Here is a 227,573-nt window from a genome sequence, read left to right on the forward strand (position 1 = left end):
TTGTTCTGTATTTCATTGGCAACACTCCTTCCGCTCATGCAGAATTTAAGGTGTTGCAGCGACCGGTTGAATCCGCCGCCGTTTGCGGACGTTGAGATCCTGGAACAGCATTTCCGGGACAAGCCCGAAGTCTCGGGCACCGCCAGAAAGATTGCCGAAAGCCTGGACGTGGGCGGCGAAAAGATCACCTCCATGCGGCTGGGCGGGATCGTGGGGCACCATGAAGTGATCTTCGGCTTCCCGTACCAGACGGTGCGGCTCATCCACGACTCCATCCGCCGCGAGGCCTTCGGAACAGGAGCCGCGTTTGCTCTGCAGGAGTTGCGCGCCTGTCCCCCGGGCTTCTATACGTTTGAGGATCTGCTGATGAAACGTGTGCGCGCGCAGCTGCTGGCGGAGCCCGTGGACTAGCGCTGCCGCCGTATGATTTGGGCATTCCTCCCGCCAAGCTTCTTCATGAAATCCACCACGCAGCCCTCCAGCCCGACCGATAGCGCCACTGTCGCACTGCGGCAGTTCCGGGTGGTGTTCAACGCGGTTCGCACGCACTTCCGCCAGGTGGAGACAGAGACCGGACTGGGCGGTGCCCAAGTCTGGGCGCTGAGCCTGATACAGAAACAACCGGGCATGGGTGTTGGGGATATTGCGGCGGGCATGGACATTCACCAGTCCACAGCCAGCAACCTGGTCAAGGTGCTGCTCAGGAAAGAGCTGATCGTCATGACCAAGTCTGAAGGCGACAAGCGGGTGGTGGAGCTGCGAGTCACTCCGGAGGGCAAGAAAGCACTAAAGAAGATTCCCGGCCCGTTTGAGGGCGTGTTGCCCGATGCCTTGCGCCAACTGGACGAAGCCACACTCGCCAGTCTGAACCGGGATTTGGAAAAACTGGTCAAGTTGCTGGCCGCCGACGAGGACGCCAGCGGAATTCCACTGGCGAATTTGTAGCGTATTGCTCCTGACTGGAGGCACTACTACTGTCTTACCGTGCTGATGGATGGTCGGCATGGTGGTGAGAGGCCGCCGGGCCTAGGGCTCAGTCGTGGTGGTCGGCGACGCCGGCTTTCCAGTAGGCGGCCACCTTCACGGTTTCACGCGGCAGCTGCTTTTCGTCAAACAGCACATCGCGCAGGCGGGCCATGACGCTGGCCTCGCCAGCGCACCATGCATAGCCTTCATCGTCAGGGAGCTGCAGTGCCCGCACGGCGTCTACCAGCGCGTCCCCGCTGTCCACCCACTGCACGGTGTGCTGGGCTTGGCTGTGAAAGGGTCGTTGGTCTTCAGCGCTATTGGCGTGGGCAATGACGATGGCTCGCACGCCGGCGGGCAACTCTTCCAGGCGGCGATGGATGGCGGGCAGGGCAGACGCGTCGCCCACCAGCAAGTGCCAAGCGTAGTCGTCAGGTATGACCATGGAGCCGCGCGGACCGCCAATGATGGCCGCATCCCCCACGCGGGCTTGGCGCGCCCAGTCGCTCATCACGCCGGCTTCGTGCAGCGCAAATTCGAGCGTCAGTGCGCGGCGGGTGGTGTCAAAGTGACGCGGTGTGTAGTCGCGGCGCTGCATTTCGCCAGCAGCATCGGGAATCATGAACTTGACGTGATCGTCAAAAGACAGCGAATTGAACTGCGCCAGTAGCGGGCCGGTGAAGGTGATGGAGATAAAGCCCGGGCTGGGCTGGGTGATCTGGCTGACGGTGACGTCGCGGATCAGGAGTTCGTGGCGGACGCGCTGGACGCGGCGTTCAGTGGAAGTAGTAGTCATGGTCTTTAAAGTATTTGATAATGTCACTCATTATGAGCAAACCATTTGATAATGTCAAACACTTGCCTCGCACCGAGGAGGACGATGTGCTGGAGGCCATCCATTCGTTGATGCACATGGTGCGCTCGCGCCAGATGCGCAGCCTGAATGCGGGGCCGCTGGAGCTGGCGCCCATGGAGGGCAAGGTGCTCGGCTTTTTCTCGCGCCACCCTGGCGCGACGCAGAGCGATCTGGCTACCCACAGTGGCCGTGACCGTGGGCAACTGGGCCGGCTGATTGCCGGCATGAAGGAAAAAGAGCTGCTGCGCCTGGAGCCTGATACCGAGGACCGCCGCGTCATGCGCATCCATCTAACCGATGCTGCGCAGGCCTTGCACCGGGAGTTTCAGCGCCAGCGCAAGGCGCTGTCGGTGCAGGCGGTGGCAGGCATGGATGCGGCTGACAAACAGCAGTTGCTGGCCTTGCTGCAGCGCGTGCGCGCGAACTTGCAGCCGCCGGATTGAGTCCTTAGCAGCCCAGGCTTTGTGACCAATTAGAGCCCTGTGGGGGCCGATTCCTGGTTGGGCTCTGTTGGTGGTGATTCGTGCGGAGGTGTTGGTGTGGGCGCGCTTGCAACTGCCTCTGGCTGCGGGGCCAGCACGGTCGCCAGCCAGGTACGTACCGCTGCGGAAGCCAGCACACTGGAGAGCACTGTGGGGGCCCAGCGGCTCAGCAATTGGGGTTGGAAAACCCAGCGCCAGGGACGACTCCAGGCCAGCGCGACGCCGACCACCACGGCGCCCACCGCCAGTGCGATGGGGTTGCGCTGCGCGAGGGGCCGCAGCACGTTTTGCACCAGCCCCGTGGACAGCACGCCGCTGGTATGCAGAGGCTGGCGTTTCCACCACTCACCCACCAGGTCGATCAGCACACCGGCGCCTGGCAGGGCGGCCTTGAGGATGGCAAGCAGGTCGGAGTCAGGCCCTGCAGCGTTGTGCAAAGGCTGGGGTTTTGCATGGCGGGCAAGAGCCACGCGCAAACGCTCGCGCGAGAGTGCGAGTCGTTCGGCAGGTGTTGGCTGGGGAGTGCTCATGTGCCCATCCCCCGCAGCAAGGCGATGTCGGCTTGCACCTGGCGGCGCAGCTCGGCGAAGGCCGGGTCATGCTCACTGCGGGTTTGGGACCGCTGGTAGCACACCAGCGCCAGCACGGCGGGGACCGCAGGCACCAACACCAGCACCCAGGCCGCCTGGTTGGCGGCCATGGGCACGACAGTGGCCCAGAGCATGACTGCCACGCCTGCCAATACGAGGGCTACTGCCAGAAGGCACAAGGCCAGGACACCAAACAGGGTACGGCGCTTGAGGGCCGTGGCCTGCAGCCCCAATTCGGTACTGATCAGTTCGCCATAGGCGAGTGCATGGTCTGCCAACAATTGCGGTTGATTGGCGATCAGGTGAAAGAAGGGGTGCAGCATGGTGGCGAGGCATTGGTCTGTGGTCCGGCAAGTTTAGTGCTAACGCGAGCGGCTCATCCAGCTCACTACGGCCATCAATGCGGCGCCGGTGGCCGCGGCGATCAGCACGGACTTGAAGGGTTGGATTTGGATATAGCGCACGGTGGCATCGCCGACATCGGCGGTTTTCTCGCGCAGTTGCTGGGCAGTGCTCTGCGCAACTTGCAGGCCGCGCTGGGCCAGGGCGTTGGCCTCTTCGGCGGCGTGGTCCAGCATGGGGGTGACTTGGTTGAGGGCACGTGTGGCTTGGGAGGAGTTGGTTTTGTGTTCCATGGGGTTTCCTTGAAGTGGAGGGATGTAACGCAGCCCTTGTGAGGCCTGCATCCATTCTGCGCACGCGGGCTGGTGCGCGGAATCGGCCAAGTGGCTCTTGCCCTGTCAGCCCGCAGGCCGGTGCCATGTAGGAGGACGCCGACAGCGTCTACCTCGCCAGCCGCCATCAGCCAGATCACGGAAGCTTGCTAACAATGCTACTTATTTTGTAGCTGCTTGTGCAATATCGGCGAGGGCTAGAGCTACTTTTCTTGGCTAACGCGCCAGATACCCAAACTGACCAGCAATAGCGCAGCGAGGTATTTCCACTCCAGCAGCGACTCACCAAGGAACACGGCCGAGAGGCAAGCGCCAAACACCGGGACCAGGAAGCTGTACACCGCTACCAGGCTGACCCGGTTGTACTTGAGCAGCACGCCCCAGAGCGCAAAGGCCACCGCAGACAGGAAGGCCATGTAGGTCAGCAGCAGCACGGGCGCCACGCCCAGGTTGCCCAGGCGTGCACCAAAACCCAGGCCGATGGCGGCGAGCACCACGCCACCGATGGCGAGCTGGTAACCGGTCATGACGACCGAATCCATGGTCTGCGAAATACGCTTGCCGTACAGCGAGGCGGCAGAGAGCACCAGCGCAGCCAGCACGATGAAGCCTTCCCCCAGCAGGGTGAAGCCACCGTCACCCGCGCCGCCCAGCAGGCCACCGATATTGACCACCAGCACGCCGACAAAACCCAGCGCACAGCCCAGGATCTTGCGGCCTGTAAGCAGGTCGTTGTGGTACACGAAGTGCGCCAGCAACACACTGAAGAACACGCCCGACGCGTTGAGGATGGAGGCCTTCACGCCCGTGGTGTGGGCCAGGCCGATGTAGAAGAAGATGTATTGCAGCGTGGTCTGTACGACGCCCAGCAGGCCCAGTTGGCCCAGCTCGCGGGTCTGCAGCTTGAACAAGGGCTTGCCGCTGAGGCCCGCAAAGACGAGCAACAGCAGGCCCGCGCCGATGAAGCGGTAGCCCGCAAACAGCATTTGCGCGGCCAGATCGCCGCGGCTAATCTCAAGCAGGGCATAGCCCTGCTTGATGGCGGGGTAGGCGCTGCCCCAAAGCAGGCAACACAGGCTGGCGAGCCAGAAGACGGTACGGGGACGGGTGAAGAAGGAAGTCGCAGACATGGAACGGAACAACAGGGCCGGACGGCCCGATCAAGAGTGGGTGCTGTGGCTGGCGTGCAGGGCTGCGAGCTGGGCGTCTTTCTCGCGCCAGAGCTCAGCCACCCAGGCCGAGAAGGCGGCGCGGAAGACGGGGTCTTGCCCATAGTCACCGCCCAGCAGATGTTGGGGCAGGGAAATCGTACGCACTCGGACGACTACGCGCTTGACTTTGCCGCAAAGAAATTCCCAGAACGTGGGTATTCCATCGGGGTAGTAGATGGTCACGTCCAAGATGGACTGGAACTTGCTGCCCATGGCCTGCAGCGCCAACGCCAGGCCACCGGCCTTCGGTTTGAGCAGGTATTGGTAGGGCGACTGCTGCTTGGCGTGCTTGGCGGGTGTGAAGCGCGTGCCTTCGAGGAAGTTCATCACGCTGGTGGGAACGAGAGAAAATTTCTCGCAGGCACGGCGCGTGGTTTCCTGGTCCTTGCCGCGCATCTCGGGGTGTTTGCGCAGGTATTCCTCGCTGTGCCGGCGCATGAAGGGGAATTCCAACGCCCACCAGGCCAGCCCCATGATGGGCACCCAGATCAGCTCCTGCTTGAGGAAGAACTTGAGCAGCGGAATGCGACGGTTGAGCAAATGTTGCAGCGCAAAGATGTCGACCCAGGACTGGTGGTTGCTGTTGACCATGTACCAGTTGCCATGGTCCAGACCCTCAAGGCCCTCCACATCCCACTCGGTGCGTTGGGTGAGACGCATCCAGCCGCTATTGCAGGCGATCCAGCGCTCCGCCAGCGGCAGGATGATGGTGTCAAGTTGCTTGCGCACCGTCCGCAACGGCAACACGAGCTTGACCAGGGCCAGTACCCAGAGAATGGGCACCCAGAACAAGATGTTGAGCAGCAGCAGCGCAGACGCAATGACACCCAGCAGCAGCGGGGGGAGGAAATTCAGCATGGGCTTTTACGGTTCGTAGAAACACAGCGTGTTCCTGCCACGGGCCTTGGCCTCGTACATGGCGGTGTCCGCTTGTTTCAGGAGGGCATTGGGAGCAATGCCTTCGCCTTTGAACAGTGTAATGCCGATGCTCGGCGTCGTGGTGTGCTGCAGCGTATGGAGCTGATATGGATCATTAAGGCTGGCAAGAATCTTGTGGCCCACGGTGGTGGCGTGCATGCGCGCGTCTTCTTCGTCATGGCTCAGGTCCTGGATGAGCACGACAAACTCATCGCCCCCGAGCCGGGCCACGGTGTCCACGGCGCGCACGCTTTGCTGCAGGCGGCGTGCCACCTCCTGCAAAAGCAGGTCCCCCACATCATGGCCGTGGGTGTCGTTGAGTTGTTTGAACTGGTCCAGATCCAGGAACATGAGCGCGCCGTGCTCGCCCTTGCGTTGGCTCGACCCCATGGCCTGCTGTAGCCGATCGGTCAGCAGGCGGCGGTTGGGCAAGCCGGTGAGCGTGTCGTGGAAGGCGAGGTGGCGTATGGCCTCCTCGGCGGTTTTTCGCTCGGTGATGTCGCGTGCAATCGCCACGAACCGGTCTTCTTCCCCGGGAACCGTGGGTTTGCGGACGACCGACAGCTCAAACCACAGCTTGCCGGCTGGCAGTTCCATCCCGTACTGCTGGCCATGGGAGCGTCCGGTGGCCGCCGCCTCCTGCAGCGCGGCCATGCAGGTGTCCGCTGCTTCCTTGGGCAGGATCTCGGTAATCAGCCGGCCCAGCAGCATGTCGGCAGGCCGGTCAAGCAGGCCAATGTCCTGGTTGTGGATGGCCCGGTAATGGCCATGCTCGCTGAACTCGAACACCAGGTCGGGCAAGGCCTTGAGGGTGGCTTCCAGCTCGGCTTGGGTGGCGTGCAGCAATTCTTCAGCCTGTTTGCGCCCCGATATGTCCATCAGCGTGCCCACCATGCGCTGGGGAGATCCTTCCTTGCTGAACTGCACCACCTTGCCCCGGCTGCTCAGCCAGATCCAGCGGCCATCGGTGTGGCGTGCGCGGTATTCGGTCTGGTAGGCCGGCGTGGCTCCGGTCAGGTGCCCGCGCATGGCCTGCATGGCGGTGGCCAAGTCGTCGGGGTGCACCAGATGGCCCCAGGCGCGCGCCAATGTGCTCTCGCTGCCGTCGCGCCCCAGCATCAGGCAGGCGCGCTCGTCCAGGAAGTAGCCGCGCTCATTGGTGAGGTCGTGGCTCCAGCGGCCCAGGTCGGCACCCATGATGGCGAGTTCGAGCTGCTCGGTGGTGTCGCGCAGCATGGCTTCGGCGAGCTTGCGTTCCTGGATGTTGCGCGCAATGCCCAGCACGCCAATGGTGTGGCCTTCGGCGTTGCGCATGGGGGCCTTGGTGACTTCAAACAGGTCACCGTGCGGGTTGATTAGCGTGGGCGTGTTGTCCTCGAAGGTGACGGCCTTGCCGGCCTGGATGGCCCAGCGGTCCGAGGCGGTGAAGATCTGCACCACACTGTCGTCGAGCCAATTGGCGTCACGCGTGCCGATGATGTCGGCCGGAGGCACACCCAGCGTGGCGGCAAAGGCATCGTTGCAGGTGAGGTAAACGCCGTCGATGTCTTTGAGCCAGACCTGGAAAGGGATGGTCAGCAGCAGGTTGCGCAACAGGGCTTCGTTCTTGCGCAGTGCTGCGCGGGAGGCCCGCTCGCGCGTGATGTCTTCCTGCGTGCCTTCGTAGAACAGTACCTCGCCAGCCGCATCGCGCACCGCATGCGCATGCTCGCGCACCCACATCGGTTCACCGGTTTTGAGGCGCACCATCTCCGAGACAAAGTCAGTCACCTGGCCTTGAACGCTGAGCTGTTCTGCAAACTGGGCGCGCCGTTGGGGTTTCAGATAAGGGTCGCGGTGGGCCAGGGGATCGGCCAGCATCTCTTCCTGCGTGGTGTAGCCGTGCATTTGCAGAAAGGCTGCATTGACTTGCAGCAGGCGTCCATCCACGCTGGAGCGGTAGGCTCCTATGGGCAGCAGCGCAAACAGGCTGGACGTGTCTGGCTCGAACATGGCTGCATGCCCGAGGACTTACTTCAGGCTGCCCGACAGGAACTGGGCCAAGCGCTCGCTCTTGGGTTTGGCCAGCACTTCGGCCGGGTGGCCTTGTTCTTCCACCAGACCCTTGTGCAGGAACACCAGGTGGTTGGCCACCTCGCGGGCAAAGCCCATTTCGTGGGTCACCACGACCATGGTGCGACCTTCCTGGGCCAGGTTTTTCATGACCTTGAGCACTTCGGTGACCAGTTCGGGGTCCAGCGCACTGGTGGGCTCGTCGAAAAGCATCACTTCCGGCTCCACGGCCAGCGCGCGCGCAATGGCCACACGTTGCTGCTGGCCACCACTCATGTGCGCGGGGTAGCGGTCCTCCACGCCAGAGAGGCCCACCTTGGTGAGGTATTTGCGCGCAGTGTCTACGGCCTGGTCCTTGGGGATGCCCAGTACATGGACGGGCACCTCAATGATGTTCTGCAACACCGTCATGTGGGCCCAGAGGTTGAAGTGCTGGAACACCATGGCGAGCTTGGTGCGCAGGCGCTGCAGTTGTTTAGGGTCTTTGGCTTGCAGTTCGCCCTTGGCATCGGGGTGCAGCAGTAGCTCTTCGCCCGCCACCTGGATGCGGCCCTGGTGGGGCTTTTCCAGCATATTGATGCAGCGCAGGAAGGTGCTCTTGCCAGAGCCGGAGCTGCCGATGATGCTGATCACATCACCGGCATGGGCGGTGAGGGAGACACCCTTGAGCACTTCGTTGTCGCCAAAGCGCTTGTGGATGTTTTCAACCTGGAGTTTGAGGGGCTTGGTAGTCATGGTGCAAACAGTGGATGCGCGGGAGACTGGTGCCGTTCAGGCGCCCAGCAGTTCTCCGGTTCTGAAAGGGGTGGCGCCGGCAATCTTGCCGATTTCGGCGCCGGACAGGGCATAACGGTCGCGGACGCGGGCGTAGAACACGCCGTCCACGCCGGCCAGCACGCGGTGTACGCGGCCGGCGATTGGATCGATCACCTCGGCCACCAGTTCGCCCTTGTGCAGGGTCTGGCCTACATCGGCGCAGTACACCACGACACCGGGAACCGGCGTGTGCAGGGTCTCGGAGCCTGCCAGAGGCGTAGCCGGGCACAGGGGGGCAGGTATGACCGGGGCTTGGGCGCTGGCAAGTGCCTGGCAGTGCTGCAAAAAGGCCCAGACGGCTTGTGCGTCCTGCTGTGCCCAGGCGTGGGTGACATCGGCTTCGCCGCGCAGTTCTACCGTGGTGCTGCAGCAGCCTTGGGGCAGCGGGGCATTCACGCCTTCTGCAGGCAAGGCCTCGGCCAGTTGCCACCAGGCCCCCGAGAGGCATTCGTCAAAGGGACCGCTGCCGGAGTTTTTGGCCAGCAGCACGGCACGCGCCTGCAGCAGGTGCGCCAGTGGTGCCAACTGGGGCCAGCAAGGCTCTTCCGTATAGAAATGCATGACGCCTTCGCAGTCGCAGTGCAGGTCGATCACGTAGTCCGCATCGTGCGCCAGCGTGAGCAATGTGCGGCGCAGACTCTGCAGTTCGGTCTCCGGTTGCCATTGGCGCAGGTAATTGGCCATGGCATGGCGCACCGTGGCCACATTGGCGGCGCCGTCTGCCCCCATCTGGTTTTTCACCACGGGCAGCACGGCTTTGGCCAAGTCAGGGTAGTGGCGGTTGAAGTTTTCGCTGCTGGCGAGTTCGAAGCGCCCCATGGGCTTGTGATCCACGCGCTGGGCCAGTCCGATGGGGTTGGCCACGGGCACCAGGATGATTTCGCCAAGGATCTGGCCAGCGGCATCGGCCGCATCCAACAGGGCGCGCAGGTGGTGGGCCACCAGCATGCCCGGCAGCTCTTCGGCATGCAGGCTGGCCTGGATGTAGACCTTGGGGCCCTGGCCGGGCGTGCCGTAGTGAAAGCTGCTGAGGCTGCGTGCGCTGCCCAGGCTGTTGGAAAGCAGGGGGTGGTCTGTGCGTTGCATGGCGTGTCAGTGCTTGCGCGGCGCGAGGTAGGCCAGGAACTGCTTCTCGGCCAGACGGAAGATACCGATCAGGCAGAAAGAAGCCACGAGATAGATGGCCGCGGCGGCGATGTAGGCCTCGAAGGGCAGGTAGTAGGTGGAGTAGACGCGGCTGGCGGCAGCCGTTACATCCAGCATGCTGGGCACGGCACTGGCCAGGCTGGTGCTTTGCAGCATCATGACCACTTCGTTGCTGTAGGCCGGCAGGGTACGGCGCAGCGCGCTGGGTAGCACGATGTGGCGCATCACCTGGAAGCGGCTCATGCCAAAGGCCTGTGCGGATTCAATTTCTCCAGCCGCCGTCTCGCGGATGGCGCCAGCCAGCATCTCGGCGGTGTAGCCCGCCGTGTTGAGGCTGAAGGCCAGCAGCGCGCAGAAGAAAGGCTCCTTGAAATAGGTCCAGGGCCAGACCTCATCCCAGCGCGCCTGGATCCATTCCAGTTGACCCAGTCCGTAGTAGATCAGGTAGACCTGAATCAGGAGCGGTGTGCCGCGGATGACATAGGTATAGGCCCCCACGATCCAGCGCGCTGTTTTCCAGGGGCCTGTCAGCAGCAGCGCGAATATCAGCGCCAGCACTGCACCAATGGCCAGTGAAGAGAACAACAGGCCAAGCGTGGTGAGGATGCCGGTGGCATAGAGCTCCAGGTTCTGGGGCTCAAAGATCACATGCCATTTCATAGCTCACCCCGCTTGGTGCCCAGGCTGTAGCGCGCATTGAGCTTGCGCAGCGCATACAGCGAGATGGTGGTGTAGACCAGAAAAAGGGCGGCAGTGAACAGGAAGAAAGCAAATGGCGCGCGGGTCGCTGCGCTGGCCTGCTTGCCGATATAGGTCATTTCCTTGAGGCCGATCAGACTCACCAGTGCGGTGGACTTGATCAGCACCAGCCAGTTGTTGGTGAAGCCGGGCAGGGCATAGCGCACCATCTGCGGCAGGGTGATGCGCACAAAGGCACGCAGCGGGTGCATGCCGTAGGCCACGGCGGCCTCCATCTGGCCCTTGGGGATGGAGAGGATGGCGCCGCGGAAAGTCTCCGTCATGTAGGCACCGTAGATGAAGCCCAGCGTCAGTACGCCGGCCAAGAATGGATTGATGTCAATGGTGGCCTTGCTGCCAGCGAGTTCGAGCAGATGGTTCAGGCCAATGGTGCCGCCGTAGAAAACCAGCAGCATGACAACCAGGTCGGGGACACCGCGAATGACGGTGGTGTAGGTGGCGGCAACCGCACCCAGCACGGGACGGCCCGAGAGTTTGGCGCTGGCGCCCAGCAGGCCCAGCAGGATGGAGAACAGCAGTGCACACAGGGAAACCCCGACGGTGAGCACCGAGCCTTGCAAGATGGCAACGTAATAAGCGTTCATGGAGGGCTTGAAAGGCAACTAACAACAACGGGGCGCATGGAGGCGCCCCGTTGTGCACGTTTACATGGCTTATTCGCCGTAGACGTCGATGTTGAACTTGGCGAAGTACTTGTCGTTCAAGGTCTTGTAGGTGCCGTTGCCACGGATGGCCTTGATGGCATCGTTCAGCTCGGCCTTGAGCTTGTCTTCACCCTTGCGCAGGGCGATGCCGGCGCCGTAGCCGTAGTACTTGGGTTCCTTCAGGTCGGGGCCAACCAATTGGTAGTTAGCGCCTTCAGGCTTGGACAGGAAACCACCGGTGACTTCCATGAAGTCAGCCACGGTGCCGTCCAGACGGCCGGACTTGATGTCCAGGTAGACCTGGTCCTGGGCTTCGTAGGAGTTCACCACGACGCCTGCGGGCTTGAGTTCGCCCAGGGCGTACTTCTCTTGGGTGGAACCCTTCAGCACGCCGATCTTCTTGCCCTTGATGGAAGCGGGGTCGGTGTACTTGACGGTCTTCTTCAGCACGATGCGGCTGGGGGTGTTGTAGTACTTGTCGGTGAAGTCCACTTCCTTCAGGCGCTCATCGGTGATGGACATGGAGGAAATGATCACGTCGTACTTCTTGGCGTTCAGGCCGGGGATCATGCTGTCCCAGACTTGTTCCACGAATTCGCACTTGCGCTTGATTTGCTCGCACAGGGCGGAGGCAATGTCCACGTCAAAGCCGGTGGGCTTGCCATCGGCCGACTTGAAGGTAAAGGGTTCGTAGGTGGGGTCAATGGCGACCTTCAGGACAGCCGCTTCGGGTGCGGGTGCTGCAGCGGCGGGTGCCGATGCGGGCGCAGCGGGAGCTGCAGGGGCGGCTTCTTCTTTTTTGCCACATGCGGCCAGAACCGAGGTCACTGCCAGTGCCAGCAGGAGTTTCTTCATGGATAGATCCTTTGAAATACCGGAGACGTGCTCCGGCGGTTGGGAAATGTAAGAAAAATCATTCTACGGGGTAAGCAGAGCAAATTTGATGCCGCCCCATCTCTGTGCATTGGGGTTTTTACGGTGGATTTGTGGGCATTTCGCGCTTTCCGCTGGCGAACGGCGCGCAAAGTTCCGATTGCGCTTTTGCCTTTCATGCCGTTTATCCCGTTGGGGGTGCGCTGAGAGGCGCAAAACCTTACACTCTAGGGTTACCCCGGATCCCTCATGAACGCCCCAGTCGACGTCTCCTTTTTCGCGCGCGCTGCCAAGCCGCTGTCCAGTTACCGCAAGTACTGGGCGGCCCGTTTTGGTACGGCCCCCTTCCTGCCCATGAGCCGGGCGGAAATGGACAAGCTCGGCTGGGACAGTTGCGACATCATCATCGTCACTGGTGACGCCTACGTGGACCACCCCAGCTTCGGCATGTCGGTCATCGGCCGCATGCTCGAAGCCCAGGGTTTCCGGGTCGGCATCATTGCCCAGCCCGACTGGAGCAGTGCCGAGGCCTTCAAGACCCTGGGCAAGCCCAACCTCTTTTGGGGCGTGACCAGCGGGAACATGGATTCCATGATCAACCGCTATACGGCAGACAGGAAGATCCGCAGCGATGACGCCTACACCCCGGGCGACGTGGGCGGCAAGCGCCCCGACCGCGCTGCCATCGTCTACAGCCAGCGCTGCCGCGAGGCTTTCAAGGACGTGCCCATCGTGCTGGGCGGCATCGAAGGCAGCCTGCGCCGCATTGCCCACTATGACTACTGGAGCGACAAGGTACGCCGCAGCATCGTGGTTGACGCCAAGTGCGACCTGCTGCTGTACGGCAACGCCGAGCGCGCGATTGTCGAAATCGCCCACCGCCTGGCTGCCAAGGAACCGGTGGAGCAGATTACCGATGTGCGGGGCACCGCCTTTGTGCGTCGCCCCGATGACCTCGCTGCCAAATGGGAAGGTGATGGCAGTGCCAAGGGCTGGTTCGAGATCACCTCCACCACGGTGGACGAACCGGGCCGCGTGGAAGCCCACATCAATCCCTACATGACCACGTCCGAGCAGGCGGCTGAAAACGGCGCAACATGCTCCAAGGACGACGAAGCCAAGGCGGTCGCCCAGGCTGCTGAAGCCGCAGGCGCTACGAATTCAGGAGCTACTCGCGCAGATTTCACGCGGGCTAGTGGCCAAAATGGCTCAAAACCTGAAGTCAATGCCGCGATTGCACCGCTGACGTTCTTTGCCAACCCGGCCCTGTCCAGCGGCAAAGGCAAGCTCAAGGTGCCGCCGCGTGAGCGTTCGGTCATCCGCCTGCCCAGTTACGAACAGGTCAAGAGCGACCCCATCCTCTACGCCCACGCCAACCGCGTGCTGCACCTGGAAACCAACCCTGGCAACGCGCGTGCTTTGGTGCAGGCGCACGGGGAGGGCACCACTGCGCGCGACGTCTGGATCAACCCGCCCCCCATTCCGCTGACGACGGCCGAGATGGACATGGTCTTTGATCTACCCTACGCGCGCAGCCCGCATCCCAGCTACGCGGACGAGAGCGGTAGCCACGACGGCGCCACCAAGATCCCGGCCTGGGAAATGATCCGCTTCAGCGTGAACATCATGCGCGGCTGCTTTGGCGGCTGCACCTTCTGCTCGATCACCGAGCACGAGGGCCGCATCATCCAGAGCCGCTCGGAAGAGTCCATCATCAAGGAAGTCGAAGACATCCGGGACAAGGTCAAGGGCTTCACCGGCACCATTTCCGACTTGGGCGGCCCCACGGCCAATATGTACCGCCTGGGCTGCAAGAGCCCCGAGATTGAAGCAGCCTGCCGCAAGCCCAGTTGCGTGTTCCCTGGCATCTGCCAGAACCTCACTACCAACCACGACCCGCTCATCAAGATCTACCGCCGCGCGCGCGCGCTCAAGGGGATCAAGAAGATTCTCATTGGCTCCGGCCTGCGCTACGACCTGGCGGTGAAGAGCCCCGAGTACGTGAAGGAACTGGTGCAGCACCATGTGGGTGGCTACCTGAAGATCGCCCCCGAGCACACTGAGCAGGGCCCGCTTTCCAAGATGATGAAGCCCGGCATCGGCAGCTACGACCGTTTCAAGCAGTTGTTTGAAAAGTTCAGCGCCGAGGCAGGCAAAAAGCAGTTCCTGATTCCGTACTTCATCGCGGCGCACCCTGGCACTACCGATGAAGACATGATGAACTTGGCCATCTGGCTGAAGAAGAACGGTTTCCGCGCCGATCAGGTGCAAACCTTCTACCCCAGCCCCATGGCCACTGCCACCGCGATGTACCACTCCGGCCGCAACACGCTCAAGCGCGTGCACCGCACGGCGCAGAGTGATGAGGAAACAGTGGACATCGTGCGCGGCGAAAAGCGCCGCCGTCTGCACAAGGCTTTCCTACGCTACCACGATGCCAACAACTGGCCTTTACTGCGCGAAGCTTTGAAGACCATGGGCCGGGCCGACCTCATCGGTAACGGCAAACACCATCTGATCCCGACTTTCCAGCCGCTCACGGATGGCGGTTATCAGAGCGCGCGCAAGAAGAATTCGACGGCGGCGCCGGCTGTGCCTGCGAAGCCCGTCAAGGGCCGCCTGCTGACCCAGCACACCGGCCTGCCGCCCCGCGTCACGGGTACGGCCAAGCCCGGCAGCAAGCTGCCACGCAAGCCGCGCTGATTAGTCCGAATGGACATCGTCTGAACAGAAATTCACGGCGGTGTCGGTAACTGTCCACAAATGCGGTTACAAATTGGCTTCAGGAGAGCCTGCGGGGGAATGGACTAAGTAAATTCCTTTGATAATGGGTGGAACGGTTCGTCAACAAGAGACAAACGCCCCCATCAATCTGATGACGGGCGTCGCAATACCATGACGCTGCAAGACAACGATCTGTCCGCTCTGATGCGGGCAGAGCATCCCGATCCTTTTGGCGTGTTGGGTATGCATACCCGGCCCGGGGGGCTGGCAGTACACGCGCTGCTGCCCGGCGCCGAACAGGTAGAGCTCATCGACCGGTCCAGTGGCGAGTCCCGCGGCGTGTTGCAGCGTTTGGCGGGTTCGGTGGTGTTCGGCTTGGTGCTGCCAGGTCAACAGCCGTTTGCCTACCAGCTCAAGGTGCAGTGGGCTGCCGGCACTGTGCAACTCATAGAAGATCCCTACCGTTTTCCCCTGGTGCTACAGGACATGGACCTGTGGCTGCTGGCTGAAGGTACGCACCTGCGCCCATTTGAATGCCTGGGGGCTCATCTGGTCTGCATCAACGGTGTGTCTGGTGCCAGCTTTGCGGTCTGGGCGCCGAATGCGCGCCGCGTCTCGGTGGTGGGCTCCTTCAACCAGTGGGATGGCCGGCGCCACCCCATGCGTTTGCGGCGCGAGTGCGGGGTCTGGGAAATCTTCATCCCTGACGTGGCGCAGGGCGACCTCTACAAATTCGAGATTCTGGGTGCTGGCGGTCAGATCGCCGTCAAGGCTGACCCCTTTGCCTTCCACGCCCAGCTGCGGCCCGACACGGCCAGCGTGGTCTACCCTTTGCCCCCGCGCCTGCCTATGCGGGAGGACCGTGTGGTCGCCAACGCCTTTGGCCAGCCCCTGAGCATTTACGAGGTGCACCTGGGCTCCTGGCGCAAGGCCGAAGGCTGGCGCTGGCTCAGCTACCGCGAGCTGGCCGATACCCTGGTGCCCTATGCCAGGGAGATGGGCTTTACCCACCTGGAGCTGCTGCCGGTCAGCGAGCACCCGTTTGACGGCTCCTGGGGCTACCAGCCACTGGGCCTGTTCGCGCCTACCTCGCGCTTCGGCTCGCCGGAAGACTTCAAGTTCTTTGTGGACGCCGCGCATGCCGCCGGTCTGGGCGTGATTCTGGATTGGGTACCTGCGCACTTCCCCAGCGACGCACATGGCCTGGCCGAGTTTGACGGCACCCACCTGTACGAATACGCCGATCCCAAGGAAGGCTTTCACCAGGACTGGAACACGCTGATCTACAACTTCGGCCGTACCGAAGTGCGCAATTTTTTGGTCGGCAATGCGCTGTACTGGCTGGAGCGCTATGGCGTGGACGGCCTGCGGGTGGATGCCGTGGCTTCCATGCTGTATCGCGACTACAGCCGCCAGGAGGGCCAGTGGATTCCCAACAGGCATGGCGGCCGGGAGAACCTCGAAGCCATCGAATTCCTGCGCCGCATGAACCACACCGTGGGCACCGAACGGCCCGGCGCCATCACCTTGGCGGAGGAGTCCACCGCCTTCCCTGGTGTGAGCCGCCCGCCCAGCCCGGATCTGCAAAGCGGTGGTCTGGGCTTCCACTACAAATGGAACATGGGCTGGATGCACGACACGCTGGAGTACGCGGCATTGGATCCGGTGCACCGGCGCCACCACCAGAACCAGCTCACCTTCGGCCTGATGTATGCATTCACCGAGAACTTTGTGCTCCCGCTCTCGCATGACGAAGTGGTACACGGCAAGGGCTCGCTTTTGGGCAAGATGGCGGGCGACGAATGGCAGCGCTTTGCCAATCTGCGTGCGCTCTACGGCTTCATGTGGGCTTATCCCGGCAAGAAGCTGCTCTTCATGGGGGGAGAACTGGCCCAGCCTACCGAGTGGGCCGATGGCGCCGAGCTGCCATGGCAATTGGAGCAACACCCGGCGCACCAGGGCGTGCAGCGCCTGGTACGCGACCTGAATCGTGTCTACCGCGATTTCCCGGCCCTGCACCAGCAAGACGTGCAAAGCGGCGGCTTTGGCTGGATTGCGCATGAGGATGCCTCCCAGTCCGTGGTGGCTTTTGCGCGCTATGGCTTTGGCGGGGGCACTGTGGTGGTGGTCTGCAACTTCACCCCGGTGCCGCGCCATGGCTACCGCATTGGTGTGCCACAGGCGGGTACCTGGCGCGAACTCATCAACACGGATTACGCCGTCTATGGTGGCAGCGGGGTCGCCAATGGGGAACTGCCGACCGAGTCCACACCCGCGCACCAGCATGCGCAATCGTTGGTGCTGAATCTGCCACCGCTGGCATGCCTTGTGCTCACCCGCTCCGCTTCCTGATACGGATATTTCCATGGCATTTACCCTGCACTCTGGCCACACCCAAACCCTGGGCGCGCAGTGCAGCCCGCAGGGGGTGAATTTTTGCCTTGCTGCACCCCAGGCCCAGGCCGTGGAGCTGTGTCTTTTCGACGATCAAGGGCAGCGCGAACTGCAGCGCCTGGCGATGTGGGGCCCGCAAGACGGGCTCTGGCATGGTTTTGTGCCCGGCGCCCAGGCTGGTCTGGTCTACGGCTGGCGCGTACACGGCCCGTGGGACCCGGCCCAGGGCCAACGCTTCAACCCTGCCAAACTGCTGCTGGACCCATGCGCGCGCGATGTGCTGGGCCGTTACGACGGCAACGACATCCACCTGGGCCATGTGCCCGGCGATCTGCAGCGTGCCGACTCGCGTGACAACGCGGCCACGGCGCTCAAGGCGCGTGTGGTGCAAGACCTGCCGCCTGTTGCCGCCCGCACGCCCATGGAGCCAGGCCAGCGCGTGTTTTACGAGGTGCACCTCAAAGGCTTTACCGCCCTGCACCCGGAGATCCCCGCCGAATTGCGCGGTACCTATGCCGGCATGGCCCACCCCGCCGCCATTGCCCACCTGCAGGCGCTGGGTATCACCACCGTCTGCCTCATGCCAGTGGCCCAGCGCGCCGACGAGGTACGGTTGCTGCGTATGGGGCTTTCCAACTACTGGGGTTACAGCCCGATTGCCTGGAGCGCGCCCGAGCAGCGCTACTGGAGCGGTACGCCGGGCACCAGCCCGCGCAGCGAACTGCGCGCCCTGGTGGATGCACTGCATGCGGCAGGGCTGGAGGTGATTCTGGACGTGGTCTACAACCACACGGGAGAAACCGATGAGCTGGGCCCCACGCTGAGCCTGCGCGGCATCGACAACCAGACCTACTACCACCTGGACCCGGCCAACCCCGCGCTTTATGCCAACTGGACGGGCTGTGGCAATTGCGTCAACCTCAATGAACCTTTGGTGCTGCGCACCGTGATGGACAGCTTGCGCGGCTGGGTGCGCGAGTTTGGTGTGGATGGTTTCCGCTTTGACCTGGCACCCGTGCTGGCGCGTGCTGGCGTGGAACAGCAGAACCGCTTTGAGGCGCAGGCGCCGTTCCTGCTGGCGGTGGCACAGGACCCGGTGCTGCGAGCTTGCACCATGGTGGCCGAGCCGTGGGACATCGGGCCCGGCGGATACCAGATGGGCAATTTTCCCCCTGGTTGGCTGGAGTGGAATGACGGCTTCCGTGACACCCAGCGCAGCGCGTGGCTGCAGCACCACGCCACGCGGGCCGACCTGGCACACCGCCTGGCCGGTTCGGCGGAATCCTTTGCACCGGCCCGCAGGGCTGCCCATAGCAGTGTCAACTTCATCACGGCACATGACGGCTTTACGCTGACCGATCTGGTCAGCTACGCCCAGCGCCATAACGAGGCGAATGGCGAGAATAATCGCGACGGTCACAGCCACAACCTCAGCGTCAACAACGGCGTGGAAGGCGCCAGCGGCGACCCCGAGGTGCTGGCGCGGCGCCTGCGCCAGAAGCGTGTGTTGCTGGCCAGCCTGCTCTGGTCGCTGGGTACGCCCATGCTCTTGGCCGGCGACGAGTTCGGCCAGAGCCAGGGTGGCAATAACAACGCCTATTGCCAAGACAACGCCACCACCTGGCTGCATTGGGAACAGGCCGATACTGCGCTGACGGCCTTTGTGGCCCATGCGATTGCGTTGCGGGCCGAGTTGCCGTTGTTGCAGAGCCGCGCCTGGTGGCGCGGCATGGACGCCATGGGCAGCGCGCGTGGCCCCATCTCGCAATGGTGGGGGCCGCAGGGCCAGGCGCTGGTGCATACCGACTGGCACCATCCCCAGGACAACGCGCTGGTGCTGCAGCTCAGCGCGGGAGCACTGTCTGCCCAGGCCTCGCCGGCCTGCCTGTTGCTGCTCAACCCCCGGCCGCACACGCTGGAGTTTGTGCTGCCCGCACCGCCCGCAGGCAGCCAATGGCTGCAGCGCCTGGAAACGGATTGCGGCAACACCACGCCCCAGCCACTGGGCGCGCGCCTGTGGTTGCCGGGCCAAAGCCTGGTGCTGGCCAGCGCAGCCCCCCTTTAGTTTTTTTACTGACTCCACCATGCCCATCATTACCTTGCCCACCACGCCGTTTGACGGCCAGCGCCCCGGTACCTCGGGTCTGCGCAAAAAAGTCACCGTATTCCAGCAGCCGCGCTATTTGGAGAACTTTGTCCAGGCACTGTTCGACGTGCTGCCCGATGCCGCGGGCCAGACGCTGGTGGTGGGGGGGGACGGGCGCTTCCACAACCGCGTGGCGGTGCAGACGATTCTGCGCATGGCCGCGGCCAAGGGCTATGCGCGCGTGCTGGTCGGGCAGGGCGGCATCCTGTCCACACCCGCCGTGAGTGCGGTGATCCGCAAGCGTGGCGCCAGCGGTGGCGTTGTGCTCTCGGCCAGCCACAACCCCGGCGGGCCCGATGGGGACTTTGGCATCAAATACAACGTGTCCAACGGTGGCCCTGCACCCGAAAAAGTAACCGACGCCATTTACGCCCGCACCCAGCAGGTGGCCCAGCTGCACACGACGGACACTCCCGATGTGGCTCTGGATGCGCTGGGCAGCAGCCGTATCGAGGGCACAGAGATTGTGGTCATAGACCCGGTGGCAGATTACGCCGAGGTCATGCGCGGCCTGTTTGACTTTGCCGCCATCCGCCAGCTGTTTGCCGGCGGTTTCCGCCTGCGCTACGACGCCATGTGCGCCGTGGGAGGCCCCTATGCCAAGGCGCTGCTCGAAGGCGAGCTGGGCGCCCCGGCAGGCACGGTGGTGAATGCCGAGCCGCTGGAAGACTTTGGCGGCCTGCACCCCGACCCCAACCCCGTGAATGCCGAAGACCTGATCGCCCACTTGTTTGCCGACAACGCCCCCGACATGGGCGCGGCCAGTGATGGCGATGCGGACCGCAACATGGTGGTGGGCCGCAAGTTTGTGGTGTCGCCCTCCGATAGCCTGGCTGTGCTGGCTGCCCATGCCACCAAGGTACCCGGCTACCGCAGCGGCGTCGCCGGCGTGGCGCGCTCCATGCCCACGTCCACCGCGGTAGACCGCGTGGCCAAGGCGCTGGGTATTCCGAGCTTTGAGACACCCACAGGCTGGAAGTTTTTCGGCAACCTTATGGATGCCGGCAAGGTCACGCTCTGCGGCGAGGAAAGCTATGGCACGGGCTCCAACCATGTGCGCGAGAAAGATGGCTTGTGGGCTGTGCTGTTCTGGCTCAACCTGGTGGCTGTGACTGGCCAGACGGTGGAGCAACTGGTGCGCGCGCTCTGGAAGGAGCATGGCCGTTGCGTCTATTCGCGTCACGATTACGAGGCCATCCCCACCGAAAAGGCCGATGCGCTGATGCGGGAGTTGCGTGCTGCATTGCCCACCCTGGGTGGCACCACCGTGGCCCGTCTGGCCGTTGCCTTTGCCGACGACTTTGCCTACACCGACCCGGTGGACGGCAGTGTGAGCCAGAAGCAGGGCGTGCGCGTGGTGCTGACCGACGGCTCGCGCGTGGTGTTCCGCCTCTCGGGAACGGGCACCGAAGGTGCCACTTTGCGTGTCTACCTGGAGCGCCACGAACCCGACGCCACCCGCCAGGACCTGCCCGCGCAGGAAGCCTTGCAGCCCCTGGTCGCTCTGGCTGAAGCAGTGGCCAAAGTACGCCACTACACCGGCATGGACCGGCCCAGCGTGATGACCTGATTTTTGCCCCTACAAAGACACCCAAAAAAAACACGAGGAGACAACCATGAGCACACCAACAGACAACTTCCGCGCCCAGGCCCTGCAGGAGCGCCATATGCAGCCGCACATGCTGGTTCGCCGCACCATTGCCCTGGTGCTGGCCGGAGGGCGCGGTTCGCGCCTCAAGCAGCTGACGGACCGCCGTGCCAAGCCGGCGGTGTACTTCGGTGGCAAGTTCCGCATCGTCGACTTCGCGCTCTCCAACTGCGTGAACTCCGGCATCCGCCGCATCGGCGTGATCACGCAGTACAAGTCGCACTCGCTGTTACGCCACCTGCAGCGCGGCTGGAGTTTTCTGCGTGCCGAGCTCAATGAAATGGTGGACCTGTTGCCCGCGCAGCAACGCGTGAACGAAGAACATTGGTACCGCGGCACGGCCGACGCCATCTACCAAAACCTGGACATCATTCAGAGCAGCCGGCCCGAGTACGTGGTGGTGCTGGCGGGCGACCATATCTACAAGATGGACTACTCGCTGATGCTCAAGGACCACGTGGACAGTGGCGCTGGCTGCACCGTGGGATGTATCGAGGTGCCGCGCGAAGAGGCCACGGCCTTTGGCGTGATGGCGGTAGACGGTGCACGCAAGATCACGGACTTTGTGGAAAAACCCGCCAACCCGCCTGCCATGCCCGGCAACGATGCGGTGTCGCTGGCCAGCATGGGCATCTATATCTTCGACTCCAAGTACCTTTACGACCTGCTTGAAGACGATTTGGCTAATCCGGACTCCAGCCACGACTTTGGCAAGGACGTGATTCCCCGCGTGGTGCGCGAGGGCCGTGCCGTGGCCCATCCCTTCTCCATGTCCTGCGTGTCGTCCACCCCCGAGGCCGAACCCTATTGGCGCGATGTGGGAACGATTGACGCGTTCTGGGAAGCCAATCTGGATCTGGCCTCGGTAACGCCTGCGCTGGACCTGTACGACACCAACTGGCCCATCTGGACCAGCCAGCGCCAGCTGCCGCCGGCAAAATTTGTGCAAGACGCCGATGGCAAGCATGGCCAGACCATCAACACCATGGTCTCGGGCGGTTGCATCGTCTCGGGTTCCATCGTCAGCAATTCGGTGCTGTTTTCCAATGTGCGTGTGCATTCCTTCTGCCTGATTGACCAGGCCGTGCTGCTGCCCGAGGTGACCGTGGGCCGCGGCTGCCGCCTCAGCCGTGTGGTGGTGGACCGCGGCTGCACGCTGCCCGAGGGCCTGGTGATTGGCGAAGACCCGGTGGCGGATGCCGAGCGCTTCGAGCGCACCGACAATGGCGTGGTGCTGGTGACCAAGGACATGCTCAAACGCCTGGATACCGCCGCTGCCTAACCCCATCTGAAGAAAGTGCCCATGCGCATCCTGCAAGTCAGTGCCGAGATTTTTCCGCTGCTCAAGACCGGAGGGTTGGCCGACATTGCCGGTGCGCTGCCGCCCGCCTTGCAGGAAGCAGGTTGTGATGTGCGCGTGATGCTTCCGGGTTTTCCAGCCATCTGCGAGGGGCTAGAGGGCGCGGTGCCCGTGGGCAGCTTTGCCATGCCCTGGGGCGAGCGCGTTGAGGTGGTCTACGGCACATTGCCCGCGCTGGCCCGTGCGGGGCGTACGCTGGGGGGCTATGTGCTCATGGCGCCCGGCTTGTATGACCGACCCGGCAATCCTTATGAGGATGCCAACAAGCGTGCCTATGCCGACAATCATCGCCGCTTTGCCGCGCTGGGGCTGGCTGCCGCCCATGTGGCGCATGGCCTCGATGTGCACTGGCGCCCCCAGTTGGTGCACAGCCACGACTGGCATGCTGCACTCGCGCCGGCTTGCTTGGCGCTTTGGAACGAGGGGCAGGGGCCGCGTGTGCCATCGGTCTACACGGTGCACAACCTGGCCTACCAGGGTGTGTTTGGTGCCGAGCTGTTTGGCGATCTGGGCTTGCCCGGCCGCGCCTTCCATGTGCATGGCATGGAATTCCACGGCAACCTGTCTTTTATGAAAGCCGGGCTGTTTTACGCGGACCACATCACCACCGTCAGCCCCACCTATGCCCGCGAAATTCAGGGCCCGGAGCAGGGCTGCGGCCTGGACGGCCTGTTGCGGGCGCGCTCCCAGCAGCTCAGCGGCATCCTCAACGCGGTGGATGACACCGTCTGGAGCCCTGGCACCGACGCGCTGATCGAGCACCCGTATGACGCACGCCACATGACTGGCAAGGTGCAGAGCAAGGCGCTGCTGCAGGCCCAGATGGGACTGGCCGTGGAGCCGGATGCGCCACTGTTTGCCGTGGTGAGCCGTTTGACCGATCAGAAGGGCCTGCCGCTGGTGCTGGCGGCGGTGGACGAAATCGTCTCGCGCGGTGGCCAACTGCTGGTGCTGGGCAGCGGCGAGACTTGGCTGGAGCAGGCCTTTGTGGCGCAAGCGAACGCGAATGCGGGCCGTGTGGCGGTCAAACTGGGCTATGACGAGGCCTTTGCCCACCGCATCTTTGCGGGCAGCGATGTGACGCTGGTACCTTCGCGCTTCGAACCCTGCGGCCTGACCCAGATGTATGGCCTCAAGTACGGCAGCCTGCCGCTGGTGCGCCGCGTGGGCGGCCTGGCCGATACTGTGGTCGACAGCGACCTGGAAACCCTGGATGACAAAACCGCCACCGGCTTTGTCTTCGACGCCTTTGACGAAACCCACTACCGGCGCGCGGTGCGCCGGGCTTTTGCGCTGTACCACCGCAAGGCCGAATGGAACCGCGTGCGCCAGACCGGCATGAAGCTTGCCTTCGACTGGACTACCGCCGCCGGGCATTACACCGCGCTTTACCAAAAGCTGATCCACCCATGACAACGATCTCCACCCCGACCGTGCCCACCCCCGTGAATTTTGAATTTGACGCGCCCGGCCGCGACCTGGATTCCCTCAAGCGCTCCATTGCCAACAAACTGATGTTTGTGGTGGGCAAAGACCCCGCCGCCGCCCGCCCCGAAGACTGGCTGCACGCTGCCGCCTATGCCGTGCGCGACCAGCTGGTGGAACGCTGGATGACCACCACGCGTGCGCAGTACGCACAGGATGCCAAGCGCGTCTACTACCTCAGCATGGAATTCCTGATCGGCCGCACCTTCAGCAACGCCATGCTGGCCGTGGGCCTGCGCGAGCGCGTGAAGCAGGCCCTGGCGGATTTTGGGGTGGATATTGACGCCGTGACCGAGCTGGAGCCCGATGCCGCCCTAGGCAATGGCGGCCTGGGCCGTCTGGCGGCCTGTTTTCTGGATTCCATGGCCACGCTGAACATTCCCGGCTTTGGCTACGGCATTCGCTACGACTACGGCATGTTCCGTCAGACCATCGTCGACGGGCGCCAGGTCGAGGTGCCCGACTACTGGCTCACCCACGGCAACCCCTGGGAGTTCCCGCGGCCTGAGGTGACCTACCGCGTGCAGTTTGGCGGCCATGTGGTGAAGGAGGGCGACGCCTACAAATGGGTGGATAGCCACGATGTGCAGGCCATGGCGTACGACACCATCATCCCCGGCTACGCCACCAAGGCCACCAACACGCTGCGCCTGTGGTCCGCCAAGGCCACGCAGGAGATCGATCTGGGCGCCTTCAACCGCGGCAACTACATGGCCGCGGTGGAGACCAAGAACCACTCCGAGAACGTCTCTCGCGTGCTCTACCCGGACGACTCCACCCCATCGGGGCGCGAGCTGCGCCTGCACCAGGAGTATTTTTTCTGCAGTGCCAGTGTGCAGGACTTGCTGCGCCGCTACCTGCGCACGCATGACAATTTCGAAAACCTGCCCAACAAGGTCAGCATCCACCTGAATGACACGCACCCGGTGCTGGCCATCCCCGAGCTGATGCGCCTGCTGCTGGATGAGCACCATTTGTCCTGGGCCGATGCCTGGCGCCTGTGCCAGGGCGTGTTCAGCTACACCAACCACACGCTGATGCACGAGGCATTGGAAACCTGGCCGGTGGAGATGATGGGCCGCATCCTGCCGCGCCACCTGCAGATCATTTACGACATTAACGCCCAGTTCCTGGCCCAGATTGCCCAGCGCGGCGGCAGCCCGGAGCTGCTGCGCAAGGTGAGCCTGGTGGATGAGGCCGGTGAGCGCCGTGTGCGCATGGCCTACCTGGCCGTGGTGACCAGCCATTCGGTGAACGGCGTGTCGGCGCTGCACTCTGAGTTGATGAAGGAAAGCATCTTCCTGGACTTTGCCAAGCTCTGGCCCGAGCGCTTCAACAACAAGACCAACGGCATTACGCCACGCCGCTGGCTGGCGCAGGCCAATCCGGCCTTGTCGGCCGTGCTTGACAAACAGGTGGGTACCGGTTGGCGCCGTGACCTGAGCCAGCTCAGCGGCCTGAATGCGGTACTGACGCAGCCCAAGGTGATCGAAGCCTTCCAGGGCGCCAAGCTGGCCAACAAGCAGCGCCTGGCGGCCTGGGTGCAGGCGAACATGGGCCTGACCATCCCCACCGATGCGCTGTTTGATGTGCAGGTCAAGCGCATTCACGAGTACAAGCGCCAACTGCTCAATGTGCTGCATGTGGTGACGCGCTACCTGCGCATCATCAACAATCCCGGCAGCGTCACCGTGCCACGCGTGGTGGTGTTTGCCGGCAAGGCTGCGTCGGCGTACCACATGGCCAAGCAGATCATCCACCTGATCAACAACGTGGCCAGTGTGGTGAACAACGACCCGCGCGTGGGCAACCTGCTCAAGGTGGTGTTCATCCCCAACTACAGCGTGAGCCTGGCCGAGCGCATCATCCCTGCGGCTGATTTGTCGGAGCAAATCTCCACCGCCGGTACCGAGGCCTCGGGCACCGGCAACATGAAGTTCGCACTCAACGGCGCGCTCACCATAGGCACGCTGGACGGCGCCAACGTCGAGATTCTGGAGAACGTGGGTGCCGACAACATCTTCATCTTCGGCATGACCACGCCCGAGGTGGCGGCCACGCGCGCCGCCGGCTACCAGCCGCGTGCCATTGCCGAAGGCAATGCCGAGCTGACTGCCGTGCTAGAGGCGATTCGCGACGGTGTGTTCAGCCCCGGTGAGCCCGGCCGCTTCCAGAGCATTTACGACCTGCTGGTGAATTGGGGCGACCATTACCTGCTGCTGGCCGACTATGCCGCGTATATTGCGGCTCAGGAGCGGGTGGACGCGGCCTACCAGGACCGCAACGCCTGGGCCATCCAGGCCCTGCGCAATGTGGCGGCCATGGGGCCGTTTTCTGCAGATCGGACGATTGGGGAGTACGCCGACAAGATCTGGCGCAGCAAGCCGCTGGAACTGGCCGCCTGAGGCCGTTTCGCGGGCTGCCGACAGACAGGGCAAAGCCAAGGGCCCCTCGTTGGGGAACAGGACCATGGGAACAATCACTCAGGTCATGTGGGGCACCGCATTGCGGTGGGTTGTGGCGCCGCTGTGCCTGGCCGGGCTGCTGGCGCCCGCGGCCCGCGCGGCCGAGGAGTGCGAACGGCTGGTGGTGACCGGCAACCCGGAATACCCACCTTACCTCTGGCGCGACCCTGCGGACGATAACCGCCTTATCGGCGCGAATGCCGATTTCATGCAACTGCTGGGCAAGGAAATCGGCGTGCCCGTGGAGATGCGCTACGTGGGTAACTGGGCGCGGGTGCAGGAGGTGGTGCGCAACGGCCGCGCCGACATGATCGCCGGCGCCTTCTACACGCTGCCGCGGCTGGAGTACATGGATTACTTCTACCCAGCATTCCGCGAGACCCGGTCCGTCATCTGGGTGCAGGCCAGCAAGCCCATCAAATACCGCAAGTGGGCGGACCTGCAGGGGCTCAAGGGTGTGACCGTGATCAACAACAGCTTTGGTGAAGCTTTTGACCGCTATGCCAAGGAGAGCTTGGCCGTAAGTACCGTCTCCAGCCTGGAGAACGCGCTCAAGGTGCTGCAGGCCGGTCGCGTGGACTACCTGCTATACGAGGAGGCCCCGGGCATGGCCTATGCCGCCAAGCTGGAGATCAACGACCTGCGCATCGTGTCGCCAGCGCTGACCAACGAGAGTCTGCATCTCACCATGTCCTACAAATCTCTCTGCAACACGGGTGAATTCCGCGGCCGTGTCGCGCGCGCCTTGCACCAGCTGACCAGGCAGGGGGTGATGAACAAGCTCATCGACAGCAATATTCAGCTATGGCGCAAGCAGGCGGCGAAATAGCGGGGAATCAGGCCTCTAGCCCGCGTGGAATCTGCGCGAGCAGCTATTAAAAAAGAAGCGGGATGCGCCTTGCAGCGCATCCCGCTTCTTGCTTGTGGGGGCGGTGCTTAGCCTGCCAGCGCCACGTAGACGTTCTGCACGTCGTCGTTGCCATCGATGGCGGCCAGGAAGGCTTCCACTTCTTCCAGCGCTTCAGCACTCAGGCTGCTGGGGTCTACGGGGTTCTTGGCCTTGTAGCCCAGCTTGGCCGACACCACGGTAAAGCCGAAGTTGGGCAGGGCGCGGCTGACCAGGTCCAGGTCGGTCGGGTCGGTGTAGAAGAGGGTGTTGCCTTCCTCGTCACCGGGCTCAAAGTCCTGTGCGCCGGCTTCGATGGCGGCCACTTCGGCGTCCGAGTCTGCCGCGGCGGGGGTGGCTTCGATGAGCCCCAAGTGGTTGAAATCCCAGGCGACGGAGCCGCTGGTGCCGAGCTGGCCCTTGCGGAACAGCACACGCATTTCGGGGGCGGTGCGCTTCACGTTGTCGGTCAGGCATTCCACCATCACGGCCACCTGGTGGGGGGCAAAGCCCTCGTAGATGACGTGTTCGTAGTTGACGACTTCACCGGTCAGGCCGGCGCCTTTCTTGATGGCGCGGTCTAGCGTGTCCTTGGGCATGGAGACCTTGCGGGCCTGTTCCACCACCAGGCGCAGCTTGGCGTTGGCGGCCGGGTCGGCGCCGCCGCGTGCGGCCACGGTAATTTCTTTCACCAGCTTGGTAAACAGCTTGCCTTTGGCATCGGCCACCAGGGCCTTGCCCTTTGCTTTCCATTGCGCGCCCATAGGGAATCTTTCTGAGTTGCTTCGGGTTAGGAGGTGCGGTTATACACCTGCGCCGCGCAAAGCGGCACAGGGCCGCGGCTTTATTTGCTGGCGGGGGCGGCCAGCAGGCCGCGCACCGCGCGGCGCCAGTCGTCAATGCGTTGCTCGATCTGGGTGTGGAACAGGTGGCTGGCGGCGATGCTGAGCAGCCAGCTGGCGGCAATGGCGGCCAGCGCCAGCGTGGTGTTTTCCAGGCCCAGGGCCTCCCACAAGGCGTTGGCCAACAGCAGGACCGAGAAGTGGACCAGGAACAGCGCGTAGGAGCAGTTGCTCAGGCGTTGCACCCAGCGGTCGGCCCGGCGTGGTAAGGCCAGTTGCATGCTGCCAAAGCTCAGCAGCACGGTGGAGATGCCCATGGCCAGCGCAATGCGGGCGCGGAATTCGAGCGCCAGCGAGCCCAGTCCGGTCAGCAGTGTGGCCGCGTACAGGCCCAGCGCGTAGCTGCCATGCCGGCTGCGCAGGCCGGCCCACCAGGCCAGCGCGCCCAGGCCGTAGGCACCAAAGAAGTAGGGCGCCCAGACGTCCAGATCGGCATCCAAGTTGAACCAGGCCAGCGAGCTGACCGAGAGCCCGGCTACCAGCGCCACGGCAAACCATCGCCGCCCGCGCCCCAGCCACAGCAGCAGGGCCAGCACGGCATAGAGCTGGAAGTCGATGGCCACGTACCAGACGCCGGCCGAGAGCGAGTCGGCCTCCAGCACGCTGTGCAGCAGGCTGGCGTGGGCCAGCAGCTGCGCCAGCGTGGGCAGGGCGGGCACCACGTCGCCATCGAGGTAGGGGCGGGCCAGGGCGGAACACAGCACGGTAATGCCCAGCGCCGCCATGAAGGGGATGACCAGGCGCACATAGCGCTGCACCAGGGTGGACCACAGGCCGGTGTGCTGCGATTTGGCCAGGCTGCGCGCGGCCAGGTAGCCGGCCACGACGAGGAAAATCTGCACCGCCATGCGGGCGTAGTCGTACAGCCATTCCATGAGTTCGGGGGCGGCTTCGGCGGCGGCGTCAGACAGGGGGCCGTAGGCCGAAAAGTGGTGCAAGACTATGCACTGGGCTGCCACGATCTTGAGCAGATCGATCAGCCGGTAACTGGGGCGGTGCGTGGGCATCGGCTCTCAACGAAACAAAACAGGGCGCCGCGCGCCCTGTTGGGGGGCGTGGCGCTGGCTTACGCCAGGGTATGCAGGGGAATGTCTTTGGCCTGGGCCAGTGCGTCCAGCTCCGCGCGCGTCTTGCCGGCCAGGAAGGCGGCAACGGCGGCGTGGCTTTCGGGGGCAAACATCGCGAACAGCCCTGATTGTCGCAGACCCGCCGCCGCACCCAGCGCCGCTGCAAAGTGTGGCTCCAATGCGGCCAGGGCCACGCGGCCGTCCTTGCAGGGGTAAACGCGGTAGCCCGCATGGCCACCACCCACCGCCGCGCCCGGCGTGGTCAGGCCCCAGCTGCGCGGCAGGGCCAGGTAGCCGGCAGCGTCTGAAAGGGCGATTTCCTGCAGCACGCCCTTGCCCTTTTGCAACTGGTGCAGGCGGGCTTGCAGCACGGCTTCGGACGCCATGAGCGAGCCGCCCATGTCGGCATACAGCGTGGCAGGCAGGTCCAACCCGGTGACCAGACCGTTTTCGGCCAGGTAGGTGAGGTCGTGGCCGGGCTCCTCGGCGCGCGCACCGGGGGCGCCGACGATGGCGATGACGCTGAGCTGCGGGTATTGCTTGTGCAGCGTCTTCCACTCCAGGCCCAGCTTCTTGAGCGCGGAAGGGCGGAAGGAGGTGAGCAGGATGTCGGTCTTGGCCAGCTGCCGGTGCAGGGTCTTCTGGCCTTGGTCGGTCTTGAGGTCGGCGCTGAGGGTCTTCATGCCCGCGTGCAGCGCAGCATAGGCCTTGGGGTTGTACTGGCCCATGGGGTCGCCCGAGCTGCCCTGGGCGGCGGGGTGGGGCGGTGGCTCCAGCTTCACGCAGGTGGCGCCCATGGTCTGGCAGCGCATCAGTGCGGCAGGGCCCGGTAAATTCAGCGCCAGGCTGAGGATGCATACGCCCTTGAGCGGGCGCAGTGCGGTGGGCCGGGGGGCGGGGGCAGAAGTCATGGTGCTATCAAAAGAGAAGCTGCTTGCGCAGAGAGTACGGGGGCTAGCGCTTATTTTTGATGCGTATTTCTCAGGCAGCTGTCGCCAGTTGGACTGCCCAGCCCGGGAGCCAGGCCACGGCCGCTTCCTCGGGCTCGTTCACCTCCATGGCGTCGAGCACGCAGATCTCGCCCACGCGCTGGGCGCCCAGGTCGCGCAGGCGTTCGTCAAACTGTTTGCCGCCGCCCATGAAGCTGTCGCCATAGCTGCTGTCGCACAGCGCTACCAGGCCAAAGCGCACGTGGCCCAGGTACTTGGCCTGCGCGTCCAGTGAGTAGTACAGTGCCTGGGCGTTGTCGGGCACGTCGCCGCTGCCCGTGGTGCTGGTGCAGACGATGAAGGCGCCGGGGCGGTCGAAGACGGAGATGTCCAGCCCGTCCATGGGCAGGACGGCTATGGTGGCGCCAATGTCGTCGGCGCAGAGTTGCAGGGCCTGGGCCACGTTGCTGGCATTGCCGTGCACTGTGCCGACCAGAATGGTGATTTGCATGGGGTCTTCCGGAGTTGGCGCCGATGATAGGGGCAATAATGGCGGACCTCTTTTCCGCCAGGTGCGCCCTTGAATACAGACCAACTGGGTTTTGACTTTCTGCCCGACTTGCCCATCAGCGAACCTGCGCCCAAGAAGCGTGCGCCGCGTGCAGCCAAGGCCTCCGCTTCTGCGACCCCGACAGCGCCCGTAAAAACCGTGGCCGCCCCTGCACCCACTGATCCCGAAGCCATGGCCCAGACGCTGGAGGCCCACCCCGACTACCGTGTGCTGCGCCGCCTGCAGCCGCGCCTGCAATGGCCGGGGACGGCGCAGGGCAGCGTCACGCGCATTCTGGTGCTGGACACCGAGACCACGGGCCTGGACCAGGCCAAGGAAAAAATCATCGAACTCGCGCTTCTGCGCGTGGACGTGGACACAGCCACCGGCCTGCCTGTGGGCGAGGTGCAGGTGTACGACGGGCTGGAAGACCCGGGCAAAGCCATCCCGGCCGAAGTGGTCAAGATCACCGGCATCACCGATGCCGACGTGCGCGGCCAGGCGCTGGACGAAGCCCGCGTGGCCCAGTTGCTGGAGGGCGTGGACGTGGTCATTGCCCACAACGCAGGCTTTGACCGCCCCTTTGTAGAGAGCCGCCTGCCTGCGTTCGCCAAGCTGGCCTGGGCCTGCTCGTTTGTGGATATCGACTGGAAGGCCCAGGGCCGCGGCTCGGCCAAGCTGGAGAGCCTGGCGCAGGAGAACGGCTGGTTCTACGACGCGCACCGCGCCGAGATGGATTGCCACGCGCTGCTGGCCGTGCTGGCGCGCCCGCTGCCGCTGGCGCAGCACACCGGCCTGACCCAACTGCTGCAAGCCGCCCGCCACCCCAGCTACCGCCTGAGCGCCACCAACGCCTCGTTCGACGCCAAGGACCACCTCAAGGCGCGCGGCTACCGCTGGAACGCGGACCAGCGCGTCTGGGCCACGCGCCTGGACGACGATGCAGCCCTGCAGGCCGAATTCGCCTGGCTGCGCGAGCACGTCTACAACCAGCGCCACGCGGCGGTGCAGGTGGAAAAAGTGGACGCGCTCACCAAGTACTCCACCCGCCCGGGCCTGGTGAATCACCAGCAGATCTGAGGTCTGAGCCGCGCTGCCAGCCTGTACCTGCGGGCGGGGGGCGGCGGGGCTGCTTTCAACTTCCTTTCAATAGCTCCCCTCAGTTTCCCTATTGTGGGAGGGAGGGCCAGACTGCACCATGCAGGTCATGCAATTGCTATTGGTGGAAGACGATCTGGATCTGGTGGACGCGCTCAGTCGCGTGCTGGCCTCGCGTGGCTTGGCGCCCGTGTGTTGCGCGGACGGACAGGAGGCCCTGGCCCTGGTGCGCAAGCGCAGCTTCGATGTGATCGTGCTGGACCTGAGCCTGCCGGGCATGGATGGGCTGGACTTTCTGCAGCGCATCCGCGATGCCGGCATGCGGGTACCCGTGCTGGTCGTGACGGCACGCGGCACCCCCGGCGAGCGCGTGCAAGGCCTCACCGTGGGAGCGGACGACTACCTCACCAAGCCGTTTGACACTGAAGAGCTGGTGGCCCGTATCAAGGCGCTGGTGCGGCGTAGCCAGGGCGTGGAGGAATTCCGCTGCGGCCATCTGCAGTTGGACACGGCCACGGGCACGCTGATGCGCTCGGGCCGCCCGCTGGACATTGCACCGCGCGAGGCGGCCATGTTGCGAACCCTCATCAGCCGCCCCGGCCGCCCGGTCTCGCGTGACGACCTGTTTGCTGCCGTATTTGGCGATGACGCCAGCCAACAGGCCGACGCGGTGGACGTGTTGGCCCACCGCCTGCGCAAGCGCCTGGTAGGCAGCGGCACCACCTTGCTCACCATGCGCGGCGTGGGTTATCTGCTGGTGGACGAACTGACCAGCCCGGCGCAGGAGGCGACATGAACGAAGCCCCCACGCTGACCCGGCGCGCCGCTTCCATGCGCCTGCGCATTGCAGCGGGTGCCGTCGCCCTGGCGCTGGCCGCAGGTCTGGGCGGCGCCATGCTGGCGGGGGCTTTGTCGCATACCGATACCGCCTCGTGGTGCTTGGCGCTGCTGGCCGGGGTGGCCCTGATGCTGGCGCTGGCCTGGTGGCTGGCAGGGCGCGGTCTGGCCCCCTTGCACCGGCTGGCCGCCACGGTGGCCGCCCGCCGCCCGCAGGAAACCGCCTTGCTGCAACGCGCGCCCGCCCCAGAGCTGGAAGCCATGGTGCGTGGCCTCAATAGCCAGTGGCAGCAGCAGCAGGCCGCGCTGGACCAGCAGCAGCGTTTTATTGCCGAGGCTTCGCACCAGCTGCGCACACCGCTGGCCGTGCTCAAGACCCAGCTGCAGGGTGCCATTGCCGGCGAACTGCAGGCTGCAGAAACCCTGCCCAAGATGCTGCGCACGGTGGACCGCGCCTCGCATCTGGCCAACCAGCTGCTGTCCAAGGCCAAGGTGGACCAGAAGCTGCAGAACGCGCAGTGGACGGATGTGAACCTGCAGCAGATTGCCAGCGAGGTGCTCGTGGAATGCGCGCCCCTGGTGGCACGCAAGCGCCTGGACGTGTCGCTTGAAGCGCTGCCGGTGCGGCTGCATACCGACGGCTGGCTGGTGGGCGAATTGCTGCGCAATCTGGTGGCCAACGCCATCCACCAGAGCAGCCAGGGTGCCAGCCTGGGCGTGGTGATCCGCTACTTGCCGGCCGAGGTGGAGCTGCTGGTGTGGGACAACGCGGGCGGCATTGGGGAAGACGTGCGTGAGCGCCTGTTCATGCCGTTCGAATCCGCCAGCGGTGGCACCGGGGTGGGCCTGGGTCTGTCGATCTGCAAGCAGATTGCCGTCTCCATGCAGGCCAGCCTGGACCTGTACAACCGCATGCAGAGCGGTGTCGTGGTGGGGGTGGACGCGGTGGTGCGCTGGCCGCTGCCAGAGGGTCAGGCCACTGGCTCCGCGCAGTCCCCGGCGTCTGCCGTGGTGTCCGAACCTCTCTCGCACGCTACGTTGCGGGTACCCGCATGACCCAGGGGCTGCACTTGCACGGCATCGAAAAAACCTATGCCAATGGCTACCGGGCGCTGCGCGGTGTGCACTTGCGCGTGCCCGAGCGTCGGTTGACCACGCTGCTGGGTCCTTCGGGCTGCGGCAAGAGCACCTTGCTGCGCCTGATTGCCGGGTTGGAAAAGCCGGACGCAGGGCAGATCGTGTTTCGCGGGCAGGACCTGACCCATCTGCCCGCAGACCAGCGTGACATGAGCCTGGTATTCCAGAGCTACGCGCTGTTTCCCTACCTCTCGGTGCAGGACAACGTGTGCTACGGGCTCCAGGCACAAGGGCTGCCATGGGCCACGCAGATGGAACGCAGTGCACAGGTGATTGCCTTGCTGGGCTTGGGCGGACTGGAAGAGCGCATGCCGCATGAACTCTCCGGCGGTCAGCAGCAGCGCACGGCGCTGGCCCGGGTGCTGGCCTTGCAACCCGCGTTGGTGCTGCTGGACGAGCCGCTCTCCAATCTGGACGCGAATCTGCGCCGCCACATCCGCGAAGACATACGCCAGCTACAACAGCGCCTGGGGCTGACCGTGCTCTATGTCACCCACGACCATGCCGAGGCCATGTCGGTCAGCGACCAGGTGGTGGTGATGCAGGAGGGGCGCGTGGTGCAGATCGGCTCGCCGCGTGAGATTTATGAGCAGCCGCAAACCGAGTTCGTGGCTGGCTTCATGGGCGATTCCAGCGTTTTCGAGGCCCATTGCGACGGGGCAGGGCACATTCGCCTGGGCCCGCTCAGCCTAGATGTCGGACTGCCGCTGCGCCAGGGGCCGGTACGTGTGATCGTGCGCCCGCAGGCCTGGCGCCTTGCACCCGCGGGTACGCAAGGCCTGCCCGGCAAGGTGGAGCGCAGCGCTTACCTGGGCCGTGTGGCCGAGACCTGGGTGCAGACCACCCTGGGCAGTCTGCTTGTCATTTCGGATGTGCACGGTGCCTGTCACGAGGTAGGCGCGCCTGTCAGTCTTTTTCTTTCCCGCAAGGGGGTGAGCGTGCTCTTGCCCCAAACCCTTTCGACCCCCCAGACCATTCCGGTCTTTCAATCCAGGAGACATTCATGAAAAAAAATCAATTGCTCGTACTGGCCCTCATGGCCTCGGCCGGAATGCAGGCCCACGCCCAAGCGGGCGGTGAAGTGAACATCATTTGCTCGGGCCAGGCGCCCTGGTGCAGCATGGTGGCGGTGACCTTCGAGAAGAGCCAGGGCATCAAGGTCAACATGACGCCCAAGGGTTCGGGCGAGGCGGTGGCCCAGCTCATGGCCGAACGCGCTAACCCCAAGACGGACGTCTTCTTTGGTGGCACGGGTGACCCGCACCTGGTGGCTGCCGAGCAGAACCTGACGCAGGAATACAAATCGCCCATGCTGCCCAAGCTCTACGATTGGGCGCAAAAGCAGGCCGCGCAGTCGGGTTACAAGACCGTGGGCATCTACTCCGGCCCGCTGGGCTTTGGCTACAACACCGAGCTGCTGGCCAAGAAAAAGTTGCCCGTGCCCAAGACCTGGGCCGACCTGATCAAGCCCGAATACAAGGGCGAAATCCAGTCCGCCAACCCTTCCTCCAGCGGCACGGCCTACACCATGATCGCCACGCTGGTGCAACTGATGGGCGAGGACAAGGCCTTTGACTACCTGGGCAAGCTTCACAAAAACATTGCGGCTTACCAGCGTTCGGGCGTGGGCCCCATCAAAGCCGTGGCGCGCGGCGAGGCGGCCATTTCCATCAGCTTTGTGCACGACGGCCCGGGCGAGAAGGCCCAAGGCTTTCCGCTGGAAACCATCACCCCCAGCGACGGTACCGGCGCAGAGATTGGCTCCATGTCCATCGTGCGCGGCGCGCGCAATCTGGAAAACGCCAAGAAGTTCTACGACTGGGCGCTGACGCCCGGCGCCCAGGCCCTGGGTGCGGCCACGCTGCAGTTCCAACTGCCATCCAACCGCGAAACCAAGGTGGACCCGCGCGTGCCCGACTTCCGCAAGATCAAGATGATCGATTACGACTACGCCAAGTACGGCCAGGCGGCCGAACGCAAGCGCCTGATCTACCGCTGGGAGCGCGACGTCAACGGCCAGGGCCGCTAAGCCGCCACAGCGAAATTCGCCCCCGCCGCGCATAGCGGCGGGTTGTGCACCGCCTCTCTTTTCTGATTCTCATGACACACGAACACCCGTGGCGCCTGCGCCGCGTGATTGCCCTGTGGGCGGCCCTAGGCCTGGCGGCCTTTGCGCTGCTGCCCTGGTATTTCCTGCAAAGCGGCGGCCTGTGGGACGCCTTGCCCGGTATCTGGGGTGGCGCTACCACCGCCAGCGGCTGGGTACAGGCCTGGGGCCACCACCGCATCTGGCTGGCATCGGGCCTGGCTGGGCTGCTGCTGGCCGCTGTTGCGACCCTGACCCCGCAGCCGCGCCTGCAGGGTTTGCTGCTGTGCGCCGGCAGCCTGCTGGGCCTGATCGGCCTGCTGCTCAGCGGCTTTGCCATTGGCATGTTGGGCTGGTCCTGGGACTGGTTGCAAGCCCTGATGGGCCCCACGGACTGGACCCAACCCGGCATGGGTTGGGGCGGCTTTGTGGTGGTGTTCAGCCTGCTGGGGTTGCTGTCCATCGGTGTGGCGCGGCTGGGCGGCTTCAAGGGCGACGCCTTTGTGGCCGGCGCGGTGCTGGGTTGTGCGGCGCTGCTGGCGCTATTTGTGGTCTACCCGGTCATCAAGTCGCTGATGGGCAGTGTGCTCAATGAGGAAGGGCAGCTTGCGCTGGGCGCCTTGTGGGAGCGCATTGGCACCGCACGCATCTGGGGCCTGGGCTGCGTGGTGTCGCAAAGCCGCTGTGGCGTGGCGTGGAACACACTGGGCCTGGCCCTGATGACCGCGGCGGGCACGACGTTTCTGGGTACGCTGATTGCGCTGTGGGCCGAGCGCGAGGCCAAGCGTCTGGCGCGCCCGCTCAACATCCTGGCCATGCTGCCCATCATCACGCCGCCCTTTGTGGTGGGCCTGGGCCTCATCCTGCTGTTTGGCCGCGCCGGCCTGTACAACCAGTTCATGGAGTGGGCCTTCAACATTGAGCCCACGCGCTGGTTCTACGGCTTCTTTGGCGTCTGGCTGGCGCAGCTGTTTGCCTTCACGCCCATCGCCTTCATGATCATGCGCGGCGTGGTGCAGGGCGTGAGCCCGTCCATGGAAGAAGCCTCGCAGACCCTGCGCGCCAACCGCATGCAGACCTTCTGGAGCGTGACGCTGCCGCTGCTCAAGCCGGGCCTGGCCAATGCGTTTCTGGTCGGCTTCATCGAGAGCATGGCCGATTTCGGCAACCCCATCGTGGTGGGCGGGCAGTTTGCCGTGCTGTCCACCGAAATCTTCTTTGCCATCGTCGGTTCCTCGCTGGACCCCGGCATGGCGGCCGCCCTGTCGCTGATCCTCACGCTGTTTGCGTTGGCGGTGTTCTTCATCCAGCGCCGGGTGCTGGGCAAGGGCAGCTTCACCACCGTGGCCGGCAAGGGCGATGCAGGTCTGCCCATGCCGCTGCCGGCCGGCATCCGCAAGCTCTGCTTGGGCGTGGCAGGGCCGTGGCTGCTGTTCACGCTGGTGGTCTACCTGTTTGCCTTTGCTGGCGGCTTTGTGCAGACCTGGGGGCGCGATTACACGCTCACCTTCAACCACTTCCGCACCGCCTTTGATGTGCAGTGGGGCGACTACGGCTGGGTCTGGGCCGGCACGGCCTGGAACTCGCTGTTCACCACGCTGTCGCTGGCAGCCATGGCGGCCCCCATCTGTGCCGGCATGGGCCTGCTGATTGCCTGGCTGCTGGCCCGCACCGAGTTCCGTGGCAAGGCCACCTTCGAGTTTTCGGCGCTGTTGACCTTTGCGGTGCCCGGCACGGTGCTGGGCGTGAGCTACATCCTGGCCTTCAACGTGCCGCCAGTGGAGCTCACAGGCACCGGTCTCATCATCGTGCTGTGCTTTGTGTTCCGCAATCTGCCCGTGGGCGTGCGGGCCGGTACGGCCGCCTTCAAGCAGCTGGACCGTTCGCTGGACGAGGCCTCGCTGATGCTGCGCGCCAACACGCTGACCACCTTGCGCAAGGTCGTGTTGCCGCTCATCAAGTCGGCGCTGGTGGCCGCGCTCATCTATTCCTTTGTGCGCTCCATCACCACCGTGTCGGCCGTGATCTTTCTGGTAACCGCGCAGTACGAGCTGTCCACCACCTACATCATCGGCCGCGTGGGCAATGGCGACTACGGCGTGGCGCTGGCCTATTGCACGGTGCTCATCGTGCTGATGTCGCTCAGCACGCTGCTGGTGCAGGCCCTGGTGGGCGAACGCAAGCTGGGCCGCCGGGCAACGCCGGCCGCGCATTGAACCTCTTTGAATCGGATATTCATATGACAAACACAGGTATTTCCTTCCGCCAGGTCATCAAGCGCTATGGCGGCGCCAACAGTCCGCTGGTGGTGCGCGGCATCGACTTCGACGTGCCCAAGGGCACGCTCACCACCATCCTCGGCCCCTCGGGCTGTGGCAAGACCACCACACTGCGCATGATTGCGGGCCTGGAGACGCCTTCGGGCGGGCAGATCTTTATCGACGGGCGCGATGTGACCCAGTTGGGCCCGGCCGAGCGCAATGTGAGCATGGTGTTCCAGAGCTATGCGCTGTTCCCGCACATGACGGTGCTGGAGAACGTGGCCTATGGCCTCAACGTGAGCGGCGTGCCCAAGGCCGAGGTGAATGACCGCGCCCGCGCGGCCATGGCCATCGTGGGCCTGGGCGGCTATGAGGCACGCTACCCGGCCGAGTTGTCGGGCGGGCAGCAGCAACGCGTGGCGCTGGCGCGCGCGTTGGTGCTGGAGCCCTCGGTGCTGCTGTTTGACGAGCCACTGTCCAACCTGGATGCGCGACTGCGCCGCTCCATGCGCGAGGAAATCCGCAGCCTGCAGCAGCGCCTCAAGCTCACCGTGGCCTATGTCACCCACGACCAGAGCGAGGCCCTGGCGGTGAGCGACCAGATCATCGTGATGGACGGCGGCCTGATCGCCCAGGCCGGCAGTCCGCGCGAGCTGTACGAGAACCCGAAAACCGAGTTTGTGGCTGGCTTCATGGGCGAGGCGGTGCTGTTGGACGGCACCTGTGAGGCCGAGGGCGCGGTGCGCCTGGGGCCGCTGACCCTCAGCACCCCGCGGCGCATGGCACCCGGGCCGGTGAAGGTGGCGATTCGCCCCGAAGCCTGGGCGGTGCAGAGCGGGCACGGCCAGGGCCTGACGGGCACGGTGGCCAAGGCGGCCTACTTGGGCAGCTTTCAGGAACTGACGGTGGACACCAGCCTGGGCGCAATCTTTGTGGTGTCTTCCGACGCGCAGGGCAGCTGGAGCAGTGGCGATGCGGTCACCCTGCAGTTGGCCGAGCGTGGGGTGTCCGTGGTGGCGGTACAGGGATAAAAAGTGCCTCTAGCCCCTGTGGATATTGCGCGAGCAGCTACTAAAAGAATAGTGAATCAGGGGCCGCGGCACATGCGTTTGGCGGGAAACCTGTCCAATCAGTCAGTGCGGGCACGTAATTTGCATCGTGACAGTCCATAAATACGATATGGAACGTACATGGCCTCTTTCGTTGGAGCGCACTTGGAATATGCCCCAAAAATGGGCGTCTCGCCCTCTCTGCAGTCCAAGCTACGCGCCGACAACCCGCACCTGAGTGCCATGGAGGCCGCCGCTGGCTTTGGCCGCTGGTGGTATGACCGCAGCAGTCGGCAGGTGGTGGTCTCTGCCCATGCGGGGCAGCTGCTGGACGTCGCCAGGCGCCACCACCACAGCTTGGACGAAACCCTGACCTGTGTGGTGCCGGACGATGCGGTGCGTTTGCTGGCTCTGCTGTCGGGGCCGCAGCGCTTGTGCCGCGGGAGCCAGGAAATCCGGGTGCTGAGCCCGAACGATGGTATGCGCTGGCTGCGGGTTTCCATCCTCCCGGACGATGAGAACCACCCCACGCTGATCAATGGCATGGTGCAGGACATCAGCCAGATCAAGCATGCAGCGGTGCGCGAGCGCTTGGGCTTTGAGCTGACCGAGTACCTGGTGGGCACCCACGCCCTGGGGGAGGCGATTGACAACGTCATCCAGCTTATCTGCAAGAACCTGGGCTGGGAGTGGGGGGCTTATTGGTCCATGGAAGCCGCGCCGGGCGGCCCTGCGCTGAGCTGCAGGAATTCCTGGTACCAGCCGGACTTTGACTTGGCCGTTTTCAGCCAGGCCAGCGCCGAGCTCAACATGGCGGCGGGCGAAGGGCTGGTGGGCGAAGTCTGGGCGTCTGGCGAGGCCCAGTGGGTGGAAAACATGTCCACCGACCCGCGCTTTCTGCGCCGCGCCAGTGCGCGGGAGTGTGGCCTGTGGTCGGGCTACATCTTCCCGGTGATTTACGTCAGCGAGGACGGGACGCAGCACCGCCCCGGCGTGCTGGAGTTCTACAGCAGCCTCTCGCGCCAGCCCGAAGCCCAGTTGCCCAAGCTGGCCAAGACCATCGGCGCGCTGATTGCGCAAACGGCGCGGCGGCTGGAGAAAGAGGCCGAAATCCGCCACTTGGCCGAGGTGGACGAGCTCACGGACCTGGCCAACCGCGGCCATTTCTACGCCATGCTCGACGCCCGCTGCACCCAGGCCGCGCGTGCTGGCACCGCGTTCGGGCTCATGTACATCGACCTGGACCGCTTCAAGCCCATCAACGACGCCTTTGGCCACGACGCCGGCAATGTGGTGCTGCGCACCTTTGCCAGCCGCTTGCGCAGCGTGGCGCCGGCGCAGGCGGTGGTGGGGCGGCTGGGGGGCGATGAGTTTGCGCTGCTGGTGCCTTGCCAGCAGGATGCGGACCTGGCCCTGGTGGCCGAGCAGATTCTGGAGGCGGCGCGCGCACCTTTCCTCTACGAAGGCATAGAGCTCACGGTGTCGGCCAGCGTGGGCATCAGCCGCTTCCCCGACAACGGCCACACCAGTCCCGAGCTGCTGCGCAGCGCGGATGCGGCCATGTACCGCGTCAAGCAGAACGGCCGCAACAACTGCGATGTGTTCTCCACCAGCAGCCCCAATCTGTTGGCCCAACAGCAGGCCATGATTGCCCAGCGCCTGGCCATCGAGACCGAGTTGCACCACGCGCTGCAGGACAACGCGCTGTTTCTGGTTTACCAGCCGATTTTCGATACCGGTAGCGGACGCATGCACGCGGTGGAAGCGCTGATCCGCTGGCGCCGGCAAGACGGCACGCTGGTGCCACCAGACCTGTTCATCCCCATTGCCGAGCAAAGCCACCTGATTGTGGAGATTGACCAGTGGGTGATTGCGCAGGCCTGCCGCGACCTGGCCACCCTGCGCGCGGCGGGATTTGCGGGGCTGAAAGTGCACGTGAACATGGCGGCTACCGAATTCGCCAACAGCGCCTTGCCCGAGAACCTGCGTCGGCTCACCGCCGAGCTGGGGGTGGACCCCAGCAGTATCTCGCTGGAGCTGACCGAAGGCATGCTGATGAAGAACCCCGAGCAGGTGGTGCGCGTGATGCATGACCTGCGCAAGCTGGGCTTCGAGATCAGCCTGGACGACTTCGGCATGGGGCATTCCTCGCTGTCCATGCTGAAGAACCTGCCCATTTCATCCATGAAGGTGGACCGCTCGTTCGTGCGTGACCTGCCCACGCAGGAGCTGGACCGTGCCATCGTCAACACCATCGTCGATCTGGGCCAGCACATGCGGCTGGACGTGATTGCCGAAGGCGTGGAAACCCAGCCGCAGCTGGGCGTGCTGCGTGATGCGGGCTGCACGCTGATTCAGGGCTTTCTGCTCAGCAGGCCGCTGGATCTACAGGACCTGCTGGCGCAGTTTCCCGGTGGCAAGCGCCCCGCGTCGGCCGACCGGATGTCCGCCTGATACAAGTTTCACCCGTTTGGGGGATGGGCAAAGCCGTCACGCTTTTTTAGACTTCCTGCAAAGGGAGTGAGCGCGTGAACAAAAAAGAAGTGAAAGCCAAGGTGAATACCTTGCTGGGTAGCGGCGTGGGCAAAACGGCCGTGTTCCGGTTGTTGCAGGGCAAGGGCGTGCGGGACCGTGTGCTCGCGCACTACATCGCCTCGCATGTCGATGCCTCTGAGGTGGATGAACACGCCACCAAGATCGACCGCCTGCTGTGGCTGATGTACGCCACGGCGCTGCTGGGCTTGTGGGCGGGCTGGGGCATGGCAGCCAGCTTCGGGCCGGTGGGCAAGGGGGTGATCCTGTTGCTGTGTGCCGGGCTGCCGCTGTTGTTTGCCTGGGGTTTCTACAAGAACCTGGTGGGCTTTTACAACGCCTACATCGCGATGCAGGTTGCTACGTTGTCCAGTTTGTTCAAGGGCTTTGCGGCTGAGCCGGTGTCCACGCTGCTTGCCGTGGCCATCAACGTGGCGGTGCTGGCCTATGTCTGGTACGTGCGCTCCAAGTTGTTCCCGGATTTTGTGGTCCTCTCGCCCAAGAAGTCGTCGGGCAAGTATGTGTTTGTGACATGAGTCTGCCCCTGGCCCCCGTGGATATTGCGCGAGCAGCTACGAATTAAATAGCAATTCAGGCCACTTCCCGCGCCATGCCCTGCGTCAGCGACAGGGACTTGGCAGCTTCGCGCAGGTGTTCGCGCACGTCTTCCATCGTCGGGCCGATGTGGCGGTCGATGCGGCGGATGTAAGGGCAGGTGAGGGTGGCCAGCGCGCTGTTGTCCGGCCCGAGGATGGGGAAAGAAATATCCACCACGCCGAAGGACTGGGCCGAGTCGCGCTCCAGGTAGCCACGCTGGCGGATGGCAGCCAGCGTCTCCTGCAGTTTCTTTTCGGTGATGGGTACCTCGCCGTCCAGCGGCGTGTGCTCTGCCAGCATGCGCTGGTAGCTGCCGGGGTCCGAAAAGGCCAGCAACAAATGGCCGGAGGCCGTGTCCAGCAGACCCACGCGCGCGCCGCGCTGCACCGAGAAGCTCCAGCCGCGCGGGCTGTTGATCTGCGCGCTGATGAGCACATTGCCCCGGTCGTACACCCCCATGTGGCAGGACTGCTCAGCCTTGCGCGCGAAGTCATCCATGATGGGCAGGGCCTGGTTGATCAGGCGGCTCAGCGGTGGGTGCATGTTCGCCAGCGCGAACAGTTTCAGGCTCAGCGCGTAGCGGTCACCCGAGGGATTGCGCATCACGTACTGCCGCGCCACCAGGCGCTCCAGCATGCGGTAAATCTCGCTGGCGCTGCGGTCCATTTCCTTCACGATTTCGGCGCGCGTGAGGCCGTGTGGCTGCGTGGCCAACAGTTCCAGAATGTCCAGCCCCTTGTCCAGCGCCGGGGCACGGTAGCGGTCTTCCGGCGCCAAGATGGATTCGTCCAGCTCTTCGACTCTGGCGGCTGTCTTGGCCGGGCGGCCGCGGGGTTTGGGGGGCGTGGTCATGGTGGGCGCTTTCGAGGGAGGTTTTTATAGCAGAGCCATCGCGGCCTAGGGTAAGTACTAGGGCTCGCAGCGGCCAAGCTGCCTATGATTCTGCTTCATACATGAATTGTTTGTTCATATTTAAATATTAAATCGGAGTCTCAAGCATGGGTCAAGGTCGGCTGGCAGGTAAAACGGTACTCATCACGGCAGCGGCGCAAGGCATTGGCCGTGCCAGTGCCCTGGCCTGTGCGGCCGAGGGTGCGCGCGTGATCGCAACCGATATCAACCAGGCATTCCTGGACAGCCTGGCTGCCGAACACGGCGCCATCCAAACCGAGCTGCTGGATGTGCGCAGCGACGCCGCTGTGGCCGCCCTGGCCGCCCGCACCCCGGCGTTGGACGCACTGTTCAACTGCGCCGGCATGGTGGCCAACGGCAGCATGCTGGAGTGCACCGAGGCCGACTGGGACCTGAGCTTTGACCTGAACGTGAAAAGCATGTTCCGCATGACGCGCGCCTTCCTGCCGGCCATGCTGGCCAAGGCAGAGACCACGGGCGGCAGCGTCTCCATCATCAACATGGCCTCCATGGCCTCCAGCATCAAGGGCTTTGCCAACCGCTGCGCCTATGGTGCAACCAAGGCCGCGGTCATCGGCCTGACCAAATCGCTGGCCGCGGACTATGTGAAGGCCGGCCTGCGCGCCAATGCGCTGTGCCCCGGCACGGTGGACACCCCCTCGCTGCGCGGGCGCATTGCCAGCGCGGCCGACCCGGTGCAGGCCGAGAAGGATTTCATTGCGCGCCAGCCCATGGGCCGCCTGGCCACGGTGGATGACATCACGCCGTTGGTGGTGTTTCTGGCCAGCGATGAGTCGCAGTTTGTGACCGGGCAGGCGTTGCTGGTCGACGGTGGTGTCACCATCTGAGCCTTGACCACTTCCAAGGACTCTTTGTGACCCCTCTGGTTTCTGTCAACGAGCTGAGCAAGTCGTTCCCCGGCGTGAAGGCGCTGGACGGCGTGCGCTTTGACCTCCTGCCCGGCGAGGTCCATGCCCTGATGGGTGAGAACGGCGCGGGCAAGTCCACGCTGATGAAAATCCTGGCCGGCGTCTACCGCAAGGACAGCGGCCAGGTGTTGCTGGACGGCAAGCCCGTGGAGATCGAGAGTCCGGCCCACGCCCAGTCGCTGGCCATCGGCATCATCCACCAGGAGCTGCACCTGATGAGCCACCTCACGGCGGCACAAAACATCTTCCTGGGCCGCGAGCCGCGCAAGGCGGCCGGTCTGTTGCTGAATGAAGACAAGCTCAACGCCGATGCACAACAGCTGTTCGAGCGTTTGAACCTGGCCATGGCGCCGACCACGCCGATTGGCGAGCTCACCGTGGCGCGCCAGCAGATGGTGGAGATTGCCAAGGCGCTGTCGCACAAGTCGCGTGTGCTCATCATGGACGAGCCCACGGCCGCACTGAACAACGCCGAGATCGACGAGCTGTTCCGCATCATTCGCCAGCTCAAGAGCGAGGGCGTGGGCATTGTCTATATCTCGCACAAGATGGACGAGATTCAGCGCATTGCCGACCGCATCACCGTGATGCGTGATGGTGCCTACATTGCCACTGTGCCGGCGGCGACGCCCATGGCGGAAGTGATTGCCATGATGGTGGGGCGCAAGCTGGAGCAGACGGAGAAGACGATTCCCGATACCTCGGCCAACGAGGTGCTGTTGGATGTACGCGGCCTGAACCGTGGACGCGCGATCCGCGATGTGAGCTTCACCGTGCGGCGCGGCGAGATTCTAGGCTTTGCCGGCCTTATGGGCGCGGGCCGTACCGAGGTGGCGCGCGCCGTGTTTGGCGCAGACCCGATCGAGTCGGGCGAGGTGCGCGTGGCGGGGCGGCAGATTCGCCTGAAGTCACCCGAGGACGCGGTACAGGCGGGTATTGGCTACCTGTCGGAAGACCGCAAGCACTTCGGTCTGGCCACGGGCATGGATGTGGAGTCCAACATCACGCTGCCCAGCCTCAAGCGCTGGCTGAAGTGGGGCATCTTTCTGAACCGCCCGGCCATCACCGCCATTGGCCAGCAGATGGTGGAGAAGCTGCGCATCAAGACGCCTTCGCTCACGCAGACGGCCAAGCTGCTCTCGGGTGGCAACCAGCAGAAGGTGGTGATCGCCAAGTGGCTGGTGCAGGACTGCGAGGTACTGATTTTTGACGAGCCCACGCGCGGTATCGACGTGGGCGCCAAGAGCGAGATTTACAAGCTGCTCAACGATCTGGCCGCGCAGGGCCGCGCCATCATCGTGATCTCCAGCGAGCTGCCCGAGGTACTGCTGCTGAGCCACCGTGTGCTGGTGATGTGCGAGGGCCGCATTACCGGCGAGGTGCATGGCAGCGAAGCCACGCAGGAGAAGCTGATGGCGCTGGCCACGCAGCGCGAAACCGATGCCGCCGTGCACTGAGAAGCAGAAGAAAACAAGGCAATTGCAATGACACAACCCACCTCCGGTTCCTCTCCCTCCTGGCTGGCGCGCTTCTCGGGCGGCCAGGCCAAGCAAAAGCTGCTGGCCTTCGCCAGCCTGATTGCGTTGATCGTCGTGTTCACCGTGCTCAAGCCCGATGCCTTCATGACGCAGGACAACATCATCGGCATCCTGCAGTCAACCACCGTCATTGGCGTGCTGGCCATTGCCAGCACCTTCATCATCATCACCTCGGGCATTGACCTGTCGGTGGGCGTGCTCATGACGTTCTGCGCCGTGATGGCGGGCGTGTTCATGGTGAACCTGGGCGTGCCCATGCCGCTGGGCATTCTGTTGGCCATTGGCGTGGGAGCCTTGTGCGGCACGCTCTCGGGCCTGGCCATCACCAAGCTCAAGGTGCCGCCCTTTATCGCCACGCTGGGCATGATGATGTTGCTCAAGGGCGCCTCGCTCATCATCACCGGTACACGCCCCATCTATTTCAGCGATGTGGAAGGCTTTGACCAGATCGCACTGGGTTCGCTCATTGGCGACCTGATTCCTGCGCTGCCGATTCCCAACGGCGTACTTATTCTTTTTCTGGTGGCTGTGCTGTGCGCCGTCATCCTCAACAAGACGGCACTGGGCCGCTACACCTTTGCCTTGGGCAGCAACGAAGAAGCCGTGCGCCTCTCGGGTGTAAATGTGGATCGCTGGAAGGTCATCATCTACGCCTTTGCCGGCGGCATCTGTGGTATCTCGGGTCTGCTGATTGCCTCGCGCCTGAACTCTGCGCAACCGGCGCTGGGCCAGGGCTATGAGCTCGACGCCATTGCTGCCGTGGTGATTGGCGGCACCTCGCTCAGCGGTGGTGTGGGCACGATTCTGGGCACCATCATTGGCGCTTTCATCATGAGCGTGCTGATCAACGGCCTGCGCATCATGTCCGTCGCCCAGGAATGGCAGATGGTGCTGACCGGCCTCATCATCATTCTGGCCGTCTACACCGACAACCTGCGCCGCAGCAAGAAATAAGGAGACCGCGCCACGCTCCATGTCCTTCACTTTGCCCCTTGTTTTTCCTTTCCGTGATTCCGTGTGACATAACTTTTTTCAACAGGAGACAACCATGAACGCAAAAAGAAAACTGCTGGCCCTGACCGCCGGCTTGGCACTGGCTGGTTTTTCCAGCTTCGCATCCGCGCAAGAGATCTACATTCCCCTGATCTCCAAGGGTTTCCAGCACCAGTTTTGGCAAGCCGTGAAGCAGGGCGCTGACCAGGCCGCCAAGGACTACAAGGTGAAGGTCACCTTTGAAGGTCCCGAGACCGAACAACAGGTGGACAAGCAGATCGACATGCTGTCGGCCGCACTGGCCAAGAAGCCGGCCGCCATTGGCTTTGCCGCGCTGGACAGCAAGGCTGCCATTCCGCTGCTGAAGAAGGCCCAGGCTGCCAAGATCCCCGTGATCGCGTTTGACTCCGGTGTGGACAGCGACATCGTGCTGACCACCGCACAGACTGACAGCAAGGCCGCCGCAGCCCTGGCCGCCGACAAGATGGCCGAGAAGATTGGTGGCGAAGGCGATGTGGCCGTGATCGGCCACGACCAGACCAGCACCACCGGAACCGGCCGCCGCGACGGCTTTGTGGAGCAGATCAAGGCCAAGTACCCCAAGATCCGCGTGGTGGACATCCAGTACGGCGGTGGCGACCACCTCAAATCGGCTGAAATTGCCAAGACCCTGATGCAGGCCCACCCCAAGCTCAAGGGCATCTTCGGTACCAACGAAGGCTCTGCCATCGGCGCCGGCAAAGGCCTGAAGGAAGCCAAGAAGACGGGCGTGGTCATCATCGGTTTTGACTCCGGCAAGGCGCAGAAGGACATGATCAACGACGGCACCATCGCCGGCGCGATCACGCAAAACCCTGTGGGCATTGGCTACAAGACGGTGGAAGCAGCCGTGAAGGCACTCAAGGGCGAGAAGCTGCCCAAGATCATCGACACCGGCTTCTACTACTACGACAAGACCAACATGAAGGACGCCAAGATTGCGGCGGTTTTGTACGACTGAAGTCACCCCCTGAGCGGCTTTGCCGCTCCCCCCTCTCTCGCCTGCGGCGGGAGGGGGGTGCACCCTGCGGCCTGGCAAAGCCAGTTCCGCGGGTGCCCTGGATTGGAGAGATGCGGGCGTGTTTGCTGCCCTTTGTGTATTGATTGAAAAGGAAAGACTGTGAAACTTCTACGCTACGGATTGCCAGGTCAGGAAAAGCCCGGTGTACTGGACGCCCAAGGTCGCGTGCGTGACCTCTCTGGCGTGATTCCCGATGTGGCGGGCGCCGTGCTGCTGCCCGATAGCCTGGCGCGTCTGCGTGGCGTGAACCTTGACAGCCTGCCGCTGGTGGCCGGCACCCCGCAGCAGGACTTGCGCCTAGGTCCCTGCGTGGGCTCCGTGGGCAAGTTCATCTGCATCGGACTGAATTACTCTGATCACGCGGCCGAGAGTGGCATGCAGGTGCCACCCGAGCCTGTGGTCTTCAACAAATGGACCAGCGCCATCGTAGGTCCTGATGACAACGTGGAAATCCCCCGCGGCTCGGTCAAGACTGACTGGGAAGTGGAGCTGGGCGTGGTCATCGGCAAGGGCGGCCGCTATATCGAGGAAGCCGATGCGTTGTCCCACGTGGCCGGTTATTGCGTGGTGAACGATGTGTCCGAGCGCGAATACCAGCTTGACCGCAGCGGTACCTGGGACAAGGGCAAGGGCTGCGACACTTTTGGCCCGACAGGCCCCTGGCTGGTGACTGCCGATGAGGTGCCCGATCCGCAGGCCCTGGGCATGTGGCTGGAAGTGGATGGCAAGCGCTACCAGAACGGCCGCACCTCCACCATGGTGTACGGCGTGAAGTTTCTCATTGCGTACCTGAGCCGCTTCATGAGCTTGCAGCCTGGCGACGTGATTTCCACCGGCACCCCACCCGGCGTGGGCATGGGGCAGAAGCCGCCGGTGTACCTGCGTGCAGGGCAAACCATCCGCTTGGGCATTGACGGCCTGGGCACCCAAACACAGAAGACCACCCAGGCCTGAAAAAGCACGCTGATATGAGCAAGATCACCAATATGCGCGTCGTTGACGTGCGCTTCCCCACGTCCCAACACTTGGATGGTTCGGACGCCATGAACCCGGACCCGGACTATTCCGCGGCCTATGTGATCCTGGAATCTGACCAAGCCGGTCTCGAAGGCCATGGCCTGACCTTCACCATCGGCCGCGGAAACGAGATCTGCTGTGCCGCCATTGAAGCCATGCGCCACCTGGTGGTGGGTCTGGACATGGACTGGGTGGCGGCAGACATGGGGCGCTTCTGGCGCTACATCACCTCCGACAGCCAACTGCGCTGGATCGGCCCGGACAAGGGCGCCATCCACTTGGCCACGGGTGCCGTGGTTAACGCTGTGTGGGACTTGTGGGCGAAGATTGAAGGCGTGCCGGTCTGGGCGCTGGTCTCGCGCATGAGTCCTGAGGAAATCGTCAAGCTGATCGACTTCCGCTACATCACCGACTGCATCACACCGGATGAAGCCTTGGCCCTGCTGCGCGAGCGCGCTGTGGGCAAGGACGAGCGCTGGGCCACGTTGGAGCGCGAGGGTTACCCCTGCTACACCACGTCGGCCGGCTGGCTGGGCTACGACGACGAGAAGCTGCGCCGCCTCTGCAAGGAAGCCACCGATGCGGGCTTCAACCACATCAAGCTCAAGGTGGGGCGTGACAAGGCCGATGACATCCGCCGCTTGCGCATTGCGCGTGAGGTACTCGGACCAGACCGCCAACTGATGATCGACGCCAACCAGGTGTGGGAAGTGAACCAGGCCGTGGAGTGGGTGCGTGAGCTGGCATTTGCCAAGCCCTGGTTCATCGAAGAACCTACCAGCCCGGACGACATCGAAGGCCACCGCGTGATCCGCGAAGGCGTGCACCCGGTGAAAGTGGCCACGGGCGAGATGTGCCAGAACCGCATCATCTTCAAGCAGCTGATCATGCGCGGCGCCATTGACGTGGTGCAGATCGATTCCTGCCGCCTGGGCGGTGTGAACGAAATCCTGGCCGTGATGCTGATGGCCGCCAAGTACAACTTGCCGGTGTGCCCGCATGCCGGCGGTGTGGGCCTGTGCGAGTATGTGCAGCACCTGTCCATGATCGATTACCTCTGCATTGCCGGAACCCGTGAAGGCCGTGTGATCGAGTTTGTGGACCATCTGCACGAGCACTTCAAGGAGCCTTGCGTGATCGAGAACGCGGCCTATATGCCACCCAAGGCGGCTGGCTTCTCGATCGAAATGAAGCCGGAGTCGATTGCGCACTACACCTTCAAACCCGAGGCCCTGGCCGCATGAAGATAGATACCCACCAGCACTACTGGCGTTACCGCGCCGAGGAGTTCCCCTGGATCAGTGCCGCCATGCCGGCCTTGCAGCGTGACTGCATGCCAGTGGACTGCGATGCCGCCATGCGGGCGGCTGGCGTGGATGCGGTGGTGGCGGTACAGGCCCGCACGCTGGCAGCAGAGACCGATTTTCTGCTACGCGTGGCGGACCACAACCCGGAAGTGATTGGTGTGGTGGGGTGGGCCGATCTGGCCGCCCCTGATCTGGAGGAGCGTCTGGCGCAGTGGTGTGAGCATGCGGCTTTCAAGGGGCTGCGCCACATCCTGCAGGACGAACCGGACGTGGCTGCCTGGGTGGCCCACTTGGGGCACAACGTCGGATTGCGCGCACTGCAGCAGCGCGGCCTGGTCTATGAGGTGCTGGTGTTTGACCACCAACTGCCCAGCGTGGCGGAGTTCTGCGCCCGCCATGACCGGCACTGGCTGGTGCTGGATCACGTGGGCAAACCGGCTGTGCGCGACTGGAATCGAAACGCCGAAGTGTCACGGCGCTGGAGCAGCAGCATCCGTGAGCTGGCCACCATGCCGCACGTGGTGTGCAAGCTCTCCGGTGTGGTGACGGAGGCAGACTGGAGCCAGCAGCAGGGTGTGACGCCCGAGGATGCGAAGATCATCCTGGCCTGTTTCGACCAGGCACTGGAAGCCTTTGGCCCGCAGCGCCTGATGTATGGTTCGGACTGGCCGGTGTGCCAGCTGGCCGCACCCTACGAAGGTGTGCACGGTTTGGCGCACAAGTGGGCCAGCACGCGCCTGACCGTGCGCGAACAGGACGCCTTCTGGAGCGGCAACGCGATTCGCTGCTATGGCCTGAATGCGCAGGCCCTGGCCGATTGATTTTTTCAAGCAAGAGGTTTCATGGATCTGCATCTCAAAGACAAGGTGGTCATCGTGACCGGAGGGGCCAGCGGCATTGGCGCCGCCATCTCGCTCTCGCTGGCCGCAGAGGGTGCCATTCCCGTCATCCTGGGCAAGAGCCCCATGCCGGCAGAGTTTGCCCAGCAGTTGCAGGCCAAGGCCGTGCAACACCTGTTTGTGCAGGTCGAGCTGTCAGACGAAGCAGCCTGCCGCGCCGCCGTGGAGCAAACGGTGGCCCGCTTTGGGCGCATTGATGGCCTGGTGAACAACGCCGGCATCAACGACAACATAGGCCTGGATGCCGGGCGCGATGCTTTCGTCGGCTCGTTGGAACGCAACCTTATCCACTACTACGTGATGGCGCACTATTGCGTGCCCCATCTCAAGGTCAGCAAAGGCTCCATCGTCAACGTGTCTTCCAAGACCGCGGTGACGGGGCAGGGCAACACCAGCGGCTACTGCGCTTCCAAGGGCGCACAGCTCTCGCTCACGCGTGAATGGGCAGCAGCGCTGCTGGACGACGGCGTGCGCGTGAATGCGCTGATTCCGGCCGAGGTGATGACGCCTCTCTATGAGCGCTGGATCAACAGCTTTGACAACGCGGCCGAGAAGCTGGCATCCATCACGGCCAAGATTCCGCTGGGTCACCGCATGACCACCTCCGAGGAAATGGCGAGCATGTGCGTGTTTCTGCTGTCGGATGTGTCATCCCACACCACGGGCCAATGGCTGTTTGTGGATGGCGGTTACACGCACCTGGATCGGGCCCTGTCATGAGCGGCGCCGTCACACGTTACGCACTTGCACTGGATCTGGTCGACGACGCCAAGCGCATTGCCGAGTACGAAAAAGCCCATGAAAAGATCTGGCCTGAGGTGCGTGAGCACCTGCGCGGGCAGGGTGTGTTGCAGATGGAAATCTACCGCCTGGGCACACGCCTCTTCATGGTGATGGAGGTGGACCCGGCGGTCTACAGCGCCGAGCGCATGGCCCAGGCTTCGCTGGACAACCCGGCCATCGTGCGCTGGGAGACCTTGATGTGGACCTACCAGGCCCCTACGCCCTGGACGCCTTCGGGCGAGAAATGGGTGCCGATGGCGAAGATTTTCGATCTGGCTTCCCAATAAGCCTTACACCCGGCCCTTATGGGCCGATATTGCATTCGCGCCGCAGCAGGGCTACGGCATCGTTGAAGGTGTAATCGTGGTCGCTTTGCAGCGTGGGGGCGGCGTCTTCAATGAAGTTGGCCCAGAGGCTGGCGTAGTCCTCACGGTGTTGTACCGGCGCATGCGCTTCAATGAAGGCGGCAGGCAGTTCGGCCTGCAGGCCTGACTTGCGGATTTTGCGCACCAGGGTGGCTGCCGCCTTTTCACTCAGAAGCGTCTTGGGCGTGCTGCCAGCGGCCATGCAGAGCAGCATGGTGAGCAGGGAGCTTTCGTCCTCGTTGCCTTCGGTGGCCTTGTCCCAGGTCTTGCTGTTGGCGCGTTCAATCTGCTCCACCTCGGCCAGCATGTCCTCTTGCCAGAAGTAGCGTCCCATGAAGGCCGGCGTCTGGTCGAACAGCTTGCGCACGGATACCGTGGAGTCCAGCCATTTGGGGGCGTCCTGCAACAAGGACTGGCGTACGGCTTCCATAGCCTCGGTGTGCTCGGAGGGCAGGTCCTTGGGCAGTGCGATCTTGAACTTGTCGAGCTGGCCGGCGAATTTCTTGCGCAGGGCCAGCACCATTTTTTCGAACAGCACCCAGTCGGGCATTTCGGTGCGTTTGAGGGCCAGTGCCAGCAGGCCGGTGCGGATCACTGCCTCCGCATCCTTGCCGGACTCTTCCAGCGCCTCTTCGTCCAGCCCCAGTGCCTGGGCTATCCACAGCGCAGCATCGACCACGGCAGCAGACCGGCTGCGCAGAGCCAGTTCGGCCTGGTAGTCGGGCAGGCTGCGCAGCGTCCATTTGGCCAGCAGGGGAATGTGCTCGTCACGGAAACCGCCGCGCTCGTTCATGCCGAAGTGCGTGCTCTGCGGCATGGCGATGAGGGCCTTGAGCATGTCCGAGCCGCCCTTGGAGCGCGAGAGCAGGCTGTGGTCACGCAGAGATTCGGCGGCGCGCTGCAGGTCGCCGCCACTGCTGTGTTCCAGATACAGGCTCACGAGGTTGACCATGCGGTCGCGCGCCAGTTCGAGTTCCGGGCGAAGAAACTCGGTGCCAAAGTAGCGCGCTATCTGCACCATGCCCTTGGGGGCTTCGGTGCACATGGCGTCGCGTTTGGCCGCGTCGATCAATCCGTGCTGCACGCCAAAGGCCAGCGCTTTCTCGAAGAAGGGGCGGGCGTCGTAGAGGGAAACGGCTTGTGGCGCAGAAGACATGGTCAGATGGCAGACTCTTCGTCGTCGTCTTCGCGTGCGGCCGGGGTGGCCTTGCCGCGGTCGGTGTCGCCGGTTTCAACCTTGCCATCGTCTTCTTCGGCTTCTTCCTCGTCGTCCAGACCCAGATCATGCGCACGCGCCTTGGCGCGCAGCACCAGCAGCATTTCGATGAAGAGGTCGGGCAGCTCGTGGCGCAGGGTCCAGGCCATCTGCATCCAGTCCTGATCCGCCACTTCGTCCAGATCCACGCGCGGGCGTACATAGGCAGACTGGTACAGGGCCTGTTCAGACAAGATCTCGCCGTCATCTTCCACCGTGTCAAAAACACCGCTGCGCGCAAAGGCTTCGACGCGACTCCACTTTTCGGTGAAGTAGTCGGCCAGGGCTTCGCTGCCGCCCTCCAGGTCGCCAATGGCGGTGAGGAATTTAATGGCGTCGGCCGCGTCATCGCGGAAGATGACCGAGTTCATCATGCCGCGCAAATGGGTGCGCGTGAGGTCCTTGTACTGTTTCTCGATGACCACGGCGTGGGCAAACTGCTGGGGTGTGATGAGCAGGTTGACGATGGACTCCTTGGAGTCGTCGTACTCGCGGATCACGGCCAAAATGTCTTTGGGTGGCAGTTGCTCCAGCACGACCATGAGGGCGCCATCGCCCTCGTTGTCGGCTAGTTCAGTGAGAACGGATTCAGCGCCCACGATGTCGCCGGCGGCGATCAGGGCCTGGGTTTTTTCAATCAGGGCAAGTTGGGACATCGTGTGTTCAGCTCAATCAGTCTTTGTGGTCAAAGCCTTGTTCCACCATCCAGGCGGCGCCTTCTTCCTCGCGCAGGCGGGCTTCGCGCTCGTCTTCATCGAGACCCTCGCCATCGCCATCTTCACGGTCGCCATCGCGCTCGTCTTCATCGCCATCGCTGTGTGCGGCGGCACGGCTGTCCGGGCGGCCGTACATGTATTCCAGCGCTGCTGCCACGGACATGAACCAAGCGCCAGCGGGTTGCTCCAGCACCTGGCTCACCAGCGTGCGTGCTGCGGGCATGACCTCGATGGTGTCGCTGATGCTGTCCCACTCCGGCATGTCTTCCGATTCATGCGAGAGCAAATGGTTCATGGCCGCAGTGGACTTGAAACGGAAAGCCTGGTGGAAGACCACGGCCACCATCTCGGGGCTGAGTTCCAGCATGCTCAGCAGGAAACCCAGCTCCTTGCGGCGCTCGGCCAGCTTCTTGGGTAGGACGTGGGTGCCCTCAGAGTCGGAGGCCAGATCATCGATCTCGGCCTCGTAGGCGCTGCGCAGGTGCTGGAAGAAGGGGGAAATGCTCATGGAGTGGTGTGTTTACAGAATGCGGTCGAAGTAGCTGTTCCAGATCTCGCGGGCGGTATCAATGGGGCTGTCCAGCAGGCCACGGCGACGGTTGTCGTCGTAGGCTTGGCGCTTGCTGTCATCGGACAGCGTGTCATAGGCTTCCTGTACTTCCCGGAAACGCACGGCGGCATCTGGGGCCGGGTTGCGGTCCGGGTGGAACAGCGCAGCTTTCTGGCGAAATGCCTTCTTGATATCGGCCAGCGAGGCCGCGCTGTTGAGCCCGAGGGCAGCGTAATGGTCTTTCATTCAGCGGCTTTCGTTGCAACGCATTGTGGCCGACAAAGAAAAAACCCCGCTACTGAAAAAGTAGCAGGGTTTTTTGCACCCTTGCGGGTTATTTGGCTCCTCAACCTGGGCTCGAACCAGGGACCTACGGATTAACAGTCCGGCGCTCTACCGACTGAGCTATTGAGGAATTGAGCCTCGAATTATAGCGTGGTTTTTTGGGGCATTTGCCAAACACGCTACTTTCTTCAAAAAAGGCCTAACTTTTTTTCGGTGTCTGCACTCCCAGCAGCGCATGCAGGCGCGGGCTGGTGGTGGTGTACTGCAGCATGACTTTCTTCTCGGGGAAGATGAAGGGCATGGCGCCGTAGGCGGCGAGTGTAGCTTCATGGAAGCCACACAAAATCAATTTCTTCTTGCCGGGGTAGTTGTTGATGTCACCCACGGCAAAGATGCCCGGCACATTGGTGCCAAAGTCTTCGGTGTTGACCTCAAGCTGCTTGCGCTCCATGGCCAGGCCCCAGTCGGCCAGTGGCCCCAGTTTGGGTGAGACGCCCAGGAACACGAGCAATTGGTCCACAGGAAGGGCGTGCCCGTCGCCCTCGGTGTCAAAAATCTCCAGTGCCTTTAGCACGTCGCCCTGCGCCTGAAATCCGGTGATCTGGGCTGCCACAAAGCGCAGCACACCACTGACACGCAGGGCCTGCACTTTGGCGATGGTCTCGGGCTCTGCCAGAAACACATCGCGGCGGTACACCAACGTGACGGAGGCAGGGCGGTTATGGTTTTCCGGCGCCAGCAGCTGCAGCACACACTCCAGCGCGGCATCGCCGCCACCGTGCACCACGATATGCCGCTTGGCCAGCATGTCCAGGCCGGGGACGCGGTAGTGCAGCTGCTTGCCTTCAAAGGCAGCAATGCCCTCCAGCGACAGGCTGCGTGCGACAAAGGCGCCCACGCCCGCGGCGATGAACAGGGTCTTGGTTAGGAAACGCCGGCCCGTCGTCGTCTGCAGCGCAATCAGGCCATCATCCTGGCGCTGCACGCTGGCGACCTGCTGACCCATGTGCATCTGCGGCGCAAATGGCGCAATCTGCTGCTGTAGGCTCTCGGTCAGCCCCTGGCCGGTAGTGACCGGAATTGCGGGGATGTCGTAAATGGGTTTGTGGGGGTAAAGCTCGACGCATTGGCCGCCCGCATGGGGCAGGGCATCGATGACATGGGCCTGGACTTCGAGCAGGCCCAGCTGGAAGACTTGGAACAGGCCCACCGGGCCTGCCCCTATGACAACAGCGTCGGCGTGGATGACGGGTTCAGCCATGCCGGGCGGCGCTCAGCGCAGCAATTCCGGCAGCTTGCCGGTCTTGTCTTTCCAGTCGTCGGCGTCGGGCAGGGGCGCTTTACGCTTGGTGATGCTCTTCCAGGATGGCAGTTTGGCCAGTTCGGCGTTCAGCGCAATCATGTGCTGCTGGTCCTTGGGGGCATCTTCTTCGGCGTAAATGGCGTTGGCCGGGCATTCGGGGATGCAGACGGCGCAGTCGATGCACTCATCAGGGTCGATGGTGAGGAAGTTGGGGCCCTCGCGGAAGCAGTCCACGGGGCACACGTCCACGCAGTCGGTGTATTTGCACTTGATACAGGCTTCGGTGACGATGTGTGTCATTTTTTTGGCGGCTTTGGTAGTGAATGTGGCAATGAAATGCCAAGCCCTTGATTTTATTGGGTTTTGAGGATGCCCCTTGTCACGGGGGCATCTTCCTTGTGTTGCATCAATTCAGCAGCAGGGCGCCGGAGGTCTTGTGGCTGGCCGTATCCACCAGAATCAGCGCGCCCAGAACCCGGCTCTGGGCATAGGTCAGGGCAGCGATGGGCTCCTGCAGTGCCAGCTCGATATGGCCGATGGCATTGGGCGCGATCTCGGTGGCGTCGTGCTCGGCCAGGGTGTTGATGTCCAGGCTGTGCACGATGCGTTTGACCTTGGCCTTGATCCAGCGGTGGCCATGCAGCGCCAGGTAGACGCGGCCTGCAACCAGGGGTTCATCGTCCATCCAGGCCACGGTGGCCTTGATTTCGCGGCTGGGCTCCACAAAGGCGCGGGGCTTGGGCGTGTCGGCGAATTCGTCTGCCGGGTCGGCAGCGGGTGTCACTTGGGCTAGCAGCCAGTCGCCACGCGACACGTCCACTTCGCGGTCCAGCGTGATGCCGGCGCCATGGCCTGCACCCACGGCCTTGGGCACGCGGGCGTGGTTGACCACCTGGGCCACCACGGCGGTCTGGCCGCTGGGCAGGATGTTGATGGTGTCGCCCACCTTCACGTTACCCGTGGCCACACGGCCCCAGAACACGCGGCGGCCCTGGCTGGTGTCGGCCGAGTTGTGGAACTTCTCCACCCACTGCACGGGGAAGGAGAAGGGCACTTCGGTTTCGGCTGCGGTGACAGGAAGGGTTTCCAGCAGCGCCAGCAGGCTGGGGCCCTGGTAGTTGCACCAGCCGGGTGTGGCTTCCACCACGTTGTGGCCTTTAAGGGCGGACATGGGGATGGTGGCGGTGACCTGGATGCCGGCTTGCTGTGCAAAGGCTTGCAGCGCGGCGCTGATCTTGGCGAAGGCCTTGGCGGCGTCATCGCCCAGGGCGTCGAGCTTGTTGACGGCAAAGATGATGCCGGGCACGCGCAACAGGTTCACCAGCAGGCTGTGGCGGCGCGTCTGGGGCAGCAGCTCCACCAGGCCGTCCACATTCCACTGCAGCTTGGTCGCGTCGACCAGCACCACAGCGGCGTGGGCGCTGCTGGCGGCGGTGACCATGTTGCGGGTGTACTGCTCGTGGCCGGGCGCGTCGCCAATGATGAACTTGCGCGTGGGCGTGGCGAAGTAGCGGTAGGCCACGTCGATGGTGATGCCCTGTTCGCGCTCCGCGCTCAGGCCGTCGGTGAACAGCGCCAAGTCGGCCTCGCCGCTCTTGGACACGTTGGCCAACTGGTCTTGCAGCACCGAGCGGCTGTCCACCAGCAGGCGGCCGATCAGCGTGCTCTTGCCGTCGTCCACACTGCCGCAGGTGATGAAGCGCAGGGCAGATGAAGTGTCATTTTGGTCATCAGCCCCCGTGGATGTTGCGGGAGCAGCTATCGTATTCGTAGCAGTCATCAGAAGTATCCGTCCTTTTTGCGCTTCTCCATGGAAGCCTCAGAAGTCTTGTCGTCCATGCGCGTTGCGCCGCGTTCGCTCACGTCGGCGGCCAGGGTCTCGATCACGATGTCGGCGGCGGTGGCGGCCAGGCTTTCTACTGGGCAGGTGCAGGTGATGTCGCCCACGGTGCGGAAACGCACATCGCGGCTTTCAATCGTTTCACCATCGCGGGCCGGCGTGAGTTCGGTGACGGGTACCAGCAGGCCTTTGCGTTCCACCACGTCGCGTTTGTGGGTGTAGTAGAGCGAAGGCAGGGCGATCTTTTCGCGTTCGATGTACTGCCACACATCCAGCTCAGTCCAGTTGCTGATGGGGAACACGCGGAAGTGTTCGCCGGGTTGCAGGCGGGTGTTGAACAGCGTCCACAGCTCGGGGCGCTGCGCTTTGGGTTGCCATTGGCCAAAGCTGTCGCGGTGGGAAAAGATACGCTCCTTGGCACGGGCCTTCTCTTCGTCGCGGCGGGCGCCGCCGATCAACGCGTCAAAGCGGAACTCGTCGATGGCTTCGAGGAGCGTGACCGATTGGTGCACGTTGCGGCTCTCGCCGGGGTGTGCCAGGCGCACGGTGCCGCGAGCCATGGAGTCTTCGACGCTGCGCACGATCAGGTCCGCGCCGAGTTCCTGGGCACGGAAGTCACGGAAATCGGTCACCTCATGGAAGTTGTGGCCGGTGTCGATCATCAGCAGCGGGTAGGGGATGCGACCCACGCCAAAGGCCTTCTCGGCGCACTTGAGCATGACCAGCGAATCCTTGCCGCCGGAGAACAGCAGGGCGGGGCGCTCGAAGGCGGCGGCAACTTCACGCAGGATGAAGATGGTTTCCTCTTCCAGCGCGTCCAGGTGTTGGTTCGAGAGGCGGTCGAAATGGGTGGGTTCTGTCATGGAATTCATGGCGGTGTCTTCTTCAGTGGGCCGGGCTCAGTGGGCGATGTGCAGGCCGCACTCGCGCTGCTCTTCGCCCTTGGTGGGGTCCACGTAGTCGAAATTGTTGGGCAGGCCGTGTAGCTCGCAGTACTGGTACAGCTCCTTGGACGACCAGTGCAGCAGCGGCGCCACCTTGATCAGTCCGTCCGGGTTGACGCTGACCGGGTCCATCTGGGCGCGCACGGCGCTGTCGGTGGCGCGCAGGGCGGTGAACCAGACTTTGGGCGCCGTCTCGCGCAGGGCGCGGGCAAAGGGCTCCAGCTTCACTTCCTCGGTGAAAGCAGCGTGGCGTGGATCGTCCAGACCGGGCAGCGGGCCTTCCACAGCTTCGCGGTGGGCGCGGGTGCGCAGCGGCAGGTAGATCTTGAGGTTCAGGCCCAGCTGCTTGGTCACCTCGTCGGCATAGCGGTAGGTGGCTTCGGTGTTGTAGCCGTTGTCCATCCAGACCACGGGCACATCGGGCTTCACACGGGTCACCATGTGCAGGATGACTGCCTCGAAGGGGCGAAAATTGGTGGTGACGATGGGGTTCTGGCCCAGGCCAATGGCCCATTCCACCAGGCCCTGGGCGTTGTGGCCCAGCTCGGCGTTGACTTTGGCGAGATCAAGCGTGCTCATGCAGAGGCTCCTTCGCGGGCGAACACGGGGTTCACGGTGACGGCGTCGCCCTGGTAGAAGCCGCGGTAGCGGTCGAACTGGCGCTGGGCGAAGTCGATGTTCTGGTCGGCACGCAGGACGGCCACGTCAAAGCCGGTGCGTTCCATTTGCACCAGCTGGTCGATCAGCACGTCACCCGTGGCGCGGATTTCGCCAGTGAAACCCAGGCGGCGGCGCAACAGAAAGGCCTGGCTGTAGGCGCGGCCATCGGTGAACTTGGGGAAGTTCAGGTCGATGCGGGTCACGCCCGTCAGATCCAGCGTGCGGGGGTCATCAGTATTCGCAACTTCAAGGACTTTTTCGCCTTCAGCTCCGGTGGAATGTGCGCTAGCAGCTATCAATTTCATAGTGTTCTCTCTTTCGGCGTCCGGGGCTCAGGCTTCTTGGGCGTCTTTGGCGTAGCCGGTGGTCTTGGGCATGGCGTGCAGCTCTTCGTGCTTGTCGGCCAGGCGGGCGCTGTTTGCGGCAGCCTTGAAGGTGTCAAAGCCCACGCGCTTCACGCAGTCGATAAAGGTTTCGCGGCCGTTGCGGTGCTGGCGGAAGGTATCGAGCAGGGCTTCGATCACGCCGGGCACTTCCAGCGCGGTGAAGGACGGGCCCACCACCTTGCCGGCGACGGCGGCGCCACTCAGCGCGGAGCCATCCGAGCCGCCCAGGGACACCTGGTACCACTCCTTGCCATCCTTGTCCACGCCCAGGATGCCGATGTGGCCGCTGTGGTGGTGGCCGCAGGAGTTGATGCAGCCGCTGATGTGCAGGTCGATCTCGCCCAGGTCGTGCAGCTCGTCCATGTCCTGGTAGCGCTCGGTGATGGCAGCGGCGATCGGGATGGAGCGGGCGTTGGCCAGCGCGCAGAAGTCGCCGCCGGGGCAGGCAATCATGTCGGTCAGCAGGCGCACATTGCTGCGCGCCAAACCGGCGTGGCTAGCGGCTACCCACAGGGCAGGCAGATCTTCCGCGCGCACCCAGGGCAGCAGCAGGTTCTGGTCGTGTGTCACGCGCACTTCACCGGCGCTGAACTCGTCGGCCAGGGCGGCTGCGGTGTCCAATTGGTCGGCATCGGCGTCGCCAGGAGCCTGGCCTAGGCGCTTGTAGGACAGGGTGACGCAGCGCAGTGCGGGGTTCTTGTGCAGAGCCACGTTCTGCTGCAGCCAGCGGTCGTAGTCCTTTTGGCGTTCGGGCGGAATTGCTACAGTTTTGGTAGCTGCTTGCGCACGTTCCACGAGGGCTGGAGGCACAAAACATGCTGTAACGCGGTCCAGCTCGGCCTGCGGGATGGTGTGGGGCGCGCCGTCGCGCGTCAGGATTTCCTGGTACTCGGCCTCCACCTCGTCCACATACCGCTGGCCTTCGGCCTTCACCAGAATCTTGATGCGGGCCTTGTAGAGGTTGTCGCGGCGGCCCCAGCGGTTGTATACGCGCACTACGGCTTCCAGGTAATTCATGATCTGGTTCCAGGGCAGGAACTCGCGGATTACGGTGCCTGTGATGGGGGTGCGGCCCATGCCGCCGCCCACCAGCACCTTGAAGCCCAGCTCGCCAACGTCGTTCTTGATCAGGTGCAGGCCCACGTCATGCCAGCTCACGGCGGCGCGGTCTTCGGTGGCGCCGGTGATGGCGATCTTGAACTTGCGCGGCAGGAAGGCGAACTCGGGGTGCAGCGTGCTCCACTGGCGCATGATTTCGGCAAAGGGGCGCGGATCGGCAATCTCGTCAGGCGCCACGCCGGCCAGCTCATCGCTGGTGATGTTGCGGATGCAGTTGCCGCTGGTCTGGATGCCGTGCATGTTCACGGTGGCCAGCAGGTCCATCACGTCGGCGCTCTTGACCAGGGGAATCCAGTTGAACTGCACGTTCTGGCGCGTGGTGAAGTGGCCGTAGCCCACGGGCAGGTGGGTGGTACCCCAGGTGGCCTGGGTGCCGATGGCTTTGTCGAACACTTCCTTGCTGGGGTGGTCGTACTCGCGGGCAATGCGGGCCAGCACGCGCAGCTGGGCGCTGGAGAGTTCGCCGTAGGGCACGGCCACGCGCAGCATGGGCGCGTAGCGCTGGATGTACCAGCCGTTTTGCAGGCGCAGGGGGCGGAACTCGTCGTCGCTCAGCGTGCCGGCCAGGTTGCGTTCCAGCTGGTCGCGGTGCTGGGCGGCACGGCTGCGGACGAACTGTCGGTCAAATTCGGTGTATTGGTACATGGTCAGAGTGCGATGAGTTTCATGCCAGCATAGGCAAGAAGAAGGGAAAGCAAAGAACGAATGACACGCTCGGGGGTTTTGAACATCAGGTGGGAGCCCACCCAGATGCCCGGAATGGAGCCAGCCAGCAGCTTGGCCAGCATGGGCCAGTCCACCGATCCCAGCGACGCATGGCCCATGCCGGCCACCAGGGTCAGGGGGACGGCGTAGGCAATGTCCGCTGCCACGATGCGCGGCAAGGGGAGCAGGGGGTAGAGCAGCATCAGCACGGTCACCCCAATGGCGCCCGCACCGACGGACGTGAGTGTAACCAGCGTGCCGATGAGCGCGCCGAAGAGCAGCGGCAGGCTCCAGTGGCGGGGGCGGGCGGCAGCGGCTTCCTGGCCGGCCGCCACAGCCACCGGGCTGGTCTTGCCGCGCAGGGCCTTGTACAAGGTGGCCGCCGCGGTGAGCAGCAGGGCGCCGCCCAGCGTGGTGGTCATGATGTGCTGCACCGTGGCACTGGTGGCACCCAGAGTGTGCAGGATATAGAGGGTGGCCATGGCGGCCGGAATGCTGCCGGCGGACAGATTGAGCACCACGCGCCAGTCAATGTGGCGTGAACGCGCCAGTTTGATGGTGCCGCCCATCTTGGTAAATGCGGCAAACAGCAGGTCGGTGCCGACCGCCATATAGGGCTTCACGCCGAAGAAGAAGATCAGGATGGGCGTCATCAGCGAACCGCCCCCCACCCCGGTGAGCCCCACGATCAGGCCCACAAAAAAGCCCGCAAACACAAATGCCAAATCTTGCATGGCAGCGAATGTAGGCGCTGCGCCTTAGATTGAAAACGATTTTTTGGCTATGCCTGTATGCTCATTTGGAATATAAGAATTCCAAGCCACCGGTCTCTCTCAGCTTGGTGGTTTCAGGGGGGCTGTGGCATGATTTCGGCGCAAGGGCCCGCCTGGAGGCCCTATTGCAGCAGCCGCAGGAAATTGCGGCTTGGTCGGATAGAACGAGAAAGAGCACGGCAATGGCCACTCCCAAGCAGTTGTTGGAAATCATCAACATACAGACAGAAATCGCCAAACTGGGCCTCGACCTGGGTGGCGTGATGACCCTTGTGGCGGAACGTGCCAATGCGCTCGTCCATGCCGATGGCTCTGCCATTGAATTGGCCGAAGGCGAAGACATGGTCTACCGGGCCGTGGCCGGTGCGGCCAAACCCCAGTTGGGCCTGCGGCTCAAGGTTAGCAATTCGCTTTCGGGCCTGTGCGTGACCACCGGCACCATGCTGCGCTGCGACGACTCCGAGACCGATCCCCGTGTGGACCGGGAAGCCTGCCGCCGCGTGGGTCTGCGCTCCATGATCGTCATGCCGCTGACGCACAAGGGCACGACGGTAGGCGTGCTCAAGGCCATGTCGGCACGGCCGGATGCGTTCTCCGACGAGGACATGACGCTACTGGATCTGCTTTCCGAGGTGGTGGGTGCCGCGATGTTCTTCGCCACCAAGTACGACACCGACGACCTGTTCTACAAGGCCACGCATGACGACATGACCGGTGTGGCGAACCGATCACTGTTCATGGACCGGCTGCGCAGCGCGCTGCTGCAAAGCGTGCGGGATGCGCGCCAGGTCGGGGTGCTCATGATTGACATGAACGGCCTCAAACAGATCAATGACACCCATGGGCACCGCATTGGCGACGCCGTGATCCGCGAGTTCGCCAAGCGTGTGAAGGGCGAGGCGCGCAACACCGATACCGTGGCGCGCCTTGGGGGTGACGAGTTTGGCGTGATCCTCACGCCGGTGGAAACGCCGCACGGCATGAACATTGCCATGCAGCGCCTGCAGGCCGCGATTACCTCCGATTTTCAGTTCGAAGGCCGGCAGTACGCGCTGGCCGCCGCCATGGGGGCCGCTGCGTTCCCTGATGACAGCAAGGATATGGAACGCCTGCTGGAGGTGGCCGACCAGCGCATGTACGCCACCAAGCAGGCGCATTACGCGGCTACTGCCGCGTAATTCACGTTTTCAGTACTTCTTGCCGCGCAGCTCTTCCATGCGCTCGTTGAAGTACTTTTCCACCGTGTAGCGCTCCGATAGCACCACCTCGCGACGGGGGTGCAGGAACAAGGGCAGGGAGATGCGCGATTTCTTGGCACCCTCGCCCTTGGGGTTGAGCACGCGGTGCGAGGTGCTGGGGTAATAGTGGCCCGAGGCCTCCTGCAGCATGTCACCAATGTTGACGATCAGATAACCAAAGTCGCAGGGCACGTCGTGCCAGGCGTTGTCCTTGCCCTTGACCTGCAGGCCGGGTTCGGTGGCGGCGGGCAGGATGGTCAGCAGGTTGATGTCTTCGTGGGCAGCGGCGCGCACGGCATCAGGGTCCTCGTCCCCCTGCAGAGGTGGGTAATGCAGCACTCGGAGCAGCGTGTGGTCGCTGCCCTCGATCATCTGGGGCAGCGGCATGGAGTAGCGCGCCTTGACCTCGGCCGGGGAGTTGTCTTCGACCCACCCCAGCAGCGTGGCGGCCAATGCGGAGCCTTCTGCGTGGTAGCGCCGGGCCCTATCGCTCACCTCGGCCGGGTAGCGACCCCAGGGGTAGATGTGGAAGAACTCCTTGAGGTCCTTCTTGGTGTTGTTCTTGGCGGTTTCGGACACGCTGGGCGAGAAGTAGCCGTCATGCTTGGCCGGGTCGTGCGGGTAGCGGTGCTTGGCCTCGGTCTTGAAGAAGCCCAGCCATTCGGCGTAGATGCTCTCGACCAGATCCTGGTTGAGCGGGTGGTTCTTCAGCACACCAAAGCCTGTTTCGTGCAGGCTCTTGCAGAACTCTTGTGGAGCAGTCGGGCTGCTGAAGTCAACAACGGGTAAATGCATGGCGGGTCTCCTGTGCCTGGGGGCGTTCGTGGGGTTTACAGCCAGTTTGTCAGCAGCGTGGATTCGATGAGTTCGCGGGCCGCGTCCACCTGCAGGTTCATGCAGACGTGGGTGTCGGGCACTTCATCGCCCCAGCCGGGCTGCGGGTAGAAGATGTTGCGGCGGCGCATCATGGTTTGGCCGTTGCCGGCGCCATCCAGTGCCACGCGGATACGACCGCTTTGGACTTCAAACATCTCCGGGTTGGTCAATGCCACAAAAGCCAGCACGTCGTGGCCAAAGCAGCCGTGGATCTTGGCCACATGCGGGTACACGCCGCTGTAGAAATCGGCATAGAAGGCCACGGCGTGGTGCAGCACATCAGTGGCGACATGCTTGTGGTGGTCGGCCACCTTCTTGAATAGGGCCAGCGGCAGGATGAGCTGGTGGGTCACGTCCAGGCCCACCATGGTCAGCTTCCAGCCGGCAGTGAACACAAAGTCGGCCGAGTGCGGGTCGTTCCAGATATTGGCCTCTGACACGGGGGACACATTGCCCGGCTCATCGATGGTGCCTCCCATGATGATGACTTCCTGCAGCAACTGGGGCAGCTTGGGTTCCAGCTTCAGTGCAGTAGCCAAGTTGCCCAGTGGGCCAACGGCCACCAGTGTGATTTCGCCGGGGTGGGCACGCGCCATGTCGACAATGAACTGGGCTGAGGGGCGAGGGTCCAGCACGCTCTTGGTGGGCACGCGGCTGGGCAGATTGCCCAGGCCGTCGCCGCCGTGGATGAAGTCGGGCGGGGTGCCGGGTGCCTTGAGCCAGGGAGTCTTGACACCCTGGGTCACGGGGATGTTCTTTCCGGCGATTTCGGTGAGGTAGAGCCCGTTGATGGCGGCTTGCTCCACGGTCACATTGCCGAAGGTGGTGGTGATGCCGACCACGTCGATGCCGGGGTGGGCCAGCGCGTAGTACAGCGCCATGGCGTCGTCCACACCAGGGTCGGTGTCATAGATAACTTTGCGTGCGGGAATATTGCTCATAGAAATGTCTCGGTTGAAAAACGGGTTATCGGATGCCGCAGAAGGCGCGCAGCGCCTGCTCTGCTTCCGGGGACGTCTTGGGGTGCTGGGCGATCAGGGCCTTGACCTCGGTTGCCTCGGGAATGCTGGACTGCGCGCCCCAGCGGGTGCAGGCAATGGCGCTTGCCGCACTGGCGTAGCGCAGCGCGTCAGGCAGGGCTTGGCCCTGGCTGAGTGCAGCAACCAGGCTGCCGCAGAAGGTGTCGCCTGCGCCTGTAGTGTCCACAGGCGTGATGGGGTAGGCGCCCTGCAGGGTGTAGCCGCCCTGGTGGCGCGCGCAGCTGCCGTGGTGGCCCAGGGTCACAACCACAGTGGGGACCTTCAGGCGCGCCAGGCATTCGGCAATGCTGCCGTTATGGCCGGACACGGTGGCGAGCTCGCCCTCGTTGACCACCAGCACATCGGTGTGGGCCAGCAGCTCGGGTGGCAGGCTTTGCGCTGGAGCCGCGTTAAGCACTACCGTCACGCCCTGGGCGCGTGCGGCCTTGGCATAGGCGGTTACGGTCTCCATGGGAGTTTCAAGCTGCAACAGCATGTGGGTGAAGCCCTGCAGGCTGGGCAGGTGTTCTGGGCGCAGCTGGGCGTTGGCACCGGGCGCCACAGTGATGGCGTTTTCGGCATCGTCGGAGACGCAGATGAAGGCGGTGCCGGTAGGGTGGTCTGGCATGCGCACCGTGTGCAGCTGTACGCTCGCTCCCTTGAGCGAGTTTTCCAGCGGCACGGCAAAGGCGTCGTTGCCCAGGCCGACCAGCATATGGGTGACGGCCGCGCCGGCGCGCGCGGAGGCCACGGCCTGATTGGCGCCCTTGCCGCCGGGGAAGGTCTTGAAGTCGCGGCCCAGCACCGTCTCGCCCGGGCTGGGGATGTGATGGGCGCGGACCACAAAGTCCAGATTGGCAGAGCCAGCCACAAGTATCATCGGATGCACTCGCTGATGAGGAAATCGTCTATTTTGACGCTGAAATCAGGCGTGCCAGATAAGTTCTTCCGTATAAACCCCCATGACCCTTGCTGTTCCCCGCGCCGTCACCGTGGTCGGTGGCGCCAATATGGACATCAGCGCCCAGGCCGGCAGCGCCCTCGCGGCCGGCGACTCAATTCCCGGTTCCATCCATTACTCGCCCGGCGGCGTTGGCCGCAACATGGCCGAGAACCTGGCGCGCTTGGGCGTGCCAGTGCGCCTGCTCACGGTGCTGGGCCAGGACGCGTTTGGCCAGGCCCTGCGCGAGGCCACGTTGGCCACGGGCGTGGCTATGGACTGCGCGCTCAGCATTCCTGGTTACCGCACTGCTACCTACCTGTCCATGCACGGGCCTGATGGCGAAGTGGCCATGGCCGTCAATGACATGGAGATCCTGCAGGCCCTCACACCGGACCTCTGCGCCGCCTCGCCTGCGCTGGCGCAAGGCGAGGACTTGCTGCTGGCAGACTGTAATCTGCCTGCGCCCACGCTGGCCTACCTGCTGGCACTGGGCCGGCCGGTGGCGGTGGATGGCGTGTCGGTCGCCAAGTGCGTGCGTGTGGCCGGGCTGCTGCGCGGCCTGTTTCTTCTCAAGCTCAACCACATGGAAGCCCAGGCCCTGACCGGCCTGGAGGTGCGCAGCCCCGAAGATGCACAGCGCGCCGCCCAAGCCCTGCAGGCCCAAGGCGTCCAGCGCGTGCTCATCAGCCTGGGCGCGCAGGGCGTGTGCTGGGCCGATGTGAATGAGGCTCCGCAGTTTCGTGCCTCGCGGCCGGTGACGGTGCGCAGTGCCACCGGGGCGGGCGACGCGTTGATGGCGGGCGTGATTGCGGCGCTGCAGCGTGAAGAGGCCCTGCGCGAGGCCGTGGCCTATGGCATGACCTGTGCGGAGATCACACTTTCCAGTACATTCGCCAACTCGCCGGATTTGAACCATGCTGCCGTGCGGCAGCAACAACCTCTGTGATTCCCATGAATTCCTATCTCGATATCGCTCCCGAAGTGCGCCAGGCACTGGAACAGGGCCTGCCCGTGGTGGCGCTGGAGTCCACCATCATCTCGCACGGCATGCCCTACCCGCAGAACGTGCAGACGGCCTTGCAGGTCGAGGCCGAGGTGCGCGCCCATGGCGCTGTGCCGGCCACTATCGCCATCGTCAACGGCCGACTCAAGGCGGGCTTGTCGGGGCAGGACATCGAGCAGCTCGGCCGCAGCGGGCGCGAGGTCGTGAAGGTCAGCCGCCGCGATATTCCCTTCATCGTGGCCGCTGGCGCCACAGGCGCCACGACGGTGGCCTCAACCATGATCATTGCCGCCATGGCCGGCATCCGCGTGTTCGCCACGGGCGGCATTGGCGGTGTGCACCGCGGTGCGCAGCAGAGCTTTGATGTGTCGGCCGATCTGCAGGAGTTGGCCCAGACGCCGGTGGCCGTGGTGTGCGCGGGTGCCAAATCGATTCTGGATCTGCGCCTCACGCTGGAATACCTGGAGACGCATGGCGTGCCCGTGGTGGGCTACCAGACCTCCTCGCTGCCGGCCTTCTTTACCCGCGACAGCGCGTTTGCGGTGGATTACCGGCTGGATACGCCACAGGCCATTGCCCAGGCCCTGCATGTGAAATGGGGGCTGTCACTGGCCGGTGGCATGGTAATTGCGAATCCGATTCCCGAAGCCTATGCCATGCCGCGTGATGCGATCGATGCCGCAATCGAGCAGGCCTTGCAGGAGGCGGTGGCGCAGAACATCGGCGGCAAGGAGTCCACTCCGTTCTTGCTGGCACGCGTGTGCGAGCTGACCGGTGGTGACAGCCTGGCCTCCAATATCCAGTTGGTGCTCAATAACGCACGTTTGGCGAGCGCGATTGGTGCTGAATTGGTGCGTCTGGACCGTTCGGCGAGGTAATGCGTTGTTTTGGAAGAGGTGTATAACGTTGGCCTTATATACGGATAAGCCCTGATGGTCACACTCCGACCGGTAAGTATTCTTGCCCTACAGTGCGGAATGCTTGCTGCGGAGGAAGCATTGAGTTTTGTTTTTTTAACCTGATAGAGAACTGCGAGAAGTTATGACCGTGAAATCTACTTTGCGTCTGAGCCTGTTGGCTGCGACCCTGGCTGCCAGCTTCCAGGCCATGGCCGCTGACCCCGCTGTCGTTTTTGACATGGGTGGCAAGTTCGACAAGTCCTTCAATGAAGCGGCTTACAACGGCATCGAAAAATGGAAGAAGGAAACCGGCAAGAAGTACCTGTCTTTCGAAATCACCAACGAATCCCAGCGCGAGCAAGCAATCCGCCGCATGGCTGAACGCGGCGCCAGCCCCATCATCGGTATCGGCTTCGGCCAGGCTTCCAGCATCGAGAAGGTCGCCAAGGAATTCCCCAAGCTGCAGTTCGCCATCATCGACATGGTCGTGGATCTGCCCAACGTGCAGTCCGTGGTGTTCAAGGAGCAGGAAGGCAGCTTCCTGGTCGGTACCTTGGCCGCGCTGGCCAGCAAGTCCGGCAAAGTCGGCTTTGTGGGTGGCATGGACATCCCCTTGATCCGCAAGTTCGAGTGCGGCTACAAGCAAGGCGCGATGTTCACCAACCCCAAGGCTGAAGTCATTGGCAACATGACTGGCACCACAGGCGCCGCCTGGAATGACCCCGCACGCGGCGGCGAGCTGGCCAAGGCTCAGTTCTCGCAAGGCGTGGACGTGGTGTTTGCCGCCGCTGGCGGCACTGGCATCGGTGTCTACCAGGCCGCAAAGGACAGCGGCAAGCTGGCCATCGGTGTGGACAGCAACCAGAACCACCTGCAACCCGGCACCATGCTGACTTCCATGCTCAAGCGCGTTGACGTGGCCGTCTACAACGTGGCCAAGGGCCACAAGGCTGGCATCTCCGTGCTGGGCCTGAAGGAAGGCGGCGTGGACTACGCCGTGGACGCCAACAACGCCAAGCTCATTACAGCCGACATGAAGAAGAAGGTGGAAGCCGCCAAGGCTGACATCATCAGCGGCAAGATCAAGGTTGCCGACTTCATGGCTGACAACGCCTGCAAGTTCTAAGCTGGGTCAGGCTGCCGCGGGACTATCCATGTTCCGCCTAAGCCGAAAAAACAAAAGCCCGCGGTGCTGCACACAGTGCCGTGGGCTTTTCACTTGATTACTTGACAGCAAGAGCCCCCAAGAGGAGCAGGATTTGAGTGCAGATAGCTTGAGCCCCGGTGGCAGCCCCTGGGCTGTGCATATGCAGGGCATTCACAAGCGCTTTGGCGCCGTGGCTGCCAATGCCGATGTGGAGTTGCGTGTGGCACCGGGCACGGTGCATGGCATCGTGGGCGAGAACGGTGCAGGCAAGAGCACGCTGATGTCCATTTTGTATGGCTTCTACCAGGCTGATAGCGGCTCGGTGGATGTGTTTGGCCAGCGTGTGACCATACGCAATGCGGACGACGCGATTGCCCAGGGCATAGGCATGGTCCACCAGCACTTCATGCTGGTAGATACGCTATCCGCGCTGGAAAACGTGATGCTGGGGGCCGAGCCGCACTGGCTGCTGCACAAGGCCGATGCCACGGTGCGCAGCAAGCTCGAGGGCCTGATGCAGGCTACTGGCCTGCAGGTCAAGCTGGATGCTTTGGTAGCCGACCTGCCCGTGGGTGATCGCCAGCGGCTGGAAATCCTGAAGGCGCTGTACCGTGGTGCCAAGGTGCTGATCCTGGACGAGCCCACGGCCGTGCTGACGCCGCAAGAGACCGAGCATCTGTTCAAAGTGCTGCGCGTGTTGCGCAGCCAGGGCACAACGATTCTGCTGATCACCCACAAGCTCAAGGAAGTCATGGGCCTGTGCGACCAAGTCACCGTGATGCGCGGTGGCCGTGTGGTGCAGGAGCTGCCGATTGCTAAAGCCTCGGTCGAAGCCTTGGCTGAGGCTATGGTAGGGCGCAAGGTGCAAATGGGACGATTGGACGAACAGGCCCGCCCTGTGGGCGAGGTACTGCTGGAAGCACGCGATGTGCTGGTGCGTGACTCCATGCAGGTCGTGCGGTTGCAGGGTCTAAACCTGCAACTGCGCGCAGGTGAGATTGTTGGCGTGGCCGGTGTTTCGGGCAACGGCCAGAGCGAGCTGCTGGATGTGCTCTCTGGCCTGCTGGCTCCGCAAGAGGGCAGCCTGCAGCTGGGTGGCCAGACCTTTGGCGGTGCCCAGTGGCTGGACCCACGCACCGCGCGCGCACTGGGCCTGGCCCATGTGCCTGAGGACCGGCATGCACGCGCCATGGTAATGGATTTTGTGGCCTGGGAATCGGCGGTGCTGGGTTACGACGGCTTGCCCTCGTACGCGAGCTACGGCTGGATGTCGCATGGACGAATGCGTGCGGCGACCAGCGCCATGATGGAACGCTTCGATGTGCGGCCGCGCGATCCAGAACTGGTGAGCAGCAAATTCTCCGGCGGCAACCAGCAAAAGCTGGTGCTGGCGCGCGAGATCGGGCAGGCGCCCAAGGTGCTGCTGGTGGGCCAGCCCACACGCGGCGTGGATATTGGTGCCATCGAGTTCATCTACAGCCAGTTGCGCGCCATGCGCGACGCGGGCTGTGCGGTGCTCGTGGTGTCGAGTGAACTGGATGAAATTTTGGCGTTGTCGGACAGGGTGATTGTGATGAACCAGGGGCGGGTCACCGGGGAGTTGGCGATTGCCGACTGCACCGAGGCTGGATTGGGCTTGCTGATGACCGGAGGTGGGCAATGAGCGCATCCGCCCCCTTGCCGCGTTGGGCCGATCTGGTCCTGCTGCCAGTGGTCTGCCTTGCTGTGGCGCTGCTGGCCGCAGCGGGTGTTGTAGCCTTGGTGGGGCAGGACCCAGCGGAAGTCATTTCTGTGCTGATCCAGGGCGCCTTTGGCTCGCAGCGCGGCATCAGCTACACGTTGTACTACGCCACCACTTTCATCTTCACCGGTCTGGCCGTGGCCGTGGCCTTCCATGGAGGCCTGTTCAACATTGGTGGCGAAGGCCAGGCGATTCTGGGCGGGCTGGGCGTGGGTCTGGTCGCGCTTTGGCTCTCGCCGGTGCTGCCGGCCTGGATCATGCTGCCGCTCATGGTGCTCTCGGGCGCGCTGTTTGGCGCTGCGTGGGCGGCGGTTCCGGCCTATCTGCAGGCCTACCGTGGCAGCCATGTGGTGATCACCACCATCATGTTCAACTCCATTGCCAGCGGCCTGCTGGGTTATTTGCTGGTCAACAAGCTCAAACCGCCGGGTTCCATGTCGGTCGAGAGTGCGGCCTTTGCACCCTCGGCCAAGCTGCCGGGCATGCACGAGGCGTTGGGCTGGCTGGGCATCGAGTGGGCCACTTCGCCGCTTAATGTGAGCCTGTTTCTCGCACTGGGCGCGGCGCTGCTGGTTTATCTGTTTCTGTGGCGTACGCGTGCGGGCTACCACCTGCGCGCGGTGGGCTCCAGTGCCACAGCAGCCGAATATGCCGGCGTGCGTTCGCGCCACCAGATCATGATCGCCATGTCCATCTCGGGCGCGCTCGCGGGCTTGGTCGGCATGAACGAGATTGCCGGTGTCAACGGCCGTCTACTGCTGGAGTTTGTCAGTGGCGCAGGCTTTACCGGGATTGCGGTGGCGCTGATGGGGCGCAACCACCCGGTGGGCATTATTTTTGCCAGCCTGCTGTTCGGTGCCTTGTTCCAGGGCGGTGCCGAGGTGGCGTTTGAGGTGACCGGCTTCAGCCGGGAGATGGTGGTGACTTTGCAGGGCTTTATTGTGTTGTTCTCCGGTGCCATGACCTATGTAATTGCGCCGCGCCTGAGTTGGGTCTTGACCCGTGTGTTCAAGCTGGGAGCACGCCATGGATGACACCCTGATCTACGCCATGTTGGCGTCCACACTGCGCGTATCCACGCCGCTCATCCTCTGCGCACTGGCGGGCCTGTGGTCCGAGCGCTCCGGTGTGGTCGACATCGGCCTGGAAGGCAAGATGTTGGCTGCCGCCTTTGCCGCAGGAGCCATGGGCGCGGTCTATTCGTCCACGGGTGTGGCGCTGCTGGTCGGTGTGCTCGTCGCGGTGGTTCTGTCTTGGATGCATGGCCTGGCCTGCGTGAGCCACAAGGGTGACCAGGTGGTGTCGGGCGTGGCCATCAACATCATTGCGGCTGGCCTGACCGTGGTGCTGGGTATTGCCTGGTTTGCGCAGGGCGGCCAGACGCCGCCTGTGAGCGACACGGTGCGCATCCAGCCGCTGTTCCCGGCCTTGCAGGCCGCCGTCCAGGGCATCCCGCTAGTGGGCAATTTCATCGGCGTTGGTTTGCTGAGCCACAACGCCATGGTGTATCTGGCGCTGCTCTTGGTGCCGGCAAGCTGGTGGCTGCTGTTCCGCACACGCTTCGGGCTGCGCTTGCGCGCCGTGGGCGAGAACCCGCAGATGGTGGATGCCGCTGGCGTCTCCGTGGCAGGGCTGCGCTACACGGCCCTCACGCTCAATGGCGTGCTCTGCGGCCTGGCTGGCGGCTACCTGGTGCTGGCGCAAAGCGCCAACTTCTCGGCCAATATGACGGCGGGGCGTGGCTTCATGGCGCTGGCTGCGCTCATCTTCGGCCGCTGGCATCCGGTGGGCGCGTTCTGGGCCTGCTTGTTGTTCGGCTTTCTGGATGCTGCGGCAATTCGCCTGCAGGGTGTGCAGGTGCCGGGCATTGGCGAGGTGCCGGTGCAGTTCATCCAGGCCTTGCCCTATCTGTTGACTGTGGTGCTGCTGGCGGGCTTTATCGGCAAAGCCATTGCGCCCCAGGCTTTGGGCAAACCTTACACCAAGGAACGATAGACTCGGAGCATGGCAGCGACGGTATTGGTCAAGGTGGTGGGATTCAGTGATGTGGAGCGGCATTCGCTCAACACATTGTTCCGGCTATCCGGGCGCGAGGGCCCGCAGTACGTGCTCTGGACACCCGAAGCGGCCGGACCTGCCCAGGTGGCGCTGATCGACGTGGACAGTTACGAGGCCGGCCTGGAGCTGGTCTCGCCCAACTTCAATACCAATCTCAAGATGATCTGCGTCGGCGCAGGCGCCCCCACGCTGGCTTGGCGCACGGTGCAGCGCCCTGTGGATTGGGCGGCGATGGTAGGGCTGCTCGACGAGCTGTTTGTGGCAGCGGGTGATGTGGACATCGACATCAGTCTGGAAGCCCCCCCGGAAATGCCGCTGCCACCCGGGGTCAAGCTCGCCATGCTGGTGGGCTTGCCGCAGGAGGCACGGCTCTACCTCCGGGCGCGGCTGGCGCTGGCCGGCATTACGGCGGTGGACGAAGTGCAGACCCTGGCCCAGCTGGATGACAGCGTCAAGGCTCGGCAGTACGACTTGGTGCTGGTCCACGTCAATGACGATGCGGTGGACCCTTGGGTGTTGGTCAAACACCTGCAGGATCTTGAAAAGCCGGTGCGGACTGTGGTGGCGGTGTCGGCCAATTCGAGCTGGAAAACCGCCAATCTGGCGGAGCGCATGGGCTGCATCGGCCTGATCGAAATGCCATTCAATCCCCTGCAGGTGATCGGCCTGCTGCAAAAAGCCTAGCTGCGCTTGCGCTTGGGGCGGCGCACATCCAGGCTGCGTGCCAGCGTGCTTTCCAGCGGCCAGGGCTCCCCGCCCAGCCGGGCTGCCAACAACTCGGCCCCAAGCGCCGAAAACGTCAATCCGCGTGCGCCCATGCCGGCATGGATCCACAGCCTTGCGTGTGATGAAGCATCGGTATCCTCCAGTGGACCCACCAGCGGAAGGCGGTCATGGGTTACGCAGCGTGTGGCCGACCAGTGCTGTACGGCGCCTTGCGTAAACTGCGACGCCAAGTCTGTCCCCACGGTTGGCAATAGCTCCTGCAGGCGCTTTGCGTTGGCGCGGTGCTGCTCGCTCAGGGGAGCAAGCCGGTGGCCCGCCTGCTCGGGAATCTGGTCCGGCTCGAAGGTGGACCCAGCCAGCCAGCCGCGCCCTTCCGCCAGCGGCACGTCGGGCAGAAAACAACCGTGCCCGTTCCACGGGTGGGAAGGCCAGTGGGCGGGTGGTGTACCAGTGGCATGCTGCGCATGGCTCACGGTGCCGTGTACCGCGTGCAGGGTGTGCAGGCGCTCCGCCAGTCCCTCGCCAAGAAACTGGAGATGGGCAGGCGCCAGCATCAAGGGAACACAGCCTGTGGCATTGGCCAGGACCACCAACTCCGACTCTGCCCGCAAGACTCCGGCCATATCCCTCAGCTGCCAGACATTACCGCGGCGTTCTAGGCTGCTGACAGGGGCGTTGTAGATGCACTGGATCCCCGGTTGGGACAGCCAGGCCTGCACCAGGCGGGAAGGGCGTATCCAGGCAGCGTCGGCATGCCAGCGGCTAGTTCCGGACTCCAGATCTGCCTCTTCCACGCCACTGGCATGCCAATCCACCCCATCTTGCAGCAGGGCGGCGGCGTGCTGCTGCATGAGCCGGGCCCCGACGCGTGACATGCGCGAGCGGGGGCTGTCATCGGCTGAGATATGGGGCACCACCAGACCCGCAGGCAAGCCGGACGCCCCGCCCGCCGGACCGGAGTGGCTATCCAGTACGGTCACTTGCCAGCCGCGCTGCGCGAGTGCGCGGGCTACGCTGGCGCCGGAAAGGCCCGCACCAATCACGCTGCAGCGCTGCGGCTTCAACGGCGCAGGCGCCGCATCGCGCTGGCCCAAGGACCAGCGTGGCGCAAATTGGGCGGCGTGCCAATCTGCGCGCTCAGTCAGATCGACAAAACCTGCTTCAGCAAGGCTGGTCGTGGCATGCGGCGTGTCTGAGTGCAGCGCGAGCAGGGCACCGCGCTGGCTGCAGCGGGCCAGCGCCTTGGCCTGCCATTTGTCCAGTGCTGGCAGTTCGCCATGCACCCACAGGGTTTGGGCCAAAAACTGTTGTTCGGCCAGCATTGCCGGAATGTCGCCCACGCACAGGGTGAGCGAGAGTTGCCCCTGCGCCAGCAGGATGCGGTGTTGCCCCGGCGGGAGCTTGTCGGTGGCGCGGGCCAAGGCTTCGGCTTGAGGTTTCCAGTCCGGGGTCTCACGGGCCGCCGCCAGGGCCAGCGCTGGCAGTTGCAGAGCCTGCGCTGGGGAGAGCATGCCCACGTAGTGCAGCATGCGGGGGCGCTGGGGATCCGCTTGCCAGCGCTGCCAGCAGTTCAGGAAAGGGGAAAGGGCTGCAAAACCGGTGTCCAACACCGTCCAGGCCGGCAGGCTGGCCCAGCGATGGGGAAGGGCGCAGGCGTCCAGCAGGTGCTGGGGCAGAGAGCCTGCGTCCATGCGGCGGGGGAGTCGGTCGACTCAGGCGCTGGGGGGGACGTAGCCTTGTGCGGCGTCTGCACCGTTGCCGAAGAAGTGGTTCTCCATCTGGCGCGCAAGGTACTGGCGGGCGCGTGCGTCGGCCAGGTTCAAGCGGTTTTCATTGACCAGCATGGTCTGGTGCTTGAGCCAGGCAGCCCAGGCTTCCTTGCTCACGCTTTCCCAGATGCGTTTGCCCAGTTCGCCGGGGTAGGGCGGAAAATCCAGGCCTTCGGCTTCTTTGCCGAGTTTGATGCAATTGACGGTGCGTGCCATGGTGTACCTTGTTGTTTGGATGATGTGAGAATCAGAACGGCGGATTTTATTTGGTTTGCAGCATCCCCCGGCGCGCCGGGGAACTTCGCGCCGTGCTGAGGCACCAAGCCGCAACCCTTTGACTTTGCGATAGGACCCTTGTGTTGAAACTGGTACTGGACTGGATGGACCACGCGCCGCGCCGCGTGTACGGATTGGTGGCGCTGGCCTGTGTCGCCATGCTGGCGTTTGGCATGTATTTGCAGCATGTGGTGGGCCTGGAGCCTTGCCCTATGTGCATCGTGCAACGTTATGCTCTTGTTTTGGTAGCGCTTTGCGCAGCATTGACGGGGGTTGGAAGCCGAAAAGGCTTGCATATCGGTGGTGGCGTGCTGCTGGTCATCCTGGCCGTGCTGGGCGCCTACGTGGCGGCTCGCCAAAGCTGGCTGCAGTGGTACCCGCCCGAAGTGGTGTCCTGCGGGCGTGACCTCTACGGCATGATCGAAACCTTCCCCCTCAAGCGCGCATTGCCCATGATCTTCCGGGGCGGTGGCGACTGCAGCAAGGTGGACTGGACCTTTCTGGGTGGCACCATCGCCAATTGGTCTTTCATCTGCTTCACCGGCTTTGCCGCGCTGGGCTCTCTGATGGTGTGGCGCCAGGCACGCAAGGTCTAGACACCGCGCCGCACGCCGCGGGCAAGGGTATTCCCCGTGCGCCGCGGCTTTTCCAATCGATAGCATGGCTTGGCATAGCGCAACTAGGCACGCTACAGTGCCGCTCACAGAAGGCGGTGAACCATGCTTCACGTTGGAAACCTTTCAGTGTCCAAGCGGCTCATGCTGCTCACGGCGGGTGCCGTGCTCGGACTCATTGTCCTGCTCAGCGTCCTCATGGTGTCTGAGCGAAAACTCCTGCTGGAAGAACGCCAGACCAGTGTGCGTCAGGCTGTAGAGGTCGCCCATGGCATGGTCGCCTACTACCATGACCTCTCGACCAAGGGCAAGATGAGCGAGGACGAGGCCAAGCAGGCTGCCATGGCAACCCTGCGCACCCTGCGCTATAGCGGGACCGAGTATTTCTGGATCAATGACATGGACCCGAAAATGGTCATGCATCCGATCCGCCCGGAGCTGGAAGGGAAAAACCTTTCCGAAAACAAGGACCCCACCGGCAAACCCCTGTTCGTCGCTTTTGTGGACGTGGTCAAGGCCAAGGGGGCCGGCGATGTGCCCTACCTCTGGCCCAAGCCGGGCAGTGACAAGCCGGTGCTCAAGGTGTCCCACGTCAAGGGCTTTGCCCCTTGGGGGTGGATCATCGGCTCGGGCGTGTATGTGGACACGGTGGACGAAACCACCGAGGGCCGGGTGATCCAGGCCAGCATTGCGGCTTTGCTGTTGGCCGCGCTGTTGCTGGGCCTGGGCGTGATCATCACACGCAGCATCGTGCGCCAGCTGGGCGGCGAGCCGGGCTTGGCCAACGCCATCACACACCGCATGGCACACGGCGAACTCAATGTGGACATCACGCTGCGCCCCGGAGACGACTCTAGCGTCATGCACGGCATCAAGGGCATGCGGGACAACATGGCCAGCATCGTGGCGCAGGTGCGCGAAGGCAGCGAGTCTGTGGCCACGGCCAGCTCCGAGATTGCCCAGGGCAATCAGGACCTGTCGTCCCGCACTGAGTCGCAGGCCAGCGCGCTGGAAGAAACAGCTGCCTCCATGGAGGAGTTGGGCTCCACCGTGCGGCAGAACGCCGACAACGCCTCCCAGGCCAACCAGTTGGCCATGAATGCCTCCACCGTGGCCGTGCAGGGCGGTGAGGTGGTGGGCCAGGTTGTGGAAACCATGAAGGGCATCAACGACAGCTCGCGCAAGATTGCCGACATCATCAGCGTGATCGACGGCATCGCCTTCCAAACCAACATCCTGGCCTTGAACGCTGCAGTGGAAGCCGCGCGTGCCGGCGAGCAGGGTCGGGGCTTTGCGGTGGTGGCGTCGGAAGTGCGCAGCCTGGCCGGGCGCAGTGCCGAGGCTGCTAAGGAAATCAAGACCCTGATCGGTGCGAGCGTGGAGCGGGTGGAGCAGGGCACCCTGCTGGTCGACAAGGCGGGTGCCACGATGACCGAGGTCGTCAACAGCATCCGCCGCGTGACCGACATCATGGGCGAGATCAGCGCGGCGAGCTCGGAGCAAAGCGCCGGTGTGGCCCAGGTGGGCGAGGCGGTGACGCAGATGGATCAGGCCACGCAGCAGAACGCTGCGCTGGTGGAGCAGATGGCGGCGGCGGCGGCCAGCCTGCGCAGTCAGGCGCAGGATCTGGTGAAGACGGTGGCCGTCTTCAAGCTGTAGGCTTGGCCTACAGCTTTTTCACCAGCACTTGGGATTTGCGGTCCCAGTTGTACTTGCGCTTGCGGGCTTCGGGCAGCCAGTCCGGGTCCACCTGCACAAAGCCGCGCTTGATGAACCAGTGCATGGTGCGTGTGGTCAGCACAAAGATGCTTTCCAGGCCTGCAGCCTTGGCGCGCTGCTCAATGCGCTTGAGGATGCGCTCTCCATCGCCCTGTCCCTGCACTTCGGGCGACACGGTGACTGCAGCCATTTCGGCGGTCTTGGCTTCCGGGTAGGGGTAGAGCGCGGCACAGGCAAAGATCACGCCGTCGTGTTCGATGATGGTGTAGTTGCCCGCATCGCGCTCGATCTCGGTGCGGCTGCGCTTGACCAGGGTGCCGTCGCGCTCAAAGGGTTCGATGAGTTGCAGGATGCCGCCCACATCTTCTTCCGTCGCCTCGCGCAGGCTCTCCAGCTTTTCATCCACCACCATGGTGCCAATGCCGTCGTGCACATACACCTCCAGCAGGATGGCGCCGTCCACCGAGAAGGGAATGATGTGGCTGCGTTCCACGCCCGCCTTGCAGGCCTTCACACAGTGTTGCAGGTAGAAGGTGGTGTCGGTGGGCTGGTTGGCCGGCGGCAGCTCCTTGAGCAGCTTTTCGGCCGCCGCCAGGGGCAGTTCGGTGTCAATCGGGTTGTCTTCGCTGGCGGGCAGGCGCGGGTCCATGCGGATGCCGGGCACCTCGGTCAGGAAGATCAGCTTGTCGGCCTGAAGCGCTACGGCCACGCTCGTGGCCACCTCTTCCATGGTGAGGTTGAAGGCCTCGCCGGTAGGCGAAAAGCCAAAAGGCGAGAGCAGCACCATCGCGCCCATGTCCAGCGTCTTGGTGATGCCGGCAATGTCTACCTTGCGCACCAGCCCGCTGTGCTGGAAGTCCACGCCGTCAACAATGCCCACCGGGCGCGCCGTGATGAAGTTGCCCGAGATCACGCGCACGGTCGAATCAGCCATGGGCGTGTTGGGCAGGCCCTGGCTGAATGCGGCCTCGATCTCGTAACGCAGCTGGCCCGCAGCCTCCTGCGCGCAGTCCAGCGCCACTTCGTCGGTGATGCGGATGCCATGGCTGTACTTGGGCGCATGGCCCTTGGCCTTGAGCTGCTCGTTTACCTGCGGGCGAAAGCCGTGCACCAGCACGATCTTCACGCCCATGCTCTGGATCATGGCTAAGTCCTGCGCCAGCACCGGCAGCTTGCCCGCCGCAATCGCCTCGCCCGCAATCGCCACCACAAAGGTCTGATTTCGGAACTTGTGGATATACGGCGCCACCGAGCGGAACCAGGGGACGAAGGTGAAGTTGAAGACAGAGGTCATGGGCGGGGGAATCTCATCGCAACAGGGGGACTTTCCGGAAGTGTAATGGTGCATCAGTCCAGCGCCCGCACTGCTTTCTGCAGTGTCACCGCTTCCGCACGCCGCTTGGCCTTCTGGCTGCGGATGTGCTTGCCAGCGCCTGCCGATGCGGCGCGGTGCGCCATGGCGTAAACGACGGGGTTACGGGGTTCGAGCTGAACCGTCAAATGCAGGGTCAGGGGCTGCTTCATGCGTCGCAGCTTCTTGACCTTCCCAAGCGCGTAATCGCGCGAAAACACTTTGGCACTCATGTGCAGGCTCCAAAAGCAAAAAGCCCCGGCTAAAGAACCAGGGCTTGCAATGGGGCACGAACGTGCCGGCGCGCTCTGGCTGAACGGTGTCGCACACATCCAGCCGGGGCGGCAGTGGTGCGGTGTCAGGAGGGAATGGGGACAAACATGGTGGATGTGCCTTTCAAGGGAAGGGCCGGCAAGGTTACTCTTTGCACGACCGTCTCAAAACAGCGAAGACGCGATTCTGAAATCTGTGCAGAGTGCAGGCAAGTGTTTTTGCGCAGTTTGCCGCGCAGGTGTTGCGCAAAGGCGTCAACGATAATTGCGCCCCAATGTCTGTTTCGCTCCACATCGAATTCCCCGAATCCCTTCCCGTATCCGGCAAGCGCCAGGAGATCATGGACGCCATCGCGGCGCACCAGGTGGTCATCGTCTGTGGGGAGACTGGTTCGGGCAAGACCACACAGCTGCCCAAGATTGCACTGGCCATGGGCCGGGGAAAGCTCAACTACCCCGAAGGCGAACGCGGCAGGCTGATTGGCCACACGCAGCCACGCCGCATTGCCGCCAGCAGCGTGGCCAAGCGCATTGCCGAGGAGCTGAAGACGCCGCTGGGCGATGTGGTGGGCTACAAGGTGCGCTTCAACGACCGGCTGGGCAAGGACGCTTCGGTCAAGCTGATGACGGACGGCATCTTGCTGGCCGAGACACAGACCGACCCGCTGCTCAAGGCCTACGACACCATCATCATCGACGAGGCGCACGAGCGCTCGCTCAACATCGATTTCTTGCTGGGCTACCTCAAGCAGATCCTGCCGCGCCGCCCGGACCTGAAGGTCATCGTCACCTCGGCCACGATTGATGCAGACCGCTTTGCCGAGCACTTCGCGTCCGCCAAGGGCAAGGCGCCGGTCATCATGGTGTCAGGCCGCACCTTCCCGGTGGAGCAGCGCTACCGGCCGTTTGAAGAGAGCCGCGAGTTTGACCTGAATGACGCGATTGCCGATGGCGTGGACGAGCTGTGGCGCGACCCGCAGCACCAAGGCGACATCCTGGTCTTCCTGCCCGGCGAGCGCGAAATCCGCGAGGCGGCAGACCATCTGCGCAAGCACCTGAGTCACCAGCCCGTGATGCGCGGCGCTGAAGTGCTGCCGCTGTTTGCGCGCCTGAGTCCGGCCGAGCAGGACAAGATTTTTGATGGCCATACGGGCCGGCGCATTGTGCTGGCCACCAACGTGGCCGAAACCTCGCTCACCGTGCCAGGCATCCGCTACGTCATTGACGCAGGTACGGCGCGCGTGAAGCGCTACAGTTTCCGTAGCAAGGTGGAGCAGCTGCTGGTCGAGCCCATCAGCCAGGCCGCGGCCAACCAGCGGGCCGGGCGCTGCGGGCGCGTGGCGAACGGTATCTGCATCCGCTTGTACGACGAGAAGGACTTTGCGGGCCGTGAGCGTTTCACCACGCCCGAAATCCTGCGTTCCTCGCTGGCCGGCGTCATCCTGCGCATGAAGTCTCTGCACCTGGGGCATGTGGAAGAGTTCCCCTTCATCGAGCGGCCCAGCGGCCGCGCCATTGCCGATGGCTACCAACTGCTCAACGAGCTGGGTGCGGTGGACGATGCGAACGAGCTGACGCCGCTGGGCGGCGAACTCTCACGCCTGCCGCTGGACCCGCGCGTGGGCCGCATGCTGCTGGAGGCGCGTAGTCGGGAGGCGCTGGACGAGGCGCTGGTGATTGCCTCGGCTCTGAGCGTGCAGGACGTGCGCGACCGGCCCATGGAGGCGCAGCAGCAGGCCGACCAGGCGCACCAGAAGTTTGACGACGAGAAAAGCGAGTTCACCGGCTACCTGAAGTTGTGGAAGTGGATTCACGACGCGCGGGGCGAAAAATCCGTCACGGCCAGCACGGGCACTACGGGCCAGCACAAGCTGACCAACCGCCAGTACGAGCAGCTCATGCGCCAGAACTTCGTCAACATGCGCCGCGTGCGGGAGTGGAAGGACATCCACAGCCAGCTGCATACCGTGGTCGCAGAGCACAAGTGGCGCCTGAACACCAAACCGGCCAGCTACGAGCAGCTGCACATGTCCATGCTCTCGGGCCTGCTGGGCAACATTGGCTGCAAGCTGGAGGAAGGCCAGAACGGCGAGTACCTGGGCGCGCGCAGCATCAAGTTCTTCTCGCACCCCGGCGCGCACCTGAGCAAGAAGCCGGGCAAATGGATCGTCGCCTCCGAGCTGGTGGAAACTACGCGCCTGTTTGGCCGCGGCATTGCCGCCATCGAGCCGCAGTGGCTGGAGCAGGTGGGCGGCCATTTGCTCAAGAAACAGCTGCTGGACCCGCACTGGGAGAAGAAGGCGGCGGAGGTGGTGGCGCTGGAGCGGGCCACGCTGTACGGCATCGTGGTCTACAGTGGGCGCCGCGTGAACTACAGCCGGGTGGACCTGGCCGGCGCACGCGAAATCTTCATCCGCGAAGGGCTGGTGAACGGCGAGTGGGAGACCCCGCTGCCATTCCTGGCAGCCAACCGCAAACTCATCAAACAAGTGGAGGAGCTGGAACATAAAGCCCGCCGCCAGGATGTGTTGGTGGATGACGAGCTGATCTACGCCTTCTACGACCAGCAGCTGCCCGCCAACGTGTGCAGCGGCTACAGCCTGGAGCGCTGGTACCGCGAGGAAGTGAAGAAGCAGCCCGAGCTGCTCAAGCTCACCCGTGAGGAGTTGATGCGCCACGAGGCGGCAGGCATTACCACCGCCTCTTTCCCCAAAACTATCCGCCTGGGCGGCGTGGACTGTGCGGCGACCTATCTGCACGAGCCCGGCGATGCGCGAGACGGCTTGACCGTGACGGTGCCGCTGTTTGTGCTGAACCAGGTGAGCGAGGAACGCTGCGAATGGCTGGTGCCCGGCATGCTGAAGGACAAGGTGCAGGCCCTGCTCAAGACCTTGCACCAGCGCCCACGCAGCCGCCTGGTGCCACTGCCCGACACGGCGGCCAAATTTACCGAGGCGCTGAACGCGCCGGAGAAATTTGGCAGCGGCGCACTGGTGGATGCAGTGCTGAAACTGGTGCGCGACGCCACCAGCCTGGACATCGTGAAGGCCGACATCAAGGTCGACATGCTAACGCCGCACCACTTCATGAACTTCCGCGTGGTGGACGAACATGGCCGCCAGCTGGGGCAGGGGCGCAATCTTGGTGCGCTCAAGGCGGAACTGGGCAGCCAGGCGCGTGGGGCGTTCCAAGCCTTGGCCAGCCTGAAGCTGCAGCAAAACCAGACCCGCGGCCCAGAGGGCGCTGGGACGGCAGGGCGTTCTGCGCAGGTAAAGGGGGAGCCCGCAAAGCGGGCGGAGGACACGGAGCAGAACGCTCTGCTGTTTCAGCGCTCGTCCCCCGCCAACACTGCGCAAGCAGCTACCAAAAACGTAGCAACCCCCAGCATCCTGGACGGCCGCTACACGGCCTGGACCTTTGGCGAGTTGCCCGAACTGCTGGAAATCCGCAAGGGCGGACAGACACTGATCGGCTTCCCGGCGCTGATCGACGCGGGCGACGCGGTGACGGTGGAGGTGTTCGACGAGCCTGAAGTGGCCGCCGCCAAACACCGTGCCGGTCTGCGCCGCCTGTTTGCGATCCAGATCAAGGACGCGCTCAAGTACCTGGAAAAGAACATTCCCGACCTGCAGAAAATGGCCGTGTCCTACATGAATGTGGGCAAAGCGGATAACGGCAGCGGCGGGGGCACGGTGGAGGAATTGCGCGAGCAGATCACCGCCGTGGCACTCGACCGTGCCTTCCTGTTGGATCCGCTACCCACCGACGAATTTGCCTTCAAGCGTCGCGTCGAAGAAGGGCGCGGACGCCTGACGCTGATTGCCAACGAGGTGGCGCGCATGGCCGCAGTCATTTTGCTGGAACACGCAGCGGCGGCCCGCAAGATCAAGGACACGAAGAACGCGCCGGACGCGACGGCCGACGCGCAGCAACAGCTCAACCGCCTGATCCCCAAGAAATTCCTGCAGGCCACGCCCTGGGAGCGCTTGCAACACCTGGCGCGCTACCTCAAGGCCATCACCCTGCGGCTGGACAAATACCGCGCCGACCCGGCCCGCGACGCCGCCCGCATGACCGAGCTGCGCCCGCAGGAGCAACGCTACTGGCGCCTGGTGGCCGAGCGCAAGGGTGCGGTGGACGAGCGCATGGCCGAGTTCCGCTGGCTGCTGGAGGAACTGCGCGTGAGCTTCTTCGCACAGGAGCTGCGCACGCCCCAACCTGTGAGCACCAAGCGCTTGGACAAGGCCTGGGCGCAATTGGGTGCCTGATGCGGGCGCGCAAGGCGGAGGCCCGAGCCATGGCTGAAGTTGCGTGGCGTGAAGGCCAACCCTTCAGCCCCCGGTTTGGCGATGTCTACCGCAGCAACGCTGGGGCTTGGGCGCAGGCCTGTGGCGTCTACCTGCGCGGCAGCGGACTGCCCGAGGGCTGGCAAGGCCAATCCAGCGAGTTTGTGTTGCTGGAAAACGGCTTTGGCCTGGGTCTGAACTTTCTGGCGACCTGGGCCGCCTGGCGGGCGGACCCGCAGCGCTGCCAGTGCCTGCACTATGTGGGCATTGAAGCCTACCCAGGCACCCCGCAGGACCTGATCACCAGCGCCGATAACGCAGCGGCCGGCCACACGTCAGGGCAAGGGGATGCCCTGCTGGCACAACTCCCATCGCTGGCCGGGCCTTTGGCGGCGCGCTGGGCAGGCCTGCACAGTGGCTGGCAAACCTGGTGTCTGGAAGGGGCGGCCGGTGGGCCACAACTGTTGCTGACTTTGGCGGTGTGCGACGCTGCCCAGGCCTTGGCGCAGTGGCCGGCTGATCTGGGGCCTGCGCAGGCGGTGTACTTGGATGGATTCAGCCCGGCGCTGAACCCTGAGATGTGGAGCCCGGCGCTGATGCAGGCGGTGGCGGCGCGCTGTGCGCCCGGTGCCCGGGTGGCCAGCTACGCGGTGTCGGGGCCGGTGCGGCAGGCCTTGCGGGCTACGGGTTTCACGGTGCGCAAGCGCCCCGGTCTGCCGCCCAAGTGGCACCGGCTGGAGGCGGTGCTCAATCCTCCGGCGGCAACAGCAGCGCAATCCGCTCCCTGATGGAGGCTGCCCGCTCCTCGCCCGCCACGGCGTGCACGGCGGTGACCATGGCGTCGGCCGCTGCCAGCATGGACTCGCGGTCCTTGGCATCGCGCAGCGCTTCGCGGAAGGCTTCGGCCAGCACCGGGTCGCGCCGCACAAACATGCGCTCGCAGATGTCGAAGAGGAACATGCGCGTGCTGGCCATGGAGCGCTTGCCAGCGAAGTTGTCCACGGCCTGAGGCTGTGGCGTGTCTGGCGTCGCTTCAGCCTTGGGGTCAGCCACGGGAGCTGGTGGCTGCTCGGGCACCTGTACCTTGGGAGCCCGTGTGCGCGGCGGCTCCAGGTCGATGCCCACCAGGTAACCCGCGGCAATGAGCTGCTGTGCGAGCGGCAGGGCTTGGCCGTTGAACAGGTGGTCCACCGCGCCCACGGTGGTCTTGCCGTCTGCCAGGATCAGCAGGGCGCGTTCACGCTGGCCCAGGGTGCGGATCCCGCTCTGTAATTCGGCCCGCGCCTTGTCGGTTTTTTGAAGCTGCATGGTTCATCTCCAACGAAGCCGGCATTACAGCGGCCGGAGATGACAGCGGCGTGAAGCCTCAGGGCGGCAGTACGCGCAGCAGCCGGCCGTTGGGGCTGTCGGTCAGCAGGTAGAGCAGGCCATCCGGGCCCTGGCGCACGTCGCGCACGCGTTCGCCCAGGTCGGGCAGCAGCTTGCTCTCGCGCACCACCTTGCCGGCAAAGGGCGCGGCCAACTCCAGCCGGGCCAGGTAACCAAACTTCAGCGAGCCCACGACCAAATTGCCCACAAAGCCCTTGCCATAGCGCTCGCTGCTGATGAAGGCGATGCCGGATGGCGCGATGGACGGCACCCAGTAGTGCAGCGGTTGCTCCATGCCGGCCTGTGCCGTGATGCCGGCGCCAATCTTGCCGCCGCCATAGTTCTCGCCGTAGGTGATGACGGGCCAGCCGTAGTTGCGGCCGCGCTGGATGAGGTTGATCTCGTCGCCGCCCTGCGGGCCGTGTTCGTGCTCCCACAGCGTGCCGTCCGGCGCCAGCAGCAGGCCCTGCGGGTTGCGGTGGCCGTAGCTCCAGATCTCGGGCAGGGCGCCGTCGCGCTTGGCGGTGGCGTTGTTGAAGGGGTTGTCGGCGGGAACGGTGCCGTCTTTGGCGATGCGCACCACTTTGCCGTGGTGGTTGTCCAGGCGTTGCGCGTCGTCCCGGCGGCTGAAGCGCTCGCCCAGCGTCAGGAACAAGGTGCCGTCGGCTCGGCCGGCCTTGCGGCCTTCGGCAATGCGGCAGCCAAAGTGGGCGCTGCTGGCCACCTTGGGCTGCTGGCTGAAGAGCACCTTGAGGTCCTGCAGCGCCGTACGGTCTTCGGACAGGGTGGCGCGCGCCAGGGCGGTGCTGTTGCCGCCGTTGCCCGGTTCTGCGTAGCAGAGGTAGAGGGTGCGGTTGTTGGCAAAGTCACTGTCCAATAGCAGATCGAGCAGGCCGCCCTGGCCGCTGGCCGCCACGGGTGGAACGCCGGCCAGTGGTGGCGAAATGCGGCCGCCGGCCTCGATGACGCGCAGGCTGCCGTGCCGTTCCGTCACCAGAAAGCGGCCTTCGGGCAGAAAGGCTACGGCCCAGGGGTTTTGCAAGGGGCCAGCCACAGCCTCCACCCGCAGCGCGCCTTGCGCCAGCGCGGCACTGCAGGCCAGGCTGGCCAGCACCAGGGCCAGACTTGAGCGGATCCATTGCTTTCCAGACATTGCGTTCGTCCTTATAACAAAAGTGCCTCCAGCCCCCGTGGAGTCTGCGCAAGCAGCTCCTGAATCGATAGCGATCTAGAGCTTTTGCAGTCGCTCCAGCGCGGCGTGCAGCGTCGCGTCCTGCTTGGCAAAGCAGAAGCGCACCACGCGCTGGTCAAAGCCATTGCCGTAGAAGGCCGACAGCGGAATCGCCGCTACGCCCACCTCGCGCGTGAGCCACTGGCAGAAGTCCGCCTCATTCAGGTCGCTCACCTCCGAGATATCCACGCATTGGAAGTAGCTGCCCTGGCTGGGCAGCAGCTTGAATTTGGTTTGGGCCAGTCCGGTGCGGAACAGGTCGCGCTTGCGTTGGTAGAACGCGGGCAGCTCCAGGTAAGGCGCGGGGTTGGCTAGGTAGGCGGCCAGCGCGTGCTGCACCGGGGTGTTCACCGTGAACACATTGAACTGGTGCACCTTGCGGAATTCGGCCATCAGCGGCGCAGGCGCGGCCACGGTGCCCACTTTCCAGCCGGTGACGTGAAACGTCTTGCCAAAGCTGGACACCACAAAGGCACGTGCGGCCAGTCCGGGATAGCGGGACACGCTTTCGTGAGGCTGGCCGTCGAACACCATGTGCTCGTAGACCTCATCGCTGATGAGCAGCACGTCGGTGGGCGCCAGCAGGTCTTGCAACGCCAGCATGTCCTCGCGCGACCAGACGGTGGCGCTGGGGTTGTGCGGGGTGTTGATCAGCAGGGCGCGCGTCTTGGGGGTGATGGCGGCGGCGATCTTGGCAAAGTCCGGCCGGAAGGTGCCTGGCGTGAGCGGTACGCGGACCACCACGCCACCGGCCAGTTCGATATTGGGCACATAGCTGTCGTAGCAGGGCTCCAGCACGATGACCTCATCGCCCGGGTGCACCACGGCCAGGATGGCGGTGATGATGGCCTGCGTGGCACCGGCGGTGATGGTGATCTCCGCGTCCGGGTGGTAGGCTTTGCCGTGCAGGGCTTCAATCTTGGAGGCCACGGCCTGGCGCAATACCGGCACACCGGTCATGGGCGGGTACTGGTTGTGGCCGGCCTGCATGGCCGCGGTCACGGCGTCCACCAGGGCGGGGTCGCATGCAAAGTCCGGGAAGCCCTGACCCAGGTTGACCGCCTTGTGCTCGGCGGCCAGCGCCGACATGACGGTAAAGATGGTGGTGCCGACCTTGGGCAGGCGGGAGGCTAGGGCAGGCGTGCGGGCGAGTGTTTCAGAGCTCATAGTCATTCACATGGCCTTCCATGGCCTTGGCAATCAGGGCGCGGTCCAGGCGGCTGGAGAGCAGTTCGGCAAAGGTGTAGACAAAGTTGCGAAGGTAGGCGCTGCGCTTGAAGGCCACGCGGGTGATGTTCTGGCCAAACAGATAGCCAGCGGGGCGCACCACCAGGCCGCCCTTGGCGCCATTTTTCTCCATATCGTCCACCACGTCGGTGACGGCCATTTCGGCCGCAATACCCACGCCCAGGCCCAGGCGCACATAGGTCTTGATCACGTCGGAGTCGATGGCTTCGAGCGAGATACGCGGCTCCAGTTTGCGCGCGGCGAAGGCCTGGTCGATGCGGGTGCGGCCCGTGAAGGAGGGGTGGTAGGTGATCAGCGGCTCCTGCGCCACGTCTTCCAGGCTGATGCGTTCCTTTTGCGTGAGTGGGTGGTCGACCGGCAGCACCAGCACGTGCTGCCACTCGTAGCAGGGCAAGGTGACGAGTTCGGCGTAGTTGGCCAGCGATTCGGTGGCGATGCCAATTTCGGCCACATCGTCGATCAGCATGCGAGCCACCTGATCGGGCGCGCCCTGGTGCAGGCTCACGTTGACCTTGGGGAACGCGGTGCGCAGCTGGGCCACTTTTTCGGGCAGCACGTAGCGCGCCTGGGTGTGGGTGGTGGCAATGGACAGCGTGCCGCTGTCCTGCGAGCTGTACTGCTCGCCGATGCGCTTGAGGTTGCCGACCTCGCGCAGGATCAGTTCTATGCTTTTGAGTACATGCTGGCCGGGCTCGGTGATACGCTTGAGGCGCTTGCCGTGGCGGGCAAAGATGTCGATGCCCAGTTCTTCTTCCAGCTCGATGATGGCCTTGGAGACGCCGGGCTGAGAGGTGTGCAGGGCCTTGGCGGCCTCGGTGAGGTTGAGGTTGCGGCGGGCCGCTTCCTGAACAAAGCGGAATTGGTGCAGGTTCATATCAAATTTCACCTAAAGATGAGATTCATTATGCACCGAAATATCTATGCTCAGGCGCTGTCGAGGGCGATTCGGGCGAGCAGTTGCACCATGCGCGGGTCTTCGCCCACGGCGTCCTGCAACAGGATGGGAATCTGGTGGTACTGCACCCGCAGGTTGTGTACCAGCGCAGGCAGGTCTTCGCGCGCATGGCGCCCCACGCCCAGAAACATGGGCACGATGCGCACGGCGCGCGCGCCCTGGGCCACCAGATCAGCCACGGCAGCGGGCAGGTCGGGCGTGCTCAGCTCCAGGTAGGCGCAGGCCACCAGGGTCTGGGGCGACTCCAGACGGATTTGCGCAGCCACGGCCTCTATGGGGCGGTGCCACAGCGGATCGCGCGAGCCGTGGGCAAACAGCACCACGCCGGTGGGATGGGGCAGGCTCATCGTCGTAACACCAGCCAGGCAAACGCCATCAACGACAGGAAGGAATAGATCAGGCCCGGTAGCGCCGCCGTGAACCAGGGCTGCCAGCCCTGCAGGTTGCCCAGGTCGTTCATCACGTTGTTGAGCAGCACGAAGCTGATACCGGCCATGACACCGCCAAAGGTGTAGCTGGCAATGCTGCCGGAGCGGAAGTGCAGGTAGGCAAAGGGCAGCGCCAGCACCACCATCACCAAGCAGCTCATGGGGTAGAACACTTTTTTCCAGAACTGGATTTCGTACTTTTGCGCAGACTGACCATTGGCGTTCAGGTGGCGCATGTACTGGAACAAATCGATGGTGCCCATGCGTTCAGGCCGCAGCACCGCGGCGGAAACCATTTCGGCGCTGATCTGGGTGGGCCAGCGAAAGGTCTCAAATTCGGCGTGGTCAATCTTTGGGGTTTTCGCGTCTGCGCCTTCAAATTCGGTGCGCTCCACGCCGCTCAGCTCCCATGAACCGTGTTCGCTGAACTCGCCGGTCTTGCCCTGGGTTACCGATACGAGGTTGCCCTGGTTGTTGAACTCGAAAATGCGGATGTCCTTCATCGTGGCATCCGAGGCCAGCGAGCCCACGTTGACGGCGTAGTGCCCGTAGGCCTGTTTTTCCTTCAGCCAGGCCCCCGTTTTGCCTACCGAGATGTTGCCCTGGAAGCGCGACTTGAGCAGTTGGGCGGTGCGGTCAGCCAAGGGCGCGATGTAGTCCCCCATGGCAAAGGTAAACAGCACAAAGCCCAGGCCTAACGCCATCAGGGTGCGCAGCGCCCGCCAGGGGCCCAAACCGCTGGTGCGCAAGATGGTGAACTCCGAGCTGCGCGCCAACCGCGCCATCACAAAGATGGTGCCGATCAGCACGGTGATGGGGAACAACTCGTAGACGTGGCTCGGAATCATGAGCGCCACATAGATCAGGGCCTGCGGAATCTGGTAGCCGGCGGCCTTGATCTTTCCCACAGCTTGCAGTTCTTCGACCGCGTCAAAGAAGAAGAACAGGGCGATAAAGCCCAGGGTGACGAGGAACACGGCGACGATGACTTCGCCGTAAAGCAAGCGGCGTAGTGTCTTCATGGGCGGGTCTCCGGGGCGGGTGGGCGACGCCGGCGCAAACGCGGGGTCCAGTTGAAATGCCGCCTGGTCAGCCACAGCAGCCCCAGCACCAGCGCACCGCCATGCAGTGCGATGAGAAAACTGCCAAATCCGATCTGGCCTGACTGGATCCAGCTTTTGCCCAGTACCAGCAAATTGAAATACACCACAAAGGTCAGAAAGGCGAAGCCCAGGTTGCCGGCCTTGCCGGCACGCGGGTTGGCACCGGAAGAGGCCAGTCCGATCACCAAAAAATTCATGGCTGCCAACGTGAGCCCGACCCGCCAAGAGAGCTCGGCCAGATTTGTGGGGTTGGGGTTCTGGATGAGTTCCAGCGTATTGGTCGCGTGTACCGGAGCGTAATCGCGTTGCGAATGGTCATCGGCCCCGACCCGGGCGCCATAGCGCTCAAACAGGCTGACCGTCATGTCGGCCTTGCCGGGCGTGCGCTCCAGGCGCTGGCCCTTGTCGAGTATCAGGAACTTGTCGTCGCCGATGACTTCCACATGGCCGGTGGTGGCAGAGGTGATGGTTTCCTTGCCTTGCTCCTTGGTGGCGATGAAGACGTTGTTTCCGGTCTGCTGGCCACGGCTGTCCTTCTCGATAAAGAACACGCGATCACCGTTGGCAGATTCCTGGAACTGTCCTGGCTCGATGCGGGCAATGTCGCCGCGCTTGTCGTAGCGGTAGCGCAGGTCTTCAATGCGGCCAAAGGCCCATGGCAGGATCAGAAAGGCCAGCGCGAGGATGAGGACCAGAATCGGCCAGGCAAAACGGAACAGGGGCGTCAGCAGGGAAGCCAGTCCGCGGCCACTGCCAAACCAGATCACCATTTCGCTGTCGCGGTACATGCGGGTCAGCACGCTGAGCACCGCAATGAACAGGCTCATGGAGAGAATGGTGGGCATGTCAGAGAGCACCGTGTAGCCCATGATGATCATCACATCGGAGGGGTTGAAGGTGCCCCGCGAGGCCTCGCCCAGGGTGCGGATCAGGGTCATGGTCATGACCACGGTGACCAGCACCACCAAGGTGGCACCGAAACTGCGTGCCAGCTCTTTGCGGATGGAGGAATGGAATAACATTGCAGCGACAGGAAAGCACGAATTATGAACTTTGAACTCAAGCCTTTGACCCTGGTGGGCCTCGCCAATGAAAAATGCGACGCCTTGGTACTGCTGATGCAGCAGGATTTCAAGCCGGGCAAGGACGAGTTGTCCCTGCTCGTGGCTCAGGCCACCAAGGCCGGAGACCTGGGCGCTAAGCCGGGTCAAATGGTCTCGCTCTACCGGGCGTCCCAGGCCAACACACCACGCCTGGTATTGGCCAGCGTGGGCGAGGGCAAGGCCAAACAGGTGCGCGCGGCTGTGGCCGCCGCGTTGGGTTCGCTCAAGGGTGTGCTGGGCAAGAAGCTGGTGCTGGCCTTTGCCGGCCCGGCGCAGGAGGATGCCGTACGCGCTGCGGTGCAAGCCGCAGCCGACGCCACCTATAATTACACCCATACCAAGAGCAAGCCTGAGCCGCGCACGCTGCAGAAGTGCCTGATCGCCGCCAGCAATGCCAGCGAGGTGACCACAAGCTTTGAGCGTGCCGTGGGCATTGTGCTGGGCGTGGAACTGGCCAAGGAATGGGCCAACCGCCCTGCCAACCACGCGACTCCCACCTTGCTGGGCCAGGCCGCGCAGGCCTTGGCCAAGTTGCCCAAGGTCTCCTGCGAAGTGTTGGGCCCCAAGGAAGTGGCCAAGCTCGGCATGGGGTCCTTCATGGCCGTGGCCCAGGGTTCGGACGAGCCGCTGCGCTTCATCGTGTTGCGTTACGACGGTGCCGCCAAGAGCAAGGCCCCCACGGTCATCGTCGGCAAGGGCATCACCTTTGACAGCGGCGGCATTTCCATCAAGCCCGCCGCCGAGATGGACGAGATGAAGTTCGACATGTCGGGCGCAGCCAGTGTGCTGGGCACCTTCCGCGCGCTGGCCCAGCTCAAGCCTGCCATCAATGTGGTGGGGCTGATTCCGGCCTGCGAAAACCTGATCAATGGCCGTGCCGTGAAGCCCGGTGATGTGGTCACCAGCATGAGCGGCCAGACCATAGAAATCCTCAATACCGATGCCGAAGGGCGCTTGGTGCTGTGCGATGCGCTGAGCTACGCCGAGCGCTTCAAACCCACGGCCGTGGTCGACATCGCGACCCTGACCGGCGCCTGCGTGATCGCACTGGGCGCGGTGCGCAGCGGCCTGTTCTCGACCGACGAGGCTTTGGGCAATGCGCTGCTCGCTGCCGGTGAGCGCAGTGCCGATCTGGCCTGGCGCATGCCGCTGGACGACGACTATGCCGAAGGCCTCAAGAGCAACTTTGCTGATGTGGCCAATGTGGCCGGTCGTGCAGCGGGTGCCGTGACGGCAGCCAAATTCCTGCAACGCTTTACCAGCAAGTACCCTTGGGCGCATCTGGACATTGCCGGCACTGCCTGGAAGGGTGGCGGTGCCAAGGGCGCTACCGGCCGCCCGGTGGGCCTGCTCGTCGAATACCTGCTGGCCCAGGCCGCGAGCAAGTGACCGACGTTGCCTTCCACTTCGGCGCGCCCCACAAGCTGGAGTACGCCGGGCGCCTGCTGCGCAAGGCGGTAGGTCGGGGCGCACGTCTGGTGGTATTTGCGCCGCAGGATATGCTGCGGCGTTTGGACAGTCAGCTTTGGTCGCAGTCTCCTACGGAGTTTCTGGCCCATTGTGCGGATGGCGACCCCACGATGGCCCGCAGCCCCGTGGTGTTGGCCAGCCAATTGCATTCCGGGCTGCCTTCTGACAGCGTCTTGGTGAATCTTTCGGACGTGGTTCCCGAGGGATATACCCATTTCGGCCGGGTCATCGAAGTGGTTAGCCACGATGAGGAAGACCGCGCAGCCGCCCGTGGGCGCTGGAAGCACTACGCCCAGCAGGGCATCGCTATCCAGAAACACGACCTGAATCTGAAGGGGGCTGCATGACACGTGCCCCCAAGCCCACGCCCAGGTTTCTGCCGACGCTGACCGAGGTGGTGCAGCCCCCGAGCCCACCCGAGTCGCCGCCGCAGGCCGACATTGACACGGAGGCCATGGTGGCTCGTGTGATGCAGGCAATTTCTCCACACATTGAAACCCAGCTGCGTGAACTGGTGGTCGATATGGTGCAAGAGCAGCTGCGTGAACTCGCGCCACGCATCCAGCATGACCTGGAACAGATGGTGCGAGCCGCTGTAGAAGGCGCTATCGCTGAAGTCCAGCCGCGTACAGACTGAGCGGGGCAGGTCTGCAGAAAAAGCCGCTCTTTGAAGCGCCTTTTTTCATGCGGGCCACCCGGCCAAGGAAAAACCACCCAAAAGACAGGTTAGAATACGAGGCTCTGGAGCGGTGGATGAGCGGTTTAAGTCACACGCCTGGAAAGCGTGCGTGGGGTAAAACCCACCGCGGGTTCGAATCCCGCCTGCTCCGCCAGATAAGACAAGCCCGTAACGTGCAAACGTTACGGGCTTTTTCTTTACTTGTTGCTCTGGACCATCTTCATCGCAGTGGCAATGAGGGTGGACACCTCGCTCATATTGCCGGGGATGATCAGGGTGGTGGTGGCGTCGGCTGCTACCTTGCCGTAGGCGTCCACCGCCTTTTCGGCCACCTTGAGTTGCACGGCCTGTTCGCCCCCGGGCTGGCGAATCGCGGTTGCCACGCGTTCAATGGCCTGGGCCGTGGCTTCGGCCACAGCTGTGATGGAGGCCGCTTCGCCCTGGGCCTGGTTGATGGCGGCCTGCTTCTCACCTTCGGAGCGGGCGATGAAGGCTTCGCGTTCACCAGTGGCGATGTTGATCTGTTCCTGGCGGCGGCCCTCGGAGGCTGCGATCAGGGCGCGCTTTTCACGCTCGGCGGTGATCTGGGCCTGCATGGCGTGCAGGATTTCCTTCGGGGGCGTCAGATCTTTGATTTCGTAGCGCAGCACCTTGACGCCCCAGTTCAGCGCGGCTTCGTCAATGGCGGCCACGACCTGGGCGTTGATGATGTCGCGCTCTTCAAAGGTCTTGTCCAGCTCCAGCTTGCCGATGACGGAGCGCAGCGAAGTCTGGGCCAGTTGCGAGATGGCGACGATGTAATTGGACGAGCCGTAGCTGGCGCGCATGGCATCGGTCACCTGGAAATACAGGATGCCGTCCACCTGTAGTTGGGTGTTGTCCTTGGTGATACAGACTTGGCTTGCAATGTCGAGTGGAATTTCCTTCAGCAGGTGCTTGTAGGCCACCTTGTCGACAAAAGGTACCAGGATGTTGAGCCCCGGCGTGAGGGTGCCGTGGTACTTGCCCAGGCGCTCCACCACCCAGGCGTGCTGCTGGGGCACGACCTTGACGGAGCGGATGACGAAAATGAGTGCGATGACCAGAAGAACGAGTGCGATTTCCATGGTGGTTCCTGTTTAGGCTTTGTCGACGAGCAGGCGGTTGCCTATGAGTTCTGCCACCCGGTGCGCTCCGGGGGCGGGGCTGACACCGGCGCGGTGCATGGCGGTCCATTGCGCGCCGCGGTACTGCACATAGGCGGTGCCGTCGGCGTTCCAGGCGCTGACTTGCACGGTTTCGCCGATGTCCATATTCACGTTGGGATTGGCCTGAGCGGGAGGCTCGCTGCGGCTGCCGGTGCGTTTGAAGTGCCAGGCCACCACGGCACCGCCGCCAACCAGGGCAGCAAACACCAGCTGCAGGGGCAGGCTCAGGCCCAGATGGCCCGCCAGTGCGGCTGCGGCGGTCCCCAGCGCCAGCATGAGCAGGTAAAAGGTTCCGGTCAGCAGCTCCAGCACCACCAGGGCACCGGTCGCCAGCCACCAGAGGGTGGGTTGTGACATGGGGGAGGCCTCCTTTGTATTGATGACGCCACATTGTGGGCCAAATGCATGACCCCGCCATAACGTTGCCGCCAGAAGTCCTTACACTTCGCGCCTGTTTTGCCTTTTTTAGCCCGTCCGTTGGAGCCTTTCGATGAAGTTTCGCTTTCCCATCATCATCATTGACGAAGATTTCCGCTCGGAAAACACGTCAGGCTTGGGCATCCGTGCCCTGGCGCAGGCCATCGAGTCGGAAGGCTTCGAGGTGCTGGGGGTGACCAGCTACGGGGATCTGAGCCAGTTCGCCCAGCAGCAAAGCCGCGCCAGTGCCTTCATCCTGTCCATCGACGACGAGGAATTCACTCCTGGCCCGGATCTGGACCCGGCGGTGCTGAATCTGCGCCATTTCATCGAGGAAGTGCGTCGCAAGAATTTGGATGTGCCGATCTACGTGTACGGCGAAACCAAGACCAGTCGCCACATTCCCAACGACATTCTGCGCGAGCTGCATGGCTTCATCCACATGTTTGAAGACACGCCCGAGTTCGTGGCGCGCCACATCATCCGTGAGGCCAAGGGTTATCTGGAGAGCGTCCAGCCCCCGTTCTTCAAGGCGCTGCTGGATTACGCTGAAGACGGTTCCTACAGCTGGCATTGCCCGGGGCACTCCGGTGGCGTGGCCTTTCTGAAGAGCCCCGTGGGCCAGATGTACCACCAGTTCTATGGTGAAAACATGCTGCGTGCCGACGTCTGCAACGCGGTGGAAGAATTGGGCCAGCTGCTGGACCACAACGGTGCGATTGGCGCCTCCGAGCGCAACGCGGCGCGCATTTTCAATGCCGACCATTGCTTCTTTGTGACCAACGGCACGTCCACCTCCAACAAGATGGTTTGGCACCACACGGTGGCGCCCGGCGACATCGTGATCGTGGACCGCAACTGCCACAAGTCCAACCTGCACGCCATCATCATGACCGGGGCCATCCCCGTGTTTTTGAAGCCCACGCGCAACCACTTCGGCATCATCGGCCCCATCCCGCAAAGCGAGTTCGAGCCCGAAACCATCCGCGCCAAGATCAAAGCCAACCCGCTGCTCAAGGGTGTGGACGCCAAGAAGGTCAAGCCTCGCATCCTGACGCTGACACAGAGCACCTACGACGGCGTGCTCTACAACACTGAAACCATCAAGACCATGCTGGACGGTTATGTGGAGAACATCCACTTCGACGAAGCATGGCTGCCGCACGCCGCCTTCCACCCGTTCTACGGCACCTACCACGCCATGGGCAAGAATCGTGCGCGCCCCAAGGAAGCCGTGGTCTACAGCACCCAGTCCATCCACAAGCTGCTGGCCGGTATCAGTCAGGCCAGCCACGTGCTGGTGCAGGACTCGCAGACGGTGAAGCTGGACAAGCACCTCTTCAATGAGGCCTACCTGATGCACACCAGCACCAGCCCGCAGTACAGCATCATTGCCAGCTGCGACGTGGCCGCCGCCATGATGGAGCCGCCCGGCGGCACCGCGCTGGTGGAGGAAAGCATTGCCGAGGCGCTGGACTTCCGCCGTGCCATGCGCAAGGTGGACGAGGAGTATGGCGACGACTGGTGGTTCAAGGTCTGGGGACCGGACAAACTGGCCGACGAAGGCATTGGCAAGGCCAGCGACTGGATCATCAAGGGCGAGTCCAAGACGGCCAAGGCCAACTGGCACGGCTTCGGCAAGCTGGCCAGCGGCTTCAACATGCTGGACCCGATCAAGTCCACCATCGTGACACCGGGTCTGGACCTGAACGGCAAGTTTGCCAAGACCGGCATTCCGGCGTCCATCCTGACCAAGTTCCTGGCCGAGCACGGCGTGGTGGTGGAAAAGACCGGCCTGTACAGCTTCTTCATCATGTTCACCATCGGTATCACCAAGGGCCGCTGGAACAGCATGCTGACCGCGTTGCAGCAGTTCAAGGACGACTACGACAAGAACCAGGCGATGTGGCGCATCATGCCGGAGTTCTGCGCCAAGCACCCCCGCTACGAGCGCATGGGCCTGCGCGACCTGTGCCAGCACATCCACCAGCTGTATGCCAAGTACGACATCGCCCGCCTGACCACCGAGGTTTACCTGAGTGACCTCGTGCCGGCCATGAAGCCCAGCGATGCCTACGCCCACATTGCCACGCGCAAGACCGAGCGTGTGGAGATCGATCACCTGGAGGGCCGCGTGTCGGTTGGCATGGTTACGCCGTACCCGCCCGGCATCCCACTGCTGATCCCCGGCGAGGTGTTTAACAAGAAGGTGGTGGACTACCTGAAGTTCTCGCGCGAGTTCAACGCGCAGTGCCCCGGCTTCGAAACCGATGTGCACGGTTTGGTGAGCGAAGTGGGCGAGGATGGCAAGGTGCGCTATTTCGCCGACTGTGTGAAGAAGTAATCCACCAGGGGCTCAGCCTCCTGAAAGAAAAAAGGCGCCAGGGTTTGCACCCCGGCGCCTTTTTGTTTGCTATTGTTTTTCTAGCTGCTCGCGCAATATTGACGGGGGATGGTGGCCTATTTGACTCCTAATGCCCTCGAGCAAAGTTATGCCAGATCGGTCGTCACGCCCATGGTCTGGCTGTAGCCGCCGTCCACATAGGTGATCTCGGCGGTCACGCCGCCGGCCAGGTCGCTCAGCAGGAAGGCGGCAACATTGCCGACGTCCTCAATCGTCACGTTGCGGCGGATGGGGGAGGCGTCGGCCACCGTGTGCAGCAGCTTGCTAAAGTCCTTGATGCCGCTGGCGGCCAGGGTCTTGATCGGGCCGGCGCTGATGCCGTTGACGCGCACGCCCTTGGGGCCCACGGCTTCGGCAAGGTAACGCACGCTGGCTTCCAGGCTGGCCTTGGCCAGGCCCATGGTGTTGTAGTTGGGGATGATGCGCTCCGCGCCCAGGTAGGTCAGTGTCAGCAGCGCGGCCTTGTCGTTCAGGTAGGGCAGGGCGGCCTTGGCCATGGCGGGGAAGCTGTAGGCGCTGATGTCGTGCGCGATCTTGAAGTTTTCGCGGGTCAGGCCGTCGAGGAAGTTGCCGGCAATCGCTTCGCGCGGCGCAAAGCCGATGCTGTGTACGAATCCGTCAAAGGTGGGCCAGTGGGTGGACAGGTCCTTGAAGAGCTGTTCGATCTGCTCGTCGTTGCCCACGTCGCAGTCAAACACCAGCTTGGAATCGAAGTCGGCCGCGAACTCGGTGATGCGATCCTTGAAGCGCTCGCCCACGTAGCTGAAGGCTAGCTCGGCGCCTTGCTCCTTGCAGGCCTTGGCGATGCCGTACGCAATGGAACGGTTCGACAACACGCCGGTGATCAACAACTTCTTGCCTGCTAAAAAGCCCATAGTGTCCTCATGAAAAATGCTTGGTCTGGTGCAGAATTGTCGCATGCGAATTCGGGTCATTCTTGCCGCGCTGCTCGGCGGCGTTTATGTGCTGCCTGCCTGGGCCGCCCATGGCTATGCGCTGTGGGGCGATCTCAAGTATCCGGCTGGTTTTGCGCAGTTTGACTACGTGAACCCGCAGGCGCCCAAGGGCGGCGAGCTGCGCCTGGTAAGCAATCTGCGCGTCTCCACCTTTGACAAGTACAACCCCTTCACCATCAAGGGCACGGCACCCGCTTACCTCAGCGGCCTGATGTTCGACACGCTGCTCTCCGGCTCGCTGGATGAGACTGCTGCGGGCTATGGCCTGCTGGCAGAAGACGTGAGTGTGGCCGCCGATGGCCTGAGCGTGACCTTCCGCCTGCGCAAAGAAGCACGGTTCCACAACGGAGACCCGGTGCTCGCGCGCGACGTGAAGCACAGCTTCGATACCTTCATGGGCCCCTTCACCTCGCCGGCGTACAAAAGTGTGCTGGACGATGTGGCGGGCGTGGATGTGCTGGACGCCACTACCGTGCGTTATCGCTTCAAGAAGCCCAACCGGGAATTGCCGCTCACCGTGGGTGGCCTGCCCGTGTTCAGCCACCGCTGGGGCGAGGAGGGCGGCAAAGCCAAGCCCTTCGACCAGGTGGTGATGGATATTCCCATCGGCAGCGGGCCCTACAAGATTGGTCCGGTGGTGTTCGGCAAGGACATTACTTATGTGCGCGATGCCAACTACTGGGCGCGCGACCTCAATGTGAAGCGCGGCAGCGCCAACTTCGACCGCATCACCGTCAAGATTTACAAGGACAACACGGCGCGGCTGGAAGCGCTGAAGGCGGGCGAGTTTGACCTGATGCGCTTCTTCTCGGCCGGTGACTGGGCGCGCCGCGTCAACGGCCGCAAGTTTGACAGCGGAGAACTCGTCAAGACCGAGTTCAAGCACCGCCTGCCCACGGGCTTCCAGAGTTATGTACTGAACACCCGGCGTCCCAAGCTGCAGGACCTGCGTGTACGCCAAGCGCTGGGGCTGGCACTGGACTACGAATGGATGAACCGCCAGATGTTTTATGGCGCCTACCAGCGCGTGCAGGACCTGTTTGGCAACACGGATTGCCAGGCCACGGGTGAGCCCTCCACCGACGAACTGGCGGTGCTGGAGCCTTGGCGTAGCAAGGTGCCTGCTACCGTCTTCGGCCCCATGGCCGTGCCGCCCCGCACCGATGGCGACCACAGCCTGCGCGACAACCTGCGCCAGGCGCAGCAGCTGCTCAAGGATGCGGGCTGGACCTACCGCGACGGCGCACTGCGCAATGCCCAGGGCGATGCACTGGAGCTGGAATACTTGGATAGCGCTGAAACCGGTGTGCGTACCGTCGCACCCTGGGTGCGCAATCTGGAGAAGATTGGCGTCAAACTCAACTTCCGCCCCGTGGACTTTGCGCTCTACCAGCAGCGCCTGCAGAAGTTCGAGTTCGACATCACCTCCATCGCCTACGGCGGTACCCACAACCCGGGTCAGGAATACGCCGACATGTTCGGCAGCAAGGCGGCCGATACCGAAGATTCGGGCAACCTGGCCGGCATCAAGAGCCCGGCTGTGGACGCTCTGGTGACCCAGATCACTGGCGCCAAGCGCAAGCAAGACCTACTGCCCGCCTGTCGCGCGCTGGATCGCGTCATCATGCACAGCCACATCCTCATTCCCCAATGGTCCGCCGGCACGCACCGCCTGGCCTACAACGCCTGGCGCCTGGACAAGCCGGCCCAGATGCCGCCCTACGCGCAGGGCGAGGGCTGGGCCATAGACACCTGGTGGGCCAAAGAATGATGCCCCCACGCTCCGCCGCTGCGCGGGTCGCTGCCCCCCGAGGGGGTCCTCACGCCTTGGGGTGGCCCGGCGGCGCTCGACCCTTCGCATAATCAGCGCATGCTCTTCTACTCTCTCAAACGCTTGGCCCTGATGCTGCCCACGCTGTTCGGCGTGCTGTTGCTCACCTTTGTGGTGATCCAGTTCGTGCCCGGCGGCCCGGTGGAGCAGTACCTGGCCGAGGCCAAGGCCGGTGCGGGCACCGGTGGTGACGGCAGTGCTTTCAGCTACCGCGGCGCGCAGGGTGTGGACCCCAAGCGCCTGGAGCAGGCCAAGGCGCTCTACGGCTTTGACAAGCCAGCTCCCGAGCGTTTCTGGCAGATGCTGGTGCAGTTTGCCCAGTTCGACTTGGGCAAGAGCTTTTTTCACAACAAGAATGTCTCGGCGCTGGTGTGGGAAAAACTTCCGGTCTCCATGAGCCTGGGTCTGTGGACTTTTTTCATCAGCTACCTGATTGCGGTGCCCCTGGGGGTTGCCAAGGCGGTGCGCGCGGGCTCGCGGTTCGATTTGGCCAGCAGCGTGCTGGTGCTGGTGGGCTATGCCATCCCGGGTTTTGTGCTGGGCGTGGCCTTGCTGGTGATTTTTGGCGGGCAGCTGCAATGGTTTCCCCTGCGCGGACTGACCTCGGCCAACTGGGAGCAACTCAGCTGGGGCGGCCGCATCGTGGACTACCTCTGGCACATCGCCATGCCCGTCACCGCCATGGTGGCCGGCAGTTTCGCCGTGACGGCCATGCTGACCAAGAATGCCTTTCTGGAGGAAATCCGAAAGCAGTACGTGCTGACCGCGCGTGCCAAGGGCCTGTCCGACCGCCAGGTGCTGTGGAAGCATGTGTTCCGCAATGCGCTCATCCCCATCATCACTGGCTTTCCAGCCGCCTTCATTGGTGCTTTCTTCACCGGTGCTCTGCTTATCGAGACCCAGTTCTCGCTGGATGGCCTGGGCCTGCTGAGTTACGAGAGCGTGATCCGCCGTGATTACCCCGTGGTCATGGGCACGCTGTACCTGTTCACCCTGATCGGCCTGGTCACCAAGCTGCTGTCCGATCTCTGCTACGCCTGGGTCGACCCCCGCGTCACGTTTGACTGAACCATGGTGCCCGAGTCCCCACCCATCGCCCCCGCGCTGCCAGCCAGCAGCCCCAGCCGCCGTGCCTGGCGGCGCTTCAGCCGGAACCGCCTGGGCTTTGCCAGCCTGATCCTGTTCTGTGTACTGGTGCTGTTCAGCCTGGCCGCCGAGTTGGTTTCCAACGACAAGCCCTTGGTCGTGGTCTACCAGGGCCAGACCTACTGGCCCCTGGCGCGTGACTACCCGGAAACCACCTTCGGCGGCGACTTCGCCACGCCCACTGACTATCTGGACCCCTTTATCCAGCAGCGCCTGGCCGAGCCCGGCAACTGGGCCCTGTTTGCTCTAAACCGCTACGGCCCCAAGACGCTCAATTACTTTGCCAAGTCCCCAAACCCGGCCCCGCCCAGCGCTGATAATTGGCTGGGCACGGACGACCGTGGTCGCGATCTGCTGGCGCAACTGCTGTACGGCTTTCGCGTGAGTGTGCTGTTCGCGCTGGCGCTGACCTTTACCGGCGTGGTGCTGGGCGTGATCACCGGCGCCGTCCAGGGCTTCTTTGGCGGCAAGACCGATCTGGCCTTCCAGCGCTTCATCGAAATCTGGAGCTCCATGCCCGAGCTCTACCTGCTCATCATCTTCAGTGCCATCTTTGCGCCCAGCATCACGCTGCTGCTGGTGTTGCTGAGCCTGTTTGGCTGGATGGGGCTGTCCGACTATGTGCGTGCCGAGTTCCTGCGCAACCGGCAGATGGACTATGTGCGCGCCGCGCGGGCGCTGGGCGTGTCCAACTGGAAAATCATCACGCGCCATGTGCTGCCCAACAGCCTGACACCTGTGGTCACCTTTTTGCCATTCCGCATGAGCGGCGCCATCCTGGCGCTCACTTCACTGGACTTTCTGGGCCTGGGCGTTCCGCCCGGAACGCCGTCTCTGGGCGAATTGCTCTCGCAGGGCAAAAACAACATCGATGCCTGGTGGATCTCCCTGTCCACCTTCTATGTGCTGGTGTTCACGCTGCTGCTGCTCACCCTGATGGGCGACGCGCTGCGTGATGCCCTGGACCCCCGCAAACAAGACACATGAGCACCTCTTCCCCTCTTCTGGATGTACAGGGCTTGCGCGTGGCTTTTGGCGGGCGCGAGGTCGTGCACGGCGTGGACTTCCATATCGCCCCGGGTGAAAAGCTGGCCTTGGTGGGTGAATCCGGCTCGGGCAAGACCGTTACCGCGCTGAGTTTGCTGGGCCTGGCCCAGGGCGCGCAGGTGCGGGGGCAGGCACATTTCGGCCAGGCGTCCCCCGTCAATCTGCTGGACCTGCCGGAGCAACGCTTGCGCGGCATCCGCGGCGAGGAGATCGCCATGATCTTTCAGGAGCCCATGACGGCCCTGAATCCGGTGCTGACCATTGGCGAGCAGATCGCCGAGATTTTGAGGCTAAAACGGGGTCTGCCCCCCGTGGAATCTGCGCAAGAAGCTATTCAATTGATAGCAGATACCGGCATTCCCGAGCCCGCCCGCCGCTTCAAGGCTTACCCCCACCAGCTCTCGGGCGGGCAGCGCCAGCGCGCCATGATCGCCATGGCGCTTGCCTGCCGTCCCAAGCTGCTGCTGGCCGACGAACCGACCACGGCGCTGGATGTGACGGTGCGCCGCCAGATCCTGGACCTGCTGGAGCAATTGCAGCAGCAATATGGCATGGCCGTGCTGCTCATCACCCACGACCTGAACCTGGTGCGCCAGTTTGCCCAGCGGGTGGCGGTGATGGAAAACGGCCATCTGGTGGAGCAGGGCGCCGTGGATCAGGTGTTCGCCCAGCCGCAGCATGCCTACACCCGCCGCCTGCTGGCCAGCCGCCCGGTGCGCGATGTGTTGCCGGCCCGTGCGGATGCGGGCGTGGTGTTGGAAGGCAAGGGCGTGCGCGTGAGCTACCCGGTGCCACAGGGCGGCTGGCGTGGCTGGTTCCGCTCCGGCGCCTTTGTGGCGGTGCAGGGCGCTGATTTCAGGCTGCCAGCCGGCCAGACCCTGGGCGTGGTGGGCGAGTCGGGTTCCGGCAAGTCCACGCTGGCCCTGGCGGCTTTGGGGCTGCAAGCGTTTTCGGGGGACGTTGCCGTCCAGGGGCAAGCCTGGGGGCGGGGCGCGGTCGCGGACCGCGCCTTGCGCCGGGTTGTGCAAGTGGTGTTCCAGGATCCTTTTTCTTCCTTGTCGCCGCGGCTGACCGTGGGAGAAATCGTCGAAGAAGGCCTGCTGGTGCATGCGCCCACGCTCTCGGCGGATGCACGCCGCACGCGCGCCAGTACCATGCTGCAGACCGTGGGGTTGACCGAGGCCCAGTTCCCAGGCCTGCTGGAGCGCTACCCCCACCAGTTTTCCGGCGGCCAGCGCCAGCGCATCGCCATTGCCCGGGCGCTGGTGGTGGAGCCGCAGGTACTGGTGCTGGATGAGCCCACCAGTGCGTTGGACGTCACCATGGCCCAGCAAATCCTGCAGCTCTTGCAGCGTTTGCAGGCGGAACGGGGCCTGTCCTACCTACTGATCACCCACGATGTGGGCGTCATCCGGGCCATGGCGCACCACGTGATGGTCATGCAGACGGGCCAGATCGTGGAAAGCGGCCCCGCCGAACAGGTGCTGGAGGCTCCCCAGCACGCCTACACGCGCACCCTGCTGGCGGCAGCCGATTAATTCCTTACGAATCAAGGCACTTAACACAGTTTTGGAGTACAATCCAAAGCTCACGACCAAACGGGCGGGTAACTACCGCCCGTTTTTTTTGGTCGATTGTTTTTCATTCACGCTTTTTTCACTCTTAGGCAGGCATTACAGACGTGGCATTACAGGACATCGTTGCGCAAACCGTGGCAGGACTGGGATATGACCTAGTGGAGATAGAACGCTCCGCCGGTGGCCTGCTGCGCATCACCATCGATCTGCCCTGGACTGCCCCTGTGGAGGGCGTGCCGGCCGATGAGCAATTCGTGAATGTCGAGGACTGTGAAAAGGTGACGCGCCAGCTGCAGTTTGCGCTGGAGGTGGACGGTGTCGAATACAAGCGGCTGGAGGTCTCCTCGCCCGGTATTGACCGCCCCTTGCGTCACGTCCAGGATTTCGAGCGCTTTGCGGGGCAGGTGATCGACATCACCCTCAAGGCGCCTCTGGGGGCAGCGGCCAATGGCCAGGTCAATGCCAATCGCAAGAAATTTCGCGGCACGCTGGAGCGTGTTCCGGCGGCCGACGGCACGGTGGGCTGGCAAATCGTCTGGAGCGATGCGCCTGAACCCAAGCCCGGCCAGAAAGTCAGCAAGAAACGTGTGCCCCCGCCGCTACAGGCCTTGGGCTTCACGTTTGACGAGCTGCGCGATGCGCGCCTCGCCCCGATCGTGAATTTCAAGGGCCGCGGCAACGCCGGTTCTGCGGAGTAGGTGGCGGCCTGCTGACGGCAGGCACGTCCCCTCAGTGAGTTTTGTATTGATTAGAGTGTTCAGGAGAGTCATGGCATGAATCGCGAACTGTTGATGCTGGTGGAAGCAATTTCCCGAGAAAAAAACGTGGAACGTGACGTGGTGCTGGGCGCTGTGGAAGCAGCGCTGGCCCAGGCCACCAAAAAGCTGTACCCCGGCGAAGTGGATATCCGCGTCGCCCTGGACCGTGACAGCGGCAACTACGAAACCTTCCGTCGCTGGCACGTGGTGCCTGACGAGGCGGGGCTGCAGTTGCCTGACCAGGAAATTCTGCTGTTCGAAGCCAAGGAACAGATTCCTGACATCGAAGTCGACGAGTACATCGAAGAGCCCGTGGCCTCCGTGCCAATTGGCCGTATTGGCGCCATGGCGGCCAAACAGGTCATCCTGCAGAAGATCCGCGACGCCGAGCGCGAAATGCTGCTCAACGACTTCATGTCGCGTGGTGAAAAGATCTTTGTGGGCACCGTCAAGCGCCTGGACAAGGGTGACATCATCGTGGAAAGCGGCCGTGTCGAAGGCCGTCTGCGCCGTGGCGAGATGATCCCCAAGGAAAATCTGCGTACCGGCGACCGCGTGCGCGCCATGATCATGGAAGTGGACCTGACGCTGCGTGGCGCCCCCATCCTGCTGTCGCGTTCTGCCCCTGAGTTCATGATCGAGCTGTTCCGCCAGGAAGTGCCTGAAATCGAACAAGGCCTGCTGGAGATCAAGTCCTGCGCCCGCGATGCTGGCTCCCGCGCCAAGATCGCGGTGCTGTCGCACGACAAGCGCGTTGATCCCATCGGTACTTGCGTGGGTGTGCGCGGTACCCGTGTCAACGGCGTGACCAACGAGCTCGCTGGCGAGCGCGTGGACATCGTGCTGTGGTCTGAAGATCCCGCACAGTTCGTCATCGGCGCCTTGGCTCCTGCCAACGTGTCCTCCATTGTGGTGGACGAAGAGCGCCACGCCATGGACGTGGTGGTCGACGAGGAAAACCTGGCCATCGCGATTGGCCGTGGCGGTCAGAACGTGCGTCTGGCCTCCGAGCTGACCGGTTGGAAGATCAACATCATGGACGCTGCGGAAAGCGCGCAAAAGCAAGCCAACGAGACCGACTCCGGCCGCAAGCTGTTCATGGAAAAGCTGGACGTGGACGAGGAAATCGCCGACATCCTGATCGCCGAAGGCTTCACCAGCCTCGAAGAAGTGGCCTATGTGCCGCTGCAGGAAATGCTGGAGATCGAATCCTTTGACGAGGAAACCGTGCACGAGCTGCGCAACCGAGCCAAGGATGCGCTGTTGACCATGGAAATCGCCCATGAGGAGAGCGTGGATGAAGTGTCCCAGGACCTGCGTGACCTCGCGGGCCTCACTCCCGAATTGATCGGCAAACTGGCTGACGGCGGCGTGCATACCCGCGACGAACTGGCCGACCTTGCCGTGGATGAATTGACAGAAATTACAGGCCAGTCTGCGGACGAGGCCAAGGCCCTGATCATGAAGGCGCGCGAGCATTGGTTTACCAATGATGCCGCTTCTCAAGAGTAACGGTCATGAAAGGTTACACACAATATGTCCAGTACGACCGTTGCCGAGTTTGCCAATGAACTCAAGAAATCTACCGACACCCTGCTCGATCAGCTGAAATCCGCTGGCGTTGCCAAAAGCGCCGCCACGGATGTCCTGACCGATGCTGACAAACACAGCCTTTTGAACTACCTGCAAAACAGCCACGGCACCGCCAGCCCGGAGCGCAAGAAGATTACGCTGGTCAAGAAACAGACCACAGAAATCAAGCAAGCCGATGCCACCGGCAAGGCCCGCACCATCCAGGTCGAAGTGCGCAAGAAGCGCACTTTTGTGCGCCGCGATGATGGCGTAGAACAGGTGGAAGGCACTGAACAGGAAGCCCTGGCTGCAGCACCTTCCGCGCCCGTGGTGGACGAGGCCGAACTGGCCCGTCGCGAGGAAGAGGCACGCCGTCAGGCCGAGCTGATCCGTCGCCAGGAAGAAGAGCTGGCGCAGCGCCGCCGTGAGCGCGAAGAGCAGGAAGCCCGCGCCGAGGAAGCCGCTGCCACTGCCGCCGCAGAAGCTGCTGCAAAGGCGGCGGAAGCCGCACGCCAGGCACAAGCCAGCTCGCAGGCAGCGTCTGCTGCTGCGGATACGCAGGCCGCCGAAGCCGCTGCCAAGGCGGCTGCGCAGGAGCGTGCCGCCGCCGCTGCTGCGGCGTCCAAAGCCGCCGCCGCCGAAGAAGCCAGCCGCGCCGCTGATTTGGGAGACCGCCGCCGCAAGGCTGAGGCCGAAGCCGCTGCTATTCGCCAGATGATGTCGGCACCCAAAAAGGTGCTGGTTGCCAAGAAGCCTGAAGAGGCCAAGCCCGTTGCGGACGCCAAGACTGGCATGAAGGGCACGCTGCACAAGCCTGCCGCTGGTTCTGCTGCTGCCAAGACCGGCAAGCCTGCCGCTGGCGCTGCGCCTTCCGGCAATGCCGGTCCGGGTGCAGGCAAGGAAGTCAAGTCCGCCAAGCTGTCCAGCAGCTGGGCGGGAGATCCTGGCAAGAAGAAGGAACTCAAGACCCGTGGCGACACGGGTGCCGGTGCCGGCCGTTCTGGCAACTGGCGCGCAGGCCCCAAGGGCCGCCGTGGCAACGACCGCGATCGTGATGACCAGCACAGCCAAGCCACGCCGGTGGAAGCGCGTGTCATTGAAGTGCACGTGCCGGAAACCATTACCGTGGCCGAGCTGGCCCACAAGATGGCGATCAAGGCGTCCGAAGTCATCAAGTCGCTCATGAAAATGGGCCAGATGGTGACCATCAACCAGCCGCTGGACCAAGACACCGCCATGATCGTGGTGGAAGAAATGGGCCACAAGGCTATCGTGGCTGCGCTGGACGATCCCGAAGCGTTCACCGACGACGAAGTGCAGGGCCAGGAAGCCGAGGCACTGCCGCGCGCACCTGTGGTGACCGTGATGGGCCACGTGGACCACGGCAAGACCTCGCTGCTGGACTACATCCGCCGTGCCAAGGTTGCAGCGGGCGAAGCCGGCGGTATTACCCAGCACATTGGCGCCTACCACGTGGAAACCCCGCGCGGCATGGTGTCCTTCCTGGATACCCCGGGTCACGAGGCGTTTACCGCCATGCGTGCCCGTGGTGCGCAGGCAACCGACATCGTGATTCTGGTGGTGGCGGCCGACGACGGCGTAATGCCCCAGACCAAGGAAGCCATCAAGCATGCGAAGGCGGCCGGCGTTCCTCTGGTGGTGGCCATTACCAAGTCCGACAAACCCGATGCCAACCCTGAGCGCGTGAAGCAGGAGCTGGTGGTCGAGGAAGTCGTGCCTGAAGAATACGGCGGTGATTCTCCGTTCGTACCCGTGTCTTCCAAGACCGGTATGGGCATCGACGCGCTGCTCGAACAGGTGTTGCTGCAAGCCGAAGTGTTGGAACTCAAGGCCCCGGTCGAAGCCATGGCCAAGGGCCTGGTCATCGAAGCCAAGCTGGACAAGGGCCGCGGTCCCGTGGCCACGGTGTTGGTCCAATCCGGTACCCTGAAGACTGGCGACGTGGTGCTGGCAGGCCAGACTTATGGCCGCGTGCGCGCCATGCTGGACGAAAACGGCCACAAGATCGATAGCGCTGGTCCTTCCATCCCGGTGGAAATCCAGGGTCTGACCGAAGTGCCGCAGGCCGGTGACGAATTCATGGTGATGTCCGACGAACGTCGCGCCCGTGAAATTGCCACCTACCGCGCCGGCAAGTTCCGCAACACCAAGCTGGCCAAGCAACAGGCCGCCAAGCTGGAGAACATGTTCTCCGACATCGGCGGTGGCGACGTCAAGATGCTGCCCATCATCGTCAAGGCCGATGTGCAGGGTTCGCAGGAAGCGCTGGCTACCTCGCTGCTCAAGCTCTCGACCGACGAGGTCAAGGTGCAGATGGTGTACTCCGCCGTGGGCGGTATCAGCGAGTCCGACATCAACTTGGCGATCGCCTCCAAGGCGATCGTGATCGGCTTCAACACGCGTGCCGATGCCGGAGCGCGCAAGCTGGCCGAAGGCAATGGCGTGGACATTCGCTACTACAACATCATTTACGACGCAGTCGATGAGTTGAAAGCAGCCATGTCCGGCATGCTGGCGCCCGAAAAGCGCGAAGAGATCATCGGTATGGCCGAGATCCGCACCGTGTTCGTGGCTTCCAAGATCGGTACGGTCGCGGGCTGTATGGTCACCAGCGGCATGGTCAATCGCAACGCGCATTTCCGCCTGTTGCGCGACAACGTGGTGATCTACACCGGCGAGTTGGACTCCTTGAAGCGCATGAAGGACGATGTGCGTGAAGTCAAGGAAGGCTTCGAGTGCGGTATCAAGCTCAAGAACTACAACGACATCAAGGAAGGTGATCAGCTGGAGTTCTTCGAGGTCAAGGAAATCGCGCGTACGCTGTAATCCGCCATGGTCAAAAAGAAGTCATCCACCCCCAACCGCAGCTTTCAGGTTGCCGACCAGATCCAACGCGATCTGTCGGAGTTGATCGCGCGCGAGCTGAAAGACCCGCGTGTTGGGATGGTGACCCTCCAGGCTGTGGAGGTGACGCCGGATTACGCGCATGCCAAGGTGTTCTTCAGCCTGCTCGTCGGTGATCCGGTGCAGACGGCAGAGGGTTTGAACCAGGCGGCGGGCTTTTTGCGCGCCGGCTTGTTCAAGCGCCTGCATATCCACACCGTGCCGACACTGCATTTCATCTTTGACCAGACCACGGAGCGTGCGGCCGACATGAACGCGCTGATTGCGCGCGCCGTGTCGTCCCGCGCCAAAGAGGACTGAACACATGAACGCGCCACGTGCACGGGTTGCAAGGCGCCCTGTGCATGGGGTGCTGTTACTGGACAAGCCGATTGGCCTGTCCAGTAACCAGGCTTTGCAGAAAGCCAAATGGCTGCTGCGCGCAGAAAAGGCGGGCCATACGGGGACGCTGGACCCGCTGGCCACCGGCGTGCTGCCGCTGTGCTTTGGCGCAGCGACCAAGTTCAGCCAAATGCATTTGGACGCCGACAAGGCCTACGAGACGATGGTCCGTCTGGGTGTGAAGACCAGCACGGCGGATGCCGAGGGTGATGTGATCAGCGAGCGGCCGGTGTCGGTGACACCTGCACAGCTGGATGCCGTGGTGCAGCGTTTTACTGGGCCAATTGCCCAGGTGCCGCCCATGCACAGTGCGCTGAAGAAAGATGGGAAGGCCCTGTACGAGTACGCCAGGGCCGGAGTGGAAGTTGAGCGCGAGCCGCGCCACGTGACGATTTATGCATTGAAAGTGCTTGAGAGCCTTGTGGATAGTGCGCAACCAGCTATCAAATTGGTAGTGGAGTGCAGCAAGGGAACGTACATCCGCACGCTGGGTGAAGACATTGGTGAGGCCTTGGGCTGCGGGGCCCACCTCAGCGCGCTGCGGCGTATTCGCACGGGCGGCTTCGGCACGGCCCAGTGCATCACGCTGGAGGCGCTGGAGGCCATGAGCGAAGCCGAGCGGCTGGCCTGCCTGCTGCCGGTGGATGCGCTGTTGCCCACGCATGTGCCTGTCACACTGGACAGCGAGAATGCGGCACGGTTTTTGAGTGGAATGCGCAGGCGCGGCCCTTGGCCCGATGCGGACCATGTGGCGGTGTATGCGGCGGGCTCTCGGGCTTTGCTGGGCACTGCCCACATCAAAGCGGGTGAGCTGATTCCTGTTCGGCTGCTCAGCCCGCTGGAGATCAGTGAGACCCAGGCCCAGACAGTGGCCGTGGATGAGAGTTTGAAACGCGTTAATGAAACCTTGGCCCTCGGGGCGTAAGCAGAAAGTGAACCATGAGTAAACAAATCCGAAACATCGCCATCATTGCCCACGTGGACCATGGCAAGACCACCATGGTGGACCAGCTGCTGCGCCAGTCCGGTACCTTTGCCGAGCACGAAAAAGTGGTCGATACCGTGATGGACAACAACGCGATTGAAAAAGAGCGTGGCATTACCATTCTGGCCAAGAACTGTGCCGTGAGCTGGGAAGGCACCCACATCAACATCGTCGACACCCCCGGACACGCGGACTTCGGCGGTGAAGTGGAACGTGCCCTGTCCATGGTCGACAGCGTGCTGCTGCTGATCGATGCGCAGGAAGGCCCCATGCCCCAGACCCGCTTCGTGACCAAGAAGGCGCTGGCCCTGGGTCTGCGTCCCATCGTTGTGGTGAACAAGGTGGACAAGCCGGGTGCCAACCCCGACAAGGTGGTGAACGCAGCGTTCGACCTGTTCGACAAGCTGGGCGCCACCGATGAACAGCTCGATTTTCCCGTGGTTTATGCCTCGGGCATCAACGGCTGGTCCTCGCTGGAAGAGGGTGCTCCTGGTGAGCAATGGGGCCCGGACATGTCGGCCCTGTTCAACACCATCCTGAAACACGTGCCACCGAACTCCGGCGACCCCAAGGCACCCCTACAGCTGCAAATTTCCGCGCTGGACTTCTCCAGCTTCGTGGGCCGTATCGGTGTGGGCCGTATCAGTCAGGGCACGCTCAAGCCTGCCCAGGACGTGGTGGTCATGGAAGGCCCGGACGGCAAGGCTGTGAAGGGCCGTATCAACCAAGTATTGACATTCCAGGGTTTGGACCGCATGCAGACCCCCGAAGCCGGCCCTGGCGACATCGTGCTGATTAACGGGATTGAAGACATCGGTATCGGCGTGACCGTGACCGACCCTGCCAACCCCCAGCCTCTGCCCATGCTGAAAGTCGACGAGCCTACGCTGACGATGAACTTCTGCGTGAACACGAGCCCGCTGGCTGGCCGCGAAGGCAAGTTTGTGACGAGCCGCCAGATCTGGGATCGTCTGCAAAAGGAACTGCAACACAACGTGGCGCTGCGCGTGAACGAAACCGATGAAGAAGGCGTGTTCGAAGTGCTGGGCCGCGGTGAATTGCACCTGACCATCCTGCTGGAAAACATGCGCCGTGAAGGCTACGAAATGGCCGTGTCCAAGCCACGTGTGATGTTCAAGGACATCAACGGCGAGAAGCACGAGCCCATCGAAATGGTGACCGCTGACATCGAAGAGCAGCACCAGGGTGGTGTGATGCAGGCGTTGGGCGAGCGCAAGGGCGAACTGGTGAACATGGAACCGGACGGCCGCGGCCGTGTGCGCCTGGAATACCGCATCCCGGCCCGTGGCCTGATTGGTTTCTCCAATGAATTCCTGAACCTGACCCGTGGTTCGGGCCTGATCTCCAACATCTTTGAAGGCTACGAGCCGCACAAGGGTGACATCGGCGGCCGAAAGAACGGCGTGCTGATCTCCATGGACGACGGTGAAATTTTCACCTACGCTCTGGGCAAGCTGGACGACCGTGGCCGCATGTTTGTGAAGGCGAACGACCCCGTGTACGAAGGCATGATTGTGGGCATCCACAACCGTGACAACGACCTGGTGGTGAACGCTACGCGTACCAAGCAGCTGACCAACTTCCGCGTGTCCGGCAAGGAAGACGCGATCAAAATCACGCCTCCGATCGAACTGACGCTGGAGTACGGCGTGGAATTCATTGAGGATGACGAGCTGGTCGAGATCACGCCCAAGTCTGTGCGTCTGCGCAAGCGCCACTTGAAAGAGCACGAGCGCAAGCGCGCGAGCCGCGAGTAACTGGCCCCCACGCTCCGCCGCTGCGCGGGTCGCTGCCCCCCGAGGGGGCTAATTTCCCTTGGGGCTGCCCGGCGGGAAATTGCCCCTTCTCTGCATATCGCACAGGCGATTTTTATGAAACTCACGCACAACCGCGCCATCTTCCTGATGGTCGCGGTGACCTTGATGTGGTCCACCGCCGGGGTGGTTACACGGCACCTGGAATTTGCGCGCAGCTTTGAAGTTACCTTCTGGCGCGCGTTTTTCACGGTCATCAGCCTGATGGTGATCCTGCCCTTTGTGCGCGGGCGCGATGTGTTCCACAAGATCCGCCATGCGGGTCTGTTCTTCTGGCTCTCCGGCCTGTGCTGGAGTGTCATGTTCACGGCATTCATGGTCGCGCTCACGCTCACCAGTGTGGGCAATGTGCTGGTCACCATGTCGGTGGGGCCCTTGCTTACCGCGCTGATTGCGCGCGTGTTCATTGGTCACCGCGTGCCGCCGCGCACCTGGGTGGCCATCGTTGTGGCCGGGGCCGGGATTGTCTACATGTATGCCTCGCAGCTGGGTTCCGTGTCCCTGCTGGGCACGCTGGTGGCCCTGTGCGTGCCCATTGCCGGCGCCACCAACTGGACAGTGACCCAGCATTCGCATGACCAGGGCCACGATGTGGACCTGATGCCCGCTGTGTGGGTGGGGGCAGTGATTTGCTGCATCGTGACTTTGCCACTGTCTTTCCCCCTGCAGGCCAACGCGCACGACATCACCTTGCTCGGCTTTTTGGGCGTGGTGCAGCTGGCTGTGCCTTGCGTGCTTAGCGTGCGCTGCGCCCAGATCCTGAAGGCGCCCGAGATTTCCCTGCTGCAACTGCTGGAGGTGATCTTTGGCATCCTGCTGGCGTGGCTGGGCGCCAATGAAGTGCCGGCCAGCCCGGTGCTGTGGGGTGGGGCGCTGGTGATTGGCGCCCTGGTGGTGAACGAAGTGATTGGATGGAGAGAACGCGCATGACAGCCCAAACCCTGAACGAGGACCTCATCACCGAAGTGCGCGGCCAGGTCGGCCTGATCACGCTGAACCGCGCCAAGGCACTCAACGCCCTGAGCCTGGGCATGGTGCGCAGCCTGACGGCGACACTGCTGGCCTGGAAAGGTGACGCGGCCATCAAGGCTGTGGCGATCCGTGGCAGCACCAAGACTGGTGTGTTTGGCGGCTTTTGTGCCGGTGGCGATATCCGCTTCTTCCACCAGGCGGCCCTGGCCGGCAACCCGGCGCTGGAAGACTTCTTCACCGAAGAGTACGCACTCAACCACCTGATTCACCACTACCCCAAGCCCTACATCGCCTTCATGGACGGTATCGTCATGGGCGGCGGCATGGGGATCAGCCAAGGTGCCTCGCACCGACTGGTGACCGAACACACCAAGATGGCTATGCCGGAAACCAACATCGGTCTGTTCCCAGACGTGGGTGGTGGCTACTTCCTGAGCCGTTGCCCGGGGCGTACTGGCGAATGGCTGGCGCTGACGGGTGATGTGATCGATGGTGCCACCGCCGTGACGTTGGGCTTGGCTGACAAGCTGGTGGATGCGGCGCGCCTGCCCAAGGCTTGGGAGGCATTGGTGGCGCTGGACTGGTCTTCCGCCAATCCGCTGGACCCTTGGCTTGCTACATTTTCAGGAGCTGCTCGCGCAGATTCCATGGGGGCCAGAGGCCAAATTGACGAGTATTTCGCGCTGGACAGTGTGCCTGCCATCGTGCTGGCGCTTGAGGCAGACCGCAGCGATTGGGCGCAGCATACGGCCGCCACGCTGCGCAAGCGCTCGCCGCTGATGCTGCATGTGGTGCTGGAGCAAGTGCGCCGCGCGCGGGCCACGACCTTGGCGGACGACTTGCGCATGGAGCGCGACATGGTGCGCCACTGCTTCTTCACCCAGCACCTGGGCCGATCGGGCGCAGGCAGTGAAACCGTGGAAGGCATTCGTGCCCTCGCGGTGGACAAGGACCATGCGCCCCGCTGGAACCCCGCGCGCATTGAAGAGGTGACGCCAGAGATGGTGGCGCCGTTCTTTGCCAGCCCTTGGCCGGCAGCCGCCCATCCGCTGCGCGATCTGGCCTGAGCCAGCCCGCAGCCTTCAGAGCTGCTGGTACACCGCCTGGGCCAGTTGCATGAGCTTGTCGCGTGCGACAGGCCCGCTCAGGGCGTAGCCAAAGCCTTGCTCCACCCAGTAGAAACTGGAGATGGGGCCTTCATTGGCGAAGCGGAAGGCGGACTCTTGGGCGTTCACGTCGGCGTTTTCGCCCTTGACGGCGCCCAAGTACAGCGTTAGCCGTTCACCAGCCGTGTTCTGGAACATGAACTGGGCCCGCACAGCGGCATCTCCGGCTTCGCCAGGCAGCAGGCGGCCGCCCACAAGCTCAAAACCCTGCGCTGTCAGGTCTGGCACCTTGAGCGGACGCCCCAAGCGTTTGGACAGCCATTTCACCAGATGTTCCTGCTCGGCGCTGCCCACCTCGACCGGGTGGCGTACCTCGGGGGCATAGACCGCATGGGCCAGGCTGGCCTGGCGCACAAAATCGGCTGCCGGCTTGCGCTGTGCCAACTGCGACTGCAGCTCGGCCTTGCGCCATTGGCCGTGGCCCAACCAACCCACCGCAAACGAAAGCAACACACTGGCTGCCAGACCGCCCCAGCGCCATGGCGCCGACGCAGCCCGACCGGAATCGGCCCCCAGTGCCGCCTGGGTCAGGTGCGCGGGTGGTGCTTCTTGCAATACCTCAGCGTGCAGGCCCTGCAGCAGGGCGCGCTGCTGCCGCCAGCGGGCCACAGTCGCCTGGGCCTGCGGGTCGTGCGCCAGCAGGGCCTCCGCCGTCGCGCGCTGGGTGGCGTCCAGACGGCCATCGACCATTGCGTGAAGCGTCTCTTCCGTCAGCATGGAGGGGGAGGGCGGGGTCGTCATATCGGCTTCCATCAGCGAACGGTGCGCAAGCTCACCACGTCAGCACCCGTATGGGCGGCGACTGGTGCTTGGGCGGGCGCATCCAGCAGCGCCTGCAGCCGGGCCCGGCCCCGCGACAAGCGAGACATCACTGTGCCTACCGGCGTGCCGGTAATGCGCGCCACCGTGGCGTAGTCCAGATCTTCCAGTGCGACCAGCAGCAGTACGCTGCGTTGCTCTTCGGGCAGTTGCATCAGGCAGCGCTGTAGGTCCACGGCGACATCGACACCCGCGTGCGGTGCAGCCACACTGTGCAGCGCGTCCTCCGAGTCAACCAGCGGCGCGGCCTGCTGCTGGCGCAGTACGCGGCGCGTGTCGTTGGCGTGGATGTTGTGCATCAGCGTGAACAGCCAGGCCCGCAGGTCGGTACCCACCAGCCAGAGCCGCCATTTGGAGCAGGCCCGCTCCAGCGTGTCCTGCACCAGATCGTCCGCCGCCCATGCATTTCCAGTCAGTGCACGCGCATAGCGGCGCAGACCAGGGATGTGCACGACCAGGGCGGAGCGGTCCACGGGACGTTTTAGTAGGCGGAGCCGGCGGCGGGGGCGGGCATGGGTGTAGGCATCTTCACCACGTGCCATACGTTCATGAAGCCGTCACCGGTGGTGTCTCCGGCTTTGCTGTCCTTGACCCAGAAGTACAGCGGCTTGCCCTGGTAAGCCCATTGTTTCTTGCCGTCGTCGCGGGTCACGATGGAGTAGTTTCCGCTGGCCTTGTCCGCGTCGGCAGCCATCAGCGGCGGCCAGTTAGTGGCGCAAGGGCCGTTGCAGACGGACTTGCCGCTGCCAGCGGTGTCCTTGTCAAAGGTATAGAGCGTCATGCCGTTGGCACCGGTCAGCAGACCGTTGCTGACTTTGACGGCGGCTGGGTCGGCCATGGTGGCGCAGGCGCCCAGCAGGGTGGTGGCAAGGGTGAGTGCAGCAATGAGTTTCATGGGGTGCTCCGGTAAAAGGGTTGGGCAAACGGTTGCTTGCTTCCCGGATAAACACCTGCGGGGCCGGGTTTATTCCCTACCCCTGAAAAAAATTAGCGGTTGCGGTCTTTCATGGCGCGTTCCACCTCGCGTTTGCCTTCCCGGTCCTTGATGGTGTCGCGCTTGTCGTGCTCGGCCTTGCCCTTGGCCAGCGCAATATCACACTTCACCTTGCCAGCCTTCCAGTGCAGGTTGATAGGCACCAGGGTATATCCTTTTTGCTCAACCTTGCCAATCAGCCGCTTGATTTCCTCTTTGTGCATCAGCAACTTTTTGGTGCGCACGTTGTCCGGGTTCACATGGCTGGAGGCGGTGTGCAGTGGGTTGATCTGCAGGCCGATGATGAAAAGCTCGCCGTTGCGGATGACCACGTAACCATCGGTCAGCTGGACCTTGCCCTCGCGCAGGGACTTCACCTCCCAGCCTTCCAGCACCAGGCCAGCCTCGAAACGTTCCTCGAAGAAATAATTGAACGCGGCCTTTTTGTTGTCGGCGATGCGGGAAGCGGTTTCAGGTTTTTTGGCCATTGCACTCAGGTGGGGATGACAGACGGGATTGAAAGGGCAGACGCTGTTGGGCTTGTCTACAATCCCGCGCAGACCGCCATTCTATGAAAACTGTTCACAAGTCTGTACTGATCTGGTACAGCCCCAACGAGATGTACCGCCTTGTCACGGACGTGGGCCAGTACCCGCAATTCCTTCCTTGGTGCGACCACGCCAAGGTGCTGGAAGAAAGCCCGGGGGGCATGACGGCCGAGGTCGGCATTTCTTTCGGGGGCGTGCGCCAGACCTTCACCACGCGTAACACCCATGTAACGGACCAGCAAGTGGGCATGGAACTGGTCAACGGCCCGTTTTCCCATCTGGATGGCGCTTGGAACTTCATCAGCCTTGGCGATGGATCGCAGCGTGCCTGCAAGGTCGAACTCACGCTGAACTACGGCTTTGAGAGCGCAACACTAGGTGCTTTGGTAGGGCCGGTGTTTGACAAGATTGCCGCCAGCCTCGTCGATGCTTTCGTCAAACGGGCACAGCAGGTCTATGGCGACTGAGCCTACTTTCGCGGTGACGGTGCTGCTGGCGTGCGGGCCGCGCCAGGTACAGTCTTGCGAGCTGGAAATGGCTCCAGGTAGTACGGCCACCATGGCAGTTAGGCAAAGTGGCTTGCTGCAAGATCTGTCGCAGGAAGCCATCAACGCATTGGCTCTCTCCATCTGGGGGCGGCAGGTGTCGGGTTCGCAGATGCTGCGTACCGGCGACCGGGTGGAGCTGACGCGCCCGCTGACGGTGGACCCCAAGGTGGCGCGGCGTGAGCGCTTTGCCAAGCAGGGGGCCAAGGGAGCAGGGCTGTTTGCCAAGCGCCGTGACGGCGCAAAAGCAGGCTACTGAAGCGGCTTACTTGCAGTCGCTGTTGATGATGTCCTGAATGCGTTGAACTTCTGCGGCACGCGCGGCATCGTCCATGACCTCGCGTTCGCCGTTGGCATTGGTCCGTGACACGCGAACGCCGCTATCGAAAGTCTGCTTGGCCTGTTTGGCGCGCGCGCAGTTTTCAATCTTTGCCTTGGTCACGCGTTCCTCTTCCGCCTTGCGCTTGGCTGCCTCAGCCTCCTCGGCCTGCTTCTTCTTGGCTTCCAGTGTCTTGTCGCCAGCGGGCTTGCTTGCTGCCAAGGTCGGCGCAGGTGCCGCAGGCGCGGCGGCGGGGTCTGCGGCTACGGGTGCGACCGGAGCCGCTGCGGCCCGGGCCGCAGCACCAGCCGGACGCTTGAGGATGTTTTTCTCGGGAATTTCGGCCCCGGGCGCCCGGTCACTGAACACCTTGCGGCCGTCCTTGTCCAGCCACTGCCACTGGGCATAAGCGCCTGCGGCGGAACATGTCAAAACGGCTGCCAGAAGTGCGTGCAAGGGTTTCATGGCGCAAAGTGTAGCGCTTGGGCCGGGCAGGGCCAAATGGACGCGGGTACAATTCGATTTTTGGAGCTTTGACATGCGCCTTCTCGGCAAAGCGCTCACCTTCGACGATGTGTTGTTGGTGCCAGCGTTCTCCCAGGTCCTTCCCAAGGACACCAGCCTCGCCACCCGTTTCTCCCGCAATATCGCACTGAATCTGCCCTTGGTCTCCGCCGCCATGGACACGGTGACAGAAGCCCGATTGGCGATTGCCATTGCCCAAGAAGGCGGCATGGGCATCGTCCACAAAAACCTCACGGCTGCCGAACAGGCCGCCCAGGTCGCCAAGGTCAAGCGCTATGAGTCTGGCCTGCTGCGCGATCCGGTGGTCATCACCCCCGACACCACGGTGCGCCAAGTCATGGCCCTGTCTGACCAGCTCGGCGTTTCCGGCTTCCCCGTGTGCGATGGCGGCAAGGTGGTCGGCATCGTGACTGGCCGCGATCTGCGCTTTGAGACCCGCTACGACCAGACCGTGCGCGAAATCATGACGCCGCGCGAGCGCCTGATCACCGTGCCCGATGGCACCACGCCTGAAGCGGCCAAGGCCCTGCTCAACAAGCACAAACTGGAACGTCTGTTGGTGGTCAATGACGCGTTTGAGCTCAAGGGCTTGATCACCGTCAAGGACATCACCAAGCAACTCAACTTCCCCAATGCCGCTCGTGACGCCACGGGCCGTTTGCGCGTGGGTGCTGCGGTGGGTGTGGGCGAGGGCACTGAAGCCCGCGTCGAGGCCCTGGTGGCTGCCGGTGTGGACGCCATCGTGGTCGACACCGCGCACGGCCACAGCAAAGGCGTGATTGACCGCGTGCGCTGGGTCAAGCAGAACTTCCCGCAGGTTGACGTGGTGGGTGGCAACATCGCCACCGGCGCAGCGGCTTTGGCATTGGTCGAGGCGGGTGCTGACGCCGTCAAGGTCGGTATCGGCCCTGGCTCCATCTGTACCACGCGCATCGTGGCCGGTGTGGGCGTGCCCCAGATCATGGCCGTGGATAGCGTGGCCACTGCGCTCAAGGGCACGGGCGTTCCCCTGATTGCCGATGGCGGCATCCGCTACAGCGGTGACATTGCCAAAGCCATCGCGGCCGGCGCCAGCACCGTGATGATGGGTGGCATGTTTGCCGGTACCGAAGAGGCGCCTGGCGAGGTCATCCTGTACCAGGGCCGCAGCTACAAGAGCTACCGCGGTATGGGCTCCATCGGCGCCATGCAGCAAGGCAGTGCAGACCGCTACTTCCAGGAATCCAGCACCGGCAACCCCAACGCCGACAAGCTGGTGCCGGAAGGCATTGAAGGCCGTGTGCCCTACAAGGGCTCCATGGTCGCCATCGTGTTCCAGATGGCCGGCGGCATCCGCGCCAGCATGGGCTACTGCGGTTGCGGCACGATTGCCGAGATGCAGGACAAGGCCGAGTTTGTGGAAATTACGACTGCTGGCATCCGCGAAAGCCATGTGCACGACGTACAGATCACCAAGGAAGCCCCGAATTACCGGGCCGACTGATATCCGAACCAGGGCCGTCCTCCGCGACGGCCCTTTGCTTTGAACGACCGACTTTTCAAAACACCATGCAGCACCAGAAGATACTCATCCTCGATTTTGGCTCCCAGGTCACCCAGCTCATCGCACGGCGCGTGCGCGAAGCCCATGTCTATTGCGAAGTCCATCCCTGTGACGTGAGTGACGCATGGATCCAGGAGTTTGCGGCCGACGGTCAGCTCAAGGGCATCATCCTCTCGGGCAGCCACGCCAGCGTTTACGAAGACACGACCGACAAGGCGCCTGAATCCGTTTTCACGCTGGGCGTTCCGGTACTGGGCATTTGCTATGGCATGCAGACCATGGCTTGGCAGCTGGGCGGCAAGGTCGAAGGCGGCCACAAGCGCGAGTTTGGCTACGCCGATGTGCGTGCTCATGGTCACACCGCCCTACTCAAGGATATCGCCGACTTCACCACGGCTGAGGGCCACGGCATGCTGCAGGTCTGGATGAGCCATGGCGACAAGGTCACAGAGCTGCCCCCGGGCTTCAAACTCATGGCCAGCACGCCTAGCTGCCCCATTGCCGGCATGGCTGATGAGGAGCGCGGCTTTTACGCCGTGCAGTTCCACCCCGAAGTGACCCACACCAAACAGGGTGCGGCCCTGCTGCAGCGATTTGTGCTGGGTATTTGCGCGACGCGCCCGGACTGGATCATGGGCGACTACATCGCCGAGGCAGTCGAGAAAATTCGCGCCCAGGTGGGTGACGAGGAGGTCATCCTGGGGCTGTCTGGTGGTGTCGACTCCTCCGTGGCGGCCGCACTGATCCACCGAGCCATTGGCGACCAGTTGACTTGCGTGTTTGTGGACCATGGCTTGTTGCGCCTGAATGAAGGCGATATGGTCATGGACATGTTCGTGGGCAAGCTGCACGCCAAGGTGATTCGCGTGGACGCCGAGGCCCAGTTCATGGGACACCTGACCGGTGTGGCTGACCCGGAAGCCAAGCGCAAGATCATCGGGCGCGAGTTTGTAGAGGTTTTCAAGGCGCAAGCCCGCGAATTGACTGCGCAAGGTGCTAGTAAAAAAGGAGCAACCTTCCTGGCCCAAGGCACCATTTACCCCGATGTCATCGAATCGGGCGGTGCCAAGAGCAAGAAGGCTGTCACCATCAAGAGCCACCACAACGTGGGCGGCCTGCCCGAGCAATTGGGCCTGAAACTGCTGGAGCCGCTGCGTGAGCTGTTCAAGGACGAGGTCCGCGAACTCGGCGTGGCCCTGGGCCTGCCCCACGACATGGTCTACCGCCATCCCTTCCCCGGCCCCGGCTTGGGTGTGCGTATTTTGGGTGAGGTGAAGAAGGAATACGCCGACCTGCTGCGCCGCGCTGATGCCATCTTCATCGAAGAGCTGCGCAACTTCCGCGATGAGGCCACGGGTAAGACCTGGTACGAACTGACCAGCCAGGCGTTCACCGTCTTCCTGCCCGTCAAGAGCGTGGGCGTCATGGGCGATGGCCGCACCTACGACTATGTGGTGGCCCTGCGCGCGGTGCAGACCAGTGACTTCATGACGGCCGACTGGGCCGAGTTGCCCTATGCGCTGCTCAAGAAGGTATCCGGCCGCATCATCAACGAAGTGCGTGGCATCAACCGCGTGACCTATGACGTCAGCTCCAAGCCACCTGCCACCATTGAGTGGGAGTGATGCCTGCGGGTTATCCCCATGACGCTGCTATTTCCTACGGATTTGCCCTAAAAAGTGCTATCAGCGCCCAATGGGGCGCTGACTTTTCGTGGGAGCTTGGTGCACAATGGTTCCATGAATACCGAGAATCTGCTGGATCCCCACACAGACTCTGACGCGCTCCATTTTCTGGAGGATGAAGTCGTCAACGGTAATGTCAAGGAACCCGTGTGGCGCCTTCTGGTCGTGGACGACGAGCCGGATGTACACCGGGCGACCACGTTTGCGCTCGCCGGAGTCCGGATTTTGGGGCGTCCGCTGCAGTTTCTGCACGCGTATTCCGCCTCGGAGGCTACCAAGCTGCTCCATGCCGAGCGTGACGTCGCTGTTGTATTGCTCGACGTGGTCATGGAGCGGGAGGACGCTGGTTTGGCCTTGGTCAAGACCATCCGACAACAGCTCAAACTGACGGAGCTGCGCATCATTCTGCGCACTGGTCAGCCCGGTTACGCACCGGAAATCGAGACCATCCACGATTTCGACATCAATGATTACAAGACAAAGTCGGAGCTGACGCGCACCAAGCTGTACGCTACGGTGACGGCGGCCCTTCGTGCCTATGAACAGATTCGCAAGCTCGACGAGCTGGCGTTTTATGACAGGCTGTCCTGCCTTCCCAACCGCAACAAGTTCATTGATCTCAGTGAAGAGCGTTTGCGCACGCAACCTGCAGCAGACGATGTCATCGCCATTCTGGATATCGATGACTTCTCGGAAATCAACGACGCTTTGGGGCACCAGCAAGGGGACCGCCTGCTTCAGTCGGTTGCCGACCGGCTCAAGGCAGAGTTGGGAGATGAAGTCATCCTCGCCCGCATCGGCAGCGATACCTTTGGCCTGATGGGAACCCAGGCGGTGGTCAATCCCCTCCGGGTGTTGGCCATGTTCCGCGAGCCCTTCTTGGTACAGGATGACTCGATGGTGGTCACCGCAACCATGGGGCTGACCAAGCTGCTATCGGATGGTGTGACCGGCCGCGATGCGCTCAAGGATGCCAATATCGCCTTGAAACGGGCCAAGAAGAGCCGGCGCGGCAGCTTTGTGATGTTCTCCAGTGAAATGGGGTCGGACATCCGTGAGCGTGTGCGCTTGCTGCAGAGTTTGCGCAGTGCCGTGGAAAGCGAGCGCCTTTTCATCGTGTACCAGCCCCAGATGAATTTGGGAACCGGCAAGGTCGTTGGGATGGAGGCGCTGATCCGCTGGCGCAATGAGGATGGAAGTTTTGTGCCTCCGGACAGGTTTATCCCATTGGCGGAGGCTTCCGGGATGATTGTGGCTATTGGCGACTGGGTTCTGCGCATGTCCTGCCACGAATTGGTGAGGCTTCAGGCATTGGGTCTGACAGACTTGCGCATGTCGGTCAACGTTTCGCAAATTCAGTTCCGGCACCCCGAGTTTCTCGACAAACTCAACGCCGCCTTGCTGGATACGGGAATCAGCCCCAATTGCCTCGAGCTGGAGATCACGGAGTCGGTTGCCATGGAAGATGCCGACTTCATGCTCGAAACGCTGAACCTGGTCCGTGAGATGGGGATCACGATCGCCATTGACGATTTCGGCACCGGTTACTCTTCGCTCAGCCAATTGCGTCAGTTGCCGATAGACCGCCTGAAAATTGATCGGGCTTTTGTGTCCGAGTTGCAAAAAGACGTATGCGGCGGCCACATCGCATCGATGGTCATTGAGCTGGGGCGCAACCTCAACCTCACGGTGATTGCCGAGGGCATTGAAGAGGAAGCCCAGGCAGAAGCCTTGCGCAAGCTTGGTTGCCATGAAGGGCAGGGCTACCTGTATGCAAAGCCGATGACGCCTCCCTTGCTGAAGGAATGGTTGGCTGCACGTGGCAGCATCACCTGAGACTGCCCACTTGCGATAGGGCGGTCGGCTAGGATAGCCCCATGGACCTAGACTCCCTATTCATGCAGCAAGCCTTGGTGCAAGCCCGTTTGGCCCAAGCCGCAGGCGAGGTTCCCGTCGGCGCCGTGGTGGTCAAAGATGGACAGGTACTTGGTGTGGGGCGCAATGCCCCGATCGGGCAACATGACCCCACTGCCCATGCAGAAGTCATGGCTCTGCGCGCAGCCGCCCTCACTCTGGGTAACTATCGATTGGACGGTTGCACCCTGTATGTGACCCTTGAACCTTGTCCCATGTGTGCAGGTGCCATCTTGCACTCGCGCATACAGCGCGTGGTGTTTGGCGCCCCAGACCCCAAGACCGGTGCAGCTGGTTCTGCAATCAGCCTGTTTTCCAACCAACAGCTCAATCACCAGACGGCGGTAGATGGAGGTATCTTTGCCAAGGAATGTGCCGACATGTTGCGGACTTTCTTTCAGGAGCGCCGCCAAGATCAGGCGCGACAGGCTCAGCCCTTGCGCGATGACGCCTTGCGAACACCGGACTCGGCCTTTGTCGGGGAGTCGTCAGATGCCGATGCACCGCGCTATTTCTGCGATGACGGATACACCTGTGGTTGGCGCATGCACTATGTGGACGTGGACGTGGGCGTTGCGATAGTGGAGCAAACCGTGCTTTTGCTGCATGACTTGCCGGGGTCGAGTGCCGACCTCCGGCCGCTGGTAGGCGCGCTTACTCCGAAGGGCATACGTGTCATCGTACCTGATCTGATTGGTTTCGGACGAAGTGACAAGCCCAAGAAAACTTCGGCCCACGCTTTGGCCATGCATTTGCACAGCCTGCAGGGTTTGGTGAAGCACTTGGCGCCGACCGGTTTGGTGATTGTGGGGGAGGGGGCAGGGGGGGATTTCGCCAGCGTTCTGGCGGGCACCCTGAGCCTTCAGTCTGTACAAGTGTTTGGGATGCGCCCCGCTTTGCCGCGTCAGCCAGACATGCGTCCCTATCCAGACCGTGGCTACCAGGCCGGGCTTCGGGCTGTTGCCGGCTTGATTGCAGAGATTGCGCAAGCCCGGGAGGCCGCTGGCCCCCGCGTGAGCTGGCTGGATGGGCCCACCGAGGACATTGCGGAGCGAATTGGCGCGGACTTTACGCAGCGGATAATGCGGGCGTGAAAAAACATATCTATATCTATTCCCCTTCAGGCGCGGTGCGTGACAAGGCCGCATTCAAGCGTGGTGTCAAACGCCTGCAGACCCTCGGCTTTGAGGTCGAAGTTGACCAGGATGCGCTGGCCAGCCACCAGCGCTTTGCCGGTGACGATGACGTGCGTCTGGCGGCTATTCACCGTGCAGCCGCCAGTGGCGCCGATATCGCCATGATCTCCCGCGGAGGCTATGGGCTCACCCGTATCCTGGGACGAATCCGCTACGCAAGCATCGCCAAGGCGGTCCAGCGGGGTACCCAGTTTGTGGGCATCAGCGATTTCACCGCCTTTCAACTGGCAGTGCTTGCCAAAACTGGCGCTACCACGTGGGCCGGGCCAGCCCTTTGCGAAGGCTTCGGCGTGGGAGGTGAGCCCGACTTGGTGCCTGATGACATCATGGAAGATTGCTTTCTCGACATGGCGAGCGGCCGCGGGGAGGGCACGGGATGGCGCCAGAGTACAGCCTGGACTGCGTCCAAACCCCTTGTCATTCACCATGCCCCCATCTGGGGCGGAAACCTCAGTGTGCTGGTGTCGTTGCTGGGCACACCCTATTTCCCGGCCACCCAAGGCGGGATTTTGTTTCTGGAAGATGTGGGCGAACATCCCTACCAAATTGAGCGCATGCTCACGCAGCTGTTACATGCGGGCGTGCTGGCCCAGCAGAAAGCGGTTGTTTTGGGACAGTTCAACGGATTCACCCTGACTGCGCATGACAAGGGCTTCAAGCTTGCAAGCGTTGTTGCTTGGCTGCAATCCCAGCTGAAAGTACCGGTACTGACCAATCTGCCCTATGGGCACGTACAGACCAAAGTCCTGCTACCGGTGGGCAAGCACGCAGATCTGGTCGCCGAGGGCAAGGATGTGATGATGGTTTGGGGCCATGACCATGCACACGGGCACGATCATTCCCACAGCCGTTAGCGCCCGAGAGGGCTTCGGCGTGCAGTGAGTCCGCTGGGCAGCAGTCCCTTGAACATGGTGCTGACCTCAGCCAGCTGTTCCCGGGCGACGGCCTCACCGTGCGTAGCGGCAACTGCGGCCATGACATCGCCGCGCAGATACCAGAGATCCTGTACGTCATCAGCGTAGGTGACGCGCAGCTGCACCACCGGGTACGCTTGCGCGCCGTTATCCCCCATCATGCGCAGCATGGTCTGGCGAATGTCATTCAGAGTGGAGGCTCCCGGACGGGCTTTTGTTACAGCACTGCCTTTGAGCAGGTTGTTCATGAGGTTTGAAGGTGTCCAACGCATAGCTTTATTTGTTCTTACACGACTCGCGATGGACAATAAGCAAACCTGGTGCCAAGGGCAATAGGGGCAGATACCAACACTGTCGCAAGTTCAACACGGTGCATAGCCTAGCCTCCTTGTCTGACAACTGTGTGAAATATCCGCTGTGCCCAAACCAGTTTACAAATGAATGGCACTTTTCAAGGCCTGATAAGCGGTGGAAAACCGGTGCATCTCTTTTCGCGCAAGGAAGCTATATCCCGTACGCCTTTTTAGTCCCGCAATGCCCTAAACTCGGGCACTGCATAAGAACTGGATCAATTGGGAATGGGTGTTCAAGCGACCGTTGTATTCACCGACCTGCATGGCAGCACGGCGGTGTTTGAGGCATTGGGAAATGCCCGCGCAACGGAGTCGGTCACCCAAATTACCACCTGGATCACCCAGCAATGTGAAGCCCATGGCGGGCGATTGGTCAAGACTCTTGGCGACGGGGTCATGGTAGTTTTCAACCAAGCAGTGGATGCGGTCGCCGCAGTCGTGGATATCCAGCGTCAGCATCTCAAGACAACCCTGCGGCAGCCCTCTGATGTTCGGTTGCCCATCCGCATCGGGCTGGCCTCTGGCGAAGTAGAGATGGTGGCTGAGGACTGCTACGGTGACGCCGTTAACGTGGCATCCCGTCTCTGCGATTTGTGTGGCCCTCACCAAATCTGGGCGAGCGCCAACGCCCTGGAAAAAGTCCCGGAGATGCGCGGCAGCAGTTTTCGCATGCTTGGCCCCATCCATATCCGGGGACGTGCAGAACCCTGCAATGTCTACCAGATTGAATGGCGGGAGGAAGAGCCTTCGGACTTCCTGACCATGCAGGCACAGCTAAGCCCGGAAGAGTTGCTGGGCCGTGGTGATGCGCTGGGCCGGGAGGTCGTGCTCCAGTGGATGGATGTCGTCAAGAGCTTCAAGTCATTTGAGCTTCCCATTCACATCGGGCGGGTCAAGGACATGGAGTTTGTCGTGAATGATCCCCGGGTTTCGCGGACCCACGCGCGCCTGGAATGGCGCAACGGATGCGTAATGTTGGTGGACGTCAGCAGCTATGGCAGCTGGGTGCGTTTCTCGGAGTCCGGTGGTGCCGACATTCTTTTGCGACGCGAAGAGTGCGTTCTTCATGGCAAAGGGGAGTTGGCGCTGGGCGCATCCTTTGCCGATATCAGTGTTCCAACCGTGGCGTTTACTGTGCGATGAGCGAGGTTATTTTTTAAGGCTCAATTACTTTACATAATATACATCGTATAAAGTAAATATAAGCTCGTTACCAAGCTCCTTTGGGCCGTCTTGCGCGGATAAACGCGGCGATGATGCTTGTGGAATCGCTCTTCTTGACCCGTTCTGCGAAGTCGATGGCCGTCAAGCCCAGCTCGTTCTTGAGCGTGGGATCTGCGCCTGCTTCCAGCAGCAACTTGACGGCGGATGCGTTGCCGTACATCGCGGCCATCATCAAGGGCGTGGTTCCGTTGGGCGATGCAGCGTCGATGTAGGCATGCTGGTCTAGCAGCAGCTGCATCACTGGCACCTGGCTGTTGGTTGCCGCGTAATGCAATGGAGTCCAACCCGGTTTGTTCACGTCGGCGTCTTTTTCAATCAGCTGGGTGCAAATGTCCAGATAGCCAGCCAGTGCGGCCAGCATGAGCGGGCTTTCATCTTGCGCGTTCCGGACCTCGACCTGGATGTCCGGGTGCTGGATCAGGATGGCAGCCGCATTCGGTGCAGGTGCTTTCAAGGCGACCATCAGGGCCGGCGTACCCTTCGGATTCGGGGTATTGGGGTCAAACCCGCGTTCCAGAAGCTGCGTCACTACGGTGGCGTTGTCGGTGTCCAGAGCCTTGAAGAAATCTTCATAGGAACCAGCCTGGACTACCGAAAATCCAAATAAAACAATAAAGTATACGGAATTTTTAAACCAATTTCTCATGATTGAGGTCGAAACAAATTATCGAAATTGGAGCTGCTGACCTGAGCCATGGTCTCTACATCGCAGCCTTTGAGCGTGGCCAGCGTCTGCGCCACGTAAGGGACGTAGGACGGATTGTTGGTTTTTCCGCGGTACGGCACTGGTGCCAGATAAGGGCTATCGGTTTCTATCAGAAGCCGGTCCATGGGTACCATGGCAGCAACATCGCGGATGGACTGGGCACTCTTGAACGTCAGAATTCCGGAGAATGAAATATAGAAGCCCAGATCCAGTGCCGCCTTGGCTACGGCTTGGTCCTCGGTAAAGCAGTGGAATACGCCACCCGCTGCACCTGCTCCACCAGTTTCCCCTTGCTCGCGCAAAATGGTCAATGTGTCGTCCGAAGCGCTGCGGGTATGTATGACCAAGGGTTTCTGAACCACTTGCGCAGCCTGGATATGGCGCCGGAACCGCTCCCGCTGCCACTCCATGTCCGCCACCGTGCGCTCCCCCAGACGGTAGTAGTCCAGCCCGGTTTCACCGATGGCGATGACTTTGGGCAAGGAGCCCAAACGCACCAATTCTTCCACCGAAGGTTCGGTGACACCTTCATTGTCGGGGTGTACGCCAGCGCTGGCCCAGATGTGGGCATGCGCAACTGCGAGCGCGTGCACAGACGGGAATTCTTCGAGCGTGGTGCAAATGCACAGGGCGCGGTCCACGCGGGCCTGCTCCATGGCCTGCTGGATGGCAGGCCAATCTGCTGCCAGTTCCGGAAAGGTCAGGTGGCAATGGGAATCGGTAAACATGAAAATCCATCCATCAGGGGATGCGTCCCCTGCAGCGGCCCGGGCCACCGGGCCGGGGTATCACACGGTTTGTGTGGGGCGGTCAGACGCCATATGAGCGCCCAAAATCTCTTCGATCTTGAGTTTGAGTTGTCGCGATTTCTCGTCACTGGGAAACAGGATGCCGACACCTTGTGTGCGACCACCGGATGCCTTGGCCGGCGTCACCCAGGCTACTTTGCCCGCGACGGGATAGCGTTGCACATCCTCGGGCAAGGACAAAAGCACGTAGACGTCGTCACCCAAGGCATATTCACGAGTGGTTGGAATGAAAACCCCGCCTTCTGTGAACATGGGGATGTAAGCGGCATACAGCGCTGCTTTTTCCTTGATGGAAAGCTGGATAACGCTGGGACGGGCGGTGGCGGGATTGGTGCTCATGGTCGCGACTTAATGCCTTGAGTTTAGGGCCGATTGGGCTTGTACGACAAGCGCCTCCACCATCAGGCCTGCATTGAAGGGGTGGTCCATGGTCTTCATGGCGGCAGACAGGGCCTTACTCCAGCGGCCCAGTATCGGCATGGGCACCTGGAGCGAGCCCAGATCGCGGGACTCGAAAAAGCGCGGTGAGGCGCCACACAACTTGGCCATTAGGTCGTGACACAGTTTGTGCTGGGCATCGATGATCTGCGGGGCGCTCCAGTCTTTCACCGCAGCAACATCGCCTTGCGCCATGGCGCGTGGAAAGGACGCCCATGCTTGCGGATTCCGGCCGGAATCTGCAAATGCCAGAGCATCCGCTGGACGCCCGCCCGTTGCCTGCAGCAACTGGCGTGCTTTGGCAGCGTCCATACCCTGCCTTTCTAGCCACTCGGTCGCCTCCGCAGCGTCGGGCCAAGCCATGGTGTGGCCGATACAGCGGCTGCGGATGGTGGGCAGTAGTTGGTGGGCGGATTCGCTGGCCAGCACGAATTTCACGTCGCCGGGTGGCTCCTCCAGGGTCTTGAGAAGCGCGTTGGCGGTGATGGCATTCATGTTTTCAGCCGGAAAGACCACGACCACCTTGCCCCGCCCACGTGCGCTGGTGCGTTGGGCAAACTCCACGGCATCGCGCATGGCGTCAACCCGGATTTCCTGGCTGGGCTTGCGCTTTTTGTCGTCGATCTCGCCTTGGGCCTTTTCGCTCAGCGGCCAGTCCAGCGCCAGCATGGTCGTTTCTGGCATCAGCATGCACAAGTCAGCATGGGTGCGCACGGCAATCGCGTGGCAACTGCTGCACTGGCCACACGCGCCTGCGGGACCGGGCTGCTCGCACAGCCAAGCCGATGCCAGCGACAACGCCAGGGGATATTGGCCCAGGCCGGACGGTCCTTGCAGCAACCAGGCGTGGCCGCGCTGGGCCAGCAGGGTCTGGGTCTGCGCCGCAATCCAGGGCGGTACGGTGACCGAGCGTGCTTCGCTCATGCTGGCAGCACTCCACGGGCCTGCAAAGCGACCTGCACATCACGCCACACCTGCGCGGGCGTCTGGTGCGCGTTGATGCGGACAAAACGCTCGGGATCTTGCGCCTGACGGCGTGCATAGCCGGCAGCCACGTTTTCAAAGAAGGCCACAGGTTGCGACTCGAACTTGTCAGGCACACGCGCTCCGGCCAGGCGTTCTGCGGCCACTGCCGGCGGCAGGTCAAACCAGACAGTGGTGTGCGGTTGCAGAACGAAAGGCTGCTCCCTGCCCTGCACCCATTGCTCCAGTTGCTCCAGCACCTGCCAGTCAAAGCCCCGGCCACCGCCTTGGTAGGCGAAGGTAGCGTCGGTAAAGCGGTCACACAGAACCACTTCGCCACGCGCCAGCGCTGGCAGGATCACGCGCTGCACATGGTCGCGGCGCGCCGCAAACACCAGCAACGCCTCTGTCATGGGGTCCATGGTGTCGTTCAGCACCATACTGCGCAGTTGTTCGGCCAGCGGTGTGCCGCCGGGCTCGCGTGTCAGGGTCAGCGCCCTGCCCTGGGCGCGTAAGGCATCCGCCAGCGCCGTGATATGGGTGGATTTGCCGGCGCCGTCGATGCCTTCGAAGCTGATGAAAAGTCCGCTCATGCCGTCCCTGTGTGCTGCCGGGCTCATTGGCCCCGCTGGTATTTGTTGACCGCCCTATTGTGCGCGTCCAGTGACTCGCTGAACTCGCTGCTGCCGTCGCCACGGGCCACAAAATAGAGCGCCTTGCTGGCTGCAGGCTGTACTGCCGCCAGCAGTGCCGCCTTGCCGGGAATGGAGATCGGGCTCGGTGGCAAGCCTTCCCGTGTGTAGGTGTTGTAGGGCGTGTCCGCCAGCAGGTCGGCGCGGCGGAGGTTGCCGTCAAAGGATTCGCCCAGACCGTAAATGACGGTGGGGTCTGTCTGCAGGCGCATGCCGATGCGCAGGCGGTTGCTGAAGACGGCCGAGATCAGGGCTTGGTCACTTTGTTTGCCTGTCTCTTTTTCAATGATGCTGGCCAGAACCAAGGCTTCCTGGGCCGATTTGAGCGGCGTCTGTGGGTCGCGGGCCGACCAGGCTGCGTCCAGTTGCAGGTCCATGGCACGTCGGGCCTGCTGCAGCACGGCCAGATCACTGCTGCCTTTGGCATAGGTATAGGTATCGGGGAAAAAGCGACCTTCCGGGTGGACACCGGGCAGTCCCAACTGCCCCATGAGCGCGTCGGCGGACAAGGTCTGGCTGTCGGGGCGCAGGTGGTCGGCCTTGCGCAGGGCCTCACGCACCTGGCGGAAGTTCCAGCCTTCGACGAAAGTGACGCTGCGCAGTGCCTGATCGCCATCCACCAGCTTGCGCAGCAGGCTGCGCGGGGTGGCGCCAGTCTCGATTTCATAGCTGCCGGCCTTGATGGCACGGGATTGGCCGGAAAGCCGGAACCACCAGTACAGCAGTGCGGGCGGAGTCTCCACGCCTGCGTCGCTGACGGCATTGGCTACCTGACGGGCGCCTGCGCCCGGAGCGACTGTCAGGTCCAGCACCGCAGCGCGCAACGGCAGGGGCGACTGCACCCAGACGTAACCCGCCCCCAGCAAACCCAAGGCAGCCAGAGCTACCGCAGCAAGAAACAAGCGCACAGCCCTACTTCCAGTCAGTCATCAGAGTCGGAATCATAATTCAGCCATGAGCACCGAGACCCTCTCCGCACCCCCCTCTTCCGCCCTGCATGGCGTGGCCCGCCTGGATCATCTGGGCGTGATCCAGATCGAAGGCGAAGACGCCGCCAAATTCATCCATGGCCAGCTCACGCAAGACTTTGCCCTGCTGGATCTGACACAGGCCCGGTTGGCGGCTTTTTGCTCTGCCAAGGGGCGCATGCAGGCCAGTTTCATCGGCTTCAAGCGCGTTTCGGGTGACATCCTGCTGGTCTGCAGCAAGGACCTGCTGGCCCCCACGCTCAAGCGCCTGTCCATGTTTGTGATGCGCGCCAAGGCCAAGCTCAGCGATGCGTCCGAGCGCTTCGACATCTACGGCCTGATCGGAAATGCTATCGATTCAGGAGCTGCTAGCGAAGATTCCACGTGGGCTATGGCCGAATTGGATGAAAAATCCACCATCAACCTCTACCCTGCAAACGGCCAGCCACGCCAGCTCCGTGTGCAGCCAGCGGGCACGCCAGCGCCTGCGGGGGACACGCTGTCTGCCGCCCTGTGGCGCTGGACCGAAGTGCGCAGCGGCGTGGCCACCCTCACCACGCCGGTGGTGGAGGCTTTTGTGCCCCAGATGCTCAATTACGAATCTATAGGCGGCGTGAACTTCAAGAAGGGCTGCTATCCCGGCCAGGAGGTTGTGGCCCGCAGCCAGTTCCGCGGCACGCTCAAGCGGCGTGCCTTTGTGGTGCACAGCGATGGCGCGCTGGAGGCAGGCCAGGAGGTGTTTTCTGCGGCCGATGAGAGTCAGCCCGTTGGCACCGTGGTGCAGGCAGAGGCGGCACCCGGTGGCGGCAGTGATGCCATCGTGTCCATGCAGCTCTCCGCCGTGGAGGCTGGGCCTTTGCGGGCTGGTGCGGCGTCCGTGCAGCTTTTGCCCCTGCCCTACGCCTTGCTTGAGGACATTTAAGGTACGTTTTTCTGCCTTTCATGGCATCCGGGCCACGCGCTGGATTCATAATAATCAGACCGTACAACGACGTCGGGAAGGGATTGTCTGTCTATGTCAACGCCGCTCAACAAGGAAGAAGCCTTTGCCCGTCTGGGCGCCATTACCCGTGAGATGCACGAAGCGCTGACGGCCTTGGGCGGCAACCAGTTGCACAGCATCGTCGAGGAAATCCCCAACGCGCGCGACCGTCTGGCCTATGTGGGCAAGATGACCGAAGACGCCGCCAACAAGGTGCTGACCCTGGTGGAAACGGCCAAACCCGAGTGTGATGATCTGGCCACCCGCGGTCTGGAGCTGGGCGATTCGCTGAACCGCCTGGCAGCATCCCCCGACATGAGCGTGGACAAGGCGCGGGGCCTCATGGTGGTTTGCGGCAAATTTGCCCAACGCACCGCCCACTTTGCAGAAGGCCAGAGCGGCGTGCTCAGCGACATCATGATGGCGCAGGACTTTCAGGATTTGTCTGGCCAGGTGATCAAGAAGGTCATTGACATCATCACCCGTACCGAGATGCAGCTGGTGCAACTGCTTATCGACAGCAGCCCGGACACCCGGGTGCAAGAAAAGACCACTTCCAGCGAACCCGTGACCGTGGACAACCACGTACTCGAAGGCCCGCAGACGGCGGCCGACGCCCTTAAGCAGGACGACGTGGACGACTTGCTGGCCTCGCTAGGTTTCTAGCGCGGCCCTTCAGCCCAAAGCCAGCACCATCTCCTGGTGCGCAATGCCGGCCTCTACGAACACCGGCCCACGGCGTTCATAGCCTTCCCCCAGATAAAAGCCCTCGGCGCTGCACTGGGCGTGCAGCATGATTTCCTTGTCGCCGCGTTCGCGGGCTTTTTGCGTGAGCGCGCGCAGCACCTGCAGGCCCAGGCCACCGCCCCGCAGCATCCGGTGCGTAGCCATGCGGCCGATGCGGCCCACGCCAGGCGCATGCGATAGCAGCCGGCCGCTGGCCACCACCTGCCCCAGGAGATTGTGCACCACGGCATGTACCGCGTCCGGATCGGCCTCATCCACCACCAGATGCTCGGCAATACCCTGTTCGTCCACAAACACGGCCCGGCGCAGGGGCGTAATGTGTGCGCCCAAGGTCTGCCAGTCACCCACAGCGGTCTCGGTCGGCGACTGCCCGGCGCCTTGCGCGGCGAAGGCCTGGCGCAGCGGCTCGGGCACGGGGCGTGCTGTCTGGCTGTCGGGGTCGGCAAATACATAGAGCAATTCGCCTGACACCAGCAAGGCCTCACCCCGGAAGATGCCGCCCTCAAACACCATGGACGAATTGCCCACCCGGGCGCAGCGCAGGCCGATGTGCAGCATGTCGTCATAGCTGGCGGAGGCGTGGTACTCCAGCGTGGCCTTCTTCACATACATGTCGCCACCCAGCAGCGCCATGCTCTCCTGGTAGGGCATGGCCAAGGCGCGCCAGTACTCGCCCATGGCGGTGTCCAGGTACATCAGATAGTGGGCGTTGAAAACAATCTGCTGCATGTCTACCTCGGCCCAGCGCACGCGCAGGGGGGAGACAAAGCGGAAATCAGAGCGTTGCAAGGTCATGGTGGTGTGCGGTTCAGGGTGTGGCAAACGCCTGGCGCAGCGCGCGGGCGGCGTCAGCATGGGCAATGGCGGCTTCAGGGATGGCACGCCCCATCTTGATGAATTCATGGACCATGCCGCGGTAGATCTCCAGATCCACCGGCACGCCGGCCATGCGCAGGCGGTCGGCGTAGGCTACGCCCTCATCCACCAGGGGGTCGCATTCTGCCAGACCCACCCAGGCAGGGGCCACGCCAGCCAGGTCGACCTCAAAGCCGTCCGGTCCTTTGCCGTCCAGCGGGGCAAAGCGCCAGTCATCACGGTCAGCCGGGCTACGGATGTACTGCTCAAAGAAATAAGTGATATGCGGCTCTTCGATGACAAAGCCGGTGGCGAACTTCTGGTGGGACGGCGTGTCCTGGTGGCCGGCACAGCCGGGATAGAACAGCAGTTGCAGCGCCAAAGCCAACCCGGCGTTGCGCGCTTCGATGGCGCAAGCCGCCGCCAGCGTGCCGCCTGCGCTGTCTCCGCCCAAGGCGACGCGACTAGGGTCCAGTTGGCGCGACGCGCCTTCCCGGGCCACCCATTGCACGACGTCCCAGGCGTCTTCATGGGCCGTGGGGAATTTGCTGTCCGGCGCCAGCCGGTAATCCACCGAGAGCACGGCGCATCTCGCCAGATGCGCCAGGCGGCGACACAGGCCGTCGTGGGTGGCAATGCTGCCCACGGTAAAACCACCGCCATGGAAGTAGATGAGTACCGGCAATACGCCAGTCGCCGGTGCATAGTGGCGCACGGGGATGGCATGGCCGTCCCGGGCAGATACGGTGAAATCTTCCACCGTGGGCAGTTGCTGGGTGGGCAGTTCCAGCACATTGGCGCCAGCGGCATAGGCCGCCCGGGATTGGGCTGCGCTCAACGCGTGCATGGGCACATGGCCAGCGCGGGCAATGCGGTCCACCACGCTGCGCATGGCTGTCGTCAGAAGGGCACGCGGATTGGCGTGGCGGTCATCGTGGTGACTCATGGAATCTTGGCTTCTTGCTACAGTGTTTTCCCATTCAATCCTACACGGCAGGGCAGCATGGCACTTATCTATTACGTGACCCAGATCCAGTTCGAATGCGGCGCCGTGCGCCTGCTCAAGCAAGAATGTGAGCGTGTGGGCATTGCCCGCCCGCTGGTCGTGACCGATCCGGGCGTCAAGGCCGCCGGCATCCTGCAAAAGGCGCTGGACGCCCTGCCCGGTTTGACGGTCGCCGTCTTCGACCAAACCCCTTCCAACCCGACCGAAGCCGCCGTGCGCGCGGCGGCGGCGATGTACCAGGCGCAGGGCTGCGACGGCTTGATCGCTGTGGGCGGCGGCTCGGCCATCGACTGCGCCAAGGGCGTGGCGATTGCCGCCACGCACGAAGGGCCGCTGACCCATTACGCCACCATCGAGGGGGGCTCAGTGCGCATCACGGACCGCGTGGCCCCCATCATCGCCGTGCCCACCACCAGTGGCACCGGCAGCGAGGTGGCGCGCGGGGCCATCCTCATCGTGGACGACCACCGCAAGCTGGGGTTTCACAGCTGGTACCTGGTACCCAAGACCGCCATCTGCGACCCCGAGCTGACCCTGGGCCTGCCGCCCAAGCTGACCGCAGCCACCGGCATGGATGCGATTGCGCATTGCATGGAGACCTTCATGGCGCCGTCCTTCAACCCGCCGGCCGACGGCATTGCGCTGGACGGCCTGGAGCGCGCCTGGGCCCACATTGCCCGCGCCACGCAAAACGGTAGCGACGTGGAGGCCCGCACCCAGCTCATGAGTGCCAGCATGCAGGGCGCCATGGCCTTCCAGAAAGGACTGGGGTGCGTGCATTCGCTCAGCCATAGCTTGGGCGGCGTGGATCCGCGCCTGCACCACGGCACGCTCAACGCCATGTTCTTGCCCGCCGTGGTGGCTTTCAACGCGCAAGCCGAATCGGTGCAAAAGGACAAGCGCCTGCAGCGCATGGCCCACGCCATGGGCCTGGGGTCAGCCAGTGACATTGGCGAAGCGATCAAGGACATGAACGCCCGTCTGGGCCTGCCCATGGGCCTGGCTGCCATGGGCATATCGGCCGCACAGTTCGACCAGATCATCACCGGCGCGCTGGCAGACCACTGCCACAAGACCAACCCGCGCATCGCCAGCGCTGAGGACTATCGCCAGATGCTCGAAAGCGCTTTGTAGCACTGTGTACCGGGTCAGGATGGAAGCCTGGTGGACGGCGATCGCCGCCCTGCGGGATACGCCTGCCTACAAGCCGCACTGACGCGAGGCGCCCGCACTGTTGTGGTTTGCCCGTCCGAGTCGCGGCTAAACTGCCTTCGGCATAAAAACAATGACAAAGGCGCCCCAGGCGCTTCAGGGAACCAACAGTAATGCGCAGCTATTCGATCAAAACGTGGTTGATGCGGGGAACCTACCCGCGGTTATTTCTGCCTATCCTGGGCATCATCGTGGCGGTGACCCTGGTGCGCTACCACTTGATGCTGGATGCCGAATTGCAGGAAGCCAACGCGCATCAGCAAGCCCAGTTGCAGACCATTGGGCACTATGTGTTGCCACTCATGGTCCGCGCCAGTGCCAATGGTTCCGACGCGGAGTTGCAAGCCATGCTGGATGCCGAACTTGGCTTCCATCCTGATATTTTGAGCCTGCAATGGAACCGTTACCGGCAGGCGCTGCAGGCCGATGCCGTCAACCCTGCGCGCTCGCAGGCACCCGAGTGGTTTCAGCGACTGGCCGCCTTGAAACCTCTCAGCCAGAGTTTCTCCGACCCCCTGCCCGATGGCACGGAGGCCCGCCTGGTTGTGGTGGTGGGCACCACCCAAAGGCTGGACCAGGTGTGGCACACCATTGGGACCCAGATGCGCATTACGGTGCTGAATATCTTCACTATTCTGTTTTTGCTCACCTTGCTCTTGCGCGCCAATGCGCGCATGTTGAGCCGGCTGAACCTGGCCACCGAGCGATTCAGTGCAGGGGCACTACAGACCCGCATGGAGGAGAAGGGAACCTTGGAAATGCGTGCGGTCGCCCAGACCTTCAACGGCATGGCGGGGCAGATCGAGGCCTTGATCCAGTCCCTGCAAAAGACGCAGCAGGAACAAGAGGAGCAGCTGCATTTCACCCGGCAACTCATCAACGCCCTGCCCCTGCCGGTGTTTGTGCGCGACAGCGATGGCAAGTGCCTGGCAGTCAACCAGGCATGGGAAGCGTTTTTCAGCACCCCGGCCCAAACCGTGGTCGGCAGTCCCTTGCGCAGCGATTTTCTGTCCTTGCCCCATGCGCATGAGGGGCGCACGCGCCAAGTACTGAATCGCAAGGACCACGAAGTGGTGGTCAAGGCAGGTGCCTACGATGTGCGCGAGATGGTGTACTTCAAGGCCCCCTTCACTTTGCTGGATGGAAGCGTGGGAGGGAGCATCGGTGCGCTGGTCGACATCACGGAGCGCAAGCTGGCACAAGAGGCCTTGCTGCAGGAGAAAGAGCGTGCCGTGGTCACACTCTCCTCGATTGCCGACGGTGTCATCACCACCGATGTGCACGGCCATATTGACGGTCTCAATGAGGCCGCCCAGTTCCTGACCGGTTACACGGAAGCACAAGCGTTGGGACGCCCCCTGACTGAGGTATTTCAGCTGGATGCCGCCTCCCAAGTACTTCCCAAAAGCCTGCGTGCGGATCAGCTGCACTGCATTTCGGCTCCGGTGCATGCGATCAACCAATTGCTCTTGCACCATTCCGGCGAGCGCTATGCGATTGAATTCACGGCGGCGCCGATTCGCCAGGACCGGGGCAGCACCGGCGGCTGTGTGCTGGTGTTTCGCGATGTGACGGAAACCCGGGACCTGCGGCAAAGAATCTCCTGGCAGGCCCGCCACGATGCCCTTACGGGGCTCAACAACCGTGAAGCCCTGGCCGAACGCCTGACCCACGCCCACTACGAGGCCAGGAAAAATGGTGATGCGCTGGCGGTGTGCTTGCTGGACCTGGACCGTTTTCAGGACGTCAACACGCAGTATGGCCATTGGGCGGGCGACCGTTTGCTGAAAGAAGTGGCATTGCGCCTGAAAGACTTTGCAGAAGATCCGGCAGATGTTGCACGGCTGGGTGGCGATGAGTTCGTCGTCCTTCTGCGCGGATTCCAGAACGAAGCGGGCATGCAGAACCAGACCCTGGTACTACTGGAGCGCCTGTCACAGCCGTACGCCATTGACGACCTGCAGATCCACGTCAGTGCCAGCGCCGGTCTGGCACTGCTCCCCCCGGACAGCACCAGCCCGGACACCTTGCTGCGCCATGCGGACCAGGCCATGTACCAGGCAAAGCAACAGGGGCGCGGTTTTCATGTATTTGACGCACGGCAAGACCAGGTGGTACAGACCCGATACACCCAATTGGCCCGTTTGACCATTGCCCTGCACCAGGGTGAGTTCCGTCTGCATTACCAACCCAAGGTCCATTTGGGGACCGCAGAGGTGGTCGGTATGGAGGCCCTGTTGCGCTGGCAACACCCTGAACGCGGCATGCTGGCGCCGGGTGAGTTTCTTCCCTTGATGGAACACACGGAACTGATCGTGGAAACCGGCGAATGGGTGTTGCAGCAGGCACTAAGCCAATTGCAGGTATGGGTGGGCCAGGGCCACCGCTGGGGCGTCAGCGTGAACATTGCGGCGCGCCATTTCCATCGCGCTGATTTTGTGGACCGGCTCCGCGAGCTGCTTGCGAGCTACCCATTGGCCCCCTCCAATCTGCTGGAACTGGAAATCCTCGAATCCGCCGCCTTACAGGATATTCCGCATATGCGCCAGGTCATGCAGGGTTGCCAGGCTTTGGGCGTCCGCTTCGCGCTCGACGATTTCGGCACCGGCTTTTCCTCGCTCTCCTATCTCAAACGCCTGCCTGCGGAGACCATCAAGATTGACCGGATGTTTGTGGAGGGCTTACTCGACGATCCCGAGGACTGCACGTTGGTGGAAGCCATCGTGGCACTGGCGCAGGCATTTGACCGAAGCGTGATTGCCGAAGGGGTCGAAACGGTGGCGCAGGCTGCTAAATTGCTCGAACTGGGCTGCGCCCTGGGTCAGGGCTATGGAATCGGCCGCCCCATGCCGGCGGAGGATGTCGTCCCCTGGGTGCTGTCCTACAACGCCTTGAACCGAACGGCGCTTGTAGACACCTGAACCTGCGCGGTACCGCGCAGGGCCCGCTTTACAGGCCGCGCTGAAGCATGGCGGCCACCGGTGCCGACAGGCTGGACATAAAGCTTTCCACGGCCTGGGTATAGGGCGTGCCCAAGCCCAGCTCCTTGTTGATCTCGCCATGCGACATGTCCTGCGGCAGCACCTGCACGCGCACATTGAGCTGGCTGGCGTGGGTGGCAAAGGCCTTGGCCTGGCCGCAGGAATCATCCCGTCGGGTGGAGCACACCGTCAGCAGCGGCTTGGCGCCCGTGCTGAGCTGCTGCAGCGGCGATACGGCCTTCCAGAACGTGGGGTCGGTACCAAAAGCGGGGTCGTAGAGCTTGTAGTGGCGAGATTGCATGATGGGTGCCACGTCCAGCGCTGCGCTGTCCAGTGCCACTGTGCCTAACCAGGGCTTGGCCCCGGCCTCGCCCGCCAGCGTGGCCGACGAAGCCAGCAGCGCCACTAGGTGGGCGCCAGCCGAGTGCCCCATGAGGATGAACTGTTGCGGATCCGCCCCCCAGTTGGCGGCGCGCGCCTGGGCGCTGGCCAGGGCCAGGGCCACGTCGCGCACCTGGTCCAGCGGGTCAGCTTCGGGCAGTAGGCGGTTGTTCACCGATATGAATACAAAGCCCTTGGGCACCCAGCGGGCCACCTTGTTGTCCACCACATTGCCCATGCGCTTGTCGCCCATGCGCCAGGCACCACCGTGCACCATGAAGATGACGGGTGCGGCGCCCTGCCCCGCCGGGCCGGTGGCGGGCAGGTACACGTCCATGCGCTGCTTGGGGTCGCTGCCGTAGGCGAGATCGCGCAGCACCTTGCGCGCGACGGCGCCGCTGGCGGTGCTGGTGTCTTGGGCGTAGGGTTCTTCCAGCGTCTGCTCCGGCGTGGATGCGCCCGGGCCGGGGGCCGCGCGGGACTCGGCGCGCGTGGCCAGCCGTTCCTTGATGCGGTCCAGCAGCGGGCCGGCCGATGCGTTGACGGCACCCAGGGTCAGGGTGGTGGCCAGCGCCACCGACAGCGTGGAGAACAGCAGTTTCATAGCGGGCGTACCAGGTTCATGTCGGGCTTGTCCAGCCAGGCGATGAACTCGTCCACCATCTGCTGGCTGGCACGGGTGGCGGCGGTCCACGCCTTCACCCGTCCAGCCAGATCATTGCCATAGTGCGTAAAGTCTGTACGGTCCGGAAGTTTGCTGTTCGGTAAAGTTTTGACCCACTCGGGGTTGGGCGCCAGCAGCACCATGGTGTCCAGGTAGGACGTCGCGCGGTGGCGCCACTTCAGGCCCTTGTCCAGCCAGCCCGGCACCACGCTTTTTTGGAAGTGCGGGTATAGCACCAGGTTTTTTGCATCAAAACCGTCTCCAGCCCCAGTGGACTTTGCGCGAGTAGCTACCTTATTCATAGCATTTTGGGCGCCGGGATAGTTCAGGTGCAGGTGGTAGTCGGTGATGCCGCCGTCCCAGTAGGCGCCCGCAGGCGCGCCGGGGATGTTGTGGATCGCCTTGAGCACAAAGGGAATGGAGCAACTGGCCTGCAGCGCATCCATGAAGTTGGCCTCGCTCAGTGCCACCTGGCGGGTGCGGTAGTCGCCCGTGGCAAACGGCAGTGGGGCGCAGGCCGCGCCCTGCACCGCATGCGGGCTGGAAAACACTACCCGTTCCAGCCAGGCGCCCATGGCCTTGCGGTGCACGGTATTGGTCAAGAACGCCCCCAGATAGCCCAGCGGCGTGCGCAGGCCATGCTCCGTGCGCAGCAGGTGGCGACCGCGTGAGGTCACGATGTGCAGGCGGTAGCGCGGGTGTTGCAGCACCTCGGGCAGGCGGCCGCCGTAAAAGGCCTGCAGGTTCTTGCCAAAGGTCTCGCTCACCTGCTCCGCGCTCACGCGCTTCTGGCCGGGCGGCAGCTCGTAATGCTGCTGGATGTAGTCGTGCTCCAGCCGCGCAAACGCGGCGGCCGGGTCATTCAGGCAAGCGCTGGCCATGCGCCAGGCACCGATTGAGGCGCCTACCAGGTCCACTGGCTGCTGCGAGCGCAGCAACCAGTCGCCAAAGATGAAGCGGTCCAGCGCGCCCAGGATCAGGCCCTTGGGGCCGCCGGCGGCGCCGGGAATGGTACGAATGTGTTCGGGAGGCAGGCCGTGTGCGGCCAGGGAAGCCCGGGCCTTGGGCCCGGCGTAGATGTGAAGTGCTTGCATTCTTAGGTATATGCGCCCCAGTCAAAGGGGTCTTGCTGCAAAACCATGTCGATATCCAGGCCCAGCGCTATGCCCACAGTGCCCGGGAAGGTGACGGCCAAGCCGCGCTGGGTCAGGCCGGCTTCCTTGCCGCGCGCGCGCCATGCCGCCAGATGGATAACGCCGGCCAGGGGTTCATAGACATGGTTTTCAAACGGGGCGTACTGGTGCTCCAGCGCGTCCACCATGGCCTGCGGAAAGTTCCACATGCGCGCATAGCCCGCCCCCACGCTGGCATAGCAGTAGCCCAGGGTCTTGCGTTCGTGGGTGGCGCGGCTCAGGCTCAGCGGGTCCACTTCCTGGTCCATCGCTGCCGAAATATCCGGCAAGGCCAGGTGCAGGGCCAGCTCGCCTACGGCATGGATGAGTCCGCACGTGAAGGCGGCCTGCTGGTTCAGGCGCACCAGGCCCGCCAGCGAGCGCGACACGCGCGCCACATTGAGGCTGTAGTCCCAGAATTGCTGGAGCTGGATGCCGGGCACGGCCTTGAGAGAAGCGCCGCTGGCAGCGGCCTGCGCCATCTTGCGCACCTGGCCCAGGTCCAGCAGGGCCAGTGCTTCGGACACGCTGTTGATCTTGCCGGACATCTGGAAGAAGTCCGAGTTGGCGAGCTGCAGCAGGCGCGTGGTCAGCGCCGGGTCGGTGCTGATGAGCTGGGTGATTTTCTTGAGGTCGATCTCGGGGCGTTCGAGCTCGCTGAGCAGCAGTGCCACCACTTTGGGGATGCTGGGCAGATTGAACTGCTGCTCCAGCAAGGCACTGAGTTTCATGGCGGCGGTCTCCTCAACCAACTTTGGGGATGCAGCGATTATCTATCCGCGCGCGCACCCGGCAGTCACAAAAGCGAAACCCCGCCGCAGCGGGGTTGTCACAAGCGGGCCTGTCGGCTCAGCGGCTTTGCTGGCGCTTGCGGCGGGCGACTACGCCCATCAGGCCCAGGCCGGCCAGCAGCATGGCGTAGGTCTCGGGTTCGGGGACCGCGCTGATGAAGGCGTGGTTGTCGGTTTCGAACGCGTTGGAGGTGGAGCTGAAGGTGATCTTGGTGATCTTTTCGCTGCCTTGGGTGAACACGTTGAAATAGCGTGCGTAGCTTTGGTCACCATCAGCGGGGATCTTCACCGACGAGCCGTTGAAAGAGGCCAGGGCGGTGTTGCCGTTCCAGAAGGTCACCGTGTTGTATGCGTCAGGAGAGCCCCACAGGAAGCCGAAGTAGCTCAGGCCGCTGCTGAAGCTCACGCTGGCGGTGCCGGCTTGCACGCCGGTGTTGCCCACCGAGTAGTAGTTACCCAGTGCGCCTACGGGGCGGGCGGCTTCACCGGAAATCAGGTCGGTGTTGCTGAACAGGGCGCCGTCGGTGTAGGTGTAGCTCACGCCAGCGGCGGAACCGCTGTGGACCACGTCGCCATTAGCAGCGCTGCCAGCCACTGCGGAGCTGTTGTTGACCGGGCTGGTGCCGAAATCAATCGTCTGGGCGCCGGCCTGGCTGCTGGTGGTGCCATTGGTGACCGAGCTGGTCAGCGCGTGGGCGGAGAGAACAGGGGCGAGCGAGGCAGCCAGAGCAATGGAAACAAGGCGCATGGTCATGGGGATCCCAAATTGTTAGCGGTTGTAATTTTTCTGGATTTTGCCCGCTGGGTGACTATGGCCAAATAGTCCATCGAGACTAGCCGCACCTGGTGAAAGGGCCTAAAGCGGAACTAGTTCACACTTTTGGCCCTTGCTGGCGGCTGCGCTCAGCGTTTGAGTTTGGCGAAGGCGCTGGCCATGGCGGAGTTGGCGACCGGGGTGTTGTCGCGGTAGCTGCCCTGCTGGCGTTCACCGCGGGCTGGGGCCTGGTAGCGGTTGTCCCCCGCCCCCTTGCCATCGCCGCGGCGCGCGCCGGCCGGGGCGGCGCCCAGTTTCATGGTCAGGCTGATGCGCTTGCGGGCCGCATCCACTTCCAGCACCTGCACCTTGACGATGTCGCCGGTCTTGACCACCTCGCGCGCGTCGTTGACGAACTTGTGCGCCAGCTGGCTCACGTGGACCAGACCGTCCTGGTGCACACCCAGGTCCACAAAGGCGCCAAACTGGGCCACGTTGCTGACAGTGCCTTCCAGAATCATGCCTTCCTTCAGGTCGGCAATGTCTTCCACGCCTTCGTTGAAGCGGGCCACCTGGAAGTCCGGGCGCGGGTCGCGGCCGGGCTTTTCCAGCTCGGTGAAGATGTCCTTGACCGTGATGACGCCGAACTGCTCGTTGGCAAACAGCTCGGGCTTGAGGGTCTTGAGCATGTCGGCGCGGCCCATGATCTCGGCCACGGGCTTGCCGGTTTTGGCAATGATCTGCTCCACGACCGGATAGGTTTCCGGGTGTACGCCTGTCATGTCCAGCGGGTTGCTGCCGTCGCGGATGCGCAAAAAGCCCGCGCTCTGCTCAAAGGTCTTGGCGCCCAGGCCGGTGACTTTCATCAGGTCCTGGCGGCTGCCGAAGGCGCCATTGGCATCGCGCCAGCGCACCACAGCCTTGGCCACGGTGGCGGACAGGCCGGACACACGGGACAGCAGCGGCACCGATGCCGTGTTCAGGTCCACGCCCACCGAGTTCACGCAGTCTTCCACCACCGCGTCCAGCGTCTTGGCCAGTTCGCTCTGGTTCACGTCATGCTGGTACTGGCCCACGCCAATGCTCTTGGGGTCGATCTTCACGAGTTCAGCCAACGGGTCTTGCAGACGGCGGGCGATGGACGCCGCACCGCGCAGGCTCACGTCCACATCGGGCATTTCCTGCGAAGCGTATTCGGAGGCCGAGTAGACCGAGGCACCGGCTTCCGACACGACGACCTTGTCCACCTTGATTTCGGGCGCACCGGCCTGTGCAGCCATCTTGGCAAGCAGCTTGATCAGGTCGCCGGCCAGCTTGTCGGTCTCGCGGCTGGCGGTGCCGTTGCCGATGGCGATCAGGTTCACGCTGTGCTTGGCGCAGAGCTTGCCCAGGGTGTGCAGGCTGCCTTCCCAGTCGCGCTTGGGCTCGTGGGGGAACACGGTGGCGGTGTCCACCAGTTTGCCGGTGGAGTCCACCACGGCCACTTTCACGCCCGTGCGGATGCCGGGGTCCAGGCCCAGCACCACGCGGGGGCCGGCGGGAGCTGCCAGCAGCAGGTCGCGCAGGTTGTCGGCAAACACCTTGATGGCCACCTTCTCGGCGTCCTCGCGCAGGCGGGCAAACAGGTCGCGCTCGGTGGACAAGCTGAGTTTGACCTTCCAGGTCCAGGCCACACATTTGCGCAGCAGGTCATCCGCCGGACGGCCCTGGTGGCTCCAGCCCAGCTTGAGGGCAATGCGGCCTTCTGCCAGCGACACCACGGTCGCTACTTTTTTGATGGCTGCTTGCGCACCATTGGCGGGGGCTGCAGGCAACTCTGGCTCGGGAAAAACGAGTTTCACGTCCAGCATGTCCAGCGCGCGGCCGCGGAACACGGCCAACGCGCGGTGGCTGGGCACGCGGCTGATGGGCTCGTCGTAGTCGAAATAGTCGCGGAACTTGGCCACATCGGGATTGTTCTCGTCCTTGCCCTCGGCCAACTTGCTTTGCAGCAGGCCCTCGCTCCAGGCCCAGCCGCGCAGTTCCTGCACCAGCACCGGGTCTTCGGCCCAGCGCTCGGAGAGCAGATCGCGCACGCCGTCCAGCACCGCGAATACGGTGGAGAAATCGGGCTGCTTGTCGGCGATCTGTTCTGCGGTGAGTGGCGGCTTGAGGTAGGCCTCGGCCACCGTGGCCGGCACCAGCGTGGGGTCGGCAAACAGCGCATCGGCCAGCGGCTCCAGCCCGGCTTCCTTCGCCAGTTGGCCCTTGGTGCGGCGCTTGAGCTTGAAAGGCAGGTAGATGTCTTCCACTTCCTGCTTGGTGGCGGCGTTGTGGATGGCGGCGATGAGTGCCGGCGTCAATTTGCCCTGCTCGTCGATGGCCTTGACCACCGCTTCCTTGCGGTCGGCCAGCTCGCGCAGGTAGGCCAGGCGGGTTTCCAGTTCACGCAGCTGGATGTCGTCCAGCCCGCCGGTGACTTCCTTGCGGTAACGGGCGATAAAGGGCACCGTGGCGCCTTCGTCCAGCAGGGTGACTGCGGCTTCGACTTGCTGGGGGCGGACCTGAATTTCTTGCGCGATTTGCGCGATGATTTTCTGCATTGCGAAAAAATGGGCGAAGCCACCAAGGCTTGCCGGGAATCAATCGAGGGCGCGAGTGTGCCACAGCTCCCCGGGCGTAAACTGAGCCCCATGTCCCGCCGCCGCACCGTCTTTGTAAGCGCCTGTTGCGCCTTGCTGGCGCTGCTGGCCGGGTCGGGTGTGCAGGCGGTGGAGGTGCGCGTGGGCATGGGGCTGACCAAACCGCCCTACATCCTCGAATCAGGCACCGAAGGCCTGGAGGTGGAGATCGCCGAACAGGCCCTGGCGGCGGCGGGCTACCGCATGGTGGGCCTGCGGTTTCCGCCAGCCCGCGGCCTGGCCATGCAGCGCGCCGGCCAGCTCGATGCGCTCTTGGGGGTGGACGAAGGCATAGGCGGCAAGGATTTTTTCTCCGAGCCCTACATCACCTACCAGAACGTGGCGATCACCCTGACATCGCGCAACCTGCAGGTCCGGCGCATTGAGGACCTGGCGGCCTACTCGGTCGCCGCTTTCCAGAACGCGGAAGTGGTCCTGGGCGAGCGCTTCAAGGCCGTGGTGCAGAACCATGCCGGCTACAAAGAGTATCCCCAGCAGATCACCCAGAACAACCTGCTTTACACGCACCGTGTGGATGTGGTGGTGGGCGACCGGCGCATCTTCCGCTATCTCAACACCTTGTTGGACGCCAAGGTGGATGCCAGCCAGCCCGTCACTGTGCACACCATCTTTCCGCACACGCCGCGCAAGGTGGTGTTCAAGGATGCGCAACTGCGCGACCGCTTCAACGCGGGACTCAAGATCATTCAGGGCAACGGCGTGTACGAGGCCATCATCCGGAAATATGCAGCCCAGCCGTGACCCCCGGCCGGTGCTGCCCAGCAAACAAGGGACCGCATGGAACAGTTTGATCTCATCGTGATCGGTGGTGGCTCGGGTGGCGTGCGCGCTGCACGCATTGCTGCCAACCATGGCGCCCGCGTGGCGCTGGTAGAGGAATACCGCTTGGGCGGCACCTGCGTGATTCGCGGCTGTGTGCCCAAAAAGCTCATGGTCTACGCCTCCCGCTTTGCGCAGGAGTTTGAGGAGGCGGCCGGCTATGGCTGGCTGCTAGACACGGCGCCCCGGTTGGACTGGGCCACGCTCAAGGCCCGGCGCGATGCCGAGGTGACTCGGCTGGAGGGCATTTACCGCAGCAACCTGCTCAAGGCGGACGTGCGGATTCTGGAAGGCCGGGCCACGCTGGCAGACCGGCAAACGGTCATCCTCTCCAACGGCCAGCGCTACCAGGCCCAGCACATCCTGGTCGCCACGGGCGCCCAGCCAGCCTCGGGTCCGGACATTCCGGGGCACGAACTGGCCATCGACTCCAACGGCTTCTTCGAGCTGTCCGCCCTGCCCCGCCGCGTGGTGGTGCAAGGCGCCGGCTACATCGCACTGGAGCTGGCCTGCGTGCTCCACCTGCTGGGCACGGAGGTGACGGTGGTGGTGCGCGGCGAACAAATCCTACGCGGGTTTGATGACGAACTGCGCCAGCACTTGGCGGCCGAGATGGCGCACAGCGGGCTGCAATTTCGCTTTGGCCGGGAGGTGAAGGCGATTGCCCGTTCGGGCGATGGGCTGCAGGTGGAACTGGACAACGGCGACACCCTGCCCGCCGACTGCGTGTTGCGTGCGCTGGGCCGCGTGCCCAACACGAAGGGCCTAGGCCTGGAAGCTGCGGGCATTGCGCTGGACGCGCACGGCGCCGTTCCCGTGGACGAATTCAGCCAGACCAACGTGCCCGGCATCTATGCCGTGGGCGACGTGACCAACCGCGTGAACCTGACGCCCATGGCCATCCGCGAAGGCCACGCCTTTGCCGACACCGTGTTTGGCAACATACCGCGCCGCGTGGACCACACGCTGGTGCCCACGGCCGTGTTCACCACGCCCGAGGCTGGCGTGGTGGGGCTGACCGAAGAGCAGGCGCTCAAGAGCCACCCGCGGCTGGACGTGTACCGCAGCAGCTTTCGCCCGCTCAAGGCCACGCTGTCGGGCCACCCCGGAAAAGTGCTGCTCAAGCTGCTGGTGGACCGCGACACCGACCGCGTGCTGGGCTTTCACGGCGTGGGGCCGGACACGGGCGAAATGGCCCAGCTCATGGGCGTGGCCCTGCAACTGGGTGCCACCAAGGCCGCGCTGGATGCCACCCTGGCCGTGCACCCCACGGCCGCGGAGGAGCTGGTCACCATGCGTACGCCCACCGTGCAGCACAACCTCTGACGCCGCCTGCAGACGGCAAAGCCCCTGCTCCAGCAGGCGACCGGGAGGCTTGGTAGGCTGCGCGCTGTTTTTACCCAGGAGACCTAACCGTGACCGACGCCCTCTACACCGCTTCCATTCCCGTGTTCCAGCACATGCTGCAGGCCCTGAGCAAGGTGCTGCGCAAGGCCGAAGACCATGCCACGGCCCGCAAGATCGAGCCCAGCGCCCTGCTGCAGGCCCGCCTCTACCCCGACATGCTGACCATGCTGCGCCAAGTCACTGTGGCCTGCGACTTTGCCAAGGGCGCCGGTGCCCGCCTGGCGGGTGTGCCTGTGCCGGTGATGGAAGATACCGAGCAGACCTTTGTCGACCTGCAGGCCCGCATCCAGAAGGTGCTGGACTTTCTGGCCACGCTGGATGCCGAACAGTTCGATCAGCCGCACAGCCGCCAGATCACCATCCAAGCTGGCACCCCGCGCGAGCGCAGCTTTGATGCCTCCAACTACCTGCTGCACTACGCCCTGCCCCAGTTCTTCTTCCATGTGACGACAGCCTATGGGCTGCTGCGCCACAACGGTGTGGAGATTGGCAAGAAGGACTACATGGGCGCAGCCTGAGCCTTTTGAATTGCTATGGTTTTGCTAGCTGCTCGCGCACTATCGACGGGGGCTAGCAGCAAATTTTCACCAAAACAAAAAGGCCCTCGATGAGGGCCTTTCTTATTGCTGCAAGCACCCGCAGGGGGTGACCTGGCTTAGCGGTGACGCTTGCCGGGGTTCTTCTTGCTGCGGGTGGCGACGCCACGTTCCAGGCTCACGCGTTGGCCACGGCCAGCGGTGGGCAGGGTGTAGCCAGGCAGGGGCTGGGGAGCGGGAGTAGCTTTGCGGTCAGCTTCGGTGAAGATTTTGTTGCCCATGTGGCGAATCCTGTTGAGTTGGTGAGAAAACCGCTATTTTCCCACTTTTTTGGCCCATCCTGCCATTTGCCACAATCCTGTGCCATGCAGGCCTTTTACGCTGACCAGTTTGTACTCCCCTTGCCCGAGGGCCACCGCTTCCCCATGGCCAAGTACCGCATGCTGCGCGACGCCCTGGCGCAGCACCTGCCTGCCGTTCGCCTGAGCGAGGCGCCCGCCGCTACCCGGGAGCAACTGGCCCTGGTCCACACGCCGGAGTACATCTCCGCCATCCTGGACGGCACGGCCGCGCCGGCAGTGCTGCGCGAGATCGGTTTTCCCTGGAGCCCGGCCATGGCCGAACGCGCCTGTCGCAGCGTGGGCGCCACGGTGGCCGCAGCGCATGTGGCCCTGAAGGAAGGTCTCGCCGCCAATCTGGCCGGTGGCACCCACCACGCCTACGCGGATAAAGGCAGCGGCTTCTGTGTCTTCAACGATGTGGCGGTGGCAGCCCGGGTACTGCAGGCTGGCGGCCATCGCCATCCTGCGCTGCAAGTGGCCGTGATTGACCTGGACGTGCACCAGGGCAACGGCACGGCTCACATCTTCCGGGACGACGCCAGCGTGTTCACCCTCTCGTTGCACGGCGAGAAAAATTTTCCCTTCCGCAAGGAAGACAGCGATCTGGATGTGCCCCTGCCCGATGGCTGTGGCGATGCCGAGTACCTGGCCGCGCTGGAGCAGGCCCTGCTGGCGCTGGAGGCGCGCTGTGTGCCCGATGTGGTGTTCTACCTGGCCGGCGCCGACCCACACGAGGGCGACCGCCTGGGCCGCCTCAAAATCACGGCTACAGGCCTGGAAGCGCGCGACCGCCGCGTGATGGACTGGTGCTGGCAGCACCGCATTCCCATGGTGTTCACCATGGCCGGCGGCTATGGCCACCGGATTGAGGACACCGTCCAGGTCCAGCAAACCACCTATGCGGTAGCGCTGGAGTACTGGCGGCGCTGGCAGGCCTAGATCCTGTTCGAATCAGCCCGCTGACCGCGCGATATGTTTCGCCCGCCACTCGATGAAATCCGGCAGCGTGATGGGCTTGCTCATGTAATAGCCCTGCGCTTCGTCACAACTCAACTCGCGCAGCTTGTCCAATATGGCCTGGTTTTCCACGCCTTCGGCCACCACCGAGAGGCCCAGGTTGTGGGCCAGGTCGATGGTGGAGCGCACGATCTTGGCGTCGCTCTCATCCTTCTCCATGCCCATCACGAAGGACTTGTCGATCTTGAGCTCGTTCACCGGCAGGCGTTTCAAGTAGGCCAGCGAGGAATAGCCGGTGCCAAAGTCGTCAATGGATAGCTTGAAGCCGCGTTCCGACAGGCGGTTGAGCGTGGCCTCGGCACGCTGCGGGTCGTCCATGATCGCGCTCTCGGTGATTTCCAGGCAGAAGGCGTCGGTGGGGGCGTTGTAGCGCGCCATCAGAGCGTCCAGCTTGGCCGGGAACTCCTGGTCCAGCAGGTCGCGAGTAGACAGGTTGATGGCCACGCGCAAACGCAAGTCGCCTGCCTGCAACAGAGGCAGCGCGCGCGCCACCTCTTCAAACATCCATAGCGTGAGCTGGCGCACAAAGCCAGTCTGCTCGGCAAAGGGAATGAACTGCATGGGCGGCACCAGCCCGCGCGTGGGGTGCTGCCAGCGCACCAGCGCCTCGGCGGCCAGGACGGAGTTGTCGGCCAGCGTGAGCTTGGGCTGCAGGTACAGGCGCAGCTGGCCTTCGTCCACGGCGTGACGCAGCTCGGTCAGCAGCGACAGGGTTTGCGTGCTCGACGAGTCCAGCGCCGGGTCGTAGACCTGAATGCCGGTGGTCTTCTGCTTGGCCACATACATGGCGATCTCGGCCCGGCTCAGCAGCATGTCCACATCCTGCGCATGCGCCGGCCAGGACGCCACGCCAATCCCCGCGCTGAAATCCACGGTCTGGTCTTCCAGCGTGAGCGGCTGGTCAAATGAGGCAGCAATCTTGCGTGCCACCGCCACCGCCTGCAGGGCGTCGCTGCCTTCGATGAGCACGGCGAATTCGTCACCGCCCAAGCGGGCCACCTCGCCGATGTCGGCCGTGATGAGCGCGCTCAGGCGCTGCGCCACCGCGACCAGCAGGCCGTCGCCAAAGGCGTAGCCCAGCACGTCGTTCACGTGCTTGAAGCGGTCCAGGTTGAGCAGTACCACGGTGACCGGCGGGGCCTCGCCCTGCATGGCGACGCTGGCCTTGATGGACTGCTGCAGCAAGTCGCGGAACTGGGTACGGTTGGGCAGGCCTGTGAGGCGATCCCAGTAGGCCAGTTGCAGGATTTCACTCTGCTGATGGCGGATGCTGCTGCGCATGTGGTCGAAGGCGCGCGCCAGCTCGCCGATTTCGTCCTTGTTGCGCAGGGCGGGCAGCTGGTGGTTGTAATCGCCATGGCTGAGTTGTTCTGCCGCCGTGACCAGCACCCGCAAGGGTGTGGTGATGCGCCGCGCCAGCAGCGTGCTGCCAGCGGCAAACAACGCCAAGCCGAGCGCGGTGATGACCAGCAGTGCCAGCTGCACCTGCTGGTACGGGGCCACGACCTCGTCCAGCGAACGCAGCAGATAGGTTTGCACCTCCACAATGTCCTTGCGCGACTCGCTGCGGCGCACCACCAGGGTGTCTTTTCCAAGGCGGACATCTGCAGCTTGCCCCAGATTGCGCAGCGCGCTCTGGTCGCCCATTGGAAGGCTGCTCACGAGCAATGAGCCTTGCTGATCCAACAGGGCTACGTGGATCGCCGAAAGGCTGAACATATCGTTGAGCAGGCTTTGCTCGATCGGGAAGCCCATCACCACCCAGCCGATGGTGAGTGGCGCTTTGAGTGGCACCATCACGAATTGGTAGAGCTTGCCATCGATCACCTCGAGCTGGTGGTTCTGGTCGCTCTTGCTGATTTCGGTGGCGACATCCTGCAGGACGGGAGCAAACCTGGCTTCGCTACCCGGCTCCAGCCCGGTCGCCTGCAGGGTGAACTCCGGGCTGAGCAGCGCCGTGACAGGAGCTCCGATGCGTGCACCGCTGTTCTCCAGCGCGGAGCGCAGGGTTTCCGTGTCACCACTGCTCAAGGCGGAGCGAAAGCCGTAGTCTGCCGCCAGCACCGCCGCGCCCTGGCGCAGCTTCTGGGCGTTCTGGTCCAGCAGGCGCCACCACACCTTGTCGCCAATGGCCAGTTCCTGCGTCAGTTGGGCGCGCACATTGCTGTTGATACTGGTACGCACCACGCTGTACACGGCCACCTGCACCAGCAGCAGCAGCGCCAGCGAGAAGATGACGAATTTGGTACCCAGGCCCCAGCCTGCGTAAACCTTGCTCAGTTTCAAACGCTGCTCCCCGCCAGTTTCACCACCACCGGCGGCGACGCCGCTGCGCCCACCGCCTGGGCCTGCTCGGCCGCGGGAGCGCCCGTGGGCAGGGAGGCGTGCCAGGTGCGCAGCCTGTAATTGCTATTGGGCACGTTGTCCAGCGTCAGCCGGCCCTGGGCATCGGTGTGGCCGAAGTACGGGGTTTCCACGATCAGCACCCAGGCGACCATGTTGTCGTGGATGTTGCAGCCCAGCACGGCAACGCCGGCCTTGTCGAACACCACCGGGTTGGCCGGCACGCCCGCGTAGAGCTTGAGTTCAAAGGTCTTGGCCGGCGAGAAGGAATACACGTGATGGCGCACCGTGTCCTGGTTGGGGAACAGCACCGAGGTGCCCGGGGTCACCACGGTGACGGGCGGCGTGAACTGGCGGGCCACCTGGGCGATTTCAATGCCCTTGAGCGGCTTGGCGGCGGCCTTGGCCTCAGCGGATTCCAGAAACACGATGGCATTGGGCAGCGGCTTGCCGTTCTTGTCCTGCACCTGGACCTGCAGGCTGCCTGCCCAGGCAACATTCACCACGGCGAGCATGGCGATCAGGGGCAATGTACTCAGGCGCATGCAGCACTCCATCAGGGTGGGGATGGGCCCCTTGCTTCCAACGATGGGGCCATAGTGCCGACTCTAACCCAAGCTCAGGTCTTGAGGCGGATCAGCATTTCGATGAGCTTGCGCGCGCGCGGCGCATAGGGCGGCTGGAACAGCATCTGGATGGCCGAGAACGGCCCCTGGTAGAACACCGGGCGCAGCTTGGAGAAGGTATTGAACCCCTCCTTCGCGTGGTAGTGGCCCATGCCGCTGGGGCCTACGCCGCCAAACGGCAGATCGTGCTGGGCCACATGCAGCAGGGCTTCGTTGACCGACACGCCGCCCGACATGACACGCGAGATATAGAACTGCGCCAGCGCCTTGTCGTGGGTGAAGGGGTACAGCGCCAGCGGGCGGTCGTGGCTGTTGATGTAATCCACCACCTCCTGCCGGTCGCGGTAGGTGCGGATGGGCAGGATGGGGCCAAAAATCTCGCGCTGCGAGAGCAGCATGCCGGGCGTGGGGTTCAGCACCAGATGGGGCGGAAACTTGCGCAGCGCCGCATCCGGCGTCTGGCCCTCGGCCAGGTTCACCAGCGTAGCGCCCTGGGCGCGCGCGTCGTCCAGCGTAGCCTGCAGGCGGTCGAAAGAGCGCTGGTCGATGATGGAGGTGTAGTCCTGCGCGTTGATGTCGGGGTAGCGCTGATTGAACAGGCGTTTGCAGTGCGCCACGAACTCGGCCTCCTTGCCCTCGGGCAGAAAGACGTAGTCGATGTTGGTGCAGATCTGGCCCGCATTGAACATCTTGACCCAGAGAATGCGTTCGGCCGCCTTGTCGATGGGAAAGTCCGGCGCCACCACGGCGGGTGCCTTGCCACCCAGCTCCAGCGTCACGGGCGTGAGGTTGCGCGCGGCATTGGCCATGACGGCGCGGCCCGTGGTGCCCGAGCCGGTGAACAACAGGTGGTCAAACGGGATAGACGAAAACGCCGGGCCGCGCCCTCCTCCGTCTTCAAAGAACTTGAGCTTGTCTTCCGGAAAGTACTGCGGGCTGATCTGCGCCAGCAGCGCGGCCAGATGGCGCGAGTTTTCCGACATCTTGACCATCGCCCGGTTACCGGCCGCGAAGATGGCCGCCAGCGGGCAGAAGGTCAGGTTGAGCGGAAAGTTCCAGGGCACGATGACGCCCACCACGCCCAGCGGTTGCGGAATGACGCGGTTGGACGCGCCGGGGTACATGAGGAAGTCGATATGGCGGCGCTGCGGCTTCATCCATTTCTTCACCTGGCGGGCCGAGTCCTGGATGGTTTCCAGCACCACAAAGAACTCCGCAAACAGGGTCTCAAACTCCGAGCGGTTGCCGTAGTCCTGGTTCACCGCGGCCACCAGTGCCTCGCGGTGGTCCTTCAACATGCGAGCCAGCGTGTTCAGATCGGCCACGCGCTGGGCATGGCTGGGCTCGGGGGCGGCCAGGTAGGCGGCGCGCTGGGCGTCGAAACACTGCTGGAATTCGGCGGGAATCTGCACGGTGTCCAAACCGGGAACGGTGGCATTCATGGCAAGGTCTCCTTCTTTTTTGTTCGGGTTCAGCCGCGCAGGGCCTTTTTCAGCTCCACGCCCAGCTCTGGCTTGTGGGCAAACGGGTCGGTCGGGTTGCGCGCCATCAGCACGTCCTCCATGCGCGTCTGCACCGAGCCGATGGCTTTGGGGTGGCTGTAGATATAAAACTGGCTAGCAGTGATCGCGTCGAACACCTTTTGCGCCACCTCGGCCGCAGTCACCTTGCCACTGCCCACCGCCTTGTCGGTCATCGCCTGGCCAATGAGTTGGCTGCGCGTGGCTGGTGCGGACTCGCCCTCGGGGCGGTTGCGCTGGCTCTGGCTGATGCCGGTGGGCACGAAGAAGGGGCACAGCACGCTGGCGCTGATCTGGTCGGTGACCAGGGCCAAATCCTGGTACAGGGTCTCGCTCAGGGCCACCACGGCGTGTTTGCTGACGTTGTAGACGCCCATGTTGGGCGCGTTCACCAGGCCGGCCATGCTGGCCGTGTTGACGATGTGGCCGCGCCAAGCCGGGTCTTGTGCCGCAGCGGCCAGCATCATGGGGGTGAACACGCGCACGCCGTGGACCACGCCCATGAGGTTCACGCCGATGACCCACTCCCAATCCTTGGCGGAGTTTTCCCAGACCAGGCCACCCGCGCCCACGCCCGCGTTGTTGAATACAAAGTGCGGTGCGCCAAAACGCGCCAGAGTGGCTGCGCCCAGGGCTTCCATCTGCTCGGCTTTGGACACATCCACTTTCATGGCCAGTACGGGTGCGCCAGCCGCCTGCATCTCCGCCACGGTACGGTCCAACGCGTCCTGCTGCACATCGGCCAGCACCAGGTTCATGCCCAGTTGAGCACCAATGCGCGCGCACTCCAGGCCGAAGCCCGAGCCAGCGCCGGTGAGGACGGCGGTTTTGCCTTTGAAATCTGTGATCACGGAAGTCGCTCCAATCAATGCTCAGGCCGGGCGGACCATCTCGAGGTGGGGAATCCCGTCCTCGACATAGGGCTTGCCCACATCGGCAAAGCCGTGGCGCTGGTAAAAGTCTTTCAGGTGGGCCTGCGCGCCAATGCGGATGGGCTGGGCGCCCCACTGCTGTTGCAGCGCGCTGATGGCCTCGGCCATCAGCACATGGCCCAGGCCACCGCCGCGTGCGCTTTGGCGTGTGACCACGCGGCCAATGCTGGCCTCGTCAAAGGTGATGCCCTTGGGAAAACAGCGCACATAGGCCACCAGTTGTGGCTGGCCGTCGACCACGCGCGTACCCAGTAGGTGCATGGCTTGATCATCCAACCCATCCATATCCTGAAAGATGCAGTTCTGCTCCACCACAAACACCTCACTGCGCAGGCGCAGCAGTTCGTACAGCTGCTCGCGGCTCAGTGCGTCAAACGGCAGCCATTGCCAGGTCATCGCGTTGCTCATGCGGGTTGTGCTGCTTTCAAAACGTAGCCAATGCGGGGGAAATGCACGCGCACGGTGCCGGCGCGCTCGTCGGTGCGCTGCAGGGTGAAGCGGGTGCGGGTGGCGGCGATCAGCGTGCCGGGCGTGGGTTCCTGCCCGAAGACTTCGGCCGCAATCGTCACCTCGCTGCCCAGGGCGATGCCGTGCTCGTCCTGGAAGGTGGTGTCGGAATCATGGGCAAATGGGGCGCTCGCCCCCGTGGATGCTGCGCTGGCAGCTATCGCTTCTGTAGCGGGCAGTTTCTCCATCTGCCCGTGCCCGATGGCCGCCATGCGGCCCATCCAGGCCAGCACACCGGGCGTGGCGTTCAGGATGTCGGCCATCACCGGCACGCGCTTGGCGGTGAACCACAGCGGGTGGTAGGCGGCAAAGTCGGCCACGCAGGGCGCGCTACCCAGCAAAAAGTCCTGCCCTTCCAGCATATTGGCCAGGCGGCGCAGGTAGCTCTTGTAGGCGGCGGTGGCGTCGGCCGGGCGCAGGCGGTTCATGCCGGCAGACATGGCGGCCCGGTCCGCGCCAAAGGCTTTGGCGGCCTCGGGCGGTGCGCCCTCGAACATGCTGGCCGCACCCTTGGGCTGCAGGTTGTAGGCCATGGCAGCCCAGAACAGCGTGGTGTCGGCCCACTGTGCCAGCACCCGGGCTACGCCCTTGTGGGCGGCGGGGTACAGCGTGGGTGTGGGCTGGATGTGTTCCAGCACATCGCAAATCAGCGCGCTGTCGCAGTAGATGTCGTTGCCGATCTGCAGGAACGGTGTCTTGCGGTAGCCGCCGGTCAACGCCACCACGTCGGGCTTGGGCAGGATGGCGGGGATGACGACGGACCTCCAGGCCAGCTGCTTGTAGCCCAGCACCAGGCGCACTTTCTCGGAAAACGGCGAGGTCGGGTAATGGTGGAGGATGAGGTCGGTGGAGGTTGTGCTCATGGCATGGCCCTTTCAATGATGCGGTCGAAGTCCACCCCGGCGCCCAGGGTGCCAAAGGTGTGGCCCCAGTTGCCCGCGAGGCGGGAATCACAAAATGCGCTGAACACGGCGCTGGGCGCGCTCTGGTACAGCAGCGCGGCCTGCACGGCCAGCGCCACGTCCTGCGCCAAGCGGCGCGCCTCCATCTCGGTGGCCATGTGTTCCACGCGGCTTGGCAAGGCAGCGGCCAGTTGGTCCAGCGCCGGGTGGGCGCCGCGGGCCGGGGCCAGCTCGCGCACCAGCGCAGCCGCCACATCGCCCTTGCGCAGCGCGCGCAGCAGGTCCAGCGCCATGATGTTGCCCGCGCCTTCCCAGATGGAGTTGAGCGGCATCTCGCGGTAGATGCGGGCCATGGTGCCTTCGCCGCCCTCCTCCACATAGCCGTTGCCGCCCAGGCATTCCATGGCTTCCTGCGCAAAGGCGGCGCCGCGCTTGCAGATCCAGAACTTGGCAATCGGCGTGAGCAGGCGGCCCATCAGCACCTCGTGCGCGTCGTCCTTATGGTCAAAAGAGCGTGCAAGCCGCATGGAAAGTGCGCAAGCAGCTTCGCTTTCGATAGCAAGGTCGGCCAGCACATTGCGCATCAGCGGCTGCTCGATCAGGCGCTTGCCAAAGGCCTGCCGCTGCGCGGTGTGGTGCAGCGCGATGCTGAGCGCCTGGCGCATCAGGCCGCTGGTGCCCAGGGCGCAGTCCAGCCGCGTCATGGTGCCCATTTCCAGAATCTGCGGCACGCCGCGTCCTTCGTCGCCCACCAGCCAGGCGGTGGCGTTGAGAAACTCCACCTCCGAGCTCGCGTTGGCCTTGTTGCCCAGCTTGTCCTTCAGGCGCTGGATGCGGATGGTGTTGACCGAGCCGTCGGGCAGTACACGCGGAATGAAGAAGCACGACAGACCGGCCGGCGTCTGCGCCAGCACCAGAAAGGCGTCGCACATGGGGGCCGAGAAAAACCATTTGTGGCCCACCAAGGTGTAACGCTGGCCCCAGGCATCCTGCCCGTCGGGGAAGGCCTGGGTGGTGTTGGCCCGCACGTCGGAGCCGCCCTGCTTTTCCGTCATGCCCATGCCCATGGTCAGGCCGGTTTTCTGGTTGAAGGGCCGGAAGGCGGAGTCGTAGGCACGCGCCGTCAGGCCGGGTGCCCAGTCCTGGAAGATGGCGGCATTGCCCGGCAGCGCGGCCATGACCGCATAGGTCATCGAGATGGGGCACAGGATGGAAGGCTCCGCCTCGGTGAACATCATGAAGGCGGCGGCCCGGCGCGTGTGGCCGTGGACCTTCTCGTTCCAGGGGCTGCCGTGCAGGCCGGCCTCGGCGGCGGCGGTCATCAGCGCGTGATAGCTGGGGTGGAATTCCACCTGGTCCACCCGGCGGCCCAGGCGGTCGTGGCTGTGGAGCACGGGCGTGTGCACATTGGCCAGGCGCGCATGGTTCTGCATCACAGCGCTGCCCATCTGGAAGCCCAGGGCATGCAGGCTGGCGGTGTCCAGCGTGGGCGCGTTGAATTTCAGCGCGCTTTGCAGGGCCTGGTTGCCGGTGAATAGATTGCGGTCCACCAGGGGCTCAGCCTGGTTGAAGACGGTATGGGTGCTGATGTAACTCAGCGTCGGACTGGCCATGCGTTGCTCCTGTTCATTGCTATTCTTTTGATAGCTGCTTGCGCATATTCCGCGGGGGCTAGGTGTCTATTTCTCTCTCTATCAATCGGTAGCGATGGCGTCGGGCGGGTTCAGCGGATTGACGCTGCGGCTGCCCGTGGCCAGGCGCTTGAGGTACTTGAAGGTGCCCGTGGCGTGCGCGCAGGGCTTGCCGTCTGCATCGAACACCGTGGCCTGGGTGAAGGCCATGGTGGCGCTGCGGTGCATCAGCTCGCCGCGCGCGGTGAGCGTGCCCACCGCAGGTTGCATAAAGGTGGTTTTCATCTCGATGGTGACCGCGCCCATCTCTGGCGCCACGCTGCGCGCGGCCGTGGCCATGCTCACGTCCAGCAGCGTCATCAGCGCGCCGCCGTGGGTCACGTTGAAGGAGTTGAGGTGCTCGGCCTTGGGTGTGTAGACGATTTCCGAGCGCCCGTCGGCAAACGCCGTGAGCGCAAAGCCCAGGTGCGTGACAAAGGGAATCTCGACGCCAAAGCCCAGGGCCTGCTCCCACATGGTCATGCCGCGGCGCAGGGCCGCCCCAAGCAAGGCACGGCCCCCTTGGGGGGCAGCGCACTCCACGAAGTGAGAAGCGTGGGGGCCATATCAGCCTCCGGTTACGACGGATACGCCGCCATCCACCGCCAGCCATTGGCCGGTGATGTGCTTGCCCGCGTCGGACGCGTAGAGCACGGCCAGGCCCTTGAGGTCTTCGTCATCGCCCAGGCGCTTGAGCGGCGCACCGGCGGCGAGTTTTTCCTCGCCCATGGTCTTGAGCAGGCCGTACGTCATCTTGCTGGGGAAAAAGCCCGGGCAGATGGCGTTGACGGTGATGTTGTACTTGCCCCATTCGGCGCCCAGCGTGCGCGTGAAGTTGACCACCGCGCCCTTGGAGGTGTTGTAGGCGATGGTGGTCATGCCTTCGGGGTTGCCGTTGAGGCCGGCGATGGAGGCCACATTGATGATGCGGCCGCTCTTGCGCGGAATCATGCTCTTCTTGGCAATGATCTGGCTCAGCAAAAAGTAGCCACGCACGTTGAGGTTCATCACCTTGTCCCAGGCCTCGACGGGGTGGTCTTCGGCTGGTGAGCCCCACGAAGCCCCGGCGTTGTTGACCAGGATGTCCACGTCGCCCATGCGCTGCAGGGTTTCTTCGGCCAGGCGGGTGATCTCGCTGTCTTTGGCGCAGTCGGCGGCAATCCAGCGGGCGTCGATGCCGGCCGCCTGCAGCTCGGCACAGGCCTGCTCCAGGTCTTCGGCCTTGCGCGAGCTGATCATGATCTTGGCGCCAGCCTCGCCCAGCGCGTGGGCCAGTTGCAGGCCCAGGCCGCGCGAACCGCCAGTGATCAGGGCCGTCTTGCCGGTCAGGTCAAAGAGTTGTTGGATGGTGCGTGTCATGGGGTCTGCCTAGTCTTTGTCGTGTAGGGGAATGCCAAATCGGCCATTGTGCGTTTGGGCGCAGTGGCTTTGTGTCTCCGGCGCGATATACCGCGCGCTATAGAGAGCTGGCCCTAGCGATCGTCTTCGTGCAGGCGCGAGCGCACGTAGATCAGCACCACGCCACCCGCCACCGCCAGGCCGCCCAGGTTGTAGAACAGGCTGGCGTCCTGCGCTTCCTGCTGGTCGATGAAAACACCCAGCACGATGGCCAGCAGGCCACCGTAAATCAGGGTCCAGACCATGCGCTCGATGCGCAACAACTTGGCGCTGCTGGTGCCCTTGGTCTCTTTGAAAAAAGCCATCAAAACGCTCCTTCAGGAAATGACGCGCAGGTCAGATCCCTCGATTGCACCACAGACAGCCATGCCCCGATTTTGGGAAGCTCATAGTGGAAGAAGAAGCGCGTGCAGCCCACCCGTCCCTGGGTGCTCAGTTCGGCCTGTTTCGGATCATTGTCCAGCGCGCAGGCGGCCACGTCCAGCCAGATCCAGGCCAGCACCGTGTGGCCAAAGGCCTGCATATAGGGCACGGCATTGGCCAGTGCCTCGCCGGGCACGCCGGTGGACCAGGCTTGCTGCGTGGCCGTGCTCACGTCCTGCAGCGCACGGCCCAGCGCCTTGGCGTGCGCAGCCAGTGCCGGAATGCCGCTACTGCGGTGGATGGTGGCCTGCACGCGGTGGGCCAGCAGCTGCAGGCCTTTGCCCTCCTCCATCAGCACCTTGCGGCCCAGCAGGTCCATGCCCTGGATGCCGTGGGTGCCTTCGTGGATCATGTTGAGGCGGTTGTCGCGCCAGTACTGCTCCACCGGGAAGTCGCGCGTGTAGCCATAGCCGCCATGCACCTGGATGGCCAGGCTGTTGGCTTCCAGGCACCATTCGCTGGGCCAGCTCTTGGCAATGGGGGTCAGCACTTCCAGCAGCAGGCGGGCCTCCTCGGCCTGTGCGCCGCCGGCCGTGTGGTGCTCGTCCACCAGGCGCGCGCAGTAGAGCTCCAGCGCCAACGCGCCTTCGGCATAGGCCTTTTGCGCCAGCAGCATGCGCTTCACATCGGCGTGTTCAATGATGCGGGTCTGCGGCGCGGCAGCGTCCTTGCCGGCGCCGGTGATGGGGCGACCCTGCGGGCGGTTCTTGGCATAGTCCAGCGAGGCGTAGTATCCCGCCATGCCCAGCATCGTCGCGGCCATGCCCACGCCAATGCGGGCCTCGTTCATCATGTGGAACATGCAGGCCAAGCCCTTGCCGGGCTGGCTTACCAGGTAGCCCACGGCGCCAGCCTTGCCGTCCACGGGGAACTGGCCTTCCCCAAAATTCAACAGCGTATTCGTCGTGCCACGCCAGCCCAGCTTGTGGTTCAGGCCTGCCAGCGCCACGTCGTTGCGCACGCCGGTCAGTTCGCCTTGGGTGTTCACCATCTTCTTGGGCACGATGAACAGCGAAATGCCGCGCGTTCCGGGCACCAGCTTGCCGTCCGCATCAGGAATCTTGGCCAGCACCAGATGCACGATGTTTTCCGTCAGCTCGTGCTCGCCGCTGGAAATCCACATTTTGTTGCCCTTGAGCCGGTAGCGCGGGCCCAGCGGGTCGCTCTCGAAGTCGGCACCATCGGGCACTGCCTTGGTCGCCACGTCCGACAGGCTGGAGCCGGCCTGCGGCTCGCTCAGGCACATAGTGCCCGACCAGCGGCCCGAAAACTCGTTCTGCGCAAACACCTCTTTTTGCAGCGCAGTGCCATGCGCCATCAGCAAATTGGCATTGCCCGTGGTCAACATGCCCGAGCCAATGCTGACCGACGCACAGGCAAAGAATGCATTGGCCGCCGCCTCCACGCTGTACGGCAGCTGCATGCCGCCCATGTCGTAATCCTGCGCGGCCGACAACATGCCGGATTCAGCGTAAGCCTTGTTCGCGTCATGCGTCGCTTGCGGCAACACCACACGCAGGCTGCCATCCGCCTCCGTCACCGTGCGCGGCTCTTCCACATCCACCAAGCGGTTGAACGGCGCGTACTTCTCGCGGGCGATACGTTCGCAGGTGTCGAGTACGGCGCCGAAGGTCTCGGTGCTGTGGTCACTGAACCGCTCGCGCTCGGTCAGTGCGGCGGTGTCGAGCCAGTCGTGGAGGAGGAAGTCGATGGTGGGGCGGAGGGTCATTTGCACATTGTTGCGCAGTCCGTCTGAAATAGTTCGCCCGAGGTGTCCGGTGAGTTACAGGCTCACTCAAAGAACTGAAATCAGTGCCGCAACCAGTCTCACCTTACTTGCATAGGTGTTTTCTGAATGCAGGCGTATGCTTTGTTGCGAAAAACACATCCCACTAAAGAGAAATATGAAAGTCACAGTTTTTAGGGAAGCCTGTTGCTCTCAGGACGATCAAGTTGGTCCGTTGGAGGCCGACTACGCTGTCGAAGCGAGTGAATCGTTCTCCTCGCTGATTCAGAGAATCATCCAATCCAGCTTCTTGCAATTTACATCCAGTCATAGTCGTATGACAGGAGAGATAGACGGAAATGATGTCGTTGAAGTCTTCTCTGTGTATGACGAGAAGACGGGGCAGATCGAATTCAAAGTAAATCCGAACGCCCCGATCGCTGAGTTACTGAATGGAAAGGCTTTGTCCTTTTACTTCCGTCGCCTTGGAAGTAACGTCCCCATCAATGTTGAATTGACTCAATAGCGCAATTCACTCTCGCTCTTTGTACCAATCCACCTTGCGCGTACCCAGCATGACTGCAGCCAACAGCAGGAACATCAGCACCGAACCCAGCAACAAGGCGTTCTGCTCGGATTGCAGGATGCCAAACAGGGCAGCGTACAGCGTTGCCATGGCAGCGCTGAAGCCGATGGCCCGCTTGGCGCCGTGTAGAACGGATGCGAGGTAAATACCAATCAGCACCACTGAGGCAGTAGCTGCCGCACCGTACGCCACCGCAAACTCCATGTGCTCTGACAAGCTGGTCAGCAGCAGAAAGAACACGGCCTGGGCCAAACCCACCAGCAGATACTGAATGGGGTGAATGCGCAGGCTTTTGAGCTGTTCGAACAGGAAGAAGGCTGCAAAGCTCAGTGCGATGAACAGGAAACCGTACTTCACGGAGCGGGTGGCTTGCTGGTACACATCCACAGGTTCGATCAGGCGAACCTGAAAGCCCTGCTCTGTATCGCGTCCCTTGGAGGCAAGTGCGGTGGTCGCCCAGCGGGCGTTGAAGCCGGAGTCTTGCACGGTACGGCTGCGCGGCAGAAAGTCGCCGCCAAAGCTGGGGTGCGGCCAGTTGCCACTGAGGTCGGCGGTCACGGTGTCACCTACGGGGACAAAGCCAAAGCTGCTGGTGCCCACCAGGCGAACGGAAACTGTGAAGGGCAAGGTCTTTGCACTGCCATCCAGATGAACGCCCTGCGCGACGCCGTGAAAGCCCGCACCCATCTCCTGGGCTCCGCTGCCCGCCTCCGTGGCGAGAGTGCCACCGGCCAGCATGAGCTGCGGCACGCTGGCAATGCCGCGCGTGTCCCCTATGCCCACGTTCAGCACAGGCGCCCGCCAGGTGAGCTTGGCATTGGTTCCCAAGGTGGGCAGGTCTTTGACCGTGGGAGCCACGTAGTGGCCACTGAGGGTGGCATTGCGTTCAAAGACCGGTGTGCTGAACAGGCCCAGCTTGCGCCGCTCCACCTCCATGCGCCCTTTCAGGTCAGCCGCAACGGGCTGCACCTGGATCGTGTGCTGGCGGGTCTTCCGGCTGGTGCCTGACACAGTACCCGCCTTGGACCAGCCGGAGACGATTTCTTCATATTCCTCGTCCACCGTAACGGTCAACACCGGGCCCCAGAGCTTTTGCTCGCCCGCCGAGCTTGCGGCGATGGCCTGGATCGCGTCCTGACGGTAGCCCGTCCGCTCCTGAATGGTGTTTTCGATCATCAGCAGTGGGATCCACAGCACCAGACCCAGTACCAGCACCGTGAGGCACTTCAAAAACAGTGTGTTCTTCATTCCAGCTCCTTCTTGTTTGATGAGCTGGCAGTGTCAGCAGCACGGACGAAGTGAATGTGATGGCACTGTGAGCTAGCTGTGAAGCCCGCGTGAACGTCTGTACCGCGCTTCAATGAAAAAGGGCCACCGTTTCGGGTGGCCCTTTGCGTGGCGCTAGGTCTGCTGATGCGTCTTACAGCACCTCAAACACCCCAGCCGCGCCCATGCCGCCACCAATGCACATGGTCACCATGACCTTCTTGGCACCACGGCGCTTGCCTTCGATGAGCGCGTGGCCAGTCAGGCGTTGGCCGCTCATGCCGAAGGGGTGACCCACGGCGATGGCGCCGCCGTTCACGTTGAGCTTGTCCGCGGGGATGCCCAGCTTGTCGCGGCAGTAGATCACCTGCACAGCGAAGGCTTCGTTCAGCTCCCACAGGTCGATATCGTTGATCGTCAGGCCCAGGCGCTTGAGAACCTTGGGGATGGCGAACACGGGGCCGATGCCCATTTCGTCAGGCTCGCAGCCGGCCACGGCAAAGCCCAGGAAGCGGCCCAGGGGTTTGAGGCCCTTTTGCTCGGCCAGCTTTTCGTGCATCACCACGGTGGCCCCAGCGCCATCAGACAGCTGGCTGGCGTTGCCGGCAGACACCAGGCCGCCGGGCAAGGCGGAGCGCAGATCCTTGATGCCGTCGTAGGTGGTGCCGGCACGAATACCTTCGTCATCGCTCACAGTCACTTGCTTGGTCATCAGGCCCATGACCTTGTCAGCCACGCCCATGGTCACAGTGATGGGGGCGATTTCGTCCTTGAACAGGCCCTTCTCCAGCGCGGCGGACGCCTTTTGCTGGCTGCTCGCTCCGTACTCGTCCATCGCCTGACGGCTGATGTTGTAGCGCTTGGCCACTTGCTCGGCGGTTTGCAGCATGGCCCAGTAGACCTCGGGCTTGTTCTTCATGAGCCAGGGGTCGGTCAGCATGTGCTGGTTCATCTCTTGCGCGGTGCAGGAGATGGCTTCCACGCCGCCAGCGACATAAATGTCGCCTTCATTGGCCATGATGCGCTGGGCCGCAGTGGCAATGGTCTGCAGGCCGGACGAGCAAAAACGGTTGATGGTCATGCCCGATACGGTGACGGGGCAGCCGGCGCGCAGCGCGATCTGGCGGGCGATGTTGGCGCCGGTCGCGCCTTCGGGTGTGCCGCAACCCATGATGACGTCGTCCACCTCGCCGGCTTCAATACCAGCGCGTTGGATGGCGTGTTCGACCACATGGCCGCCCATGGTGGCGCCGTGGGTCATGTTGAAAGCGCCCTTCCAGGCCTTGGTCAGCGGGGTGCGTGCGGTGGAAACAATAACTGCGGATGTCATGGTGAATCTCTCCTAAATACGGTCAGGGTTGGGTGGTGGCCTTCGCACCCTGCGTGACAAGGCGGTGGTAAAAGCGGATCAGCTCGGCATAGTTGCTGACCGCAATGCGTTCGTTGGTACCGTGGAAGCGCGGCAGGTCTTCCGGGCCGGCGCGCACGGGCGAGAACTTGAAGATGTGGTCGCTGATCTCGCCAAAGTGGATGGAGTCAGAGCCGCCAATCATCAGGCCCGGTGCCACCAGCGTTCCGGGGAACACCTCGCGCACCGTACGGTTGATAAGGGCGTACTGTGCAGAATCCACCGGCGTGACCTTGGAAGCCTCGGCACCACCGGGCAGCGCAAACAGCTCGAACTTGTCGGTCTTGGTGGCGTCGGCCACCAGGGCGCGGGTGCGTTCCACCACCATATCCTTGGTGTCGCCGGGCAACAGGCGGAAGTTGACGGTGGCCTCGGCATTGCCGGGCAGCACGTTTTCCTTGTTGCCGGCGTTGACAATGGTCAGCGCGGTGGTGGTGCGCATCACGGCATTGGTACCAGCGCCGTTTTCCAGCTGCTTCTGCACGATGGGGCCGAACAACCAGAGGTTGGACAGCGCGACGCGGGAGAAGCCGCTCATCTCGGGTGCGATGGTGGCGAACATGTCAGCCGCCACACCGCGAATGCCGGCGGGCAGTTGCTCGTCATCAATGCGCTTGAGCGCCGCACTCAGCATGGCAATGGCGCTTTGCCCCTTGGGCGGCGGCATGGACGAATGGCCGGGCGTGGCGGCCATTTTCAGCACCACGGTCAGATAACCTTTTTCCGCCACGCCAATGAGGGCCGTGGGCGCCTTAAGGCCAGGCATGATGCCTTCGGTAATCAGCAGGCCTTCGTCGATGACAAAGTCCAGCCGTACCTTGCGCTCCTTCAGCAGGGCCGCAATCTTCTCGGCACCGCGGTGGCCGCCCACCTCTTCATCCGCGCCAAAGGCCAGGTAGACTGTGCGCTCGGGCTTGTAGCCGCTGGCAATCAGCATCTCTAGGGCTTCGAGCTGGGCCATGAGGTTGCCCTTGTCGTCCCAGGCGCCACGGCCCCAGACGAAACCGTCTTTGACTTGGCCTGCAAAGGGCTCGGTCTGCCAGTTTTTCTCGGTACCGGGCGCAATGGGCACCACGTCCTGGTGTGCCATCAGCAGGATGGGCTGGGCCTCCGGCTTGCTGCCAGACCAGGTGTAGAGCAGGCTGTAGTTCCCCACTACTTCGCGCTTGAGCGCGGCGTGGATCTTGGGGAACTTGGCCTGCAGCAGCGCGTGCAGTTGCTTGAACTGGTCGGCGTTGAGTTCGGCGTCGTCGCGGGACGAGATGGTGCGCAGGCGCACGGCATCGGCCAGACGCTGGGCGACGCCGGCATCGTCCACCGCCACCACAGGCACCGGTGGCACATCGAGCTGGCGCGAGCCCTTGCGCAGGGTGTTGATGGCCAAGACGGCCACCAGCGCCAGCAGTAAGGCCAGTGCGCCCCAGGCTATTTTCTTGAGCATGGTGGCTTGCCCGCTCAGTTGAAGGTTTTGCCTTCAGCGGCAAGGCGGGCCAGCAGCGGTGCAGGCTGCCAGAACTTGGCGTCGTCCAGCGGGTTCTGTGCAAAGCGGTTCATGGCTTGCACCACATTGAACAGGCCCACCTCGTCGGCGTAGTTCATGGGGCCACCGCGGTGTGCCGGGAAGCCGTAGCCAAAGATGTAGACGATGTCGATATCGCTGGCCTTGTTGGCAATGCCCTCTTCCAGAATGTGGGCGGCTTCGTTGACCAGGCTGAACACCAGGCGCTGCACGATTTCTTCGTCAGAGATCTTGCGGGGTGTGATGCCCAGGGCCTTGCGGTGTTCTTCAATCATGGCCACGACTTCGGCGTTGGGGATGGCGTCACGTTTGCCTTCCACATAGTCGTACCAGCCCTTGCCCACCTTCTGGCCGAAGCGGCCCTTCTCGCACAGCAGGTCAGCGGTCTTGCTGTACTTCATGTCGGGCTTTTCAGAGTAGCGGCGCTTGCGGATGGCCCAGCCGATATCGTTGCCAGCCAGATCGCCCATGCGGAACGGGCCCATGGCCATGCCAAATTTTTCCATCGCCTTGTCCACCTGGGCAGGCGTGCAGCCTTCGTCCAGCAGGAAACCGCCCTGGCGGCCGTATTGCTCGATCATGCGGTTGCCGATAAAGCCGTCGCACACGCCGGAGACCACGGCCGTCTTCTTGATCTTCTTGGCAACCGTCATCACGGTGGCCATCACGTCCTTGGCGGTCTTCTCGCCGCGCACCACTTCCAGCAACTTCATGACGTTGGCAGGGCTGAAGAAGTGCAGGCCCACCACGTCTTCGGGGCGCTTGGTGAAGCTGGCAATCTTGTTCACGTCCAGCGTGGAGGTGTTGGAGGCCAGGATGGCACCGGGCTTCATCACGCGGTCCAGCTCCTTGAACACAGCTTCCTTGACGCCGATCTCCTCGAACACGGCCTCAATCACCAAGTCCGCATCTTTCAGGTCGTCGTAGCTCAGCGTGGTGGACAGCAAGCCCATGCGCTGTTCGTACTTGTCCTGCTTGAGCTTCTTCTTGGCCACTTGAGCTTCGTAGTTCTTGCGCATGATGCCGATGCCACGGTCCAATGCCTCCTGCTTCATTTCGAGCATCTTGACGGGGATGCCGGCGTTCAGGAAGTTCATGGCAATACCGCCACCCATGGTGCCAGCGCCGATAATTGCTACGGAGTTGATAGCACGTTGCGTAGTATCTGCGGGGACATCGGGGATTTTTGATGCTGCACGCTCGGCCAGGAACAGGTGGCGAAGGCTGCGGCTCTCGGCAGTCCACATCAGGTTGATGAAGATCTCGCGCTCGACGGCCATGCCCTCGTCGAACTTCTTCTTGGTGGCGGCCTCCACGGCATCCACGCACTTGGCGGGTGCGGGGAAGTTCTTGCTCATGCCCTTGACCATGTTGCGCGCAAACGCAAAGTAGGCGTCGCCCAACGGATGCTTGCACTTGAGGTCGCGCACCAGGGGTAATGGGCGTAAATCGGCTTTTTCACGGGCAAAGGCAATGGCCTCTTCCAGCACGCTTTCAGCAGACGCCGCCAGCTTGTCGAACAGCTTCTGGCCGGGGGCCATGGCCAGCATCTCGCTCTTGACGGTCTCGCCGCTGACGATCATGTTCAGTGCGGGCTCCACACCGAGCACGCGCGGCAGGCGCTGCGTGCCACCGGCGCCGGGCAGCAGGCCCAGCTTCACTTCGGGCAGGGCCACGCTGGTACCGGGAGCTGCAATGCGGTAGTGGCAACCCAGGGCCAGCTCCAGGCCGCCGCCCATGGCCACCGTGTGGATGGCTGCCACCACGGGTTTGCTTGAGGCTTCGAGCACGCCAATGACGCTGATCAAATTGGGCTCTTGCAATGCCGTAGGTTTGCCGAACTCCTTGATATCGGCACCGCCCGAGAAGGCCTTGCCCGCACCGGCGATGACGATGGCCTTGACCGCCGCATCTGCCTGCGCCTTGGCCATGCCGTCCGCAATGCCTTGTCGGGTGGACAGGCCCAGACCGTTGACCGGCGGGTTGTTCAGCGTGATGACGGCGATATCGCCTTGGACTTGGTACTGGGCGGTCATGCTTTCATTCCTTGAAAAGGTGGAGCCACAAAATAAAATAGAACGATCGTTCTTTTTTAAAGATTGTAGGGGTTTTGCGTGTCAATCCAAGGGCATTTGTCCCTCGTGGGACAAACCAAGGGTTATCCCCTAGGCCTCCAACCACTCGCGGCGAATGTCGCCCCGCTCCCGCAGGGACTGGGGTGTCCCGTCGAACACGATACGCCCATGGCCCATGACCAGGCAACGGTCCGAAACAGCCATGGCAATGGTGAGCTTTTGCTCGATCAACAGTACCGACATGCCCCGCTCACGCAGCGCCACCAGGGCCTGCGCCACCAGTTCCACGATCTGCGGAGCCAGACCTTCGGTGGGCTCGTCGATGATAATGAGTTCGGGGTCGCCCATGAGCGTGCGGCACAGGGTCAACATCTGCTGCTCCCCGCCGGAAAGCACACCCGCCGCGGTGTGCTCGCGCGCTTTGAGCTGGGGGAAGAGTCGGTACATGTCGTCAAACGACCAAGCTGCCCGCTTCTTGCCGCGCTGTTGTCCCAGGAGCAGGTTCTGGTGCACGGTGAGTGTGGGAAACACCTCGCGGCTCTCCGGCACATAGCCCACGCCAGCCCGCGCCATGGCGAAGGCCGGCTGGCCCAGAGCGGGCTGCCCCTTCCACTCCACAGTGCCCTGGCAAGCCACCAGACCCATGATGGCCTTAGCCATGGTGGAGCGGCCTGAACCATTGCGCCCCAGCAGGGCCACGATCTCGCCCTGCCCCACTTGCAGGTCCACGCCTTGCAGCACATGGCTTTTGCCGTACCAGGCGTGCAGGTTCTGAATATTCAGCATCTCAGTGCCCTCCCGCCTGCAACTCGCCTGACAAGGCGCCCAGGTAGGCCTCCTGCACACGTGGGTTGGCTCGTACGGCCTGCGGCGTGTCAAAAGCAATCAGTTCCCCATGGACCATGACCGCGATCCGGTCCGCCAGGTCAAACACCACGCCCATGTCGTGCTCCACCATCAGCAGCGTCTTGCCCTCCGTCACTTGCGCAATGAGTTCCACAAAGCGTTCCGTCTCGCTGCGGCTCATGCCGGCCGTCGGCTCATCCAGCAGGATCACGCTGGCGCCGCTGCCCAGGGTGATGCCAATCTCCAGCGCACGCTGCTCGGCGTAGGTCAGGTGCATGGCGGGCACGTCGCGCTTGTGTGCGAGCTGCACCATGTCCATGAGCTGGTCGGCGCGGGCATTGGCATCGTCCAGGCGGGACAGAAAACGCAGAAAGGTATAGCGGTAGCCCAGGCTCCAGAGCACGCTGCAGCGCAGGTTCTCGAACACGCTGAGCCGGGGGAAGATGTTGCTGATCTGGAAGCTGCGTGACAGGCCCAGGCGATTGATCTCGAAAGGCTTTTTGCCCTGGATGGGCTGGCCATGCAGCAAAACTTCGCCACGGTCGGGCGCATAGCGCCCGCTGATCAGATTGAACAGCGTGGACTTGCCCGCGCCATTGGGACCGATCAAGGCCACGCGCTCGCCCGCCTGCACGGTCAGGCTCACGCCGCAAATGATGTCGGACTGGCCAAAGCGCTTGTGCAGGCCGCGCAGTTCCAGCGCCGGAGTGCTCGTGAAAGTGGTGCTCACAGGCTGCTCCTTCCCGTAGCGGCCTTCTCCATGACGGCCTGGACAGCTTGCCAGTCCTGGGCAAACTGCCTGCGCACCAGCTCAAACAATGCAGTCCCCGTGGCGCACACCAGCAGCGCGCCCATCCAGCAGTCGGCACTGGCCGTGTCCAACGACAGACCAAGGAAGCGCAGACCAGAGCCCAGTGCCGCTTTCAGCTGGCGGTGGTAGACCATCTCCACCATGGCGCCTAGCCCGGCCAGCGCTACCAGCCCGCTGCCAATCAACGCCAGGTAGGCCAACCACAGGCGCCCCAGCAGGCCCGCGCGGGCCAGGCGCAAGTTCTGCATGACCAGACTGGCAATGCCGCCGGGCGCGTACAGAACCATGCAGAGAAAAAGCAGCCCCAGGTAGAGCAGCCAGGCCTTGGTGAGCTCACTGAGCAACACAAAGGCCAGCACCATGAGCACCGCACCGATGATGGGACCGAAGAAAAAGCCCGCCCCACCCACAAAGGTAAACAGCAGGTAGGCGCCGGAGCGTGTGGCGCTGACCACCTCGGCTGTCACGATCTCGAAGTTCAGCGCCGCCAGCCCGCCCGCCAAACCGGCAAAGAAGCCCGCAATGATGAAGGCCATGTAGCGGACGCGGTGGGGGTTGTAACCAATGAATTCCGCGCGCTCGGGGTTGTCGCGCACCGCATTAAGCATGCGGCCCAGAGGGGTTCCAGTCAGGGCATACAGAGCTGCCACGGCAACAAAGGTGTAGGCGGCGATCAGGTAGTAGACCTGTATGGCCGGTGCAAAGTTGATCCCGAAGACGGGCGGCCCCACCACCCGGTTGGACGACACGCCGCCCTCCCCGCCAAAGAAGCCGGAGAACATGAGCGATGCCGCAAACACCAGCTCGCCCAGGCCCAAAGTAATCATGGCAAAGGGAGTGCCCGGCGTGCGCGTGCTGACGTAGCCCAGCAATACGGCCACCCCCATGCCCGCAAACGCTCCCACCAGCGGAATGAGGCTGACAGGAATACCCCAACGCCCAGCTCCCGCTGCATTGAGCGCGTGGATGGCCGCGTACGCCCCCAGCCCGGTGTAGACCGCATGGCCAAAACTCAGCATGCCGCCCTGCCCCATCAGCAGGTTGTAGGACAAGCAGGCCACGATGGCGATGCCCATTTGCGACAGCAAGGTGACGGAAAGGCTGCTGCGGAACACCAAAGGAGCGACCACCAGCAACAGCGCGAAAGCGCTCCACAGCAGTGGGCGTGCCAGAGCAGGCGACGGTTTCAGGCCGGTCAGAAACGACATGCGCACCTCAGCCATCGCGTCTACCCAGCAATCCGCGGGGCCGCAGGATCAACACCAGCACCAGCAGCAGGTACGGCAGCATGGGCGCCACCTGGGCCACAGTGAGCCGGGAGGCGCCCAGACTCCGGAGCCCCTCGGTCACCGGCAGGCCCAGATCGTGCACCGCGTCCAGCAGCGAGTAATCCAGCGCCACAGCCATGGTCTGCACTACGCCTATCAGTAGCGATGCCAGAAACGCCCCACTCAGCGACCCCATGCCGCCCACTACAACGACCACAAAAATGACTGAACCTACCGTGGCGGCCATGGCCGGCTCCGTCACAAAGGTGACGCCCCCGATAACACCGGCCAGCCCGGCCAGCCCGGTGCCCACACCAAACACCAGCATGAAGATGCGCGGCACGTTGTGGCCCAGCGCTTCCACCATCTCCGGGTGGGTGAGCGCAGCCTGAATGACCAGGCCAATGCGGGTGCGCGATAGCAGCAGCCACAGCGCCAGCAGCATGCACAGGGCCACCAGCATGACAAAGCCGCGGCTCATGGGGAACGGCGAACACACCACGCCCGCAGCTACATTGCACAGGCCGGCCGGCGCACTGCCCCAGAGCAGCTGCATGCCGTCTGTAGCGTGGTGAACCAGCGTAAAGGCTGGCCCCTGCAACACGGCAGGCGGCCTGAATTCCACCGGAGTGCGGCCCCAGATGAGCTGCACCAGCTCCAACAGGATGTAGGAGAGGCCGAAGGTGATCAGCAGTTCGGGCACATGGCCCAGCTTGTGGGCCTTGCGCAGGGCCAGGCGCTCAAACACCGCACCCAGTGCGCCAATGGCCAGCGGCGCGATGACCAGGGCGGGCCAGAAACCGACCCAGCCAGACACGGTGTAGCCCAGGTAGGCCCCCAGCATGTAGAAGCTGGCGTGGGCGAAATTCAGCACGCCCATCATGCTCAGGATCAGCGTCAGCCCGGCGCTGAGCATGAACAGCAACAGCCCATAGCTGAGGCCGTTGAGCATGGAAATGATGAAAAACTCCATCCGGCAAACACCCTTTCATCGCCTTCCCCCGATTTGGGGTAGGCGATGATCGCATGACTACCGCCCCGGCCCCGCCGGGATCAGAGTGTGGGCAAGCGGTAGTCTTTGAGCAGCTCGCGCAGCTTGCTCTTCTGCATCTTGCCGGTGCCGCCCAGCGGAATGGCGTCCACAAACACCACGTCGTCCGGTACCTGCCATTTGGCGGTCTTGCCGTCGTAAAAGGCCAGCAGCTCGTCGCGCGTGAGCTCGCTGCCCTGTTTCTTGACCACGGCCACAATGGGCCGCTCGTCCCACTTGGGGTGCTTCATGCCGATGCAGGCGGCCATTGCCACAGCCGGGTGGGCCATGGCGATGTTTTCCACATCGATGGAGCTGATCCACTCGCCGCCGGACTTGATAACGTCCTTGCTGCGGTCGGTGATCTGCATATAACCATCGGGGTCTATGGTGGCCACGTCCCCGGTGGGGAACCAGCCGTCGACCAGGGGTGAGCCCCCCTCGCCCTTAAAGTATTCGCTGATGATCCAGGGCCCCTTGACCAGCAGATCGCCATAGGCTTTGCCGTCCCAAGGCAGCTCGGTGCCGTTTCCATCGACGATCTTCATGTCCACGCCGAAGATGCCGCGCCCCTGCTTGAGGCGGACTTTCATCTTGTCTTCGGGCGACATGGGCAGGTGCTTGTTCTTGAGCGTGCAGACCGTGCCCAAGGGCGACATCTCAGTCATGCCCCAGGCGTGCAGCACTTCCACCCCATACACATCGTTGAAGGCGGTAATCATGGCCGGCGGGCAGGCCGAGCCACCGATGACCGTGCGCTTGAGCGTGGAGAAGCGCAGCTTGGCCGTCTGCATATGGGCCAGCATCATTTGCCACACGGTAGGCACGCCCGCCGCAAAGCTGACTTTCTCGGCTTCGATCAACTCAAAGATGGACTTCCCGTCCATGGCTGGACCGGGGAACACCAGCTTGGCCCCCGTCATGGCGGCCGAATACGGCAGGCCCCAGGCATTGACGTGGAACATGGGGACCACGGGCAACACGGAATCGCGCGCACTCATGTTCAGCGCGTCGGGCAAGGCGCCCGAGAAGGCATGCAGGATGGTGGAGCGGTGGCTGTAGAGCGCGGCCTTGGGGTTGCCGGTGGTGCCGCTGGTGTAGCACATGCTCGATGCCGAGTTCTCGTCAAACTCGGGCCAGGCATACGCAACCGGCTGCGGGGCGATCCAGGCTTCGTAGCTCTGCAAGCCAGGGATGCCGGTCTCAGAAGGCAGCTTGTCAGCATCGCACAGCGCAATCCAGTGTTTGACAGTGGTGCAGCGGGTGTGGATGGCCTGCACGATGGGCAGGAATGTCATGTCAAAGCATAGCACCTGGTCTTCGGCGTGGTTGGCGATCCAGGCGATCTGGTCCGGGTGCAGACGCGGGTTCAGGGTGTGCAGCACGCGACCCGAGCCGCTCACGCCGAAGTACAGCTCCAGGTGGCGATAGCCATTCCACGCCAGCGTGGCCACGCGGTCGCTGAAGGCCAGCTTCATCTGGTCCAGCGCATTGGCCACCTTGCGCGCGCGTACGGCCAGCTCCCGATAGTTGGTGCGATGGATGTCTCCCTCCACCCGGCGGGAGACGATTTCCCCCTCGCCATGGTGGCGTTCCGCAAAATCAATCAGGGAAGAAATCAGCAGCTGCTGGCCTTGCATCAAACCTAACATATGGCGTCACCTCTGGAATAGTTCGAACAGTCACCGCGGGCCTCGATTCGCTGTCGCGCACGCGTCGCCGCATGGTAATCCCGCCAAGCCCCCTGCGAAGGCCGGCATTAGTCATATGCGGGACAATTCAGTCATGCCTATTTCGTCCTATCCGGGCGACCCAGTGGACTTGGGTCTGACTTGGAACCACCGCTTCGCCAGTCTGGGCGAAGATTTCTACACCCCGCTTGCCCCCACGCCCCTGCCCGCCCCCTACTGGATGGGCAACAGCATCAACGCGGCCAACGCGCTGGGCCTGGACCCGGCCTGGCTGCAATCCGATGAGGCACTGCAGGCCTTCACCGGCAACCGCCCGCTGCAAGGCGGGCTTTCGCTGGCCAGCGTCTACAGCGGCCACCAGTTTGGCGTCTGGGCAGGGCAGTTGGGCGATGGCCGTGCCATCCTGCTGGGTGAGACGGCAAAGGGGATGGAGATTCAGCTCAAGGGCGCAGGCCTTACGCCCTACTCCCGCATGGGCGACGGCCGGGCCGTGCTGCGCAGCAGCATCCGTGAATTCCTGGCCAGCGAGGCCATGCACGCGCTGGGCATTCCCACGTCCCGGGCGCTGTGCGTCACCGGGTCCAACGCCCCGGTACGGCGGGAAGAGCTGGAAACCGCCGCCGTGGTCACGCGGCTGGCGCCCAGCTTCATCCGCTTTGGCCATTTCGAACACTTTTGCCACCACGGCCTGCACGACCAGCTCAAGGTGCTGGCCGACTTTGTGATCGACCAGTTCTACCCGGCCTGCCGCACGGACGCGCGCTGGGGTGGCAACCCCTATGTGTCCCTGCTGGCCGCAGTGACGGAGCGCACGGCAGAGATGGTGGCGCAGTGGCAGGCGGTGGGTTTCTGCCATGGCGTGATGAACACCGACAACATGAGCATCCTGGGCCTGACCATCGACTACGGCCCCTTCCAGTTCATGGACGCCTACGACCCCGGCCATATCTGCAACCACTCGGACCACCAGGGCCGCTACGCTTTCTACAAGCAGCCCAACATCGCCTACTGGAACCTGTTCTGCCTGGGTCAGGCGCTGATGCCGCTGATAGCTGCGCAGGAAGACGCCATTGCAGCGCTGGAGACCTACAAGGACATCTACCCGCGGGCCTTCGCCCGGCGCATGGCCGCCAAGCTGGGTTTGGCCGACCTGCAGGAGGCCCACCGCACGCTGATTGAGGACATCCTGAAGCTGCTGGCCGCCGACAAGGTGGACTTCTCCATCTTCTGGCGCCGCCTGAGCCTGTGGGCGCAGGAGCAGCGCACCGGCGACGATTCGGTACGCGACCTGTTCCTGGATCGGGCCGGTTTTGATACCTGGCTGCTATCGTATTCAGAGCTGCTCGCGCATATTCCACAGGGGATAGCGGCCGATTTAATGCTAAAAACCAACCCCGCCTTTGTGCTGCGGAACCATTTGGGCGAGGAAGCCATCCAAGCGGCCAGGGCTGGCGACTTCACGGTGGTGGCCGATTTGCTGAAAGTTTTGGAGCATCCGTACGACGAACACCCTGAGCATGCCGCCTGGGCCGACTTTCCGCCGGATTGGGCGAACCAGATTTCCATCAGCTGCAGCTCCTAAACCCGAAGGAACCCCCATGACTTTCCCCATCACCAAAACCGACGCCGAGTGGCAAGCCGTCTTGGCCGAAAAAGGTGCCGAACCCGTGGCTTACCAGGTCACCCGCCATGCGGCGACCGAGCGCCCCTTCACCGGCAAGTACGAACGCCAGTGGGCCGACGGCAGCTACCACTGCATCTGCTGCGGCAACAAGCTGTTCGACTCCGACACCAAGTTCGACGCCCACTGCGGCTGGCCCAGCTTCTCGTTGGCCATTCCCGGTGCCATCACCGAGATCACCGACCGCAGTCACGGCATGGTGCGCGTGGAGACCGTATGCAGCCAGTGTGGCGCCCACCTGGGCCATGTGTTTGACGATGGCCCCACCGACACAGGCCTGCGCTATTGCATGAATTCCGCCTCGCTACACTTCACGCCTGCATGAAAACTTTCCTCGACTTCTTCCCCATCCTGCTGTTCTTCGGCGCCTACAAGTTCTATGACATCTACGTGGGCACCGCCGTGCTGATGGGCGCCACGGTGTTGCAGATGGCGGTGATCTACGCCATGGACCGCAAGCTGCAGACCATGCACAAGATCACGCTGGTGCTGATTCTGGGTTTTGGCGCGCTAACGCTGTCACTGCACGACGACCGCTTCATCAAGTGGAAGCCCACCGTGCTCTACGCGTTCATGGGCATCGCGCTGGCCGTGGCCGTCTGGGGCATGAAGAAGAACTTCCTCAAGCTGCTGTTGGGCAGCCAGCTGGAGTTGCCCGATACCATCTGGCAGCGCCTCAACGTGGCCTGGGTGCTCTACACCCTGTTCATGGCCGCCATCAATGCCTACGTGGTGATGTACTACAGCACCGAAGACTGGGTGAACTTCAAGCTCTGGGGCTATGTATTCCCCCTAACCTTCCTGGTCGCGCAGGGCCTCTATATCGCCCCATACCTCAAGGGGGATGACGCCAGCAAGGACAGCCCGTGAGCCAAGGCCCCACCGCCGCCCAACTTGAAGCCCGGCTGCGCGAGCGCCTGGCGCCGAGTCGGCTAGAAGTGATCGATGAAAGCTACCAGCACGCCGGCCACGCCGGTGCCAATGGCACAGGCCTCGGCACTCATTTCCGGGTGCGCATCGCTTCACAATTGTTTACAGCCAAGAGCCGCGTGGCGCGCCATCGCCTTGTGTATGATGCGCTGCAAGATTTCATTGATCAGGGCCTGCACGCCTTGGCCATTGAGGCCGAAGATTCGCCCTCTGGCAGAACCCCCTCCCCATAAGACAAGCATCCCTGAAGGAACCGGTATGAAGAAGCACATTTTGACCGCCTTGGCCGCAGCTGCACTGCTGTCCGCCGCATCGGCCGCCATGGCCCAGAACATCGCCATTGTCAATGGCAAGGCCGTGCCCAAGGCCCGCGTGGATGCACTGGCAGAACAGATCAAGCGCTCCGGCCGCCCCGTGACCCCTGAAATGCAAGGTCAGCTGAAGGAAGAAATCATTGCCCGAGAAATCTTCGTGCAGGAAGCCCAAGCCCGTGGTCTGGACGCCACGGAAGACTACAAGAACCAGGTGGAACTGACCCGCCAGTCCATCCTGATCCGCGAACTCTTCAACGACTATCAGAAGAAGAACCCCGTCACCGACGAGGAAATCAAGGCCGAGTACGACAAGTTCGCATCTGCCAACGCCGGCAAGGAATACCGCGCCCGCCACATCCTGGTGGAAACCGAAGCCCAGGCCAAGGCCATCATTGCTTCCCTGAAAAAAGGTGCCAAGTTTGAAGACATCGCCAAGAAGCAATCCAAGGACCCCGGCTCCGGCGCCAACGGTGGTGATCTGGATTGGGCCAACCCCAGCAACTACGTGAAGGAATTCGCCGATGCGCTGGTCGCCCTCTCCAAGGGCAAGACCACCGAAACTCCGGTGAAGACCCAATTCGGTTACCACATCATCCGCCTGGAAGACATGCGTGAACCCCAACTGCCCAAGCTGGACGATGTGAAGCCCCAGATCGCACAGCAACTGCAACAGCAGAAGCTGGGCAAGTTCCAGGAAGACCTGCGCACCAAGGCCAAGGTGGAATAAACCCTAGAGAATCCCCTGCTGTTTGAATAAGGCCGGGATTCGCAGTACAAAACGCGGCTTAGGCCGCGTTTTTTTTGCGTAGTCTACGGGCCATGACCACCAAACAGGACATCAGTCATCCCGCACAGCAGCGGCTGGTGACCCAGCACGCCCCGCTGGTGGGAAAGATTGCGCGCTCCATGGCGCATGGCCTGCCCCCGCATGTGCTGACTGATGACCTGGTGCAGGACGGTCTGTTGGGCCTGATTGACGCCATCATCCGCACCACGCGCGAGACCTCGGGCGTGGAGTTCGAAAGCTACCTCACCCAGCGCGCGCGCGGCGCCATGCTGGACGGCCTGCGTGCCATGGACCCCGCTACCCGACAGATCCGCCACGCCATGCGGCGCGTGGAATCTGCCATCCAGCAACTGGGGCACCGACTGGGGCGGCAGCCGTCCGAAGGCGAAGTGGCGCTGGCCATGGATATGCCCATCGACGAATACCGCCGCCTGCTGCAGCAGGCCCACGGCTACTGGCTGGTGTCCCTGGATGACTTGGAACACAGTGACGACCTCGCCGAATACCTGGACCAGTGCGCCGGCAACGATACCGATCCGCTCGCCTTGCTGGAGCGCTCCACCTTCCGCAAGGCCCTGGCCGAAAGCTTGCGCACGCTGAGTGCCCAGGTCCAGGAGCTGCTCAATCTGTACTACGTGGAAGAGCAGAAGATGCGGGAGATAGGCACCCAGTTGGGCCTGAGCGAAGCCCGGGTCTCCCAACTGCACGCCAGCGCCATCGCCGCGCTGCGAGCGCGCTTGCTCGACGAAGAGCAGGCTCGCAATCTGCTCCAGCCACGTCGCGCCCCCCGCTAATCACGTCAGCAACCAGAGCAAGCCCAGCAAAACGGGCTGGTGCAGCATGTAGTAGCTCAGGCTCCATCGCCCCAGGGTCGCCAGGGGTTGCCATCGATTCCCGGCAAGTACCTGCCTCTGTGGCGCCCGGCGCAACCACCACTGCGTGGCCGCCATGCCCCACCAGAGCACGCCCAGCCAGGGCACCAGAGGTACGTAGTCCTCGGTGATGGGTTTGGTGTTGATCAGCCCGAGCCAGTTCAGCGGTTTTTCATTGAAAAAAGTGCCAATAGCCCCCGCGTCCATTGCGCGAGCAGCTATGAATTTGGTAGCAATCGCCAGCCCGCCGGCGGGCCAGAGCCAGGCGCCCCAATGGCTGCTCAGGCGGGCGATCAGCAGCATCACGGCCATGCCGTGCAGCACGCCGAAGTAGATATAGCTTTTGGGGAACATGAGCGCAGACGCGGCGCTGACCAGCAGGGCGCAGCCAGCGATCTGGCCCCAGCGCCGCCAGAACTGGGGCCAGCTCTGTTCCTGCGCAGCGGCCAGCGCCTGCCCCGCGCCGGCGCAGAGCAGAAACAGGCTCAGGATGCAGGTGCGCTGCCAGGTCCAGACCGGGTCACGGTAAAAGTCTTGCCTGATCAGACCGGCCTGGTTCAGGTCAAACGCAAAGTGATAGACCGTCATCCACAGCATGGCGGCGCCGCGCAGCGCGTCCACAGCGGCGTGGCGTTGCGGTTTCAAGCTACGCCCCGTCGTTGAAGCCGACTACCCCAGACGCTCAGGACCATGCCCAGCGCCGCACTCAGCAGCACACATAGCACCAGACCTGGCGCGCCCAGCTGGCTCAGCGCCAGCGCAAAACTGGGTGGTCCCAGGGTGGAACCCAGATTGCCCATTTGCGCCACGGCGCCGTTGGCGCGTGCCTGCTGTGCCACCTCTTCGTTCAATGCAGGAATGAGCGCGAACGAGCTGCCCCCTGCCAGGCCCGACACCAGCATCAGTGCCATGGACATGGGCGCCACGCCCATGCCGATCCACTGGCTCAGGCCCCAGCCCAAGGCGCACAGCATGACCAGGGCATAGGCCAGGCGGGCCAGACGCAGCGGCGGCAGCCACGCCTGGGCCAGCCAGCCGGCGCAGAAGGTGCCGCACACGCCCAGCAGGGGCAACACGGTGGCCAGCCACGCACGGTCTGCCCCCGCCTGACGCGGCAAAAAAGTCAGCAGCGCCACGGCAGTAACGGTGTAGCAGAAGAAGCACAGCCCCGGCAGCGCGGTGGTGCCGTGGGTGTAGATTTGCACATGCTGGGCCAGCAAAGTACGTAGAGACACCCTGCCGCCGGGCCGTGGAGGATCTGCCGGAAACAGGCAGGCCACCACCACCGCAGCAGCCAGCAGACCCACACCATGTGCGGTAAATATGACGGACAGCCCATATGCCTGAATGAAGGGGCCGCCCACCGCGCCGGCCAGCGCGAAGGCGGTGCCCACAAAGGTGCTCCACAGTCCCATGGCGATGGAGCGCTGTTTGGGGGCGGCATTGGCTGCCATCAGTGTGGGGGCGGCCACCACCACGGCCAGGTGCGATGCGCCTTCCAGCACCCGTGTGCCCCAGAACCAGGGCATGGGCAGCAGCAGGCTTTGCAGCAACGCCAACACGCCCCCCAGCGACAAACCCGCCAGCAGCAGGCGTCGGTAGCCCAGCAAAGGGGCCAGCAGGCCCATGGTCACCCCCAGCAGCAGGCCGACCATGCCCACGGTGGACAGCACCCAGCCCATGCTGGCAGTGCTGGTGGCGTAATTCGCCTGCAGCTCGCCAAAGGCAACAGCGATCTTGGCGAACTGCAAGGCGGCGAGGATGCCGCACAGCCACAGGACGAGGACGCGTGGCCAATGGGTGGAGGTGACTTGGGTCATGGGAGCGCCGCAGTGTACCGTTTGGGGTGGAGACTGGGATAATCACCTCCCATGTCCCTGCAAGATTTCCAGCTCGAACTCCTGGCCCCCGCGCGTACCGCCGAGATCGGCATTGAAGCCGTCAACCATGGTGCCGATGCCGTCTACATTGGCGGCCCCGGCTTTGGTGCGCGTTCCAGCGCCGACAACAGCATCACCGATATCGCGCATCTGGTGCAGCACGCGCACCGCTTCAACAGCCGCATCTTTGTCACCATGAACACCATCCTGCGGGATGATGAACTGGAGCCCGCTCGCAAGCAGGCCTGGCAGCTGTATGAAGCCGGAGTGGACGCACTCATCGTGCAGGACATGGGCCTGCTGGCCATCGACATGCCGCCCATCCAGCTGCACGCCAGCACCCAGACCGATATCCGCACTCCCGAAAAAGCGCGCTTTCTGCAGGATGTGGGGCTGTCCCAGATCGTCTTGGCGCGCGAACTCACCACCAAGCAGATCGCCGCCATCCGCGCCGCCACCGATCCCGAAAAGTGCACGCTGGAGTTCTTTATCCACGGCGCGCTGTGCGTGGCCTACAGCGGCCAGTGCTACATCAGCGCCGCCCACACCGGGCGCAGTGCCAACCGCGGTGAATGCAGCCAGGCTTGCCGCCTGCCCTACCAGGTGGTGGATGACAAGGGCCGCTTTGTCGCGCACGACAAGCATGTGCTGTCCATGAAGGACAACAACCAGAGCGAGAACCTGGCCGCGCTGGTGGACGCGGGCATCCGCAGCTTCAAGATCGAGGGCCGCTACAAGGACATGGGTTATGTGAAGAACATCACCGCCCACTACCGCAAGCTGCTGGACCGCCTGATCGAAGACCGCCAGTACTCCGACCAACCGGTGTCCCGCTCCAGCAGCGGCAGCACCAGCTTCACCTTCGAGCCCGACCCCAACCAGAACTTCAACCGCGAGTTCACGGATTACTTCGTCCAGGGCCGGCAGATCGATATTGGCGCCTTCGACAGCCCCAAGAACCCCGGCCAGGCCATTGGCTGGGTGAGCAAGGTGAACGCGGACAGCGTGGAGCTGGAACTGGGCGACCACAGCAAGGCGCTGAGCAATGGCGATGGCCTCTGCTACTACGACCTGCAAAAGGAACTGGTGGGCCTGGCCATCAACCGGGCCGAAGCCATCAACGCAACCAAAGGCCTCTGGCGCGTGTTCCCCAAGGACCCCATTGCGGGCCTGAAAGACCTGCGCAAGGGTGTGGAGGTGAACCGCAACCGCGATGTGAACTGGACCCGCGTGCTGGAAAAGAAGAGCAGCGACCGGCGCATCGGCGTCTGGGCCGTGCTGGCCGAAACGGCCGATGGCATCGCCCTGACGCTGACCGATGAGGATGGCTTTACGGCCACTGCTCGCACCACCTTGCCTCGTGAGCTGGCCAAGGATGCATCGACCGCCGTGGATACCCTGCAGGCCAATGTCAGCAAGATGGGCACCACCATCTTCGCTGCGCTGGATGTGCAGATCCAGTTCAGCCAGCCCTGGTTTGTGCCGGCCTCGGTACTGAACCCGCTGCGCCGCGAAGCCGTGGAAGCGCTGGAACGTGCCCGCGCCACCGGTTTCCAGCGCCTGCTGCCCGCTACCCCCGTGGAGCCGCCCGTGGCCTACCCCGAGGACACGCTGAGCTACCTGGCCAACGTGTTCAACCAGGCTGCCCACGGTTTTTATGCCAAACACGGGGTCAAGGTCATTGCCCCGGCCTATGAAGCCATTGAGGAAATGGGCGAAGTGAGCCTCATGATCACCAAGCACTGCGTGCGCTTCTCGCTAAGCCTGTGCCCCAAGCAGGCCAAGGGCGTGACAGGTGTGCAGGGCCAGGTCAAGGCTGAGCCGCTGCAGCTCATCAACGGCAAGGAAAAACTGACGTTGCGCTTTGACTGCAAACCCTGCGAGATGCATGTGGTGGGCAAGATGAAAACCAGCGTGGCCAACCAGAGCCGCAAGGAACTGCTGGAAGCCGCCCTGGGCGTGCCCATGACCTTCCACAAGACACGGCCCAGGCAGGAATTCGGACACTGAACCCAGTAGTGTCTTTGGGCGGGACTGGACAGTTCCTGCCCGGTATCGCTAACCTGTGAGCCGGATGGGCCGCATGGCCCCTCCCCTTACCGGAGACGCGACATGACGACTTCGACCGTTTCGATCCAGCACGATGTAAGCGCCTTGACTGCGGCGATTGCCCGCAGCACGGATACCGGTGGACTCGGCCGTTTCCTGGAGAGCTACCGATGGAGTGTGTTGGCCCAGTATGTGGAGCCGGCCAGTCACCCGCGCGGGCATTTGCTGATTGCCCAGGGCGCCCGGGAACGGAGCCTGTTTTTCCTGGAGAGTGGGGACCTGAAGGTGGACGTCAGGACCGACGCAGGACTGGTCCATCTCGCCATCCTGGGACCGGGCTCGGTAGTAGGCGAAGGCAGCTTCTTCTCGGGGCTGCCACGCAATGCATCGGTGGCCGCCTACAGCGACTGCAAGGTCTGGGAGTTGCCATTGCCCAGGTTTGCTGCGCTGTCCCACGAACACCCGGGCGTCGCCCTGGCCCTGAGCCAGGCATTGGGCGCCGTCATGGCCAGCCGCATGCTCGATGTCAGCCGCCGTTTGGCACTGACCTGATCAGCCTGCGGGAGGCTCGTCCGGCGTGGACAGCAGACGCCACGCCAGCCGCAGCCCCAGCCACGCATTGCCCAAGGCAAACACGGCGATCACCACGCTGGCCAGCGGCGTCAACCGGTAGTTCTGGACGATCCACATGAGGGCTGTGGACAGGCCGTTGAGCACCAGCATGAGCCAGAACGCGGGCTTGCGGGGCTGAAACAAACGGCGCAGCTTGATCACGCGCGTTCAGCCCGGGGGCATTCACAAAACTGGGCCATGGCATTCACTCCGGGTCAAAGCGCAGGTCTGGCTGCGCGGTTCTTTTCACCAACCGGCGCCTTGCTGCGCCGGATTTGCAGCGCTTTGTACCATTCAGAAAATTGGCCCTACATTCCGGGCACAAAAAAAGGGCTGGTCGCAACCAGCCCTTTTTCGGGTTCAGTCAATCACCGGGGCTTATGCCACTTCGGTGATGAACTGCTCGCGCGGACGGCGCACCTTCTTCAGGTTCACCAGCCAGTCGCCTTCATCAGCACGGTAGCCGATAGGCAGGATGGCCACGCTGCGGAGGCCACGGGCCTGCAGGCCCAGAATTTCGTCCAGCGCCTTGGGGTCAAAACCTTCCATGGGGGTGGCATCCACCTGCTCTTCGGCCGCGGCAATCAGGGCAGTGCCCAGGCCGATGTAGGCCTGGCGGGCGGCGTGCTGGTAGTTCACTTCGGCATCACGCTGGGGGTACATGCCCAGCAGCATCTGGCGGTAGTTTTCCCAGCCTTCGTTCTTGAAACCGCGCTCGGCGTTCACGAGGTCAAACATGGCGTTGATGCGCTCGGCGGTGTAGTTGTCCCAGGCGGCGAACACAAGCAGGTGCGAGCTTTCTGTGATCTGGCCCTGGTTCCAGGCGATGGGCTGGATCTTTGCACGCACGTCCTTGTTGGTGACGACGATCACCTCATAGGGCTGCAGGCCGCTGGAGGTTGCGGTCAGGCGCACGGCTTCCAGAATGCGGTCCACCTTGTCCTGGGGCACGGTCTTTGCGGGGTTGAACTTCTTGGTGGCGTAGCGCCATTGCAGTTTGTTGATCAGGTCGGACATGGAAGGCACTCAAAAAATAGTTGCAGGTGCATTAGATTTTGGGTGCCTTCGCCAAATTGCAAGGGGCGTGTCCGGAATTCACGGAGCTGGCGCCACCCATTGCGTGGGGACCAGCCAAGGCAGAAAAAAATGTGCTATTCACGCGCCAGCGCAACGCTGCCTTCATGGTGCATGACGGTCTGAAAAAGTTGGGCATCAAGTTTGCTTAGGAGGTGCATGCCCCACTCCCGCTGATGGACACCGCATGAAACAACCCGCATCCCTTGGTTCTCATTTCTTTCTCTGGGGCCTGGCCTGCGCATGCAGCTTTGTGGTGCTGGCCGTGTGCACCTGGAGCCTGCACGGTGCAATGCAGGCACCTGCACCCAATGTGGACGCAGCGTGGGAGCGCCTGGTGTGCTTCCTGCTGCTTGCGGCGGCGCTGGTAGGCGCGGCGCTGTACCGTTTGCACCGCTCCGTGGCCCAACAGCTGGGCGGCACACCGGGTGTGCTGCACGAGCAACTGGCCCTGTTGGGGCGCGGTGACCTGGCCTCGGCCGCCGGGCTGCCCCAGGGTCCCCAAACCAGCACGCTGGCCACTGTACTGGCTGTGCGCAAGGCCTTGTTGGCAAAAATCAGTCGCATCCGGCAAGAGGCAGACACCGTCGCCCAAGAGTCGGTCACCTTCTCGTCCAACAATCTGGACCTGTCTGCCAGCATGGCCCAACAAACGGACTTGCTGCGCCAGAGCACCGCCAGCATCAGCAGCCTGCTCGACACCGTGAAGCTGGCCGCCAGCAAAACCACCGACGCCCAGAAGAGCGTGGTCTACGCCTCGGAAATTGCAGTCAAGGGCAACCAGGTGGTCAGCCAGATGACCAGCACCATGGACACCCTCAGCGAGTCCTCCGGCAAGATTGGCGAGATCATCAGCGTTATTGATGGCATCGCCTTCCAGACCAACATCCTGGCACTCAACGCAGCCGTGGAAGCCGCGCGTGCGGGCGAACAGGGCAAGGGCTTCGCCGTGGTGGCCTCCGAGGTGCGCACACTGGCCCAGCGCTCCGCCAGTGCGGCCAAGGAGATCAAGACCCTCATCACCGGCTCGGTGGAAAAGATTGCCCAGTCGGCCAAGCTGGCAGACCAGGTGGCCAACTCCATGGACGAGATCAATGCCAGCACCCAGCAGGTCACCCGCATCATGGGCGACATTGCCGCCGTGACGCAGCAACAGGAAAGCGACATCACCCAGATCAGCGGCTCACTGCAATACCTGGACGCCGTCACGCAGCGCTATGCGGATTTGTTGCACGAGGCCAGCGTCAATGCCGAGACACTGCAGACCCGGGCGGACCAACTGCGCCACGCCGCAGCCGCATTCCAGATCCCCGGCCTCCCCAAGGCCAATGCCTTGCCCGAACTCCCCATTGCCCGTGCCACCCAGAAACTGGTAGCCCGCCCTGCCCCTACGGTGAAACAGCTGCAAGGCAGCCAAACCTCCGCAGCGCAAATCGCCCACAGCGTACAACTCATCGTGGGCACGGCCCACGAGCCACCGCTCAACTACACCGACGCTGCCAACAAAAACGATGCCGGTGGCGCCGATGTCAAAGGCTTCTCCCCCGATGTGGTGCGCGAGATCCTGGCCCGTACCGGGCACCAGGCCGAGGTCCGCATCACCACCTGGGAACGCAGCTACAGTGCGCTACAAACCGAGCCCAATGCGGTGCTGTTCACCATGGCACGCACGCCCAGCCGTGAAAACCAGTTTTCCTGGGTCGGCCCGCTAGTGCACAGCAACGCCGTGCTGTTTGTGAAAAAAGGCAGCGGCATCAGCGTCAAGAGCCTGTACGAGGCGCGCAAGCTGCCCAGCATTGCCGTGATCAAGGGCGATTCCAAGGAAGAATTCCTCAAGGGCAAGGATTTCCACAACCTGGACTACTCACCCGATTGGGCCACGGCCTTTCGCAAGCTGCTGGACGGCAAAGTAAGCGCGCTGGTGATGACGGACATGGACCTGCCCATCACCGCGCGCGATGCGGGGCTGAACCCGGCCGACTTTGAACCGGTTTACGAACTCTTCGTCAACCGCCTCTATATCGGTATGTCCAAGCGCACTGACCAGTCTGTGGTGCGCAGCTGGCAGGAGGCGCTGGACGCCATGAAGCGCGATGGCAGCTTCAACCGCCTGGCAGAGCAGTGGTCAAAACACTGGAACGCCAAATGGGTGGTGCGCGACGGCGCAGTGCAGGCGCAGTGATGCGCCCGCAGCTACCGGCTTAACCCACCCACTTGCGCGCGTTGCGCCAGAGTTGCATCCACGGGCTGAACTCGCTCTTGTCCAGGCTGGTCCAGCTCATCTGCACGTTGCGGAACACGCGCTCGGGGTGCGGCATCATGGCCGTGAAGCGGCCGTCCGCCGTGGTCACCGCAGTCAAACCACCGGGGCTGCCGTTGGGGTTGAAGGGGTAGGCCTCAGTGGCTGTGCCACTGTTGTCCACATAGCGCATGGCCGCAATCGCTTTGTCGGCATTGCCGCGGTACTTGAAGTTGGCGTAGCCCTCACCGTGGGCCACGGCAATGGGCAGGCGCATACCAGCCAAGTCTTTGAAGAACAGCGATGGGGATTCCAGCACTTCCACCAGCGAGAGGCGAGCCTCAAAGCGTTCGCTCTGATTGGTGGTGAAACGGGGCCAGTCCTGCGCGCCGGGGATGATGTCGGCCAGCTCGGCAAACATCTGGCACCCGTTGCACACGCCCAGGCCGAAGGTGTCCTGGCGGGCAAAAAAGGCCTTGAACTGGTCGGACAGGCCGTCGTTGAAGGTGATGCTGCGCGCCCAGCCAATGCCGGCACCCAGCGTGTCGCCATAAGAGAAACCACCGCAGGCCACCACACCCTGGAAGTCCTGCAGCTTGGCGCGGCCCGTCTGCAGGTCGGTCATGTGCACGTCGAAGGCTTCGAAACCGGCTTCGGTGAAGGCGTAGGCCATTTCCACATGGGAATTGACGCCCTGCTCGCGCAGCACGGCTACCTTGGGGCGGTTCTTCAGGATTGCGGGCGCTATAGATTTGCTAGCTGCTTGCGCAGATTCCACGAGGGACAGAGCCGTATTTGGCAGGTAAACATGCAGGCCCGTGTCGCCATCGGCACCGGCAGCGGCGTGTTCCGCATCGGCGCAGGCGGGGTTGTCGCGCTGCTGGGCAATCTTCCAGCTCACGGCGTCCCACACCTGGTGCAGATCGGCCAGCTTGGCGCTGAAAATGCTCTTGGCATCGCGCCAGATTTGCAGCTCGCCCTTGCCGGCGTCCACCGAATCCGTCGCCGGCCGGGTTTTGCCAATCACGTGGCTGATGGTGGACAGGCCATGCGCACGCAGGGTGGCCATGACCTCGGCACGGTCGGCCGTGCGCACCTGCAGCACCACGCCCAGTTCTTCGTTGAACAGGGCCTTGAGCGTGAGTTCCTGGCGGCGTGCACCCACCTGCCCTGCCCAGTTCTTGCTATCGCCCACGTCCATGCGGCTGTCAGAAATGCCGTCGCCTTCGGTGACCAGCATGTCCACATTCAGCGCCACGCCCACGCGGCCGGCAAACGCCATTTCGGCCACCGTGGCCAGCAGGCCACCGTCGCCGCGGTCGTGGTAAGCCAGCACCTGGCCCTTGGCACGCAACGCGTTCACGGCGTTGACCAGGTTCACCAGGTCCTTGGCGTCGTCCAGATCGGGCACTTTGTCGCCCACCTGGTCCAGCGTTTGCGCCAGAATGCTGGCAGCCATGCGGTGCTGGCCCTTGCCCAGGTCCACCAGCACCAGCGTGGTGTCGTCGGTCGCGTTGAGCTGCGGGGTCAGCGTGCCGCGCACGTCGGCCAGCGTGGCAAAACCGCTCACGATCAGGGAGACGGGCGAGGTGACCTTCTTGTCCTTGCCCTCGTCCTTCCACTGCGTGCGCATGGACAGGCTGTCCTTGCCCACGGGGATGGAAATGCCCAGCGCGGGGCACAACTCCATGCCCACGGCCTTGACCGTGGCGTAGAGCGCCGCGTCTTCACCCGCCTCGCCGCAAGCGGCCATCCAGTTGGCGGACAGCTTCACACGGGGCAGCTCGATGGGTGCAGCCAACAGGTTGGTGATGGCTTCAGCCACCGCCATGCGGCCCGATGCCGGCGCATCCAGTGCGGCCAGTGGCGTGCGCTCGCCCATGGACATGGCTTCGCCGGCAAAGCCCTTGAAGTCGGCCAGCGTGACCGCGCAGTCCGCCACGGGTACCTGCCAGGGGCCGACCATCTGGTCGCGGTGGGTCAGGCCGCCCACGGTGCGGTCGCCAATGGTGATGAGGAAGCGCTTGGAGGCCACGGTGGGGTGGGCCAGCACGTCGATAACAGCCTTTTGCAGGTCCACGCCGGTCAGGTCCAGCGGCTTAAAGGTGCGCGCCACGGTCTTCACGTCGCGGTGCATCTTGGGCGGCTTGCCTAAGAGCACGTTCATGGGCATATCGACCGGGGATTCATTTCCGGCATCCACCAGCTGCAACTGGCGCTCTTCGGTGGCCACGCCAATCACGGCGAAGGGGCAGCGCTCACGCTCGCACAGCGCGGTGAACTGGTCCAGCGACTCGGGGGCGATGGCCAGTACGTAGCGTTCCTGGCTCTCGTTGCACCAGATTTCCTTGGGGGCCATGCCGGACTCTTCGAGCTTCACTGCACGCAGGTCAAAGCGCGCGCCGCGGCTGGCGTCGTTGGTCAGCTCGGGGAAGGCGTTGGACAAACCGCCCGCGCCCACGTCGTGGATGGCGAGGATGGGGTTCTGGTCGCCCTGCACCCAGCACTGGTTGATCACCTCTTGCGCCCGGCGCTCAATCTCGGGGTTGCCGCGCTGCACGGAATCAAAGTCCAGCTCGGCTGCATTGGCGCCTGTAGCCATGGAGCTGGCGGCGCTGCCGCCCATGCCAATGCGCATGCCGGGGCCGCCCAGTTGGATCAGCAGACTACCAGCGGGGAATTCAATCTTGTGTGTCTGGCCCGCGTCGATGACGCCCAGGCCGCCGGCAATCATGATGGGCTTGTGGTAACCGCGCACCACAGTGTCCACATCGCTGGCCACGGCCTGCTCGTATTCGCGGAAGTAGCCCAGCAGATTGGGCCGGCCGAATTCGTTGTTGAAGGCGGCGCCGCCCAGCGGGCCTTCCACCATGATCTGCAAGGGGCTGGCGATGTGCTCGGGCTTGCCGCCCGCCTGGTCGGACAGGCCACCCCAGAGCTTGGACACAGTAAAGCCCGTCAGGCCAGCCTTGGGCTTGGAACCGCGGCCCGTAGCCCCTTCGTCGCGGATCTCGCCGCCCGCGCCGGTCGAGGCGCCGGGGAAGGGAGAGATGGCCGTGGGGTGGTTATGCGTTTCCACCTTCATCAGGATGTGGTTGGTTTCGCTACGCTTTTCATAGCTGGCCGCGCTGATTTCACGGGGGCTAGCAGCCGATTTGGCAACAAAACGCTCGACCTGCACGCCTTCCATGACGGAAGCATTGTCCGAGTAGGCCACCAGCATGTACTGGGGGTGCAGCTGGTGCGTGTTGCGGATCATGCCGAACATGCTCTTGTCCTGCGCCACACCGTCGATGGTGAACTGGGCGTTAAAGATCTTGTGGCGGCAGTGTTCGCTATTGGCCTGGGCGAACATCATCAGCTCCACGTCCGTGGGGTTGCGGCCCAGCGTGGTGAAAGCGTTCACCAGGTAATCGATCTCGTCGGCCGCCAAAGCCAGACCGAACTGCGTATTGGCCTTGACCAGCGCATCCTTGCCACCGCCCAACACGTCCACATGGTCCATGGGCGCGGGCTGCAGCGCGTTGAACAACTCCTGTGCCTGGGCGCGGTCCAACATGGCGCTTTCGGTCATGCGGTCGTGCAGCAGCGCGGCAATCTTCTGCAGCTCATCGGCACTCAGCGCGGCCTTGGACAGCAGGCCGCTCTTGAGCGTCAGGCGGTATTCCACCAGGCGCTCGATACGCTTGACGGCAAAGCCGCAGTTATGGGCGATATCGGTGGCCTTGGAGGCCCAGGGACTCACGGTGCCAAAACGCGGGCTGACCACGATGGCCGGGCCCTCACTGGGGCCGGCGTAGGGGTCGCCATAGGTCAGCAGCGCGGCCAGTTTGTCGGCCAGGGGCTGGTCCAGCGCGGTTTCGGTAGCCACCAGATGGACAAATCGGGCCGAAATGCCCGAAATTTTGTCGTGAATGCCCTGCAATTGCGGCAAAAGCTGTTGAACGCGGAAGTTGCTCAGGGCGTTGCCGCCTTCGAAAGAGGTCAGGTGCAGGGTCACGGTGGTGGCCTAGGAAAGATGAAGCGTTGCCCGAAGGGCTGGATGGGTGAGCGGCGATTTTAACTGGCCGGACGGTCGCATCCGTCCACGCAGCCAATGACAAAAAGCGGACAATTTGAGGGCAGTCTGCAGGTTCTTGTATCCGGGAGCGTGGGTGGTGGAGATTTTCAGCAAATTTCGTGGTCTTTTCTCGTCCGCACCCGAGGCGACTTCCCCTGCGCCCTTGGCCCCGTTACCCATCGTCGACCCCACGGGCCACCTGCCCGAACGCCGGCTGCGCCCCCGCCTGAACGCGCGCGGTGACATGCGCATCGTCGTCATCGATGACTCCGCCACCGTTTGCGCTGCGCTGCGCAAGATCCTGCAGTCCATCGGCCTGAACGTGCGTGTGGCCGCCAGCGCCGAAGATGGGCTGGAAATGATCCTGGCCGACCGCCCGGACCTCATCTTCCTGGACATTGTGCTGCCCAAGATGAACGGCTTCTCGGCGCTGCGGATGCTGCGCCGCAACCCGCTGACTCGCGAAATCCCCGTCATCATGATCAGCGGCAACGAGCAAGCCACCGAGCAATTTTTTGGCAGTGCGATTGGCGCAGACGACTTCATGAAGAAGCCTTTTTCCCGCATGGAAGTGTTCAGTCGCATGGAACACCTGCTGGACGAGCAGCACATCCCCCGCCGCCGCACTCCTCTGACCCAGCCCGCGCCGTTGGGCCATTGACACCGCCCGGCAAGAGCCGGGCAGGTCTGGGATAATCACGCCCCATGACCATCACCTACAAAGACGCCCAGGGCATTGCCGGCATGCGTGTGGCGGGCCGTCTGGCCTCCGAAGTCCTGGACTACCTCACACCCTTCGTCAAACCGGGTGTCACCACCAACGAACTCGACAAGCTCGCCCACGACTACATCACGCAGGTGCAGGGTGGCATTCCGGCCCCGCTGAACTACACGGGTGGCGGCAACATCCCCTACCCCAAGTCCATCTGCACCTCGGTCAACCAGCAGGTTTGCCACGGCATCCCCAACGACAAGCAGCTCAAAAAGGGCGACATCGTCAACATCGACGTCACCGTCATCAAAGACGGCTGGCACGGCGATACCAGCCGCATGTTCCTGGTTGGCGAGGCCTCGATTGCGGCCAAGCGCCTGTGCGCCATTACCTACGAGGCCATGTGGCACGGCATCAAGATGGTCAAGCCCGGCATCCATCTGGGTGACATCGGCCACGCGATCCAGAAATTCGCCGAAGGCCATGGTTTCAGCGTAGTGCGCGAGTTTTGCGGCCATGGCATCGGTCAGGTTTTCCATGAGGAGCCGCAGGTGCTGCACTACGGCCGGCCCGGTACGCTGGAAAAGCTGGTCGAAGGCATGACCTTCACCATAGAACCCATGATCAACGCCGGCGGCAAGGACATCAAGGAAGGTCCCGAGAAAGACGGCTGGAGCATCGTGACCAAGGACCGTTCGCTCTCGGCCCAGTGGGAACACACCGTGCTGGTCACACCCACGGGCTACGAGGTGCTGACCCTGTCAGCCGGCAGCCCCGCCACCCCGGCCTTCGTCACCGCCTGAGGCGGCCCGCCGCATGACCGAGCTGCAGGCCCTGCGCGCGGAGTATCGCGCAAGCAAAGCGCAGTTGCTGCAAACCATTGCAGCCTCCACGACCACGGGTCGCGCCGTGCGCAAGGTGCTGCAACGCATGTCACAGCTCACCGACAGCGTGCTGATGCAGCTGTGGCAGCAGGCCGGTCTGGGCGAACCCTACGCCCTGCTGGCGGTGGGCGGCTTTGGCCGCGGGGAGTTGTTCCCGCACTCGGACGTGGACGTGCTGGTGCTGCTGCCCGATGGCCAGTCGCCCGAGTTCGACCCGACGCTGCAGAAGAAGATCGAGTCCTTCATCGGCAGCTGCTGGGATGTGGGGCTGGAAATCGGCTCCAGCGTGCGCACCCTGGCGGATTGCCTAGCCGAGGCCGCCAAGGATGTGACGGTACAGACCGCACTCTTGGAATGCCGCCTTATCACCGGCAATGCGCCGCTGGTCGATCAATTCCAGCAGGCCTTCTTTGCGGCCATGGACCCTAAGGCCTTCTTCGTGGCCAAGACGCTGGAAATGCGCCAGCGCCACACCAAGTTTGAGGACACGCCTTATTCGCTAGAGCCCAACTGCAAGGAATCGCCCGGCGGCCTGCGCGACCTGCAGGTCATCCTCTGGGTGGCCAAGGCAGCCGGCTATGGCAATGACTGGGCCGCACTGGCAGCCAGCGGGCTGGCAACTGATTTCGAGGTCAAGCAGATCCAGCGCAACGAGACCTTGCTGCTGCTGATCCGCGCGCGCCTGCACCTCATCGCCAACCGGCGCGAAGACCGACTGATCTTCGATTTGCAGACCGCTGTGGCCGAAGCCTTTGGCTATGCCAACCAGACGCTGGAAGGCAGTTCCGGCAAGCCCATGCTGGTGCGCGCCAGCGAGGCGCTGATGAAGCGCTACTACTGGGCGGCCAAGGCGGTCACGCAGCTCAATCAGATCCTGCTGCTCAATATCGAGGAGCGGCTCAACCCCTCTACCCACGCGCTGCGCCGCATCAACGACCACTTCAATGACAAGGCGGGGATGATTGACGTGGCCAGCGACGACCTGTACCGCCGCAACCCGCATGCGATCCTGGAGACCTTTCTGGTCTACCAGACCACGGTGGGCGTCAAGGGGCTGTCCGCGCGTACGCTGCGGGCGCTCTACAACGCGCGCGACCTGATGGACGGCAAGTTCCGTAGCGATCCGGTCAACCGCTCCCTGTTTCTGCAAATCATGCAGGCGCCTGACGGCATCACCCATGCCATGCGCCTGATGAACCAGACCTCCGTGCTGGGCCGCTACCTCTGGGTGTTCCGCAAGATCGTGGGCCAGATGCAGCACGACCTGTTCCACGTTTACACGGTGGACCAACACATCCTGATGGTGCTGCGCAATGCGCGCCGCTTCTTCATGGTAGAGCACGCGCACGAGTACCCCTTCTGCTCGCAGCTGGCCTCCGGCTGGGACAAGCCCTGGATCCTGTACGTGGCCGCGCTGTTCCACGACATTGCCAAGGGCCGCGGTGGCGACCATTCAGACTTGGGCATGGTGGAAGTGCGCCGCTTCTGCAAGCAGCACGGCATTGCGGCCGAAGACGCCAAACTCATCGAATTCCTGGTGGGCGAACACCTCACCATGAGCCGCATCGCCCAGAAATCTGACCTGTCCGACCCGGCAGTCATTGCCGAATTTGCCAAGCGAGTGGGCAACGAGCGCTACCTGACCGCGCTGTACCTGCTCACCGTGGCCGATATCCGCGGCACCAGTCCCAAGGTCTGGAATGCCTGGAAGGGCAAACTGCTGGAAGATCTCTACAAGTACGCCGCCCGCGCCCTGGGCGGCCGCGCGCCAGATGCCGACGCCGAGGTCGAGCTGCGCAAGCGCGAAGCGCTGGTAATGGTGGCGCTGTATGCCATGCCCTTTGAGGCCCACAAGCCGCTGTGGGACACGCTGGACGTGAGCTACTTCATGCGCCACGACGCGGCCGACATTGCCTGGCACACCAAGCAGCTCTCACGCCATGTGGCCACCGACCAGCCTATCGTGCGTGCGCGCCGCTCACCCGTGGGTGAAGGCCTGCAGGTGCTGGTATACACCCAAGACCAGTCCGACCTGTTCGCCCGCATCTGCGGCTATTTCGACCAGGGCGGCTTCAGCATTCTGGACGCGCGCATCCACACCACCAACAAGGGCTACGCGCTGGACACCTTCCAAGTCGTCACCAGCGCCGACATGGACGAGCACTACCGCGAGACCACCAGCCTGCTGGAAAACGGCTTGGCCCAGGCTATTGCCGAAGCCGGCCCACTGCCCGCGCCCAGCCGCGGCCGCGTATCGCGCCGTGTAAAGAGCTTCCCCATTGCGCCGCGCGTCAGCCTCAAGCCCGATGAAAAGGCACAGCGCTGGCTGCTCAACATTTCTGCCAGCGACCGCCTGGGCCTGCTCTACAGCGTGGCCCGCGTGCTGGCACGCCACCAGATCGTGGTGCAACTGGCCAAGGTGGCCACATTGGGCGAGCGGGTAGAAGACACCTTCCTCATCCACGGCGCCCAGTTGCAGCACAACCGTGCGCAGATCGACATCGAAACCGAGCTGCTGGACGCGCTCAAGGCCTGAACCTGGCTCTTCAAGACATTTCGGACTCTAGCCCCCGTGGAATCTGCGCAAGCAGCTATATCTTCTATAGCAAAATTCAGTCGTCTTCGGCGGCAGCAATACCCGGAAACAGCACCTCGGTGTAGCCAAACTGCGTGAAATCACGCATGCGCATGGGGTAGAGCTTGCCCCAGAGGTGGTCGCACTCATGCTGCACCACGCGGGCATGGAACCCCTCCACCGTGCGGTCAATCGGGTCGCCATACTGGTCAAACCCGGTGTAGCGAATGTGCGACCAGCGCGGCACCTGGCCCCGCAAGCCGGGCACCGAAAGGCAACCCTCCCAGTCAGTCTCTTCCTCTTCACCCAGCGGGGTGATCACCGGGTTGCACAGCACGGTGGGTGGCACGATGGGCCGGTCTGGGTAGCGCGGGTTGCGCTCGTTCGAACCGAAGATCACCACCTGCAGGTCCACACCAATCTGCGGCGCCGCCAGCCCGGCTCCGTTGGCTGCGCGCATGGTGTCCAGCAGGTCGGTGATGAGCAAGTGCAGCGCATCGCTATCGAACTCGGTCACTGGCTGGGCCACGCGCAGCAGGCGTGCGTCGCCCATCTTCAAAATTTCACGTACTGTCATCGTTTGCTTTCCTCTCACACGGCACAATCCGGGGCATGCCCGCCCCCTCTCCTTCCGGCCCTCCGGGCGACGCCCCCGCAGCACTCGCCATGTGGCTGCAATGGTTGCTGCGCGGGCTGGCGTTGCTGAGCCTGGCGCTGGGGTTTCTGGGCATGTTCCTGCCACTGCTCCCCACCACCCCCTTCATCTTGCTGGCCGCCTGGGCCGCCGCCCGTAGCTCACCACGGCTGCTCGCCTGGCTGGAACAACACCGCCTCTTCGGCAAGATGCTGCGCGACTGGCGCCGGGGCGGCGTGGTCAGCCGCAAAGCCAAATGGGCCGCCACCATCACCATGTCACTCAGCGCACTGCTGATGCTGTTCACGGTATCCAAATGGTGGGCTACGGCTTGCGCTATCGGCTGCATGGGCAGCGTGCTGATCTGGCTGTGGCGCAGACCGGAGTCCTTCCCTCCCACAGCTTGAATCACGCTCAAGGTGACGGTGCCTGCAGCAGGGCCAGCATGGCCGCTTCGTCCAGTACCGGCACGCCTAGCTCCTGCGCCTTGTCCAATTTGCTGCCCGCCTCGGCGCCTGCCACCACATAGCTGGTTTTCTTGCTGACCGAGCCGGCCACCTTTGCGCCGGCGGCTTCCAGCAAGTCCTTGGCCTGGTCCCGACTTAGCGTGGGGAAGGTACCCGTGAGTACAAAGGTTTTCCCGGCCAGCGGCTTGGGCGCCTGGGCGGCGGCTTCGCCCTCTTCCCAGGTCACGCCGCAGGCGCGCAACTGTTCCACCACCTCGCGGTTGTGCGGTTGGGCGAAGAAGGTATGCAGGCTTTTCGCGACGATGGGGCCAACGTCGTTGACGGCCAGCAGTTGTTCTTCGCTCGCGTCCATGATGGCGTCGAGTGTGCCGAAGTGGCGCGCGAGGTCCTTGGCCGTGGCCTCTCCGATGTGGCGGATGCCAAGGCCGAACAGGAAACGCGGCAGCGTGGTCTGTTTGGACTTTTCCAGCGCGTCCACGATGTTCTGGGCCGACTTCTCGGCCATGCGCTCCAGCGCGGCCAGGGTGCTCAAGCCCATCTTGTAGAGGTCGGGCAGTGTGCGGATGGTGTTGCTTTCCACCAGCTGGTCCACCAGCTTTTCGCCCAGGCCCTCCACCTCCACGGCGCGGCGCTGCGCGTAATGCAGGATGGCCTGCTTGCGCTGCGCCGGGCAGAACAGCCCGCCACTGCAGCGGTGGTTCATCTCGGTTTTCTCGCGCACCACGGCGCTGCCGCAGATGGGACAGGTGCGTGGCATGCGGAAGTTGGGGACGTAGGGATCGCGAGGCGTTTGCTTTCCATCGTGAATCAGTAACATTGCATCACCAACCACCCCTGGATTGACGACAAATGGATAGTTCAGGTTACTGGGGACTCTTCCCACTACCTCAGGTATGACGTCACCAGCACGACGAATGATCGCCATATCCCCCACCCGTATCTTCTTGCGCCGCAACTCAAATAGATTGTGGAGCGTGGCGTTAGACACCGTGGTCCCTCCGACAAACACCGGTGCCAGGCGCGCCACTGGCGTCAGCTTGCCCGTGCGGCCCACCTGCACATCAATGCCCAGCACCTTGGTGATTTGCTCCTGTGCCGGGTATTTGTGCGCCACAGCCCAGCGCGGCTCACGCGTCTTGAACCCCAATTGTTCTTGAAGAAGCCGATCATTTACTTTGTAAACAACGCCGTCTATATCGAATGGCAAAGCGTCACGTTTGCTTGCGATGCGTTCGTGAAATGCCACCAAACCAGTTACACCATGAGCCACTTCATGCTCTAAATCGACAGGAATACCAAACTCCGCTAGCTGTGCGATTACTGCCGACTGAGTTCGAGGAACATCCCAGCCCTGAACCTCACCTATTCCATAGGCATAGAAATCTAGAGGGCGACCTTTTACGACATTCGCGTCGAGTTGTCGGACTACACCTGCTGCAGCGTTTCGAGGGTTTACGAATGTCTTTTCGCCAAGTTCCCGTTGTTTTTCATTGAGCTTTTCGAATTGCTTACGGCTCATTAACACTTCGCCTCGTACCTCAATCACCGAAGCGGTAGCCGCAACCCCCTTCAATTTCAAGGGAATAGCTCTGATCATTTTCACTGTGTGCGTGACGTCATCACCGACTTCGCCATCACCACGCAGAGCCGCTTGAACGAAATAGCCTCTCTCATAACGCAAATTAATTGCGAGCCCATCAAACTTCAGCTCCGCTGCGTACTCCACTTGTGGGTCCGCATCGGTCAGGCCGAGTGCTTTACGCACTCCTGCATCAAATTTTTCAGCTCCAGAACGTGACGTGTCAGTTTCCGTCTTAATTGACAACATCGGAATAACGTGTCTAACAGGGCTAAGCCCTCTCAAAACTTCACCGATAACCCGCTGAGTCGGAGAATCCGGCGTCAGCCACTCCGGGTGCTCAGCTTCCAGCGCCTGCAATTCACGGAACAGGCGGTCGTACTCAGCATCGGGAATCGTAGGCGCATCCAGCACGTAATACTGCTGAGCATGGTGATGCAGTTCGGCGCGCAGCGCCAGCAGGCGGTCGTGCTCGGATTTGGGGGCCGGCGTGGCCGGCTCGGGGGAAAACAAGTCCGGCGTTGTCATCGGAAGCGGAAAAATTAACTGAAGAGGCGGCGCGCCAGCGGAGAGCCAGCGGCCAGATCGCGCTGTTCCAGCGTGTCATACAGGGTTTGCAGCTCGGTGCCGATCACGTCCATGGTCTGCGCGAGCAAGGGCTGGCCGTTGTCGTCCGTCACCACGCCTTCCATGGCCTGCGCCAGGGCAGCGGCGGACTCGCGCATACGCTCGAACGGCCGCTCGGCGCGGTCCACCTGGGCCACGTCCAGATGCAGGCTGATGTCGCGTACGGCGGATTGGGCCGGGTCTTCGGCCAGTGCGGCTTGCGAATCAAAGCTCAACACCAGCAAGGGCGGCAGGCCCTCCTGGGCGGCGGGCAACACCATGCGCCCGGGAATGACACCAGGCACAAAGCCCAGGCGCGCCGCGTTCTGCTGGATGTAGCCGGGACTCCAGGATGCATTGCGCGCGCGGATGGTGAAACCCAGTTGGGCATCGTGCGCGCTGGCGAACTGGTCCAGCTCGCGGGCGCGAGCCACTTCGTCCAGCATCTCGGGGAATTCGGGCGTGGCGTTGATGGTGTCCGCAAAGGACTGAGTCTTCACCACGAATTCGGAGTACTCGATTTCGTTGAGCGCGCCCGAGCGGTTGGCCAATTGCACGCCGGCCTGGAAGCCGCCGTAGCGCTGGCCCGGCATGGGCGCTTCCCACACCAGGGACTGCAGGTTGTAGCCTTCGATGGAGAAGGGCTTGGTGCCGGCACGGCGTGTGGCCGGCATGGCTGCCAGCGCTGCCTCACCCGAGACGGCGGACACGCTGGGGTCCAGCGCCACGGTGGCGATCACGTCGATCAACGAATCCATGACCGGGCGGCGCGGCGGATGTGGCAAGGGGAAGGCCGGCACGTCCAGCCCGCCACCCGACAGCGTGGGTTCCTGGGCGTCGGGCTGGGGTGCCTCGTGGTCCAGCACGGGCTCGGGTTGGGCCTGGCGGGGGGCATTGCGGCGCGAAGTCCAGGCGCTGTGGGCGACTACCGCCGCCAGCACCACGCCACCTGCAATGGCCAGTCCGATTTGTAAATTGCTCATCGTCGGGTTCGGTTCAATGGGTTTGCCGCAAAGACGCTCTGGGTCTCAGGCCAGTTCTGCCATGTTGACGGCGGACTCCATGTCCACCGCCACGATACGGGATACACCCTGCTCCTGCATGGTCACGCCAATCAGCTGCTCGGCCATTTCCATGGCGATCTTGTTGTGACTGATGAACAGGAACTGCGTGCCCTTGCTCATGCTGGCCACCAACTTGGCGTAACGCTCGGTGTTGGCGTCGTCCAGCGGCGCGTCCACCTCGTCCAGCAAGCAGAACGGCGCGGGATTCAACTGGAAGATGGCGAAGACCAACGCAATCGCGGTGAGCGCCTTTTCGCCACCCGAGAGCAGGTGGATGGTCTGGTTCTTCTTGCCGGGCGGCTGGGCGATCACCTGCACACCGGAGTCGAGAATTTCGTCGCCGGTAATGACCAGGCGCGCATTGCCGCCGCCAAACAGCTCCGGGAACATGCGGCCAAAGTGCGAGTTCACCTGGTCAAAGGTGCCCGACAGCAGCTCTCGGGTTTCGGCATCGATCTTGCGAATCGCGTCTTCCAGCGTGTTCATGGCCTGCGTCAGGTCCACGTTCTGCATGTCCAGGAACTGCTTGCGCTCGCGGGCTGCGGCCAACTCGTCCAGCGCGGCCAGGTTGACGGCGCCCAGGGCCGCAATCTCGCGGTGCAGGCGGTCAATGTCTCCCTGCATGCCGAAGAGACGCACATTTCCGTCCTTGATGCTTTGCTCGATGGCGGCCAAGTCAGCCTGGGCATCGGCCAGTTGGGCTTCAAACTGCTCAAAGCCCAGGCGGGCGGCTTGTTCCTTGAGCTGGAATTCCGTGATGCGCTGGCGCAGCGGGTCGAGTTCGCGTTCCAGCTGCATGCGGCGCTCATCACTGGCGCGCAGTTTGGCGGTCAGATCGTCGTACTCGCTGCGCTTGGCGCCCAAGGCCTGCTCTCGCTCCAGCTTCAGGGCCAGGGCGTTTTGCAAACCGGCCTGCGCAGCCGCATCGGTCAAACGGGTCAGTTCGTCTTGGGCTCGCTGCTCTTCGGCCAGGATGTTCTGGGTTTGCTGCGCGGCGGTTTCAATCGCACGCGACAGTTCGGCATTGCGGGCCTGCAGGCTGCGCTGGGCAAATACGGCCTCTTGCGCCTGGCGCTCCAGCGTGCGCTGCTGCTCGCGACATTGCACCAGCTTGCGCTGGCCTTCGATCACGCGCTCTTCCAGTTGCGCGTGGCGCTCCTGGCTGTCGGCCAGTTGCATGTCCAAAGATTCAAACCGGCCTTCGGCCTCTACGCGGCGTTCCTGCAGGTCGTCGAGCTGGGCTTCCACCTCGGCCATGTCGGATTCGATCTGCGCGCTGCGCGCACGGGTCTGCTCCAGGATTTGGGTGAGGCGCAGGGTCTCGACTTGCAGTTCATGGGCACGGCTCTGGGTTTCGGCGGCCTCGCGGCGGGCTGTGACCAGGCGCTGGGCGCTTTCGGCATAGGCGCTTTCGGCGCGGGCCAGGGCTACCCGGGATTCGTCGGCAATCAGCTGCTGGGCACGCAGCTGCTTTTCCAGATTCTCGATTTCCTGTGCGCGCGCCAACAGGCCGGCCTGTTCGCTGTCCTGCGCATAAAAGCTCACGCTGTGTGCGGTAACCACATGGCCGGACTTCAGGTAAATGCTCTCGCCACCTTGCAGCTTGTCGCGCTGGGCCAAGGCATCCTCAAAGCTGGCGGCTGTGTAGCAGCCCTGCAGCCAATCCGTCAGCACGGCCTTCTGGCCCGCATCGTTCACACGCAACAGGTCGGACAGACGTGGCAGGCTGCCGACGCGATCGGGCAGTGCTGCAGAAGGCGGGCTGTAGAAGGCCAGCTTAGCCGGCGGCGCATCGACCGCAAAGGCACGCAGCATCTCCAGGCGGGACACTTCGAGCGCGCCCAGACGTTCGCGCAAGGCACCTTCCAGCGCGTTTTCCCAGCCCTGCTCAATATGGATGCGGGTCCACAAGCCCTGCAAATGGTCCAGCCCATGCTTGGCCAGCCAGGGTTGCAGCTTGCCATCAGTTTTGACCTTTTCCTGCAGGGCCTTGAGGGCCTCCAGGCGGGCAGAAAAATCGGCCTGTTTGGCAGACTCGTCATTCACCGCTTGCTGTTGATTGCGACGTGCCTCGTCCAGTTGGGGCACGGAGTCCTGCAACTCGTGCAAGCGCGCCTCCGCCACTTCATTGGCTTCCTGCGCAGCTTCCAGCTGTTCCTGCAGATTGATCAGACGGGCCTCATCGGGGGCTGACAGCGCATTGCGATCCGCCATGAGCCGGTCGCGGCGGGTGGCCAGTTGGCGGCTTTGCTCTTCAATGCTGCGCTGCTCGGCGGCCAGCACCTGAATCTGCTGTTGCACCTGGCTGACGCTGCTGCGCTGGTCGTTGGCCGCGGTCTGGGCCTTGGCCACCGCCTCTTCCATATCGGGCAGTTGCATGGCCTGCTCTTCAACCTGGGCGGCCAGCAACTCCGTCTGCTCCTCACCAAGTGCGGCGAGCTCGGCCAGGCGTTCAATTTCAGCTTGCGCGTCGTCGCGGCGCACAGCCCATTCGGCAATCTGTTCCTTGAGCGTGACCAGGCGCTGCTCGACACGCTGACGGCCCTCCACCACAAAGCGGATTTCAGCCTCCAGGCGGCCCACATCGGTGCTGGCTTCGTACAACAGGCCCTGGGCCTGGTTGACCTGGTCGCCGGCCGCATAGTGGGCTTGGCGCACGGTTTCCAGATCGGCCTCCACATGGCGCAGGTCGGCCATGCGGGATTCGAGCGCGTTGACGGCGGCCAGCCCTTCGGCCTGCACCTTGGCCTGGTCGGCCTGGGCCTCGGCCCGCTTCAGGAACCACTGCTGGTGCTGCTTCTGCGTCACTTCAGCCTGCAGGCCGTTGTACTTTTGGGCTACTTCGGCCTGCTTTTCCAGGCGCTCCAGGTTGGTACCCAGTTCGCGCAAGATGTCTTCCACACGCGTCAGGTTTTCGCGTGTGTCGGAGAGGCGGTTTTCGGTCTCGCGGCGGCGTTCCTTGTATTTGGAAACGCCAGCAGCTTCTTCCAGAAACAGGCGCAGCTCTTCGGGTTTGGACTCGATGATGCGGCTGATGGTGCCCTGGCCGATGATGGCGTAGGCGCGCGGCCCGAGGCCGGTGCCGAGGAACACGTCCTGCACGTCGCGGCGGCGCACCGGCTGGTTGTTGATGAAGTAGCTGCTGGTGCCATCGCGCGTGAGCACGCGCTTGACGGCGATCTCGCCAAACTGGCCCCACTGGCCACCGGCGCGGTGGTCGGCGTTGTCAAACACCAGCTCCACGCTGGAACGGCTGGCCGGCTTGCGGGTGGTGGTGCCGTTGAAGATCACGTCCTGCATGGACTCGCCGCGCAACTCGCTGGCCTTGCTTTCGCCCAGCACCCAGCGCACCGCGTCCATGATGTTGGATTTGCCGCAACCGTTGGGCCCCACCACGCCCACCAATTGGCCTGGCAACAGGAAGTTGGTGGGCTCCGCAAAGGACTTGAAGCCGGATAACTTGATGGAATTGAGGCGCACGGGCGGATGTAGGCTGCTCTAAGCAGTTGATTTCATTGGGTTTATCAGTCAGGTCTGACTGAGGAACGGCCCCCGATGATACTGTGTAGCCAAGCCGGCCCACACGCTTGCCGGGCAGACAAACGTTACAGCCTGAAAACCACGGGCCACGGGGGATAATGACGCCCCATGAATCCGAATTTGTCTCGCCTGCAGGCCTACCCCTTTGAACGCCTGCGCCAGCTCTTCTCCAGCGTCACGCCCAACCCCGCCTACCGCCCCATCAGTCTGGGGATTGGCGAGCCCCGCCACCCCACGCCCGATCTGATCAAGGACGCCTACTGCGACGCCATCCGCAGCGCCGATGGCGGCCTGTCGGTCTACCCAGCCACGGCGGGTGACCCCAAGCTGCGCGCATCCATGGCGCGCTGGGTGGAACGCCGCTACGGCCTGCAACTAGATGCCGCCACGCAAATCCTGCCCATCAACGGCTCGCGCGAGGCCCTGTTTGCCTTTGCCCAGACCGTCATCAATCCCAAAAAAGCCGATGCGCGCGGGCCCGTCCAAGTGGTGTGTCCCAACCCGTTCTACCAAATCTACGAAGGTGCAGCCCTGCTCAGCGGCGCCCAGCCCTACTTCGTGCCCTCGGTGCCCGAACGCAACTTTGCGCAGGACTGGGACAGCGTGCCGGCCGAAGTCTGGGCGCGTACCCAACTGCTCTATGTCTGCTCGCCGGGCAACCCGGCCGGCGCGGTGATGCCGCTGTCCGAATGGGAAAAGCTGTTTGCGCTGAGCGACCAGTACGGGTTTGTGATTGCCTCCGACGAGTGCTACAGCGAGATCTACTTCCGCGACGAGCCGCCGCTGGGCGGGCTGGAAGCCGCCGCCAAGCTGGGCCGCACAGACTTCAAGAACCTGGTGATCTTCACCAGCCTGTCCAAGCGCAGCAATGTGCCGGGCATGCGCAGCGGTTTTTGCGCCGGCGACGCCACGCTGGTCAAGCAGTTCCTGCTCTACCGCACCTATCACGGCAGCGCCATGAGCATGGTGGTGCAGACCGCCAGTGCCGCCGCCTGGGACGACGAGGCCCACGTGGTGGAAAACCGCGCGCAGTACCGCGCCAAGTTCGCCCAGGTCACGCCCATGCTGGCCGAGGTGCTGGACGTAGCCCTGCCCGATGCCGGCTTCTACCTGTGGGCCAAGGTCCAGGGCAGCGACACCGACTTCGCGCGCGATTTGCTGGCTCAATACAATGTCACCGTGCTGCCCGGCAGCTACCTAGCCCGCGAGGCCCATGGCAGCAACCCCGGTGCAGGCCGCATCCGCATGGCCCTGGTGGCCGAAGCTGCGGAATGCGTGGAGGCCGCGCAGCGCATCGTCCAGTTTGTCCAGTCCCGGCGCTGATCCGGGCTGATTTCTTGTTTACCCACTCCTGTTCTTTTCAAGACACTTTATGAGCCAACAACTGCAATCCGTGATCGAAGCCGCGTGGGAAGACCGCGCTAACATCTCCGTGGCCTCCGCCCCTGCCGAAGTGCGCGACGCCGTGGAGCATGTGCTGAACGAACTGGACGCCGGCCGCCTGCGCGTGGCGACCCGCGAGGCCGTGGGCCAGTGGACCACCCACCAGTGGATCAAGAAGGCCGTGTTGCTGAGCTTCCGCCTGAAGGACAACGCCATCGTGCAGTCCGGCGACCTGGGCTTCTACGACAAGGTGGGCACCAAGTTCTCCGGTATGTCCGAAGCCGACCTCAAGGCTAGCGGCGTGCGCGTGGTGCCTCCCGCCGTGGCACGCCGTGGCAGTTTCCAGGGCAAGGGCGTGATCCTGATGCCTTCGTACTGCAACATCGGCTCTTATGTGGACGAAGGCACCATGGTCGATACTTGGGCCACCGTGGGCTCCTGCGCGCAGATCGGCAAGCATGTGCACCTGTCCGGCGGCGTGGGCATTGGCGGCGTGCTCGAACCCATGCAGGCTGGGCCCACCATCATTGAAGACAACTGCTTCATCGGCGCCCGCTCCGAAATCGTCGAAGGCGTGATCGTGGAGGAAAACTCCGTGATCTCCATGGGCGTGTACATCGGTCAAAGCACCCCCATTTACGACCGCGCCACCGACACCGTGAGCTACGGCCGCGTGCCTGCCGGCTCCGTGGTGATCAGCGGCAGCCTGCCCAAGAACGACGGCAAGTACAGCCTGTACGCCGCCATCATCGTCAAGCGTGTGGACGCGCAAACGCGTTCCAAGACTTCGCTCAACGACCTGCTGCGCGACTAAGCACGCCCCAACCCTAGCCCCTGTTCTGAGAGGTACGCCATGGCCACTACCACGCCCCAACCATCGGGAACGATGGAGCGCATTCTTCGCCTCATGGGCGAGAAGAAGGCGTCTGACGTGTACTTGTCCGCGCACGCCCCTGCGCTGATCAAGATCAATGGCCAGTGCGTACCCATCAACAGCCAGATGCTGCCGGCGGACGCCCCCAAGAACCTGCTGGCCGAGGTGCTGTCGCCTGAGCAGATGGCGCTGCTGGAAGCCGAAGGTGAGCTCAATGTAGGCTTTCCCATGGCGGGTGTGGGGCGTTTCCGCGTCAGCGCCATGCGCCAGCGCGGCAGCATTGCTGCGGTGATCCGCTACATCGCGGTGGATATTCCCACACTGGCCAACCTGCAGCTGCCGCCCGTGCTGGGCGACCTGATCATGGAAAAGCGCGGCCTGCTGCTGATGGTGGGGGCCACTGGTGCAGGCAAGAGCACCACGCTGGCGTCCATGATGGACTTCCGCAACGAGAACGTGTCGGGCCACATTCTGACCATTGAAGACCCCGTAGAGTTCTTGTTCAAGAACAAGAAATCCATCGTCAACCAGCGCGAAATTGGCACCGATACACAGAACCTGCAGACCGCGCTGAAAAACGCGCTGCGCCAGGCGCCGGATGTGATTTTGATTGGTGAAATTCGCGACCGCGAAACCATGTCTGCGGCGATTGCCTACGCCCAGTCGGGCCACCTGTGCCTGGCCACTATGCACGCCAACAACAGCTACCAGGCGCTGAACCGCATCCTGAGCTTCTACCCCGTGGAAGTGCGCCCCACCATGCTGGGCGACCTGGCGGCTGCCCTGCGTGCCGTGGTATCGCAGCGCCTGCTGCGCACCACCGCCGGCATGCGCACCCCGGCCGCCGAAGTGCTGCTCAACACCAAGCTGATTGCGGAGCTGATCGAGAAAGGCGACTTCTCGGGCGTTCGCGAAGCGATGGAGAAGTCCATGGCCGAGGGCTCACAGACCTTCGAGCACGACATCGCCCGCCTCATCGTGGATGGCATCGTGGATCGCAAGGAGGGCCTGGCCCACGCCGACTCCCCCACCAACCTGCTGTGGCGCCTGCAGAACGACTTCACCAAGGGCGCCAGCAAGCCCAGCGCCGCCGTGGAGGAGGAAGAAGAAGCCTCCTTCACCGAAATTACCCTGGATGTGAAGCACTAATGACCAAGACCCTGCAGCTCACGGAACAGCTGCTTTCCATGGCGTCCGTCACGCCCAACGATGGTGGCTGCCAAGCCCTGATTGCTCAACGATTGGCCCCATTGGGCTTTGTCTGCGAAACCATCGAAAGCGGCCCGGACGACTTCCGGGTCACCAATTTGTGGGCAAAACGGACTGCAGCCCCCGTGGATAGTGCGCAAACAGCTAGCAAATCCATAGCAGCCAAAACACTGGTGTTTGCCGGCCACACCGACGTGGTGCCCACCGGCCCGCTGGAGCAATGGGACAGCGCGCCCTTTGTGCCGACGCACCGCGACGGCAAGCTGTTTGCGCGCGGCGCCAGCGACATGAAGACCTCGCTGGCCGCGTTCGTGGTGGCTATCGAGGAGTTTTTGGCTAACAACCCCAACCCGCAACTCAACATCGCCCTGCTGCTGACCAGCGACGAAGAAGGCCCCGCCAATGACGGCACGGTCATCGTATGCAACACCCTGAAGGCACGCGGTGAGGTGATGGACTACTGCATCGTGGGCGAACCCACTTCGGTGGAACGCACCGGCGACATGATCAAGAACGGCCGCCGCGGCACCATGAGCGGCAAGCTCACGGTCAAGGGCGTACAGGGCCATATTGCCTACCCGCACCTGGCCAAGAACCCCATCCACCTGGTCGCGCCCGCACTGGCCGAGCTGGTGGGTGTGGAGTGGGACCGCGGCAATGACTTCTTTCCGCCCACCACCTGGCAAATCAGCAATATCCACGGCGGTACCGGCGCAAGCAATGTGATCCCGGGCCATGTGGTGATCGATTTCAACTTCCGCTTCTCCACCGAGTCCACCCCCGATTCGCTGCAGAAGCGCCTGGCCAGCGTGCTGGAAAAGCACGAGCTGGAGTACGACCTGGCCTGGACCGTGGGCGGCCTGCCCTTTCTCACCACACCCGGCACACTGGTGGACGCGGTGCGCGAGGCCATCCGCTCAGAGACCGGCATCGAGACCGAGTTGTCCACCACCGGTGGCACCAGCGACGGGCGCTTCATCGCCCAGGTTTGTCCCCAAGTCATCGAGATGGGCCCGCCCAACGCCACCATCCACAAGATCAACGAGTTTGTGGCCGTGGCCGACATTGAGCCCCTGAAGAACATCTACCGCCAAGTGCTGGTCAACCTGAACCGTCAGGCGCTGGCATGACCCTGGCCGAACTGGTGGCCCAGGCCACCCAGCAGCTTACCGACGCCAAGGTCTCCTTTGGCCATGGCACCACCAATGCGCACGACGAGGCCGCCTGGCTGGTGTTGCACGCGCTGGGCCTGCCGCTGGACACCCCCCTGGACGCCGATGCTGAAGAGTCAAATCAGCCTGTAGCCCCCGAGGAATATGCGCGAGCAGCTACGCTTTTAGGAGCGCGTATCAGCATGCGCAAGCCGGCGGCCTATTTGACGAACGAGGCTTGGCTGCAGGGTGTGTCCTTCTATGTGGACGAGCGCGTCATCGTGCCGCGTTCGCTGATTGCCGAGCTGCTGGTGGACGGCGGCATTGATTACTGGCTGAAGGAAAGCACGCACCGCGTGCTGGACCTGTGCACCGGCAACGGTAGCCTGGGCATTCTGGCGGCCATGGTCTATCCCGATGTGACAGTGACCGGCGCCGACATTTCCACCGATGCGCTGGCTGTGGCCCGCATCAATGTGGACAAGCACAGCCTGCAGGACCGTGTGCAACTGGTGGAGTCGGACGGACTGAACGCCCTGCCCGGCCCGTTTGACCTGATCCTGTGCAACCCGCCCTATGTGAACGCGCAGAGCATGGCCGCCCTACCCGCCGAGTACCTTGCCGAGCCGTTTATTGCGCTGGATGGCAACCAGTCTGGTGGCAGTGGCGACGGCATGGATTTCATCCGCACGCTGCTGAAGCAGGCGCCGGCGGTGATGGCGGACGACGCGGTGTTGGTGCTGGAGATTGGTAATGAGCGGCCTTTCTTTGAAGCTGCGTTTCCGGATCTGGAAGTGGTGTGGCTGGAAACCAGCGCTGGAGAAGACCAGGTGTTGTTGGTGACCAAGGAGGCTTTGCTGCTTTAGCGCCTCTTGGGTTGGGCTTCGGTGCTGAGCCCGCAACAGGCCAGGAGCAGGGAACTCCGGTCGTGTCCCCCGGCCTTCGGCCTCCTCCTTTACCTCACTGCGTTCCCCGCCCCTACCCTGCTGCTGCGAATCGGTCTTCTGTAACGCAAAAGAGTGTGTCACTGGGGATGGTGGATGGGGTGTCCGGTCGCAGGCGCTGTTCGCGGTTGCCACAGAGCGACCTGACCAACCAAGGCATTAACGAAATAACAGAAGCGAACCGACCGTGTTCGCCCGCGAGATGCGCCGGAGAACGGATACCCCGTCCGCCAGCCCTCGCCAACCCCCAGGCCCAAAACGCCTGAATGAAAAATAGCTGAGTCAAAAGAATGATTACCCTGAAAAACGTCACCCTGCGCCGCAGCGCCAAGGTGCTCCTCGAAGGTGCTTCCGTCACCCTCAATCCCGGCGAAAAAGTCGGTTTGGTGGGGCGCAATGGCGCCGGCAAGTCCTCGCTGTTTGCGCTGCTCAACGGCAACCTGCATGAGGACGCGGGCGAGTACTACATCCCCGCCCAATGGCGCATGGGCCAGGTAGCCCAGGACATGCCGGAGACCGAGATGGGGGCCACGGCCTTTGTGGTCGAGGGCGACACCGTGCTGGCGGCCGCGCGCGCCGAAGTGGCCGCGGCTGAAGCCACCGATGACTATGACCGCATGGCCCACGCCTACACCGCCCTGCACGACGCGGGCGAGTACGACGCGCCGGCACGCGCACAGGCGCTGATCCTGGGCCTGGGTTTCAAGACCACCGAGCTGGACAAGCCCGTCAACAGCTTCTCCGGCGGTTGGCGCATGCGCCTGCAGCTCGCGCGCGCCCTGATGTGCCCCAGCGACTTGCTGCTGCTTGATGAACCGACCAACCACTTGGACTTGGACGCCCTGGTCTGGCTGGAGGCCTGGCTCAAGAAATACGAAGGCACCATGGTCGTCATCAGCCATGACCGCGAGTTTCTGGATGCCGTGACCAATGTGACCCTGCACATCGACATGGGGCGCCTGGTGCGCTACGGCGGCAACTACAGCAAGTTCGAGGACATGCGCGCGGAGCAGATGGAGCTGCAGCAAACGGCCTACGCCAAGCAACAAGACAAGATCGCACATCTGCAGAAATTCATCGCGCGCTTCAAGGCCAAGGCCAGCAAGGCCAAACAGGCTCAGAGCCGCGTCAAGGCGCTGGACCGCATGGAGAAGATTGCTCCGCTGATGGCCGAGGCAGAGTTCACTTTCGAATTCAAGGAGCCCGCCAACTTACCCAACCCCATGCTCTCCATGCAGGGTGTGAGCTTCGGCTATCCGCCGCCGGAAGAGGCCCCCAAGGGAACGCCGCCCACGACCATCGTGCACAACGTCAGCAAATCGGTGCTGGCCGGGCAACGCATCGGCATTCTGGGTGCCAACGGTCAGGGTAAATCGACACTGGTGAAAACCGTGGCGCGCGACTTGGCGCCGCTGGGCGGCGAAGTCACCGAAGGCAAGGGGCTAAACATCGGCTACTTTGCGCAGCAGGAACTGGACGTACTGCGGCCTGATGAGTCGCCGCTGGAGCACATGATCCGCCTGGTGCGCGAGATGACCGCGGCCGGCAAGATCACGGGCCAGCAGACGCGCGAGCAGGATCTGCGCAGCTTCCTGGGGACCTTCAACTTCAGCGGCGACATGGTCAAACAGGCCGTGGGCAGCATGAGCGGTGGCGAGAAGGCCCGCCTGGTGCTGTGCATGATCGTCTGGCAGCGCCCCAACCTGCTGCTGCTGGATGAGCCGACCAACCACTTGGATCTGGCCACGCGCGAGGCCCTGGCCATGGCGCTCAATGAGTTTGAAGGCACCGTCATGTTGGTGAGCCATGACCGTGCGCTGCTGCGTTCCGTCTGCGACGAGTTCTGGATGGTGTCACGCGGCGGTGTGGAGCCCTTTGACGGTGACTTGGACGACTACCAACGCTACCTGCTCGACGAAGCCAAACGCCAACGCGAACTGGCCAAGGAAGAGGCAAAAGCCGATGCAGTCAAACCGGCTGCCGTCCCTGTGGCACCCGCCAAGACTGGCCCCACGCCCGAAGCACTGCGCAAGTGGAAAAAGGAACTGGCCCAAGTGGAAGAGCGCATGGCCACACTCAACACCGAAGGTGCGGAGCTGGAGGCCAAGCTCTCTACCAACCCGCATCCCTCCATCATCGCTGAAACCGGTAAACGCCTCAAGATGGTGAACGCCGAGCTGCAAACGCTGGAAGAGCAGTGGCTGAGTTTGACGACACAGATAGAAGGCTGAGGCAGCAGGGAAAGGGCTTAGGCCCTTTTCTTTTGTCCTCTTAGCTGTTTTTTTCCCAGCTACCGACAAGAAAAAAGCCCCCGGTCTTACGACAGGGGGCTTTTTGATCCACTGATAAGTGGTGGGAACTCAGGGATTCGAACCCTGGACCTACGGATTAAGAGTCCGCTGCTCTACCAACTGAGCTAAATTCCCAAAAACTGGTGGGACCAGCGGGGGTCGAACCCACGACAAACGGATTAAAAGTCCGCTGCTCTACCAACTGAGCTATGGTCCCGACGAAAATCCGCTGAAACCGCAGCTTGCTGCTAATTTCTTTTGCGTCTCCCGCTAAGCCTCAAATTATAGCGTGGTTTTTCAGACTGTTTACGTTCGCCGCGATAATTTATCCATGATCCATCCTGCAGCACACATTCCGAAGGTGGCCGTCACGCTGACCAGCGATCCATAGCCATGGCAGTTGAGGCTTCCATCACCCTCGATGGCGCAGGAAGCATCAGGCCCGGCAACCGCCTCTCGGCTGAAAACGCAGGTCACATGCATGGTCTTGCCCTGTTTGGGCGCGCCGTGTTCACGGCGCAGTCGATAGCGCAACTGGGCGAGCAGTGGATCGTGTGTGGTCTGGCTCAGATCCGCAATATCCACCGCATGGGCCAAGCGTTTGCCGCCAGCGGCTCCCACGCTGATAAAGGGTGTTTTGGTTTTGATGGCCCAGGCCGCCATGGCGGTCTTGGCGCGCACTTGGTCGCAGGCGTCTATCACGGCGTCTACACCCTCGCCCACCAACTCCAACCAGTTGTCTGCATCCGCAAAGGTATCCAGGCAGCGCACCTCGCAGGCTTGGTTGATCAGGGCGATGCGCTCGCGCATGGCCTCTATCTTGGCCATGCCCAAAGTGGAAGACAGGGCATGCAACTGGCGATTGATGTTCGACTCGGAAACGTGGTCCATATCGACCAGCGTGAGGCGGCCAATACCGCTGCGTGCCAAAGCTTCAGCGGCCCAAGAGCCCACGCCGCCTATGCCCACCACCATGACGTGAGACTGACGCACACTCGCGGCGGGCTCCACGCCAAACAGGCGGTTCATGCCAGAGAAACGCCGATCCAGGTCGGCAGATGCGACGGACTCTGTCATTGGGGGTGCGGAAATGGCGCCTTACTTCAGGCGCGCCAGACGTTCCTTAGCCACAGCCGCAGCTTCGTTGCCGGGGTATTTGGCTACCAGTTCTTCCAGGGTTTTCTTCGCGGCCTTGGAATCCTTCATTTCTTGCTGGCAATTGGCGATTGCCAGCAAGGCTTCTGGCACGCGCATATGGTCGCCGCCCTGCTGCACCAGAGTACGGAAGTTGGCCTGAGCCTCCTTGTAATCCTTGGTAGCGTACTGCGCATTACCCAGCCAGAACAGGGCCGAGGGCCGGTAGCCGCTGGCGCTGTAGCGATTGAGGAAGTCCACAAACGCACTTTGCGCCGGCGCAAAGTCACCACGACGGAACACCGCCAATGCGGATTCAAAGTCGCGCTTCTCATTGGGGTCGGCAGCAAACTCACGGCCGTCATAGGTCACACGAATGGGTTCAAGCTTGCGCAGGCGATCATCGAGCAACTGGACGCTATCCTTCTGCTTGCGTTGCAGCTCGGCAACGTCGCGCGCGAGCTGCTCGTCCTGGCCACGCAGCTTGGCGATCTCGGTGCGATTGGCTTCAAGCTGGTTTTGCAGATCGGCAATCACACGACGCAACTGGGCTGATTCGTCACTCGCGCGGCGGGTTTCGTCGGCGAGTTTTTGCTCCGATTCCTGCTTGAGCTGGTCGATCCGCTGGCGCAGGTCGAGGATGGCGCGGCGCGCCTCCTCGTCGTCAAACAAGCCCGCATGCGCAGCACCGACGCACAGCGGCAGGGCCAATGCGAGCAGCCCCTTGCGGAATCCGGACCAAACCGTGCGAGCTGCCATGGCCTAGCGGTAGCTGATTTCGGTACGACGGTTCTTGGCCATCGCGTCTTCGGAGCTGCCTTGCACAGCAGGCTTTTCCTTGCCAAAGCTCACGGCTTCGAGCTGGCTGTCGGCCACACCTTGCAGCAGCAGGGCCTTGCGCACGGCTTCAGCACGCTTCTGGCCAAGAGCCAGGTTGTATTCGCGGCCACCGCGCTCGTCGGTGTTGCCTTCCAGCGTGACCTTGCGGCCCTTGTTCGCATTGAGGTACTTGGCGTGGGCTTCGATCACAGGCTGGAATTCCGAGCGGATCACAAAGCTGTCGTAATCAAAGTACACAACGCGGGTCGTGGATTTGAGGAAAGCCGCTTCACGTTCAGCATCAGACAGGTTCACAGTTTTTACCTGCGATTCGGATACACCAGTACCACCTGCATTGGCAGTAGCCGTAGTGCCGACCGTGGTACCCGTGCGGTCTTCGACCTTGGCTTTGTCGTCCAGCTTGACGGAAGAGCCGCAAGCACTGAGAACCAATGCGACGGCCATGGACAAAACGATACGCTTCATACTTCAAACTCCTTGATTGCTAATAGATTGCAGTTGCATTACTTCTGAAACGGGCCCCAATCGGGTTCCCGAATGTCTCCACCTTGGCCTGCCAAGCGGGCCTTGATTCTTCCGTCCAGTGTGCTGGTCATGAGCGCTTCGCGCCCTTGTTGCAGGGTGGCGTAAATAATGAGCTTGCCATTGGGCGAAAAACTCGGATTTTCATCAGCCGAGGTATCGGTAATCGGGTTGGCGGTGCCCGTGGCAATATCCATCACATGCAGCTTGAAGGCGCCATTGACGCGCGACACATAGGCCAGCCACTTGCCATCAGGGCTCAAGGTGGGCGAAATGTTGTAGGTACCAGAGAAGGTTACGCGCTCGGGATTACCGCCGGAGACTGGAATTCTATAGATCTGCGGAGAGCCCCCGCGGTCACTGACGAAATAGATGGACTTGCCATCCGCCGTGAACACAGGCTCGGTGTCGATGGCACTGGACTGGGCCAGGCGGCGCGGCTCGCCCCCATTGGAGTCCATGAGGTAGAGCTGTGAGCCACCGTCGCGGCTCAACGTCAATGCCAGCGTACGGCCATCGGGAGACCATGCAGGAGCACTATTGGACCCCTTGAAGTTGGCAACCAGGCGGCGCTTGCCGGTGGACACATCGTGCACATAGACCACGGGCTTGCGCGACTCGAACGAAACGTAGGCGAGCTGGTTGCCATTCGGCGCCCAAGAGGGCGAAATAACGGGCTCGGGGCTATTGAGAGCGCTTTGGGCATTTTCACCATCGGAATCGGCGACCCAGAGGCTGTAGTTGTTCCCATTCTTCGTGACATACGCCACGCGTGTGGAGAACACGCCCTTGTCGCCTGTCAGCTTTTCATAGACAAAGTCGGCAATGCGGTGGGCGGCAAGACGCAAGTCGGCGGCCACAACGGCGTGGCTCTGGCCACCCAGATCCTGGCTGCGCACCACATCCCAGAGACGAAAGCGTACGTCATAACGACCATCCGCAAGGCGTGTGACGCTGCCGATCACCAGTGCATCAGCACTCTTCTGGCGCCAGCCCGACATGTCGGGGCGGGACACTTCGTCCCAGACGCCGGGCAGCGTGTCCGTGCTACGGAACTGGCCACTGCGCTCCAGATCGGCCATGACGATGGAGGCCAACTTTTGCGGGGCACCCTCTTCGCCGCGGAAGGTGGGAATGGCCACCGGGACCTGGGTCATGCCAATACCGGAAACCTCAACACGGAACTGCGCCGTAACCTGCAAACTCAGCGTACAGGCAGCAATAGCGAGCAACAATTTTTTGATCATTCGGCGATTATCCCCAACTGCGCAGCACCACATCGGGCGCGCTTTTGCTTTCTTGGTAACCAATGGTAGAGCGGACTTGGCCGCTTTTTTGCCGCTGCCGCACGGTGTCAGCATTGACGCCTTCGCGCATGCGGCTGGCCTCGGGATGCCAGAGGTGGTAGACCTCGGTGGCACAGAAACCGTTTTTGCGCACCAGGCCCGCATTGTGCAGACGCAGCACAAAATCGGCATCCTCATGGCCCCAGCCGACAAAGGTTTCATCGAAACCATTGACAGCCTCGTAGTCCTTGCGCCAGAGCGCCATATTGCAGCTGCGTATGCCCTTCCAGACAAAGCGCGGCTGCCGGCGCCGGCGCCAGTCGGGCAGGCGCACCAGACCCGTTAATTTGCTGGCTTCACCTGCCAGACGGCGGCGCAGCCAGAAGCCGGCGGAGTGACCAGCGATGGGCAGTTGGCCTGCAATGGCGCGCTGGGTAAAGGTCGCGTTCAGCAACACACGGCTACCATTAACAAAGCAGCCCGGCTGGGCCAGCTGGCGATGGCGGGCGATGAAGTCCACCTCGGGCACGCAGTCGCCGTCCATGAGAATCAGATACGCCCCCTTGGCGGCAATGACGCCGAGGTTGCGCACCTGGGACACGGTAAAGCCCACATCGGGGTGCCAGACATGGGTGACGCGCAGGCCGCTGGCACTGGCCGCCAGTTCAATGGCCTGTCTGTGAGACTCGGTGGAGCCGTCGTCGGCAATGACGACCTCAAAGTTCCGGTCCGTCTGCTGGGTAAGCCCGCGCAGCACCAGCGCGAGCGCGTCGCTGCGGTTATAGGTGGTGATGACCACCGATATCAGGTCGGAAGAAGGCATTTTGGAATAGACTAGGCCGCTCACGCGGAGGGTGTTGGAGCACCTGGAACTGGCAGTAGACGTTGCGCTACGCAAAAAGTTCACAACACCAATCAATGTTATCACCCATGCCCTTGATTTCTGTCTACATCATCGCCTACAACGAAGCGGAGAAAGTCCGCGCCGCTATCGAGAGCGTGCGCTGGGCCGACGAGATTGTGGTGGTGGACTCCTGGAGCACGGACGGCACCGCTGAGCTAGCCACACAACTGGGGGCACGCGTGGTGCAGGTCGAATTCAAGGGCTTTGGCGATCTGCGTAACCAGGCCATTGCTGCCTGTACGCATCCCTGGATTTTCAGCCTGGACGCCGATGAGCGCTGCACACCCGAGGCTGCGACCGAGATCCGCGCGCTGACGCAGAGCCCGGATGCGCTGGACGCATACCACACGCCGCGGCGCAACTTCTTTATGGGCCGCTGGATCAAGCACTCCGGCTGGTACCCCAACTACCGCCAGCCGCAGCTGTTTCGCAAGAATGCCATGCACTACGACCAGAAGCCGGTGCACGAGGGCTACGTTCTCACATCGGACAAACCATTGGGTCATATGCAGCAGGCGATCTGGCAGTTCCCGTTCAAGAACATGGCCGAGGTCATGCACAAGGCCAATCGTTATTCCTCACTCGGCGCGGAAAAGATCAAACACAAGCGCATCACCATGCTATCGGCCTTGCTACACGCCAAGTGGGCGTTCTGGAAACACTACCTCTTCAAACTCGGTTTTCTCGACGGCTGGGCCGGCTTTGTGATTGCCGTGGGCAACTTTGAGGGCACCTTCTACCGCTATGTGAAAGCGCTGGAGCTTCAAAAGGGGGAGGCATGGCGCTCCCCAGCCCAGCCCACGCTGTCCCGGCATGACTAAAGCGGACCGCACGCTCTACCTGCGGCTGCTGGGCTTTCTGCGCCCCTACTGGAGGGCCTTTTCGATCGCCGTGCTTTGCATGGTCTGCACGGCTGCGACTGAACCGGTGTTTCCGGCCATCATGAAGCACCTGCTCGACAGCGGCTTTCGCGCCACCGAGGCGCGCATGGTCTGGCTGATCCCCGCCAGCATCGTACTGCTGTTTCTGGCGCGCGGTGTGCTGTCCTTTGTCACCAACTACCTCATGACCTGGGTCTCCACGCGCCTAGTGGTGGACCTGCGCCGTGCCATGTTCGACAAGCTGGTGGGCGCGCCTACCCAGGTCTTCCACACCCAGCCCGCCTCGCAATGGATTGCGCGCCTGCTCTACGACGTGGACAACATCAACCAGGCCGCCACCAATGTGCTGGTCACCGCAGTACGCGAGTCGCTGACCGCCGTGGCGCTGCTGTCCTATCTGCTCTACCTGGACTGGAAGTTGACGCTGATCACGCTGACCGTAGGGCCGTTGATTGCAGCGTTGATCCAGAGCTTTGGCAAACGCATCCGCAAGGCCAGCAAGGCCAGTCTGGAGTCGCTGCGCGCCGTGGCTCACACCGTGGAAGAGACCACGGCGGCCAACAAAGTCATCAAGATCTATGGCGGCCAAGCGCAGCAGCAGGCGCGCTTTCATGCCGTCACCGAGAGTTTCCGCCGCAGCATGATGAAGGAGGCTGTGCCTGCCTCGGCGGTGACGCCCATCACACACATGACTGCCTCGATGGCGATTGCTTTCATCATCTATATGGCGCTGAGTCGCTCCATGGGCCAGGCCAGTGACACGGCCGGCGGCTTTGTCTCCTTTATCACCGCCATGCTGCTGCTGATCTCGCCGATCAAGCAGCTCACCACCATCAGCCCGATTCTGCAGCGCGGCTTGGCCGCCTGCGAGAGTGTCTTTGGCGTACTGGACGCGCCCGTGGAGGCCGATGCTGGGCAGGCACGGCTTGTTGGTTGCCGCGGCGAGATCCGTTTCGAAAAGGTCTCGTTCCGCTATCCCGGCAAGGACAGGCTGGCTTTGGACCGAGTCGACTTGCAGATTCAGCCTGGACAGACCGTGGCGCTGGTCGGTGCCTCGGGCGGGGGCAAAAGTACCCTGGCGGCGCTGATTCCGCGCTTCTACGTACCCGACGCCGGCCACATCACGATAGACGGCACCGACATCCAGGCGCTAACCCTGACCAGCCTGCGTGAACAGATCGCGCTGGTGAGTCAGGACATCGTGCTGCTCAACAACAGCATTCGCGCCAATATCGCTTTTGGTCAATCGCGCGTTGCCGACGAGGCCCGAATCAAAGAGGCTGCCGTGGCCGCCCATGCCTGGGAGTTCATTGAACAACTGCCGCAGGGCCTCGATACCCTGACTGGTGAGAACGGTGCGGCCCTCTCAGGCGGCCAGCGCCAACGCATTGCGATTGCGCGTGCGCTGCTCAAGGATGCGCCTATCCTCATCTTGGACGAAGCCACCTCGGCACTGGACACCGAGTCCGAGCGCGTGGTGCAGGAGGCCCTGGCCACGCTGATGCACAACCGCACCACCCTGGTCATCGCCCATCGCTTGAGCACCATAGAACGTGCCGACCTCATCGTGGTGCTGGACCAGGGGCGCATTGTCGAGTCTGGTGACCACGCCAGCCTGCTCCAGCGCAACGGCTACTACGCCAACCTACAGAGGTTGCAGACATGAAGATACCGATACTGATGTACCACCAGATCGACGAGCCGCCCCCGCGCGGCACGGCGCTACGCGGCCTCATCGTGGCGCCCTCCTCCTTCGCCTGGCAGATGCGCATGCTGCGTCTTCTAGGCTACCAGGGCCTGTCGATACGCGACCTAGAGCCCTACCTCAAAGGGGGGAAAAAAGGGAAAGTGGTCGGTATCACTTTCGACGATGGCTACCAGAACAATCTGATCCACGCCCTGCCCGCCTTGCAAGCCAATGGCTTCACCGCCACCTGCTACGGTGTGAGTAGCATGGTGGGTGGTACCAATGCTTGGGACGCCGGCAAGGTGGCGCAGAAGCCCCTGATGACGCAGGAGGACTGGCGCACCTGGCATGGTGCCGGCATGGATGTGGGCTCCCACACCCAAACCCATGCCAACCTCAAGGAACTGCCCGATAAGGAAGCGCAGCAGCAGATTCTCCAGTCCAAAGCTGAGCTGGAACAGCTGCTGGGCGATGAAGTTCGGCACTTCTGCTACCCCTATGGCTGGTTCCAGGCCCAGCACGAGGAGATGGTGCGCGCGGCCGGCTATGTCACAGCCGCCAGCACGCGCCGTGGCCGCGTCCAAGCCGGCGACAACCCCTATGCGCTGAACCGCATCATGGTGGCACGCGCCACCAACCCTTTGCAGTTTTTCATGAAGGTGGCCACGGCCTACGAGGATAAGCGGACATGAGCCCGCTGGCCCTGTATTGTAAAAGCTACCGCACCGATCTGCGCCGCGTCGTTCGCCTCATGGCGTCGATCGCACGCTTCAATACAAGCCACATCCCCGTCTATATCTCCGTGCCCGAGGCAGACTTGGCGTTGTTCCGCGAACACCTGAGCGCTACCCCGGCACAGTTGCTCAGCGACGAGAGCATTCTGCAGGCCTCGCCACGTATAGACGCTGCACAGGTCGCACGCATGCACGGTGCCGTGGCCCAGCAGGTCGTGAAGTCGGAGTTCTGGCGCCTGGGGCTGTCGCAGGCCTATGTCTGCCTGGACTCGGACGCGGTCTTCATCCGCCCGTTTGACGCTCAGGATTTTCTGGCACCCGACGGCCACCCCTACACCGTACTCGACGAAGCCCACGACCTGCTCGAAGGCGCGCTGCAGCATGGGCGTAGCCGCATCGTCGACGCCTTTATCCGCGAGGCCGCCCAAGTTCAGCAAAAGTTCGCTCGCCAGGGACGGCGCTACAGCTTCGGCCCCTTCCCCTTGGTCTGGCACCGTGCCGTCTGGGAATCATTAGACCAACGCTATCTGCAGCCGCGCGGCATGAGCTTCGCCGATGCGATCTCCGAGGCTCCCATCGAGTCGCGCTGGTATGGCGAGGCGCTGCTAGCCTACCAGGCCATCCCGCTGCACCCCTGCCAGGCATTGTTCAAGGTCTACCACTATGCCTGGCAGCTTGACCAGGAGACGCGCCAGGGCATCACCCAAGCCCAGCTCGCGCCGCTGTACTGCGGCGTGATCTACCAGTCGGCCTGGGAACGCGAACTGGACTGGCCCATGGAGGGCGGCAGCCTGCTCTCGCGCCTGGGCCGGCGACTGCGCCGCAAGCTGGGGCGCATATGAGCCATACCCACATCCCGATCCTGCTGACCTCCAGCGTGATCGCCCATGACAGAGGCGTGCGTCTGCAGGACCCTGGCGAGCGCGAACGGCTGGCACTGGAGTCCATCCAGGCCTGGCGCCGCATCGCGCCGCACAATCCACTGGTGCTTTGTGATGGTTCAGGCTTCGATTTCCAGGCCCATGTGGCCGCCCTGCCCGGTAGCGGCCCGGTGGAGTGCCTGCATTTCCAGAACGATGTGCAACGCGTCCAGCAACAAGGCCGCGGCTATGGTGAAGGCGAGATCGTTCGCCACGCGATAGAACACTCGAAACTGATCCAGGCCGCCGGCTGCTTTGCCAAATGCACCTCCAAACTCTGGGTGCAGAACTTTGCCAGCTGCACGCAGCCATGGAACGGGCAACTGCTCATGAAAGCAGTGTTCAACAACGTGTTCTCGCTGCGCAAGCCCGCCACATTGGCCTATATCGACACCCGCTTCTACGTCATGGATGTCAGCACCTATCGCCAGCACTTTCTGCACGCCCACGAGGCGATACGTGCCAACGATGGCTATGGCCTGGAGGAAAGCTTTCGTGACATTTTTCTGGAGAAGCAGCTGCAAGGCTGCCTCATGAGCCCGCCGCCCGTCATCTGCGGCGTGGGTGGCGGCACCGGGGTGTACTACCGGAATAGCTGGCTGCGCCAGTACAAGGAAAAGTGGCGCTACCAGCGCGCCAAGCGCAACCCGCTATTCAGACATTGGTTTGCCTGAGCGCAGCAACAGGCACAGGGTCAGTAGGAACAAGGCCTGCATCTCCAAGTAGTGCTCCTGGTAGACGGCATCCACCATGCCGCGCAACAGCCAGAAGAGGGACAGCAGCAGCAGCGCCATGCCGACAGGCCAGTTCTGCTCCTGCTTGAGTGCGCTCCAGCCCGCCTTGGCAAAGTACAGCAGCAGCCAGGCATAGAGGAACGCACCCGCCCAGCCCAGCGCCAGAATGAGGTTGATCCAAGCATTGTGGGCATGGGAGAAGTTCATGGCCGGGACATGGCCGCAGAGCTGCTCCATGCGGTACTGGTAGGCGTCACGCCCTCCATTCCAGCCCCAGGGATGGCTGGCACTGAGTTCAGCGCCTACACGGGCCAGCAGCACACGGCCACCATCACCACGCAGTCCATCGATGAGGGACTCGATATACGCATCGTCCTTGTCGGCATGCTTTTGGCGCACGAATTCGGAGGTGGCAGGGGTGAAGCCTTCGCACAGCAGGCCTTTAGGCTGCTCCACCTGAAAGCCAATCGCCACCTTGTTCCCCATGGCATACCAAGCTGGATTGTGTGCAACCACCTGGTAGAAGAACACTAGGCATAGCGCGGTGACGCCCAAGCCGCCCACCACGGCACCGCGCCCCAGCCGCAGCGGCGTGCGCTGGACACGCACCCACACCATGTAGACCGCACAGGCCAGCGCAACCATCAGCAAGCCGAAATAGGCAGCGGCACGTGACTGTGCAATCACCACGCTGACAAAGCACAGGGCCACCAAGCCCCCCGCCTTGATTGCCATGCGGCGATCGGCCTGGTGCCAGGCCGCAAACATCACCGCCAGGCCCAGGCACATGGCTTGCGAAGCCGGGTATCCCAAATTGCCGTGCATGGGCTCTATACCTCGGAAGGCCAAGGGAAAGACTTGAAAAGGACTCTGCAACAAGGGGAGGTCACGCAACACGGCAAGCACGGACTCTCCCGCCGCTTGTAGCGAAGGCTCTTCGTAGAACGCCGGCTGCAGCACCCCGGCCCAAGCCAACACCGTCAGACCCAGATGGATGAATACCGGCACCGCGCTGACCAGGGCCAGCACCCACAACGTGAGACGTCGGGGCGCCAGAATCAGCAATGCCCCCCAGGCCAGCAGCCAGGTCAGAATCGATTCGCCCCACATGCCCTTTCCCAGCAGATTGGACCAGGCGCCAGCGCGCTCGGGGGCTATCAAGGGGAATAGCAACAGATAGGCGCACCAGAGCCAGACCGGCAGGGGCACGGCAGCGGCCAGCCCGGACATGCGCGCCCTGTCCGTGCGCCAGTTCAACGCCAGATAGCCCACCAGCAAGAGCAGCAAGCCCAGGTGCAGCAGATTGCGCAAGGCAATCGTACCCGAGACGGACAGCACACCGGCAAAGCCCAGCAGCAGGGCGAGGTAGAGCGCCTGAAATCGGTTCAAGGTCATGGGGTTCTCAGTGTTTGGCAGCCCCCAGGCTCTCGCTCAGCTTGAGCGAACCGGCCTGGGAGAGATGATTCTCGTCTTTGAAAATGCTGTGCCCCTCTTGCAGGATGGGGCACAAGCCATCGCGACATAGCTGGGTGTTCGGGTCCACCACATGGACCTGGGGCCAACGCGCCAGCACACGCGCCGCGCTGCTGCGCACGGGCTCGGACTTGGCATCGTCGCTCGCCTTGTCGATGACGCAGGAGAATGGTGGCTTGCGCCCCAGCGGCAGCGCCCCCAGGCACAGGCGCGGGTCAAAGCCCGGCTCCACCACAGGCAGGAAGTAATACACCTGCTTGCCGGCCGCCTGCAGCAAGGCCAGTGTGACGTCCAGTTTCGCTTCGAAATCTTCGCGCTGCTGGACCGACGATGGCACCGCCAGATAGCGGCCACGGAACACCAGCGCCACAGCGCGCACCCGCGCATCTGCCGCAATGTCCCGCAGCGTGGCTTCCATATGGCGCTCGCACTCCGAGCCCGCGGCGCCCGGCGGCGCCGCCATGACCGGCACACAGGCCCCCTTGCCGCGTACAGCCAGGTTCAGGCCTTGGGTATCGAACGCCTGCGCCAGGCCCCAGAAGGAATGGACCGCATGGCTATCACCCAGCACCACCGCGCTGACCGCTTGACCCGGGTGGGCCTGCAGGCAGACTTCGCGCTCCGGGAATTTGAAGGGCTTATCGCATGTGGCCTCGGTGATCAGCCCCTGCTTCTCAAAGTCCAGAAAATCCTGGCTCGCATTCTGGTCCAGCTGGATCAGGTTCTTATGGCGTATGCGCTCCAGGCCATGGCGATCATAGATATTCTTGCCCAACAGGCCCAGGATGGCCATGGCCAGCACCAGCAGGCCAATCACCCAGCGGCGCGGGAGCCGGCGCAGGGGCAGCTCCCAGAGTCGGTAGGTCAGCGCCGCCAGCAGCAGGCTGGCCAGCACCAATGCCAGACGCACACCCACGGAGGTCTGGCCGCTGTCGATGATGTAGGCAAAGCTCAGCAGCGGCCAGTGCCAGAGGTACCAGGGGTAGCTCACCTTGCCCAACGCCACCATGGCGGGATGGCTGAGCAGGCGCCCGCTCAAGTCGGCCGAGGATGGCACGCCGATCAACACCACCGCCGCCAGCACCGGCAGCAAAGCCAGCAGGCCGGGGAACGGCCATTGGGCACTAAGCAGCACGGTGGCCAGCAGCAAGCCGACCACGGCAAGGCCGCGCACCCTGGGGGGCAGCGCCTGCAGCCACGGCGGCGCCTGCAAAGCCAGCCAGGCGCCGGCCAGCAGCTCCCAGGCCCGGCTCAACGGCGAGTAGAAGGCTTGGGAACGGTCGCTCCAGACCCACCAGACCGAAAGCAGCAGCGACACCATAGCCAACGCCGCGACCCAGCGCACGGCATGGCGGCGACCACCCAGGATCAGCCACAACAGTGGCGGCCAGACGATGTAGAACTGCTCCTCGATGGCCAGCGACCACAGATGCAGCAAGGGCTTGGCTTCCGATGCCTTGTCGAAGTAGCCCGCCTCCCACCAAAGGCCAATGTTCGATAGAAAGGCCGCCCCCAGGCCCAGATGCTTGCCCAGCTGCATGTACTCCTGGGCCAGCAAGGTGTGCCAGCCCGCCACCAGACAGGCCAGCAGCACCAGTACCAACGCGGGAAATATGCGCAGAATGCGGCGCGCATAAAACGAGGCTAGGTTCCAGCGGCCGTTCTGCATTTCCTGCTGCAGGATGCTGGTGATCAGATAGCCCGAGATCACAAAAAAGACATCGACACCGATGAAGCCGCCAGGGAACCACTCCGGGAACGCATGGAAGGCCACCACGGTGAGAATGGCCACGGCCCGCAGACCATCAATATCGGAACGGTAGGCAATGCTCAAGAACCGGCTCCTGCCATCAACTGGGTGACCGCAGCCTCGGTCGTATAGGGGCTAGACAGACTGTTGTCCGACAGTCCGGCCCCGCTCCAGCGCGCCACAAGCTGCTCCAGCGCCACGCCCAAGGCCGGCAAGGCATTCCCAGCGCCAGTTTCCACCACGCTATGCCCCTGTCCCCGCAACAACTCCGCCATCTGCGCATTCCCATGCACCGTCGCCAGAATCGGACGCTGCATCCAGAGGTATTCATAGAGCTTGGAGGGGATGTACTCGGCGCAGATCGGTTCGGTGCCGTGCAGCAGCAGTAGCACGTCGACGCTGCGCATGCGGTGCAGGATCTGCTCGCGGCCAGACAGACCGGTGACCGGGTCGGCTTCGATGCGGCCCAGGTGGCGCACCAGATCGCGGACCGGTGATTGGGCGATGGCGGCCTGGGAGACCGCGTCCAGCGGGCCGCCTGTGAGTTGCAGTTCGAGCTGGTCGCGCAGTTCTGGGCGCTGAGCGACCAAGATCTCCAGCGCGCTGATGATGGGCGTGAGATTGCGCGTGCTGGACAAGGAGCCAAAATGGCCTATGACCATCTTAGGGCCCGGCACATAGGGCGGCAACACCTTGAAGGGCGCGTCTATGCCCGGCAGCATCATCTTGCCTCGGTCCCCCAATTGCGGATGACGGCGACGGGCGCTGGCCAGTGCTTGCTCTGTAAACCAGATGGCCACATCGGCGTCGCTGCAGATCTGGCGCTCCACCTCGGCCTGCATGAGCTCCTGTGCGCTATGGGAGGTACTGCCCGGCATCACCAGTGGGTCATGCACCTCGGCCAGCCATCGCACGCCCAGAATCTTCTTGAGGGCACGCCCCGCCACATGGGCCGCAAATGCGCCGCCCGTGGAATAGATGAGGTCAAACTTGCGCTCCCGCGCCAGCGCGCGACCCTTGATGTAGGCACTAAGCCACCAAGACCAGGAACTCTCCACGGGCCGCAGCAGCTTCTCGACAAATATGAAGGGCAGCAAGGGCAGCGAGAGCAGCACCATCACCAGCCGATAGAGCGCGGGATGGCCCAAGCGCTTGCGCAGCACATGGCGCAGCTCAAAGCGGATACCGGCCGGCCCCGCAGGCCAGAGCTGGTGGTGTTCGTAGTGTGTGTCGTGCTGGCCCGAGACTCCACTCAGTACCACGACCTCGATGCCGGCCGCCTCCAGGTGCGGCAATTTGTCGGTAATCGTCTGGCTGGCGGCACGGCCATCCATATTGAAGGCGTGGGACAGAATCAGCCAACGCTGCCGGGGGCGTTTGGCGATGCTTTGGTACAGGGCCTCGTAAGCCAGAGCGGCGCGCGCCCAGGAGTGGGCTTGGGCAAAGGCCAAGGCCTGGGTGGACAGGGCTGCGGCCAGCCCACCATCGGCGAGCAGGCGCTGCAAAGTCGCCACCAGGGGCGCGACCTCGGCCGGGTTCTGCAGCAGCAAGGCATTCTCGCCTTCGCGCAGGTCCTGGGCAATGCCGCTGTAGGGCGCGTCGCTGACCACCACCGGCAGACCGTGCGCCATCGCCTCCAGCACCACCATGCCATAGGCGTCTTCCAGGGTGGGGTGAACCAACGCGTCGGCGGCCCGGTAGACCGGGCCCATGTCGCGCTGGCTGCCGAGAAAATGCACGCGCGCCGCCAGGCCCAGGCGCTCGGTCAGCTTGCGCATGGCAGGCTCGGTCTCGGCATTGCCGACCACGGCCAGGTGGGGTTGCGTGCTCAGTGCGGCCAAGGCCTGCAGCAGCGTGGGCAGGCCTTTTTTCACAAAGTCGTTGCCGACAAACAGCAGCAGCACGGCGTCTTCGGGCAGGCCCAGCTGGGCACGCGCCTGCTCGCGCGCTGCCGCCGAGGCACGGCCCGGCACCGCGTCCACGCCCGGCGTCACCACCTCCAGCATGGGCGCCGAGGCCGGATAGGCCGCCTGCAGCACCGCCTTGAGCGAAGACGAAGCACAGACCACGCGCTTTTTCAGGGCCCAGGCGTAGCGACGCTTTTCCAGCCACAGATAGGCCAGGAGACGCGGACTCGTCAGTACCTTGAGCCATCGCAGCGCCAGCGCCCCACCCTGCTTACCCGCAAATAGGGTGTGCTTGACAGGCAAGACATGCACAGTCTGCACCTGACCGTGCCAGCTGATTTCATGCGAATGCACTACATCAAAGCCGTTGCGCGTGGCGCGCCAGGTCTTCCAGGCGAAGTAGAGCTGGTTGATCCAGCGCGGCCGCTGCAGCGGCATGGGCACGGCGTGGTAATGCACGCCGGGGAAGTCATGTGCGATCGTCTGGGCAAAGACGTGGACCTCGTGATGGTCCGCCGCGAGCTGTTCCACCAAGGCCACGGAATAGCGCTCGGCCCCGCCCCCCGTGGTGGAGAAATTGCGGCTCAGGACGGCAATACGCAAACGCTCGGTCACAACACCCCTCACAACAGCACGATGTCGTACTGTTCCTGCGCCATCGCGGCCTCGCTTTGCAACGACACCGGCTTGCCGATGAACTCCGAGAGGCCTGCCAAGTGCTGGCTTTCCTCGTCCAGAAACAGCTCAATCACCTTGGGCGAGGCCACCACGCGGAACTCGCGCGGGTTGAACTGGCGCGCCTCGCGCAGGATCTCGCGCAGGATGTCATAGGCCACGCTGCGCGGCGTCTTCACAATGCCCTTGCCTTCGCAAATGGGACAGGACTCGCACAGCATATGGGCCAGGGACTCACGCGTGCGCTTGCGCGTCATCTCCACCAGGCCCAGCTGCGAGAAGCCGCCAGCCATGGTCTTGACGCGATCGCGCGCAAGCTGCTTTCGGAACTCGCCCAACACTGCCTCGCGGTGATCTTCACGCGCCATGTCGATGAAGTCCACGATGATGATGCCGCCCAGATTACGCAGGCGCAGTTGGCGCGCAATCGCCTGTGCCGCCTCCAGATTGGTCTTGAAGATGGTGTCGTCGAAACTGCGTGCACCGACAAAGCCACCCGTGTTCACGTCCACCGTGGTCAGCGCCTCC

At 63.2% G+C, this 227,573-nt stretch carries 202 protein-coding genes, 4 tRNA genes and 1 pseudogene (1 of these 207 running past the window's edge); 100 read left to right on the top strand and 107 right to left on the bottom strand.

The genetic code is table 11. From position 1 onward, the window contains the following. Together AC1RNN_RS04700 and AC1RNN_RS04705 are read left to right on the top strand one after the other, a co-directional pair. The coding region (locus tag AC1RNN_RS04700) for a dihydrodipicolinate reductase C-terminal domain-containing protein (RefSeq protein ID WP_493088218.1) at positions 1-411 on the top strand (411 nt) is incomplete at its 5' end. Positions 412-456: 45 nt separating this feature from the next. After that, the gene (locus tag AC1RNN_RS04705) at positions 457-945 is read left to right on the top strand and encodes a MarR family winged helix-turn-helix transcriptional regulator (protein ID WP_493088217.1); all 489 of its coding nucleotides are present in this window, start codon (positions 457-459) and stop codon (positions 943-945) included. An 88-nt stretch (positions 946-1,033) separates the two neighbouring features. On the opposite strand, the gene AC1RNN_RS04710 is transcribed toward AC1RNN_RS04705, so the two are convergent. Further along, positions 1,034-1,762 (bottom strand): siderophore-interacting protein, encoded by a 729-nt coding sequence (locus AC1RNN_RS04710; RefSeq protein WP_493088215.1) that lies wholly within the window; start codon positions 1,760-1,762, stop codon positions 1,034-1,036. A 62-nt stretch (positions 1,763-1,824) separates the two neighbouring features. On the opposite strand from AC1RNN_RS04710, the gene AC1RNN_RS04715 reads away from it, so the two are divergent. After that, complete coding sequence (locus tag AC1RNN_RS04715; RefSeq protein WP_493088213.1) at positions 1,825-2,265, top strand: MarR family winged helix-turn-helix transcriptional regulator; 441 nt, start codon at positions 1,825-1,827, stop codon at positions 2,263-2,265. 29 nt (positions 2,266-2,294) lie between these two features. Here AC1RNN_RS04715 and AC1RNN_RS04720 read toward each other — a convergent pair whose 3' ends face one another. The 11 genes from AC1RNN_RS04720 to AC1RNN_RS04770 form a co-directional block, all read right to left on the bottom strand. Beyond that, a complete protein-coding gene (locus tag AC1RNN_RS04720; protein WP_493088212.1) occupies positions 2,295-2,834 on the bottom strand; it encodes a hypothetical protein in 540 nt (179 codons plus the stop codon). Then, the gene (locus AC1RNN_RS04725) at positions 2,831-3,217 is read right to left on the bottom strand and encodes a hypothetical protein (protein WP_493088210.1); all 387 of its coding nucleotides are present in this window, start codon (positions 3,215-3,217) and stop codon (positions 2,831-2,833) included. Before AC1RNN_RS04725 ends, AC1RNN_RS04720 begins: the two co-directional genes overlap by 4 nt. Positions 3,218-3,256: 39 nt before the next feature. Continuing rightward, positions 3,257-3,529, bottom strand: a complete 273-nt coding sequence (locus AC1RNN_RS04730; protein ID WP_493088208.1) for a hypothetical protein — start codon at positions 3,527-3,529, stop codon at positions 3,257-3,259. A gap of 242 nt (positions 3,530-3,771) precedes the next feature. Continuing rightward, complete coding sequence (locus tag AC1RNN_RS04735) at positions 3,772-4,698, bottom strand: DMT family transporter (RefSeq protein ID WP_493088206.1); 927 nt, start codon at positions 4,696-4,698, stop codon at positions 3,772-3,774. Positions 4,699-4,728: 30 nt separating this feature from the next. Continuing rightward, positions 4,729-5,637 (bottom strand): 1-acylglycerol-3-phosphate O-acyltransferase, YihG family, encoded by a 909-nt coding sequence (gene yihG, locus AC1RNN_RS04740; protein ID WP_493088204.1) that lies wholly within the window; start codon positions 5,635-5,637, stop codon positions 4,729-4,731. Positions 5,638-5,643: 6 nt separating this feature from the next. Beyond that, on the bottom strand, positions 5,644-7,689 hold the full coding sequence (locus tag AC1RNN_RS04745) for a diguanylate cyclase domain-containing protein (protein ID WP_493088203.1): 2,046 nt from the start codon (positions 7,687-7,689) through the stop codon (positions 5,644-5,646). Between the two features lie 18 nt (positions 7,690-7,707). Continuing rightward, the gene (locus tag AC1RNN_RS04750) at positions 7,708-8,484 is read right to left on the bottom strand and encodes an ABC transporter ATP-binding protein (protein WP_493088202.1); all 777 of its coding nucleotides are present in this window, start codon (positions 8,482-8,484) and stop codon (positions 7,708-7,710) included. Between the two features lie 36 nt (positions 8,485-8,520). Next, entirely contained in the window at positions 8,521-9,651 is a 1,131-nt protein-coding gene (locus AC1RNN_RS04755; protein WP_493088200.1) for a succinylglutamate desuccinylase/aspartoacylase family protein, read from the bottom strand. Positions 9,652-9,657: 6 nt separating this feature from the next. Continuing rightward, positions 9,658-10,371, bottom strand: a complete 714-nt coding sequence (locus AC1RNN_RS04760; protein ID WP_493088198.1) for an ABC transporter permease — start codon at positions 10,369-10,371, stop codon at positions 9,658-9,660. Next, the gene (locus AC1RNN_RS04765) at positions 10,368-11,054 is read right to left on the bottom strand and encodes an ABC transporter permease (RefSeq protein ID WP_493088196.1); all 687 of its coding nucleotides are present in this window, start codon (positions 11,052-11,054) and stop codon (positions 10,368-10,370) included. The genes AC1RNN_RS04760 and AC1RNN_RS04765 overlap by 4 nt, the downstream gene beginning before the upstream one ends. Positions 11,055-11,123: 69 nt before the next feature. Then, positions 11,124-11,969, bottom strand: a complete 846-nt coding sequence (locus AC1RNN_RS04770; RefSeq protein WP_294765403.1) for a transporter substrate-binding domain-containing protein — start codon at positions 11,967-11,969, stop codon at positions 11,124-11,126. Positions 11,970-12,236: 267 nt separating this feature from the next. On the opposite strand from AC1RNN_RS04770, the gene AC1RNN_RS04775 reads away from it, so the two are divergent. From AC1RNN_RS04775 to AC1RNN_RS04810, 8 genes are all read left to right on the top strand, one after another. Then, positions 12,237-14,690, top strand: a complete 2,454-nt coding sequence (locus AC1RNN_RS04775) for a YgiQ family radical SAM protein (protein WP_493088195.1) — start codon at positions 12,237-12,239, stop codon at positions 14,688-14,690. A gap of 192 nt (positions 14,691-14,882) precedes the next feature. Continuing rightward, positions 14,883-17,063, top strand: a complete 2,181-nt coding sequence (glgB, locus tag AC1RNN_RS04780; protein WP_493088193.1) for a 1,4-alpha-glucan branching protein GlgB — start codon at positions 14,883-14,885, stop codon at positions 17,061-17,063. Between the two features lie 13 nt (positions 17,064-17,076). Next, a complete protein-coding gene (glgX, locus tag AC1RNN_RS04785; RefSeq protein ID WP_493088191.1) occupies positions 17,077-19,170 on the top strand; it encodes a glycogen debranching protein GlgX in 2,094 nt (697 codons plus the stop codon). 19 nt (positions 19,171-19,189) lie between these two features. After that, positions 19,190-20,821 (top strand): alpha-D-glucose phosphate-specific phosphoglucomutase, encoded by a 1,632-nt coding sequence (locus tag AC1RNN_RS04790; protein WP_493088189.1) that lies wholly within the window; start codon positions 19,190-19,192, stop codon positions 20,819-20,821. A gap of 46 nt (positions 20,822-20,867) precedes the next feature. Continuing rightward, the gene (glgC, locus tag AC1RNN_RS04795; protein ID WP_493088187.1) at positions 20,868-22,181 is read left to right on the top strand and encodes a glucose-1-phosphate adenylyltransferase; all 1,314 of its coding nucleotides are present in this window, start codon (positions 20,868-20,870) and stop codon (positions 22,179-22,181) included. A gap of 21 nt (positions 22,182-22,202) precedes the next feature. Then, on the top strand, positions 22,203-23,672 hold the full coding sequence (gene glgA, locus AC1RNN_RS04800; RefSeq protein ID WP_493088185.1) for a glycogen synthase GlgA: 1,470 nt from the start codon (positions 22,203-22,205) through the stop codon (positions 23,670-23,672). Beyond that, positions 23,669-26,149, top strand: a complete 2,481-nt coding sequence (locus AC1RNN_RS04805) for a glycogen/starch/alpha-glucan phosphorylase (protein WP_493088183.1) — start codon at positions 23,669-23,671, stop codon at positions 26,147-26,149. Before glgA ends, AC1RNN_RS04805 begins: the two co-directional genes overlap by 4 nt. A gap of 64 nt (positions 26,150-26,213) precedes the next feature. Beyond that, positions 26,214-27,038, top strand: a complete 825-nt coding sequence (locus tag AC1RNN_RS04810; protein WP_493088181.1) for a substrate-binding periplasmic protein — start codon at positions 26,214-26,216, stop codon at positions 27,036-27,038. Between the two features lie 107 nt (positions 27,039-27,145). Here AC1RNN_RS04810 and AC1RNN_RS04815 read toward each other — a convergent pair whose 3' ends face one another. From AC1RNN_RS04815 to AC1RNN_RS04830, 4 genes are all read right to left on the bottom strand, one after another. Beyond that, entirely contained in the window at positions 27,146-27,859 is a 714-nt protein-coding gene (locus AC1RNN_RS04815; RefSeq protein ID WP_493088179.1) for a YebC/PmpR family DNA-binding transcriptional regulator, read from the bottom strand. 80 nt (positions 27,860-27,939) lie between these two features. Next, positions 27,940-29,004 (bottom strand): acyltransferase family protein, encoded by a 1,065-nt coding sequence (locus AC1RNN_RS04820; RefSeq protein ID WP_493088177.1) that lies wholly within the window; start codon positions 29,002-29,004, stop codon positions 27,940-27,942. Between the two features lie 59 nt (positions 29,005-29,063). After that, a complete protein-coding gene (locus AC1RNN_RS04825) occupies positions 29,064-29,975 on the bottom strand; it encodes a CoA transferase (RefSeq protein WP_493088175.1) in 912 nt (303 codons plus the stop codon). A 70-nt stretch (positions 29,976-30,045) separates the two neighbouring features. After that, complete coding sequence (locus AC1RNN_RS04830) at positions 30,046-30,504, bottom strand: flavodoxin domain-containing protein (protein WP_493088173.1); 459 nt, start codon at positions 30,502-30,504, stop codon at positions 30,046-30,048. Between the two features lie 69 nt (positions 30,505-30,573). On the opposite strand from AC1RNN_RS04830, the gene AC1RNN_RS04835 reads away from it, so the two are divergent. The 9 genes from AC1RNN_RS04835 (at position 30,574) to AC1RNN_RS04875 (ending at position 42,079) form a co-directional block, all read left to right on the top strand. Continuing rightward, positions 30,574-31,623, top strand: coding sequence for a 3'-5' exonuclease (locus tag AC1RNN_RS04835; protein ID WP_493088171.1), 1,050 nt, complete (start codon positions 30,574-30,576; stop codon positions 31,621-31,623). Positions 31,624-31,741: 118 nt separating this feature from the next. After that, the gene (locus AC1RNN_RS04840; protein ID WP_493088169.1) at positions 31,742-32,437 is read left to right on the top strand and encodes a response regulator transcription factor; all 696 of its coding nucleotides are present in this window, start codon (positions 31,742-31,744) and stop codon (positions 32,435-32,437) included. After that, on the top strand, positions 32,434-33,534 hold the full coding sequence (locus AC1RNN_RS04845; RefSeq protein ID WP_493088167.1) for a sensor histidine kinase: 1,101 nt from the start codon (positions 32,434-32,436) through the stop codon (positions 33,532-33,534). Before AC1RNN_RS04840 ends, AC1RNN_RS04845 begins: the two co-directional genes overlap by 4 nt. Beyond that, on the top strand, positions 33,531-34,622 hold the full coding sequence (locus AC1RNN_RS04850) for an ABC transporter ATP-binding protein (protein ID WP_493088165.1): 1,092 nt from the start codon (positions 33,531-33,533) through the stop codon (positions 34,620-34,622). Before AC1RNN_RS04845 ends, AC1RNN_RS04850 begins: the two co-directional genes overlap by 4 nt. Further along, the gene (locus AC1RNN_RS04855; RefSeq protein WP_493088163.1) at positions 34,619-35,644 is read left to right on the top strand and encodes an ABC transporter substrate-binding protein; all 1,026 of its coding nucleotides are present in this window, start codon (positions 34,619-34,621) and stop codon (positions 35,642-35,644) included. Before AC1RNN_RS04850 ends, AC1RNN_RS04855 begins: the two co-directional genes overlap by 4 nt. Before the next feature lie 71 nt (positions 35,645-35,715). Continuing rightward, on the top strand, positions 35,716-37,917 hold the full coding sequence (locus tag AC1RNN_RS04860; RefSeq protein WP_493088161.1) for an ABC transporter permease: 2,202 nt from the start codon (positions 35,716-35,718) through the stop codon (positions 37,915-37,917). Positions 37,918-37,940: 23 nt separating this feature from the next. After that, on the top strand, positions 37,941-38,993 hold the full coding sequence (locus AC1RNN_RS04865) for an ABC transporter ATP-binding protein (protein WP_493088159.1): 1,053 nt from the start codon (positions 37,941-37,943) through the stop codon (positions 38,991-38,993). A 159-nt stretch (positions 38,994-39,152) separates the two neighbouring features. After that, a complete protein-coding gene (locus tag AC1RNN_RS04870) occupies positions 39,153-41,465 on the top strand; it encodes an EAL domain-containing protein (RefSeq protein ID WP_493088157.1) in 2,313 nt (770 codons plus the stop codon). 74 nt (positions 41,466-41,539) lie between these two features. After that, positions 41,540-42,079 carry a hypothetical protein gene (locus AC1RNN_RS04875; RefSeq protein ID WP_493088155.1) on the top strand — a complete coding sequence of 180 codons (540 nt, stop codon included), beginning with the start codon at positions 41,540-41,542 and terminating at the stop codon, positions 42,077-42,079. 55 nt (positions 42,080-42,134) lie between these two features. On the opposite strand, the gene AC1RNN_RS04880 is transcribed toward AC1RNN_RS04875, so the two are convergent. Next, on the bottom strand, positions 42,135-42,992 hold the full coding sequence (locus AC1RNN_RS04880) for an IclR family transcriptional regulator (RefSeq protein ID WP_493088153.1): 858 nt from the start codon (positions 42,990-42,992) through the stop codon (positions 42,135-42,137). A 146-nt stretch (positions 42,993-43,138) separates the two neighbouring features. Here AC1RNN_RS04880 and AC1RNN_RS04885 point away from each other — a divergent pair, with 146 nt between their 5' ends. The 9 genes from AC1RNN_RS04885 to AC1RNN_RS04925 all read left to right on the top strand — a co-directional run bounded on the left by AC1RNN_RS04885 (position 43,139) and on the right by AC1RNN_RS04925 (position 51,865). Next, positions 43,139-43,900, top strand: a complete 762-nt coding sequence (locus AC1RNN_RS04885) for an SDR family oxidoreductase (protein ID WP_493088151.1) — start codon at positions 43,139-43,141, stop codon at positions 43,898-43,900. A gap of 26 nt (positions 43,901-43,926) precedes the next feature. Continuing rightward, on the top strand, positions 43,927-45,438 hold the full coding sequence (locus tag AC1RNN_RS04890; protein ID WP_493088149.1) for a sugar ABC transporter ATP-binding protein: 1,512 nt from the start codon (positions 43,927-43,929) through the stop codon (positions 45,436-45,438). 27 nt (positions 45,439-45,465) lie between these two features. Then, on the top strand, positions 45,466-46,473 hold the full coding sequence (locus AC1RNN_RS04895; RefSeq protein WP_493088147.1) for an ABC transporter permease: 1,008 nt from the start codon (positions 45,466-45,468) through the stop codon (positions 46,471-46,473). Positions 46,474-46,567: 94 nt separating this feature from the next. Continuing rightward, positions 46,568-47,512 carry an ABC transporter substrate-binding protein gene (locus tag AC1RNN_RS04900; RefSeq protein ID WP_493088145.1) on the top strand — a complete coding sequence of 315 codons (945 nt, stop codon included), beginning with the start codon at positions 46,568-46,570 and terminating at the stop codon, positions 47,510-47,512. 159 nt (positions 47,513-47,671) lie between these two features. Then, positions 47,672-48,526 carry a fumarylacetoacetate hydrolase family protein gene (locus tag AC1RNN_RS04905; RefSeq protein WP_493088143.1) on the top strand — a complete coding sequence of 285 codons (855 nt, stop codon included), beginning with the start codon at positions 47,672-47,674 and terminating at the stop codon, positions 48,524-48,526. A gap of 14 nt (positions 48,527-48,540) precedes the next feature. Then, complete coding sequence (locus tag AC1RNN_RS04910; protein WP_493088141.1) at positions 48,541-49,833, top strand: L-fuconate dehydratase; 1,293 nt, start codon at positions 48,541-48,543, stop codon at positions 49,831-49,833. After that, positions 49,830-50,717: an L-fucono-1,5-lactonase gene (locus tag AC1RNN_RS04915; protein WP_493088139.1), complete on the top strand. Its 888-nt coding sequence runs from the start codon at positions 49,830-49,832 to the stop codon at positions 50,715-50,717. The genes AC1RNN_RS04910 and AC1RNN_RS04915 overlap by 4 nt, the downstream gene beginning before the upstream one ends. Before the next feature lie 21 nt (positions 50,718-50,738). Beyond that, a complete protein-coding gene (locus AC1RNN_RS04920) occupies positions 50,739-51,515 on the top strand; it encodes an SDR family oxidoreductase (protein ID WP_493088137.1) in 777 nt (258 codons plus the stop codon). Further along, positions 51,512-51,865 carry an L-rhamnose mutarotase gene (locus tag AC1RNN_RS04925; RefSeq protein ID WP_493088135.1) on the top strand — a complete coding sequence of 118 codons (354 nt, stop codon included), beginning with the start codon at positions 51,512-51,514 and terminating at the stop codon, positions 51,863-51,865. The genes AC1RNN_RS04920 and AC1RNN_RS04925 overlap by 4 nt, the downstream gene beginning before the upstream one ends. A 16-nt stretch (positions 51,866-51,881) precedes the next feature. Here AC1RNN_RS04925 and AC1RNN_RS04930 read toward each other — a convergent pair whose 3' ends face one another. From AC1RNN_RS04930 to AC1RNN_RS04990, 13 genes are all read right to left on the bottom strand, one after another. Then, complete coding sequence (locus AC1RNN_RS04930) at positions 51,882-53,099, bottom strand: hypothetical protein (protein ID WP_493088133.1); 1,218 nt, start codon at positions 53,097-53,099, stop codon at positions 51,882-51,884. A 2-nt stretch (positions 53,100-53,101) separates the two neighbouring features. Continuing rightward, the gene (locus tag AC1RNN_RS04935) at positions 53,102-53,854 is read right to left on the bottom strand and encodes a hypothetical protein (RefSeq protein ID WP_493088131.1); all 753 of its coding nucleotides are present in this window, start codon (positions 53,852-53,854) and stop codon (positions 53,102-53,104) included. Positions 53,855-53,870: 16 nt separating this feature from the next. Continuing rightward, entirely contained in the window at positions 53,871-54,422 is a 552-nt protein-coding gene (locus AC1RNN_RS04940) for a hypothetical protein (protein ID WP_493088129.1), read from the bottom strand. A 12-nt stretch (positions 54,423-54,434) separates the two neighbouring features. Further along, positions 54,435-54,710, bottom strand: coding sequence for a DnaJ domain-containing protein (locus tag AC1RNN_RS04945; protein ID WP_493088127.1), 276 nt, complete (start codon positions 54,708-54,710; stop codon positions 54,435-54,437). Positions 54,711-54,803: 93 nt separating this feature from the next. Beyond that, positions 54,804-54,879: transfer RNA gene (locus AC1RNN_RS04950), tRNA-Asn, on the bottom strand. A 69-nt stretch (positions 54,880-54,948) separates the two neighbouring features. Beyond that, complete coding sequence (locus tag AC1RNN_RS04955; RefSeq protein ID WP_493088125.1) at positions 54,949-56,010, bottom strand: NAD(P)/FAD-dependent oxidoreductase; 1,062 nt, start codon at positions 56,008-56,010, stop codon at positions 54,949-54,951. A gap of 12 nt (positions 56,011-56,022) precedes the next feature. After that, the gene (fdxA, locus tag AC1RNN_RS04960) at positions 56,023-56,352 is read right to left on the bottom strand and encodes a ferredoxin FdxA (RefSeq protein ID WP_493088123.1); all 330 of its coding nucleotides are present in this window, start codon (positions 56,350-56,352) and stop codon (positions 56,023-56,025) included. Positions 56,353-56,458: 106 nt separating this feature from the next. After that, positions 56,459-57,832: a sulfate adenylyltransferase subunit 1 gene (locus tag AC1RNN_RS04965; RefSeq protein ID WP_493088121.1), complete on the bottom strand. Its 1,374-nt coding sequence runs from the start codon at positions 57,830-57,832 to the stop codon at positions 56,459-56,461. Continuing rightward, on the bottom strand, positions 57,832-58,764 hold the full coding sequence (gene cysD / locus AC1RNN_RS04970; RefSeq protein ID WP_493088119.1) for a sulfate adenylyltransferase subunit CysD: 933 nt from the start codon (positions 58,762-58,764) through the stop codon (positions 57,832-57,834). The genes AC1RNN_RS04965 and cysD overlap by 1 nt, the downstream gene beginning before the upstream one ends. Before the next feature lie 27 nt (positions 58,765-58,791). Continuing rightward, positions 58,792-59,415: a phosphoadenosine phosphosulfate reductase domain-containing protein gene (locus tag AC1RNN_RS04975; RefSeq protein WP_493088118.1), complete on the bottom strand. Its 624-nt coding sequence runs from the start codon at positions 59,413-59,415 to the stop codon at positions 58,792-58,794. Further along, positions 59,412-59,801 (bottom strand): DUF934 domain-containing protein, encoded by a 390-nt coding sequence (locus AC1RNN_RS04980; protein WP_493088116.1) that lies wholly within the window; start codon positions 59,799-59,801, stop codon positions 59,412-59,414. Before AC1RNN_RS04980 ends, AC1RNN_RS04975 begins: the two co-directional genes overlap by 4 nt. A gap of 27 nt (positions 59,802-59,828) precedes the next feature. After that, positions 59,829-61,646: a nitrite/sulfite reductase gene (locus tag AC1RNN_RS04985; RefSeq protein WP_493088114.1), complete on the bottom strand. Its 1,818-nt coding sequence runs from the start codon at positions 61,644-61,646 to the stop codon at positions 59,829-59,831. Positions 61,647-61,648: 2 nt separating this feature from the next. Beyond that, positions 61,649-62,440 carry a sulfite exporter TauE/SafE family protein gene (locus AC1RNN_RS04990; RefSeq protein ID WP_493088112.1) on the bottom strand — a complete coding sequence of 264 codons (792 nt, stop codon included), beginning with the start codon at positions 62,438-62,440 and terminating at the stop codon, positions 61,649-61,651. Positions 62,441-62,661: 221 nt separating this feature from the next. On the opposite strand from AC1RNN_RS04990, the gene AC1RNN_RS04995 reads away from it, so the two are divergent. Next, on the top strand, positions 62,662-63,657 hold the full coding sequence (locus AC1RNN_RS04995; RefSeq protein WP_493088110.1) for a diguanylate cyclase domain-containing protein: 996 nt from the start codon (positions 62,662-62,664) through the stop codon (positions 63,655-63,657). 9 nt (positions 63,658-63,666) lie between these two features. Here the strand turns inward: AC1RNN_RS04995 and AC1RNN_RS05000 are convergent, their stop codons facing one another. From AC1RNN_RS05000 to AC1RNN_RS05010, 3 genes are read right to left on the bottom strand one after another with little or no spacing between them, the layout of a single operon-like run. After that, positions 63,667-64,512, bottom strand: coding sequence for a 2OG-Fe(II) oxygenase family protein (locus AC1RNN_RS05000; protein ID WP_493088108.1), 846 nt, complete (start codon positions 64,510-64,512; stop codon positions 63,667-63,669). Positions 64,513-64,547: 35 nt separating this feature from the next. Further along, the gene (locus tag AC1RNN_RS05005; RefSeq protein ID WP_493088106.1) at positions 64,548-65,534 is read right to left on the bottom strand and encodes a nucleoside hydrolase; all 987 of its coding nucleotides are present in this window, start codon (positions 65,532-65,534) and stop codon (positions 64,548-64,550) included. 25 nt (positions 65,535-65,559) lie between these two features. After that, positions 65,560-66,492, bottom strand: coding sequence for a ribokinase (locus AC1RNN_RS05010; RefSeq protein ID WP_493088104.1), 933 nt, complete (start codon positions 66,490-66,492; stop codon positions 65,560-65,562). 82 nt (positions 66,493-66,574) lie between these two features. On the opposite strand from AC1RNN_RS05010, the gene AC1RNN_RS05015 reads away from it, so the two are divergent. The 7 genes from AC1RNN_RS05015 to AC1RNN_RS05045 all read left to right on the top strand — a co-directional run bounded on the left by AC1RNN_RS05015 (position 66,575) and on the right by AC1RNN_RS05045 (position 74,087). Beyond that, positions 66,575-67,501, top strand: coding sequence for a carbohydrate kinase family protein (locus AC1RNN_RS05015; protein ID WP_493088100.1), 927 nt, complete (start codon positions 66,575-66,577; stop codon positions 67,499-67,501). 5 nt (positions 67,502-67,506) lie between these two features. Beyond that, the gene (locus tag AC1RNN_RS05020) at positions 67,507-68,436 is read left to right on the top strand and encodes a pseudouridine-5'-phosphate glycosidase (RefSeq protein ID WP_493088098.1); all 930 of its coding nucleotides are present in this window, start codon (positions 67,507-67,509) and stop codon (positions 68,434-68,436) included. A 163-nt stretch (positions 68,437-68,599) separates the two neighbouring features. After that, a complete protein-coding gene (locus AC1RNN_RS05025; protein ID WP_493088096.1) occupies positions 68,600-69,583 on the top strand; it encodes a BMP family lipoprotein in 984 nt (327 codons plus the stop codon). A gap of 133 nt (positions 69,584-69,716) precedes the next feature. Then, positions 69,717-71,267: an ABC transporter ATP-binding protein gene (locus AC1RNN_RS05030; RefSeq protein ID WP_493088094.1), complete on the top strand. Its 1,551-nt coding sequence runs from the start codon at positions 69,717-69,719 to the stop codon at positions 71,265-71,267. Then, the gene (locus tag AC1RNN_RS05035) at positions 71,264-72,379 is read left to right on the top strand and encodes an ABC transporter permease (RefSeq protein WP_493088092.1); all 1,116 of its coding nucleotides are present in this window, start codon (positions 71,264-71,266) and stop codon (positions 72,377-72,379) included. The genes AC1RNN_RS05030 and AC1RNN_RS05035 overlap by 4 nt, the downstream gene beginning before the upstream one ends. After that, positions 72,372-73,340 (top strand): ABC transporter permease, encoded by a 969-nt coding sequence (locus AC1RNN_RS05040; protein ID WP_493088090.1) that lies wholly within the window; start codon positions 72,372-72,374, stop codon positions 73,338-73,340. Before AC1RNN_RS05035 ends, AC1RNN_RS05040 begins: the two co-directional genes overlap by 8 nt. A gap of 9 nt (positions 73,341-73,349) precedes the next feature. After that, positions 73,350-74,087, top strand: coding sequence for a hypothetical protein (locus AC1RNN_RS05045; protein WP_493088088.1), 738 nt, complete (start codon positions 73,350-73,352; stop codon positions 74,085-74,087). Here AC1RNN_RS05045 and AC1RNN_RS05050 read toward each other — a convergent pair. Both AC1RNN_RS05050 and AC1RNN_RS05055 read right to left on the bottom strand, forming a co-directional pair. Beyond that, positions 74,084-75,820, bottom strand: a complete 1,737-nt coding sequence (locus tag AC1RNN_RS05050) for an FAD-dependent oxidoreductase (RefSeq protein ID WP_493088086.1) — start codon at positions 75,818-75,820, stop codon at positions 74,084-74,086. The genes AC1RNN_RS05045 and AC1RNN_RS05050 overlap by 4 nt on opposite strands. A 21-nt stretch (positions 75,821-75,841) precedes the next feature. Next, entirely contained in the window at positions 75,842-76,114 is a 273-nt protein-coding gene (locus tag AC1RNN_RS05055) for an oxidative damage protection protein (protein ID WP_294765278.1), read from the bottom strand. A gap of 164 nt (positions 76,115-76,278) precedes the next feature. Here AC1RNN_RS05055 and AC1RNN_RS05060 point away from each other — a divergent pair, with 164 nt between their 5' ends. Next, positions 76,279-76,770 carry a disulfide bond formation protein B gene (locus AC1RNN_RS05060; RefSeq protein WP_493088244.1) on the top strand — a complete coding sequence of 164 codons (492 nt, stop codon included), beginning with the start codon at positions 76,279-76,281 and terminating at the stop codon, positions 76,768-76,770. Between the two features lie 123 nt (positions 76,771-76,893). Then, positions 76,894-78,447: a methyl-accepting chemotaxis protein gene (locus AC1RNN_RS05065; RefSeq protein WP_493088084.1), complete on the top strand. Its 1,554-nt coding sequence runs from the start codon at positions 76,894-76,896 to the stop codon at positions 78,445-78,447. A gap of 7 nt (positions 78,448-78,454) precedes the next feature. Here AC1RNN_RS05065 and argA read toward each other — a convergent pair whose 3' ends face one another. Both argA and AC1RNN_RS05075 read right to left on the bottom strand, forming a co-directional pair. Beyond that, positions 78,455-79,801 (bottom strand): amino-acid N-acetyltransferase, encoded by a 1,347-nt coding sequence (gene argA, locus AC1RNN_RS05070; RefSeq protein ID WP_493088082.1) that lies wholly within the window; start codon positions 79,799-79,801, stop codon positions 78,455-78,457. Positions 79,802-79,854: 53 nt separating this feature from the next. Then, a complete protein-coding gene (locus AC1RNN_RS05075) occupies positions 79,855-80,091 on the bottom strand; it encodes a hypothetical protein (RefSeq protein ID WP_493088080.1) in 237 nt (78 codons plus the stop codon). 314 nt (positions 80,092-80,405) lie between these two features. On the opposite strand from AC1RNN_RS05075, the gene hrpA reads away from it, so the two are divergent. Both hrpA and mnmC2 read left to right on the top strand, forming a co-directional pair. Beyond that, entirely contained in the window at positions 80,406-84,398 is a 3,993-nt protein-coding gene (gene hrpA / locus AC1RNN_RS05080; protein WP_493088079.1) for an ATP-dependent RNA helicase HrpA, read from the top strand. 29 nt (positions 84,399-84,427) lie between these two features. Further along, on the top strand, positions 84,428-85,204 hold the full coding sequence (gene mnmC2, locus AC1RNN_RS05085) for a tRNA (5-methylaminomethyl-2-thiouridine)(34)-methyltransferase MnmC2 (protein ID WP_493088077.1): 777 nt from the start codon (positions 84,428-84,430) through the stop codon (positions 85,202-85,204). Here mnmC2 and AC1RNN_RS05090 read toward each other — a convergent pair. The 7 genes from AC1RNN_RS05090 to lptF form a co-directional block, all read right to left on the bottom strand. Further along, a complete protein-coding gene (locus AC1RNN_RS05090; protein ID WP_493088075.1) occupies positions 85,164-85,724 on the bottom strand; it encodes a hypothetical protein in 561 nt (186 codons plus the stop codon). The genes mnmC2 and AC1RNN_RS05090 overlap by 41 nt on opposite strands. A 58-nt stretch (positions 85,725-85,782) precedes the next feature. Then, positions 85,783-86,937, bottom strand: coding sequence for a PQQ-dependent sugar dehydrogenase (locus AC1RNN_RS05095; RefSeq protein WP_493088073.1), 1,155 nt, complete (start codon positions 86,935-86,937; stop codon positions 85,783-85,785). 75 nt (positions 86,938-87,012) lie between these two features. Next, positions 87,013-88,182, bottom strand: a complete 1,170-nt coding sequence (locus tag AC1RNN_RS05100; RefSeq protein ID WP_493088071.1) for a pyridoxal phosphate-dependent aminotransferase — start codon at positions 88,180-88,182, stop codon at positions 87,013-87,015. After that, complete coding sequence (locus tag AC1RNN_RS05105; protein ID WP_493088070.1) at positions 88,172-89,137, bottom strand: CysB family HTH-type transcriptional regulator; 966 nt, start codon at positions 89,135-89,137, stop codon at positions 88,172-88,174. Before AC1RNN_RS05105 ends, AC1RNN_RS05100 begins: the two co-directional genes overlap by 11 nt. A gap of 50 nt (positions 89,138-89,187) precedes the next feature. Next, a complete protein-coding gene (locus AC1RNN_RS05110) occupies positions 89,188-89,565 on the bottom strand; it encodes a sirohydrochlorin chelatase (RefSeq protein ID WP_493088068.1) in 378 nt (125 codons plus the stop codon). Then, positions 89,562-90,668 carry an LPS export ABC transporter permease LptG gene (gene lptG, locus AC1RNN_RS05115; protein ID WP_493088067.1) on the bottom strand — a complete coding sequence of 369 codons (1,107 nt, stop codon included), beginning with the start codon at positions 90,666-90,668 and terminating at the stop codon, positions 89,562-89,564. The genes AC1RNN_RS05110 and lptG overlap by 4 nt, the downstream gene beginning before the upstream one ends. Continuing rightward, complete coding sequence (gene lptF, locus AC1RNN_RS05120; RefSeq protein WP_493088065.1) at positions 90,665-91,771, bottom strand: LPS export ABC transporter permease LptF; 1,107 nt, start codon at positions 91,769-91,771, stop codon at positions 90,665-90,667. The genes lptG and lptF overlap by 4 nt, the downstream gene beginning before the upstream one ends. A gap of 24 nt (positions 91,772-91,795) precedes the next feature. Here lptF and AC1RNN_RS05125 point away from each other — a divergent pair, with 24 nt between their 5' ends. From AC1RNN_RS05125 to AC1RNN_RS05140, 4 genes are all read left to right on the top strand, one after another. Further along, positions 91,796-93,241, top strand: coding sequence for a leucyl aminopeptidase (locus AC1RNN_RS05125; protein ID WP_493088064.1), 1,446 nt, complete (start codon positions 91,796-91,798; stop codon positions 93,239-93,241). After that, positions 93,238-93,669 carry a DNA polymerase III subunit chi gene (locus tag AC1RNN_RS05130; RefSeq protein ID WP_493088062.1) on the top strand — a complete coding sequence of 144 codons (432 nt, stop codon included), beginning with the start codon at positions 93,238-93,240 and terminating at the stop codon, positions 93,667-93,669. The genes AC1RNN_RS05125 and AC1RNN_RS05130 overlap by 4 nt, the downstream gene beginning before the upstream one ends. Next, the gene (locus tag AC1RNN_RS05135) at positions 93,666-93,959 is read left to right on the top strand and encodes a hypothetical protein (protein ID WP_493088060.1); all 294 of its coding nucleotides are present in this window, start codon (positions 93,666-93,668) and stop codon (positions 93,957-93,959) included. The genes AC1RNN_RS05130 and AC1RNN_RS05135 overlap by 4 nt, the downstream gene beginning before the upstream one ends. A 106-nt stretch (positions 93,960-94,065) precedes the next feature. Further along, positions 94,066-94,155: transfer RNA gene (locus tag AC1RNN_RS05140), tRNA-Ser, on the top strand. Between the two features lie 43 nt (positions 94,156-94,198). On the opposite strand, the gene AC1RNN_RS05145 is transcribed toward AC1RNN_RS05140, so the two are convergent. Further along, positions 94,199-95,107, bottom strand: coding sequence for an SPFH domain-containing protein (locus AC1RNN_RS05145; protein ID WP_493088058.1), 909 nt, complete (start codon positions 95,105-95,107; stop codon positions 94,199-94,201). Positions 95,108-95,119: 12 nt separating this feature from the next. Then, complete coding sequence (locus AC1RNN_RS05150; RefSeq protein WP_493088056.1) at positions 95,120-95,545, bottom strand: NfeD family protein; 426 nt, start codon at positions 95,543-95,545, stop codon at positions 95,120-95,122. Positions 95,546-95,678: 133 nt separating this feature from the next. On the opposite strand from AC1RNN_RS05150, the gene AC1RNN_RS05155 reads away from it, so the two are divergent. Further along, entirely contained in the window at positions 95,679-97,949 is a 2,271-nt protein-coding gene (locus tag AC1RNN_RS05155) for an Orn/Lys/Arg family decarboxylase (RefSeq protein WP_493088054.1), read from the top strand. A 146-nt stretch (positions 97,950-98,095) separates the two neighbouring features. On the opposite strand, the gene fabI is transcribed toward AC1RNN_RS05155, so the two are convergent. Then, on the bottom strand, positions 98,096-98,884 hold the full coding sequence (gene fabI, locus AC1RNN_RS05160) for an enoyl-ACP reductase FabI (protein WP_493088052.1): 789 nt from the start codon (positions 98,882-98,884) through the stop codon (positions 98,096-98,098). Between the two features lie 43 nt (positions 98,885-98,927). Between fabI and AC1RNN_RS05165 the strand changes: the two genes are divergently transcribed. The 12 genes from AC1RNN_RS05165 to AC1RNN_RS05220 all read left to right on the top strand — a co-directional run bounded on the left by AC1RNN_RS05165 (position 98,928) and on the right by AC1RNN_RS05220 (position 115,061). After that, positions 98,928-100,736, top strand: a complete 1,809-nt coding sequence (locus tag AC1RNN_RS05165; RefSeq protein ID WP_493088050.1) for an extracellular solute-binding protein — start codon at positions 98,928-98,930, stop codon at positions 100,734-100,736. A 99-nt stretch (positions 100,737-100,835) separates the two neighbouring features. Further along, on the top strand, positions 100,836-101,864 hold the full coding sequence (locus AC1RNN_RS05170; RefSeq protein ID WP_493088048.1) for a microcin C ABC transporter permease YejB: 1,029 nt from the start codon (positions 100,836-100,838) through the stop codon (positions 101,862-101,864). Positions 101,865-101,867: 3 nt separating this feature from the next. Next, the gene (locus AC1RNN_RS05175) at positions 101,868-102,929 is read left to right on the top strand and encodes an ABC transporter permease (RefSeq protein WP_493088046.1); all 1,062 of its coding nucleotides are present in this window, start codon (positions 101,868-101,870) and stop codon (positions 102,927-102,929) included. Next, positions 102,926-104,527: an ABC transporter ATP-binding protein gene (locus AC1RNN_RS05180; RefSeq protein ID WP_493088044.1), complete on the top strand. Its 1,602-nt coding sequence runs from the start codon at positions 102,926-102,928 to the stop codon at positions 104,525-104,527. The genes AC1RNN_RS05175 and AC1RNN_RS05180 overlap by 4 nt, the downstream gene beginning before the upstream one ends. A gap of 143 nt (positions 104,528-104,670) precedes the next feature. Beyond that, positions 104,671-105,264: a ribosome maturation factor RimP gene (rimP, locus tag AC1RNN_RS05185; protein WP_493088042.1), complete on the top strand. Its 594-nt coding sequence runs from the start codon at positions 104,671-104,673 to the stop codon at positions 105,262-105,264. Positions 105,265-105,339: 75 nt separating this feature from the next. After that, positions 105,340-106,836, top strand: coding sequence for a transcription termination factor NusA (gene nusA / locus AC1RNN_RS05190; RefSeq protein WP_493088040.1), 1,497 nt, complete (start codon positions 105,340-105,342; stop codon positions 106,834-106,836). A 24-nt stretch (positions 106,837-106,860) separates the two neighbouring features. Next, complete coding sequence (infB, locus tag AC1RNN_RS05195) at positions 106,861-109,743, top strand: translation initiation factor IF-2 (RefSeq protein ID WP_493088038.1); 2,883 nt, start codon at positions 106,861-106,863, stop codon at positions 109,741-109,743. Positions 109,744-109,749: 6 nt separating this feature from the next. Beyond that, positions 109,750-110,121 (top strand): 30S ribosome-binding factor RbfA, encoded by a 372-nt coding sequence (rbfA, locus tag AC1RNN_RS05200; RefSeq protein ID WP_493088037.1) that lies wholly within the window; start codon positions 109,750-109,752, stop codon positions 110,119-110,121. Between the two features lie 4 nt (positions 110,122-110,125). After that, complete coding sequence (gene truB / locus AC1RNN_RS05205; protein ID WP_493088036.1) at positions 110,126-111,127, top strand: tRNA pseudouridine(55) synthase TruB; 1,002 nt, start codon at positions 110,126-110,128, stop codon at positions 111,125-111,127. 14 nt (positions 111,128-111,141) lie between these two features. Beyond that, a complete protein-coding gene (gene typA, locus AC1RNN_RS05210; RefSeq protein WP_493088035.1) occupies positions 111,142-112,965 on the top strand; it encodes a translational GTPase TypA in 1,824 nt (607 codons plus the stop codon). Between the two features lie 114 nt (positions 112,966-113,079). Continuing rightward, positions 113,080-113,952 carry a DMT family transporter gene (locus AC1RNN_RS05215; protein WP_493088034.1) on the top strand — a complete coding sequence of 291 codons (873 nt, stop codon included), beginning with the start codon at positions 113,080-113,082 and terminating at the stop codon, positions 113,950-113,952. After that, the gene (locus AC1RNN_RS05220) at positions 113,949-115,061 is read left to right on the top strand and encodes an enoyl-CoA hydratase/isomerase family protein (RefSeq protein WP_493088032.1); all 1,113 of its coding nucleotides are present in this window, start codon (positions 113,949-113,951) and stop codon (positions 115,059-115,061) included. The genes AC1RNN_RS05215 and AC1RNN_RS05220 overlap by 4 nt, the downstream gene beginning before the upstream one ends. Positions 115,062-115,076: 15 nt before the next feature. Here AC1RNN_RS05220 and AC1RNN_RS05225 read toward each other — a convergent pair whose 3' ends face one another. The 4 genes from AC1RNN_RS05225 to smpB all read right to left on the bottom strand — a co-directional run bounded on the left by AC1RNN_RS05225 (position 115,077) and on the right by smpB (position 117,440). Then, complete coding sequence (locus tag AC1RNN_RS05225) at positions 115,077-115,901, bottom strand: anti-sigma factor family protein (protein WP_493088030.1); 825 nt, start codon at positions 115,899-115,901, stop codon at positions 115,077-115,079. A gap of 11 nt (positions 115,902-115,912) precedes the next feature. Continuing rightward, on the bottom strand, positions 115,913-116,452 hold the full coding sequence (locus AC1RNN_RS05230) for a sigma-70 family RNA polymerase sigma factor (RefSeq protein ID WP_493088029.1): 540 nt from the start codon (positions 116,450-116,452) through the stop codon (positions 115,913-115,915). Between the two features lie 8 nt (positions 116,453-116,460). Beyond that, on the bottom strand, positions 116,461-116,874 hold the full coding sequence (locus tag AC1RNN_RS05235; RefSeq protein WP_493088027.1) for a COG4315 family predicted lipoprotein: 414 nt from the start codon (positions 116,872-116,874) through the stop codon (positions 116,461-116,463). A gap of 92 nt (positions 116,875-116,966) precedes the next feature. Then, positions 116,967-117,440 carry an SsrA-binding protein SmpB gene (smpB, locus tag AC1RNN_RS05240; RefSeq protein WP_493088026.1) on the bottom strand — a complete coding sequence of 158 codons (474 nt, stop codon included), beginning with the start codon at positions 117,438-117,440 and terminating at the stop codon, positions 116,967-116,969. An 83-nt stretch (positions 117,441-117,523) separates the two neighbouring features. On the opposite strand from smpB, the gene AC1RNN_RS05245 reads away from it, so the two are divergent. Continuing rightward, the gene (locus AC1RNN_RS05245) at positions 117,524-117,967 is read left to right on the top strand and encodes a type II toxin-antitoxin system RatA family toxin (RefSeq protein WP_493088024.1); all 444 of its coding nucleotides are present in this window, start codon (positions 117,524-117,526) and stop codon (positions 117,965-117,967) included. Continuing rightward, the gene (locus AC1RNN_RS05250) at positions 117,957-118,304 is read left to right on the top strand and encodes an RnfH family protein (protein WP_493137338.1); all 348 of its coding nucleotides are present in this window, start codon (positions 117,957-117,959) and stop codon (positions 118,302-118,304) included. The genes AC1RNN_RS05245 and AC1RNN_RS05250 overlap by 11 nt, the downstream gene beginning before the upstream one ends. Before the next feature lie 6 nt (positions 118,305-118,310). On the opposite strand, the gene AC1RNN_RS05255 is transcribed toward AC1RNN_RS05250, so the two are convergent. Next, complete coding sequence (locus AC1RNN_RS05255) at positions 118,311-118,829, bottom strand: DUF4124 domain-containing protein (RefSeq protein WP_493088020.1); 519 nt, start codon at positions 118,827-118,829, stop codon at positions 118,311-118,313. A gap of 73 nt (positions 118,830-118,902) precedes the next feature. Here AC1RNN_RS05255 and guaB point away from each other — a divergent pair, with 73 nt between their 5' ends. The 5 genes from guaB to AC1RNN_RS05280 all read left to right on the top strand — a co-directional run bounded on the left by guaB (position 118,903) and on the right by AC1RNN_RS05280 (position 126,081). Continuing rightward, on the top strand, positions 118,903-120,372 hold the full coding sequence (gene guaB, locus AC1RNN_RS05260; RefSeq protein ID WP_493088018.1) for an IMP dehydrogenase: 1,470 nt from the start codon (positions 118,903-118,905) through the stop codon (positions 120,370-120,372). 65 nt (positions 120,373-120,437) lie between these two features. Then, positions 120,438-122,057, top strand: coding sequence for a glutamine-hydrolyzing GMP synthase (guaA, locus tag AC1RNN_RS05265; RefSeq protein ID WP_493088017.1), 1,620 nt, complete (start codon positions 120,438-120,440; stop codon positions 122,055-122,057). A 114-nt stretch (positions 122,058-122,171) separates the two neighbouring features. After that, the gene (locus AC1RNN_RS05270) at positions 122,172-123,953 is read left to right on the top strand and encodes a putative bifunctional diguanylate cyclase/phosphodiesterase (protein WP_493088015.1); all 1,782 of its coding nucleotides are present in this window, start codon (positions 122,172-122,174) and stop codon (positions 123,951-123,953) included. A 62-nt stretch (positions 123,954-124,015) separates the two neighbouring features. Beyond that, positions 124,016-125,125, top strand: coding sequence for a tRNA adenosine(34) deaminase TadA (tadA, locus tag AC1RNN_RS05275; protein ID WP_493137363.1), 1,110 nt, complete (start codon positions 124,016-124,018; stop codon positions 125,123-125,125). Beyond that, positions 125,122-126,081, top strand: a complete 960-nt coding sequence (locus AC1RNN_RS05280) for an LD-carboxypeptidase (protein WP_493088012.1) — start codon at positions 125,122-125,124, stop codon at positions 126,079-126,081. Before tadA ends, AC1RNN_RS05280 begins: the two co-directional genes overlap by 4 nt. Here the strand turns inward: AC1RNN_RS05280 and AC1RNN_RS05285 are convergent. Further along, positions 126,078-126,389: a hypothetical protein gene (locus AC1RNN_RS05285; RefSeq protein ID WP_493088010.1), complete on the bottom strand. Its 312-nt coding sequence runs from the start codon at positions 126,387-126,389 to the stop codon at positions 126,078-126,080. The genes AC1RNN_RS05280 and AC1RNN_RS05285 overlap by 4 nt on opposite strands. Before the next feature lie 330 nt (positions 126,390-126,719). Here AC1RNN_RS05285 and AC1RNN_RS05290 point away from each other — a divergent pair, with 330 nt between their 5' ends. Next, positions 126,720-127,637, top strand: a complete 918-nt coding sequence (locus AC1RNN_RS05290; protein WP_493088009.1) for an adenylate/guanylate cyclase domain-containing protein — start codon at positions 126,720-126,722, stop codon at positions 127,635-127,637. 67 nt (positions 127,638-127,704) lie between these two features. Here the strand turns inward: AC1RNN_RS05290 and AC1RNN_RS05295 are convergent, their stop codons facing one another. Genes AC1RNN_RS05295 through mltG form a run of 6 tightly spaced genes read right to left on the bottom strand, consistent with a single transcriptional unit; the run spans position 127,705 to position 132,234 of the window. Further along, positions 127,705-128,364 (bottom strand): ankyrin repeat domain-containing protein, encoded by a 660-nt coding sequence (locus tag AC1RNN_RS05295; protein WP_493088008.1) that lies wholly within the window; start codon positions 128,362-128,364, stop codon positions 127,705-127,707. Further along, positions 128,361-129,152: a TatD family hydrolase gene (locus AC1RNN_RS05300; protein ID WP_493088007.1), complete on the bottom strand. Its 792-nt coding sequence runs from the start codon at positions 129,150-129,152 to the stop codon at positions 128,361-128,363. Before AC1RNN_RS05300 ends, AC1RNN_RS05295 begins: the two co-directional genes overlap by 4 nt. 60 nt (positions 129,153-129,212) lie before the next feature. Further along, positions 129,213-129,572, bottom strand: a complete 360-nt coding sequence (locus AC1RNN_RS05305; protein WP_493088005.1) for a PilZ domain-containing protein — start codon at positions 129,570-129,572, stop codon at positions 129,213-129,215. A gap of 9 nt (positions 129,573-129,581) precedes the next feature. Continuing rightward, on the bottom strand, positions 129,582-130,595 hold the full coding sequence (locus AC1RNN_RS05310; RefSeq protein WP_493088004.1) for a DNA polymerase III delta subunit-related protein: 1,014 nt from the start codon (positions 130,593-130,595) through the stop codon (positions 129,582-129,584). Then, on the bottom strand, positions 130,592-131,227 hold the full coding sequence (gene tmk / locus AC1RNN_RS05315; RefSeq protein WP_493088003.1) for a dTMP kinase: 636 nt from the start codon (positions 131,225-131,227) through the stop codon (positions 130,592-130,594). The genes AC1RNN_RS05310 and tmk overlap by 4 nt, the downstream gene beginning before the upstream one ends. A 23-nt stretch (positions 131,228-131,250) precedes the next feature. Then, the gene (mltG, locus tag AC1RNN_RS05320) at positions 131,251-132,234 is read right to left on the bottom strand and encodes an endolytic transglycosylase MltG (RefSeq protein WP_493088001.1); all 984 of its coding nucleotides are present in this window, start codon (positions 132,232-132,234) and stop codon (positions 131,251-131,253) included. Positions 132,235-132,280: 46 nt separating this feature from the next. Between mltG and ygfZ the strand changes: the two genes are divergently transcribed. Beyond that, entirely contained in the window at positions 132,281-133,216 is a 936-nt protein-coding gene (ygfZ, locus tag AC1RNN_RS05325; protein WP_493087999.1) for a CAF17-like 4Fe-4S cluster assembly/insertion protein YgfZ, read from the top strand. Positions 133,217-133,309: 93 nt separating this feature from the next. Further along, positions 133,310-133,942 (top strand): protein phosphatase CheZ, encoded by a 633-nt coding sequence (locus AC1RNN_RS05330; protein WP_493087998.1) that lies wholly within the window; start codon positions 133,310-133,312, stop codon positions 133,940-133,942. 9 nt (positions 133,943-133,951) lie between these two features. On the opposite strand, the gene AC1RNN_RS05335 is transcribed toward AC1RNN_RS05330, so the two are convergent. Both AC1RNN_RS05335 and AC1RNN_RS05340 read right to left on the bottom strand, forming a co-directional pair. Beyond that, positions 133,952-134,818: a YbgC/FadM family acyl-CoA thioesterase gene (locus AC1RNN_RS05335; RefSeq protein WP_493087996.1), complete on the bottom strand. Its 867-nt coding sequence runs from the start codon at positions 134,816-134,818 to the stop codon at positions 133,952-133,954. Between the two features lie 13 nt (positions 134,819-134,831). Continuing rightward, on the bottom strand, positions 134,832-135,824 hold the full coding sequence (locus AC1RNN_RS05340) for an alpha/beta hydrolase (RefSeq protein ID WP_493087995.1): 993 nt from the start codon (positions 135,822-135,824) through the stop codon (positions 134,832-134,834). A 57-nt stretch (positions 135,825-135,881) separates the two neighbouring features. On the opposite strand from AC1RNN_RS05340, the gene gbd reads away from it, so the two are divergent. Further along, entirely contained in the window at positions 135,882-137,018 is a 1,137-nt protein-coding gene (gene gbd / locus AC1RNN_RS05345) for a 4-hydroxybutyrate dehydrogenase (RefSeq protein ID WP_493087993.1), read from the top strand. A gap of 221 nt (positions 137,019-137,239) precedes the next feature. Then, positions 137,240-140,017, top strand: a complete 2,778-nt coding sequence (locus AC1RNN_RS05350) for an EAL domain-containing protein (RefSeq protein WP_493087992.1) — start codon at positions 137,240-137,242, stop codon at positions 140,015-140,017. Positions 140,018-140,045: 28 nt separating this feature from the next. Here AC1RNN_RS05350 and AC1RNN_RS05355 read toward each other — a convergent pair whose 3' ends face one another. The 5 genes from AC1RNN_RS05355 to AC1RNN_RS05375 all read right to left on the bottom strand — a co-directional run bounded on the left by AC1RNN_RS05355 (position 140,046) and on the right by AC1RNN_RS05375 (position 146,421). Continuing rightward, complete coding sequence (locus AC1RNN_RS05355; RefSeq protein ID WP_493087991.1) at positions 140,046-141,062, bottom strand: alpha/beta hydrolase; 1,017 nt, start codon at positions 141,060-141,062, stop codon at positions 140,046-140,048. Then, on the bottom strand, positions 141,059-142,216 hold the full coding sequence (locus tag AC1RNN_RS05360; RefSeq protein ID WP_493087989.1) for a patatin-like phospholipase family protein: 1,158 nt from the start codon (positions 142,214-142,216) through the stop codon (positions 141,059-141,061). Before AC1RNN_RS05360 ends, AC1RNN_RS05355 begins: the two co-directional genes overlap by 4 nt. Before the next feature lie 2 nt (positions 142,217-142,218). Beyond that, a complete protein-coding gene (locus AC1RNN_RS05365; protein WP_493087987.1) occupies positions 142,219-143,025 on the bottom strand; it encodes an HDOD domain-containing protein in 807 nt (268 codons plus the stop codon). 118 nt (positions 143,026-143,143) lie between these two features. Further along, positions 143,144-143,839: an Npun_F0296 family exosortase-dependent surface protein gene (locus AC1RNN_RS05370; RefSeq protein WP_493087985.1), complete on the bottom strand. Its 696-nt coding sequence runs from the start codon at positions 143,837-143,839 to the stop codon at positions 143,144-143,146. 149 nt (positions 143,840-143,988) lie between these two features. Then, positions 143,989-146,421 carry a Tex family protein gene (locus tag AC1RNN_RS05375; protein WP_493087984.1) on the bottom strand — a complete coding sequence of 811 codons (2,433 nt, stop codon included), beginning with the start codon at positions 146,419-146,421 and terminating at the stop codon, positions 143,989-143,991. 90 nt (positions 146,422-146,511) lie between these two features. Here AC1RNN_RS05375 and AC1RNN_RS05380 point away from each other — a divergent pair, with 90 nt between their 5' ends. From AC1RNN_RS05380 to AC1RNN_RS05390, 3 genes are all read left to right on the top strand, one after another. Beyond that, a complete protein-coding gene (locus AC1RNN_RS05380) occupies positions 146,512-147,261 on the top strand; it encodes a substrate-binding periplasmic protein (RefSeq protein ID WP_493087982.1) in 750 nt (249 codons plus the stop codon). Between the two features lie 36 nt (positions 147,262-147,297). Next, complete coding sequence (gorA, locus tag AC1RNN_RS05385; RefSeq protein ID WP_493087980.1) at positions 147,298-148,665, top strand: glutathione-disulfide reductase; 1,368 nt, start codon at positions 147,298-147,300, stop codon at positions 148,663-148,665. An 89-nt stretch (positions 148,666-148,754) separates the two neighbouring features. Continuing rightward, positions 148,755-149,264, top strand: a complete 510-nt coding sequence (locus AC1RNN_RS05390) for a DUF1993 domain-containing protein (protein WP_493087979.1) — start codon at positions 148,755-148,757, stop codon at positions 149,262-149,264. 137 nt (positions 149,265-149,401) lie between these two features. On the opposite strand, the gene AC1RNN_RS05395 is transcribed toward AC1RNN_RS05390, so the two are convergent. Further along, the gene (locus AC1RNN_RS05395; RefSeq protein ID WP_493087978.1) at positions 149,402-149,563 is read right to left on the bottom strand and encodes a hypothetical protein; all 162 of its coding nucleotides are present in this window, start codon (positions 149,561-149,563) and stop codon (positions 149,402-149,404) included. A gap of 84 nt (positions 149,564-149,647) precedes the next feature. Here AC1RNN_RS05395 and AC1RNN_RS05400 point away from each other — a divergent pair, with 84 nt between their 5' ends. Then, a complete protein-coding gene (locus tag AC1RNN_RS05400; protein ID WP_493087976.1) occupies positions 149,648-150,562 on the top strand; it encodes a histone deacetylase family protein in 915 nt (304 codons plus the stop codon). Between the two features lie 12 nt (positions 150,563-150,574). On the opposite strand, the gene AC1RNN_RS05405 is transcribed toward AC1RNN_RS05400, so the two are convergent. From AC1RNN_RS05405 to AC1RNN_RS05455, 11 genes are all read right to left on the bottom strand, one after another. Continuing rightward, positions 150,575-152,926, bottom strand: a complete 2,352-nt coding sequence (locus AC1RNN_RS05405) for a bifunctional diguanylate cyclase/phosphodiesterase (protein WP_493087974.1) — start codon at positions 152,924-152,926, stop codon at positions 150,575-150,577. Next, positions 152,923-153,528, bottom strand: a complete 606-nt coding sequence (locus AC1RNN_RS05410; RefSeq protein WP_493087972.1) for a methylamine utilization protein — start codon at positions 153,526-153,528, stop codon at positions 152,923-152,925. Before AC1RNN_RS05410 ends, AC1RNN_RS05405 begins: the two co-directional genes overlap by 4 nt. A gap of 74 nt (positions 153,529-153,602) precedes the next feature. Further along, positions 153,603-155,051, bottom strand: coding sequence for a coniferyl aldehyde dehydrogenase (locus tag AC1RNN_RS05415; RefSeq protein WP_493087970.1), 1,449 nt, complete (start codon positions 155,049-155,051; stop codon positions 153,603-153,605). A 29-nt stretch (positions 155,052-155,080) separates the two neighbouring features. Continuing rightward, on the bottom strand, positions 155,081-155,980 hold the full coding sequence (locus tag AC1RNN_RS05420; protein WP_493087968.1) for an SDR family oxidoreductase: 900 nt from the start codon (positions 155,978-155,980) through the stop codon (positions 155,081-155,083). 21 nt (positions 155,981-156,001) lie between these two features. After that, on the bottom strand, positions 156,002-156,469 hold the full coding sequence (locus AC1RNN_RS05425) for a GNAT family N-acetyltransferase (protein ID WP_493087966.1): 468 nt from the start codon (positions 156,467-156,469) through the stop codon (positions 156,002-156,004). Then, the gene (locus AC1RNN_RS05430) at positions 156,466-157,431 is read right to left on the bottom strand and encodes a glutathione S-transferase family protein (RefSeq protein WP_493087964.1); all 966 of its coding nucleotides are present in this window, start codon (positions 157,429-157,431) and stop codon (positions 156,466-156,468) included. Before AC1RNN_RS05430 ends, AC1RNN_RS05425 begins: the two co-directional genes overlap by 4 nt. After that, on the bottom strand, positions 157,428-159,083 hold the full coding sequence (locus AC1RNN_RS05435) for an isovaleryl-CoA dehydrogenase (RefSeq protein WP_493087962.1): 1,656 nt from the start codon (positions 159,081-159,083) through the stop codon (positions 157,428-157,430). The genes AC1RNN_RS05430 and AC1RNN_RS05435 overlap by 4 nt, the downstream gene beginning before the upstream one ends. A gap of 81 nt (positions 159,084-159,164) precedes the next feature. Beyond that, entirely contained in the window at positions 159,165-159,617 is a 453-nt protein-coding gene (locus tag AC1RNN_RS05440) for a PaaI family thioesterase (RefSeq protein ID WP_493088242.1), read from the bottom strand. Between the two features lie 90 nt (positions 159,618-159,707). Further along, entirely contained in the window at positions 159,708-160,499 is a 792-nt protein-coding gene (locus AC1RNN_RS05445; protein ID WP_493087960.1) for an SDR family oxidoreductase, read from the bottom strand. 113 nt (positions 160,500-160,612) lie between these two features. Further along, entirely contained in the window at positions 160,613-160,843 is a 231-nt protein-coding gene (locus AC1RNN_RS05450; protein ID WP_493087958.1) for a hypothetical protein, read from the bottom strand. After that, positions 160,843-162,690 (bottom strand): acyl-CoA dehydrogenase, encoded by a 1,848-nt coding sequence (locus AC1RNN_RS05455; protein WP_493087956.1) that lies wholly within the window; start codon positions 162,688-162,690, stop codon positions 160,843-160,845. The genes AC1RNN_RS05450 and AC1RNN_RS05455 overlap by 1 nt, the downstream gene beginning before the upstream one ends. Before the next feature lie 175 nt (positions 162,691-162,865). Here AC1RNN_RS05455 and AC1RNN_RS05460 point away from each other — a divergent pair, with 175 nt between their 5' ends. Then, the gene (locus AC1RNN_RS05460; RefSeq protein WP_493087955.1) at positions 162,866-163,213 is read left to right on the top strand and encodes a hypothetical protein; all 348 of its coding nucleotides are present in this window, start codon (positions 162,866-162,868) and stop codon (positions 163,211-163,213) included. A 6-nt stretch (positions 163,214-163,219) separates the two neighbouring features. On the opposite strand, the gene creD is transcribed toward AC1RNN_RS05460, so the two are convergent. The 9 genes from creD to AC1RNN_RS05505 all read right to left on the bottom strand — a co-directional run bounded on the left by creD (position 163,220) and on the right by AC1RNN_RS05505 (position 175,148). Next, on the bottom strand, positions 163,220-164,521 hold the full coding sequence (creD, locus tag AC1RNN_RS05465) for a cell envelope integrity protein CreD (RefSeq protein WP_493087953.1): 1,302 nt from the start codon (positions 164,519-164,521) through the stop codon (positions 163,220-163,222). 172 nt (positions 164,522-164,693) lie between these two features. Beyond that, a complete protein-coding gene (locus tag AC1RNN_RS05470; RefSeq protein WP_493087952.1) occupies positions 164,694-165,869 on the bottom strand; it encodes an acetyl-CoA C-acyltransferase in 1,176 nt (391 codons plus the stop codon). Positions 165,870-165,891: 22 nt separating this feature from the next. After that, positions 165,892-167,388 (bottom strand): M20 family peptidase, encoded by a 1,497-nt coding sequence (locus AC1RNN_RS05475; protein ID WP_493087951.1) that lies wholly within the window; start codon positions 167,386-167,388, stop codon positions 165,892-165,894. Between the two features lie 14 nt (positions 167,389-167,402). Further along, the gene (locus tag AC1RNN_RS05480) at positions 167,403-169,502 is read right to left on the bottom strand and encodes a 3-hydroxyacyl-CoA dehydrogenase NAD-binding domain-containing protein (RefSeq protein WP_493087949.1); all 2,100 of its coding nucleotides are present in this window, start codon (positions 169,500-169,502) and stop codon (positions 167,403-167,405) included. A gap of 129 nt (positions 169,503-169,631) precedes the next feature. After that, positions 169,632-170,327: an ABC transporter ATP-binding protein gene (locus tag AC1RNN_RS05485; RefSeq protein WP_493087947.1), complete on the bottom strand. Its 696-nt coding sequence runs from the start codon at positions 170,325-170,327 to the stop codon at positions 169,632-169,634. A 1-nt stretch (position 170,328) separates the two neighbouring features. Then, positions 170,329-171,117 carry an ABC transporter ATP-binding protein gene (locus AC1RNN_RS05490; RefSeq protein WP_493087945.1) on the bottom strand — a complete coding sequence of 263 codons (789 nt, stop codon included), beginning with the start codon at positions 171,115-171,117 and terminating at the stop codon, positions 170,329-170,331. After that, positions 171,114-172,406 carry a branched-chain amino acid ABC transporter permease gene (locus tag AC1RNN_RS05495; protein ID WP_493087944.1) on the bottom strand — a complete coding sequence of 431 codons (1,293 nt, stop codon included), beginning with the start codon at positions 172,404-172,406 and terminating at the stop codon, positions 171,114-171,116. The genes AC1RNN_RS05490 and AC1RNN_RS05495 overlap by 4 nt, the downstream gene beginning before the upstream one ends. A 7-nt stretch (positions 172,407-172,413) precedes the next feature. Continuing rightward, the gene (locus AC1RNN_RS05500) at positions 172,414-173,439 is read right to left on the bottom strand and encodes a branched-chain amino acid ABC transporter permease (RefSeq protein WP_493087942.1); all 1,026 of its coding nucleotides are present in this window, start codon (positions 173,437-173,439) and stop codon (positions 172,414-172,416) included. Positions 173,440-173,519: 80 nt separating this feature from the next. Further along, positions 173,520-175,148, bottom strand: a complete 1,629-nt coding sequence (locus tag AC1RNN_RS05505) for a 3-(methylthio)propionyl-CoA ligase (protein WP_493087941.1) — start codon at positions 175,146-175,148, stop codon at positions 173,520-173,522. Between the two features lie 133 nt (positions 175,149-175,281). Between AC1RNN_RS05505 and AC1RNN_RS05510 the strand changes: the two genes are divergently transcribed. The 6 genes from AC1RNN_RS05510 to AC1RNN_RS05535 all read left to right on the top strand — a co-directional run bounded on the left by AC1RNN_RS05510 (position 175,282) and on the right by AC1RNN_RS05535 (position 179,693). Then, positions 175,282-176,769: a protein adenylyltransferase SelO gene (locus AC1RNN_RS05510; protein WP_493087940.1), complete on the top strand. Its 1,488-nt coding sequence runs from the start codon at positions 175,282-175,284 to the stop codon at positions 176,767-176,769. A gap of 16 nt (positions 176,770-176,785) precedes the next feature. Beyond that, positions 176,786-177,193 carry a peptide-methionine (R)-S-oxide reductase MsrB gene (msrB, locus tag AC1RNN_RS05515; RefSeq protein WP_493087938.1) on the top strand — a complete coding sequence of 136 codons (408 nt, stop codon included), beginning with the start codon at positions 176,786-176,788 and terminating at the stop codon, positions 177,191-177,193. Further along, positions 177,190-177,738, top strand: coding sequence for a septation protein A (locus AC1RNN_RS05520; RefSeq protein WP_493087936.1), 549 nt, complete (start codon positions 177,190-177,192; stop codon positions 177,736-177,738). Before msrB ends, AC1RNN_RS05520 begins: the two co-directional genes overlap by 4 nt. After that, entirely contained in the window at positions 177,735-178,031 is a 297-nt protein-coding gene (locus tag AC1RNN_RS05525; RefSeq protein ID WP_493087934.1) for a BolA family protein, read from the top strand. The genes AC1RNN_RS05520 and AC1RNN_RS05525 overlap by 4 nt, the downstream gene beginning before the upstream one ends. Positions 178,032-178,056: 25 nt before the next feature. Next, complete coding sequence (locus AC1RNN_RS05530) at positions 178,057-178,839, top strand: peptidylprolyl isomerase (protein WP_493087932.1); 783 nt, start codon at positions 178,057-178,059, stop codon at positions 178,837-178,839. 92 nt (positions 178,840-178,931) lie between these two features. Beyond that, positions 178,932-179,693 (top strand): FliA/WhiG family RNA polymerase sigma factor, encoded by a 762-nt coding sequence (locus AC1RNN_RS05535; protein ID WP_493087931.1) that lies wholly within the window; start codon positions 178,932-178,934, stop codon positions 179,691-179,693. Here the strand turns inward: AC1RNN_RS05535 and AC1RNN_RS05540 are convergent, their stop codons facing one another. Then, positions 179,694-180,368 (bottom strand): heparan-alpha-glucosaminide N-acetyltransferase, encoded by a 675-nt coding sequence (locus AC1RNN_RS05540; protein WP_493088240.1) that lies wholly within the window; start codon positions 180,366-180,368, stop codon positions 179,694-179,696. A gap of 44 nt (positions 180,369-180,412) precedes the next feature. Then, a complete protein-coding gene (locus AC1RNN_RS05545; protein ID WP_493087930.1) occupies positions 180,413-181,591 on the bottom strand; it encodes an MFS transporter in 1,179 nt (392 codons plus the stop codon). 51 nt (positions 181,592-181,642) lie between these two features. On the opposite strand from AC1RNN_RS05545, the gene AC1RNN_RS05550 reads away from it, so the two are divergent. Both AC1RNN_RS05550 and AC1RNN_RS05555 read left to right on the top strand, forming a co-directional pair. Continuing rightward, complete coding sequence (locus tag AC1RNN_RS05550; RefSeq protein WP_493087928.1) at positions 181,643-183,661, top strand: peptidase U32 family protein; 2,019 nt, start codon at positions 181,643-181,645, stop codon at positions 183,659-183,661. A gap of 102 nt (positions 183,662-183,763) precedes the next feature. Then, complete coding sequence (locus tag AC1RNN_RS05555; RefSeq protein ID WP_493087927.1) at positions 183,764-184,252, top strand: Crp/Fnr family transcriptional regulator; 489 nt, start codon at positions 183,764-183,766, stop codon at positions 184,250-184,252. On the opposite strand, the gene AC1RNN_RS05560 is transcribed toward AC1RNN_RS05555, so the two are convergent. Further along, positions 184,253-184,474: a hypothetical protein gene (locus AC1RNN_RS05560; RefSeq protein ID WP_493087925.1), complete on the bottom strand. Its 222-nt coding sequence runs from the start codon at positions 184,472-184,474 to the stop codon at positions 184,253-184,255. Positions 184,475-184,690: 216 nt separating this feature from the next. Then, entirely contained in the window at positions 184,691-185,329 is a 639-nt protein-coding gene (locus AC1RNN_RS05565; RefSeq protein WP_493087924.1) for a nitroreductase family protein, read from the bottom strand. 697 nt (positions 185,330-186,026) lie between these two features. On the opposite strand from AC1RNN_RS05565, the pseudogene AC1RNN_RS05570 reads away from it, so the two are divergent. Continuing rightward, positions 186,027-186,536, top strand: a pseudogene (locus AC1RNN_RS05570) (methyl-accepting chemotaxis protein); the annotation flags it as partial. Further along, positions 186,510-187,568 (top strand): substrate-binding periplasmic protein, encoded by a 1,059-nt coding sequence (locus AC1RNN_RS05575; protein ID WP_493088238.1) that lies wholly within the window; start codon positions 186,510-186,512, stop codon positions 187,566-187,568. The pseudogene AC1RNN_RS05570 and the gene AC1RNN_RS05575, both read left to right, overlap by 27 nt. Positions 187,569-187,587: 19 nt before the next feature. On the opposite strand, the gene purL is transcribed toward AC1RNN_RS05575, so the two are convergent. Further along, the gene (purL, locus tag AC1RNN_RS05580) at positions 187,588-191,625 is read right to left on the bottom strand and encodes a phosphoribosylformylglycinamidine synthase (protein WP_493087922.1); all 4,038 of its coding nucleotides are present in this window, start codon (positions 191,623-191,625) and stop codon (positions 187,588-187,590) included. Positions 191,626-191,848: 223 nt separating this feature from the next. Here purL and AC1RNN_RS05585 point away from each other — a divergent pair, with 223 nt between their 5' ends. Genes AC1RNN_RS05585 through AC1RNN_RS05595 form a run of 3 tightly spaced genes read left to right on the top strand, consistent with a single transcriptional unit; the run spans position 191,849 to position 195,817 of the window. Next, positions 191,849-192,346: a response regulator gene (locus tag AC1RNN_RS05585; protein WP_493087921.1), complete on the top strand. Its 498-nt coding sequence runs from the start codon at positions 191,849-191,851 to the stop codon at positions 192,344-192,346. A gap of 44 nt (positions 192,347-192,390) precedes the next feature. Next, positions 192,391-193,200, top strand: a complete 810-nt coding sequence (gene map / locus AC1RNN_RS05590; RefSeq protein ID WP_493087920.1) for a type I methionyl aminopeptidase — start codon at positions 192,391-192,393, stop codon at positions 193,198-193,200. Positions 193,201-193,213: 13 nt separating this feature from the next. Then, positions 193,214-195,817, top strand: a complete 2,604-nt coding sequence (locus AC1RNN_RS05595; protein ID WP_493087918.1) for a [protein-PII] uridylyltransferase — start codon at positions 193,214-193,216, stop codon at positions 195,815-195,817. A gap of 76 nt (positions 195,818-195,893) precedes the next feature. Here AC1RNN_RS05595 and def read toward each other — a convergent pair whose 3' ends face one another. Then, the gene (def, locus tag AC1RNN_RS05600; RefSeq protein WP_493087916.1) at positions 195,894-196,433 is read right to left on the bottom strand and encodes a peptide deformylase; all 540 of its coding nucleotides are present in this window, start codon (positions 196,431-196,433) and stop codon (positions 195,894-195,896) included. Between the two features lie 35 nt (positions 196,434-196,468). Between def and AC1RNN_RS05605 the strand changes: the two genes are divergently transcribed. Continuing rightward, positions 196,469-196,897 (top strand): YbaN family protein, encoded by a 429-nt coding sequence (locus AC1RNN_RS05605; protein WP_493087914.1) that lies wholly within the window; start codon positions 196,469-196,471, stop codon positions 196,895-196,897. A gap of 7 nt (positions 196,898-196,904) precedes the next feature. Here the strand turns inward: AC1RNN_RS05605 and ligA are convergent, their stop codons facing one another. From ligA to smc, 3 genes are read right to left on the bottom strand one after another with little or no spacing between them, the layout of a single operon-like run. Then, positions 196,905-199,064 carry an NAD-dependent DNA ligase LigA gene (ligA, locus tag AC1RNN_RS05610; RefSeq protein ID WP_493087912.1) on the bottom strand — a complete coding sequence of 720 codons (2,160 nt, stop codon included), beginning with the start codon at positions 199,062-199,064 and terminating at the stop codon, positions 196,905-196,907. Between the two features lie 14 nt (positions 199,065-199,078). After that, entirely contained in the window at positions 199,079-200,125 is a 1,047-nt protein-coding gene (locus AC1RNN_RS05615) for a cell division protein ZipA C-terminal FtsZ-binding domain-containing protein (RefSeq protein WP_493087910.1), read from the bottom strand. 45 nt (positions 200,126-200,170) lie between these two features. Further along, positions 200,171-203,686 carry a chromosome segregation protein SMC gene (smc, locus tag AC1RNN_RS05620; protein ID WP_493087908.1) on the bottom strand — a complete coding sequence of 1,172 codons (3,516 nt, stop codon included), beginning with the start codon at positions 203,684-203,686 and terminating at the stop codon, positions 200,171-200,173. Positions 203,687-203,854: 168 nt separating this feature from the next. Between smc and dapC the strand changes: the two genes are divergently transcribed. The 6 genes from dapC to AC1RNN_RS05650 all read left to right on the top strand — a co-directional run bounded on the left by dapC (position 203,855) and on the right by AC1RNN_RS05650 (position 211,538). Beyond that, complete coding sequence (dapC, locus tag AC1RNN_RS05625; protein WP_493087906.1) at positions 203,855-205,069, top strand: succinyldiaminopimelate transaminase; 1,215 nt, start codon at positions 203,855-203,857, stop codon at positions 205,067-205,069. 49 nt (positions 205,070-205,118) lie between these two features. After that, positions 205,119-205,943, top strand: coding sequence for a 2,3,4,5-tetrahydropyridine-2,6-dicarboxylate N-succinyltransferase (dapD, locus tag AC1RNN_RS05630; protein ID WP_493087904.1), 825 nt, complete (start codon positions 205,119-205,121; stop codon positions 205,941-205,943). Positions 205,944-205,982: 39 nt separating this feature from the next. Next, positions 205,983-207,152, top strand: a complete 1,170-nt coding sequence (locus AC1RNN_RS05635) for a PilT/PilU family type 4a pilus ATPase (protein WP_493087902.1) — start codon at positions 205,983-205,985, stop codon at positions 207,150-207,152. Then, complete coding sequence (dapE, locus tag AC1RNN_RS05640) at positions 207,152-208,342, top strand: succinyl-diaminopimelate desuccinylase (protein WP_493087900.1); 1,191 nt, start codon at positions 207,152-207,154, stop codon at positions 208,340-208,342. Before AC1RNN_RS05635 ends, dapE begins: the two co-directional genes overlap by 1 nt. Next, a complete protein-coding gene (gene prmB / locus AC1RNN_RS05645; protein ID WP_493087898.1) occupies positions 208,339-209,229 on the top strand; it encodes a 50S ribosomal protein L3 N(5)-glutamine methyltransferase in 891 nt (296 codons plus the stop codon). Before dapE ends, prmB begins: the two co-directional genes overlap by 4 nt. A gap of 368 nt (positions 209,230-209,597) precedes the next feature. Next, positions 209,598-211,538: an ABC-F family ATP-binding cassette domain-containing protein gene (locus tag AC1RNN_RS05650; protein WP_493087897.1), complete on the top strand. Its 1,941-nt coding sequence runs from the start codon at positions 209,598-209,600 to the stop codon at positions 211,536-211,538. A gap of 119 nt (positions 211,539-211,657) precedes the next feature. On the opposite strand, the gene AC1RNN_RS05655 is transcribed toward AC1RNN_RS05650, so the two are convergent. The 7 genes from AC1RNN_RS05655 to AC1RNN_RS05685 all read right to left on the bottom strand — a co-directional run bounded on the left by AC1RNN_RS05655 (position 211,658) and on the right by AC1RNN_RS05685 (position 216,203). Next, positions 211,658-211,733 (bottom strand) — tRNA-Lys (locus AC1RNN_RS05655). A gap of 6 nt (positions 211,734-211,739) precedes the next feature. Beyond that, positions 211,740-211,815: transfer RNA gene (locus AC1RNN_RS05660), tRNA-Lys, on the bottom strand. Between the two features lie 89 nt (positions 211,816-211,904). Beyond that, positions 211,905-212,675 carry a tRNA threonylcarbamoyladenosine dehydratase gene (locus AC1RNN_RS05665; RefSeq protein ID WP_493087895.1) on the bottom strand — a complete coding sequence of 257 codons (771 nt, stop codon included), beginning with the start codon at positions 212,673-212,675 and terminating at the stop codon, positions 211,905-211,907. Between the two features lie 21 nt (positions 212,676-212,696). Beyond that, positions 212,697-213,491 carry a tol-pal system protein YbgF gene (ybgF, locus tag AC1RNN_RS05670; protein WP_493087893.1) on the bottom strand — a complete coding sequence of 265 codons (795 nt, stop codon included), beginning with the start codon at positions 213,489-213,491 and terminating at the stop codon, positions 212,697-212,699. Positions 213,492-213,494: 3 nt separating this feature from the next. Then, positions 213,495-214,037 (bottom strand): peptidoglycan-associated lipoprotein Pal, encoded by a 543-nt coding sequence (gene pal, locus AC1RNN_RS05675; RefSeq protein ID WP_493087891.1) that lies wholly within the window; start codon positions 214,035-214,037, stop codon positions 213,495-213,497. 38 nt (positions 214,038-214,075) lie between these two features. Then, entirely contained in the window at positions 214,076-215,341 is a 1,266-nt protein-coding gene (gene tolB, locus AC1RNN_RS05680) for a Tol-Pal system beta propeller repeat protein TolB (protein WP_493087889.1), read from the bottom strand. A gap of 7 nt (positions 215,342-215,348) precedes the next feature. Further along, on the bottom strand, positions 215,349-216,203 hold the full coding sequence (locus AC1RNN_RS05685) for a glycosyltransferase family 2 protein (RefSeq protein WP_493087888.1): 855 nt from the start codon (positions 216,201-216,203) through the stop codon (positions 215,349-215,351). Between the two features lie 107 nt (positions 216,204-216,310). On the opposite strand from AC1RNN_RS05685, the gene AC1RNN_RS05690 reads away from it, so the two are divergent. Genes AC1RNN_RS05690 through AC1RNN_RS05710 form a run of 5 tightly spaced genes read left to right on the top strand, consistent with a single transcriptional unit; the run spans position 216,311 to position 221,180 of the window. Continuing rightward, complete coding sequence (locus AC1RNN_RS05690; protein ID WP_493087886.1) at positions 216,311-217,105, top strand: glycosyltransferase family 2 protein; 795 nt, start codon at positions 216,311-216,313, stop codon at positions 217,103-217,105. Beyond that, the gene (gene msbA / locus AC1RNN_RS05695; RefSeq protein WP_493087884.1) at positions 217,098-218,831 is read left to right on the top strand and encodes a lipid A export permease/ATP-binding protein MsbA; all 1,734 of its coding nucleotides are present in this window, start codon (positions 217,098-217,100) and stop codon (positions 218,829-218,831) included. The genes AC1RNN_RS05690 and msbA overlap by 8 nt, the downstream gene beginning before the upstream one ends. Then, positions 218,828-219,544, top strand: a complete 717-nt coding sequence (locus AC1RNN_RS05700) for a polysaccharide deacetylase family protein (RefSeq protein ID WP_493087883.1) — start codon at positions 218,828-218,830, stop codon at positions 219,542-219,544. Before msbA ends, AC1RNN_RS05700 begins: the two co-directional genes overlap by 4 nt. Then, complete coding sequence (locus tag AC1RNN_RS05705) at positions 219,541-220,428, top strand: DUF6492 family protein (RefSeq protein WP_493087881.1); 888 nt, start codon at positions 219,541-219,543, stop codon at positions 220,426-220,428. Before AC1RNN_RS05700 ends, AC1RNN_RS05705 begins: the two co-directional genes overlap by 4 nt. Beyond that, complete coding sequence (locus AC1RNN_RS05710) at positions 220,425-221,180, top strand: hypothetical protein (protein WP_493087879.1); 756 nt, start codon at positions 220,425-220,427, stop codon at positions 221,178-221,180. The genes AC1RNN_RS05705 and AC1RNN_RS05710 overlap by 4 nt, the downstream gene beginning before the upstream one ends. Here AC1RNN_RS05710 and AC1RNN_RS05715 read toward each other — a convergent pair. The 4 genes in view from AC1RNN_RS05715 to rng are tightly spaced (at most 8 nt apart) and all read right to left on the bottom strand, a layout consistent with a single transcriptional unit that may run on beyond the window. Further along, positions 221,157-222,635 (bottom strand): O-antigen ligase family protein, encoded by a 1,479-nt coding sequence (locus tag AC1RNN_RS05715; protein WP_493087877.1) that lies wholly within the window; start codon positions 222,633-222,635, stop codon positions 221,157-221,159. The genes AC1RNN_RS05710 and AC1RNN_RS05715 overlap by 24 nt on opposite strands. A 7-nt stretch (positions 222,636-222,642) precedes the next feature. Continuing rightward, entirely contained in the window at positions 222,643-224,547 is a 1,905-nt protein-coding gene (locus AC1RNN_RS05720; protein ID WP_493087875.1) for an acyltransferase family protein, read from the bottom strand. Beyond that, positions 224,544-226,985 (bottom strand): glycosyltransferase family 4 protein, encoded by a 2,442-nt coding sequence (locus AC1RNN_RS05725; RefSeq protein ID WP_493087873.1) that lies wholly within the window; start codon positions 226,983-226,985, stop codon positions 224,544-224,546. The genes AC1RNN_RS05720 and AC1RNN_RS05725 overlap by 4 nt, the downstream gene beginning before the upstream one ends. 8 nt (positions 226,986-226,993) lie before the next feature. Next, positions 226,994-227,573 carry the 3' portion of a ribonuclease G gene (gene rng, locus AC1RNN_RS05730; RefSeq protein ID WP_493087871.1) on the bottom strand. The gene runs 896 nt beyond the window's last position, so the window shows 580 of its 1,476 coding nt (coding positions 897-1,476); the start codon falls outside the window, past its right edge — the gene reads right to left on this strand; its stop codon occupies positions 226,994-226,996.

This window comes from Rhodoferax sp. GW822-FHT02D07 (assembly GCF_058802405.1).

Excerpts from the sequence above, each read along its gene's own strand:
- AC1RNN_RS05605 (WP_493087914.1), top strand. The coding sequence starts at position 196,469 with ATGCCCGCCCCCTCTCCTTCCGGCCCTCCGGGCGACGCCCCCGCAGCA.
- AC1RNN_RS05000 (WP_493088108.1), bottom strand. The coding sequence starts at position 64,512 with ATGCATTTACCCGTTGTTGACTTCAGCAGCCCGACTGCTCCACAAGAG.
- AC1RNN_RS04750 (WP_493088202.1), bottom strand. The coding sequence starts at position 8,484 with ATGACTACCAAGCCCCTCAAACTCCAGGTTGAAAACATCCACAAGCGC.
- glgA (WP_493088185.1), top strand. The coding sequence starts at position 22,203 with ATGCGCATCCTGCAAGTCAGTGCCGAGATTTTTCCGCTGCTCAAGACC.
- rbfA (WP_493088037.1), top strand. The coding sequence starts at position 109,750 with ATGGTCAAAAAGAAGTCATCCACCCCCAACCGCAGCTTTCAGGTTGCC.
- AC1RNN_RS05290 (WP_493088009.1), top strand. The coding sequence starts at position 126,720 with ATGGGTGTTCAAGCGACCGTTGTATTCACCGACCTGCATGGCAGCACG.
- AC1RNN_RS04855 (WP_493088163.1), top strand. The coding sequence starts at position 34,619 with ATGAAAAAAAATCAATTGCTCGTACTGGCCCTCATGGCCTCGGCCGGA.
- AC1RNN_RS05665 (WP_493087895.1), bottom strand. The coding sequence starts at position 212,675 with ATGACAGAGTCCGTCGCATCTGCCGACCTGGATCGGCGTTTCTCTGGC.
- msbA (WP_493087884.1), top strand. The coding sequence starts at position 217,098 with ATGACTAAAGCGGACCGCACGCTCTACCTGCGGCTGCTGGGCTTTCTG.
- AC1RNN_RS05245 (WP_493088024.1), top strand. The coding sequence starts at position 117,524 with ATGAAAACTGTTCACAAGTCTGTACTGATCTGGTACAGCCCCAACGAG.
- AC1RNN_RS05035 (WP_493088092.1), top strand. The coding sequence starts at position 71,264 with ATGAGCGCATCCGCCCCCTTGCCGCGTTGGGCCGATCTGGTCCTGCTG.
- ybgF (WP_493087893.1), bottom strand. The coding sequence starts at position 213,491 with ATGGCAGCTCGCACGGTTTGGTCCGGATTCCGCAAGGGGCTGCTCGCA.
- AC1RNN_RS05270 (WP_493088015.1), top strand. The coding sequence starts at position 122,172 with ATGAATACCGAGAATCTGCTGGATCCCCACACAGACTCTGACGCGCTC.
- AC1RNN_RS05715 (WP_493087877.1), bottom strand. The coding sequence starts at position 222,635 with ATGACCTTGAACCGATTTCAGGCGCTCTACCTCGCCCTGCTGCTGGGC.
- AC1RNN_RS04775 (WP_493088195.1), top strand. The coding sequence starts at position 12,237 with ATGAACGCCCCAGTCGACGTCTCCTTTTTCGCGCGCGCTGCCAAGCCG.
- AC1RNN_RS04770 (WP_294765403.1), bottom strand. The coding sequence starts at position 11,969 with ATGAAGAAACTCCTGCTGGCACTGGCAGTGACCTCGGTTCTGGCCGCA.
- AC1RNN_RS04760 (WP_493088198.1), bottom strand. The coding sequence starts at position 10,371 with ATGAAATGGCATGTGATCTTTGAGCCCCAGAACCTGGAGCTCTATGCC.
- AC1RNN_RS04840 (WP_493088169.1), top strand. The coding sequence starts at position 31,742 with ATGCAGGTCATGCAATTGCTATTGGTGGAAGACGATCTGGATCTGGTG.
- AC1RNN_RS04755 (WP_493088200.1), bottom strand. The coding sequence starts at position 9,651 with ATGCAACGCACAGACCACCCCCTGCTTTCCAACAGCCTGGGCAGCGCA.
- AC1RNN_RS04845 (WP_493088167.1), top strand. The coding sequence starts at position 32,434 with ATGAACGAAGCCCCCACGCTGACCCGGCGCGCCGCTTCCATGCGCCTG.
- AC1RNN_RS04850 (WP_493088165.1), top strand. The coding sequence starts at position 33,531 with ATGACCCAGGGGCTGCACTTGCACGGCATCGAAAAAACCTATGCCAAT.
- truB (WP_493088036.1), top strand. The coding sequence starts at position 110,126 with ATGAACGCGCCACGTGCACGGGTTGCAAGGCGCCCTGTGCATGGGGTG.
- AC1RNN_RS05050 (WP_493088086.1), bottom strand. The coding sequence starts at position 75,820 with ATGGACGCAGGCTCTCTGCCCCAGCACCTGCTGGACGCCTGCGCCCTT.
- AC1RNN_RS05285 (WP_493088010.1), bottom strand. The coding sequence starts at position 126,389 with ATGAACAACCTGCTCAAAGGCAGTGCTGTAACAAAAGCCCGTCCGGGA.
- AC1RNN_RS05545 (WP_493087930.1), bottom strand. The coding sequence starts at position 181,591 with ATGACCCAAGTCACCTCCACCCATTGGCCACGCGTCCTCGTCCTGTGG.
- AC1RNN_RS05180 (WP_493088044.1), top strand. The coding sequence starts at position 102,926 with ATGAGCACCTCTTCCCCTCTTCTGGATGTACAGGGCTTGCGCGTGGCT.
- AC1RNN_RS05110 (WP_493088068.1), bottom strand. The coding sequence starts at position 89,565 with ATGAGCCTGCCCCATCCCACCGGCGTGGTGCTGTTTGCCCACGGCTCG.
- AC1RNN_RS05540 (WP_493088240.1), bottom strand. The coding sequence starts at position 180,368 with ATGCTGTGGATGACGGTCTATCACTTTGCGTTTGACCTGAACCAGGCC.
- AC1RNN_RS05450 (WP_493087958.1), bottom strand. The coding sequence starts at position 160,843 with ATGGCTTTTTTCAAAGAGACCAAGGGCACCAGCAGCGCCAAGTTGTTG.
- lptF (WP_493088065.1), bottom strand. The coding sequence starts at position 91,771 with ATGTTATTCCATTCCTCCATCCGCAAAGAGCTGGCACGCAGTTTCGGT.
- AC1RNN_RS04820 (WP_493088177.1), bottom strand. The coding sequence starts at position 29,004 with ATGCCCACGCACCGCCCCAGTTACCGGCTGATCGATCTGCTCAAGATC.
- AC1RNN_RS05575 (WP_493088238.1), top strand. The coding sequence starts at position 186,510 with ATGGGCGACATTGCCGCCGTGACGCAGCAACAGGAAAGCGACATCACC.
- AC1RNN_RS05125 (WP_493088064.1), top strand. The coding sequence starts at position 91,796 with ATGAACTTTGAACTCAAGCCTTTGACCCTGGTGGGCCTCGCCAATGAA.
- AC1RNN_RS04805 (WP_493088183.1), top strand. The coding sequence starts at position 23,669 with ATGACAACGATCTCCACCCCGACCGTGCCCACCCCCGTGAATTTTGAA.
- AC1RNN_RS04725 (WP_493088210.1), bottom strand. The coding sequence starts at position 3,217 with ATGCTGCACCCCTTCTTTCACCTGATCGCCAATCAACCGCAATTGTTG.
- AC1RNN_RS04930 (WP_493088133.1), bottom strand. The coding sequence starts at position 53,099 with ATGTCTTCTGCGCCACAAGCCGTTTCCCTCTACGACGCCCGCCCCTTC.
- AC1RNN_RS05435 (WP_493087962.1), bottom strand. The coding sequence starts at position 159,083 with ATGGCCAGTCCGACGCTGAGTTACATCAGCACCCATACCGTCTTCAAC.
- AC1RNN_RS05155 (WP_493088054.1), top strand. The coding sequence starts at position 95,679 with ATGAAGTTTCGCTTTCCCATCATCATCATTGACGAAGATTTCCGCTCG.
- AC1RNN_RS05555 (WP_493087927.1), top strand. The coding sequence starts at position 183,764 with ATGACGACTTCGACCGTTTCGATCCAGCACGATGTAAGCGCCTTGACT.
- AC1RNN_RS05440 (WP_493088242.1), bottom strand. The coding sequence starts at position 159,617 with ATGTGGGAGCAGGCCCTGGGCTTTGGCGTCGAGATTCCCTTTGTCACG.
- AC1RNN_RS05095 (WP_493088073.1), bottom strand. The coding sequence starts at position 86,937 with ATGTCTGGAAAGCAATGGATCCGCTCAAGTCTGGCCCTGGTGCTGGCC.
- ygfZ (WP_493087999.1), top strand. The coding sequence starts at position 132,281 with ATGAGCACCGAGACCCTCTCCGCACCCCCCTCTTCCGCCCTGCATGGC.
- AC1RNN_RS05650 (WP_493087897.1), top strand. The coding sequence starts at position 209,598 with ATGATTACCCTGAAAAACGTCACCCTGCGCCGCAGCGCCAAGGTGCTC.
- AC1RNN_RS04730 (WP_493088208.1), bottom strand. The coding sequence starts at position 3,529 with ATGGAACACAAAACCAACTCCTCCCAAGCCACACGTGCCCTCAACCAA.
- AC1RNN_RS05430 (WP_493087964.1), bottom strand. The coding sequence starts at position 157,431 with ATGAGCACAACCTCCACCGACCTCATCCTCCACCATTACCCGACCTCG.
- AC1RNN_RS05105 (WP_493088070.1), bottom strand. The coding sequence starts at position 89,137 with ATGAACCTGCACCAATTCCGCTTTGTTCAGGAAGCGGCCCGCCGCAAC.
- AC1RNN_RS04920 (WP_493088137.1), top strand. The coding sequence starts at position 50,739 with ATGGATCTGCATCTCAAAGACAAGGTGGTCATCGTGACCGGAGGGGCC.
- AC1RNN_RS05340 (WP_493087995.1), bottom strand. The coding sequence starts at position 135,824 with ATGAGTCACCACGATGACCGCCACGCCAATCCGCGTGCCCTTCTGACG.
- AC1RNN_RS05535 (WP_493087931.1), top strand. The coding sequence starts at position 178,932 with ATGACCACCAAACAGGACATCAGTCATCCCGCACAGCAGCGGCTGGTG.
- AC1RNN_RS04910 (WP_493088141.1), top strand. The coding sequence starts at position 48,541 with ATGAGCAAGATCACCAATATGCGCGTCGTTGACGTGCGCTTCCCCACG.
- AC1RNN_RS05470 (WP_493087952.1), bottom strand. The coding sequence starts at position 165,869 with ATGACATCCGCAGTTATTGTTTCCACCGCACGCACCCCGCTGACCAAG.
- AC1RNN_RS05375 (WP_493087984.1), bottom strand. The coding sequence starts at position 146,421 with ATGCAGAAAATCATCGCGCAAATCGCGCAAGAAATTCAGGTCCGCCCC.
- infB (WP_493088038.1), top strand. The coding sequence starts at position 106,861 with ATGTCCAGTACGACCGTTGCCGAGTTTGCCAATGAACTCAAGAAATCT.
- creD (WP_493087953.1), bottom strand. The coding sequence starts at position 164,521 with ATGAAGAACACACTGTTTTTGAAGTGCCTCACGGTGCTGGTACTGGGT.
- AC1RNN_RS05335 (WP_493087996.1), bottom strand. The coding sequence starts at position 134,818 with ATGACCTTGCAACGCTCTGATTTCCGCTTTGTCTCCCCCCTGCGCGTG.
- AC1RNN_RS05045 (WP_493088088.1), top strand. The coding sequence starts at position 73,350 with ATGGCAGCGACGGTATTGGTCAAGGTGGTGGGATTCAGTGATGTGGAG.
- AC1RNN_RS04940 (WP_493088129.1), bottom strand. The coding sequence starts at position 54,422 with ATGAGCATTTCCCCCTTCTTCCAGCACCTGCGCAGCGCCTACGAGGCC.
- AC1RNN_RS05305 (WP_493088005.1), bottom strand. The coding sequence starts at position 129,572 with ATGAGCACCAATCCCGCCACCGCCCGTCCCAGCGTTATCCAGCTTTCC.
- mnmC2 (WP_493088077.1), top strand. The coding sequence starts at position 84,428 with ATGGCTGAAGTTGCGTGGCGTGAAGGCCAACCCTTCAGCCCCCGGTTT.
- AC1RNN_RS04830 (WP_493088173.1), bottom strand. The coding sequence starts at position 30,504 with ATGCAAATCACCATTCTGGTCGGCACAGTGCACGGCAATGCCAGCAAC.
- AC1RNN_RS05500 (WP_493087942.1), bottom strand. The coding sequence starts at position 173,439 with ATGGAGTTTTTCATCATTTCCATGCTCAACGGCCTCAGCTATGGGCTG.
- AC1RNN_RS04900 (WP_493088145.1), top strand. The coding sequence starts at position 46,568 with ATGAACGCAAAAAGAAAACTGCTGGCCCTGACCGCCGGCTTGGCACTG.
- AC1RNN_RS05400 (WP_493087976.1), top strand. The coding sequence starts at position 149,648 with ATGCAGGCCTTTTACGCTGACCAGTTTGTACTCCCCTTGCCCGAGGGC.
- map (WP_493087920.1), top strand. The coding sequence starts at position 192,391 with ATGACCATCACCTACAAAGACGCCCAGGGCATTGCCGGCATGCGTGTG.
- AC1RNN_RS05365 (WP_493087987.1), bottom strand. The coding sequence starts at position 143,025 with ATGAAACTCAGTGCCTTGCTGGAGCAGCAGTTCAATCTGCCCAGCATC.
- lptG (WP_493088067.1), bottom strand. The coding sequence starts at position 90,668 with ATGAAGACACTACGCCGCTTGCTTTACGGCGAAGTCATCGTCGCCGTG.
- AC1RNN_RS05060 (WP_493088244.1), top strand. The coding sequence starts at position 76,279 with ATGGACCACGCGCCGCGCCGCGTGTACGGATTGGTGGCGCTGGCCTGT.
- AC1RNN_RS05475 (WP_493087951.1), bottom strand. The coding sequence starts at position 167,388 with ATGCTCAAGAAAATAGCCTGGGGCGCACTGGCCTTACTGCTGGCGCTG.
- nusA (WP_493088040.1), top strand. The coding sequence starts at position 105,340 with ATGAATCGCGAACTGTTGATGCTGGTGGAAGCAATTTCCCGAGAAAAA.
- AC1RNN_RS05100 (WP_493088071.1), bottom strand. The coding sequence starts at position 88,182 with ATGAGCTCTGAAACACTCGCCCGCACGCCTGCCCTAGCCTCCCGCCTG.
- AC1RNN_RS05615 (WP_493087910.1), bottom strand. The coding sequence starts at position 200,125 with ATGAGCAATTTACAAATCGGACTGGCCATTGCAGGTGGCGTGGTGCTG.
- AC1RNN_RS05705 (WP_493087881.1), top strand. The coding sequence starts at position 219,541 with ATGAGCCCGCTGGCCCTGTATTGTAAAAGCTACCGCACCGATCTGCGC.
- AC1RNN_RS04990 (WP_493088112.1), bottom strand. The coding sequence starts at position 62,440 with ATGCAAGATTTGGCATTTGTGTTTGCGGGCTTTTTTGTGGGCCTGATC.
- glgB (WP_493088193.1), top strand. The coding sequence starts at position 14,883 with ATGACGCTGCAAGACAACGATCTGTCCGCTCTGATGCGGGCAGAGCAT.
- dapE (WP_493087900.1), top strand. The coding sequence starts at position 207,152 with ATGACCAAGACCCTGCAGCTCACGGAACAGCTGCTTTCCATGGCGTCC.
- AC1RNN_RS05410 (WP_493087972.1), bottom strand. The coding sequence starts at position 153,528 with ATGCGCCTGAGTACATTGCCCCTGATCGCCATGCTCGCCGTGGTGAAT.
- AC1RNN_RS05220 (WP_493088032.1), top strand. The coding sequence starts at position 113,949 with ATGACAGCCCAAACCCTGAACGAGGACCTCATCACCGAAGTGCGCGGC.
- AC1RNN_RS05075 (WP_493088080.1), bottom strand. The coding sequence starts at position 80,091 with ATGAGTGCCAAAGTGTTTTCGCGCGATTACGCGCTTGGGAAGGTCAAG.
- AC1RNN_RS05295 (WP_493088008.1), bottom strand. The coding sequence starts at position 128,364 with ATGAGAAATTGGTTTAAAAATTCCGTATACTTTATTGTTTTATTTGGA.
- cysD (WP_493088119.1), bottom strand. The coding sequence starts at position 58,764 with ATGAATTCCATGACAGAACCCACCCATTTCGACCGCCTCTCGAACCAA.
- AC1RNN_RS05460 (WP_493087955.1), top strand. The coding sequence starts at position 162,866 with ATGAAAGTCACAGTTTTTAGGGAAGCCTGTTGCTCTCAGGACGATCAA.
- AC1RNN_RS05700 (WP_493087883.1), top strand. The coding sequence starts at position 218,828 with ATGAAGATACCGATACTGATGTACCACCAGATCGACGAGCCGCCCCCG.
- fdxA (WP_493088123.1), bottom strand. The coding sequence starts at position 56,352 with ATGACACACATCGTCACCGAAGCCTGTATCAAGTGCAAATACACCGAC.
- AC1RNN_RS05310 (WP_493088004.1), bottom strand. The coding sequence starts at position 130,595 with ATGAGCGAAGCACGCTCGGTCACCGTACCGCCCTGGATTGCGGCGCAG.
- AC1RNN_RS05380 (WP_493087982.1), top strand. The coding sequence starts at position 146,512 with ATGTCCCGCCGCCGCACCGTCTTTGTAAGCGCCTGTTGCGCCTTGCTG.
- AC1RNN_RS04765 (WP_493088196.1), bottom strand. The coding sequence starts at position 11,054 with ATGAACGCTTATTACGTTGCCATCTTGCAAGGCTCGGTGCTCACCGTC.
- AC1RNN_RS04895 (WP_493088147.1), top strand. The coding sequence starts at position 45,466 with ATGACACAACCCACCTCCGGTTCCTCTCCCTCCTGGCTGGCGCGCTTC.
- AC1RNN_RS05495 (WP_493087944.1), bottom strand. The coding sequence starts at position 172,406 with ATGTCGTTTCTGACCGGCCTGAAACCGTCGCCTGCTCTGGCACGCCCA.
- AC1RNN_RS04995 (WP_493088110.1), top strand. The coding sequence starts at position 62,662 with ATGGCCACTCCCAAGCAGTTGTTGGAAATCATCAACATACAGACAGAA.
- AC1RNN_RS05455 (WP_493087956.1), bottom strand. The coding sequence starts at position 162,690 with ATGACCCTCCGCCCCACCATCGACTTCCTCCTCCACGACTGGCTCGAC.
- AC1RNN_RS05135 (WP_493088060.1), top strand. The coding sequence starts at position 93,666 with ATGACACGTGCCCCCAAGCCCACGCCCAGGTTTCTGCCGACGCTGACC.
- AC1RNN_RS05550 (WP_493087928.1), top strand. The coding sequence starts at position 181,643 with ATGTCCCTGCAAGATTTCCAGCTCGAACTCCTGGCCCCCGCGCGTACC.
- gorA (WP_493087980.1), top strand. The coding sequence starts at position 147,298 with ATGGAACAGTTTGATCTCATCGTGATCGGTGGTGGCTCGGGTGGCGTG.
- AC1RNN_RS04870 (WP_493088157.1), top strand. The coding sequence starts at position 39,153 with ATGGCCTCTTTCGTTGGAGCGCACTTGGAATATGCCCCAAAAATGGGC.
- AC1RNN_RS05065 (WP_493088084.1), top strand. The coding sequence starts at position 76,894 with ATGCTTCACGTTGGAAACCTTTCAGTGTCCAAGCGGCTCATGCTGCTC.
- AC1RNN_RS05445 (WP_493087960.1), bottom strand. The coding sequence starts at position 160,499 with ATGACACGCACCATCCAACAACTCTTTGACCTGACCGGCAAGACGGCC.
- AC1RNN_RS04945 (WP_493088127.1), bottom strand. The coding sequence starts at position 54,710 with ATGAAAGACCATTACGCTGCCCTCGGGCTCAACAGCGCGGCCTCGCTG.
- smpB (WP_493088026.1), bottom strand. The coding sequence starts at position 117,440 with ATGGCCAAAAAACCTGAAACCGCTTCCCGCATCGCCGACAACAAAAAG.
- AC1RNN_RS05090 (WP_493088075.1), bottom strand. The coding sequence starts at position 85,724 with ATGCAGCTTCAAAAAACCGACAAGGCGCGGGCCGAATTACAGAGCGGG.
- AC1RNN_RS04935 (WP_493088131.1), bottom strand. The coding sequence starts at position 53,854 with ATGTCCCAACTTGCCCTGATTGAAAAAACCCAGGCCCTGATCGCCGCC.
- AC1RNN_RS05150 (WP_493088056.1), bottom strand. The coding sequence starts at position 95,545 with ATGTCACAACCCACCCTCTGGTGGCTGGCGACCGGTGCCCTGGTGGTG.
- hrpA (WP_493088079.1), top strand. The coding sequence starts at position 80,406 with ATGTCTGTTTCGCTCCACATCGAATTCCCCGAATCCCTTCCCGTATCC.
- tmk (WP_493088003.1), bottom strand. The coding sequence starts at position 131,227 with ATGAGCGGACTTTTCATCAGCTTCGAAGGCATCGACGGCGCCGGCAAA.
- AC1RNN_RS05530 (WP_493087932.1), top strand. The coding sequence starts at position 178,057 with ATGAAGAAGCACATTTTGACCGCCTTGGCCGCAGCTGCACTGCTGTCC.
- fabI (WP_493088052.1), bottom strand. The coding sequence starts at position 98,884 with ATGGGCTTTTTAGCAGGCAAGAAGTTGTTGATCACCGGCGTGTTGTCG.
- AC1RNN_RS05330 (WP_493087998.1), top strand. The coding sequence starts at position 133,310 with ATGTCAACGCCGCTCAACAAGGAAGAAGCCTTTGCCCGTCTGGGCGCC.
- typA (WP_493088035.1), top strand. The coding sequence starts at position 111,142 with ATGAGTAAACAAATCCGAAACATCGCCATCATTGCCCACGTGGACCAT.
- def (WP_493087916.1), bottom strand. The coding sequence starts at position 196,433 with ATGACAGTACGTGAAATTTTGAAGATGGGCGACGCACGCCTGCTGCGC.
- AC1RNN_RS05010 (WP_493088104.1), bottom strand. The coding sequence starts at position 66,492 with ATGATACTTGTGGCTGGCTCTGCCAATCTGGACTTTGTGGTCCGCGCC.
- AC1RNN_RS04825 (WP_493088175.1), bottom strand. The coding sequence starts at position 29,975 with ATGACTTCTGCCCCCGCCCCCCGGCCCACCGCACTGCGCCCGCTCAAG.
- tolB (WP_493087889.1), bottom strand. The coding sequence starts at position 215,341 with ATGATCAAAAAATTGTTGCTCGCTATTGCTGCCTGTACGCTGAGTTTG.
- AC1RNN_RS05370 (WP_493087985.1), bottom strand. The coding sequence starts at position 143,839 with ATGACCATGCGCCTTGTTTCCATTGCTCTGGCTGCCTCGCTCGCCCCT.
- AC1RNN_RS04955 (WP_493088125.1), bottom strand. The coding sequence starts at position 56,010 with ATGGCTGAACCCGTCATCCACGCCGACGCTGTTGTCATAGGGGCAGGC.
- AC1RNN_RS04985 (WP_493088114.1), bottom strand. The coding sequence starts at position 61,646 with ATGTACCAATACACCGAATTTGACCGACAGTTCGTCCGCAGCCGTGCC.
- AC1RNN_RS05165 (WP_493088050.1), top strand. The coding sequence starts at position 98,928 with ATGCGAATTCGGGTCATTCTTGCCGCGCTGCTCGGCGGCGTTTATGTG.
- AC1RNN_RS04745 (WP_493088203.1), bottom strand. The coding sequence starts at position 7,689 with ATGTTCGAGCCAGACACGTCCAGCCTGTTTGCGCTGCTGCCCATAGGA.
- AC1RNN_RS04735 (WP_493088206.1), bottom strand. The coding sequence starts at position 4,698 with ATGTCTGCGACTTCCTTCTTCACCCGTCCCCGTACCGTCTTCTGGCTC.
- AC1RNN_RS05015 (WP_493088100.1), top strand. The coding sequence starts at position 66,575 with ATGACCCTTGCTGTTCCCCGCGCCGTCACCGTGGTCGGTGGCGCCAAT.
- AC1RNN_RS05225 (WP_493088030.1), bottom strand. The coding sequence starts at position 115,901 with ATGACGACCCCGCCCTCCCCCTCCATGCTGACGGAAGAGACGCTTCAC.
- yihG (WP_493088204.1), bottom strand. The coding sequence starts at position 5,637 with ATGCTGAATTTCCTCCCCCCGCTGCTGCTGGGTGTCATTGCGTCTGCG.
- AC1RNN_RS05425 (WP_493087966.1), bottom strand. The coding sequence starts at position 156,469 with ATGAGCAACGCGATGACCTGGCAATGGCTGCCGTTTGACGCACTGAGC.
- msrB (WP_493087938.1), top strand. The coding sequence starts at position 176,786 with ATGACTTTCCCCATCACCAAAACCGACGCCGAGTGGCAAGCCGTCTTG.
- dapD (WP_493087904.1), top strand. The coding sequence starts at position 205,119 with ATGAGCCAACAACTGCAATCCGTGATCGAAGCCGCGTGGGAAGACCGC.
- AC1RNN_RS05710 (WP_493087879.1), top strand. The coding sequence starts at position 220,425 with ATGAGCCATACCCACATCCCGATCCTGCTGACCTCCAGCGTGATCGCC.
- AC1RNN_RS05480 (WP_493087949.1), bottom strand. The coding sequence starts at position 169,502 with ATGACCGCCCAGTACCAAGTCCAAGGCGATATCGCCGTCATCACGCTG.
- AC1RNN_RS05215 (WP_493088034.1), top strand. The coding sequence starts at position 113,080 with ATGAAACTCACGCACAACCGCGCCATCTTCCTGATGGTCGCGGTGACC.
- ligA (WP_493087912.1), bottom strand. The coding sequence starts at position 199,064 with ATGACAACGCCGGACTTGTTTTCCCCCGAGCCGGCCACGCCGGCCCCC.
- AC1RNN_RS04975 (WP_493088118.1), bottom strand. The coding sequence starts at position 59,415 with ATGAGCACGCTTGATCTCGCCAAAGTCAACGCCGAGCTGGGCCACAAC.
- AC1RNN_RS04880 (WP_493088153.1), bottom strand. The coding sequence starts at position 42,992 with ATGACCACGCCCCCCAAACCCCGCGGCCGCCCGGCCAAGACAGCCGCC.
- AC1RNN_RS04720 (WP_493088212.1), bottom strand. The coding sequence starts at position 2,834 with ATGAGCACTCCCCAGCCAACACCTGCCGAACGACTCGCACTCTCGCGC.
- AC1RNN_RS04865 (WP_493088159.1), top strand. The coding sequence starts at position 37,941 with ATGACAAACACAGGTATTTCCTTCCGCCAGGTCATCAAGCGCTATGGC.
- AC1RNN_RS05005 (WP_493088106.1), bottom strand. The coding sequence starts at position 65,534 with ATGAGCAATATTCCCGCACGCAAAGTTATCTATGACACCGACCCTGGT.
- AC1RNN_RS05020 (WP_493088098.1), top strand. The coding sequence starts at position 67,507 with ATGAATTCCTATCTCGATATCGCTCCCGAAGTGCGCCAGGCACTGGAA.
- AC1RNN_RS05360 (WP_493087989.1), bottom strand. The coding sequence starts at position 142,216 with ATGCAAGCACTTCACATCTACGCCGGGCCCAAGGCCCGGGCTTCCCTG.
- AC1RNN_RS05565 (WP_493087924.1), bottom strand. The coding sequence starts at position 185,329 with ATGTCCGACCTGATCAACAAACTGCAATGGCGCTACGCCACCAAGAAG.
- AC1RNN_RS05685 (WP_493087888.1), bottom strand. The coding sequence starts at position 216,203 with ATGCCTTCTTCCGACCTGATATCGGTGGTCATCACCACCTATAACCGC.
- AC1RNN_RS04705 (WP_493088217.1), top strand. The coding sequence starts at position 457 with ATGAAATCCACCACGCAGCCCTCCAGCCCGACCGATAGCGCCACTGTC.
- glgC (WP_493088187.1), top strand. The coding sequence starts at position 20,868 with ATGAGCACACCAACAGACAACTTCCGCGCCCAGGCCCTGCAGGAGCGC.
- AC1RNN_RS05485 (WP_493087947.1), bottom strand. The coding sequence starts at position 170,327 with ATGCTGAATATTCAGAACCTGCACGCCTGGTACGGCAAAAGCCATGTG.
- gbd (WP_493087993.1), top strand. The coding sequence starts at position 135,882 with ATGGCACTTATCTATTACGTGACCCAGATCCAGTTCGAATGCGGCGCC.
- AC1RNN_RS05040 (WP_493088090.1), top strand. The coding sequence starts at position 72,372 with ATGGATGACACCCTGATCTACGCCATGTTGGCGTCCACACTGCGCGTA.
- AC1RNN_RS05505 (WP_493087941.1), bottom strand. The coding sequence starts at position 175,148 with ATGTTAGGTTTGATGCAAGGCCAGCAGCTGCTGATTTCTTCCCTGATT.
- AC1RNN_RS04815 (WP_493088179.1), bottom strand. The coding sequence starts at position 27,859 with ATGGGCGCGCAATGGAAAGCAAAGGGCAAGGCCCTGGTGGCCGATGCC.
- AC1RNN_RS04810 (WP_493088181.1), top strand. The coding sequence starts at position 26,214 with ATGGGAACAATCACTCAGGTCATGTGGGGCACCGCATTGCGGTGGGTT.
- prmB (WP_493087898.1), top strand. The coding sequence starts at position 208,339 with ATGACCCTGGCCGAACTGGTGGCCCAGGCCACCCAGCAGCTTACCGAC.
- AC1RNN_RS04980 (WP_493088116.1), bottom strand. The coding sequence starts at position 59,801 with ATGAAATTGATAGCTGCTAGCGCACATTCCACCGGAGCTGAAGGCGAA.
- AC1RNN_RS04885 (WP_493088151.1), top strand. The coding sequence starts at position 43,139 with ATGGGTCAAGGTCGGCTGGCAGGTAAAACGGTACTCATCACGGCAGCG.
- AC1RNN_RS04710 (WP_493088215.1), bottom strand. The coding sequence starts at position 1,762 with ATGACTACTACTTCCACTGAACGCCGCGTCCAGCGCGTCCGCCACGAA.
- AC1RNN_RS05350 (WP_493087992.1), top strand. The coding sequence starts at position 137,240 with ATGCGGGGAACCTACCCGCGGTTATTTCTGCCTATCCTGGGCATCATC.
- AC1RNN_RS04925 (WP_493088135.1), top strand. The coding sequence starts at position 51,512 with ATGAGCGGCGCCGTCACACGTTACGCACTTGCACTGGATCTGGTCGAC.
- AC1RNN_RS05145 (WP_493088058.1), bottom strand. The coding sequence starts at position 95,107 with ATGGAAATCGCACTCGTTCTTCTGGTCATCGCACTCATTTTCGTCATC.
- AC1RNN_RS05300 (WP_493088007.1), bottom strand. The coding sequence starts at position 129,152 with ATGTTTACCGATTCCCATTGCCACCTGACCTTTCCGGAACTGGCAGCA.
- AC1RNN_RS05635 (WP_493087902.1), top strand. The coding sequence starts at position 205,983 with ATGGCCACTACCACGCCCCAACCATCGGGAACGATGGAGCGCATTCTT.
- glgX (WP_493088191.1), top strand. The coding sequence starts at position 17,077 with ATGGCATTTACCCTGCACTCTGGCCACACCCAAACCCTGGGCGCGCAG.
- AC1RNN_RS05255 (WP_493088020.1), bottom strand. The coding sequence starts at position 118,829 with ATGAAACCCTTGCACGCACTTCTGGCAGCCGTTTTGACATGTTCCGCC.
- AC1RNN_RS04965 (WP_493088121.1), bottom strand. The coding sequence starts at position 57,832 with ATGACTGCTACGAATACGATAGCTGCTCCCGCAACATCCACGGGGGCT.
- AC1RNN_RS05170 (WP_493088048.1), top strand. The coding sequence starts at position 100,836 with ATGCTCTTCTACTCTCTCAAACGCTTGGCCCTGATGCTGCCCACGCTG.
- AC1RNN_RS05250 (WP_493137338.1), top strand. The coding sequence starts at position 117,957 with ATGGCGACTGAGCCTACTTTCGCGGTGACGGTGCTGCTGGCGTGCGGG.
- pal (WP_493087891.1), bottom strand. The coding sequence starts at position 214,037 with ATGAAGCGTATCGTTTTGTCCATGGCCGTCGCATTGGTTCTCAGTGCT.
- AC1RNN_RS04790 (WP_493088189.1), top strand. The coding sequence starts at position 19,190 with ATGCCCATCATTACCTTGCCCACCACGCCGTTTGACGGCCAGCGCCCC.
- AC1RNN_RS05235 (WP_493088027.1), bottom strand. The coding sequence starts at position 116,874 with ATGAAACTCATTGCTGCACTCACCCTTGCCACCACCCTGCTGGGCGCC.
- AC1RNN_RS05520 (WP_493087936.1), top strand. The coding sequence starts at position 177,190 with ATGAAAACTTTCCTCGACTTCTTCCCCATCCTGCTGTTCTTCGGCGCC.
- AC1RNN_RS05690 (WP_493087886.1), top strand. The coding sequence starts at position 216,311 with ATGCCCTTGATTTCTGTCTACATCATCGCCTACAACGAAGCGGAGAAA.
- dapC (WP_493087906.1), top strand. The coding sequence starts at position 203,855 with ATGAATCCGAATTTGTCTCGCCTGCAGGCCTACCCCTTTGAACGCCTG.
- argA (WP_493088082.1), bottom strand. The coding sequence starts at position 79,801 with ATGACCTCTGTCTTCAACTTCACCTTCGTCCCCTGGTTCCGCTCGGTG.
- guaB (WP_493088018.1), top strand. The coding sequence starts at position 118,903 with ATGCGCCTTCTCGGCAAAGCGCTCACCTTCGACGATGTGTTGTTGGTG.
- AC1RNN_RS05510 (WP_493087940.1), top strand. The coding sequence starts at position 175,282 with ATGCCTATTTCGTCCTATCCGGGCGACCCAGTGGACTTGGGTCTGACT.
- AC1RNN_RS05595 (WP_493087918.1), top strand. The coding sequence starts at position 193,214 with ATGACCGAGCTGCAGGCCCTGCGCGCGGAGTATCGCGCAAGCAAAGCG.
- AC1RNN_RS05395 (WP_493087978.1), bottom strand. The coding sequence starts at position 149,563 with ATGGGCAACAAAATCTTCACCGAAGCTGACCGCAAAGCTACTCCCGCT.
- tadA (WP_493137363.1), top strand. The coding sequence starts at position 124,016 with ATGCAGCAAGCCTTGGTGCAAGCCCGTTTGGCCCAAGCCGCAGGCGAG.
- AC1RNN_RS05355 (WP_493087991.1), bottom strand. The coding sequence starts at position 141,062 with ATGAAACTGCTGTTCTCCACGCTGTCGGTGGCGCTGGCCACCACCCTG.
- guaA (WP_493088017.1), top strand. The coding sequence starts at position 120,438 with ATGCAGCACCAGAAGATACTCATCCTCGATTTTGGCTCCCAGGTCACC.
- AC1RNN_RS05175 (WP_493088046.1), top strand. The coding sequence starts at position 101,868 with ATGGTGCCCGAGTCCCCACCCATCGCCCCCGCGCTGCCAGCCAGCAGC.
- AC1RNN_RS04915 (WP_493088139.1), top strand. The coding sequence starts at position 49,830 with ATGAAGATAGATACCCACCAGCACTACTGGCGTTACCGCGCCGAGGAG.
- AC1RNN_RS05415 (WP_493087970.1), bottom strand. The coding sequence starts at position 155,051 with ATGAATGCCACCGTTCCCGGTTTGGACACCGTGCAGATTCCCGCCGAA.
- AC1RNN_RS05025 (WP_493088096.1), top strand. The coding sequence starts at position 68,600 with ATGACCGTGAAATCTACTTTGCGTCTGAGCCTGTTGGCTGCGACCCTG.
- AC1RNN_RS05055 (WP_294765278.1), bottom strand. The coding sequence starts at position 76,114 with ATGGCACGCACCGTCAATTGCATCAAACTCGGCAAAGAAGCCGAAGGC.
- AC1RNN_RS04860 (WP_493088161.1), top strand. The coding sequence starts at position 35,716 with ATGACACACGAACACCCGTGGCGCCTGCGCCGCGTGATTGCCCTGTGG.